213 protein-coding genes, 1 tRNA gene and 1 pseudogene (1 of these 215 running past the window's edge) are annotated in these 226,094 nt (G+C 63.8%); 111 read left to right on the top strand and 104 right to left on the bottom strand.

The window, feature by feature from the left end:
* Nucleotides 1-257 carry the 5' portion of a sugar ABC transporter substrate-binding protein gene (locus NKJ80_RS22260; protein WP_023744122.1) on the bottom strand. Its footprint begins 814 nt before the window's first position, so only the first 257 of its 1,071 coding nucleotides appear in the window; the start codon lies at nt 255-257; its stop codon lies beyond the left edge, outside the window.
* Nucleotides 258-562: 305 nt separating this feature from the next.
* Between NKJ80_RS22260 and NKJ80_RS22255 the strand changes: the two genes are divergently transcribed.
* Complete coding sequence (locus NKJ80_RS22255; protein ID WP_352498327.1) at nt 563-2,158, top strand: GMC family oxidoreductase; 1,596 nt, start codon at nt 563-565, stop codon at nt 2,156-2,158.
* Nucleotides 2,159-2,616: 458 nt separating this feature from the next.
* On the opposite strand, the gene NKJ80_RS22250 is transcribed toward NKJ80_RS22255, so the two are convergent.
* Complete coding sequence (locus NKJ80_RS22250; RefSeq protein WP_023691904.1) at nt 2,617-2,754, bottom strand: endonuclease/exonuclease/phosphatase family protein; 138 nt, start codon at nt 2,752-2,754, stop codon at nt 2,617-2,619.
* A 186-nt stretch (nt 2,755-2,940) separates the two neighbouring features.
* Between NKJ80_RS22250 and rsgA the strand changes: the two genes are divergently transcribed.
* Entirely contained in the window at nt 2,941-3,954 is a 1,014-nt protein-coding gene (gene rsgA / locus NKJ80_RS22245) for a ribosome small subunit-dependent GTPase A (protein ID WP_352498326.1), read from the top strand.
* Between the two features lie 60 nt (nt 3,955-4,014).
* On the opposite strand, the gene NKJ80_RS22240 is transcribed toward rsgA, so the two are convergent.
* Genes NKJ80_RS22240 through NKJ80_RS22210 form a run of 7 tightly spaced genes read right to left on the bottom strand, consistent with a single transcriptional unit; the run spans nt 4,015 to nt 10,330 of the window.
* Nucleotides 4,015-4,806, bottom strand: a complete 792-nt coding sequence (locus NKJ80_RS22240) for a sugar isomerase domain-containing protein (RefSeq protein WP_352498325.1) — start codon at nt 4,804-4,806, stop codon at nt 4,015-4,017.
* Between the two features lie 37 nt (nt 4,807-4,843).
* A complete protein-coding gene (locus tag NKJ80_RS22235) occupies nt 4,844-5,614 on the bottom strand; it encodes a GntR family transcriptional regulator (RefSeq protein WP_352498324.1) in 771 nt (256 codons plus the stop codon).
* Nucleotides 5,611-6,486 (bottom strand): ROK family protein, encoded by an 876-nt coding sequence (locus NKJ80_RS22230; RefSeq protein WP_023828352.1) that lies wholly within the window; start codon nt 6,484-6,486, stop codon nt 5,611-5,613. The genes NKJ80_RS22235 and NKJ80_RS22230 overlap by 4 nt, the downstream gene beginning before the upstream one ends.
* Entirely contained in the window at nt 6,483-7,223 is a 741-nt protein-coding gene (locus tag NKJ80_RS22225; protein ID WP_023698618.1) for a PIG-L deacetylase family protein, read from the bottom strand. Before NKJ80_RS22225 ends, NKJ80_RS22230 begins: the two co-directional genes overlap by 4 nt.
* Nucleotides 7,220-8,077 carry a carbohydrate ABC transporter permease gene (locus tag NKJ80_RS22220; protein ID WP_352498323.1) on the bottom strand — a complete coding sequence of 286 codons (858 nt, stop codon included), beginning with the start codon at nt 8,075-8,077 and terminating at the stop codon, nt 7,220-7,222. The genes NKJ80_RS22225 and NKJ80_RS22220 overlap by 4 nt, the downstream gene beginning before the upstream one ends.
* The gene (locus NKJ80_RS22215; RefSeq protein WP_352498322.1) at nt 8,074-9,006 is read right to left on the bottom strand and encodes a carbohydrate ABC transporter permease; all 933 of its coding nucleotides are present in this window, start codon (nt 9,004-9,006) and stop codon (nt 8,074-8,076) included. The genes NKJ80_RS22220 and NKJ80_RS22215 overlap by 4 nt, the downstream gene beginning before the upstream one ends.
* Before the next feature lie 49 nt (nt 9,007-9,055).
* Nucleotides 9,056-10,330 carry an extracellular solute-binding protein gene (locus NKJ80_RS22210; RefSeq protein WP_352498321.1) on the bottom strand — a complete coding sequence of 425 codons (1,275 nt, stop codon included), beginning with the start codon at nt 10,328-10,330 and terminating at the stop codon, nt 9,056-9,058.
* 316 nt (nt 10,331-10,646) lie between these two features.
* On the opposite strand from NKJ80_RS22210, the gene NKJ80_RS22205 reads away from it, so the two are divergent.
* Genes NKJ80_RS22205 through NKJ80_RS22195 form a run of 3 tightly spaced genes read left to right on the top strand, consistent with a single transcriptional unit; the run spans nt 10,647 to nt 13,689 of the window.
* On the top strand, nt 10,647-11,939 hold the full coding sequence (locus tag NKJ80_RS22205) for an ABC transporter substrate-binding protein (protein ID WP_352498320.1): 1,293 nt from the start codon (nt 10,647-10,649) through the stop codon (nt 11,937-11,939).
* Nucleotides 11,939-12,829 carry a carbohydrate ABC transporter permease gene (locus NKJ80_RS22200; protein ID WP_352498319.1) on the top strand — a complete coding sequence of 297 codons (891 nt, stop codon included), beginning with the start codon at nt 11,939-11,941 and terminating at the stop codon, nt 12,827-12,829. Before NKJ80_RS22205 ends, NKJ80_RS22200 begins: the two co-directional genes overlap by 1 nt.
* Nucleotides 12,826-13,689, top strand: a complete 864-nt coding sequence (locus NKJ80_RS22195; RefSeq protein WP_352498318.1) for a carbohydrate ABC transporter permease — start codon at nt 12,826-12,828, stop codon at nt 13,687-13,689. Before NKJ80_RS22200 ends, NKJ80_RS22195 begins: the two co-directional genes overlap by 4 nt.
* A 6-nt stretch (nt 13,690-13,695) precedes the next feature.
* On the opposite strand, the gene NKJ80_RS22190 is transcribed toward NKJ80_RS22195, so the two are convergent.
* On the bottom strand, nt 13,696-14,880 hold the full coding sequence (locus NKJ80_RS22190; protein ID WP_352498317.1) for a Gfo/Idh/MocA family protein: 1,185 nt from the start codon (nt 14,878-14,880) through the stop codon (nt 13,696-13,698).
* Nucleotides 14,881-14,966: 86 nt separating this feature from the next.
* Here NKJ80_RS22190 and NKJ80_RS22185 point away from each other — a divergent pair, with 86 nt between their 5' ends.
* The 8 genes from NKJ80_RS22185 (at nt 14,967) to NKJ80_RS22150 (ending at nt 24,334) form a co-directional block, all read left to right on the top strand.
* Nucleotides 14,967-15,854 (top strand): MurR/RpiR family transcriptional regulator, encoded by an 888-nt coding sequence (locus NKJ80_RS22185; protein WP_352498316.1) that lies wholly within the window; start codon nt 14,967-14,969, stop codon nt 15,852-15,854.
* A gap of 75 nt (nt 15,855-15,929) precedes the next feature.
* On the top strand, nt 15,930-16,712 hold the full coding sequence (locus NKJ80_RS22180) for an SDR family oxidoreductase (protein ID WP_352498315.1): 783 nt from the start codon (nt 15,930-15,932) through the stop codon (nt 16,710-16,712).
* Nucleotides 16,709-18,244 (top strand): mannitol dehydrogenase family protein, encoded by a 1,536-nt coding sequence (locus NKJ80_RS22175; RefSeq protein WP_352498314.1) that lies wholly within the window; start codon nt 16,709-16,711, stop codon nt 18,242-18,244. Before NKJ80_RS22180 ends, NKJ80_RS22175 begins: the two co-directional genes overlap by 4 nt.
* A gap of 22 nt (nt 18,245-18,266) precedes the next feature.
* Nucleotides 18,267-19,181, top strand: coding sequence for a sugar phosphate isomerase/epimerase family protein (locus NKJ80_RS22170; RefSeq protein WP_352498313.1), 915 nt, complete (start codon nt 18,267-18,269; stop codon nt 19,179-19,181).
* Between the two features lie 78 nt (nt 19,182-19,259).
* A complete protein-coding gene (locus tag NKJ80_RS22165) occupies nt 19,260-20,294 on the top strand; it encodes an ABC transporter substrate-binding protein (RefSeq protein WP_352498312.1) in 1,035 nt (344 codons plus the stop codon).
* 278 nt (nt 20,295-20,572) lie between these two features.
* Nucleotides 20,573-22,123 carry a sugar ABC transporter ATP-binding protein gene (locus NKJ80_RS22160; RefSeq protein WP_023714099.1) on the top strand — a complete coding sequence of 517 codons (1,551 nt, stop codon included), beginning with the start codon at nt 20,573-20,575 and terminating at the stop codon, nt 22,121-22,123.
* Complete coding sequence (locus NKJ80_RS22155; protein WP_023669686.1) at nt 22,120-23,091, top strand: ABC transporter permease; 972 nt, start codon at nt 22,120-22,122, stop codon at nt 23,089-23,091. Before NKJ80_RS22160 ends, NKJ80_RS22155 begins: the two co-directional genes overlap by 4 nt.
* Nucleotides 23,092-23,353: 262 nt before the next feature.
* Complete coding sequence (locus tag NKJ80_RS22150; protein WP_352498311.1) at nt 23,354-24,334, top strand: ABC transporter permease; 981 nt, start codon at nt 23,354-23,356, stop codon at nt 24,332-24,334.
* A 268-nt stretch (nt 24,335-24,602) separates the two neighbouring features.
* Here NKJ80_RS22150 and NKJ80_RS22145 read toward each other — a convergent pair whose 3' ends face one another.
* From NKJ80_RS22145 to NKJ80_RS22130, 4 genes are all read right to left on the bottom strand, one after another.
* On the bottom strand, nt 24,603-25,043 hold the full coding sequence (locus tag NKJ80_RS22145) for a lipid-binding SYLF domain-containing protein (protein WP_023683112.1): 441 nt from the start codon (nt 25,041-25,043) through the stop codon (nt 24,603-24,605).
* A 446-nt stretch (nt 25,044-25,489) separates the two neighbouring features.
* Nucleotides 25,490-25,849: a hypothetical protein gene (locus NKJ80_RS22140; protein WP_023683111.1), complete on the bottom strand. Its 360-nt coding sequence runs from the start codon at nt 25,847-25,849 to the stop codon at nt 25,490-25,492.
* Nucleotides 25,850-25,938: 89 nt separating this feature from the next.
* On the bottom strand, nt 25,939-27,087 hold the full coding sequence (locus NKJ80_RS22135) for an amidohydrolase (protein WP_023683110.1): 1,149 nt from the start codon (nt 27,085-27,087) through the stop codon (nt 25,939-25,941).
* A gap of 28 nt (nt 27,088-27,115) precedes the next feature.
* The gene (locus NKJ80_RS22130) at nt 27,116-27,535 is read right to left on the bottom strand and encodes a hypothetical protein (protein WP_023683109.1); all 420 of its coding nucleotides are present in this window, start codon (nt 27,533-27,535) and stop codon (nt 27,116-27,118) included.
* Nucleotides 27,536-27,770: 235 nt separating this feature from the next.
* Here NKJ80_RS22130 and NKJ80_RS22125 point away from each other — a divergent pair, with 235 nt between their 5' ends.
* From NKJ80_RS22125 to NKJ80_RS22115, 3 genes are all read left to right on the top strand, one after another.
* Nucleotides 27,771-28,763 carry a GlxA family transcriptional regulator gene (locus NKJ80_RS22125; RefSeq protein WP_023683107.1) on the top strand — a complete coding sequence of 331 codons (993 nt, stop codon included), beginning with the start codon at nt 27,771-27,773 and terminating at the stop codon, nt 28,761-28,763.
* Nucleotides 28,764-28,831: 68 nt separating this feature from the next.
* Nucleotides 28,832-29,113 (top strand): type II toxin-antitoxin system ParD family antitoxin, encoded by a 282-nt coding sequence (locus NKJ80_RS22120; RefSeq protein WP_023669694.1) that lies wholly within the window; start codon nt 28,832-28,834, stop codon nt 29,111-29,113.
* Nucleotides 29,114-29,122: 9 nt separating this feature from the next.
* Complete coding sequence (locus tag NKJ80_RS22115; protein ID WP_031196911.1) at nt 29,123-29,425, top strand: type II toxin-antitoxin system RelE/ParE family toxin; 303 nt, start codon at nt 29,123-29,125, stop codon at nt 29,423-29,425.
* On the opposite strand, the gene NKJ80_RS22110 is transcribed toward NKJ80_RS22115, so the two are convergent.
* From NKJ80_RS22110 to eglC, 3 genes are read right to left on the bottom strand one after another with little or no spacing between them, the layout of a single operon-like run.
* Nucleotides 29,412-30,731 carry an HlyD family type I secretion periplasmic adaptor subunit gene (locus tag NKJ80_RS22110; protein WP_023686534.1) on the bottom strand — a complete coding sequence of 440 codons (1,320 nt, stop codon included), beginning with the start codon at nt 30,729-30,731 and terminating at the stop codon, nt 29,412-29,414. The genes NKJ80_RS22115 and NKJ80_RS22110 overlap by 14 nt on opposite strands.
* 3 nt (nt 30,732-30,734) lie before the next feature.
* Complete coding sequence (locus NKJ80_RS22105) at nt 30,735-32,495, bottom strand: type I secretion system permease/ATPase (protein ID WP_023726478.1); 1,761 nt, start codon at nt 32,493-32,495, stop codon at nt 30,735-30,737.
* Nucleotides 32,496-33,920, bottom strand: a complete 1,425-nt coding sequence (gene eglC / locus NKJ80_RS22100) for an endo-1,3-1,4-beta-glycanase EglC (protein ID WP_023669698.1) — start codon at nt 33,918-33,920, stop codon at nt 32,496-32,498.
* 393 nt (nt 33,921-34,313) lie between these two features.
* Between eglC and NKJ80_RS22095 the strand changes: the two genes are divergently transcribed.
* Entirely contained in the window at nt 34,314-34,757 is a 444-nt protein-coding gene (locus NKJ80_RS22095; RefSeq protein ID WP_023683102.1) for an SRPBCC family protein, read from the top strand.
* A 70-nt stretch (nt 34,758-34,827) separates the two neighbouring features.
* Here NKJ80_RS22095 and NKJ80_RS22090 read toward each other — a convergent pair whose 3' ends face one another.
* The 3 genes from NKJ80_RS22090 to NKJ80_RS22080 all read right to left on the bottom strand — a co-directional run bounded on the left by NKJ80_RS22090 (nt 34,828) and on the right by NKJ80_RS22080 (nt 38,203).
* The gene (locus NKJ80_RS22090; protein ID WP_023683101.1) at nt 34,828-35,793 is read right to left on the bottom strand and encodes a hypothetical protein; all 966 of its coding nucleotides are present in this window, start codon (nt 35,791-35,793) and stop codon (nt 34,828-34,830) included.
* A 128-nt stretch (nt 35,794-35,921) separates the two neighbouring features.
* The gene (locus NKJ80_RS22085) at nt 35,922-37,424 is read right to left on the bottom strand and encodes a helicase HerA domain-containing protein (protein ID WP_023737555.1); all 1,503 of its coding nucleotides are present in this window, start codon (nt 37,422-37,424) and stop codon (nt 35,922-35,924) included.
* Nucleotides 37,425-37,561: 137 nt separating this feature from the next.
* On the bottom strand, nt 37,562-38,203 hold the full coding sequence (locus NKJ80_RS22080; protein ID WP_023714111.1) for a glutathione S-transferase family protein: 642 nt from the start codon (nt 38,201-38,203) through the stop codon (nt 37,562-37,564).
* A gap of 146 nt (nt 38,204-38,349) precedes the next feature.
* On the opposite strand from NKJ80_RS22080, the gene NKJ80_RS22075 reads away from it, so the two are divergent.
* Nucleotides 38,350-38,580 carry a hypothetical protein gene (locus NKJ80_RS22075; RefSeq protein ID WP_023669703.1) on the top strand — a complete coding sequence of 77 codons (231 nt, stop codon included), beginning with the start codon at nt 38,350-38,352 and terminating at the stop codon, nt 38,578-38,580.
* Between the two features lie 132 nt (nt 38,581-38,712).
* Here the strand turns inward: NKJ80_RS22075 and NKJ80_RS22070 are convergent, their stop codons facing one another.
* Nucleotides 38,713-39,198 carry a hypothetical protein gene (locus NKJ80_RS22070; RefSeq protein WP_023710833.1) on the bottom strand — a complete coding sequence of 162 codons (486 nt, stop codon included), beginning with the start codon at nt 39,196-39,198 and terminating at the stop codon, nt 38,713-38,715.
* A gap of 176 nt (nt 39,199-39,374) precedes the next feature.
* Between NKJ80_RS22070 and NKJ80_RS22065 the strand changes: the two genes are divergently transcribed.
* Together NKJ80_RS22065 and NKJ80_RS22060 are read left to right on the top strand one after the other, a co-directional pair.
* A complete protein-coding gene (locus NKJ80_RS22065) occupies nt 39,375-39,740 on the top strand; it encodes a RidA family protein (protein WP_023683098.1) in 366 nt (121 codons plus the stop codon).
* Between the two features lie 103 nt (nt 39,741-39,843).
* Nucleotides 39,844-41,076: an amidohydrolase/deacetylase family metallohydrolase gene (locus NKJ80_RS22060; RefSeq protein ID WP_023710832.1), complete on the top strand. Its 1,233-nt coding sequence runs from the start codon at nt 39,844-39,846 to the stop codon at nt 41,074-41,076.
* 208 nt (nt 41,077-41,284) lie between these two features.
* Here NKJ80_RS22060 and NKJ80_RS22055 read toward each other — a convergent pair whose 3' ends face one another.
* Nucleotides 41,285-43,072 (bottom strand): flavin-containing monooxygenase, encoded by a 1,788-nt coding sequence (locus NKJ80_RS22055; RefSeq protein WP_352498310.1) that lies wholly within the window; start codon nt 43,070-43,072, stop codon nt 41,285-41,287.
* 402 nt (nt 43,073-43,474) lie between these two features.
* On the opposite strand from NKJ80_RS22055, the gene NKJ80_RS22050 reads away from it, so the two are divergent.
* The 6 genes from NKJ80_RS22050 (at nt 43,475) to NKJ80_RS22025 (ending at nt 51,680) form a co-directional block, all read left to right on the top strand.
* Nucleotides 43,475-43,564 carry a K(+)-transporting ATPase subunit F gene (locus tag NKJ80_RS22050; protein WP_023669708.1) on the top strand — a complete coding sequence of 30 codons (90 nt, stop codon included), beginning with the start codon at nt 43,475-43,477 and terminating at the stop codon, nt 43,562-43,564.
* A gap of 18 nt (nt 43,565-43,582) precedes the next feature.
* A complete protein-coding gene (gene kdpA, locus NKJ80_RS22045) occupies nt 43,583-45,286 on the top strand; it encodes a potassium-transporting ATPase subunit KdpA (protein WP_023699137.1) in 1,704 nt (567 codons plus the stop codon).
* A 232-nt stretch (nt 45,287-45,518) separates the two neighbouring features.
* Nucleotides 45,519-47,612, top strand: a complete 2,094-nt coding sequence (gene kdpB, locus NKJ80_RS22040) for a potassium-transporting ATPase subunit KdpB (protein ID WP_023824613.1) — start codon at nt 45,519-45,521, stop codon at nt 47,610-47,612.
* A gap of 12 nt (nt 47,613-47,624) precedes the next feature.
* Entirely contained in the window at nt 47,625-48,191 is a 567-nt protein-coding gene (gene kdpC, locus NKJ80_RS22035; protein ID WP_023744101.1) for a potassium-transporting ATPase subunit KdpC, read from the top strand.
* 67 nt (nt 48,192-48,258) lie between these two features.
* Nucleotides 48,259-50,991, top strand: coding sequence for a DUF4118 domain-containing protein (locus NKJ80_RS22030; protein WP_352498309.1), 2,733 nt, complete (start codon nt 48,259-48,261; stop codon nt 50,989-50,991).
* Nucleotides 50,988-51,680 (top strand): response regulator transcription factor, encoded by a 693-nt coding sequence (locus NKJ80_RS22025; protein WP_023691942.1) that lies wholly within the window; start codon nt 50,988-50,990, stop codon nt 51,678-51,680. Before NKJ80_RS22030 ends, NKJ80_RS22025 begins: the two co-directional genes overlap by 4 nt.
* Before the next feature lie 15 nt (nt 51,681-51,695).
* Here the strand turns inward: NKJ80_RS22025 and NKJ80_RS22020 are convergent, their stop codons facing one another.
* On the bottom strand, nt 51,696-52,286 hold the full coding sequence (locus tag NKJ80_RS22020; RefSeq protein WP_352498308.1) for an invasion associated locus B family protein: 591 nt from the start codon (nt 52,284-52,286) through the stop codon (nt 51,696-51,698).
* Nucleotides 52,287-52,504: 218 nt separating this feature from the next.
* Here NKJ80_RS22020 and NKJ80_RS22015 point away from each other — a divergent pair, with 218 nt between their 5' ends.
* The gene (locus tag NKJ80_RS22015) at nt 52,505-52,807 is read left to right on the top strand and encodes a hypothetical protein (protein ID WP_023704190.1); all 303 of its coding nucleotides are present in this window, start codon (nt 52,505-52,507) and stop codon (nt 52,805-52,807) included.
* Between the two features lie 120 nt (nt 52,808-52,927).
* Complete coding sequence (locus NKJ80_RS22010; RefSeq protein ID WP_023699129.1) at nt 52,928-53,404, top strand: NUDIX hydrolase; 477 nt, start codon at nt 52,928-52,930, stop codon at nt 53,402-53,404.
* A 6-nt stretch (nt 53,405-53,410) separates the two neighbouring features.
* On the opposite strand, the gene NKJ80_RS22005 is transcribed toward NKJ80_RS22010, so the two are convergent.
* From NKJ80_RS22005 to NKJ80_RS21985, 5 genes are all read right to left on the bottom strand, one after another.
* Complete coding sequence (locus NKJ80_RS22005; RefSeq protein ID WP_032905047.1) at nt 53,411-54,271, bottom strand: citryl-CoA lyase; 861 nt, start codon at nt 54,269-54,271, stop codon at nt 53,411-53,413.
* Nucleotides 54,268-55,446, bottom strand: a complete 1,179-nt coding sequence (locus NKJ80_RS22000; protein WP_031201319.1) for a CaiB/BaiF CoA transferase family protein — start codon at nt 55,444-55,446, stop codon at nt 54,268-54,270. The genes NKJ80_RS22005 and NKJ80_RS22000 overlap by 4 nt, the downstream gene beginning before the upstream one ends.
* A 15-nt stretch (nt 55,447-55,461) precedes the next feature.
* Entirely contained in the window at nt 55,462-56,985 is a 1,524-nt protein-coding gene (locus NKJ80_RS21995; protein WP_023686551.1) for a tripartite tricarboxylate transporter permease, read from the bottom strand.
* A gap of 4 nt (nt 56,986-56,989) precedes the next feature.
* Entirely contained in the window at nt 56,990-57,526 is a 537-nt protein-coding gene (locus NKJ80_RS21990; protein ID WP_352498307.1) for a tripartite tricarboxylate transporter TctB family protein, read from the bottom strand.
* A 125-nt stretch (nt 57,527-57,651) separates the two neighbouring features.
* A complete protein-coding gene (locus tag NKJ80_RS21985; RefSeq protein WP_023726470.1) occupies nt 57,652-58,629 on the bottom strand; it encodes a Bug family tripartite tricarboxylate transporter substrate binding protein in 978 nt (325 codons plus the stop codon).
* Nucleotides 58,630-58,835: 206 nt separating this feature from the next.
* Here NKJ80_RS21985 and NKJ80_RS21980 point away from each other — a divergent pair, with 206 nt between their 5' ends.
* Complete coding sequence (locus NKJ80_RS21980) at nt 58,836-59,609, top strand: IclR family transcriptional regulator (protein WP_023740846.1); 774 nt, start codon at nt 58,836-58,838, stop codon at nt 59,607-59,609.
* Here NKJ80_RS21980 and NKJ80_RS21975 read toward each other — a convergent pair.
* The 3 genes from NKJ80_RS21975 to NKJ80_RS21965 all read right to left on the bottom strand — a co-directional run bounded on the left by NKJ80_RS21975 (nt 59,596) and on the right by NKJ80_RS21965 (nt 61,724).
* Nucleotides 59,596-60,696, bottom strand: coding sequence for an OmpA family protein (locus NKJ80_RS21975; protein ID WP_352498306.1), 1,101 nt, complete (start codon nt 60,694-60,696; stop codon nt 59,596-59,598). The genes NKJ80_RS21980 and NKJ80_RS21975 overlap by 14 nt on opposite strands.
* Nucleotides 60,697-60,815: 119 nt before the next feature.
* Complete coding sequence (locus tag NKJ80_RS21970) at nt 60,816-61,355, bottom strand: GNAT family N-acetyltransferase (RefSeq protein WP_023686555.1); 540 nt, start codon at nt 61,353-61,355, stop codon at nt 60,816-60,818.
* 132 nt (nt 61,356-61,487) lie between these two features.
* The gene (locus NKJ80_RS21965) at nt 61,488-61,724 is read right to left on the bottom strand and encodes a YdeI/OmpD-associated family protein (RefSeq protein WP_352498305.1); all 237 of its coding nucleotides are present in this window, start codon (nt 61,722-61,724) and stop codon (nt 61,488-61,490) included.
* Between the two features lie 141 nt (nt 61,725-61,865).
* Between NKJ80_RS21965 and NKJ80_RS21960 the strand changes: the two genes are divergently transcribed.
* From NKJ80_RS21960 to NKJ80_RS21945, 4 genes are all read left to right on the top strand, one after another.
* Nucleotides 61,866-62,321 carry a DUF2214 family protein gene (locus NKJ80_RS21960; protein ID WP_352498304.1) on the top strand — a complete coding sequence of 152 codons (456 nt, stop codon included), beginning with the start codon at nt 61,866-61,868 and terminating at the stop codon, nt 62,319-62,321.
* A gap of 178 nt (nt 62,322-62,499) precedes the next feature.
* Complete coding sequence (locus tag NKJ80_RS21955; protein ID WP_352498303.1) at nt 62,500-63,477, top strand: tripartite tricarboxylate transporter substrate-binding protein; 978 nt, start codon at nt 62,500-62,502, stop codon at nt 63,475-63,477.
* Between the two features lie 94 nt (nt 63,478-63,571).
* The gene (locus NKJ80_RS21950; protein WP_023751403.1) at nt 63,572-64,045 is read left to right on the top strand and encodes a tripartite tricarboxylate transporter TctB family protein; all 474 of its coding nucleotides are present in this window, start codon (nt 63,572-63,574) and stop codon (nt 64,043-64,045) included.
* A 9-nt stretch (nt 64,046-64,054) separates the two neighbouring features.
* Nucleotides 64,055-65,563 (top strand): tripartite tricarboxylate transporter permease, encoded by a 1,509-nt coding sequence (locus NKJ80_RS21945; protein WP_352498302.1) that lies wholly within the window; start codon nt 64,055-64,057, stop codon nt 65,561-65,563.
* On the opposite strand, the gene nth is transcribed toward NKJ80_RS21945, so the two are convergent.
* A complete protein-coding gene (nth, locus tag NKJ80_RS21940; RefSeq protein WP_352498301.1) occupies nt 65,523-66,350 on the bottom strand; it encodes an endonuclease III in 828 nt (275 codons plus the stop codon). The genes NKJ80_RS21945 and nth overlap by 41 nt on opposite strands.
* 22 nt (nt 66,351-66,372) lie before the next feature.
* Between nth and NKJ80_RS21935 the strand changes: the two genes are divergently transcribed.
* Nucleotides 66,373-66,867 (top strand): DUF2244 domain-containing protein, encoded by a 495-nt coding sequence (locus tag NKJ80_RS21935; protein ID WP_352498300.1) that lies wholly within the window; start codon nt 66,373-66,375, stop codon nt 66,865-66,867.
* 10 nt (nt 66,868-66,877) lie between these two features.
* On the opposite strand, the gene NKJ80_RS21930 is transcribed toward NKJ80_RS21935, so the two are convergent.
* Nucleotides 66,878-67,693, bottom strand: a complete 816-nt coding sequence (locus NKJ80_RS21930; protein WP_352498299.1) for a class I SAM-dependent methyltransferase — start codon at nt 67,691-67,693, stop codon at nt 66,878-66,880.
* A gap of 115 nt (nt 67,694-67,808) precedes the next feature.
* On the opposite strand from NKJ80_RS21930, the gene NKJ80_RS21925 reads away from it, so the two are divergent.
* The 6 genes from NKJ80_RS21925 to NKJ80_RS21900 all read left to right on the top strand — a co-directional run bounded on the left by NKJ80_RS21925 (nt 67,809) and on the right by NKJ80_RS21900 (nt 72,778).
* Nucleotides 67,809-68,714, top strand: a complete 906-nt coding sequence (locus NKJ80_RS21925) for a methylated-DNA--[protein]-cysteine S-methyltransferase (RefSeq protein ID WP_023669734.1) — start codon at nt 67,809-67,811, stop codon at nt 68,712-68,714.
* 141 nt (nt 68,715-68,855) lie between these two features.
* The gene (locus NKJ80_RS21920; protein WP_023737542.1) at nt 68,856-69,764 is read left to right on the top strand and encodes a ribokinase; all 909 of its coding nucleotides are present in this window, start codon (nt 68,856-68,858) and stop codon (nt 69,762-69,764) included.
* Nucleotides 69,761-71,221, top strand: coding sequence for an amidase (locus tag NKJ80_RS21915; RefSeq protein ID WP_352498298.1), 1,461 nt, complete (start codon nt 69,761-69,763; stop codon nt 71,219-71,221). Before NKJ80_RS21920 ends, NKJ80_RS21915 begins: the two co-directional genes overlap by 4 nt.
* Nucleotides 71,222-71,319: 98 nt before the next feature.
* Nucleotides 71,320-71,934, top strand: a complete 615-nt coding sequence (locus NKJ80_RS21910) for a LysE family translocator (protein ID WP_023669737.1) — start codon at nt 71,320-71,322, stop codon at nt 71,932-71,934.
* A gap of 142 nt (nt 71,935-72,076) precedes the next feature.
* A complete protein-coding gene (locus NKJ80_RS21905; RefSeq protein WP_023712342.1) occupies nt 72,077-72,349 on the top strand; it encodes a hypothetical protein in 273 nt (90 codons plus the stop codon).
* A gap of 57 nt (nt 72,350-72,406) precedes the next feature.
* The gene (locus tag NKJ80_RS21900; protein WP_352498297.1) at nt 72,407-72,778 is read left to right on the top strand and encodes a hypothetical protein; all 372 of its coding nucleotides are present in this window, start codon (nt 72,407-72,409) and stop codon (nt 72,776-72,778) included.
* 61 nt (nt 72,779-72,839) lie between these two features.
* On the opposite strand, the gene NKJ80_RS21895 is transcribed toward NKJ80_RS21900, so the two are convergent.
* Nucleotides 72,840-73,781: a nucleoside hydrolase gene (locus tag NKJ80_RS21895; RefSeq protein WP_023698210.1), complete on the bottom strand. Its 942-nt coding sequence runs from the start codon at nt 73,779-73,781 to the stop codon at nt 72,840-72,842.
* Nucleotides 73,782-73,925: 144 nt separating this feature from the next.
* Here NKJ80_RS21895 and NKJ80_RS21890 point away from each other — a divergent pair, with 144 nt between their 5' ends.
* Both NKJ80_RS21890 and NKJ80_RS21885 read left to right on the top strand, forming a co-directional pair.
* A complete protein-coding gene (locus NKJ80_RS21890; protein ID WP_023669741.1) occupies nt 73,926-74,351 on the top strand; it encodes an Hsp20 family protein in 426 nt (141 codons plus the stop codon).
* A gap of 64 nt (nt 74,352-74,415) precedes the next feature.
* Nucleotides 74,416-74,673, top strand: coding sequence for a BQ00720 family protein (locus NKJ80_RS21885; protein ID WP_023683072.1), 258 nt, complete (start codon nt 74,416-74,418; stop codon nt 74,671-74,673).
* Nucleotides 74,674-74,744: 71 nt separating this feature from the next.
* On the opposite strand, the gene ptsN is transcribed toward NKJ80_RS21885, so the two are convergent.
* From ptsN to lptC, 6 genes are all read right to left on the bottom strand, one after another.
* Complete coding sequence (gene ptsN, locus NKJ80_RS21880; protein WP_023669743.1) at nt 74,745-75,209, bottom strand: PTS IIA-like nitrogen regulatory protein PtsN; 465 nt, start codon at nt 75,207-75,209, stop codon at nt 74,745-74,747.
* A gap of 108 nt (nt 75,210-75,317) precedes the next feature.
* The gene (hpf, locus tag NKJ80_RS21875) at nt 75,318-75,902 is read right to left on the bottom strand and encodes a ribosome hibernation-promoting factor, HPF/YfiA family (RefSeq protein WP_023751408.1); all 585 of its coding nucleotides are present in this window, start codon (nt 75,900-75,902) and stop codon (nt 75,318-75,320) included.
* Between the two features lie 398 nt (nt 75,903-76,300).
* A complete protein-coding gene (gene rpoN, locus NKJ80_RS21870) occupies nt 76,301-77,827 on the bottom strand; it encodes an RNA polymerase factor sigma-54 (protein WP_023735117.1) in 1,527 nt (508 codons plus the stop codon).
* 214 nt (nt 77,828-78,041) lie between these two features.
* Entirely contained in the window at nt 78,042-78,860 is an 819-nt protein-coding gene (gene lptB / locus NKJ80_RS21865; RefSeq protein ID WP_023669746.1) for an LPS export ABC transporter ATP-binding protein, read from the bottom strand.
* Nucleotides 78,857-79,441 carry an LptA/OstA family protein gene (locus tag NKJ80_RS21860; protein WP_023683069.1) on the bottom strand — a complete coding sequence of 195 codons (585 nt, stop codon included), beginning with the start codon at nt 79,439-79,441 and terminating at the stop codon, nt 78,857-78,859. Before NKJ80_RS21860 ends, lptB begins: the two co-directional genes overlap by 4 nt.
* Nucleotides 79,428-80,141 carry an LPS export ABC transporter periplasmic protein LptC gene (gene lptC / locus NKJ80_RS21855; RefSeq protein WP_023669748.1) on the bottom strand — a complete coding sequence of 238 codons (714 nt, stop codon included), beginning with the start codon at nt 80,139-80,141 and terminating at the stop codon, nt 79,428-79,430. The genes NKJ80_RS21860 and lptC overlap by 14 nt, the downstream gene beginning before the upstream one ends.
* A 295-nt stretch (nt 80,142-80,436) precedes the next feature.
* Between lptC and sppA the strand changes: the two genes are divergently transcribed.
* From sppA to lhpI, 4 genes are all read left to right on the top strand, one after another.
* Entirely contained in the window at nt 80,437-81,393 is a 957-nt protein-coding gene (sppA, locus tag NKJ80_RS21850; RefSeq protein ID WP_023820573.1) for a signal peptide peptidase SppA, read from the top strand.
* Between the two features lie 80 nt (nt 81,394-81,473).
* The gene (locus NKJ80_RS21845; protein ID WP_006200394.1) at nt 81,474-81,758 is read left to right on the top strand and encodes an integration host factor subunit beta; all 285 of its coding nucleotides are present in this window, start codon (nt 81,474-81,476) and stop codon (nt 81,756-81,758) included.
* Nucleotides 81,759-81,811: 53 nt separating this feature from the next.
* A complete protein-coding gene (locus tag NKJ80_RS21840; RefSeq protein WP_023669750.1) occupies nt 81,812-82,156 on the top strand; it encodes a lipopolysaccharide assembly protein LapA domain-containing protein in 345 nt (114 codons plus the stop codon).
* A 31-nt stretch (nt 82,157-82,187) separates the two neighbouring features.
* On the top strand, nt 82,188-83,153 hold the full coding sequence (gene lhpI / locus NKJ80_RS21835) for a bifunctional Delta(1)-pyrroline-2-carboxylate/Delta(1)-piperideine-2-carboxylate reductase (protein WP_352498296.1): 966 nt from the start codon (nt 82,188-82,190) through the stop codon (nt 83,151-83,153).
* On the opposite strand, the gene NKJ80_RS21830 is transcribed toward lhpI, so the two are convergent.
* From NKJ80_RS21830 to NKJ80_RS21815, 4 genes are all read right to left on the bottom strand, one after another.
* Nucleotides 83,143-83,565, bottom strand: a complete 423-nt coding sequence (locus tag NKJ80_RS21830; RefSeq protein WP_352498295.1) for a VOC family protein — start codon at nt 83,563-83,565, stop codon at nt 83,143-83,145. The two genes, lhpI and NKJ80_RS21830, sit on opposite strands and share 11 nt — an antisense overlap.
* Before the next feature lie 120 nt (nt 83,566-83,685).
* Nucleotides 83,686-84,117, bottom strand: coding sequence for an EVE domain-containing protein (locus NKJ80_RS21825; RefSeq protein ID WP_023714121.1), 432 nt, complete (start codon nt 84,115-84,117; stop codon nt 83,686-83,688).
* Nucleotides 84,114-84,524, bottom strand: coding sequence for a VOC family protein (locus NKJ80_RS21820; protein WP_352498294.1), 411 nt, complete (start codon nt 84,522-84,524; stop codon nt 84,114-84,116). The genes NKJ80_RS21825 and NKJ80_RS21820 overlap by 4 nt, the downstream gene beginning before the upstream one ends.
* A 91-nt stretch (nt 84,525-84,615) precedes the next feature.
* Complete coding sequence (locus NKJ80_RS21815; RefSeq protein ID WP_352498293.1) at nt 84,616-85,314, bottom strand: helix-turn-helix transcriptional regulator; 699 nt, start codon at nt 85,312-85,314, stop codon at nt 84,616-84,618.
* Between the two features lie 127 nt (nt 85,315-85,441).
* On the opposite strand from NKJ80_RS21815, the gene NKJ80_RS21810 reads away from it, so the two are divergent.
* From NKJ80_RS21810 to olsB, 6 genes are all read left to right on the top strand, one after another.
* On the top strand, nt 85,442-86,524 hold the full coding sequence (locus tag NKJ80_RS21810; protein ID WP_352498292.1) for an RsmD family RNA methyltransferase: 1,083 nt from the start codon (nt 85,442-85,444) through the stop codon (nt 86,522-86,524).
* A 34-nt stretch (nt 86,525-86,558) separates the two neighbouring features.
* Nucleotides 86,559-87,416 carry a TrmH family RNA methyltransferase gene (locus tag NKJ80_RS21805; protein WP_023683061.1) on the top strand — a complete coding sequence of 286 codons (858 nt, stop codon included), beginning with the start codon at nt 86,559-86,561 and terminating at the stop codon, nt 87,414-87,416.
* Nucleotides 87,413-87,901: a signal peptidase II gene (gene lspA / locus NKJ80_RS21800; RefSeq protein ID WP_352498291.1), complete on the top strand. Its 489-nt coding sequence runs from the start codon at nt 87,413-87,415 to the stop codon at nt 87,899-87,901. The genes NKJ80_RS21805 and lspA overlap by 4 nt, the downstream gene beginning before the upstream one ends.
* Before the next feature lie 105 nt (nt 87,902-88,006).
* A complete protein-coding gene (acuI, locus tag NKJ80_RS21795; RefSeq protein ID WP_352498290.1) occupies nt 88,007-88,996 on the top strand; it encodes an acrylyl-CoA reductase (NADPH) in 990 nt (329 codons plus the stop codon).
* 141 nt (nt 88,997-89,137) lie between these two features.
* Nucleotides 89,138-91,426, top strand: a complete 2,289-nt coding sequence (locus NKJ80_RS21790; protein ID WP_352498289.1) for a response regulator — start codon at nt 89,138-89,140, stop codon at nt 91,424-91,426.
* Between the two features lie 276 nt (nt 91,427-91,702).
* Nucleotides 91,703-92,578, top strand: a complete 876-nt coding sequence (gene olsB / locus NKJ80_RS21785) for a l-ornithine N(alpha)-acyltransferase (RefSeq protein WP_023683057.1) — start codon at nt 91,703-91,705, stop codon at nt 92,576-92,578.
* A 100-nt stretch (nt 92,579-92,678) separates the two neighbouring features.
* Here olsB and NKJ80_RS21780 read toward each other — a convergent pair whose 3' ends face one another.
* Both NKJ80_RS21780 and grpE read right to left on the bottom strand, forming a co-directional pair.
* Nucleotides 92,679-93,311, bottom strand: a complete 633-nt coding sequence (locus NKJ80_RS21780; protein WP_023683056.1) for a trimeric intracellular cation channel family protein — start codon at nt 93,309-93,311, stop codon at nt 92,679-92,681.
* A 119-nt stretch (nt 93,312-93,430) separates the two neighbouring features.
* Entirely contained in the window at nt 93,431-94,060 is a 630-nt protein-coding gene (gene grpE / locus NKJ80_RS21775) for a nucleotide exchange factor GrpE (RefSeq protein ID WP_023691975.1), read from the bottom strand.
* A 259-nt stretch (nt 94,061-94,319) separates the two neighbouring features.
* On the opposite strand from grpE, the gene NKJ80_RS21770 reads away from it, so the two are divergent.
* Nucleotides 94,320-94,520, top strand: a complete 201-nt coding sequence (locus tag NKJ80_RS21770; RefSeq protein ID WP_023669766.1) for a hypothetical protein — start codon at nt 94,320-94,322, stop codon at nt 94,518-94,520.
* Between the two features lie 84 nt (nt 94,521-94,604).
* Nucleotides 94,605-95,627, top strand: a complete 1,023-nt coding sequence (locus NKJ80_RS21765; RefSeq protein ID WP_023669767.1) for a fatty acid desaturase — start codon at nt 94,605-94,607, stop codon at nt 95,625-95,627.
* A gap of 319 nt (nt 95,628-95,946) precedes the next feature.
* Here the strand turns inward: NKJ80_RS21765 and NKJ80_RS21760 are convergent, their stop codons facing one another.
* The 5 genes from NKJ80_RS21760 to cysG all read right to left on the bottom strand — a co-directional run bounded on the left by NKJ80_RS21760 (nt 95,947) and on the right by cysG (nt 100,784).
* Nucleotides 95,947-96,480: a DUF934 domain-containing protein gene (locus NKJ80_RS21760; protein WP_023669768.1), complete on the bottom strand. Its 534-nt coding sequence runs from the start codon at nt 96,478-96,480 to the stop codon at nt 95,947-95,949.
* 117 nt (nt 96,481-96,597) lie between these two features.
* Nucleotides 96,598-97,362 (bottom strand): phosphoadenylyl-sulfate reductase, encoded by a 765-nt coding sequence (locus NKJ80_RS21755; RefSeq protein ID WP_023669769.1) that lies wholly within the window; start codon nt 97,360-97,362, stop codon nt 96,598-96,600.
* On the bottom strand, nt 97,337-99,007 hold the full coding sequence (locus tag NKJ80_RS21750) for a nitrite/sulfite reductase (protein ID WP_023683051.1): 1,671 nt from the start codon (nt 99,005-99,007) through the stop codon (nt 97,337-97,339). Before NKJ80_RS21750 ends, NKJ80_RS21755 begins: the two co-directional genes overlap by 26 nt.
* A gap of 35 nt (nt 99,008-99,042) precedes the next feature.
* Nucleotides 99,043-99,336, bottom strand: a complete 294-nt coding sequence (locus NKJ80_RS21745; RefSeq protein WP_023669771.1) for a DUF2849 domain-containing protein — start codon at nt 99,334-99,336, stop codon at nt 99,043-99,045.
* Nucleotides 99,333-100,784, bottom strand: a complete 1,452-nt coding sequence (cysG, locus tag NKJ80_RS21740; protein ID WP_023704213.1) for a siroheme synthase CysG — start codon at nt 100,782-100,784, stop codon at nt 99,333-99,335. The genes NKJ80_RS21745 and cysG overlap by 4 nt, the downstream gene beginning before the upstream one ends.
* Here cysG and NKJ80_RS21735 point away from each other — a divergent pair.
* The 3 genes from NKJ80_RS21735 (at nt 100,783) to NKJ80_RS21725 (ending at nt 103,629) form a co-directional block, all read left to right on the top strand.
* Complete coding sequence (locus NKJ80_RS21735; RefSeq protein WP_155923978.1) at nt 100,783-101,037, top strand: hypothetical protein; 255 nt, start codon at nt 100,783-100,785, stop codon at nt 101,035-101,037. The genes cysG and NKJ80_RS21735 overlap by 2 nt on opposite strands.
* Nucleotides 101,038-101,203: 166 nt before the next feature.
* Nucleotides 101,204-101,653, top strand: coding sequence for a baeRF12 domain-containing protein (locus NKJ80_RS21730; protein ID WP_023669773.1), 450 nt, complete (start codon nt 101,204-101,206; stop codon nt 101,651-101,653).
* A gap of 185 nt (nt 101,654-101,838) precedes the next feature.
* Nucleotides 101,839-103,629, top strand: a complete 1,791-nt coding sequence (locus NKJ80_RS21725) for a cation:proton antiporter domain-containing protein (RefSeq protein WP_023669774.1) — start codon at nt 101,839-101,841, stop codon at nt 103,627-103,629.
* 22 nt (nt 103,630-103,651) lie between these two features.
* Here the strand turns inward: NKJ80_RS21725 and NKJ80_RS21720 are convergent, their stop codons facing one another.
* The gene (locus tag NKJ80_RS21720; protein ID WP_023669775.1) at nt 103,652-104,461 is read right to left on the bottom strand and encodes an AraC family transcriptional regulator; all 810 of its coding nucleotides are present in this window, start codon (nt 104,459-104,461) and stop codon (nt 103,652-103,654) included.
* Between the two features lie 111 nt (nt 104,462-104,572).
* Here NKJ80_RS21720 and NKJ80_RS21715 point away from each other — a divergent pair, with 111 nt between their 5' ends.
* Nucleotides 104,573-105,493, top strand: a complete 921-nt coding sequence (locus NKJ80_RS21715) for a zinc-binding dehydrogenase (RefSeq protein WP_352498288.1) — start codon at nt 104,573-104,575, stop codon at nt 105,491-105,493.
* Nucleotides 105,494-105,508: 15 nt separating this feature from the next.
* Here the strand turns inward: NKJ80_RS21715 and NKJ80_RS21710 are convergent, their stop codons facing one another.
* The 9 genes from NKJ80_RS21710 to NKJ80_RS21670 form a co-directional block, all read right to left on the bottom strand.
* Nucleotides 105,509-106,261 (bottom strand): SDR family NAD(P)-dependent oxidoreductase, encoded by a 753-nt coding sequence (locus tag NKJ80_RS21710; RefSeq protein ID WP_023669777.1) that lies wholly within the window; start codon nt 106,259-106,261, stop codon nt 105,509-105,511.
* A 130-nt stretch (nt 106,262-106,391) separates the two neighbouring features.
* A complete protein-coding gene (locus NKJ80_RS21705) occupies nt 106,392-108,668 on the bottom strand; it encodes a transglycosylase domain-containing protein (RefSeq protein WP_023669778.1) in 2,277 nt (758 codons plus the stop codon).
* A 183-nt stretch (nt 108,669-108,851) separates the two neighbouring features.
* On the bottom strand, nt 108,852-109,262 hold the full coding sequence (locus NKJ80_RS21700; protein WP_023669779.1) for a type II toxin-antitoxin system HicB family antitoxin: 411 nt from the start codon (nt 109,260-109,262) through the stop codon (nt 108,852-108,854).
* Nucleotides 109,263-109,325: 63 nt separating this feature from the next.
* Complete coding sequence (locus tag NKJ80_RS21695) at nt 109,326-109,508, bottom strand: type II toxin-antitoxin system HicA family toxin (RefSeq protein ID WP_023669780.1); 183 nt, start codon at nt 109,506-109,508, stop codon at nt 109,326-109,328.
* A gap of 143 nt (nt 109,509-109,651) precedes the next feature.
* On the bottom strand, nt 109,652-109,798 hold the full coding sequence (locus NKJ80_RS21690; protein ID WP_023683048.1) for a hypothetical protein: 147 nt from the start codon (nt 109,796-109,798) through the stop codon (nt 109,652-109,654).
* Nucleotides 109,799-109,823: 25 nt separating this feature from the next.
* Nucleotides 109,824-110,078, bottom strand: a complete 255-nt coding sequence (locus NKJ80_RS21685) for a GlsB/YeaQ/YmgE family stress response membrane protein (protein WP_023683047.1) — start codon at nt 110,076-110,078, stop codon at nt 109,824-109,826.
* A gap of 105 nt (nt 110,079-110,183) precedes the next feature.
* A complete protein-coding gene (locus NKJ80_RS21680; RefSeq protein ID WP_023683046.1) occupies nt 110,184-110,390 on the bottom strand; it encodes a hypothetical protein in 207 nt (68 codons plus the stop codon).
* 80 nt (nt 110,391-110,470) lie between these two features.
* Entirely contained in the window at nt 110,471-111,091 is a 621-nt protein-coding gene (locus NKJ80_RS21675; protein ID WP_023698188.1) for a ribonuclease D, read from the bottom strand.
* Nucleotides 111,092-111,168: 77 nt separating this feature from the next.
* Nucleotides 111,169-112,554: a M20/M25/M40 family metallo-hydrolase gene (locus tag NKJ80_RS21670; protein ID WP_023686593.1), complete on the bottom strand. Its 1,386-nt coding sequence runs from the start codon at nt 112,552-112,554 to the stop codon at nt 111,169-111,171.
* Between the two features lie 444 nt (nt 112,555-112,998).
* On the opposite strand from NKJ80_RS21670, the gene polA reads away from it, so the two are divergent.
* The gene (polA, locus tag NKJ80_RS21665) at nt 112,999-115,926 is read left to right on the top strand and encodes a DNA polymerase I (protein ID WP_023700122.1); all 2,928 of its coding nucleotides are present in this window, start codon (nt 112,999-113,001) and stop codon (nt 115,924-115,926) included.
* A gap of 204 nt (nt 115,927-116,130) precedes the next feature.
* On the opposite strand, the gene NKJ80_RS21660 is transcribed toward polA, so the two are convergent.
* On the bottom strand, nt 116,131-116,535 hold the full coding sequence (locus NKJ80_RS21660; protein WP_023669789.1) for a Fur family transcriptional regulator: 405 nt from the start codon (nt 116,533-116,535) through the stop codon (nt 116,131-116,133).
* 295 nt (nt 116,536-116,830) lie between these two features.
* Here NKJ80_RS21660 and NKJ80_RS21655 point away from each other — a divergent pair, with 295 nt between their 5' ends.
* The 5 genes from NKJ80_RS21655 (at nt 116,831) to amrB (ending at nt 125,146) form a co-directional block, all read left to right on the top strand.
* On the top strand, nt 116,831-119,050 hold the full coding sequence (locus NKJ80_RS21655) for a caspase family protein (protein ID WP_023815741.1): 2,220 nt from the start codon (nt 116,831-116,833) through the stop codon (nt 119,048-119,050).
* Between the two features lie 89 nt (nt 119,051-119,139).
* Entirely contained in the window at nt 119,140-119,532 is a 393-nt protein-coding gene (locus NKJ80_RS21650) for a hypothetical protein (protein WP_027049727.1), read from the top strand.
* Complete coding sequence (locus NKJ80_RS21645; protein ID WP_023669792.1) at nt 119,529-120,242, top strand: DUF4760 domain-containing protein; 714 nt, start codon at nt 119,529-119,531, stop codon at nt 120,240-120,242. Before NKJ80_RS21650 ends, NKJ80_RS21645 begins: the two co-directional genes overlap by 4 nt.
* Nucleotides 120,243-120,299: 57 nt before the next feature.
* Nucleotides 120,300-123,278, top strand: coding sequence for a hypothetical protein (locus tag NKJ80_RS21640; RefSeq protein ID WP_352498287.1), 2,979 nt, complete (start codon nt 120,300-120,302; stop codon nt 123,276-123,278).
* 149 nt (nt 123,279-123,427) lie between these two features.
* On the top strand, nt 123,428-125,146 hold the full coding sequence (amrB, locus tag NKJ80_RS21635) for an AmmeMemoRadiSam system protein B (RefSeq protein ID WP_352498286.1): 1,719 nt from the start codon (nt 123,428-123,430) through the stop codon (nt 125,144-125,146).
* Between the two features lie 29 nt (nt 125,147-125,175).
* Here amrB and NKJ80_RS21630 read toward each other — a convergent pair whose 3' ends face one another.
* Complete coding sequence (locus NKJ80_RS21630; RefSeq protein WP_352498285.1) at nt 125,176-127,014, bottom strand: MORN repeat-containing protein; 1,839 nt, start codon at nt 127,012-127,014, stop codon at nt 125,176-125,178.
* Nucleotides 127,015-127,168: 154 nt separating this feature from the next.
* Nucleotides 127,169-128,248, bottom strand: a complete 1,080-nt coding sequence (locus NKJ80_RS21625) for a trypsin-like serine peptidase (RefSeq protein WP_352498284.1) — start codon at nt 128,246-128,248, stop codon at nt 127,169-127,171.
* Nucleotides 128,249-128,650: 402 nt separating this feature from the next.
* On the opposite strand from NKJ80_RS21625, the gene NKJ80_RS21620 reads away from it, so the two are divergent.
* Nucleotides 128,651-129,742 (top strand): S1 family serine peptidase, encoded by a 1,092-nt coding sequence (locus NKJ80_RS21620; protein ID WP_023733609.1) that lies wholly within the window; start codon nt 128,651-128,653, stop codon nt 129,740-129,742.
* Between the two features lie 80 nt (nt 129,743-129,822).
* Here NKJ80_RS21620 and mgrA read toward each other — a convergent pair whose 3' ends face one another.
* The 7 genes from mgrA to NKJ80_RS21585 form a co-directional block, all read right to left on the bottom strand.
* Nucleotides 129,823-130,869, bottom strand: coding sequence for an L-glyceraldehyde 3-phosphate reductase (gene mgrA / locus NKJ80_RS21615; protein WP_352498283.1), 1,047 nt, complete (start codon nt 130,867-130,869; stop codon nt 129,823-129,825).
* A 57-nt stretch (nt 130,870-130,926) separates the two neighbouring features.
* On the bottom strand, nt 130,927-132,069 hold the full coding sequence (locus tag NKJ80_RS21610) for a Gfo/Idh/MocA family protein (RefSeq protein WP_352498282.1): 1,143 nt from the start codon (nt 132,067-132,069) through the stop codon (nt 130,927-130,929).
* 11 nt (nt 132,070-132,080) lie between these two features.
* Nucleotides 132,081-132,827, bottom strand: a complete 747-nt coding sequence (locus tag NKJ80_RS21605) for a sugar phosphate isomerase/epimerase family protein (protein WP_352498281.1) — start codon at nt 132,825-132,827, stop codon at nt 132,081-132,083.
* A gap of 118 nt (nt 132,828-132,945) precedes the next feature.
* On the bottom strand, nt 132,946-134,046 hold the full coding sequence (locus NKJ80_RS21600; RefSeq protein WP_023728557.1) for an ABC transporter ATP-binding protein: 1,101 nt from the start codon (nt 134,044-134,046) through the stop codon (nt 132,946-132,948).
* Between the two features lie 5 nt (nt 134,047-134,051).
* Nucleotides 134,052-134,987, bottom strand: coding sequence for a carbohydrate ABC transporter permease (locus NKJ80_RS21595; protein ID WP_023733610.1), 936 nt, complete (start codon nt 134,985-134,987; stop codon nt 134,052-134,054).
* Nucleotides 134,980-135,873 carry a carbohydrate ABC transporter permease gene (locus NKJ80_RS21590; RefSeq protein ID WP_023733611.1) on the bottom strand — a complete coding sequence of 298 codons (894 nt, stop codon included), beginning with the start codon at nt 135,871-135,873 and terminating at the stop codon, nt 134,980-134,982. Before NKJ80_RS21590 ends, NKJ80_RS21595 begins: the two co-directional genes overlap by 8 nt.
* A gap of 81 nt (nt 135,874-135,954) precedes the next feature.
* Entirely contained in the window at nt 135,955-137,193 is a 1,239-nt protein-coding gene (locus tag NKJ80_RS21585; protein ID WP_023733612.1) for an ABC transporter substrate-binding protein, read from the bottom strand.
* 392 nt (nt 137,194-137,585) lie between these two features.
* On the opposite strand from NKJ80_RS21585, the gene NKJ80_RS21580 reads away from it, so the two are divergent.
* The gene (locus NKJ80_RS21580; protein ID WP_023733613.1) at nt 137,586-138,629 is read left to right on the top strand and encodes a LacI family transcriptional regulator; all 1,044 of its coding nucleotides are present in this window, start codon (nt 137,586-137,588) and stop codon (nt 138,627-138,629) included.
* Between the two features lie 33 nt (nt 138,630-138,662).
* Here the strand turns inward: NKJ80_RS21580 and gnd are convergent, their stop codons facing one another.
* Complete coding sequence (gene gnd, locus NKJ80_RS21575) at nt 138,663-140,090, bottom strand: NADP-dependent phosphogluconate dehydrogenase (protein WP_352498280.1); 1,428 nt, start codon at nt 140,088-140,090, stop codon at nt 138,663-138,665.
* Nucleotides 140,091-140,296: 206 nt separating this feature from the next.
* Here gnd and NKJ80_RS21570 point away from each other — a divergent pair, with 206 nt between their 5' ends.
* Entirely contained in the window at nt 140,297-140,734 is a 438-nt protein-coding gene (locus NKJ80_RS21570) for a VOC family protein (protein WP_023692002.1), read from the top strand.
* A gap of 24 nt (nt 140,735-140,758) precedes the next feature.
* Here the strand turns inward: NKJ80_RS21570 and NKJ80_RS21565 are convergent, their stop codons facing one another.
* The 5 genes from NKJ80_RS21565 to NKJ80_RS21545 all read right to left on the bottom strand — a co-directional run bounded on the left by NKJ80_RS21565 (nt 140,759) and on the right by NKJ80_RS21545 (nt 145,016).
* The gene (locus tag NKJ80_RS21565; protein ID WP_352498279.1) at nt 140,759-142,384 is read right to left on the bottom strand and encodes a copper resistance CopC/CopD family protein; all 1,626 of its coding nucleotides are present in this window, start codon (nt 142,382-142,384) and stop codon (nt 140,759-140,761) included.
* Nucleotides 142,385-142,437: 53 nt separating this feature from the next.
* Complete coding sequence (locus NKJ80_RS21560; RefSeq protein WP_023683022.1) at nt 142,438-142,956, bottom strand: YcnI family copper-binding membrane protein; 519 nt, start codon at nt 142,954-142,956, stop codon at nt 142,438-142,440.
* A 39-nt stretch (nt 142,957-142,995) separates the two neighbouring features.
* The gene (locus NKJ80_RS21555) at nt 142,996-143,535 is read right to left on the bottom strand and encodes a copper chaperone PCu(A)C (RefSeq protein ID WP_023712310.1); all 540 of its coding nucleotides are present in this window, start codon (nt 143,533-143,535) and stop codon (nt 142,996-142,998) included.
* 105 nt (nt 143,536-143,640) lie between these two features.
* Nucleotides 143,641-143,997, bottom strand: a complete 357-nt coding sequence (locus NKJ80_RS21550) for a DUF2946 family protein (protein WP_352498278.1) — start codon at nt 143,995-143,997, stop codon at nt 143,641-143,643.
* A gap of 119 nt (nt 143,998-144,116) precedes the next feature.
* Nucleotides 144,117-145,016 carry a GntR family transcriptional regulator gene (locus tag NKJ80_RS21545; RefSeq protein ID WP_023692007.1) on the bottom strand — a complete coding sequence of 300 codons (900 nt, stop codon included), beginning with the start codon at nt 145,014-145,016 and terminating at the stop codon, nt 144,117-144,119.
* A gap of 256 nt (nt 145,017-145,272) precedes the next feature.
* Here NKJ80_RS21545 and NKJ80_RS21540 point away from each other — a divergent pair, with 256 nt between their 5' ends.
* From NKJ80_RS21540 to NKJ80_RS21510, 7 genes are all read left to right on the top strand, one after another.
* Entirely contained in the window at nt 145,273-146,778 is a 1,506-nt protein-coding gene (locus NKJ80_RS21540) for a UxaA family hydrolase (protein ID WP_023712307.1), read from the top strand.
* Nucleotides 146,779-146,830: 52 nt separating this feature from the next.
* On the top strand, nt 146,831-147,829 hold the full coding sequence (locus tag NKJ80_RS21535; protein WP_352498277.1) for an aldo/keto reductase: 999 nt from the start codon (nt 146,831-146,833) through the stop codon (nt 147,827-147,829).
* A 73-nt stretch (nt 147,830-147,902) separates the two neighbouring features.
* Nucleotides 147,903-148,118, top strand: a complete 216-nt coding sequence (locus NKJ80_RS21530) for a hypothetical protein (RefSeq protein ID WP_023728565.1) — start codon at nt 147,903-147,905, stop codon at nt 148,116-148,118.
* A gap of 12 nt (nt 148,119-148,130) precedes the next feature.
* On the top strand, nt 148,131-149,123 hold the full coding sequence (locus tag NKJ80_RS21525; protein WP_023728566.1) for an ABC transporter substrate-binding protein: 993 nt from the start codon (nt 148,131-148,133) through the stop codon (nt 149,121-149,123).
* A 147-nt stretch (nt 149,124-149,270) separates the two neighbouring features.
* Nucleotides 149,271-150,794: a sugar ABC transporter ATP-binding protein gene (locus NKJ80_RS21520; protein WP_023828310.1), complete on the top strand. Its 1,524-nt coding sequence runs from the start codon at nt 149,271-149,273 to the stop codon at nt 150,792-150,794.
* A 35-nt stretch (nt 150,795-150,829) separates the two neighbouring features.
* Complete coding sequence (locus NKJ80_RS21515) at nt 150,830-151,795, top strand: ABC transporter permease (protein WP_023669818.1); 966 nt, start codon at nt 150,830-150,832, stop codon at nt 151,793-151,795.
* A gap of 73 nt (nt 151,796-151,868) precedes the next feature.
* On the top strand, nt 151,869-152,885 hold the full coding sequence (locus tag NKJ80_RS21510; RefSeq protein ID WP_352498276.1) for a zinc-binding alcohol dehydrogenase family protein: 1,017 nt from the start codon (nt 151,869-151,871) through the stop codon (nt 152,883-152,885).
* A gap of 301 nt (nt 152,886-153,186) precedes the next feature.
* On the opposite strand, the gene NKJ80_RS21505 is transcribed toward NKJ80_RS21510, so the two are convergent.
* The 3 genes from NKJ80_RS21505 to NKJ80_RS21495 form a co-directional block, all read right to left on the bottom strand.
* Entirely contained in the window at nt 153,187-154,038 is an 852-nt protein-coding gene (locus NKJ80_RS21505; protein WP_352498275.1) for a sugar phosphate isomerase/epimerase family protein, read from the bottom strand.
* Nucleotides 154,039-154,161: 123 nt separating this feature from the next.
* The gene (locus tag NKJ80_RS21500) at nt 154,162-155,349 is read right to left on the bottom strand and encodes a Gfo/Idh/MocA family protein (RefSeq protein ID WP_352498274.1); all 1,188 of its coding nucleotides are present in this window, start codon (nt 155,347-155,349) and stop codon (nt 154,162-154,164) included.
* Between the two features lie 18 nt (nt 155,350-155,367).
* Entirely contained in the window at nt 155,368-156,423 is a 1,056-nt protein-coding gene (locus NKJ80_RS21495; RefSeq protein WP_023726430.1) for a sugar phosphate isomerase/epimerase family protein, read from the bottom strand.
* A 399-nt stretch (nt 156,424-156,822) separates the two neighbouring features.
* Between NKJ80_RS21495 and NKJ80_RS21490 the strand changes: the two genes are divergently transcribed.
* The 5 genes from NKJ80_RS21490 (at nt 156,823) to NKJ80_RS21470 (ending at nt 161,109) form a co-directional block, all read left to right on the top strand.
* Nucleotides 156,823-157,710 carry a sugar phosphate isomerase/epimerase family protein gene (locus tag NKJ80_RS21490; protein ID WP_023683010.1) on the top strand — a complete coding sequence of 296 codons (888 nt, stop codon included), beginning with the start codon at nt 156,823-156,825 and terminating at the stop codon, nt 157,708-157,710.
* A 9-nt stretch (nt 157,711-157,719) separates the two neighbouring features.
* On the top strand, nt 157,720-158,889 hold the full coding sequence (locus tag NKJ80_RS21485) for a mandelate racemase/muconate lactonizing enzyme family protein (RefSeq protein WP_023683009.1): 1,170 nt from the start codon (nt 157,720-157,722) through the stop codon (nt 158,887-158,889).
* Nucleotides 158,890-158,891: 2 nt separating this feature from the next.
* Entirely contained in the window at nt 158,892-159,608 is a 717-nt protein-coding gene (locus NKJ80_RS21480; protein ID WP_352498273.1) for a FadR/GntR family transcriptional regulator, read from the top strand.
* 86 nt (nt 159,609-159,694) lie between these two features.
* Nucleotides 159,695-160,672: an NAD(P)-dependent oxidoreductase gene (locus NKJ80_RS21475; RefSeq protein WP_023815728.1), complete on the top strand. Its 978-nt coding sequence runs from the start codon at nt 159,695-159,697 to the stop codon at nt 160,670-160,672.
* A 68-nt stretch (nt 160,673-160,740) separates the two neighbouring features.
* Nucleotides 160,741-161,109 carry a hypothetical protein gene (locus NKJ80_RS21470; protein ID WP_245261902.1) on the top strand — a complete coding sequence of 123 codons (369 nt, stop codon included), beginning with the start codon at nt 160,741-160,743 and terminating at the stop codon, nt 161,107-161,109.
* A gap of 3 nt (nt 161,110-161,112) precedes the next feature.
* Here the strand turns inward: NKJ80_RS21470 and NKJ80_RS21465 are convergent, their stop codons facing one another.
* Nucleotides 161,113-162,411, bottom strand: a complete 1,299-nt coding sequence (locus NKJ80_RS21465) for an amidase (RefSeq protein ID WP_352498335.1) — start codon at nt 162,409-162,411, stop codon at nt 161,113-161,115.
* A 116-nt stretch (nt 162,412-162,527) separates the two neighbouring features.
* Here NKJ80_RS21465 and NKJ80_RS21460 point away from each other — a divergent pair, with 116 nt between their 5' ends.
* The gene (locus NKJ80_RS21460) at nt 162,528-162,875 is read left to right on the top strand and encodes a GFA family protein (RefSeq protein ID WP_023815725.1); all 348 of its coding nucleotides are present in this window, start codon (nt 162,528-162,530) and stop codon (nt 162,873-162,875) included.
* A gap of 182 nt (nt 162,876-163,057) precedes the next feature.
* Entirely contained in the window at nt 163,058-163,501 is a 444-nt protein-coding gene (locus NKJ80_RS21455) for a DUF4437 domain-containing protein (protein WP_050594098.1), read from the top strand.
* 27 nt (nt 163,502-163,528) lie between these two features.
* Here the strand turns inward: NKJ80_RS21455 and NKJ80_RS21450 are convergent, their stop codons facing one another.
* The 8 genes from NKJ80_RS21450 to NKJ80_RS21415 form a co-directional block, all read right to left on the bottom strand.
* Nucleotides 163,529-164,347: an ABC transporter ATP-binding protein gene (locus tag NKJ80_RS21450; protein ID WP_081727371.1), complete on the bottom strand. Its 819-nt coding sequence runs from the start codon at nt 164,345-164,347 to the stop codon at nt 163,529-163,531.
* Nucleotides 164,348-164,400: 53 nt separating this feature from the next.
* Nucleotides 164,401-164,841 carry a hypothetical protein gene (locus NKJ80_RS21445; RefSeq protein WP_031205526.1) on the bottom strand — a complete coding sequence of 147 codons (441 nt, stop codon included), beginning with the start codon at nt 164,839-164,841 and terminating at the stop codon, nt 164,401-164,403.
* On the bottom strand, nt 164,838-165,926 hold the full coding sequence (locus NKJ80_RS21440; RefSeq protein ID WP_023733630.1) for an ABC transporter ATP-binding protein: 1,089 nt from the start codon (nt 165,924-165,926) through the stop codon (nt 164,838-164,840). The genes NKJ80_RS21445 and NKJ80_RS21440 overlap by 4 nt, the downstream gene beginning before the upstream one ends.
* Nucleotide 165,927: 1 nt before the next feature.
* Nucleotides 165,928-166,866 (bottom strand): carbohydrate ABC transporter permease, encoded by a 939-nt coding sequence (locus NKJ80_RS21435; RefSeq protein WP_023728572.1) that lies wholly within the window; start codon nt 166,864-166,866, stop codon nt 165,928-165,930.
* Nucleotides 166,867-166,869: 3 nt separating this feature from the next.
* Nucleotides 166,870-167,931: a carbohydrate ABC transporter permease gene (locus NKJ80_RS21430; RefSeq protein ID WP_023835039.1), complete on the bottom strand. Its 1,062-nt coding sequence runs from the start codon at nt 167,929-167,931 to the stop codon at nt 166,870-166,872.
* Nucleotides 167,932-168,011: 80 nt separating this feature from the next.
* Nucleotides 168,012-169,445, bottom strand: a complete 1,434-nt coding sequence (locus NKJ80_RS21425; RefSeq protein WP_023728574.1) for an ABC transporter substrate-binding protein — start codon at nt 169,443-169,445, stop codon at nt 168,012-168,014.
* Nucleotides 169,446-169,491: 46 nt separating this feature from the next.
* Entirely contained in the window at nt 169,492-170,604 is a 1,113-nt protein-coding gene (locus tag NKJ80_RS21420) for an ABC transporter ATP-binding protein (protein ID WP_027048959.1), read from the bottom strand.
* Nucleotides 170,605-170,906: 302 nt separating this feature from the next.
* On the bottom strand, nt 170,907-171,590 hold the full coding sequence (locus tag NKJ80_RS21415; protein ID WP_023704248.1) for a TetR/AcrR family transcriptional regulator: 684 nt from the start codon (nt 171,588-171,590) through the stop codon (nt 170,907-170,909).
* A gap of 111 nt (nt 171,591-171,701) precedes the next feature.
* On the opposite strand from NKJ80_RS21415, the gene NKJ80_RS21410 reads away from it, so the two are divergent.
* From NKJ80_RS21410 to NKJ80_RS21400, 3 genes are read left to right on the top strand one after another with little or no spacing between them, the layout of a single operon-like run.
* Nucleotides 171,702-172,895, top strand: coding sequence for a Tm-1-like ATP-binding domain-containing protein (locus tag NKJ80_RS21410; RefSeq protein WP_352498272.1), 1,194 nt, complete (start codon nt 171,702-171,704; stop codon nt 172,893-172,895).
* Between the two features lie 13 nt (nt 172,896-172,908).
* Complete coding sequence (locus NKJ80_RS21405) at nt 172,909-173,772, top strand: phosphoenolpyruvate hydrolase family protein (protein WP_023704250.1); 864 nt, start codon at nt 172,909-172,911, stop codon at nt 173,770-173,772.
* Nucleotides 173,769-174,185: a cupin domain-containing protein gene (locus NKJ80_RS21400; RefSeq protein ID WP_023669853.1), complete on the top strand. Its 417-nt coding sequence runs from the start codon at nt 173,769-173,771 to the stop codon at nt 174,183-174,185. Before NKJ80_RS21405 ends, NKJ80_RS21400 begins: the two co-directional genes overlap by 4 nt.
* Before the next feature lie 170 nt (nt 174,186-174,355).
* On the opposite strand, the gene NKJ80_RS21395 is transcribed toward NKJ80_RS21400, so the two are convergent.
* Nucleotides 174,356-175,546 carry a M24 family metallopeptidase gene (locus NKJ80_RS21395; RefSeq protein ID WP_352498271.1) on the bottom strand — a complete coding sequence of 397 codons (1,191 nt, stop codon included), beginning with the start codon at nt 175,544-175,546 and terminating at the stop codon, nt 174,356-174,358.
* A 363-nt stretch (nt 175,547-175,909) separates the two neighbouring features.
* Between NKJ80_RS21395 and NKJ80_RS21390 the strand changes: the two genes are divergently transcribed.
* From NKJ80_RS21390 to NKJ80_RS21365, 6 genes are all read left to right on the top strand, one after another.
* The gene (locus NKJ80_RS21390; protein WP_502902216.1) at nt 175,910-177,514 is read left to right on the top strand and encodes an ABC transporter substrate-binding protein; all 1,605 of its coding nucleotides are present in this window, start codon (nt 175,910-175,912) and stop codon (nt 177,512-177,514) included.
* Between the two features lie 349 nt (nt 177,515-177,863).
* Nucleotides 177,864-178,850, top strand: a complete 987-nt coding sequence (locus NKJ80_RS21385; RefSeq protein WP_023826307.1) for an ABC transporter permease — start codon at nt 177,864-177,866, stop codon at nt 178,848-178,850.
* Nucleotides 178,847-179,677: an ABC transporter permease gene (locus tag NKJ80_RS21380; protein WP_023735154.1), complete on the top strand. Its 831-nt coding sequence runs from the start codon at nt 178,847-178,849 to the stop codon at nt 179,675-179,677. The genes NKJ80_RS21385 and NKJ80_RS21380 overlap by 4 nt, the downstream gene beginning before the upstream one ends.
* Nucleotides 179,674-180,675 (top strand): ABC transporter ATP-binding protein, encoded by a 1,002-nt coding sequence (locus tag NKJ80_RS21375; protein ID WP_023804580.1) that lies wholly within the window; start codon nt 179,674-179,676, stop codon nt 180,673-180,675. Before NKJ80_RS21380 ends, NKJ80_RS21375 begins: the two co-directional genes overlap by 4 nt.
* Nucleotides 180,672-181,457 carry an ATP-binding cassette domain-containing protein gene (locus NKJ80_RS21370; protein ID WP_352498269.1) on the top strand — a complete coding sequence of 262 codons (786 nt, stop codon included), beginning with the start codon at nt 180,672-180,674 and terminating at the stop codon, nt 181,455-181,457. Before NKJ80_RS21375 ends, NKJ80_RS21370 begins: the two co-directional genes overlap by 4 nt.
* Entirely contained in the window at nt 181,454-181,963 is a 510-nt protein-coding gene (locus NKJ80_RS21365) for an L-2-amino-thiazoline-4-carboxylic acid hydrolase (protein WP_352498268.1), read from the top strand. Before NKJ80_RS21370 ends, NKJ80_RS21365 begins: the two co-directional genes overlap by 4 nt.
* 10 nt (nt 181,964-181,973) lie before the next feature.
* Here NKJ80_RS21365 and NKJ80_RS21360 read toward each other — a convergent pair whose 3' ends face one another.
* Genes NKJ80_RS21360 through NKJ80_RS21340 form a run of 5 tightly spaced genes read right to left on the bottom strand, consistent with a single transcriptional unit; the run spans nt 181,974 to nt 187,011 of the window.
* The gene (locus NKJ80_RS21360) at nt 181,974-182,756 is read right to left on the bottom strand and encodes a DeoR/GlpR family DNA-binding transcription regulator (RefSeq protein WP_023824655.1); all 783 of its coding nucleotides are present in this window, start codon (nt 182,754-182,756) and stop codon (nt 181,974-181,976) included.
* A 2-nt stretch (nt 182,757-182,758) separates the two neighbouring features.
* The gene (locus NKJ80_RS21355; protein ID WP_352498334.1) at nt 182,759-183,562 is read right to left on the bottom strand and encodes an HAD-IIB family hydrolase; all 804 of its coding nucleotides are present in this window, start codon (nt 183,560-183,562) and stop codon (nt 182,759-182,761) included.
* Nucleotides 183,563-183,569: 7 nt separating this feature from the next.
* On the bottom strand, nt 183,570-184,862 hold the full coding sequence (locus tag NKJ80_RS21350) for an iron-containing alcohol dehydrogenase (RefSeq protein WP_352498267.1): 1,293 nt from the start codon (nt 184,860-184,862) through the stop codon (nt 183,570-183,572).
* A 14-nt stretch (nt 184,863-184,876) separates the two neighbouring features.
* The gene (locus NKJ80_RS21345) at nt 184,877-186,334 is read right to left on the bottom strand and encodes a xylulokinase (RefSeq protein WP_352498266.1); all 1,458 of its coding nucleotides are present in this window, start codon (nt 186,332-186,334) and stop codon (nt 184,877-184,879) included.
* A complete protein-coding gene (locus tag NKJ80_RS21340; protein WP_352498265.1) occupies nt 186,334-187,011 on the bottom strand; it encodes a beta/alpha barrel domain-containing protein in 678 nt (225 codons plus the stop codon). The genes NKJ80_RS21345 and NKJ80_RS21340 overlap by 1 nt, the downstream gene beginning before the upstream one ends.
* A 237-nt stretch (nt 187,012-187,248) precedes the next feature.
* On the opposite strand from NKJ80_RS21340, the gene NKJ80_RS21335 reads away from it, so the two are divergent.
* From NKJ80_RS21335 to NKJ80_RS21315, 5 genes are all read left to right on the top strand, one after another.
* Nucleotides 187,249-188,562 carry an ABC transporter substrate-binding protein gene (locus NKJ80_RS21335; protein ID WP_352498264.1) on the top strand — a complete coding sequence of 438 codons (1,314 nt, stop codon included), beginning with the start codon at nt 187,249-187,251 and terminating at the stop codon, nt 188,560-188,562.
* A gap of 67 nt (nt 188,563-188,629) precedes the next feature.
* Nucleotides 188,630-189,562, top strand: a complete 933-nt coding sequence (locus NKJ80_RS21330) for a carbohydrate ABC transporter permease (RefSeq protein ID WP_352498263.1) — start codon at nt 188,630-188,632, stop codon at nt 189,560-189,562.
* Between the two features lie 10 nt (nt 189,563-189,572).
* Complete coding sequence (locus NKJ80_RS21325; RefSeq protein ID WP_352498262.1) at nt 189,573-190,406, top strand: carbohydrate ABC transporter permease; 834 nt, start codon at nt 189,573-189,575, stop codon at nt 190,404-190,406.
* A 12-nt stretch (nt 190,407-190,418) separates the two neighbouring features.
* Nucleotides 190,419-191,474: an ABC transporter ATP-binding protein gene (locus tag NKJ80_RS21320; protein ID WP_352498261.1), complete on the top strand. Its 1,056-nt coding sequence runs from the start codon at nt 190,419-190,421 to the stop codon at nt 191,472-191,474.
* A complete protein-coding gene (locus NKJ80_RS21315; protein ID WP_023698833.1) occupies nt 191,471-191,635 on the top strand; it encodes a hypothetical protein in 165 nt (54 codons plus the stop codon). The genes NKJ80_RS21320 and NKJ80_RS21315 overlap by 4 nt, the downstream gene beginning before the upstream one ends.
* Nucleotides 191,636-191,657: 22 nt before the next feature.
* Here NKJ80_RS21315 and ggt read toward each other — a convergent pair whose 3' ends face one another.
* Genes ggt through NKJ80_RS21290 form a run of 5 tightly spaced genes read right to left on the bottom strand, consistent with a single transcriptional unit; the run spans nt 191,658 to nt 198,211 of the window.
* On the bottom strand, nt 191,658-193,244 hold the full coding sequence (gene ggt / locus NKJ80_RS21310) for a gamma-glutamyltransferase (RefSeq protein WP_352498260.1): 1,587 nt from the start codon (nt 193,242-193,244) through the stop codon (nt 191,658-191,660).
* A gap of 41 nt (nt 193,245-193,285) precedes the next feature.
* A complete protein-coding gene (locus NKJ80_RS21305) occupies nt 193,286-194,587 on the bottom strand; it encodes an NAD(P)/FAD-dependent oxidoreductase (protein ID WP_031201307.1) in 1,302 nt (433 codons plus the stop codon).
* Nucleotides 194,588-194,589: 2 nt separating this feature from the next.
* Complete coding sequence (locus tag NKJ80_RS21300) at nt 194,590-195,972, bottom strand: glutamine synthetase family protein (protein ID WP_023698836.1); 1,383 nt, start codon at nt 195,970-195,972, stop codon at nt 194,590-194,592.
* 6 nt (nt 195,973-195,978) lie between these two features.
* Complete coding sequence (locus tag NKJ80_RS21295) at nt 195,979-197,262, bottom strand: glycosyltransferase (RefSeq protein WP_023698837.1); 1,284 nt, start codon at nt 197,260-197,262, stop codon at nt 195,979-195,981.
* 10 nt (nt 197,263-197,272) lie between these two features.
* A complete protein-coding gene (locus tag NKJ80_RS21290; protein WP_023698838.1) occupies nt 197,273-198,211 on the bottom strand; it encodes a GntR family transcriptional regulator in 939 nt (312 codons plus the stop codon).
* Nucleotides 198,212-198,446: 235 nt separating this feature from the next.
* Here NKJ80_RS21290 and NKJ80_RS21285 point away from each other — a divergent pair, with 235 nt between their 5' ends.
* From NKJ80_RS21285 to NKJ80_RS21245, 9 genes are all read left to right on the top strand, one after another.
* The gene (locus NKJ80_RS21285) at nt 198,447-199,511 is read left to right on the top strand and encodes a polyamine ABC transporter substrate-binding protein (protein ID WP_023698839.1); all 1,065 of its coding nucleotides are present in this window, start codon (nt 198,447-198,449) and stop codon (nt 199,509-199,511) included.
* 94 nt (nt 199,512-199,605) lie between these two features.
* A complete protein-coding gene (locus NKJ80_RS21280) occupies nt 199,606-200,448 on the top strand; it encodes an ABC transporter permease (RefSeq protein ID WP_023704266.1) in 843 nt (280 codons plus the stop codon).
* A 186-nt stretch (nt 200,449-200,634) separates the two neighbouring features.
* A complete protein-coding gene (locus tag NKJ80_RS21275) occupies nt 200,635-201,426 on the top strand; it encodes an ABC transporter permease (protein ID WP_023704267.1) in 792 nt (263 codons plus the stop codon).
* Complete coding sequence (locus NKJ80_RS21270; RefSeq protein ID WP_352498259.1) at nt 201,423-202,496, top strand: ABC transporter ATP-binding protein; 1,074 nt, start codon at nt 201,423-201,425, stop codon at nt 202,494-202,496. The genes NKJ80_RS21275 and NKJ80_RS21270 overlap by 4 nt, the downstream gene beginning before the upstream one ends.
* Nucleotides 202,497-202,505: 9 nt before the next feature.
* Nucleotides 202,506-203,780 carry a glycosyltransferase gene (locus NKJ80_RS21265; RefSeq protein ID WP_352498258.1) on the top strand — a complete coding sequence of 425 codons (1,275 nt, stop codon included), beginning with the start codon at nt 202,506-202,508 and terminating at the stop codon, nt 203,778-203,780.
* Nucleotides 203,777-204,127: a cupin domain-containing protein gene (locus NKJ80_RS21260; protein ID WP_023698843.1), complete on the top strand. Its 351-nt coding sequence runs from the start codon at nt 203,777-203,779 to the stop codon at nt 204,125-204,127. Before NKJ80_RS21265 ends, NKJ80_RS21260 begins: the two co-directional genes overlap by 4 nt.
* A gap of 21 nt (nt 204,128-204,148) precedes the next feature.
* A complete protein-coding gene (locus NKJ80_RS21255) occupies nt 204,149-204,490 on the top strand; it encodes a cupin domain-containing protein (RefSeq protein WP_023672950.1) in 342 nt (113 codons plus the stop codon).
* 23 nt (nt 204,491-204,513) lie between these two features.
* Nucleotides 204,514-204,858 (top strand): cupin domain-containing protein, encoded by a 345-nt coding sequence (locus tag NKJ80_RS21250; RefSeq protein ID WP_023672951.1) that lies wholly within the window; start codon nt 204,514-204,516, stop codon nt 204,856-204,858.
* 20 nt (nt 204,859-204,878) lie between these two features.
* Nucleotides 204,879-206,387 carry an aldehyde dehydrogenase family protein gene (locus NKJ80_RS21245; RefSeq protein ID WP_023685709.1) on the top strand — a complete coding sequence of 503 codons (1,509 nt, stop codon included), beginning with the start codon at nt 204,879-204,881 and terminating at the stop codon, nt 206,385-206,387.
* A 55-nt stretch (nt 206,388-206,442) separates the two neighbouring features.
* Here NKJ80_RS21245 and NKJ80_RS21240 read toward each other — a convergent pair whose 3' ends face one another.
* On the bottom strand, nt 206,443-206,991 hold the full coding sequence (locus NKJ80_RS21240; protein WP_031355754.1) for an invasion associated locus B family protein: 549 nt from the start codon (nt 206,989-206,991) through the stop codon (nt 206,443-206,445).
* Between the two features lie 261 nt (nt 206,992-207,252).
* Here NKJ80_RS21240 and NKJ80_RS21235 point away from each other — a divergent pair, with 261 nt between their 5' ends.
* The 5 genes from NKJ80_RS21235 to NKJ80_RS21215 all read left to right on the top strand — a co-directional run bounded on the left by NKJ80_RS21235 (nt 207,253) and on the right by NKJ80_RS21215 (nt 222,437).
* Nucleotides 207,253-220,203 carry an inverse autotransporter beta domain-containing protein gene (locus NKJ80_RS21235; RefSeq protein WP_352498257.1) on the top strand — a complete coding sequence of 4,317 codons (12,951 nt, stop codon included), beginning with the start codon at nt 207,253-207,255 and terminating at the stop codon, nt 220,201-220,203.
* Nucleotides 220,204-220,321: 118 nt separating this feature from the next.
* Entirely contained in the window at nt 220,322-220,828 is a 507-nt protein-coding gene (locus NKJ80_RS21230; RefSeq protein WP_023672955.1) for a phage tail protein, read from the top strand.
* A 12-nt stretch (nt 220,829-220,840) separates the two neighbouring features.
* Nucleotides 220,841-221,362: a phage tail protein gene (locus tag NKJ80_RS21225; RefSeq protein ID WP_023672956.1), complete on the top strand. Its 522-nt coding sequence runs from the start codon at nt 220,841-220,843 to the stop codon at nt 221,360-221,362.
* 9 nt (nt 221,363-221,371) lie between these two features.
* A complete protein-coding gene (locus NKJ80_RS21220; protein ID WP_023685706.1) occupies nt 221,372-221,899 on the top strand; it encodes a phage tail protein in 528 nt (175 codons plus the stop codon).
* Between the two features lie 10 nt (nt 221,900-221,909).
* A complete protein-coding gene (locus tag NKJ80_RS21215) occupies nt 221,910-222,437 on the top strand; it encodes a GNAT family N-acetyltransferase (protein WP_023835059.1) in 528 nt (175 codons plus the stop codon).
* Nucleotides 222,438-222,452: 15 nt separating this feature from the next.
* Here the strand turns inward: NKJ80_RS21215 and NKJ80_RS21210 are convergent, their stop codons facing one another.
* Nucleotides 222,453-223,031: a 2OG-Fe(II) oxygenase gene (locus tag NKJ80_RS21210; protein WP_352498256.1), complete on the bottom strand. Its 579-nt coding sequence runs from the start codon at nt 223,029-223,031 to the stop codon at nt 222,453-222,455.
* 72 nt (nt 223,032-223,103) lie between these two features.
* The gene (locus NKJ80_RS21205) at nt 223,104-223,373 is read right to left on the bottom strand and encodes a DUF6916 family protein (RefSeq protein WP_023672960.1); all 270 of its coding nucleotides are present in this window, start codon (nt 223,371-223,373) and stop codon (nt 223,104-223,106) included.
* 238 nt (nt 223,374-223,611) lie between these two features.
* On the opposite strand from NKJ80_RS21205, the gene NKJ80_RS21200 reads away from it, so the two are divergent.
* The gene (locus tag NKJ80_RS21200) at nt 223,612-224,406 is read left to right on the top strand and encodes a SapC family protein (protein ID WP_352498255.1); all 795 of its coding nucleotides are present in this window, start codon (nt 223,612-223,614) and stop codon (nt 224,404-224,406) included.
* 389 nt (nt 224,407-224,795) lie between these two features.
* Nucleotides 224,796-225,854, top strand: a pseudogene (locus NKJ80_RS21195) (helix-turn-helix domain-containing protein).
* A gap of 43 nt (nt 225,855-225,897) precedes the next feature.
* On the opposite strand, the gene NKJ80_RS21190 reads toward NKJ80_RS21195, so the two are convergent.
* Nucleotides 225,898-225,974 (bottom strand) — tRNA-Met (locus NKJ80_RS21190).
* Nucleotides 225,975-226,094: the final 120 nt, after the last annotated feature.

Below are 226,094 nucleotides of genomic sequence, written 5' to 3'. Positions count from 1 at the left end.
TTGATGTCGGCAATGCCCTTCTCGCTGTTGCCTTCCGAAACCAGCGTGACGTGTTCCAGCCCGGCCCATTTGGCATACGCTTCCGCGCCGGTCTTCCACACCGCGTGATAGGGGTTGGACAGCGAGCGGATCGACGTCACCAGCGTCGGCTTTTCCTGCGCGCGCAGCACGCTCGGCATCGCGAGTGCCGCCACGCCGGCGGTGGCGCCCATCATCAGCGTGCGCCGGTTGACCGCAAAATTCTTCGTGTCGTTCATACCTCGAAACCTCCCGATTGAATTCTGTTCCGCCCGGCATCTTGCGCAGGGAGCGCGGCCGGGACCTCCTGGTGAGGATCGTCAAGCTCCTCCACTTGTACGACAACCCTTCAACACGATAACCATACCCTTTCTCTTGACGTGGCACAAGCGACTTGAGATCGTCGCGCGCAAGAGGAAGGGGCGGTGATTTTCATCGCCCGCCGGAGCATGATCCCTAGAAGTGGGAACCGGTTTTCTCGGACAAATCGGGAAACCGTTTTGTCCGGAGATCATGCTCCAACAAAGAGAACCCGGGAGTGGAAATGACGGATTACATCATTGTCGGCGGCGGTTCGGCTGGCTGCATTCTGGCCGCCCGGCTGAGCGAGGACCCGGACGTGTCCGTCGTGCTGCTCGAGGCCGGTCCGCCCGACACCGACCGCTACATCCATTTGCCGGTCGGCTTCTTCAAGATGACGTCGGGGCCGCTGATCTGGGGTTATGACACCGCGCCCGGCAAGGAGATCGACGGCCGCACCATGGTCTATCCGCAGGCCCGCGTGCTGGGCGGCGGCTCCTCGATCAACGCCCAGGTGTTCACCCGCGGTTGCCCTGAGGATTATGACGGCTGGGCGACTGAGAATGGCTGTGCCGGCTGGAGCTATGCCGACGTGCTGCCCTACTTCGTCCGCTCCGAGGGCAACGACACTTTTGCCGATGCGCAGCACGGCACTGACGGCCCGCTCGGCGTCTCCAGCGGCGCGCCGCATCCGCTGACCCGCATCTTCGTCAAGGCGGCGCAGCAGGCGGGCCTTCCTTTCCGCGCCGACTTCAACGCCGGTAAGCAGGCGGGCGCCGGCTTCTACCAGACGACGACGCGTCGGGGGAAACGCTCGAGCACGGCGGTCGCCTATCTGAAGCCGGCGCTCGGCCGCAAGAATCTGACGCTACGCACCGACGCCTCGGTCAGCCGCATCGTGGTCGAGAACGGCCGCGCCATCGGTGTAGAGATCATCGTCAATGGCCGCACCGAACTGCTCCGCGCCGAGCGCGAAGTCATCGTCGCCGCCGGCGCCATCGGCTCGCCGAAATTGCTGATGCTGTCCGGCATCGGCCCGGCCGTGCATCTCGGCCAGCACGGCATCGAGGTGGTCCACGATTCCAAAAACGTCGGCCAGAATCTGCACGATCACATGGACGTCGATGTCGTCGCCGAGCTCAACGGACCGCACGGCATCGACCGTTACAAGAAGAAGCGCTGGCAAGCGGTCGCCGGTCTTGAATATGCGCTGTTCGGCAAGGGGCCGGTGGCCTCCAACATCGTCGAGGCCGGCGGCTTCTGGTGGGGCGACCGCGCGGAGAAGACGCCGGACATCCAGTTCCATTTCCTGCCCGGCGCCGGCGTTGAGGAAGGCATCGGCTCGGTTCCCGGCGGCAATGGCTGCACGCTGAACTCCTACCATGTGCGCCCGCGTTCGCGCGGCAGCGTCACGCTCAAGTCCGCGGACCTGCGCGATGCGCCCATCATCGACCCCAACCCGTTCGCCGAGCGCTATGATCTCGAACGCGCCATCGACGGCATCGAGATCAGCCGCGAAATCCTGTCGCAGCCAGCCTTCGCCAGATACATCAGCCGCGAGCATCTGCCCGGCAAGGCGATGCAGGGGCGCTCAGCACTCGAAGCCTTCGCCCGAGAACATGGCCGCAGCGCCTATCACCCAGTCGGCACCTGCCGGATGGGCGGCGATGCCGACAGCGTCGTCGACCTCGAGCTTCGCGTGCGCGGGCTGCAAGGCCTGCGCGTCTGCGACAGCTCGGTCATGCCGAGCATCGTGTCGTCGAACACCAACGCCGCCGTGGTCATGATTGCGGAGAAGGCGGCGGATCTGATTGCGGGGCGAACGCTGCCGGTGGCGTAAGCAGGACAATCGCATGTGGTGGCGCCATGCGATTGCCCTGCCTTGAGCACCTGTCGCTGAGCGCATAGCACTCGAACCGCACTAAAAACGACAGCCTCCCGCAGCGCCTTCAACCGACGCTTGCGCAACCCACCAACCGACCGGAAACCCCCGGTTGCGGGCTCGTTGCCGACGCCTGCGCGGGGATGTGAAAGCGCTTTTGCGCCAGTCCGCGATCACACCATATGAACCGATCCAACCTCTGCTAGCTTGTGGGCGTGGGACTTGTCCCGCTTTGGCCGGTGCTTCAGGCAACCCCATCCCAACCCCCCGCCCCCTGCGGTACCGGCCATCCCCTCCCCCTTTTGGCGGGCTTCTCGACCTGCCATCCTCAGCCGTCCCTGCCAACTTCGAGGTCGACGAAGAGGCTTGATGCGTTGCATGCAAATCCAAACCATCGGGCAGCGTATCGAGGAATTTCACATCGGCTGTCTGGACGACGTCCTGGAGAGCGACAGATCGGGGTCGAGCCGCCTCAGCTCCCGGTTGATGGCCGCCAGGCGCTCCGGTTCGCCTTCCGTGTTGCAGACATTGAGAGTAACGACGCGTAAGCGCATCAACGAACCACCGCCGCCATGCGTTCCAACGTGGTGCGCGAAACGGCTCGGCCATCGGCGCGGTTCGGCTTGCCAAATTCCGCCATGCCGCCCATACACGGCTTGAACAACCGCCCCGAGGGTCCGCGCCCATTTTGCCAAAGGATACTCTCCGATGTCTGTGACGCCGTCCCCCTGGTCAAAGCCGTGACGGCCTCCCTCGCAAGCCTGGGCTGGACGGATTTCTTCGGCGACCAGCTTGAAGCCGATGAGGCAGACCTCGTGCCGACGCGCATCGCCTCGGTGCACCGTGACCGCCTGGCCGGTCTGTCTCTGTCAGGGCCAGTGGATCTGACGCTGCCGGCCAATGCCAACACCGGCGACTATGCCGTCGGCGACTGGGTGCTGGTCGAGCCGCATACGCATCTGCTGCGCCGCCGCCTGACCCGCAAGACGGTGCTGGAGCGCCGCACACAGGGCGGCAGGGTGCCGCAGCTGGCCGCGGCCAATGTCGACACGCTGTTTATCGTGACGTCCTGCAATGCCGATTTCAACATCGCCCGGCTCGAGCGCTATCTGGCGCTGGCCAACGAGGCCGGAACGACGCCGGTGATCCTGCTGACCAAGGCCGACACCGCTGACGATGCCGAGGCTTACCAAAGCCAGGCCGCCGCCCTGCAGCGTGGACTGGCCGTGGTGATGCTGAACCCGCGCGTCGCCGATGCCGCAGCGGCGCTTGCTCCCTGGTGTGGCGCAGGGCAGACGGTGGCGCTGGTCGGCTCCTCCGGGGTCGGCAAATCGACGCTGGTCAACACGCTGGCCGGATCGGCGCAGCAATCGCCGCAACAGACGGCGGGCATCCGCGAACACGATGCCAAGGGTCGCCACACCACCACGGCGCGGTCGCTGCACCCCATTGCCGGTGGCTGCTGGGTAATCGACACGCCGGGCATGCGCACGCTGCATGTCAGCGACGTCGCCTCCGGCATCGACACGCTGTTTGCCGAAATCACCGAGCTCGCACCGCTGTGCAAATTCCGCGACTGCACCCATGTCCACGAACCGGGCTGCGCGGTGCAGGCTGCGTTGAAGGCGGGTACGCTCGACCCTGAGCGCCTTGCCCGCTGGCGCAAGCTGTCGGAGGAAAACCAGGGCAACACGCCGGTTCAGAGCGGCCCGCGCGGCAACAAATCGCCTGCCGGGCGCCCGAAGCGGCGTTGAGAGGATAGGAATTGCGGAACGAGACGTCGGAGGCCCGGCATGTGCCGGGCCTCCCTTTTTTCACTCTCCGCGCATCGTTGCCTGGAAGGTCGGCAGGTGCTTCTGCTGCGCCTCCAGCATGCGCTCGCGGTAGACGCCGTAGATGACGTCGGTGTCGTGCAGCGTCACGCCGGCAATGGTCGGCGAGGCGAAGACCGGCAGTTCGATGCCGCGCTTGGCGAGCTGCTCGGCCGTGCGCGCGATCAGCTCATGCGCCAGGATCATGGCAAGCACCGTCGATGAGCCCGACACCGGCCGGCTCCAGCCCTCGACCGGCACGATGGCGTCCTCGATCGGCGAACAGGTGTCGATGACGAGGTCGGCGGCATCCGCCAGCCGCTTGCCGGACGAGTGCGTCGCCGGCTTGTCCAGATTGTTCTTGCTGGTGACAGCGACGACGAACATGCCGCGCTTCCTGGCATAGAGGGCCGTGTCGATGCCCGACGAATTGAGGCCGCTATGGCCGAAGATGATGATGGAATCGCCCTTGTTGAGCGGCTGGTGGTCGAGGAATTTTTCGGCGTAATTTTCGGTTCGCTCCAGCCACAAAAGCTCGCGCACGCCGCCGGCGCCGAGCACATTGTGCCACATCACGCGCGGGTCGGTCAGCGGGTTGAAACCGACATAGCTGCCATAGCGCGGAAACACTTCCTGCACCGGCAGCACCGAATGGCCGGAGCCATAGAGATGCACCAGCCCGCCGCCCTCGAGCGAGTCGGCAAAGCGGCTGGCGGCCTGGCCAAAGGCCTCTTCATTGGCTTTCGCAGCCTGGTCGATGAGGGTGGCGAGACGGTGGATGTAGAGATCGGACACGTGGGTACTCCTGTTTGCTGTGTCGGTCTGGAATGGATCAGCTTCTCGGGTTCAGCGGCACGCGTCCGGCGCGCAGCGTCGAGCGGATTTCGTAGCGGTCGCCGCGCATGATCGAGACGGTGAATTCGAACGGGCCGCGCTCGTCGGTGGTGATGCGTTCGACGACGAAGGCCGGGCTGCCGACAGCGAGGTCGAGCAGTTCGGCGTCCGCCGCGCCGACCGCGCCGACCCGGTAGTTCTCCCGCGCGGCCACCGGCACGATGCCGTAATGGCGCTCCAGCGCCTCGTAGAGCGAGCCCTGCAGCAGGCCGGCATCGAGGAAGCCCGCCACGCGCACGGCCGACAGCTGCGCCGTCTGGATGCCGATCGGCTCGTTGTTGCCGAGCCGCAGCCTGCGAATGCGCACCACCGGATCGCCCTCTTCGATCTCCAGCGCGCCGGCAGCCGCCGCGTTGGCGGTGGTCAGGCTGCAGTCGAGCAGACGCGAGCCCGCGACCACGCCCATATTGCCCATCTCCTGGGTAAAGCTGGTCAGCTCGCGCGTGCCGGCGACCAGCGTGGTCGAGCGCACGAACGTGCCGCGGCCATGTTCGCGCCTGAGCAGCCCGGCCTCCTCGAGGTTGCGCAAGGCGTGGCGCAGCGTGATGCGGCTGACGCCGAACAGGGCGCACAGCCTGTCCTCCGCCGGGATCTGGTCGCCCGTTGCCCATTCGCCGCTCTTGACGATGGCGCGGATCGCCTCTTCGACCTGATACCAGAGCGGCTCCGGCCGTCTGCGGTCCGGCTGCTGAAAGCTTGCTTCGCTCATCGCACATGCCTCCACCCTTGCCCAACGGCGCCGGCCAGCGCCGCGCCGACGAGGCCGGCGCGGGGACCGAATTTTCCGGGCTTGACGTCGATGCCGCGCAGATGCGGCGGCAGTTGGCGTCGCAGCGCTGCAAGCAGCGGCGGCCGGATCACATCCAGCGCCTCCGCCAAACCACCCGAAATCAGAACCGCTTGCGGATCGAGCAGCGCGACAGCGCCTGCAAGCGCGGTGCCGAGCTGTCGCGCCGGCAGTTCAAGCAAGGTGAGTGCGGCCAGTTCGCCGGCCTGGGCAGCGGCGATCAGCTGGCGGCCGTCGGCAAGGCCGATCTGTCCGGCAAGGGCATCAAGCGCCCGGCCCGACGCGACGCGCTCCAGCCAGCCGCTGCGCTCTTCACCATGATCCCTCACGTCGGCGCAGGCCCAGCCGAACGAGCAGGCGCCGCCATGCGCGCCGGCAACGATGCGGCCATTGGCCAGCACCGCCGAACCGATGCCGGTGCCGATGGCGAGCAGGATCGCATCCGACATGTTTTTCGCACTGCCTTCGACAGCCTCCGCCAGCAGCGCAATCTGCGCGTCATTGCCGAGCGCTACGCGCAGTTTGGGAAACAGCGGCTGGATATCGACGCCGTCGAGGAACGGCAAGTTGGGGATCCAGCGGCAGATTGAGCCCTCGACCAGACCCGGCACCGCGATGCCAAGCGCTGAGACCGACCCGGCCTCAGCGCACAGCGCGTCGATGCGCGCAATGAAGGCACCAAGGGTTGCCGGCGCCGGCTCGCTGCCCAGCGCCTCCAACGCACCGACATCGCCCGTAGATACGGCGGCGCGCAGATTGGTGCCGCCGAGATCGATGGCGAGTACCCGCCTCATCGACCGGACCCTTTGCCGAAGGGGAGCGAGAACAGGCCGCTGCCGGCATTCCACGAATGCGACGCCGCCGCGAAGGCCTGCGCATGGCGCGTGCCACGCAGGCAGCCGCGCAGCCGGTAGAGCGAACTGTAATAGTCGACATAGGGGAAGCTGCTCAGGCCGCGCGCCAGCTCATACTCCATGACCGCGTCGCGCCAGGCCTCGAACCCGTCGCTGACATCGACGAGATGCTCGGGCCGGAAGCCGTCATCGTCCTCCCAGTTCTCGCCGAACAGCAGCAGTTGCGGCGTGTGCGCCGGATGGTCGCTGGCAACGGTCGGCAGTCCGGCGAAGAAGATACCGGTCTTCGTCAAATGCGCGGCGGCGCGATGGTCCTTGTGCCAGCTGCCATGCCAATGGGTGATGACGATCTCGGGTTTCAGCTCGCGAATGATGTCGCCCACTTCGAGCGCCGTCTGATCGTCTGTGGGCAGGAAGCCGTCGCGCAGGCCAAAGCTACGCATGGCGACGCCGAGCCGCTCCGCCGCGCTGCCCGCTTCCTCTTCCTTCTGCACGCAATAATGCGCGGGAACCAGGTACGGATGGCCCTGCTCACCCATGGTCAGATGCAGGAAGGTCACCGTGGCGCCGCGCTTGACGGCAGCGGCCGCCAGCGGCCCGGCCATCACCTCGGCATCGAAGGCGTGTGCGCCGACCACCAGGATGGATTTCGCCGCATAAATCCTGTCTTCGATCATTTCATGCCCCCTCCGGTGCCGACGCCTTCGCGAATCTGCCGCGCCAGCAGACGATACATGATCAGGATGGGCGCCATGGATATCGCCAGCGAGGCGAACACCAGGCCCCAGTCGGTGCGGAACTGGCCGACGAAGACGCTGATCGCCAGCGGCACCGTCTTGTAGCGGTCGTCGAAGATGAAGATCAGCGGGAAGAAGAAATCGTTCCACACCGCGATCGCGGTGAAGATGGCCACGATCGACACCGCCGGCTTGACCATCGGCAGGATGATCTGGAACAGGATGCGCACCTCGCCGGCGCCGTCCATGCGCGCCGCCTCGTCCAACTCGGAGGGTAAGACGCGCATGAAATTGGCGAAGATGAACACGGCGAAGGGAATGCGGATCGCCGAATAGACCAGGATCAGCCCGGTCAGCGAATCCAGCAGGCCAAGATTGCGCATCAGCGTGAACAGTTCGACCGAGGCGAGCCGGATCGGCAGCATGATGCCGGACAGGAACAGGCCGAGCATGATGGCATTCCAGCCAAGCTTGTAGCGGCTGAGCGGATAGGCGGCCATCGCCGAGAGGACGATGGTGAGGATGACCGCGCCGCCCGTGACGATCAGGCTGTTGATGAAATTCTGGCCGAGATCGGCGCGCGTCCAGGCGTTGATGAAATTGTCGAAGGCAAAGCTTTGCGGCAGGCCGAGCCTGTTGTCGTAGATCTCGGCCGTGGTCTTGAAACAGGAGACGACAAGGATGTAGAGCGGCAACAGCACAGCCGCCGTCCATGCGATCAGCACCGTCCAGCCGGGCAGCCGCGCCAGCTGCCGAGAGATGGCCGGTCTTTGCGAAATCGCCAGCGCGCTCATAGCTGCACCGTGCGGCGGTCGAAGAAGCGCAGCATCATGAGCGTGCCGATGCTGAGGATCAAAAACAGCACGCTGCCGAGCGCCAAAGCCAGACCGATATCGGTGATGCCGACAGCGCCTTCCGCGCCGAAGGCCAGCCGGTAGAAGTAGGTCACCAGCGTGTCGGTCGAATAGCTCGGATTGCCCTGCACGCCCTGCATGACATAGACGATGTCGAACTGGTTGAAGGTGTTGATGAACGACAGCGTCGTCAGCGTGCCCAGCGCCGGCATCAACAGCGGCAGCGCGATCGAGAACAGCATGCGCGCATTGCCTGCGCCGTCAAGTTTTGCCGCCTCGAAAATCTGGCCGGAAATCTGCCGCAGACCTGCCGTGTAGATCAGCACCGGCAGGCCCATCCAGTTCCAGGCATCGACGGCGATCAGCATGGCGAGCGCGGTGTGGCTGTTGCCGAGCACAGTCAGGCTGCCCTGGTGCAGGCCGAGCCCGTTCAGCGCCCATTCGACGACGCCGCCCGGTGCCAAAAGCAACCGCCACAGCGCGCCGACGATGACCGGGCTCAGCACCGCCGGAAAGAAGAACACCGACTGGAAGAAGGCCGCACCCTTGTCGCGCAGGAACAGCAGCCAGGCAAACAACAGGCCGAGGCCATTTTGGAAGACCATGATGCCGAAGAACCAGGCGGTGTTGTGCCACAGCGCGCCGTAGATCCGCGCGCCGCTCGGGAAAGCGAACAGCCGCGAAAAATTCAACAGGCCGGCGAACTCGACCATGCGCAGCCCCTTCCAGACGAAGAAGCTGCCCCACAGCGACATCCCGAGGGGATAGAGGACGAACAGCGCATAGACCGCCAGCGCCGGCAGGATGAACAGCACGGCCATGCGCTGCTGCGTGCGGCGAAGGCTGCTGGTGCGGCGAAGGGTGCTCATGCGCTTTTCTGGTCCGTGAGAGGCCGGCCGCTTTTGCGACCGGCCGCGCCTACTGCTTCGGCTTGAACCAGGTGGCGACCGCGGCCTGCATGTCGGCCGCCAGCTTCTCCGGCGCGATGTTGCCTTCGACCATGTCGATGATCTCCGACTGCAGCACCGAAGACGCCGTCGGCGACTGCCAGCGGAAGCCGACCAGCGTCAGATACGGCGTCGAATTCTTCGCCATCTCCATCATCGCGGCCAGCACTGGATCCTTCACCGTCACATCCGTGCGGGCCGGCGGCCAGCCGAGCTCGTCGGCGAACATCTGCGCGAACTCTGCCGAAGCCATGAAGCCCAGCACCTTGGTCGCGGCTTCCTTGTTCTGGCTCTCGGAGACCAGGCCATAGGAGCCGTCGGAGAAGGCCGAGGTGTAGAGTTTTGCCCCGGCATCGTCGGCGGGGAACGGGAAGATCGAGAATTTCAGCTTCGGGTTCTGCGCCTTGAAGCTGCCGTTCTCGAACGAACCGCCGAGGAACATCGCCGCCTTGCCGCCGATGAACTGCTGCGTGGCGGTGGTGTAGTCGATGCCGGCGAAGCCGTCGGGGAAATAAGGGTTCAGCTCGGCGAAGCGCTTCAGCGCCGCCACATAGCGCTGATCCTCGAAGGTCGCCTTGCCGCTCATCATCTCGTCGTAGAAGCCGGGACCATAGACGGTCGGGCCGACGACGCCGACGGCGATCTCCAGTTCCCAGGCCGAGCCGTTGGCGCCACCGGTGGCGATCGGGGTGATGCCGGCCGCCTTCAGCTTCTCGCAGACGGCGGTGAAATCCTTGTAGGTCTTGGGGATCTCGATGCCCTGGGCGGCGAAGATATCCTGGTTGTAGAAGACGCCCATCATCGGCACCGAGTAGGGCACGCCGTAGAGCTTGCCGTCGCTGCGGCCGCGAGCGCCGCCAAGCGCCGCGTCCTCCATGTTCTTCAGCTCCGGCACGCTGTCGTCCAGCGCGTCGAGATAGCCCGCCTCGACGAAGGGCTGCAATTCGCCATAGGCCTTGAGCTGGGCGATGTCAGGCCCGCGCCCGCCGCGCAGCGCCGTGCTCAGCCGGTTCTGGTAGTCGGCATCGGGCGTGAACTGGATGGCGACCTTGATGCCGGGATTCTTCACCTCGAAGGCATCGAAGATGCGGCGCATCGCGGCCTCGTCCTCGGTGCGCCAGCTCCACAGCGTCACCGTGCTGTCGGCGGCTCGCGCCGGCAATGAGGCGAAGACGCCGGCGCAGGCGGCGGCAAGGCCGCCGATCAGCCCAAGTGCTGCGCGCCGGTGAAGTGAAAGCATGCTCATCGCCAGTCTCCCATTGTTCTCTGTCCTTGGCGTCCCGCGGCGTTTCCGTGCCGTGAGAAGTCATTGGTTCGGCAAAAGTCATTATAACGACATAGCGGTATTCGCAAGAGGTCTGCTGCGCCTCAGGAATGGCGGCGTTGGCCCGCTCACGACATTGCAGTACCCGCAACTGTTTGTTACGTAACGACAAATACCCACATTCCAGCGCCGCAAAGAAATCTGTGACCGTACCATGTGAGACTTTTTCGCCAGCAAGCCCTTGCGTCGCCGCGCTGACTTGTCATAACCTCATGCGAACCAATAGGGAGGATGAGGAATGTCGTTTGCCTGGACGTCGAAACTGGCACTGGCCGCAGGCCTCGCCATCCTGCCCGCCACGGCCTGGGCGCAGTCGGTCAACATCTCCTATCTCACCCACTGGTCGCCGGAGACGGTGGCGCTGCTGGAAGCGGCGGCCAAGGATTATGCCAAGACCAATCCGGATGTCAGCGTCACCGTGCGTGCCGTCCCCTTCGGCGACCTCCTGACCACGCTGCGCTCGCAAGGCGGCGGCGCGGACGGTCCGACGATCGGCGGCATTTACGATCTCTGGTTGCCGGAACTGGCGCGCGACAAGCTGGTCGCGCCCGCTCCCGATGCGGTGGCCAGCGAGGTCAAGGCCGCCTGGCCGGCGGGCGTCACCAGCGCCGCCTCGGTCGGCGGCACGCTCTACGGCATCCCCAACGAAATCGACGTCTATGCGCTGAACTATAACAAGGCGCTGTTCAAGCAGGCCGGCATCGCGGCGCCACCCAAGACCTGGGACGAGTTCAAGGATGCGGCCAAGAAGCTGACCAACAAGGATGCGGGACAGCAAGGCTTCGGCATGATCAATTCATGGGCCGCCGGTGTCGTTCATCCCTTCGCCTCGCTGCTGGTCTCCAATGGCGGCGACCTGGTCAAGGACGGCAAGCCGGTGCTCGACAGCCCGCAGGCCGCGGAGACTTTCCAGCTCTATGAAGACCTGATCAAGTCCGGCGCCAGCGTGCCTTCGATGGCGACAGCCGACGCCAACACCACCGGCCCCTTCCTCGACAATTTCGTCTCCGGCAAGACCGGCATGATCATCATGGCCAATTGGTGGGAGAGCGCACTGAAGGCCGGCATGGGCGACAAGTTCGCCGACATTGCAACGGCGCCGCTTCCCGTCGGCCCCAGCGGCGACAAGCCGCATTCGATCTCCTACTCCTGGATGACCGTAGTCAACGCCAATGCAGGTGCCGCCGAGCAGAAGGCGGCGTGGGACTTCCTCGCCTGGCTGAACAATCCAAAGTCCGGCAAGAACGGCGCTTCCGCGATGTCGGATATCCTCATGTCGATGGGCATCCTGCCCTCACGCCTCTCCGACATCGAGGCGCACAAGGACAAGCTCGGCTCGGAATTCCTCTCCGGCTATGTCAGCGTGCTCACCGACGCCAAGCCGTTCCCGGTGGTGCCGGGCGGCCAGGAATTCTCGGAATCGCTGCAGCAGACGCTCGAGGCGTTGCAGTATGGCCAGGTCTCGGCCAAGGATGCGCAGGCGACGGCGCAGGCCGACGCCATTTCGATCCTGGAGCGCGCCGCCAAATAATGATTCAGAGGTACCGTGCCTCGGCGGGCATCATGCTGGCGCCCGCCGTGACGCTGATCGGCATCTTCATCCTGTTGCCGATGCTGCTCACAGTCTGGCTGTCGTTCCAGGACTGGTCGACGCAGACGCCGTTTTCCAGCGCCGGCTTTATCGGCCTCGACAATTTCCGCGAGATTTTTGGGGTCTCCTCGGTCGGCCGCGACTTCAAGGGCGCGCTGGCTAACACCGCGATCTACACCGCGCTCTCCGTCATCCTCATCCTGCCGCTGTCGGTGGCCTTTGGGCTGATGGTCTACCAGCGCGATGTCGCCGGCGGCACGGCGCTGCGCACGGTGCTGTTTGCCACCTACATGGTGCCGATGATCGCCGTGGCGCTGGTCTGGTCGAAACTCTATTCGCCGAGCGAAGGCCCGCTCAATCAGATGCTCGGCCTAATCGGCGTGGGACCACAGCCCTTTCTGTCGTCACCGCGCTCGGCGCTGATCTCCATCGTCTTCCTCAATGTCTGGCAGCAGGTTGGCTATTTCACCGTGCTGGCGATCGCCGGGCTGACGCAGATCCAAGGCAGCCTCTACGAGGCGGCGAAGCTCGATGGCGCCAGCCGCATCGAGCAGTTCCGCTTCATCACCCTGCCGCTGATGCGGCGCACGCTTCTGTTCAGCGCCGTCATCGCCATCATCAACGCCGTGCAGGTGTTCGAGCCCGTGGCGCTGATCACGCAGGGCGGGCCGGTCGGCTCGACCAATGTGCTCACCTACCACATCCGCCGCGTCGGCATCGAGCGCGCACAGGGCGGACTGGGTTCGGCCATGGCGGTCATGCTGATGCTTTCGCTGATCGTCGTCGTCTGCGCGCTGTTTGCCTTCGCCAACCGGAAGAACGACGAATGAGTGCGGAATCGTCGAGCCGGCTGTCGCGCAGACGCCTGTCCGGCCGCAAGGCGCTGCTGGCGACGCTGATGCTGCTGGTCGCCGTCGCCTCGGCCTTCCCGCTGGTGTGGATGGTGCTGTCGAGCCTCAAGACGCCGGCTGAGAGCATGCAGGTGCCGCCGGTGTGGATCCCCCTTACGCCGAGCCTCGACGCCTATGAGAAGGTGTCGGGCGTGGTCAATGTCGGCCGCTCGATGTGGAATTCCCTGGTCATCGCCTCGATCACCACCGCCGGCATCCTGCTGACCAGCATGATGGCCGGCTACGCCTTCGCCAAATACCACTTCCCCGCCAAGTCGCTGCTGTTTTCTCTGCTGATCGCCACCATGTTCCTGCCGCCGATCGTGACGCTGATCCCGCTCTACCGCCTGGTCGGCTCGGTCGGCCTCAACGCCAGCCTCGCCGGCATCATCGTGCCCAATCTCGCCAATGCTTTCGGCATCTTCCTGATGCGCCAGTTCATCTCCGGCGTGCCCGACGAACTCATCGACGCCGCGCGCATGGACGGCGCCTCGGAGTTCTTGATCCTCTACAAGATCGTCGCGCCCAGCATCGCACCCGCAATCGCGGCTCTGGCCCTCTTCGCCTTCGTCTATCACTGGAACAGCTATCTGTGGCCGCTGACCGTGCTGCAGGGCAATGCCGACGCCTATCCGATCGTAATCAGCCTGAGCCGCTTGCTCAGCTACAACAGAGGTGCGGTCAACACCGGCTTGGTGATGGCCGGCGCGACGCTGGCCGTGCTGCCGCCGCTCATCCTGTTCGTCTTCCTGCAGCGCTTCTTCGTCGATTCCATCGTCGGCTCGGCGATCAAGGGATAGCTCGCCTCACCCGAACCTTGCCGCCGTCCAAGCCCCACCAGCCGCATTCGACTCCACCGCCGCCGCAACAAACTTCACCCCGCGCGCGCCCTCCACCACATCGGGCACCTGCGCCGCGCGCGCCGCATCCACCACCCCACCAGAGCGATGGGCGCGAATGATATCGGCGGCGTCGCGGTAGAAATTGGCGAAGGCCTCGATATAGCCTTCCGGATGCGCCGCCGGCATGCGCGACACGCGTTGGCTTTCCGTCGTCGAGCCATGGCCGCCGCGCACCAGCGTGCGGGTTTCCTCGCCGTAGATGGAGAAGCGCAGTTCTTCCGGCCGGCCGCCCGACCATTCGAGCCCGGCTTTGTCGCCATAGATGCGCACCGAGAGATCATTGTAGTGGCCGGGCGAGGTCTGGCTGGCGAGGATCGTGCCGCGCGCCCCGCCGGTCCAGTGCACCAGCACATGCGCATTGTCGTCGAGCCGGCGTCCCGGCACGGCAGTGAACAGATCCGCCGACACCGCCTCGGCCTCATAGCCGGAGATATAGCTTGCCAGGTTGAAGGCATGCACGCCGATATCGGCCAGCACCGCCGACTGCCCGGCGCGCGCCGGATCGGTGCGCCACTCCGCCTGCTTCTGGCCCTCGGCGTCGATCGGCTTGGTCAGCCAGTCCTGGATGTAGGCGCCATGCACGGACACGATGCGGCCAAGCGCGCCCGCCGCCACCATCTCGCGCGCCTGGCGGACCATGGCGTAGCCGGTGTTGTTGAGCGTGACGACGAAGCGTCGCTTTTTCTCCCGCGCCAGCGCCACCAGCACCTCGGCCTCATCCAGCGTCGTCGACAGCGGCTTGTCGCAGATGACGTCGATGCCGGCCTCCAGAAAGGCCGTGGCGATCGGCGCGTGCAGATGGTTGGGCGTGACGATGACCACCGCCTCGATGCCGTCCGGGCGCTCAGCTTCCGCCCTGGCCATGGCGCGGTAGTCGGCATAGCTGCGCTCCGGCGCGATGCCGATCTCGGCAGCCGACGCGGCGGCGTTTTCCGGGTCCGACGACAGCGCGCCGGCGACCAGCACGATCTGGTCGTCGAGGCGCATGGCCAGCCGATGCACGGCGCCGATAAAGGCATTGCGGCCGCCGCCGACCATGCCGACCCGCAGCCGCTTGCCGGCTGATCCGTCCGATGTTGCGTAGACCATTTTCAAGCTCCTCCCGGCACACCGCTTTCGAATACGATTTCCAATTTTCATATTGTAAAACGATCGTATCGCGCTAGCCTGAAATCATGAGTGGGGCAAGCAAGGCATCCGGACGGTCCAGCACCGACGAGGCGGCGACGCGCAAGCGCGGACGCTCGCTGGCCGCGCTTGGCTACATCCAGCCGCAGACCTATGAGGAGCTACGCGCGGTGCTGTCGTCGGGCACGGTGCATTTCCCCAAGCGGCTGCGCCAGGTGGCAATCTTCCTGTGGCAGCATCCGAGCGACGTCGCGCTCGGCACCATCGCGCAGGTTGCGGCACAGGCCGGCGTGCAGCCCTCGACGCTGGTGCGCTTTGCCCAGATCTTCGGCTATTCCGGCTTTTCCGATTTCCAGGGCCTGTTCAAGGAGCACATCAAGGGCTCATGGCCGGAAGGGCGCGGCGAACCGCGCACCGAGACCGAGCCAAATCTGCATTTCCTGCACGGCATGGTCGGCGCATCGCAGGCCTCGCTGGGCCGCATCGAGACCGGCTTCGACGTCGAGAGTTTCGACAAGATGGTGGCACTGCTGGCGGCGGCCGAGCTGATCTATGTCATCGGCTCCAAGCGCGCCTTTCCCGTCACCGCCTATCTCTCGCTGACGCTCTCGCAGCAAGGCGTGCGCAACGTGCTGGTCGACAATGTCGGGTCCTCCGCACTCGACCAGATCGGCTGCATCGGCGGCCGGGATGCCGTGCTCGCTGTCTCCTTCAGCCCCTACAATTCGATCACGCCCGATCTCGTCGCGGTGGCGCATGAGCGCAAGGCGCGTATCGTCACCGTCACCGACAGCACCTTCAGCCCGCTGATCCCGCTCTCGGACAGCTGGCTGGAAGTGGTGGAATCCGACTTTGCCGGCTTCCGCTCACTGGCGGCCTCGCTCGCCGTTGGGATGGCGCTGGTCCATGGCGTGGCGGCGCGGCGCGGCGAATGAGGCGTCACTGGTTTGACTATCGGGAATTGCCGTTCCATATTTCTCAAAATAGAAACTTTATTCCCGGGAGGAGGAATGGAGATCCGGCTTGACGGCAAGGTGGCTCTGGTCACCGGGTCGACGCAAGGCATTGGCCGCGCCATTGCCGAGACGCTGGCGCGTTCCGGTGCCGCCGGGCTGCTGGTCACCGGCCGAGAGAAGACGCGTGGCGAGGCTGTGGCGGCCGAGCTTTCGCAAATGGGCACGCCGACCATCTTCGTCGCCGCCGACCTTGCCGATCCTGACGCCCCCACCCTTCTGGCGCAAGCCTGCATCGAGCGCTTCGGCCGCATCGATGCGCTGGTCAACGCCGCCGGCCTGACCGATCGCGCCTCCTTCCTCGACGCCAGCCTCGACGACTGGGCGGCGCTGTTTGCCGTCAACACGCGCGCGCCGTTCTTCCTGATGCAGGCGGCGATTGCCGACATGAAGCAGCGCGGACAGGGCGGCGCCATTCTCAACATCCTGTCGATCAACGCCCATTGCGGTTCGCCGGAACTCGCCGTCTATTCCGCCACCAAGGGCGCGCTGGCGACGCTGACCAGGAACGCCGCCAACGCCCATCGTTTCGATCGCATCCGCGTCAACGGCATCAATGTCGGCTGGACCGACACGCCGGCCGAACGCATCATGCAGGCGGAGACATTGGGCAACGGCCCCGGCTGGCTCGACAAGGCCAATGCCGCGCAGCCTTTCGGCCGGCTGCTGACGCCGAACGATATCGCCAGCCTCGCCGTCTTCCTGCTCTCCGACGCGGCCGGCCCTATGACCGGTGCGGTCATCGACCAGGAGCAAACGGTGATCGGGGCGAACCGGTGAGCGCCTCCACCGAAACGCTTGGGCCGGCGCTGCTCGACCGCTTGCCGGCCTCGGTCCAGACACCGTCCTACGACCGTACGCTCCTGGCGCCCGGCATGGCGCATCTCGGCGTCGGCGCCTTCCACCGCTGCCATCAGGCCGAATACACCGACGATCTCATCTCGCTGCGCTTCGACCGTTGGGGCATTGTCGGCGTCAACATCCGCCCACCGAGCCTTGCCGACACGCTGGGACGGCAGAGCGGGCTCTACACAAGGCTGATCCGCGAAAACAGCCACATCGAGGCGCGCGTCATCGGCAGCATCGTCCGGGTGGTCGACAGCCAGGACAGTGCCGTACCGGCGCTCGGCGTGCTGATTTCACCTGATATCGAACTGGTGACGATGACGGTGACGGAAAAAGGCTATTGCCACACCCCGTCGAGCGGCGAACTCGACCTCGGCCATCCCGACATCGTCCATGACCTCGCCAACCCCGAGACGCCGCGCAGCGTGCCCGGCCTGTTGGTGCGGGCGCTGGAGCAGCGCCGGGCCACGCATGGGCGGCCGCTGACGCTGCTGTCCTGCGACAACATTCCGGCCAATGGCGTTATCCTGGCCAATGTCGTGCAGACCTTCGCCAGGCAGCGCGGCAATGGCTTGGCCGCGTGGATCGCAGCCAATACCGCCTTCCCTTCGTCAATGGTCGACCGCATCGCGCCGGCGGTAACGCAAGATGACCTCGACAGTGTCGAGCAATGGTTCGGCTACCACGATGCCGCCGTCGCTGTCGGTGAGCCGTTCCGGCAGTGGGTGATCGAGGAAAAATTCGCCGGCCGCATGCCGCGCTGGGATCTGGTCGGCGCCACCTTCGTCGACGATGTGACGCCGTTCGAGCATCTCAAGATGCGGGTGCTGAACGGCGCCCAGACGACACTGGCGACGCTCGGCGGGCTGGCCGGGCTCGAGCACACATCGGACGCCATAGCCAACCCGCTGCTGTCGGACTTCATCCGGCGCATGCTGGTCGAGGAGACGCTGCCGACGCTGATGCCGGTATCCGGCGTCCTGCCGCTTGCCTATGTCGAGCAGAGCCTTGCCCGGCTGAAGAACACCGCGATCCGCCACCGCAACCACCAGGTCGCAACCGACGGTTCGCAGAAGATCGTCCAGCGCCTGCTCAACCCGATCCGCGACCGGCTCGCAATGGGCCAGAGCATAGGCCTCCTGTCGGTGCCGGTCGCCGGCTGGATGGCCTATCTCATCCATGCTTCCGCACGCTTCGGCAAACGCTGGCCGGTGTCGGATCCCTATGCCGGCAAGGTCGCCGCGATCGCCGATGCGACCGGTCACGATGCCAGCGCGCTGGTGTCCGCCATCCTTGCCATCGACGGGATATTCGACCCCGGCCTTGCCGCCGACGATACGTTCCGCGCGGCCGTCACATCGGCGCTGGGCGACCTGCTGTCGGACGATCCGATGGCGGCTGTCCGGCACAGTCTTGAACAAGATGAGGTCGCGAGGTTGAAGCGATCCAAACAATCGGCATTATAGTCGTCGGGTCTAGGGAGGCAGAATGAAACTTGGAGTTCTTACAGCACCGTTTGCGGAGACGCCGCTTGGCGAGGTCGCCGGCTGGGCGCACTCGGCCGGCTTCGAGGCGCTGGAAATCGCCTGCTGGCCGAAGACCTCCGGCCCGACGCGACGCTATGCCGGCACCAGCCATATCGATGCCGCTTCCACCTCGCCCGCGCAGGCCAAGGAGATCGTCGCTTCGCTGACGGAGAAGAAGCTGACGGTCTCTGGCCTCGGCTACTACCCCAACCCACTGCATCCGGACCCTGCCCATCGCGAGGCCGTCATCGGCCATCTGAAGAAGGTCATCGTGCTGGCCGCCAATATGGGCGTGCCGGTGGTCAACACCTTCTGCGGTGGCGATGCCTCGAAGACCGTCGACGTCAACTGGCAGGACGCGCTGAAAGTCTGGCCCGAGACCGTCGCCTATGCGCGCGATCACGGGGTAAAACTCGCCTTCGAGAACTGCCCGATGATCTTCAGTTATGACGAGTGGCCGGGCGGGCACAACATCGCCTATTCGCCCTACATCTGGCGGCGCATCCTCGAGGCCTGGGGCGGCGAGGTCGGCATGAATTTCGACCCCTCGCACCTGGTCTGGCAAATGATCGACCAGGGCCGCTTCATCAAGGAGTTCGGCCCCTACATGCTGCATGTCCACGCCAAGGATTTGATGATCGATCATGATGGTTTGTATGAGCGCGGGATCCTTTCCGCCGGGATAGGCTGGCAGGTGCCGCGCATGCCGGGATTGGGCGATGTCGACTGGAGCGGCTTCTTCTCCGGCCTCTACCGCGCCGGCTATGACGGCTCGGTCATCATCGAACATGAGGACAGGCGGTTTGAAGGCAACGACGATGCGGTGAAGCGGGGCTTCCTGCTCGCCCGCGACGTGCTGCGCCCCTTCGTCAAATGACGAGGTGAATGACTTGGTCTGAACCTGCCGAAGGGTCTGACCCTGAGACGAAAAACAACAATGTGGAGGAGTACTGACATGAAGAAAATACTGACCATGGTCCCGTTGCTTGCGGGCGCTGCCTTGCTGGCATCGATGGGCGTGTCGTCGGCCGAAGCCAAATATACGATCGGCATTTCCAACACCGTGCAGGGCAATGGCTGGCGCGAGGAAATGGTCTGCGCCATGAAGGCGCAGGCGCTGGCTTCGGGCGAAGTGACGAAGCTCAACATCGCCCACCGCAACACCGATGCCGCCGGCCAGCTCGAAGACATCCGCAATCTGATCAGCGCCAAGGTCGACGCCATCGTCGTCAACCCCGCTGATCCCGCCGGCATCAAGGCGGGCCTAGAAGAAGCCACCAAGGCCGGCATCGTCGTCGTTGCCGTCGACCAGGCGGTGACCGAACCGTCGGCCTACATCATCTCCAACAACCAGGAACAGTATGCCTATCTCGGCGCCAAATGGCTGTTCCAGCACATGGGCGGCAAGGGCGAAGTGTTCTACATGCGCGGCGCCGCCGGCGCCTCGGCCGATAGCGATCGCGACAAAGGCTTCAAGAAGGCGCTGGCCGAAAACCCCGGCGTTAAGGTGGCGCAGGAAGTCTTCACCGGCTGGCAGCAGGATCAGGCCAAGCAGCAGATGCTGTCGTTCCTGGCTACCGGCACGCCGTTCAACGGCGTGTGGACGTCGGGCATCGACAACGTCATCGTCGACGCGCTGGTCGAATCGCAGGCGCCGCTGGTGCCGGTGGTCGGCGCCGACAATGCCGGCTTCGTCGGCCAGCTGAGCTCGGTGAAAGGTCTCGTCGGTGCAGCCGTCACCAACCCCGGCTCGATCGGCGGCGCGGGCGTGACGCTGGCACTGCAGATCCTCGACGGCAAGAAGCCGGCGCAGCAGACCGTGCTGGTCGACCCGCAGCTGTGGGACAACGCCACCGACGAAGGCAACGCCAAGCTGAAGGCAGCCGCCGACCCGTCGCTCAGCCCGGAATGGCCGGTCTCGATCTCGATCCCGGAGTGGACGACCTACACGAAGGAGCAGATCGTGGCCTGCAAGGGGCCGGGGGAGTAGGCCTGGTTTGAATGAACTGGCGAGGACGGCGAACGGCCGTCCTCGTCACACAGACTAGCGCTCTACGGCGCCCCCTCTGTCCTGCCGGACATCTCCCCCACAGGTGGGGAGATTGGCTGTCATCTCGGCTTTCGCTAATTTTCTACGTCGCAAGACGAGGGGCGGCGCCGGAACTGCCAATCTCCCCCCTTGTGGGGGAGATGTCCGGCAGGACAGAGGGGGGCGCCGTAGAGCGCCGACATTAGTTTCTGGAACCATCAATTTTGACAACAAACCATTTGACCACCAGCCCCCTCCTCGACGCCACCGGCGTCGCCAAGAACTACGGCGCGGTTGCAGCGCTTCGCAACGCGTCGCTCTCCGTGCTGCCGGGCGAGGTCCACGCGCTGATGGGCGCCAACGGCGCCGGCAAGTCGACGCTGGTGAAGATCCTGACAGGCGCCATTCCGGCGAACGCCGGCCGCATCCTGATCCGCGGCGAGGCGCGCGACATTCGCTCGCCGGCCGCCGCGCGCCGCGCCGGGCTGCTGCCCGTCTACCAGGAACCGTCGCTGATCCCCGATCTCGACGTTCTCTCCAACCTCAGGCTCACCGGCACGCCGGTCGAGCTATTCCGCGCCTGGGTGCGCGAGCTCGGCATTCTTGACCTCGATCTGCGCGACACCGCGCGCGACATCCCGCTCGCCGTGCTGCGCGTGCTCGACCTGGCGCGGGCGCTCGCCGTCGAGCCCGACGTGCTGCTGCTTGACGAGATGACGGCGGCCCTGCCCGCCAACCTTGCCGAAAAGGTGCTGGAAGTGGTGCGCCGCCAGGGCGATTCGGGCCGCGCCGTGATCTTCATCTCGCACCGCTTCGTCGAGATCTCGGCGCTGTGCGACCGCGCCACCGTGCTGCGCGACGGCGAGACCGTCGGCGTCGTCGACATCGTGCCGGGCGTGGAAGAAAAGATCGTCGAGCTGATGCTCGGCACCCGCATCGTCAAAACCCATGTCGCTGCCCGCAGTGCTGCCGAGAAGGCCGCGCCCGCGACCACCCGGCCGCGCATTTCGGTGCGAAACCTGCGCGTCGGCGCCAAGCTCAGCGATGTCTCCTTCGATCTCGCCGACGGCGAAGTCGCCGGCGTCGTCGCGCTCGAAGGCCAGGGCCAGGACGAGTTGTTCGCAGCGCTTGCCGGCTCGATCCGGCCCTCCGGCGGCACCATCGAAGTCGATGGCCAGCCCGTGAAATTTTCCCACCCGATCGACGCCATCCGCGCCGGCATTGCCTATGTGCCGGGCGACCGCTCCGAGGCGCTCGCCATGCAGCGCTCGGTCCGTGAAAACATCGCCCTGCCCTTCAGTGCCGCGCTGCGCAACTGGGGGCCGATCAACATGCGCCGCGAGCGCGCGACCGTGCTCAGCGCCATCGAGCGGCTGCAGATCGACACCCGCGCCCAGGGCGAAGTGCAGCGCCTGTCCGGGGGCAATCAGCAGAAGGTGACCATCGCCCGCTGGATCGCGGCGGATGCCCGCACCATCCTGTGCTTCGACCCGACGCGCGGCATCGATGTCGGCACCAAGCAGGAGATCTACAAGCTGCTGCGCGAACTCGCCGGCAACGGCAAGTCGGTGCTGTTCTACACCTCCGAACTGGAAGAGGTGCAGCGCGTCTGCGACCGTGTCATCGTCATCTTCGGCGGCCGCCTCGTCGACATTTTTCCGGTCGAGGAGGCCGACGAGCCGGCGCTGATGCGCGCCGCCTACGGCCTGCCGCGCGGCGCCAAGGCCGATATCGGCATATTGGCTGATCCGACCGCGAACACTTCGGCTTCGCCGGAGGCCGCGCCATGAGCCATTTCCTGCGCCGCCAAGGCTGGGTCGTCGGCCTGTTCGCCCTGCTCATCGTCCTGTTCATCGCCACCAGGATCATCCAGCCGGCCTATGGCAGCAATGATTTCGGCTCGCTCGCCCGAGCCGTTCTGCCCTATGCCTTCGCAGTCGCCGCGCAGACCGTCGTCGTCATCGCCGGCGGCATTGACCTGTCGGTCGCCGCCATGATGGCGCTGACCAGCGTCACCGCGGCGTCGATGATGAATGGCGCGAGCGAGGAATACGCGCTGTTCGTGGTGCCCTTCGTGCTGGCCATGGGTTTCGTGCTCGGCGCACTCAACGGCCTGCTCATCGTCGTCACCCGCGTGCCCGACATTGTCGTGACGCTGGCCATGCTGTTCGTGCTGCAGGGTGCAGCCCTGCTGGTACTCGACGCGCCGGGCGGCGGCATCGCCGAATGGCTGAAGGCGCTGATCTCTGGCACCGTACCGATCCCCGGCCTGCCCGACGCCATAGACGCCTGGCTGCCCAAGGCGCTGCTGGTGCTGATCGTGTGCCTCTGCGTCATCTGGATACCGCTGCGGCGCTCGCGCCTCGGCCTCTCCATCTACGCCATCGGCTCTAGCGAACTGGCGGCGTTCCGCTCCGGCGTGCCGGTCAAGCGCACTCGCATCATCGCCTATGCGCTGTCCGGCCTGTTCGCCGCCTTTGGCGGCCTGGCGCTGACCATGAGCACCGGCATCGGCGCCCCCATCCCCGGCCCCTATCTGCTCGCCAGCGTCGCCGCCGTGGTGCTGGGCGGCGTCGCGCTCGGCGGCGGCAAGGGCGGCCTGCTCGGCCCGATCGTCGCCGTCTTCGTGTTGCGCCTGGTGCGCACGGATTTGACGCTGCTTGCCATCGACCCGAATGTCACCGCCATCATCGAGGGGCTGATCATGGTGGCGGTGGTGATGTTCGGGGCGTTTATCACGATGCGGGGGCGGCAATGATGGGTGTGCTGTCGCAGAGAGACGTCGGCGTTCCTTCGCGCCCCCCTCTGTCCTGCCGGACATCTCCCCCACAAGGGGGGAGATTGGATGTCGCGACGACCTTCGCCAATCTCCAACCTTGCAAGAATGAGCGAGGCGCTGAAGCTGCCAATCTCCCCACAAGTGGGGGAGATGGCCGGCAGGCCAGAGGGGGGCGCCGTAGAGCACTGTCCTCGCCAACTTGCCGCACCTTGCAAACCTCATCGCGAGCAAGAGCCGCCCCATGAGCACCACCGCCATCACCCCGGTCCCCTTCGGCCGCCGCATAAAGCGCTTCATGGCCGATCGCCCGCTCATCCCGCTGATCGTCCTGCTCGCCATCCTGGTTATAATCCTGCAGGTCCTGCGCCCCGGCATCGTCAACGAGCGCTGGATCGCCAACACCATCAAATTCGCCATCCCGCTGGCGATCCTCGCGGGATGCCAGACCATGACCATGCTGACCGGCGGCATCGACCTGTCGGTCGGCACGGTGGCAACGATGAGCGCCTTCATCATGGCGACGCAAGTGGTCAACCAGGACCCGGCGGTGGCGTTCCTGCTGGCGATGATGCCGGCGGTGCTGATCGGCCTCGTCAACGGCATCGGCGTCGGTGTCTTCCGCGTCCACCCGCTGATCATGACGCTGGGCACCAGCCTGATCGGCACCGGCTGCCTGCAGGTCTACCAGCGCACGGTGATCGCGTCGGGCGCAAAAATCCCCGACTTCTTGGCTTGGCTCGGCACCGGCGTGACATGGGGCTTCCCCAACGCGCTGCTTTTGTTCGTGCCGCTCGCCGCCCTCATCGTCTTCACGCTCGCCCGGACCGGCTTCGGCTGCCTGCTCTACGCCGTCGGCGACAATGAGCGCGCGACCCGCCTGTCGGGCGTGCAATACTGGCAGGTCATCACCGCGCTCTACGTCACCTCCAGCGCGCTCGCCGGCATCACCGGCCTGCTCTATATCGGCCTGATCAAGGCGCCGTCGCTGTCGCTCGCCGAACCGCTGGTGCTGCCCTCGGTCGCCGCCGCCGTCATCGGCGGCACCTCCATCTTCGGCGGCCGCGGCGGCTACACCGGCACCATCATCGGCGCGCTGATCCTGACCGTGCTGACAACACTGCTGACCATCCTGCAGATGCCGGAGGGGGCACGGCGGATCTTGTTCGGGCTGATCGTGCTGTTCGTGACGGCGGCGTATTTGCGGATTGTGGAGGAGCGGTAGGGGGCCGAGGCCAGCGCCAGCCCCCACTCCGTCTCGGCTCGCCGAGCCACCTCTACCCCCACGTCCGTGGGGGAGAGGAAATGCCAAGCTTTTCGAGCGAAGAAAAAACTCAACACTGTCGAGGCCGCAACCTCGAAAATTAGCGTTTCCTCTCCCCCACGAATGTGGGGGTAGAGGTGGCTCGGCGAAGCCGAGACGGAGTGGGGGGCACCCTAAGCGATTGCCATCACCCTGGGCGCCTGTGCCCACCCAGAGCTCGCCCGCCCCCCTACTTCAACGAAATCGCCATCCCGCTCAAATCTGCATTCACCTGCAGCCCCACCTGCCGGCCCGTAAGCTCGAGCTGGGCGCCCTTGTCGTTGGTCATGACGATCACCTGCGCGCCCTTGCCGAGCGCGCCGCCACCGCCGGCCGCGCCATAAACCCCGGTCGCATCGCGGACCCTGCGGATGTGCCGCACGGTGCCCCGGAAATACGTCTTGGAAACGCCAAAGGCGAGGCCGCCCGAGACGCCGCCGATCGAGATCGGATAGGTGCGGCCATGTAAGGTCAGCGTGCCCTCGCCGCCCGAGCCGCCGACGAAGAAGGCCGCCTTGTAGACGGCAAAGCGGATCGTGCCGCTATCGGCACGCGCGGCGCTGGCCGCGCTTACGGCAACAGTGGCGATGGCCGCAACCGCAAGCGAACGAAAGCTGGACGAGATGGTCATGGTGGGAGCTCCTCAAGTGCGCCGCTCACCCAACCGGCAGGGCTCGTCGGCGTCGTAACCAACTTGAACAGTTTAGGCTTGGATTTGGTTCCAGGGAGAGCCCTCGGTGGGTCAAGGCGCAAAGCTGGTGGGGAGAGCGGAGGAGCGCTTCATACAGAGCTGGCAATGCCAATGCCTCGGGGCAAGGGCTATCGCATATGAGCTTGTACGAAGAGGACCACCACTCTAACTTGCCGGGGCGAGCCAGGGTTTCGCCCGTCCTTCGGACCCTCACAAGGCGGAGGGAACGCTGCCGCACGCCCAGCCCTTTTTTAAGTCGACTTAGACGGTTTTGCGGAAATCAGCGCCAACCTAGTCTCCCTCCCCCTTGTTGGGAGGGATTGAGGGTGGGGGTATTCGTAGGGCGCAAGCCTCCGCTATTGTCCCTGTGCAAACCAATCCCAGCCCTACGGATATTTCCCCGGCTTTGGTGCGTAGATTTGCGGATCGAAGTCCAAATCCTTCGGCAGCGGCAGGCTTGAGCACTGCAAATGCACCTCGCGCGCCAACAGCCTTCGCTGCTGCTGCTCATGCTCCTTGATCGCCGCCACGAGACCCATGCTGTAGGGCCCCAGCACGACGCCGGCGGCCCATCCCGGATGCTCCTTCTCGCGCGCGTCATAATTCATGGCATCGGTGCGGGCCTGCTGGCATTCCGGCGTCGCCCATTTCGGGTCTTGGGTCGAGAGCGAGGCTCCATACTGGACCGGAGACGATACGCACCCTGCCACTGTCGCAGTCAACGCGACGACCATTGCAATTCTCATCCGCAAGCCCCTCCTAATGTAGGACGCGACTACAAGACGATTCCAGCGGGAAAAAGGCAGCTTCAGGATGCGGATTTTGCAGGGGCCGCTCACCCCAGCAGGTTGCGCGCCGTGCGCATGAAGATCTTCGAACCGATCGGGATCAGATCGTCGGGAAAATCATAATCGGGGTTGTGCAGCGAAGGATGGCGCTCGCCGGCGCCGAGAAAGAACATGGCTGAGCTCGCCTTGTGGCCGAAGATGCCAAAATCTTCCGAAGCGCGCATCGGCAAGGCTTCCTCGCTGCGCGCGACGCCCTCTTCGTCCAGCGCGCGGTTGAGATGTTCCACCGCGTCTGGAGCGTTGACGCTGGCGACGAAGATCTCGTGATAGTCGCAGCGCACGGAAAGGTGATGCTCGGCCGCGATCCTGGTGGCCAACGCTTCCGCCGCCGCGACCAGTTCCGCCATGCGCTCGTCGCGCCTTGTACGCAGCGTCGCCCACACCTCGGCGTGAGCAGGCGCGATGCCGAACACGGCCTCGCCCATCGTCGCATGGGTGACGGTGACCATGCTGAAATCATCGTCGGCAAAGGTGCCGCGGCCGAGCGCCGGCAGCAGCGGCATGAGCTCGCTCACCGCCAGCATCGGCGACACGCCGGTTTCGGGCATGGACGAATGCGCGGTTTTGCCGTCCAGCACGATGCGTATGCCGCGCGAGGCGCAGTTGACCACGCCGGGCTTGAGGCGAACCTCGCCGAACGGCACGCCCGGCAGATTGTGCAGGGAGAAAGCAAAATCCGGCGCGATCTCGTCAAAGCGCGCATCGGCGACGACGCCGGCCGCGCCATTGCCGGTCTCTTCCGCCGGCTGGAACATCAAGACGACGCGGCCGCGCGCCGGCCGTTCTCGTCCGAGCTGGCGGCCGAGTGCGGCCAGGATCGCGGTGTGGCCGTCATGGCCGCACATATGCGATTTTCCCGGCACCTGCGAGGCATGCTCGACGCCCGAAAGCTCCTCGATCGGCAGCGCATCGATCTCCGAGCGGAACAGCACCGTCGGCCCCGCCTGGCCGCTGTCATAGACCGCCGCCACGCCATGACCGCCGAGGCCGGTCAGCACCTTGTCCGGCCCTGTATCGGCGAGGAAGCTGACGACTTCCTTGGCGGTCTGTTCTTCCTCGTTGGAGATTTCAGGCCGCTGGTGCAGCTTGCGGCGCCATGCCGTCAGCTCGATGATATCGCGATTGGTCAGGGTCATGGCTTGGGCTCCGCTTTGGTGCTGCAGGTTACACAAACACGATAGGGTTTTTCTCACGCCGTGCCATACTGATCAATTCCACTAGTCCATCGGCAAATTCCCGAACCCATGGGTCGGTGCTGGATTCGATCAGTCGCAATTCGCGCTCAAGCTCGCCGAAGCTCGGCTCCTCGATGACGTCTCCAACACCGCTGGCTGAAAGGAGGACCATCCGTTCCAGCGCTGACCCTTCGCCGAGAAGACCGGCAATCAGCTCCCCGAGCGCCGCAATGTGGGCTATGTTTCCGACACGCCAGTCACGCGTTGTGACATCGTCCCAGGTGAGAGTCACGTCTTCGGGATGGATCACCTCGCATTCGCCGTTTTCCGGATCCCGCTGAAAGCGATAGCCGGGGAATTCCCGCTCCATGGTCGAAACGCTTTTAAAAACCGCCAAGTCGAGACCCATGCTCCCTCCCGCCTAACCGAAGATCATCCTTACATTCGGCTCCAACAATCGGTCAAAGCTCTTTTGGACCTATTCTCGAAACATTGGAGAAGAGATGGCCGACCGGTTGCACACTAAGGTCGTCAATCTCATCTCCGACATCTGGCGGCCAATCCTGAGGGGCATGGTGCTCGAGTCCGTGCCAATCTTCAGCAACTAGGCTCCATCCACCCGAAGGAACGGTTTCGGAGCAACAATGGCCAGGCGGTTTGCGTTTCTCTTGGTTCGCGACTTCACGCTGTCGCCGCTGTCGCTGTTCATCGACACGCTGCGGCTGGCCGGCGATGAAGGCGACCGCAGCCGCCGGATCGAGTTCGACTGGGAGATCGTCGGCGAGCGTGGCCTGCCGATCCGGGCGAGTTGCGGTGTCGAGTTGCTGCCGACCAAGGCGATCGGCAATCCGCAGGAGTTCGACAATGTCGTCGTGGTCGGCCTGCTCGACACCAACCGCAGCCTCAGCTCCGAAAAGGAGGCCTTCCTGTTGCGGGCGGCCGAAAAGGGCGTGCCGCTGACGGCACTCTGCACCGGCAGCTTCGTGCTCGCGCGCTACGGTCTGCTCGATGGCTACAGTGCTGCCGTCAGCTGGTTTCACATCAAGGATTTCCGCAGCCAATTCCCTGATGTGAACGCCCATGCCGACAGCCTGTTTTCCGTCGATAGGGGCCGCTCGACCTGCGCCGGAGGCACGGGTGCGGCCGACCTTGCCGGCCATTTCGTGTCGCAGTTCATCGGCCGCAAGGCTGCGGAAAAAGCCGCCAAGACCCTCGTGCTCGACCGCATCCGCTCGAGCCTGGATGTGCAGCCCGTCGGCGATCTCTTTCCGGCCGCGTCGAGCCGAGCGGTGAAACGGGCGCTGCTTCTGATGGAAAGCAATCTCCAGGAGACGCTGTCGGTCGCCGAGATCGCGGGCCGGTTGCATTTATCCCGGCGCCAGCTTGAGCGGCTGTTCGGCGCCGAGCTCGGCATCGGCCCGATGGCCGCCTATCTTGCGCTGCGCGTACATCAGGCCAAGTCGCTGCTGGAGGGGAGCGACTTGGCAATCGGCGACATCGCCTACCGCTGCGGTTTTCCCAATGCCGGCCATTTCAGCCGTGTCTTCCGCCAGCAGACCGGCATCACGCCGACCCATCTCAGGCATCCGAACCGAATGTCCGGTGTCTTTGCCGACGCCAAGGGGAGCGGTCCCTAAGCCTATATTGGGGCGTGCGATCTCGCCGTTGGTATGATAATATCATACCAACCTGATAGGAGGGATCCATGTCCGCCACCGAAAAACGCACCTTCAGCCTGCCGGCCGAGCAGGCTGCTTTCATCGACCAGCTCGTTCGGTCCGGCACATACGCGACCAGCAGTGAAGTGATCCGCGCCGGTCTTCGCGCATTGCAGGAACGCGACGCCGCTGTGGAGCGCTGGCTGCGTGAGGAGGTCGCGCCGACCTATGATAGGTGGAAGGCAGACCCCTCCCAGGCCATCCCGGCCGACAAGTCTTTTGACAGCATCCGCGCACATCACGCAGCTCGCCTCAAGGGGAACGTGTGAAGCGCCGGCATGTTGTCCTTTTGCCGGAAAGCCCAGACGGACCTGTTATGGATATACGATACGGTCGCTCACGCATCCGGCAACCTCACCGCCCTTCGCTACATCGAGCGGATCGAGCGATTTTGCCTGGGTCTCGACTATGCCTCGGAACGCGGAACCGTAAGGGATGATGTGCGGCCGGGGCTTCGCATCGTTGGCTTCGAGCGCCGCCTGACTGTGGCCTTCACCGTAGAAGGCGACCAGGTGGTGATTCTCAGGGTGTTCTACGGCGGCGTCAACTGGGAGGACGAGTTGGCGCCTATCGCTCCGTGAACGCCCGCGCGAACGAGTCCAGCATCGGCCGCGCCAGATATTCGAGGAAGGTTCGGTCGCCGGTACTGATAAACGCCTCGACCGGCGTTCCCGGGTAAAGCTGCTCGGCTTTCACGCCCTGCGGCAGCGTGTCGGTGATCTTCAGCCTGGCGCGGAAATACGCCTCATGCGTGGTTTCATCGATCAGCCGGTCGGCGGAAATTTGCGTCACCGTAGCCGGGACCTCAGGGGTGAGGCGCGCGTTCAGGGCGGACAGCCTGAGCTTCGCCGGCTGGCCGACGCGAACCAGATCCACGTCCTTCGGCCGCAGCTTCGCGTCGACGATGAGGCCCGACGCGGTCGGCAGGATCTCCATGATCTTCTGCCCCGGCGCAATCACGCTGCCTTTGGAGTTGTAGGTCGACGATACCACGATGCCGGCTGCCGGCGCCTTGATCGTCGTGCGCCCCAGCACCGCCTCGGCTGCGGTGATCTGTTCGCCGATGTCGGCCAGGCTGGTGCGGACCTCGTCGAGCTTGGTCAGCGCGTCCTCTACGCGTTGCGTCGTCGCCCGCTCGATCTGCGCCTGGGCTTCGACGATCTGCGTCTTGGTCGCTGCGATATCCGCCTCCAGCGCGCCGGCCTGGCCGACCAGATCGGCCTCGCTGCGCAGAAGCTGCGAATATTCGCTGCGGTTGGTGAGACCCTTGTCGAGCAGGCCGGTCTTGATGCCGAGTTCCTTCTTCACGATCTCGGCCTGTTGCTGGATGGCCAGTTTCTGCGCGTCCAGTCCCAGCGCCGACTCACGATGCATGGCGACGCGCTGCGCCAGGATCGACTGCTCGGAGCGGAACCGGGCGAGCCTGGCCTCGAACTCCTTCTGCTGTTCGTGCACCAGATTGTCGAAATCCCTCTGGAACGGCGCGGGTGCTGCTTCGGCGATCGGCGCCAGCCTGTCCGATCCGTCGCGCTCGGCCTCCAGCCGCGCGGCACTTGCCCTGAGCGCGATCGACTGTCTGGTCAGCCGGTTGAGGTCGGCCTCGGCCGCCGTGCGGTCGAGGAGGACCAGCGGTTCGCCTTGTTGCACGCGGTCGCCTTCATGCACCAGCAACTGCTCGATGATGCCGCCCTCGGGGTGCTGGATGAGGATGTTGCCGCCCGTTGCCGAGATCGTGCCGGAGGTGATCACCGCGCCGGAGAGCGGCGCGTTCGCCGCCCAATAGCCGAAGCAGCCGACGAAGAGCGCTATGGCCACGTAGCCGACGACGGCCATGCGGCGGAAGTCGGTGCGCGGTCGACCTTCGAAGGCGAGGCTCTGCTGCATCATCGTCTATGACCCGAAGCGGACGCTGTGCGGGCGCACGGTCGGCACGAACGAGCCTGTCACCACCGCGCTCCCGGCCTTGCCGGCCGCCGGTTGCCTCAGCACCTCGCTCGCAGGGCCGAAAGCTTCGACCATGCCGTTGCGCAGGACCATGACGCGGTCGCAGGCCGCGGCGATCGAAGGGCGATGCGTGATGACGACTGTCGTGACGCTTACACTTCGCGCGGCCGAAAGCATCCCTTCGAGCGCCGCCTCCCCACTGCCGTCGAGATGGGCGTTGGGCTCGTCCAGCACCAGCATGCGTGGCTTGCCGTAGAAGGCGCGCGCCAGCCCTATCCGCTGGCGCTCGCCGCCCGACAGCACGGTATGCGACGGGCCTATCATGGTCTGATAGCCGTCGCGCAGCGTGAGAATCAGCTCATGCGCCTCGGCGCGCCTGGCCGCTTCGACGATCGCGGCGTCATCGGCGTCGGGTTCGAAGCGGGCGACATTTTGCGCGATCGATCCCGGGAAAAGCTCCACCTCCTGCGCGAGATAGCCGATATGCCTGCCAAGCTGGGTTTCGCCCCAGCTCCTCAGGTCGGCGCCGTCGACCCTGACCGCGCCGCCGGTCGGCTGCAGCGCGCCCACAAGCAATTTCGCCAGCGTCGATTTGCCGGCCCCGCTCGGGCCGACGATCGCCACCGCTTCGCCGGCGCCGATGGCAAAATTCAACCGCTTGAGGATGGGCTCCGTGCCGAAAGCCGCAGTCGGCGCGATGAAGAACAGATCCTGCACCGAAATCGCGCCCAATGGATCGGGCAGTGCGAGCTTGCGCCCCTGCGCTGGTTGCGCCGCAAGGGCGGTGTCCAGCCGCTTCCAGCATCGCTTGGCGTCGACGATCTGCCGCCAGGATCCGATCAGCTGGTCGAGCGGCTGCAGCGCGCGCGACGACACCAGCGACGAAGCGAAGATCATGCCGGCGGTCATCTGCCCTTGTAGCACCAGCCACGCGCCGGCGCCGAGGATCGCCAGTTGCAGCATCATGCGCAGCGCCCGCGACGTCGCGCTGAAGATCGCATTGGCGCTTCCGGAACGGTCATGCAGGGTCAGCGCCTCAGCAACGTGCCGTCCCCAGACCGCGGCGGCATTTTGCACCATGCCCATGGCGCGCAGCGTGTCGGTGTTGCGGGCGAAGGCCTGCTCCGCCTGGCTGGCCACCGCCGAGCGTTCCGCCGACATGGCATCGTTCCTGCCGATGGCAAGCTGGTTGGCCACGACCAAGAGAAACAGCAGCACGGCGCCGGCGAGCGTCAGCCAGAACAGGACGGGATGGATGAAATAGAGCAAGGCCAGGAAGACGGGCGCAAACGGCAGGTCGAACAACACCGCCACGCCGCGCGACCTGATGAAGGCGCAAGTCGTGGCAAGGTCGTTCAGCGGCGACAGCCCGCTGCCGGCATGTCTGGCGCCAAGCGAGGCGGCGAATGTCCGCGCGCCCAGTTTCTGGTCGACGGTGGCCGCAACACGTTGCGCGTAGACGGCGCGGACCGCGTCCAGCAGGCCGAGGAAGGCGAGCGCGAGGACCGCCATGGCCGAGAGATAAAGCAGCGTCTCGACGCTGGAGGACGGCAACACCCGGTCATAGACCTGCAGCAGATAGAGCGGGATCACCAGGAGCAGGATGTTGATCAGCAACGAAAAGATGCCGATATCGGCGATGCCGCGCAGGAAAACCGGGCGCAGGCCGATGGCCGCATCGCTGAGTGGCGCGCGGTCCCGTGACATCTAGACGGCGTGCTCGGCTGTCGTGCTCAGATGGCTCTGCTGCAAATCGTTCAGCGTATAGGCGTGGATATAGTCGATCTTCATTTGCGCGGGCGTCGCCAGATGGTCGGGCGGCGCGCCGGCTTGACCGCCGACCGCAAGGTCGACCAGCATATACATGGGCTTGTTCATATCGGACGGCGTCGCCGCTTCCGCGACCTGGACGCCATCATAGGTCCAGACCAGCTTGTCCGGCGTCCACAACAGGCCATAGGTGTGATAGCCGTCGGTGTTGGAGACATTCACCGTCGACCCGACCGTGGTGTGGGTTCCCGTCTCATTTGTGTGCGCGGTCATGAGAAGCGCATTCGGGTTCTGCCCATACATTTCGATCACGTCGAGTTCCGGGGGCCATGAACCGTCTTCGGGCAGAAGCCAGAAGGCCGGCCACGCGCCGGCATTTTCCGGGAGATCGGCCCGCATTTCGAAATAGCCATAGGTCTGCGAGAAGGTGTCGTGCGTCGTCAGTATGCCGGAAGTGTATTCGTAATTGTTGATCAGCGGCTTGATGTCGTCGGGCGCATGCGCCGCGGTTATGGTGAGCACGCCGCTTGCGACGCTGAACGGATGGACCGAGCTGGTCGGCGCATAATTGGCGTCGATATACCATTGCAGCTCGCCGTTCTGGGGCTGCGAGCTGCCGTTCTGCGCCCCCCACCAGAAATTGGAATCCCAGATGCCGCTCTGGCCGTTCCACAGGCTCAGCGTGTTGAAATCGTCGTTGAAGGACAGCGTCATGCCGGTCTTGTCGATCGGCAGCTCGAACTGGCCGGGCTGAAACTTGTCGATCGTGGTGTTGTGGAACACCAGCACCTCGCTCGAGCCGAGGTTCAGCTGCACGTTCGATCCCACCTGGACCATATTGGCGTGGACGGCCTCGAACGAGGTGAAGGCATAGCCGTTGAGGCGCACCGTGTCGGTCGCGCCGAAATCGGAGATAAGGTCGCTGCCATTGCCCTTGGTGATGATGAAGGTGTCGGCGCCGGCGCCGCCGATCAGCACGTCATTGCCCTTGCCGCCGTCCAGCGTCTGGCTGCCAGCGCCGCCCGTTATGATGTTGTCCTGAGCATTGCCGAAGGCATAGTGGCCGTCGCCGGTGACGACGAGGTTCTCGAAATTGGCGGGCAGCTTGTAGCTCATCCAGGTATCGATCGTGTCGACGCCCGCGCCGTAGTTCTCGACCGCTTTGTTGATCGTCGAATAGAGATGGTAATAGTCGTCGCCCGCGCCGCCATACATGGTGACCTTGACGTTGGTGTCGCCCCAGAAGGAATCGTTGCCCGAGGTGCCGTAGCGGTAAGGCGCGCCTCCAGTCGCCGAGAACCAATGGGTGGAAGCGCCGGTATAGGGAAGTGGAATGCCTTTGGCGTTGAGGACTGTGGTCATTCCGACACTCCTTGCGCGTGCTGCCTTGGTCGTTCGACAACCTTCGAGCGACCATTCGGATCAACTCTTAAATTGATCCGTCGTTCCAGGGAATCATTCTATAGTACACCAAGGAGATCGTCGCCCATCATTTAATAGATAATGCCGAAGGCGTTAAGCTGATCCTAATACAACTTTGTAGGAGAGACTTACAATTTTAATAAATTGTGAGATCCGCGCCGAAAGGTTAGGCAATGACGCGACACGACCGCCTGCCTGAGGCGGCGACTCGAAGTCGCGGGCGGATGGCTGCCGGCAAAGGGCTCAAGAAAATTTGACAGGCTATGTCGGACCGGGTGAGGTTCACCCGTCCTTGGGGCATCGAACAACGAAACCACAAAGGATACCGAAGAGATGCCAAGCACCGTACGTTTGCACCGCGTTCTGACGACCAGCCCGGAGAAGGTCTACCGCGCATTCACAGAAGCCGACGCGCTGGCGAAATGGCTTCCGCCGAACGGCTTCACTTGCACCGTGCACAGCTTCGACGCGAAAGTCGGTGGCGCCTTCAAGATGTCGTTCCGAAACTTCACGACGGGCGGCAGCCATTCCTTCGGCGGCGAATATCTCGAACTCGTTCCCGGCGAGCGCCTGCGCTACACCGACAGGTTCGACGACCCCAATTTGCCCGGCCAGATCGAAGTGACCGTGCTCCTGAAGAAAGTGTCGGTCGGCACGGAACTCGACATCACGCAGGCCGGCATTCCGGACGTTATTCCGGCCGAAGCCTGCTATCTCGGCTGGCAGGAGTCGCTGCGCAATCTGGCAAAGCTCGTCGAACCCGAGATCAATCAGTAGAGCCCATCGGATCGGCGGCGCCGCCCAGCCAGTCCGCGCCGCCGACAATGCCGAGCCGAGGACTCATCCCTCACGGCCCGGTGCAGATCGGCAACGGTTGTGGCGGCGGTGGCGGGTTGTCCTTGGCGTATTGCGCGATGATCGGCTCAAGGCTCTTTCGCGGCCAGAATTTCGGCTTGCCGATCTCCTTCAGGCAGGACGCATTCCAATAGGCGCCCGATTTACCAACGGCGGTGATGTCGCGCGATTCCGGGTAGATATAGAGCGTCGTCGGATTGCCCTTCACCATCGAAATGATCTGGTCGGCGTCGGACGGCGACCAGCTGGTGCAGCCATTGCTGCGGCCGCCGGCATAATCCACCAGCTTGCCGTATGGCACGAAGCCGTCATGGTCGGCATAGGAGCTGTTCGGGTTCTTGCGCAGGCACATGCCGCGCAACAGCCGCGCCGCGTGGCCACCGATCACCCGCTGCCTGGCATTCGCCGTCTCCCCCTCACCGTCGAACTGGATGAAGGTGCGCAGCAGCGCCTGGTCCTTTTTTGCGCCGATGCGGTAAAAACCCTTGAATGAGATCTTTGCCTCGCCGGTCATATAGGCGCCACCGGTCGTCAAGGACGAGTCCAGGGCATTGCCGAAGTTTTTCGCGCAGCGTTTGCCGTTGGAGAAATCGACCACGCCTTTCAAATTGCGGCCGCCGCCATGGCCCGACGAGATCGCCCTGAACGACTGCTTGGCCTCGCAAATGACGTAGTAGCGCCGCCCTAGCACGCCATTGCCGAGATCGCCGGGGCGAGTCGCATCCATGGCGAAATAGCAGCCATTGTGGACCGCGCCTTGCGCGACCTTCTTCAGGTAAAGCGCGCGCGCCCGCTCCAGCACCACTTGCGAAATCTCGCCGTCGTCATTGCCGACATGGGCCTGCAGCCAGGCCGGTATATCGGAGGACGCGGCAAAAGACCGGGCAGACATCGTCAAGGCGATGCCGGCGACGGCGAGGAGGCCAAAGACAAAGACAGCCAGAGATTTCAACCGCACCGGACAACCCTCCCGCCCGAACCGTTCTGCGATTCTCGGAAACCCATCATAAATCGTCGCGCGCCGATCGGCGAAACACATCTTGTTCAGAACCGCGCAAGCAAGTCAGGTAGCTGCCTGTTCGCCTTTCACAGCGCCAGGCTGCCCTGTTCCGCCTCCGCGGCATTGGGGTCGCCCGGCGCCGTCGCCCAGGCGAGCTCGACCAGCGTCACCGTGCGGCGGCCGGTGCCGTCGAGCTGGCAGACGATGAGGCCCTGCTCCTCGATATAGGTGAGCAGCCGCCGGGCGCGCCGCAGCGAATGCGAGCCGTAGGCGCGCGCGATCGCCGCGTCGCTCGGGCACGGCCAGCCCTCCTTGGCGGCGCGGGCGATCATCATGAACACGCCCTGCATGTCCTCGGGCAGCAGCGAGGCGCGCACGGAAACGTCCTGCCAGGCGTCATCTCCTGCCATGTCGGCGCCGAGCCCGGCGCGGGCACGCGTCAGCATGCGACGGAATTCTGAGAGGTCCGGCACCACCGAAGCGAGGCCTTCGATGCGGCAGCGGACGACGAACTCCTGATAAAGCACGCCGATGACGCGGAAACCCGCATCGGGCTGCGCCAGGATGGCGCGCAGGACACGGTCCACCCGCTCTCGCCGCTCGGCCATATCCTCGGCGCTTACCGCCGGTTCCGCAGGTTCCGGGCGGATCTCCATCGCCGCTGATTTGGCCGCCATCAGCTGGTCGAGCAGCTCCGGCGACGCCATCCGGCGCGGCGCGCGCATCGTCTCGGGCGGCGGCGCCGCCAGGATGATGGCGCGCGCGTCTTCAAGCGCTGTTTCCGGCATTGCCATCAGCCGCGGCGTACCGTTGCGCGGGCTGGTCTCGGTCTGGCCGATGCGCACGCCCAGCGGACGGCGCGACAGCGCTGGGCCCAACGCCATGAAGTGCCCGCGCTCCAGGTCTCGAAACGCCTCGGCCTGACGCCGTTCCATGCCCAGAAGGTCGGCGGCGCGCGCCATGTCGATATCGAGGAAGGTACGGCCCATGAGGAAATTGGACGCCTCCGCCGCGACATTCTTGGCGAGCTTTGCCAGCCGCTGCGTGGCGATGATGCCGGCAAGGCCGCGCTTGCGGCCGCGGCACATCAAATTGGTCATGGCGCCGAGCGAGAGCTTTCGCGCCTCGTCGGACACTTCGCCGGCCACGGCGGGCGCGAACAGCTGCGCTTCGTCGACCACCACCAGCATCGGATACCAATGCTCGCGGGCAACCTCGAACAACCCGCCGAGAAAGGCAGCGGCGCGCCGCATCTGGTTCTCGGCATCGAGCCCTTCGAGATTGAGCACCGTGGAGACGCGGTGGATGCGCGCCCGCTCGCCGGCTGCTTGCAGGCCACGCTCCGTATGCTCCTCGGCATCGATGACCAGATGGCCGTAATGGTCGCCCAGCGAGACGAAATCGCCTTCCGGGTCGATGATGGTCTGCTGCACCCAGGGCGCGCTCTGCTCCAGGAGCCGGCGCAAAAGGTGCGATTTGCCGGAGCCGGAATTGCCCTGCACCAGAAGCCGGGTGGCCAGCAGCTCCTCAAGGTCGAGCGCCGCCGACGCACCCGCCGTCGTCTGTCCCATCTCGATGGCTACGGTCATGTCACGACTCTCCTTGCGGACAGGGCTTATCAACCCGGCCGCGAGCCGTCGAGCGCGCCATGGCAACTCGCCCGCTGTTCCACACCTATGCTGCCAAAGCGCCACACATCAGCCCATCTGCCCAAAGGGAAGGCACATCAAGCGGAGTTGACCGGCGGCAGAAGCGGCGCTTCCAGCCCGTCGAAGGGATCGCGCCAGGCATCGATGGCTTCGAGCCGGCGATACCAACCCAGAACAGAGGGATAGTCCACCAGCGGCAGGCCGGCTGCATCGTTGAACGGCAAAAACGTCGCCATGCGGAAATCGGCATAGGAAAGCGACTTGCCCACAAGCCATGGCCGCTTGGCGAGCTCCGCCTCGAGAATCGCTGCCGCGATGCGGAACTCCGCCAGCCCCTCCTCGACCTTGCCCTGGTCGACAGGCCCAATCCCGTAGCGCTGCTTGGTTCCGCGCTCGAAATGCACGGTGTCGCAGGCCCGCACGAAATTTTCCTTGCCCCAGCTCAGCCAGCGGATCATGTCGGGTTGGTCGCCGCCGCCGCGCCAGAAATCCGAACCCGCTTCGCGCGACAGAAGGCAGGCTATGGCGTCGGCTTCCCACAGGCTGCCGCCCGTCCATGCCAATATCGGCAGGGTAAGATTGGGATTGAGCTGACGAAACCGCTCAGCCTGTCCGGGCGCCATGGGTGCCGCGAACTCACACTCGACCTTGGCCTGCAGATGACGTGCCGTTGCTACCGCAAGGCGCGGATTGGGATTGCGGCTGAAGTACAGTTTCATGTCGTGTCCTGGACGCTGTGGGCTCGATCCTATCAAACACGCAAACGTGCCCTCTCGGCAATCTGGTCGGACCACGATTCCGCTGGCACACGCCGTCGTTCGGCGTATTATTTCCTTCGGGAGAGGGTTCTTGGCAGGAGGAAGCCATGAACGTAGTGCCGAGCGTACCTGTCATCGACGTGACAACCCAGAACCTTGTTTCCTCTGCGCTTTCCAGATTCCGCGCCGGCGATACCGTCTCGACCAGGGCGGCGCTCGACGCCATCCGCCGCATGGATCCAACCTGTGTCGACAGCGACGACGATCTCGTCGAACTCGTCGTCATGGCGGCAATTGGTAAGACCATGGCGGTTGTGTTCGACCACCGCTCCCGCTAGCCCTGTTGGACGAACCTGTCCCGTTCAACTCGCTTGAGCTCGAGTGGGTTCGGTTGGCGAGCTTTTACAGCTGCAGCCCGGAAGCGGACGTCTTCGTGCGCGAAGGCCGGCAATAGCATCAGCGGGTAAACCTCAGTTCCCCAAGGGATGCGGCATGTAGCCGACGAAGCCGCCGATCTTCCAGTGGCCCGCCACCTTCCTGCAGAAATACAGCGTCTGCCATTTCAGCTTGTCGACGCTGCCATCGGCCTTGGCCACCGAGCCGTTGAACTTCTTGTGCAGCACGGCGCGGTCGCCATCGACATCGATGTCGCGCATGTTGGTGACGCGAAACAGCGCCTCGCGCAGCGGCTCGGCGAATCTGGTCGTCGCCGTCTCCTTGGCCTGGCGCAGCCATTCGTCGCGATAGACGGCAAGGCTCGGGAATTGCAGACGCCAAGCGTCGGCATCGCTGAGGAAATGCGCATGCATGCCGAAGAAGCTGTCGGCGAGGAAATCATCCTCGACCATCGACCAGTCCTGACCGATAAAGGCGTCGATGTCGCGCCGCACCAACATTTCCCAGAGCGCGTGGCGATCGGCATCGCCCTCTGGAAACGGGTTCTTGTCGAAGGTCATTGAAATCTCCTGTCGGGAAAATGCGACGCGCAAGATGCTGGCGAGCCTGCGATAAAGCAACACGCGTTTGGAAAAATGCTGCTTTCCAAAAAGCCCCCTATGAGGATCACCGGGACAGGCGTAGAGCGGTCGTCGAAAACGGGGCGCGGCCACGCCATTCTGAACAGGAGTTTCCTTTGCCCAAAGAGTGTTTTGGAACATCCCACGTGCCGCTGTCGCCGGCCGTGCGCGCCGGGGATTTCGTCTACATCTCAGGTCAGGTGCCGGTCGACGGCGACCGCATTGTGGTCAAGGGCGGCATTACCGAGCAGACCGAGCAGGTGCTGCAGAATGTGAAGGCAGCACTCGCGCTGGCCGGCTGCACCATGGACGATGTCGTCAAGACCACGGTCTGGCTCGAGGACGCGCGCGACTTCGGCGCCTTCAATGCCGTCTACGCCAAGCACTTCCCGAAAAATCCGCCGGCCCGCACCACGGTCGAATCGCGGCTGATGATCGACATCAAGATCGAGGTCGAAGCCGTCGCTTACCGGCCGGTTTGACCAGTCGGGGCATGATCCCGAAAAGTGGAAACCGGTTTTCTCGGACAAACGGAAACCGTTTTGTCCAAAGATCATGCCCCGAAACAAAGAGAGGCAGGCGCCGATGCAGTTCGATCTCCTGATCAAGGGCGGCCGCCTGATCGATCCGGCCTCGGGCCTGGACGCGCCGCGCGATGTCGCCGTTGCGGGCGGACGCATCGTGGCCATCGAGGCGGCGATCGATGCCGAGCACGCCACCAAGATAGTCGACGCTCGTGATTGCATCGTCACGCCCGGCCTCATCGATTTGCATAGCCATGTCTATTGGGGCGGCACCTCGCTTGGCGTCGATGCCGACCGGCTGGCGGCCAAGAGCGGCACCACCACCTTCATCGACGCCGGCAGCGCCGGCGCCGGCAATATTCTGGGCTTTCGCCGCCATGTCATCGAGCGCTCGAAGGTGCGCATCCTGGCCTATGTCAACATCTCCTTTGCCGGCATATTCGGCTTCTCGCAAAGCGTCTCTGTCGGCGAATGCAGCGATCTCAGGCTCTGCGAGCCACGCGAGACGGTGGCTGCGGTGCGCGAGCACGCCGATGTCGTCGTCGGCGTAAAAGTGCGCTCCGGTAAGCATGCCGGCGGCGCCAGCGGCATCGCGCCGGTCGATCTCGCGCTGGAAGCCGCCGACCAGGCCGGCCTGCCGCTGATGGCGCATATAGACGAGCCGCCGCCCGGCCGCTCCGAAGTGCTGCCGCGGCTGCGCAAGGGTGACATCCTCACGCACTGTTTTCGCCCGTTCCCCAACGCGCCGGTCTTCGCCTCCGGCGCGGTGCGGCCGGACATGCGGCTGGCCCGCGAACGCGGCGTCATCTTCGACATCGGCCACGGCATGGGATCGTTCGACTTCGCCGTGGCGAAAGCGATGCTGGCCGAGGGCCTCGCGCCCGACGTCATCTCCAGCGACGTGCATCTCTATTGCGTCGACGGTCCGGCCTTCGACATACTGGTCTGCATGTCGAAGCTAATGGCGCTGGGCATGCCGCTGGTCGAGGTGCTGCGCGCCGCCACGCAAAGGCCAGCCGAGGCGATCGCCAGGCCGGAGCTTGGGACGCTGAAAGTTGGCGGTGTCGGCGATGTCGCGGTGCTGAGACTGCGCCCCGGGCGCTTTACCTTCGTCGATGCGGTCGGTGCGGCGCTGATCGCGGATCAGCGGCTCACATCGGACGGCATCGTCGTGGGTGGTGTCTGGTGGCCGAACGAAGCCGCCGACCACAACGAGACCGAGCGCTTCGAGGCCCACACGCACCATACGCATGTCGAGGTCGCGGCACGGCATTTCGGGCGTAGGCACGATTAGCTGGTCTCCCCTTCATGGGAGATGGTCTGTCTTTCGGCGGCGCGTTTGAGGACCGCCTTCCCCCACTCCGTCTCGGCTTCGCCGAGCCACCTCTCCCCCCTCCGGAGGGAGAGGAAAGGCGCCAGCTGGAATCGCTTCGCGCCATTCCTCTCCCCCGTCGATCGGGGGAGAGGTGTCGAGCGAAGCTCGACGGAGTGGGGGTCGAACCTTACCCCGAATTACTCACCGCCCCAAACACCGGCGTCGCAATCCCTTCCATCCGCGCCTTGATCTGCAGCGCCACATATTTCGAGTAAAACCGCGACAGCGCCAGATTGCCGCCGTGGAACCACAGCGCGTCCTGGGCCGTCGGCTTCCACATGTTGCGCAGCTCGCCTTGCCAAGGACCGGGATCGCCCTTGACGCCGGAGCCGAGGCCCCAGCATGGCCCTACCTTGTCGGCGACCTCGCGCGAGACGATGGCCGCCACGGTCTCGTTCATCGACTGGTAGCCGGTACAGGCGACGATCGCATCGACGGCCAGCTCGCTGCGGTCGTCGAACAGGATGCCGGTCGGCGTCAATGAACTGATGCCGACGCCGCTCTTCACTTTGATCTCGCCATTGATGATCAGTTCGCAGGCGCCGACATCGATGTAGTAGCCGGAGCCGGTGCGGTAGGCCTTCATCAACAGCCCGGTCTCGTCCTCGCCGAAATCGATGGCGAAGCCGGCGGCGCGTAGCTGGTCGTAGAAGTCTGCGTCGCGTGCCTTGATCACCTCGTAAAGATCCCGCTGGCCCTTGGGTACAAGCGCGAACGGCGTGGACGCGACGATCAGGTCGGCCTTGTCGGTGCTGATGCCGCGCGCCAAAGCCTTTTCCGAGAAGATCTCGAAGCCGACTTCCATCAGAGTGTCGGATTTCACCACTGTCGTCGGCGACCGCTGGATCATGGTGACGTCTGCGCCGCTCTCCCAGAGGTCGACGCTGACATCGTGCCCCGAGCTTGCCGCGCCGATGACAGCGACACGTCTGCCGCGGAATTTCTCGCCGCCTGCATACTGGCTGGAATGCAGGAGTTCGCCCTTGAAGGTCTCGGCGCCGGGCAGCGCGATCTGGCGTGGCGGGCCATAGGCGCCGGTGGCAAAGACAATGTGCTTCGGCTTCAGCGTGATCTGCCGGCCGACGCGGTCGACCACCACAGTCCACACCTTCTCGGCCTCGTCATAGCTGGCGCTGAGGCATTTGGTGGCGACCCAGTAGTTGAGCTCCATCACCCTGGTGTACATCTCCAGCCAGTCGCCCATCTTGTCCTTGGGCGTGAACACCGGCCAGTTCTCCGGGAACGGAATGTAGGGCAGATGGTCGTACCAGACCGGATCGTGGAGCACGAGCGAGCGATAACGGTTGCGCCAGGAATCGCCGGGGCGCGCATTTTTCTCGATGATGATGGTGGGCACACCGAGCTGCCTCAGCCGCGCGCCGAGCATGATGCCGCCCTGCCCGCCGCCGATCACCAGGCAATAGGGCTGCTCGGTGGCGCCGAGGTCGCGCGTCTCGCGCGCCCGCGCCTCCGCCCAGGTTTCGCGCTTCGGATCGGCCTTGTGACGGATACCAAGCGGCCGCGCCGGTCCCTTTTGTTCCTCGAACCCCTTGAGCTCACGCACCGCCGTGAACAAGGTCCGGCAGCGGCCGTCCGTAAGGCGCACAATCCCTTCGCCCCGCGCGACCGCCGTTTCGAACGTGAACCAGGCCTCGACGGTGCCCTCATCCGAGGTCGCCTCGCCGGACAGCGTCCAGTGTGAGGGCTTCGTTTCCGCCAGCGTCGCTTGCAGCATGTCGCGGATCTCATCGCGGCCTTCCATCGTGGTGATGTTCCAGGTGAAAGCCAGCAGATCGCGCCAGTAGCAATCCTCGACGAACAGGTTGGCGGCCGCCTCGGCGTCATCAGCTTCCAGCGCCCGTGCAAGCGCGCAAAGCCATGTCGCCGCCTGTTTCGATGGTGCCATGTCGAGCATCTGTTTTTCCCTCGTTTTGCGTTCCCATTGTTTAGAAAGACGGAGCCGCCGCAAGAGGGGTCGCGATATCATGGCGTCGGTTTCTAGCGGCCCGGAACGGAGCCATCTCCCGGAAATCTTTATAGGAATTTTATATCTTTCCTCCCGGCCCCGTCTCGAACCTTTATGGCGATCGGGTCCATATTCCATCTCGAGCAAAACGCTGCGGACGCCGTGACCCCAGAGTTACGGCGGGCCGTTCTCATGGAATTTCTGGCTCGCCAGTCGCTGGCGCCAAATACAAGCAGAAGCAAGGACCAACACAAATGGACATCGTCGTCATCGGGATCGAGGTTTTGTTCTTCGGTCTTTCCCTCGCCTACATCAAAGCTTGCGACGCTCTTTAAGCGGAAGGATCGCACCATGCTTGTCGATTACATCCTCGGTGGCGGCGTGACCTTGTTCCTGCTCGTCTACCTGACATACGCCCTCGTTCGCCCAGAACGCTTCTGAAGCAAGGCACGGAAACCCATGACACTCAACGGATGGATACAGATCCTGGTTTATTGCGGGATCGTCGTTTTGCTGGTGAAGCCGCTCGGCGGCTACATGTACCGCGTCTTCAATGGCGATCGCACCTTTCTCTCGCCCATACTCGGGCCCGTTGAGCGCGGCCTCTACCGCATTTCGGGAACCAGCGAGCGCGAGGAGCAGCACTGGACGACCTACGCGGCAGGAATCATCTTCTTCAGCCTTGCCAGCTTCCTGGTGCTGTACTTTCTGCAACGCCTGCAGGGCGTCCTGCCTTACAATCCGGCCGGGATGGCATCGGTCGAACCCAATCTCGCCTTCAACACTGCCGTCAGCTTCGTCACCAACACCAACTGGCAGAATTACGGCGGCGAAAGCACGTTGTCCTACCTCGTGCAGATGGCCGGCCTGACTGTTCAGAACTTCATGTCCGCCGCCGTCGGCATTGCCATTGCGGTGGCGCTGATCCGCGGCTTCGCCCGCGCCTCGGCCAAATCGATCGGCAATTTCTGGGTCGATATGACCCGCTGCACGCTCTACATCCTGCTGCCGCTCAGCATCGTGCTCACCCTTGTCTATGTCTGGCTCGGCATGCCGCAGACGCTCGGGCCTTATGTCGACGCCACCACGCTGGAGGGCGCCAAGCAGACGCTCGCCCTTGGGCCGGTCGCCTCGCAGGTCGCCATCAAGATGCTCGGCACCAATGGCGGCGGCTTCTTCAACGCCAATGCCGCGCATCCTTTCGAAAACCCCGACGCCATCTCCAACATGATCCAGATGGTGACGATCTTCGCGCTGGGTGCTGCACTCACCAACGTCTTCGGCCGCATGGTCGGCAACCAGCGCCAGGGCTGGGCGATCCTGGCCACGATGGGTGTGCTGTTCATCGCTGGCGTCGTTATCTGCTACTGGGCGGAAGCCGCGGGCAATCCGCTGGTCCATGCGTTGGGCGTCGACGGCGCCAACATGGAAGGCAAGGAGAGCCGCTTCGGCATTGCCGCTTCGGCACTATTCGCCGTCATCACCACGGCTGCGAGCTGCGGTGCGGTGAACGCCATGCATGACTCGTTCACAGCACTTGGCGGCCTGGTCCCGATGCTCAACATGCAGCTCGGCGAAGTCATCGTCGGCGGCGTCGGCGCCGGCTTCTACGGCATCGTCATGTTCATCGTCATCACCGTGTTCGTCGCCGGCCTGATGGTTGGCCGCACGCCCGAATATCTCGGCAAGAAGATCGAGGCCAAGGAGGTCAAGATGGCAATGCTCGCCATCCTCGCTCTGCCGTTGGTCATGCTGGTCTTCACGGCAATAGCGGTCGTGCTGCCAAGCGCCGTCGCCTCGATGGCCAATGGCGGTCCGCATGGCTTCTCCGAGGTTCTTTATGCCTACACTTCGGCGGCGGCCAACAACGGCTCGGCCTTTGGCGGCCTTTCCGGCAACACGCCCTGGTACAACATCACGCTCGGCATCTCCATGTGGGTGGGTCGCTTCTTCGTCATCATTCCAGCGCTTGCCATTGCCGGCTCGCTAGCGACGAAGAAGACGGTTCCGGCTTCCGCCGGCACCTTCCCGACCGACGGCCCGCTGTTCGTCGGCCTGCTCGTCGGCGTCATCCTGATCGTCGTCGGCCTGACCTTCTTCCCGGCACTGGCGATCGGACCGATCGTCGAGCACCTGGCTGCCATCAACGGCCAGACATTCTGAGGCTTGTCATGTCCTGGTTCTACCCAAAACGCATGAAGGCCCGGCCGCGAGCCGGCCCACGAGCCGGCAATGAGGGGGAGGAAACGCCCCCTCCCTTCCCCAGCGTATCTACCTTCCTCGGCCTTGCGGCAGTCATGATCGTGATCTGGCTGCTGGCCTATGGTCCGCCGCCCCTCTTTTCGGCATCCGATCGGTCGGTGCCGGCCAACAGTTCAGATACTGGAGCCACCAAATGAGCCAGTCCAAATCCGCGAGCATCATGGATGCCCGCATCCTGTGGCCGGCCATCGGCGGCGCCTTCAGGAAACTCGACCCCCGCACGCTGGTCAGGAACCCGGTGATGTTCGTCGTCGCCATCGTCTCGCTTCTTACCACGGTCCTGTTCGTCAAGGATCTCGCCACCGGCGGCGGCGATTTCGGCTTTACGCTGCAGATCATCATCTGGCTGTGGTTCACCGTGCTGTTCGCCAACTTCGCCGAGGCCGTCGCCGAAGGCCGCGGCAAGGCGCAGGCCGATTCGCTGCGCAAGGCGCGCACCGAAACCCAGGCCAAGCTGCTTGCCGGCGAAGACCGCTCCAGGTTCAAGCTGGTGCCCGGCACCAGCCTGAAGGTTGGCGACATCGTGCTGGTCGAAGCCGGCGACATTATCCCGTCCGACGGTGAAGTGGTCGAAGGCGTGGCCTCGGTCAACGAGGCGGCAATCACCGGCGAGTCCGCACCCGTCATTCGCGAATCCGGCGGCGACCGTTCCGCGGTCACCGGCGGCACGCAGGTTCTGTCCGACTGGATTCGCGTGCGCATATCAGCCGCCTCCGGCCACACCTTCCTCGACCGCATGATCTCGCTGGTCGAGGGTGCCTCGCGCCAGAAGACGCCCAACGAGATCGCGCTCAACATCCTGCTCGTCGGCATGACGCTGATCTTCGTGCTGGCCACCGCCACGATCCCGAGCTTTGCCTCCTATTCCGGCGGCTATATCCCGGTGACGGTGCTGGTCGCGCTGTTCGTCACCTTGATCCCGACCACCATCGGCGCCCTGCTGTCGGCCATCGGCATTGCCGGCATGGACCGCCTGGTGCGCTTCAACGTGCTGGCCATGTCCGGCCGTGCCGTCGAAGCGGCGGGCGACGTCGATACGCTTTTGCTCGACAAGACCGGCACCATCACGCTCGGCAACCGCCAGGCCACCGAATTCCGCCCGGTCAAGGGCGTCACCGAACAGGAACTGGCCGATGCCGCGCAGCTCGCCTCGCTCGCCGACGAGACGCCTGAGGGACGCTCGATCGTCGTGCTGGCCAAGGAGAAATACGCCATCCGCGCCCGTGACATGGCAACCTTGCATGCCAGCTTCGTGCCCTTCACCGCGCAGACCCGGATGAGCGGCGTCGACATCGATGGCTCGTCGGTGCGCAAGGGCGCCGTCGATTCGGTTCTCGCCTATGTCAGCCAGTCGACATCGGCCACTCACGGCACGCGCCCTGGCAGCGACACCGTCAAGGATCTCCAGGCGATCGCCGACGAGATCGCCAAGTCGGGCGGCACGCCGCTGGCCGTCGAGCGTGACGGCCGCCTGCTCGGCGTCGTCCACCTCAAGGACATCGTCAAGGGTGGTATCCGCGAGCGCTTTGCCGAACTGCGCAAAATGGGCATCCGCACCGTGATGATCACCGGCGACAATCCGATGACTGCGGCGGCGATCGCAGCCGAAGCCGGCGTCGACGATTTCCTCGCCCAGGCCACGCCCGAGGATAAGCTGAAGCTGATCCGCGACGAACAGGCCAAGGGCAAGCTGGTCGCCATGTGCGGTGACGGCACCAACGACGCGCCGGCCTTGGCGCAGGCCGATGTCGGCGTCGCCATGAACACCGGCACGGTTGCCGCCCGCGAGGCCGGCAACATGATCGACCTCGATAGTGACCCGACCAAGCTGATCGAGATCGTCGAGATCGGCAAGGCGCTGCTGATGACGCGCGGCTCGCTAACGACCTTCTCGATCGCCAACGACGTCGCCAAATACTTCGCCATCATCCCGGCCATGTTTGCCGTCTTCTACGTTGCGCCGGGACATACAATCGGCCCCCTGCAAGCGCTCAACATCATGCATCTGGCGACGCCGCAGAGCGCCATCCTGTCGGCCATCATCTTCAACGCGCTGATCATCATCGCTCTGATCCCGCTGTCGCTTAAAGGCGTCAAATACCGCGCCATCGGCGCCGGCGCGCTGCTCAGCCGCAACCTGCTGGTCTACGGCCTCGGCGGCATCATCGTTCCCTTCGCCGGCATCAAGGCGATCGACATGATCGTCACCGGCCTCGGCCTCGCTTAAGGAAATACGTCCATGCTCACTCAGATAAGACCCGCTGTTATCATGATCGTCTTTTTCACCGTTTTGACCGGCCTGATCTATCCCCTGGGCATGACCGGCATCGCCCAGGCGCTGTTTCCGCACCAGGCCAATGGCAGCTTGATCGAGAAAAACGGCACGGTCATCGGCTCCGAACTGATCGGCCAGGGCTTTGCCGACGACAAGTATTTCCATGGCCGCCCCTCGGCTGCCGGCGACGGATACAACGCCGCAGCGTCCAGCGGCTCCAATCTCGGTCCAACCAACCCCAAGCTGATCGACCGCATCAAGGGCGATGTTGCAAAGCTGAAGGCGGAGAACCCGAACCAGCCGGTGCCGATGGATCTGGTGACGACGTCCGGCAGCGGCCTCGACCCCGCCATCAGCCCGGACGCCGCCTATTTCCAGGTCGCTCGGGTGGCCAAGGCCAGGGGCTTCGACGAAGCCAAGGTCAAGGCGCTTGTCGACAGCCATGTCGAAGGCCGCGAACTCGGCTTCCTCGGCGAGCCGGTCGTCAATGTGCTGGCGCTCAACCTGGCACTGGACGATACCAAGCAGTGAGAGACAATCTCTGAAGCCAGGGGCCAGGGATCGACACGATCCTCGGCGCCGTTCATGATCGAGCCTGATGCCGGACGCCAGAAGCAACTATACCAGACCCTCTCCGGACGCGCTGCTCGAGCATGCGGAACGGGAAGAGCGCGGCCGCCTGCGGATATTTCTGGGTGCTGCACCCGGTGTCGGCAAGACCTACGAAATGCTGATGGCCGGCCGCGCCATGCTTGCCGACGGCATCGACGTGGTCATCGGCATCGTCGAAACCCACGGCCGCAAGGAAACCCTGGCGCTGGTCCAAGGCTACGAGGTCATCCCGCGCCAGAAGGTCGACTACAGAGGCCGCGTGCTGGACGAGATGGACATCGATGCCATTCTCGCCCGCCGGCCGGCGCTGGTGCTCGTCGACGAACTCGCCCACACCAATGCGCCAGGCAGCCGCCACCCCAAGCGCTATCTCGACGTCCAGGAAATCCTGACGCGCGGCATCGATGTCTACACCACGCTCAACATCCAGCATGTCGAGAGCCTGAATGACGTGGTGGCGCAGATCACCCGGGTCAGGGTGCGCGAAACGGTCCCGGACTCCATCATCGACCAGGCCGATGACATCGAGATCATCGACCTCACGCCCGACGACCTGATCAAGCGGCTGAAAGAGGGCAAGGTCTATTTCCCCAACACTGCCCAGCGCGCAGTCGAAAACTATTTCTCGCCGGGCAATCTGACCGCGCTTCGGGAATTGGCGCTGCGCCGCACCGCCCAGCGCGTCGACGAGCAGTTGCTCAAACACATGCAGTCGCACGCGATTCCCGGCCCTTGGGCGGCGGGCGAAAGGGTGCTCGTCTGCGTCGATGCGCGTCCGGGCGGAGCGTCTCGTGTCCGCTATGCGCGCCGGCTGGCCGACCGGCTGCGCGCACCGTGGACGGCGCTGCATGTCGACACGCCGCGTTCGGCCGCCATGTCGGAGGAAGACAAGGACCGGCTGGCCACACTGTTGCGCCTGGCCGAGCAGCTCGGCGCCGAGGTGACGACCATTCCGGGCCAGAACGTCGCCCAGGACATCGTCCGCCACGCCATGGCCAACAACTTCACCCATATCGTCGTCGGCAGGCCGACCCGCTCGCGCTGGCGCGAACTGATCGAGGGTTCGCTCACCTACGATCTGATCCGCAATGCCGGCGATATCAGCGTCCATGTCATTTCAGGAACGGAGCGCGACAACGAGGCCACGTCGAGGGTCAAGGCGGCGGCCGAGCAGACGCCATTTCAAATCTGGCCTTATCTTTTCTCGACCGTCTATGTCGCCGGCGCGCTTGCCGTCAGCGCCGTCCTCGATCAGTTCCTCGACGTTCGCAACCTTGCCAGCGTGCTGCTGCTGGCGGTGCTGACATCGGCAGTGACCTTTGGCCTGTGGCCGGCGCTGTACGCCTGTTTCCTCAGCGCCATTGCCTTCAACTTCTTCTTTCTCGAGCCGCGCTACACGATGACGATCCGCGATCCGGAGAGCATCGTTGCCTTCGCCGTCTTCCTCGTCGTTGCCGTCATCGCCAGCAATCTGACGGCGCGTGTGCAGCGTCAGGCAGCCGCCGCCCGTTCACGCGCCCGGGCCACCGAGGACATCTACCTCTTTTCAAAGAAGCTCGCCGGCGCCGGCACGCTCGACGACGTTTTGTGGGCCACAGCCTTCCAGATCGCCTCGATGCTGAAGCTGCGCGTGGTGCTGCTTTTGCCGGAAGAAGGCACGATCACCGTCAAGGCCGGTTATCCCCCCGATGACACGCTGGCCGAGGCCGACATCGCGGCTGCACGCTGGGCTTGGGAACACAACCGGGCTGCCGGCCGTGGCGCCGATACCCTGCCCGGGGCAAAACGCCTCTACCTCCCCTTGCGCACCGCACGCACGGCCGTCGGCGTCGTCGGCCTCGACAATGACAAGCAAGGCCCGCTGCTGACGCCCGAGCAACAGCGCCTGCTCGACGCGCTGGCCGACCAGGCGGCGGTTGCCATCGAGCGCATCCAGCTGGTCGCCGATGTCGACCGCGCCAGGCTGGCGGCCGAGGCCGACCGCTTGCGCTCGGCACTGCTGACGTCGATCTCGCATGATCTGAAGACGCCGCTGGCGGCCATCATGGGCGCGGCCGGCACGCTCAGGGAATTTGCGCCGGCACTGCCCGAGAACGATCGGGCCGAGCTGCTGACCACCGTGCTCGACGAGTCCGAACGGCTGAACCGCTTCATCGCCAATCTGCTCGACATGACCAAGATTGAATCGGGCGCCATGGAACCGAATTTCGCCCTGCACTATGTCGGCGATGTCGTCGGCTCGGCCTTGCAACGGGCGCGCAAGATCACTGCCGGACACAAGACCGAGGTTGATATTCCGGCCGACCTGCCGATGCTGAAGCTCGATCCCGTGCTGTTCGAACAAATGTTGTTCAATCTGTTCGACAATGCCGCGAAATACGCGCCACCGGGATCGACAATCCGGCTGCAGGGCTGGGCCGACAATGGCTCCGTCGTGCTGCAGATCATGGATGAGGGACCGGGCATTCCGCCCGCCGACCTGGAGCGCGTCTTCGACAGCTTTTACCGGGTGCGCAAGCGCGATCAGGTCCAGGCCGGCACCGGGCTCGGCCTGTCGATCTGCCGGGGCTTCATCGAGGCGATGGGCGGCACGATCATGGCGGCGAACCGCAGCGATCGCCAAGGCGCGGTCTTCACCATCCGCATGCCGAAGCCGGCACGATCGCCCGGCCTGGACGAACGGAACGCGGACGGGCAAAGCTCTGGTGATCCGGCATGACAAATTCCAACGTCAGCATACTGGTCGTCGACGACGAGCCGCCGATCCGCAAACTGCTGCGCGTCGGCCTCGGCAGCCAGGGCTATGCGGTCAGCGAAGCGCCCAACGCCAAGGCTGCGATCGAACTCGTCGATGCACAAAAGCCGGATCTGATCCTGCTCGACCTCGGCCTGCCCGGCATGGGTGGCCTCGATCTCCTGCGCAAATGGCGCGACGACGGCCTCGACGTGCCCGTGGTCATCCTGTCCAGCCGCACCGACGAAGCCGGCATCGTCGCGGCGCTCGAACTCGGCGCTGACGACTACATCACCAAGCCGTTCGGCATGAACGAGCTGGTCGCCCGCATCCGCGTCGCGCTGCGCCACAAATTCCAGCAGCAGGGCGAAAAGCCGGTGTTCCACACCGGCGATCTCAGCGTCGACCTGGTCAAGCGCATCGTCAAGGTCGAAGGCAAGGAGATAAAGCTCTCCCCCAAGGAATACGACATATTGCGTATTATGGTGCAGCATGCCGGCAAGGTGCTGACCCACCATTTCCTTCTGAAGCAGGTGTGGGGCGATTCGACCGACGTGCAGTATCTCAGGGTTTATGTCCGCCAGCTCCGGCAGAAGATCGAAAAGTCGCCCGACCAGCCGCGCTACATCACCACCGAAACCGGGGTGGGGTACCGGCTGCGCGAGGTTGAGTGACCGGACGTTTTCCGCTCAGTTCGCCGAGAGTTCCGCGGTCCGTGCCAGTGCGCCGCCGAAGCCGTTGAGCGGGATAGTGAAACTCACCGCTTGACCGGTGTCGGCCGCGAAGGCGTCGATCTTCAGCGTGGTGGCTGCCTTGAGCAGCGGCGTGACGCTGGCATCGAACGCCACCGGCATCAGGCAGCCGACGGCCTGGCAGGTGTTGAACGGCAAGCTGCCTTCCAGCTTCTGGTCGTCGATGGTCAGGCTGACTCCTTTGGCGAGCGCCAGGCCGAACGGCAGCGCCAGCGTTCCGGCGGCATCCTCGCCGCTCTTGCTCGACAGCTCGATCGCCAGCAGGCGCTGGTTGGACTGCTTGTTGAACTGCTGATGCGACAGGCTGCAAACCTTGGCCGTGCCGGTTACCTGGCAATTGACCGTCCAGTCGCCATGTGTCTCGGACAGCGCCGAGGCGCCGCCAGGCAATGTCGGGCCGGCAGCAGGGGCGGGCGCTGCGGCGGCAGGCGCCGCCTTGTCGGTCTTGGTTTGCGCCGCGACTGCCACCGGGCCAAGAATACAGATGCTGCCCAGTAGCGCCGCGAAATATACTTGCCTGCTTTTCATCAATATGCTCCCGATTGTGCCTCGAGTCAGCAGCGATTGAGCCCGAGATCCGCGCCCGATAGAGCGGTCAATCGATCTTTTCTGTCAAGTGCGGCCAGGCCGCTTCCTCAGGGATTTCGCCAACCCGTGGCAGATCGGCCCATGGCAGACCCGCCCATGGCAGATCGAGACGAACGCCCTATATAGAGAGGAGGTTATATCTGTACGGGAACGAACTGATGTCGACGCTTCGCCTATCGACAGTTCTCATGTCGGCAATGCTGGCGGTGGCAACGCTCGCCGGAATCATGCAATCTGCTGCGGCTCAGTCCGTCAATCCCAGCGCCAACCGGCTGATCCAGCAGAACCAGCTGCAGCAATTGCGCAACAGCCTGCAGCGGCAGCAGTTCCAGCAACAGCAGCAGCAATATCGCGAGCAGGACCGTCGGATCGTGCCGCAGCCGCGCCCCGAAGTGCCCGTCGTCCGGCAAGCTTGTCCGATTCAGATCGTCAACAACCAGATTGTGCGTGTTTGCCGTTGATATCGGTCGCCTGCGATTTACTTAGTCGACTTATTTACTAAAGATGCTCATTGCCTCGCGGGCATATCAGGGGTTTGCAGGCGGCGTGCGGCTGTGCGCCCGCCCACCGGATTTCAGCACATGGCGACGACTAAGAAAAAGGCGGTACGCAAGGCAAGGCGAGGCGAACGCATTCGCCAAGTCGCCGCCATACCCTTTCGCCTGGACGTTTCAGGCAACTTCGAAGTGATGCTGGTGACGTCGCGAGCGACGAAGCGGTTCATCGTGCCCAAGGGCTGGCCGATGAAAGGCAAGAGCGGGCGCAAGGCCGCCACCATCGAGGCGCGCGAAGAAGCCGGCGTGCTCGGCAAGACCCGCAAGGCGCCTGCCGGCAGCTATTCCTACTGGAAACGGCTGGAGCACAATTTTGTGCGCGTCGACGTCGTCGTGTATCTGTTGGAGGTTTCCGAGGAACTGGCCAACTGGCAGGAGGCCAAGAGCCGCCAGCGGGCCTGGCTCAAGCCGCAGGACGCGGCGTTGCTCATCGATGAGCCGGATCTCTCGACGCTGATGGCCAACCTGGCGCCGCCTCAGCCTGCGGTGCCAGACCCGACCTGACCAACCTCACTTGCCCTCGTCCCCTTCAGCGGGACCCTGGTCCCCTGGAAATGGCCGCAGCGGCGTGCCCGTATAGGCCCACAGCCATTCGCGCGGCAGCGGCCCTTTGTTGCGCTCGCTTTGCTGCGACTGTTCCCATGCATGCGCCAGGATGCCGACCGAGCGCGAGAGCACGAACAGGCCGCGCGTCAACGGCGGCGGAAAGCCGAGCTCGCCATAGATGACGGCGGTGGCGCCGTCGATGTTGAGCGGTATTTTCTTCCCCTTGCGGCGCGCGACCTCCGCCTCGACGGCCTCGGCGATGTCGGCAAAGCGTCCGCTGACGACGCCGCGCGCGGCAAATTCGCGCGTCACTGCGATCAGGCGCGGCGCGCGCGGATCGACCGGGTGGAAGCGATGGCCGAAGCCCGGCACATAGCCTTTTTCCTCGGCGAAGAAACGGTCGAGCCGTGCGGCTACGGCTTGGTCCAGCGCAACACCCTGGTCAAGTGCCACGGCAATGTCGCCATAGAAGGACAGCGCCTGTTCGCCGGCGCCGCCATGCACGTCGCCCAGCACGTTGACGGCGGACGCCATGGCGCTGTTGATGCCGACTCCGCAGGTGATGGCCATGCGGGCAATGGCGATCGACGGCGCCTGCGGCCCGTGGTCGACGGCCGCCCCCAGCGCAATGCCGAGCAGCGCCGCCTGCTCCTCGCTCGGCAATTCGCCGCGCAGCATCAGCCAGATCGTGGCCGGAAAGCTGACGCGGCCGATCAGTTCCTGGATTTCATAGCCGCGCAGCCGGATGATGCCGGGGCTCATCTCGATGATGCCGGTCTGCCACCATTCCTCGCCGCGTTCGCGGCCGGTTTTTCTCTCGCTCACGCGCTTCTCCTGGCGCGCGGCGGCAGGGTGGAAAAAACCTCGTCCATATGCTCGCCCAGCACAGGCGGCGGCAGGACCGGCAAGGGTGCCGCGCCATCGACCATGAAGCCGCCGCGCACCACAGTCAGCGGCTGCTCCATGCCGGGCAGGCCCTGGAAACGCGTGGTCATGTCGCGCTCGACCACCTGGCGCTCGCCAAGCACTTGGGGGATCGTCAGCACCCGGCCCGCCGGCACGCCGGCGCGGTTGAACTTTTCTTCCCAGGCAGCCGCCGAGGCGCTCGCAAGCGCTGTCTCGATCAGCCCTTTCAAGGAGGCACGGTTCTGCTTGCGCGTCTCGCGCTCGGCAAAGCGCGGATCGTCGGCCAGTTCCGGCTGGCCGATCAGCCGGCAAAGCGTGACGAACTGCTCCTGCTTGTTGGCGGCGATGTTGAGCAGGCCGTCGCCGGTGCGAAACGCGCCGGAGGGCGCAGCCGTCATGTTCTCATTGCCCATCGGCTGCGGCTCGACACCGGCGGTCAGATAGTTGGACACCGGCCAGCCCAGCGCCGACAGCGTGCATTCGAGCATCGAGACATCGAGAAACGCGCCCTCGCCCGAGGTCTTCTGCTTGACCAGCGCCGCGGCGATGGCGAAGGCCCCGACCAGCCCGCCCAGCGTGTCGGCGACGGGATAGCCGACCCGCAAGGGTGCGGTCTCCGGCGTGCCGGTGATGCTCATGATGCCGGACAGCCCCTGGATGATCTGGTCGTAGGCCGGATTGTCGCGCATCGGCCCGGTCTGGCCGAACCCCGATATGGCGCAATAGACGAGACCCGGACGAACCGCTTTCAGCGCCTCATAGCCAAGCCCCAGCCGCCCCATCACGCCCGGTCGAAAGTTCTCGACCAGCGCATCGGCGGAGGCGACGAGATCGAGGAAGCGTTCGCGGTCGGCTTCGCTTTTGAGATCCAGCACCACCGATCGCTTGCCGGCATTCTGCGCCAGGAACGACGCGCCCATCCCCGCCTCGTTGAGCGCCGGCGAGGCGCCGAGCTGGCGCGCCAGATCGCCGCCTTGCGGCGTCTCGACCTTGATGACATCGGCGCCGAGCAGCGCCAGCTGGTAGGCACAATAAGGGCCCGCCAGCACATTGGTCAGGTCGAGAATGCGGATGCCGGCAAGCAGATCGGTCATGATGCTCCAGGTCGCTCAGGCATCGCCCGGCACATGCTCGGGTCCGCGCCGGCGCCGATGCTCGATGAAGGCCCAGATATGCGGACCGGCGAGCCCGATGAAGGCAAGGATCAGCAGCACCAGCGACAGCTTGTGGGTGTAGAACACCGACCAGTCGCCGTTCGAGATCGTCATCGCCCGGCGGAACTGCGTTTCGGCAAGCGGCCCCAGGATCATGCCGATGATGACCGGCGCGGTCGGGAAATCGAAGCGCCGCATCAGGAAGCCGGCGGCCCCCAGGAGATAGAGGATGACGAGGTCGATCGGCGATTGCGAGATGCCGTAGGTGCCGACGGTGGCGAACACCAGGATGCCGGCATAGAGCTGCGGCGCCGGGATTTTCAACAGCCGTACCCACAGCCCGATCAGCGGCAGGTTGAGGACGACCAGGATGACGTTGGCGATGAACAGGCTGGCGATCAGGCCCCAGACCAGATCGGCCTGCGTCGTCAACAGCAGCGGTCCCGGATTGATGCCGTAGCTCTGGAAGGCCGACAGCATGATTGCGGCGGTCGCCGAGGTCGGCAGGCCAAGGGTGAGCATCGGCACCAGCACGCCGGCGGCAGACGCATTGTTGGCGGCTTCCGGTCCGGCAACGCCCTCGATGGCGCCGACCGTGCCGAACTCCTCCTTGTGCTTCGACAGCTTCTTTTCGATGGCATAGGACAGGAAGGTCGGGATCTCGGCGCCGCCGGCAGGCATGGCGCCGATCGGGAAGCCGATGAAAGCGCCGCGCAGCCATGGCTTCCACGATCGTCCCCATTCGGCCGCTGTCATGTAGAGCGATCCCTTGAGCGGCACGATCTCGTCCTTGCCGGCATAGCGGCGCGAGGCCATGTAGAGCGTCTCGCCGACGGCAAACAGGCCGACCGCGGCAATGATGACATCGACGCCATCGAGCAGTTCGTTCATGCCGAAGGTGAAGCGCGGCTGTCCCGTCTGCAGGTCGACGCCGATCATGCCGATGACGAAGCCGATGAACAGGCTGGTGAGGCCGCGCACGGAGGACGAGCCGAGCACCGCCGAAACCGTGATGAAGGCGAGCACCATCAGCGAGAAATATTCGGCCGGCCCGAAGGCCAGCGCGAACTTCACCACCACCGGCGCCAGGAAGGCGACGCCCATCGTGCCGATGGTGCCGGCGACGAAGGAGCCGATCGCCGAGGTCGCCAGTGCCGCGCCGCCGCGACCCGAGCGGGCCATCCTGTTGCCTTCCAGCGCGGTGACGATGGTGGCGCTTTCGCCCGGCGTGTTGAGCAGGATCGAGGTCGTCGAGCCGCCATACATGGCGCCGTAATAGATGCCGGCGAACAGGATGAAGGAAGCCTCCGGCGCCACCTGGTAGGTGATCGGCAGCAGCAGCGCGATGGTCAGCGCCGGCCCGAGACCGGGCAGCACGCCGATGGCGGTGCCGAGCGTGGTGCCGACCAGGCACCACAGCAGGTTCATCGGCGAGAAAGCGACGGAAAATCCGTGGGCGAGATGGCCGAGCGTCTCCATGGCGTCAGCCCCTCACAGTGGCGATGATCGCGTCGATCACCGTGTTCAGCTGGTTTTCGATGAAGCCGGCGCCAATGTTGACGCCGAGCGCCCTGGCAAAGCCGAAATAGGCGGCAAGCGCCAGGATCAGGCCGGTCAGCGCATCGCGCAGCGTGTGCTTGCTGCCGAAGCCATAACAGACGAGCACGAACATGATGACCGAGGCGGCGGTGAAGCCGAGCGGCTGGATCAGCACCAGATTGGCGACCAGGCCGGCAACGACGATGCCCATGGCCTTCCAGTCGGTCGGCGTTTCCTTTTCCTCCTGCGGCTGCCAGCCGCCGCGCAACGCGGCGACGATGAGCAGCAGCGAAAGCACGATCATGCCTGTCATGGTGATGTAGGGGAAGACGGTCGGCCCGACCTTGGAATAGAGCGGCGAAACCGGGATCGCCAGGGTCTGCCACGCCACGGCCGCGGCACAGGCGAGAAGCCCGATGCCGATCAACAATTCGGGCATGGTAAGGCGCGGGGGCGCCGGCTGCTGGTCGCTGGTGCTCATCGATGTCCTCCCGAGATGGCCGGCATCCTCCCGCCGGCCGCATCCGCAGTTTCACTCCCAGCGCATGATATGTCCATGCCGCAGGCTAATGTCGGAAGGGGCGGCCGTGGCCGCCCCTGAAGACATCAGGCGAGGCCGAGATCCTTGAGGATCGCGGTGATGCGGGCGGTGTCGTCGACGAGGAATTTCGCATAATCGTCGCCGGTCAGAAGGATGGGGGTCCAGTTGCGGTTCTTGCATTCGGCTGCCCAGGCATCGCTCTTGGCCATGGTCTCGATCATCGTGACCATCGCCGCCTTGTCGGCGTCGGAGACGCCTGGCGGTGCGAATACGCCGCGCCAGTTGAACAGTTCGACGTCGATGCCGGCTTCCTTCATCGTCGGTGCGTCGATGCCGTCCTGGCGCTTGTCGGCGGAGATCGCCAACAGCCGAAGCGCGCCCGCCTTGACCTGCTCGGAGAACTCGCCGAAGCCGGAAATGCCGGCCGCCACCTGGTTGCCGAGCAGCGCCGACAGGGCCTCGCCGCCGCCGGCGAAAGGCACATAGGAGAGGTTGGTTGCCGGAACGCCGACCGTCTTGGCGATCAGCCCGAACAGGATGTGGTCGGAGCCACCGGCCGAGCCGCCGGCCACCGGAACCTTGGTCGGATCCGCTTTGAGCGCGGCGACGAAATCGCCGGCCGTCTTGAACGGCGAATCCGCCGGCACCACCAGCGCCTCGAACTCGCCGGTGAGGCGAGCGATTGGCGTCACTTCGGAGAGGTTGTTGGCCGATTTGTTGGCGATGATGGCGCCGACCATGACCATGCCGGCCACCATCAGCGAATTGCCCTTGCCCTTCCACTGGCTGATGAACTGCGGCAGGCCGACAGTACCGCCGGCGCCGCCGACATTGGTGATCTGCGAGCCGGAGATCAGTTTTTCACTGCGCAGCACCTGGTCGATGGTGCGCCCCGTCTGGTCCCAGCCGCCGCCGGGCGCGGCCGGCACGAAGATCTGGATCTGCGGTGCATCCTGACCGAGGGCGGGCGTCAAATGCGTTGCAACGAATCCGGCAGCGCCTGCGGCCGCGGTGCTCATCAAAAATCTGCGTCTGTTCAGCATGGGATTCCTCCAAATCACGACACCTCCTCCGGTGCCTGCCAGAAACGTAGCCTGAAAACAGACCCGCTCGGCAAAAATTCATGCCGAATTCGGTACGTTCTGTCAACAGGAACGCTGTTCTACTAGACAGAACCATGGATGTGCGGCACAATCGCTTCGGCCGGCCTTTGTCCGAGCAGGTAAACTGGAATGAAACTGTTCGTGAGATGACCGAAGCGCGATCCCAGCCGTTGCCGGCCGATGGTGTTGCCGCGCTCGACCGCGCGATCGCCATTCTCGACGCGTTCGCGACCGCCGACCGCTCGCTCAGCCTGGCCGAGATCGCGGCGCGCACCGGGCTCTACAAAAGCACCATTTTGAGGCTGGCGAACTCATTGCTGCGCGGGCAGTTGCTGGAGCGGCTCGACGATGGCCGCTACCGCATCGGACCCGCCACCTTTCGGCTTGGCGCGCTTTACCAGCGCTCGGTCGTGGCGGTCGACATCCTGCTGCCGATCATGCGTGATCTTGCCGAACGCAGTTGGGAAAGCGTGGCGTTCTATGTCCGCTCGGGCGACGCCCGCACCTGTCTCTACCGCGTCGAATCCAAGCATCCTATCCGCTACACGATCCGGGAAGGCGACCTGCTGCCGTTGCTCACCGGCTCGGGCGGCCGCGTGCTGGCAGCGTTTTCAGGCCAGCCGGGCGAACCATACGAGACCATCCGCAAGGCCTGCCACTATCTGTCGATCGGCGACCGCGACCCTGAGACGGCGGGCGTCTCGGTGCCGGTGTTCGGACCGGGCCGCGTTCTGCTCGGCGCCTTGACGCTCGCCGGCCCGTCGACACGCGTCGATACGGCGTTCCTGCGCCGCATGACACCGGACCTGCTGGAGGCCGCCGCTCGCGCCACCCGCGCCTTCGGCGAGGATGCCTCGACGCTGGAGCAGGCAGCGCGCCTAGCCGGCGCTGAAACCGTGATCGGCCTCAGTTCGCCTTGACCAGCACCACGCGGCGGTTCTTGGCGCGGCCGGTTTCGTCATCATTGCTGGCGACAGGCGCCATCATGCCGGCGCCGGCGGCGGTCAGCCGGCCGCCATCGATGCCGTATTTCGAGACCAGCGCCGCCTTCACCGACTGCGCCCGCCGCGACGACAGATCGATATTGTAGTCGAACGCGCCCTGGTTGTCGGTATGACCGACGACGATCACCGCCATGCCGGGCTCGTTGGTCAGAAGCGTCGAGATCTCCTTCAGCGTCGGTTCCGATTCCGGCTTGATGTCGGCCTTGTCGGTGTCGAAGAAGATGCCGTAGAGCGAGATGGAGCCGGTGGCCGACAGCGAATCCGCCATCTTGGCCGCTTCGACCACCACCATCTTCTTGTCGCGCGCCTTGGGCTCCAGCACCTGAACGACGGCGATGGTGCGGCCGTTGAGTTCCTTGCAGTAGAGGTCGTCGATCAGCGAATAGGCCTGAACCGTGACATAGGCGTCGCCGCCGTCCTGCGGCAGCTTGGCGGCGAAGAAGCGCTGGTCGTTGATACCGGTGGTTACCGCACAGGCGCCATTGGAAAAGGCCGCGTCCTTGACGTCGCTTTCATGGAGGAAATACATCATCAGACTCATGTCGCCGCCGCCACCGCTCGACGACCGGTCGGCGGCGCCGCCGCACTCTTCCTTCTTGCATTCGAACAGGACTTCCCCGCCGGCGGCCGCGATCACATCCTGATAGTTGCGCAGCACTTCGAGCGGGGAGCGCTCGGCCGGCAGCACATAGGCGATGCGGGTCAGCGCGCCTTCGACCTCGGCCTTCTTGTCCGGCGCGAACACACGGTTGTTCATCGTGTCACGGGCATCCGGATCGGCGCTCGGCTTCAGCGGCGACAGCGGCACTGTAAAATCGGTATAGGCGAATTTTTCGTAGGAGACGATGAACGACCCCTCATAGCGCTTGGCCAGATGATTGTCGGCACCGCCCTCGATGTCGGCGGTCGGCACCGTCGCATCGGCGCCCGCCAGTTGCACGGCCGCCAGGAGCAGCAGCCCCGCCCAGAAAAGCTTCAGAAATATCGCATTGATCGCACGCATGGTCGGCTCCCCCAAAGGGCAATTCCAGGAAAAGTGTGAGCGGTTTTCCCACAGGAATTGCTAGCTAGATTAGAATAGCCAATCCTAGCAGCGCGAGGCAATTGCGTCGATGAAGCGCTTCACACCCGCCGTTCGAGCAGGATCGTCAGCCCGTCGTGATAGGTCGTTTCCAGGACCTTGGTGTAGCCGCACTTTGCCGCAACGTTCAACGAGCCGGTGTTTTCCGGATCGATGATGCAGACGGTTCTCGCGCCGGCAAAGGTTTCGTCGCCCCAGGCCAGGGCCCTTCTGACGACTTCGCTGGCAAGACCCTTGCCATGTGCTTGCGGCGCCAGCGCCCAGCCGGCTTCCGGAATGCCCTCGAGCGACGGCTCGATGTCGCGCTTCAGATCGTGGAATCCGGCCTCGCCGATGAAGCGACCGCTGGCCTTGTCCTCGACCGCCCAGAAGCCGTAGCCGAGCAGCGACCACAGGCCGGCATGCCGCAGGAACCGCATCCAGCTTTCCTCCCGCGTCCGCGGCTTGCCGCCGATGAAACGGGTGGTGACGGGGTCGGCCCACATGACAGCATAGTCGTCGAAATCTTCGATCCGGTGCGCCCGCATGATGGTCCGTTCCGTTTCGAGAACCGGGACGCCAGCTGTTTTTGGACTGCCCATGAAACTCTGCCTCCGTTGACGGTCAGCGCTTAGCAAACCAGCGCGCCCGGACAAGGGCCAAGCCGGATCATCATTCAGCCAGGGAAGCTTCCGAACTGGCGCGACCGGGCGGTCCAAGCGAACAGCGTCGGCTTACTTTCGGCCGTGCCAGACCATCTTCATGTGGAGCCCACCGCGTTGCAATTCGTCCAGCATCTGGTCGAGCCGCTTCTGCCTGGTGTCGCTGCGTTTGGCGCGGGCGATCCAGCCAAGATAATCGTTCTGCTGGTAGTCCGGCCGCGCCTCGTAGGCCGCTGTCAGTCCTTTTTCGGTCAGGGCGATGCGGATGTCGTCCGGCATTGGGTTCAGGGCGCGCTTCAGTCCGGTCATTTCAGAAAGCCCCAGCTGTCAGGATGGCTACGCCGATGGTCCAACCCAGGTCCGCCTCTGGGAATTCTGCCGAACGATGCTACCTTTCGCAACCGGTCCGGCAAGGGCCGGTCTCGATACCGCCAATGGGAGGAGAACGCCATGGACACCACCGATCTCGTGCTTGCCATTTTCCATCATCTGCTGGTGTTCTCGCTGGCCGGCATCATCGGCGCCGAATTTGTCCTGATCCGCGGCGACCTCTCCGCCGCAACGCTCAAGCGGCTTGCCGGCATCGACCGCCACTACGGCATCCTCGCGACGTCGATCATCATCGTCGGCATCGGCCGCGTCATCTACGGCCTGAAGGGCTGGGAGTTCTATGTCTACAACTGGGTGTTCTGGGCCAAGATGGCGGCATTCGCCGTCGTTGGCCTGCTGTCGATCGTGCCCACCATGCGCTTCCTGTCCTGGAACCGGCAGGCCAGCGCTAGTCCCGGCTTCCAGGTGCCGGCGGCGGAACTCGCGTCGGTGAAGACCTATGTGCGCGCCGAAGCCTTCATCTTCCTGCTGATCCCGATCTTCGCGGCGGCGATGGCGCGCGGCTACGGTTATTGAAGCAACGCCAACACCAAACCCATCTCCGCCGGGCATACTCCGCACTGATCGCCATGGTTGCGCACGGCTGTATTTTGCAGTTTGCGTCAGGCGACAATCTGTTAGCTTGCCTTTGTTGCACCGTCGCTGCCTGACCTGCACAGCGATCGGAGATTGATATCCTGGGAGGAGAATTACGATGAGGAAAATTGTAGCCGCCCTGGCCGCCGCCGCGGCCGTCTCGCTTTATTCGTTCGCCGCCAGCGCACAGACCTATCCCGAGCGCACCATCACCGTCGTCGTGCCGTTTGCGGCCGGCGGTCCGACCGACACGGTTACGCGGCTCGTCGCCGAAGCCATGTCGAAGGATCTCGGCCAGCAGATCATCGTCGAGAATGTCGGCGGCGCCGGCGGCACGCTGGGCGCCGGCCGCGTCGCCAACGCCGACCCGGATGGCTACACGCTGCTCCTCCATCACATCGGCATGGCGACCAGCGCCACCCTCTACAGAAAACTCGCCTACGACACGCTCAACGCCTTCGAGTATGTCGGCCTCGTCACCGAGGTGCCGATGGCGATCGTCGCCCGCAAGGACCTGGAGCCGGCCGACCTGAAAGGGCTGGTCGAATACGCCAAGACCAACAAGGACACCATCACTGTAGCCAATGCCGGCATCGGCGCCGCCTCGCATCTGTGCGGCATGCTATTCATGAGCGCCATCGGCACGCCGCTGGTCACCGTACCCTACAAGGGCACCGGCCCGGCCATGACCGACCTTCTCGGCGGTCAGGTCGACATTATGTGCGACCAGACCACCAACACCACCAAGCAGATCCAGGGCGGCACGATCAAGGCCTATGCCGTCACCACGCCGGAACGCCTCGACGTGCTAAAGGACGTGCCGACGACCATCGAAGCCGGCCTGCCCGCGGTGCAGGTCAGCATCTGGCACGCCCTCTATGCGCCGAAGGGCACGCCGGCCGAGATCACCGGCCGACTGTCGAAATCGCTCCAGGTCGCGCTGAAGGACCCCAACGTCATCGCCCGCTTTGCCGAACTCGGCACCAAGCCGTCGTCCGAGTCCGACGCGACGCCGGCAGCGCTGAAGGCCAAGCTGGAAGGCGAGATCACGCGCTGGAAGCCGATCATCGAAGCCGCCGGCCAATACGCCGACTGAGGCTTGAACGGGGCGCTGCCGGCGCCCGTTTTCGCTTTGACATCCGTTTCACATTTGCAACGGCAGCCCGTCGCAAGGTCAGGGGAGGACCGCCATGAAACCTTTCGCCATCGACAGGACAAACGGCCTGTGCGCCGCGCTGTTCATCTTTTTCGGCGCCTTTTTCGCGATACAATCGCTCGGCCTCGAAATCGGCACCGCCTTCCGCATGGGACCGGGCTATTTCCCGCTGGTGCTGGCGATCGTGCTGATCGTGCTTGGCGCCATCATCCTCGTCCAGGCGGTGCGCGTCGAGGGCGAACCCATCGGCCCGATCGCCTGGCGCGGCATGCTGTTCATCCTGCCGGCGCCGATCTTCTTCGGCCTGACGGTGCGCGGCCTCGGCTTCGTCCCGTCGATCTTCCTGGCGGCGCTGATCGCCTCTTTTGCCAGCGCCCGCATGAAGCCGCTGACGGCACTTCTGCTGTCGGCCGGCCTGACGCTGTTTTCGGTGCTGGTCTTCAGCTACGCGCTCGGGCTGCCATTCCAGCGCTTCGGCCCCTGGTTGCCCCAATGGTTGGCATTGTGAGGCGCTGAGATGGACCTCCTCAGGAACCTCGAACTCGGCTTCTCGACGGCCACCACGCCGGCAAATCTCGGTTTCTGCCTGATCGGCGTCCTGCTCGGCACGCTGATCGGCGTCCTGCCCGGCATCGGCGCCACCGCAACCATCGCCATGCTGTTGCCGATCACCTTCCAGATCGGCGACCCGGTGTCGTCCCTCATCATGCTGGCCGGCATCTACTACGGCGCCCAGTATGGCGGTTCGACCACCGCCATTCTCATCAACATGCCCGGCGAATCCTCCTCGGCCGTGACCGCCATCGACGGCTACCAGATGGCCAGGAACGGTCGCGCCGGGGCGGCTCTGGCGATCGCCGCGATCGGCTCGTTCTTCGCCGGCACGGTGTCGACCTTTCTCGTCGCCGTCTTTGCCCCGCCGCTGACGGCAATAGCCCTGCAATTCGGCGCGGCCGAATATTTTTCGCTGATGATCGTCGGCCTCGTCTCGTCCATCGCGCTCGCCCATGGCTCGATCGTCAAGGCGCTGGCGATGGTCGTGCTCGGCCTGCTGCTCGGCATTGTCGGCACGGACATCTACACCGGCACGCCGCGCTTCACGCTCGGCATCCGCGAATATGCCGACGGGCTGAACTTCGTCGCGGTGGCGGTCGGCGTCTTCGGCGTTGCCGAGATCCTGCGCAATCTCGAAAACGAGCACGAGCGCTCGGTGATGATCAAAAAGGTCTCCGGCCTGATGCCGACCCGCGACGACTTCAAGGCGATGGCAGCGCCCATCGTGCGCGGCACGATCATCGGTTCGGCGCTCGGCATCCTGCCCGGCGGCGGCGCGGTGCTTGCGGCCTTTGCCTCCTACACGGTCGAAAAGCGCGTGTCGAAACACCCGGAGGAGTTCGGCAAGGGCGCCATCGCCGGCGTCGCCGGCCCGGAATCGGCCAACAATGCCGGCGCCCAGACCTCCTTCATTCCGATGCTGACGCTCGGCATTCCGGCCAACCCGGTCATGGCGCTGATGATCGGCGCCATGATCATCCAGGGCATCGTGCCCGGCCCCAATGTCGCGATCGAGCAGCCGGCGCTGTTCTGGGGCATCATCGCCTCGATGTGGATCGGCAATCTGATGCTGATCGTGCTGAACCTGCCGCTGATCGGGCTGTGGGTGAAGCTGCTGACGATCCCCTATTATGTGCTCTTCCCGATCATCATGGCGTTCTGCTCGATCGGCGTTTACAGCGTCAACACCAACGCCTTCGATCTCCATGCCGTCGCCTTCTTCGGCCTGCTCGGCTACATCCTGACCAAGCTGCGCTGCGAACCGGCCCCCTTGCTGCTCGGCTTCGTTCTGGGACCGCTGCTCGAGGAAAACCTGCGCCGCGCCATGATCCTGTCGCGCGGCGACCCCTCGACCTTCGTGACGCGGCCGATCAGCGCCGGCCTGCTGCTCGTCGCACTGGCCGTGCTCGTCGTCGTCTTCCTGCCGTCGGTCAAGAAGAAGCGCGAAGAGGTATTCGTGGAGGAAAGCTAGTTGTCGGGACTCCGGGCGCCACGATTTCCACCAGCGGCGCCGGCACATCGGTCGTCTTCACCTCGGCCTTGCAGAGATCGGCGATGACGCAGGCCGGGCAATCAGGCTTGCGCGCCTTGCAGACATAGCGGCCATGCAGGATCAGCCAATGATGCGCATGGCGCATATACTCGTCCGGGATGATCCTCAGCAGCCCTTGCTCGACCTGTTCGGGCGTCTTGCCCGGCGCCAGGCCGAGGCGGTTGCCGATGCGGAAAATATGCGTATCGACCGCCATCGTGTGCTGGCCGAATGCCATGTTGAGCACAACATTGGCGGTCTTGCGCCCGACCCCCGGCAGCTTGACCAACTCATCGCGCTCGCTGGGCACCTCGCCGCCGTAATCGCGTATCAGCGCCTCCGAGAGCGCCACGACATTCTTGGCCTTGTTGCGCCAGAGCCCGATGGTGCGGATGTACTCGCCGACCCTGGCTCCGCCCAGCGCCAGCATCTTTTCAGGTGTGTCGGCGACCTTGAACAACGCCCGCGTCGCCTTGTTGACGCCGGCATCGGTCGCCTGCGCCGACAGCACCACCGCCACCAGCAGCGTAAAGGCATTGACATGCTCGAGCTCGCCCTTCGGCTCGGGCCGCTGCACCGAAAACCGCCGGAAGATCTCATGCACCTCGGCTGCGCTGTAGAGCGAACGGGCCGGCCGCGGTCGCGGCTTGGCATTCGAGCCGTCGCGCCGCCCGGGCGGCAGTTCACTTTTGGATAGGGAAAGATTTTTGGACTTGGGGCTGGCCATTCCCTTCCTATAATATCCCGGCATGAGCGACACAAACGCCTCGTTTCAGGCCGACGAGCCATTCTTCCAGGCGCTGCTGACACCGCACCGCTCGCTGGGCCGCACCGGCTTTGCCGTGCTGATGGGCGCGCTGCTGTTCGGCTGGGTGGTGACCGGGGCGTTTTTCCTGTCGCGCGGCGCCTGGCCGGTGTTCGGCTTCTTCGGCCTCGACGTCATCGCCGTCTACGTCGCCTTCCGCGCCAACTATCGCGCCGCCCGTGCCCGCGAGGAAGTGTCGGTGTCGCGCACCAGCCTCGACATCCGCAAGACGGCGCCCTCGGGCCGGTCGGAAGCGCATAGCTTCAACCCGTTCTGGGCGCGCTTTTCCGTCGCTCGCCATGCCGAGATCGGCATCACCAAAATGGTGGTGGAAGCACAAGGACAGAATGTGCCGATCGGGTCATTCCTGGACCCAGACTCCCGCGAGAGTTTTGCCACTGCATTTTCACGTGCGCTGACAAAAGCCAGGACGCGTTAGAGCCGGCGCGTCAGAACCGGTAGCGTAAAATCCTGCCGACCTTGCGCAATGCGGGAATGTGTCTCCAGAGCCCGATGAACAGTTTTGCGGACCAGCTCATATGCGCTGTGCGTTCCGCGCTGTAGGCCGAGATATCGTCGACAAAGCGCAGCTTCGGAACGGCACGCTCCAGTACCTGCGGGTCGTCGATCGCCCAGTGAACCTCGGCGCCCGTCGCCCTGATGGTCGGATTGAGGCGCAGCATCTTCAGGCCGAAGTGGCTGTAGGCGTCGAACATCAGCTCGCCGCCGGCAAGATGCGCGACAAGGCGTGACAGCAGCCGTGGCCCCTCCTCTACCGGGAGATAAGGCGTCAACCCCTCCATCACCACGACGGCCGGACGATTGCGCGGCACTTCTGCCAGCCAGTCTGGGTCGGTTACCGAAGAGCCGACGAGGTGGTAATGGTCCCGGGACGGGTAAAGCTTGCGCCGGAGCGCGATGACATCCGGAAAATCGACATCGAACCACTCCACGCCTTCGGGTGGATCGACACGGAAAATGCGCGTATCGAGCCCGCAGCCGAGATGCAGCACGATGGCGCCGGGATTTCTGGCGATGAAGTCCTGAACGCGGACATCATACGTCCTGGCCCGGATCGCCAGGCCGATGCCGAGATTGGTGTCGACCTTGAGGCGCGAGAAATCATAGTCGATCTTGCGCACGGCCTCGTCGGCGAAGCGATCCCCGAGCAGCGAATGCGGCAGCCGGCTTTCCAGTGCCTTGCCATAAAGCGTCATCAGCAAGGTCTCCCTTGCTCCGCTCAGATTCACCCTTTCGCCGGCCATTGGCATCTCCCGGGGCGCAATCCAGTATTTATCTGGGAACAGGCGGCAACAAGGCAAGTTTCGGGTGGTTGCAAGGGGCGGAAAGACCGATATTCGCGGTCAAGGAGATATTGCCATGAACGCCCAGATGACCATGAATACGCAGATGAAACCGACAGCGATCCTGCAGCACGACATCACCCCCGAGGGCAGCGACTACGAGGTCGTGCGCCGCGCCATCGAGAAGATCAGCCTCGACTATCGCGACCAGCCCTCGCTGGAAGCCCTGGCAGCCGATGTCGGCGAGACACCCACGGGCCTGCAAAAGCTGTTCACCCGCTGGGCCGGCCTGTCGCCAAAAGCCTTCCTGCAGGCGGTCACCCTCGACCATGCCCGCAAACTGCTCGATTCCGGCATGCCGCTCCTCGAAACATCGTTCGAACTCGGCATGTCCGGCCCCGGCCGGCTGCACGATTTGTTCGTCACCCACGAGGCGATGTCGCCGGGCGACTACAAGACGCGCGGCGCGGGCCTGACCATCCGCTACGGCTACCACATCTCGCCCTTCGGCATCGCCCTGATCATGGTCACCGACCGTGGCCTTGCGGGGCTCGCCTTCAACGATCCGGGCGGCGAGCGGGCGGCTTTCGCCGACATGTCGGGCCGCTGGCCGAACGCCACCTATGTCGAGGACATGAGCGCCACCCAGCCCTATGCGGCGCGCATTTTCGATCCGACGCTGTGGCGCGCCGACCAGCCGCTGCGCGTGGTGATGATCGGCTCCGACTTCCAGCTGCGCGTCTGGGACGCGCTGCTCAGGATCCCGATGGGCAAGGCCTGCACTTATTCCTCGATCGCCTCCAGGATCGGCGCGCCAAACGCCAGCCGGGCGGTGGGGGCGGCGGTCGGCGCCAACCCATTGTCATTCGTCGTCCCTTGCCATCGGGCGCTGGGCAAGTCCGGCGCACTCACCGGCTACCACTGGGGCCTGACCCGCAAACGCGCCATCCTCGGTTGGGAAGCGGGCCAGACCGCGTCCTGAAGCTGCCCGCATCAAACAACACCGGCGAAATCCCTTCGCCGGTGTTGTTCTTTTTGCGAGCTCCCGGCGCAAAACATCCGCACGCTCTGGCAAGCCGCCGGCTTACAGGTTAGCTTCCCGCGCATTCCGCAGGAGGCTTTCTTGATCATCGTTGTCGGCTCGATCAACCTCGACCTTATCGCCAATGTCGACCGCCTGCCTTCGCCGGGCGAGACGGTCCGCGGCTCCGGCTTCGCCACCGCGCCCGGCGGCAAGGGCGCCAACCAGGCGCTGGCTGCGGCGCGCGCCGGCGCCAAGGTGCGCATGGTCGGCGCCGTCGGCAAGGACAATTTCGCAACCGAAGCCCTCGCTTTGCTCGTGGCCGGCAAGGTCGATCTCTCCGGCGTCGGCCAGAGCTTCGCCTCCACCGGCACGGCGCTGATCCTCGTCGGCGCCGATGGCGAGAATGTCATCGCCGTGGTGCCGGGCGCCAATGATTCGGTGCTGCCCGGCGATCTCGCCAAGGCTTTCCTTGCGAAGGGCGACGTCGTCCTGCTGCAGCACGAGATCCCGTTGCAGACTGTCGATGCAGCGCTCGACGCCGCACGCGCCGCCGCCGCGGTCACCGTGCTCAACACCGCGCCGTTCCGTAGCGAGGCGGCAGCGTTGCTCGGCAAGGCCGACTACGCCGTCGCCAATGAAACCGAATTCGACCTTTACGGCGAGGCGCTGTCGCTGAAAGGCCGCGACCGCCCGGCGCGCATGCGCGACTTCGCCGGCAAAACCGGCCGCACCATCGTCGTCACGCTCGGCGGCGACGGCGTGCTGGCGGCGACCCCGGAGGATTTCCTGACCGTGCCGGCGCTGAAGATCACGCCGGTCGACACGGTCGGGGCCGGCGATACTTTTTGCGGTTATCTCGCTGCCGGGCTGGCGTCCAACCTGCCGCTGGAGCAGGCTCTCACTCGCGCCGCAGCCGCCGGCTCGCTCGCCTGCCTGAAGCCCGGCGCCCAGCCGGCCATCCCGCTGGCGGCGGATGTCGACACCGCCCTGCGCAACAACGCCGGATGACAGCCCTGCGCCCCGCAACGAAGCACGCCGTGCCCCCCGCCGGCGACATCTGCCGGATGTCCGCTGTCGACCTGGCCGAGGCGATCCGGCTGCGCCGCCTGTCCGTGCGCGAGTTGGTCGCCGCATTCCTTGACCGCATCGACGCGGTAAACCCGCTGGTCAATGCCATCGTCTCGTTGCGCGAGCGCTCCGACATCCTGCGCGAGGCCGACGCGGCGGACGCCGATCAGGCGCAAGGCGGGCCGGCCGGCTCGCTGTTTGGCCTGCCGGTGGCGATAAAGGACCTCGCCATGACGCGAGGCTTGAGGACCAGTTTCGGCTCGCCGATCTTCGCCGATTTCGTGCCGCAGGAGGATGATTTCTTCGTCGAGCGCATCCGCAAGGCCGGCGCCATCATCATCGGCAAGACCAATGTTCCCGAATTCGGGCTGGGATCCAACACCTATAACAACGTGTTCGGCCCGACGCTGAACGCCTTCGATCCGGCGCTCACCGCAGGCGGGTCGAGCGGCGGCGCTGCGGTCGCCCTTGCACTCGACATGGTTCCGGTCGCCGACGGCAGCGATTTCGGCGGCTCGCTGCGCAATCCGGCGGCGTGGAACAATGTCTATGGCTTCCGCCCGTCGCAGGGCCTTGTCCCCGGAGGGCCTGATCTTGAAGTCTTTCATGCCCAGATGGGCATAGACGGACCGATGGGCCGCAGCATCAGGGACATGGCGCTGCTGCTCGACGTGCAGGCGGGCTACCATCCGCACGCGCCGCTGTCTTGGGAGAAACCCGGCTCGTTCCTCGAAGGGCTGGCAACGCCGGCCAGCGGCGGCCGCGTCGGCTGGCTCATTGATCTCGGCGGTCACCTGCCGGTGGAACCGGGCATCCTCGATCTGTGCGAGGCCGCACTCCGACGCTTCGCCGAGGCATCCTTCCTGACCGAGCCCTTGCTGCCGGATGTCGATTTCGAAGCACTGTGGCAAGCCTTCGTGGTGCTGCGCCAGGCGAGCAGCGGTTCGGCGCTGAAGATCCATTACGACGACCCGCTCAAGCGCGCCCTGTTGAAGCCGGAAGCCGTCTGGGAGGTGGAGAACGCCATGCGGCTGACGGCGCCGCAGATCCGCGCGGCCTCGGTCATCCGCACCTCCTGGCACCGGACGCTGCTGTCGCTGTTCGAGCACTTCGATCTCATCGCGCTGCCGACGGCCCAGGTCTTTCCTTTCGAAGTCGGCACGCATTGGCCAAGTGAGGTCGCCGGACGGACGATGGACAGCTACCATCGCTGGATGCAGGTTTCGGCCTTCGCCACGCTCGGCGGCTGTCCTGCGCTCAATGTGCCGGTCGGCTTCGACGACAAAGGCCGTCCCATGGGCATGCAGCTGATCGGCCGGCCGCGCGGCGACCTCGCCGTGCTCAGGGCCGGAGCGGCCTATGAGGCGACCTTGCCTTGGCAGGTGGGGGCGTCCTGACGCGAGGGGCGGCACGGTCTGCGACCGGCTTGCACCAGCCCCGCCGCCATGCATTGATTGCAGCCAGCCGCCTAAGCGCATCCTCGAGGAAATCCCCCATGTCGCTGGAACTCTACGCCGCCTATGTCCTTGCCTGCATCGTCATCATCCTGGTGCCCGGTCCGACTGTCACGCTGATCATCGCCAACAGCATCCGCCATGGCTACCGCGCCGGCCTTGCCAATGTCGCCGGCACGCAGGCTGGGCTCGCCGTGATGATCGCCATTGTCGGCATCGGCCTCAACACGCTGATATCGGGCATGGGCCACTGGTTCGAATGGGTACGCCTGATCGGCGCCGCCTATCTGATCTGGATGGGGGTGCAGATGTTCCGTTCCAAGGGCGCGCTGAATGCCGACGGCACCGCGAGAAAGCCGCGCGGCGGCTTCTTCCTGCAGGGCCTGCTCGTGGCGCTGAGCAACCCCAAGACCCTGGTGTTCTTCGGCGCCTTCTTCCCGCAATTCATCGCCCCGCAGGGCAATTACACCCTGCAGATCGTCGTCATGGGCCTTACCGCCATGATCTTTGCCGCCGTCTCGGACTCGACCTACGCGCTCGCCGCCAGCCGCGCCGGCCGCCTGCTCTCGGCCAGCCGCATCAAGCTGATGTCAAGGATCAGCGGCAGCTTTCTGGTCGGCGGCGGCCTGTGGCTGGCGTTTTCCAAGGCGAAGTGACGACCGCCAACGGTCGTTCCCAACGGAGCCGGTACGTGAAGGCTGATTGAAAGTCAGTCTTCACGCCACCACATGAATCGGCGTGGGGGGATTCACGTCGATGTCATGGACTTACGCTGGCATAAAAAGGGACGCGCCCGGCGTGATCCTGATCGTCGTCCTGTTTGCGGTGATGGTTCCTTCGGCTCTCTACAAATGGACGAATGATGCGAGCCCCATCCGGTCGGTCGAGCCAATCGACGCAACGGTCAAAAGTACCCATTCAGACAACGGCCGCACGCTTTATCTGGTTGCACTCGAAACCGGTTCGTCCATTCTTGTCGAAGACGACCTCCCGCATCTGATCGGCGCGCCGGCAAGATTGGAGCGCGTCACGCGCGAGAATGGATCGACCTTCTACAGGTTCGCAAATTGAACGACCGCCGGTCACGATACCAATGAAACGCAGCGTCCTTGCTGTCAGGTGATACGCATGGCCAAGGCTCGGCATTCCCTTGCCTGGATGACCCTGCAGGAGAACCTCAGGGGCATCCTCATCACCATCCTCGTCGTGGGCGTTTGCGCCCTTGCAATTGGCATCCCGATTGCGAGGCAAAGCAGCCCCATCGCCAATGTCGAACGCCTGACCGGTACAGTGGTCAACGTTCTCAACGCTCCTGCAAGTCCCGAGGTCGCGATCGGCAGCGGGTTCCGTTACTTGTATGGAATTCGCCTCGATGAAAATGACGGCCTGGTGTTTGCATATGACAACACGACAGTGCCGAGAGCCATTGGCTCCAAGGTTTCGATCGAGCGGCAGCGTCGCCGCAACGATACCGAAACATACCGCCTGCTTCGCGAATAAGTGCACAGGTATCGCCCAGAAGCGCTAAGCCCCTGGGCGAACGATCTGTATCAAGGCAGGCTTAAAGCCGCGCCAACCTCTCAACCAGCAGCGCGAAAAACGCGTCATGGTCGATGTCGCGCATCACCATGGCGTTCTTCGGCCGCTTGGTCACGCCCCACCAGTCGATCACGGTCATGCCCATGGTGAGTTCGGAGGTGGTTTCGACGGTGACGTTGCAGTTGCGGCCCTTGAACAGCTCCGGCTTCAACAGATAGGCGATGACGCAGGGGTCGTGCAGCGGGCCGCCATCGGTGCCGTATTTCTCCTCGTCGAAGCGCTCGAAGAACTCCAGCATCTCGGCCGTCGCGGTGCCGACCCGGGTGCCGAGCTGGCGGATGGCCTGCGTGCGCTTGGCCGTGGTCAGCGCCTTGTGGGTGACGTCGAGCGGCATCATGACGATCGGAATGCCGGATTTGAACACCAGGTCGGCGGCTTGCGGATCGACATAGATGTTGAATTCTGCGGTCGGCGTGACATTGCCGCCTTCGAAGAAACCGCCGCCCATCAGTACGATTTCCTTGATGCGCGGCGCGATCTTCGGCTCACGGATCAGCGCCAGCGCGACATTGGTGAGCGGGCCGAGCGCGCACAGGGTGATCGTACCGGCCTCTTCCTTCATCAGGGTCTCGACGATGAAGTCGACCGCATACTGGCCCTGCAGCTTCATCTTCGGATCTGGCAGTTGCGGGCCGTTGAGGCCGGTCTTGCCATGCACTTCCTCGGCGGTGACCAGTTCGCGCGCCAACGGGCGGATGGCGCCTGCATAGACCTTGATATCGGGCCGTCCGGCCAGTTCGCAGATTTTCCTGGCGTTCTTTTCGGTCAATTTCAGCGGCACGTTACCGGCAACAGCAGAGATGCCGACGATCTCCAGCTCGGCACTGCCGAGCGCCAGCAATATGGCGACGGCATCGTCCTGGCCGGGATCCGTGTCGATGATGATCTTGCGGGTCTGGGGCATTTCATTTCCTTATGCGGGGGAGTCTTTTTGGCGGGGGTGTTCGGCGGCTTGAACTTGGCCGCGGCGCGGACCATATCAAGACCATCGGGAAAAATGCCATCCGGGTTTTTCCAGTTTATGTCGCTCCAAAGAGGACAGTGTAACATGAGCCGAATGACGCCCTTCTCCAGCCCGCTTCTCCTTGGTTTCGATGCCATGGAAAAGACCCTGGAACGACTGGCGAAATCCGGTGACAGTTATCCTCCCTACAACATCGAGCGCCTCAGCGGTGCCGACGGCAAGGCCGAAAGGCTGCGCATTACGCTGGCTGTCGCGGGTTTCGCCGAAAGCGATCTCGATGTCACCACGGAGGAAAACCAGTTGGTCGTGCGCGGCCGTCAAACCGACGACACCGAGCGCGAATTCCTCCATCGCGGCATCGCCGCGCGCCAATTCCAGCGCTGTTTCGTGCTGGCCGACGGCATGCGGGTGATCGCAGCGGAACTGAAGAACGGCCTTTTGTCGATCGATCTCGATCGGCCGGATACCGAACGGCTGGTACGGAAAATAAATATATCGGTGAAAGACTGATCTTTACCGATGGCTCTCATGCGGGATGGCCTTGAGCGGCGTCCTCGCGCCAAGGAGGCTTGAAATGACCAGAACTGACGAAACCATCACCATGACCAGCGGCGAATTCGCCCATCTCGGCGAAGGCTCGGTCGCTTATCTCCGCAAGGTCTCGAGCGACGAGCTGCTCGGGCGCTTCCCCAACCTCGGCGAAATAGCGCCCGGTATGGTCCTGTGGGCCCTGTTTGCCGCCAACGGCCAGCCGATCCTGCTTTCGGATGCGAAAGACCGGGCTTTGGCCGGCGCCATGGAAAACGACCTGACCACTGTCGCCATTCACTAAGGCGACTGCTGGCGGTTGAAATGGAGAGGGCCGCCTTCGGCGGCCCCTGGAAGATTTAAATCCGAAGAACTTCAGGCGGCGTGCGAGGCCTGCGTGTCCGAAAGCAGCGCGTGGATGGCGACCGCGTCGCGCGTGCCCCTGATCTTGGCCACCGTGTCGGCGTCGCGCAAAACCCTGGCGATGCGCGACAGTGCCTTGAGGTGATCGGCGCCGGCGCCTTCCGGGGCCAGCAGCAAAAACACCAGATCGACCGGCTGGTCATCCAGCGCCTCGAAATCGACCGGCGTCTCCAGCCGGGCAAAGACGCCGGCGATGCGCTTCACCCCGGCGAGCTTGCCGTGCGGAATGGCAATGCCGTTGCCGACGCCGGTGGAGCCCAGCCGTTCGCGCTGCAGGATGGTGTCGAACACTTCGCGCTCCGGAATGCCGGAAATTGCCGCCGCTCTCTCGGACAGCAACTGCAGAAGCTGCTTTTTGGAGTTCGCCTTCAACGCCGGCAAGATCGCCGGAACGTTGAGAAGATCGCTCAGATCCATGTTTGAAATCCCTTATTCGCCTGCCGTCGCCAGTCCTCGCCCCTCGCGCGGCTGGCTATTATCCCTGTGCGACCATTGTCGTCACCTGCGCGACCATTGTCGTTGTCGTCACGCCTGTGCGACTTTGGTCGTCGACGGGTCGATCCAGCCGATATTTCCGTCCGGCCGCCGATAGACGATGTTGAGGTGGTCGTTTCCGGCGTTGCGGAAGACGAAAACCGGGCTGTCCTTGGTGTCGAGTTCGATAACCGCCGACGCCACCGACATGGTCTGCAGCGTCATGGTTGATTCGGCGACGATGGCCGGGGCGTAGTCCTCCGGAATGTCCTCATCGTCATCAGTCAGCGGCGCCATCACCGTATAGGCGATGTCGGTGATTTCACCATTTCCATTGCCTGAATTGTGCGATTTCAGACGGCGTTTGTAGCGCCGCAGCCTGGTTTCGAGGCGGTCCGCGGCCGCCTCGAAGGCAAGTGTCGGATCCTGGGAATCGCCGGTTGCCTGCAGCGAAGCGCCGGAATCCAGCCTGATCATGCAATCGGCCGAGTAACGCGACCCCGATTTGATGACCGTGACGTGCCCTGAAAAACCGCGATCGAAATATTTTCCAATCGCCTCGCCGACACGATCGGTAATGCGCGTACGCAACGCATCGCCGATATCCATGTGTTTACCCGATATGCGCAATTTCATCTGAAAACTGACCTTCCTTGCTCAGGCTTCAAACTGGCCAGAGTTTATACTCGTGATCCGTGCGCACAAGCTTTGCGGCGTCAACTCGCGCCGATTTTAGATCCGAACTTTCCGGTTGATCACAATCCGCCTTCTTGGCCGTCCCGTGGCCTTCGTCGTGACGGACCATCCGCATGCGGGCCGCGAGCCCGTCTCATGCGGGCGGGCTTCTAGACACTTCATTGCAGCTTGTCAATTAATGCATGTCGCCCAGAAGTGCGCTGCGGTTCTGGGACAACGACATGCATCAAAACAAAGACTTAAAGCGCGTCGTATGAATCCGTTTCAGCGCGATGCGCTTTAAGGTCGGAAAGTTGTGGAATCCAGCCATAGCAAAAGCCCTTGTCGGGCAAGCAGAGCTAGCGCCCCGCGCTCGCCAGAGCGCGCTTTTCACGCCGCCGCTGCACCGACGAGGGAATATTCATACCCTCCCGGTACTTGGCCACCGTGCGCCGGGCAATATCGACGCCGCTTTCCTTCAACATGTCGACGATTGCGTCATCGGACAGCACATCGGCGGGCTTTTCCTCGTCGATCAGCTGCTTGATGCGGTCGCGCACCGCTTCCGAGGAATGCGCATCACCGCCGCCCGACGCCGCGATCGAAGCCGTGAAGAAATAACGCAGCTCAAACACGCCACGCGGCGTCAGCATGTATTTGTTGGCCGTCACCCGGCTGACGGTCGATTCATGCATGCCGATGGCATCGGCCACCGTGCGCAGGTTGAGCGGCCTGAGCTGGCGCACGCCATGGACGAGAAAAGCGTCCTGCTGGCGCACGATTTCCGACGCCACTTTCAGGATCGTCTTTGCCCGCTGGTCGAGACTGCGCGTCAGCCAGTTGGCATTCTGCAGGCATTCGGCCAGGAAATCCTTCTCCGCCTGATTCTTCGCATGCGGCGAGACCTGGGCGAAATAGATGTGATCGACCAGCACGCGCGGCAGCGTCTCGGCATTGAGCTCGACCGTCCAGCTACCGTCATTGGCGGCACGGACTTCGACATCGGCGACGATGGCATCGCTGGCGCCGCCTGAAAATGCCGTGCCCGGACGCGGATCGAGCGCGCGGATTTCGGCCAGCATGTCGAGAAGATCCTCCTCGTCAACCCCGCAAAGCCGCTTCAGCGTCTGGAAATCGCGCCGCGCCAGGAGTTCGAGGTTGCCGATCAGCGTTTTCATCGCCGGATCGAGACGATCGCGCATGGCAAGTTGCAGCGACAGGCATTCGGCAAGGTCGCGCGCAAACAGGCCGACCGGCTCGAATGTGTGGCAGGCTGCCAGCACCTTGGCCACCACCGCCTGATCGGCGCCGAGCCGTTTGGCGATCTCGGCGGGATCGGCGCGCAGATAGCCGGCCTCGTCCAGGCCGTCGGCCAGTTCGGCTGCGATCAGCCTTGCGGCCGGATCGGCAAAGGCAAGCGCGATCTGCTCGCCGACATGCTGGCGCAGCGTGATCGCCGCGGCGGCCATGTCGCCGACGTCGAAGCCTTCGGAAGAACCGGACGAACTATTGCCGGTGGCCGACTTCCACTGCGCCGTCAGGTCCGGACCGAGCCGCTCGCTGGTGCCGGGATCGTCGGGGAACAGATTTTCCAGCGAGCTGTCGAGCTTGTCGGAGATCGCTTCGGCGCTCCACGCCGTCTCGTTTTCGAACCAGTCGCCATCGGCGGCAGGCTCAGGAGCGGCATCGCCCTTCTGCACCTGGTCGCTTGCGGCGTCATCCTGGGGCTCGGCGCGCTCCAGCAGCGGATTGCGCTCGATCTCGTCGTCGATGAAGTGGTCGAGCTCGACATGGGTGAGCTGCAACAGCCTGATCGACTGCATCAGCTGCGGCGTCATCACCAGCGACTGGGATTGTCGTAGCTGTAGTTTCGCCGCCAACGCCATGGTTCGGTTTCAAACGCCCTTCTGCACCCGGAAGCCTACACATCAGAAGCTGCCGGAAAATGAATTTTTCCGACCTTCCATAGAAACTGGCCCGGCTTTTGCTTGTCAAGGCGAACGATGGCAAAAGGCCCCTACCGAAGCATTATCTCACGCAAAATCGGAGAAAAAAGCCCGGCGGGGCGGCAAAAATCACGTCAGGAAACAAATTTCACGCTCAGAGCGTGAAACCTTCGCCGAGGTAGAGCCGGCGCACATCGGGGTTCGCCACCACCTCGTCGGCACGGCCATGAGTCAGCACCTGGCCGGCATGGATGATGTAGGCGCGGTCGATGAGGCCGAGCGTTTCGCGCACATTGTGGTCGGTAATCAGCACGCCGATGCCGCGCGCCGTTAGATGACGAACCAGTTGCTGGATGTCGGCGACGGCAATCGGGTCGATGCCGGCGAACGGCTCGTCGAGCAGCATGTAGGCCGGGCGCGTCGCCAAAGCTCGGGCGATCTCAAGACGCCGCCGCTCGCCACCCGACAGCGACATGGACGGCGACTTCCGCAGATGGCTGATGTGAAATTCCTCGAGCAGTTCGTCGAGATTGCGCTCGCGCACCTTGCGGTCCTTCTCAACCACTTCGAGCACGGCGCGGATGTTCTGCTCGACATTCAGGCCGCGGAAGATCGAGGCTTCCTGCGGCAAATAGCCGATGCCGAGGCGGGCGCGGCGGTACATCGGCATCGAGGTGACGTCGAAACCGTCGATCTCGATCGTGCCCTCATCGACCGGCACCAAGCCGGTGACCATGTAGAAACAGGTGGTCTTGCCGGCGCCGTTCGGCCCGAGCAGCCCGACAGCCTCGCCGGCGCGCACGCCGATGGTGACACCGCTGACCACCTTGCGGCCCTTGTAGCTCTTGGTCAGACCCTTGGCGATCAGGGTGCCCTTGAACTTCGAGGAATCAACGGTGACTGTGGCCGGTGCTGCAAGTTTACTGGCCGCCCGTCCCGGAAGGCGGGTCAGCAGCGAAGACACGCCAGTCATTCGGGCTTCGGGGCCTCGGATTTCGGTGGCGGCGTCATCGACATGATGACGCGCCCGCCGCAGCCATCGACCTGAGCAAGGCCGCTTTTCATCTGCACGGTGAGCTTGCAGCCCTTGAGGACGTTGGGTCCTTGGGACAAGACGACCTCCTTGCCCGACAGAACAAGCACCTGCGTCTTCATGTCGAACGTGGCGTTGTCGCCGGTGGCGATCTGGTCATTCGACTTGATGTAGACTTTGTTCTTGACCACCAGATGGTCGATATTGGCCGAACCGGTCATCGCCGAAGCGCCGGCGGCAGCACCTTTGGCGGCGTTGGGGTCCTTGACGTAGTAGACCTCCATGCTGCCGGCCTTGAGCAGCGTCGGCCCTTGCGTGACGGTGACGTTGCCGCTGAACAGCGCCATGCTGTCGGCCTGGCGGACCTCAAGTTTGTCGCTCTCGATCTGGATCGGCTGGTCGCCCGACAGTTTGAGCCCGGACTGGCTGCTGGCGCTGGACTGAGCCCAGGACGGCGCCATACCCAGCAACAGCAAGGCCGAAGCTGCGGCGACAAGCCGTGCCGAATTACTGGGACGCATTCGTTTCTCCGCTCTTTGCCTCTGCCGCCTTCATAGTGGCCGGATCGATGTGAACGCTTACCTTGTTCTCGAAAACGATGACCTTGCCATTGTCTTCGACCGACATTGAACCCGCGGTGATCCGCGAGCCGTTACGGCTGACATCGACCGCATCACCTGTCTTCATAGAGCCTTTGCCCATATCGAGGAAGACCGATTTGAAGATGGCAGCGACGCCGTCGGTGGTGGTGACGGTAACGTCGCTGGTCATGTCCATCGTGTTGGCGTTTCTGTTGTAGATCCCGCGCTTGGCGTCGACGGTCGCCACATTGTCGGCCGTCAGCGGCAATTTGGCATGGATGCCTTCGAGTTCGATGATGTCCTGCTTGCCGACATCCTGGATGGCGCGCAAGGCCGTCAGCGAATAGGGCAGCTTGTCCTTGGTGAAGCCGTTGAGCTTCGGATTGGCCATCACCAGCTTGCCATCCGCGAAAGCGGTGCCGTCTGCCTGTATCGAAATGTTGATCGGCGCCGCCAGATAGGAATAGACCGGAAACGCAACCGCGATCCCGGCGGCAAGCACCGGCACGGCAAACTTAAGCACGCGCACGCGGCGCGAGTGGCGCTGGGCGCGGTCGAAGGCGTCGCCGCGCGTGCCCGCTGGCGCCGTGGGCGCCAAGGCCGCATCGGCATTGGTCGGTTCGTTCGATCGCGCAAGCATGACTGACTTCTAATAAACCCTTGTCCGCCAAAACACCTGCTATAGGTGGGTTGCCGGCCCCCGCAAGCAAGCACAAGCGGAGGAAAACCGCAAAAATGTGACGGCCGCTGTTTTACAGACGGAACTCAGGCGACACAATTTCGTCACTTCATAGCAGAAACGAACGCGCCGCGTCATTTTTTCCTGAAATGCCTCCGTCGTGAAGGTCGCTTCGTCGCAGGCCCTTGAGGAAGAGGTAGCCGGGCGCGGACGCTTGCTTTAAAAGCATCGCTTCCCACCGACTGTGAGGCAGACCATGGCACTGAGAGCCGACGACCTGATCGACCGCCGCCGCTTGCGGCGCAAGCTGACCTTCTGGCGCGGCGCCGCCATTGCCGTCGTGGCCCTTGGGGTGATTGCGCTTGCAAGCTGGTTCTATGGCGGCGACCTCGGCGGTTCTTCCGTCGACCACATCGCCAAGGTCAGGATCGAAGGCACAATCACCGAAGACGAGGAACTGATCAAGCGGCTGGAAACCATCCGCACGTCCTCGCAGGTCAAGGGCGTCATCCTGGCGATCGATTCGCCCGGCGGCACCACGGTCGGCGGCGAATCGATCTACGAGGAGGTGCGCAAGCTTGCCGCCGACAAGCCGGTGGTGGCCGAGGTCGGCACGCTGGCCGCATCGGCCGGCTACATGATCGCCAGTGCCAGCGACCATATCGTTGCCCGCAAGACGTCGATCGTCGGCTCGATCGGTGTGCTCATCCAGTATCCCGATGTCAGCGGTCTGATGGACAAGGTCGGCATCAAGCTCGAGGAAGTGAAATCCTCGCCGCTGAAGGCATCGCCCTCGCCCTTCAAGCCGACCAATGAAGACGAGCGAGCCATGGTCCGCAAGCTCATCCTCGACAGCTATGACTGGTTCGTCGGCATCGTCGCCGAGCGCCGCAAAATGACCCGCGATCAGGCACTGGCCCTTGCCGACGGCTCGATCTTCACCGGCCGCCAGGGCCTTGCCAACGGTCTGATCGACGCTGTCGGCGGCGAGAGCGTGGCGATCGACTGGCTGGCGACCAAGGGTGTCGACGCCAAGCTCAAGGTGGTGGAATGGAAGGACACCGAGCGGCGTGGCGGCTTCCTGTTCTCGAAAGCAATAGCGCGCAGCGTCGGCAGCGCGCTCGGCCTGTCGGAGGCCGGCAGCGACGTGCTTCACGAAATTGGCGCGGATCGCTTGTTTCTTGACGGTCTCGTTTCCGTCTGGCACCCTTGATCTGCCGGTTGGGGCGAGTAAAAAAGCAAATAAAATCATCCTGATAATTTGACCGCAGCGCTTTCACGGGGACCTTTCTGATGATCAAATCCGAGCTTGTGCAGATCATTGCCACGCGCAACCCGCATCTTTTCCTGCGCGACGTCGAAAACATCGTGGGAGCGATCTTCGACGAGATCACCGATGCCCTAGCGGAAGGCAATCGGGTCGAGTTGCGCGGCTTCGGCGCTTTTTCGGTGAAGAATCGCCCTGCCCGCACCGGCCGCAACCCGCGCACCGGCGAATCCGTCGAGGTCGAGGAGAAGTGGGTGCCGTTCTTCAAGACCGGAAAGGAATTGCGTGAAAGGCTGAATGGCGGCAAGTAGGCGCGGACCAACGCGCCGGCGTTATCAAGGCCTGCCTTCTCCAGGGAATCTCTATGTTGAACCGCTTCATACTTATCGTGGTCTTCGTGCCGCTCGCCGTCATCTTGATTGCGCTGGCCGTCGCCAACCGCGAGCTGGTCGCCTTCACGCTCGACCCGTTCAACCCCGGCAATCCGAAACTGACGCTGACCTTGCCGCTGTTCATCTTCCTGTTCGTGGCGCTCGCCATCGGCATGGTCGTCGGCAGCCTGGCGACCTGGGTCAAGCAGGGCCGCTACCGCAAGCTGGCGCGCCAGCGCGGGGTCGAGGCCGAGAATTTGCGCCAGGCGGTCAGCCGTATACCCGCCGTGCAGCAGGGCGCGGCCGCCGGGCCGGCGCTGCCGAAGCCAACGGCCTGAAGCCGGCGCTTTTATCTTCGCGGAGTTTTGCATGCTGACCATTTCGGCCGACGCTGTCGACCAGGCGCTGACCTTTCCCGGGCTGGTCGAGACATTGCGCGCGGCCTTCCGCGAGGGTGCTGTGCAACCCGTCCGCCATCATCACGGGGTCGAGCGGCCCGACGGTGCCACATCCACGCTGCTTTTGATGCCGGCGTGGACCGACTTCCATGCGGCCGGCACATCGGTCGGGGGTCATATCGGCGTCAAGATCGTCACCGTATCGCCCGACAACAACGCCATCGGCAAACCGGCGGTGATGGGGCTCTACCTCCTGCTCAACGGCGCCACCGGCGAGCCCGAAGCGCTGATCGACGGCCAACGGCTGACACAGTGGCGCACCGCTTGCGCCTCGGCGCTGGCGGCCTCCTATCTCGCCTGCGAGGACGCATCGCGGCTTCTGGTGGTCGGCGCCGGCGCGCTGTCGCCGTTCCTCGCCAAGGCGCACTCCGCGGTGCGGCCGATCAAGACCATCCGCATCTGGAACCGCACGCCCACCAATGCCGAAAAGGTCGCGGCCGATTTGCGCGCGGACGGTTTCAACGCCGAGGCCGCAAGCAATCTCGACGCCGAACTCGCCGAGGCCGACATCGTCTCATCGGCGACGATCACGACGACGCCGCTGGTCAAGGGTGCGCTGCTCAAGCCGGGCGCGCATGTCGATCTGGTCGGAGGCTTCACGCCGACCATGCGCGAGAGCGACGACGACGCGATCGCGCGCGCCCGCGTCTATGTCGACACCCGCGCCGGCGCCACCAAGGAAGCCGGCGACATCGTCCAGCCGCTCGCCTCCGGCGTGCTGAAGCCGGAAGCCATCGTCGCCGATCTGCATGAGCTGGCGCGCGGGGAAAAACAGGGCCGGCAGAGCCCCACTGAGGTCACGCTGTTCAAGTCGGTCGGCGCCGCGCTTGAGGACCTTGCCGCCGGCATTGCCGTCTACAACGCGCTCAAGCAGTAGCGTCTGCGCCGGTTCTGCGATCGAACTTCCTGATCGCTTCCGCGCTGACCGGGGTGAAGAAGTTCACCAGATTGCCATCGGGATCGCGCAGCAGCAGCGACCGGTTACCCCATGGCATCGTCGTCGGCGTCTGTACGAAATCGCCGATAATTTTCGCCAGCCTGCTGTACTCAGCATCAACATCGGCGACGCGAAACTCGATGATCGCTGAGCGATTGGCGGCCGGCTGCGCCACATCAGTTCCGAACAGGGCCAGCGTGCGGGTGCTGCCGATCGCCAGTGTGCAGGACGGCGTTGCCAGTTCGGCGAAATCGTCTGTGAACCAGGTTGCGGTAAGCCCGGTGATCGTGTCGTAGAATGCCATCAAGGGCTTGATCTGATCGGTAATGATGCGGATCGAGACGAAGTCCATCTTATTCTCCTGGGGCAAGCGCGACGCTATCTGAAGACAATCGCTTGTCGCACAAGGCTGCTGACAATTTGGTGTCAGCAGCCTTGTCACGGTGCCTTGCCGATCCGGCGGCTGGATGCTTCAGCCTGCCTTCATGGCAGCGCCCATCGCCTCGGCGATCAGCGCGAAATCATGCGCCGTAATTTCGAACAGGCCAAAGCGCAGTTGATAACCCCAGTTCGATTTGCCCGCGGTGAAGTCGAGCTGCTCGAGCAGCGGCTTGATCGGCGCCTCCTCGGCCTTGGCCCATTCGACATCCCTGCGGAACGGCGTGAAGCCACCGCCCATGTCGCCCTGGTAAGGCTCGCCTTCGCGCACGGTGCCGATTGCCGTGAAAGCCTGCAGGCCGTCCTTCTCGCGCAGAATTGTGGTCGGCGAGTAGTAGATGATGCCGTCGCCGGGCTTGATGCGGCGCAAAGGTGCCGCCTTGCCGTGGTTGACCTGCATGAAGCCGGCCTCGCGGCCGCGCCGGACATGCTCGGCGGAAGCGACCGCGATCCAGTGGGCACTCATTTCTGTTCTCCATTGGCCTGTTCCCCATTGGCCTGTTCTCCGTCCTTCAGCCAGTAGACGCGCAGCCGGTGCTCGTCGGGATCGAGCGCAACGAAGGTGCGGCCGAAGTCCATGTCGGTCGGCGTCTGCAGAATGGTCAAGCCGCGTCCTGCCCAGTCCGTGTAAGCGGCGTCCACCGCATCAGGCCGGTCCAACGCGAAGACGAGCTCCGCACCGCCGCCCGCGGCTGCGGCCGCCGGCTCCACGGTGTGGCGCGACCACAGGCCGAGCTTGAAGCCATTGTCGAGCACGAACAGCACGAAGGTCGGCGACGTCTCCACCGGCTGGCGTCCCAGCAGCGCACCGTAGAAGGCGCCGCTCCGCTCCGGGCTGTCGACATAAAGGATGACGAAATTGGGGGTGTTCATGTCTGCTCTCCAGGGTTTCGATTGGAGGAGCATAGGTGACCCCACTGTCAGATTCTGGCAGCAGCGGCTTGCGAGGGCGTAGAAAGGAGCATTAAGCGCCGGGCTGGCGCTTCGGTGCGTCCAGCGTCGCGCGCCATTCCTTCAGCAGCGCCTGCCGACGACGTGGATAGCGGATATCCGTGGTGTTGAGCCCCGACATCCGCTCGGCGCGAAAATGTCTGAAATCCTGCCGCGTCTCGCACCAGGCCACCACCACCCGCACCTTGTCGAAAAAGCCGAGCGCGAATGGCCAGATCAAGCGCTCGGAGGCGGCGCCGCCGGCATCGCGGTAAAGAAAGCCGAGTTTTCTCTCGTTGCGGATCGCCTGGCGCACCAGGCCAAGGTCGATGCTTTCGACAGCATCGCCGTGCGGCCCGACCAAAAGCGCGGTCGCATCGAGGTCCTCGCGCAGATCATCCGGCAGCACAGCGGCGATCTTGGCCAGCGCGTCGGTGGCGGCGGCCGACAGCCGCTTGTCCGGTTGTCTGGCAACCCAACGCGATCCCAGAACGATGGCCTCGATCTCCTCGTCGGTGAACATCAGTGGCGGCAGCATGAAGCCGGGTTTCAGCACATAGCCCAGCCCAGCCTCGCCCTCGATCGGCGCGCCTTGCCCCTGCAGCGTGGCAATGTCGCGGTAGAGCGTTCGGATCGAAACGTCCATCTCGCCGGCAAGCGTGCGACCGCTCACCGGCCGGCGATGCCGGCGCAGGATCTGGATCAGGTCGAGCAGGCGTTCGGAACGGGACATGATTCCAGATTTGCCTGTTTCCTCAGCGAGGTCCACCACCTCAGACATTCGCACGCTGGACCATTTTGTTTGCGCAGCCGGTGACCCTATGTCAAAAGCGGCCTGCCGCCTCCGGAGACGCTCCTGCTTGAAGTCCTTTCGCGACAAACGCCGCGACAACCGTCCGCCCGCAAAGGGCAGGACCGAACAGGCGCGGCCGCTGCCGGGCACCGTACCAGTCCGACCCGAAGCCAGACAGCAACGCCACGAAACAAAACCGGACGACCGGTCTGATCCGAAGCCCGCCCCCCGTGTCCTGGCGCGTCGCGAAGGCATCCTGCCCACTGAGCGCCTGCCGGTGATCCTCGAAGTGGCGCCCAATCAGGATTATGCACTGCTCGACAGCGGTGCCGGCGAGAAGCTCGAACAATACGGCCCCTACCGCATCGTGCGGCCCGAGGGACAGGCGATCTGGCAAAAGGCCTTACCGGCCAGGGACTGGGACCGCGCCGACGCCATCTTCACCGGCGACACCGACGAGGAAGGCATCGGCCGCTGGCGGTTCCCGAAGGTACCGCTGGGCGAGACCTGGCCGATGAAGCATGACGGCATCGACTATCTCGGCCGCTTCACCTCGTTTCGCCATGTCGGCGTCTTCCCCGAGCAGGCTTCGCACTGGGACCATATGGCCAGCCTGATCGCGGCGGCCAAGCGCCCGATCAAGGTGCTGAACCTGTTCGGCTATACCGGGCTCGCGTCTCTGGTGGCCGCCCGCGCCGGCGCCGAGGTCACCCATGTCGATGCCTCCAAGAAGGCGGTCGGCTGGGCGCGCGAAAACCAGGAAATGGCCGGTCTCGGCAGCAAGCCGATCCGCTGGATCGTCGACGATGCAGTGAAATTCGCCGAGCGCGAAGAGCGCCGCGGCAGCCGCTACGACATCATCCTGTTCGACCCGCCTGCCTATGGCCGCGGACCCAAGGGCGAGGTCTGGCAGTTGTTCGAGGACCTGCCCGGCCTGACCGACCTTTGCCGCGCGATCCTGACGCCGAAACCGGTCGCCATAGTGCTGACCGCCTATTCCATCCGCGCCTCCTTCTTCGCCATCCATGCCTTGATGCGCGACACCTTTGCCGGCATGGGCGGCACGGTTGAATCAGGCGAACTGATCATCCGCGAGCAGTCCGCCGGGCGGGCGCTGTCGACATCGCTGTTTTCGCGCTGGGTGGCCTGAATGCCCCGGAGACCTGAATGCCCGGGAGTCCCGAATGAATGAGCGGCACGCCGGCGCGCCCGGGCAGGTCAAGGAAGTCACCAGCCTTGCCAATCCGCTGATCAAGGACATCAAGGCGCTCGCCCAGAAGAAATTCCGCGACCAGCAGAACGCCTTCATGGCCGAAGGGCTGAAGCTGGTCATCGACGCCCTCGACCTCGGCTGGTCGATCAGGACGCTGGTTTTCGCCAAGGCCGGACGCGGCAATGCGGCGGTCGAAAAGGTGGCGGCGCGCACGGTTGCCGCCGGCGGCACCGTGCTCGAAGTGTCCGAAAAAGTGCTGGTCGCCATCACCCGCCGTGACAATCCGCAAATGGTGGTCGGCGTCTTCCGGCAAAAACTGCTGCCGCTAAGAGACATCCGCGCTCACGACGGCGACGTCTGGGTGGCGCTCGACCGGGTGCGCGATCCCGGCAATCTCGGCACCGTCATCCGCACCGTCGATGCCGTCGGCGCCAAGGGCGTCATCCTGGTCGGCGAGACTACCGATCCTTTTTCTGTCGAGACCGTGCGCGCCACCATGGGCTCGATCTTCGCCGTGCCGGTGACCAAGGCGACGCCGGAAGCATTTCTGGCTTGGCGAAACAGCTTCTCGGGCCTGGTGGTCGGCACCCATCTGAAGGGTGCGGTCGACTACCGCTCGGTCGATTTCTCCCGAGGACCGGTGCTCTTGATGATGGGCAATGAGCAGCAGGGCCTGCCCGACAATCTGGCGGAAAGCTGCGACCGGCTGCTGCGGATTCCGCAGGCCGGCCGCGCCGATTCGCTCAATTTGGCGGTCGCCACCGGAATCATGCTGTTCGAGATCCGGCGCGGCGCTCTGAAACTTGCTCCCGAGGACGCCACATCGTGAAATCATGGTCTCCCTATGCGCTGCTGGTGGTGGTGGCAATCGCGCTCGACCAGTGGATAAAGCATCTGATCGAGACCGGCCTCGCCTTTCAGGAAAAGCTCGACCTGATGCCGTTCCTGGCGCTGTTTCGCACCTACAATACCGGTATTGCCTTTTCGATGTTCTCGTCTTTCGGCGACACCGGCCTGGTCGTCATCGCGGTCGTCGTCGTCGCCTTCGTGCTTTATCTGGCAACGCGTACGCCATCCGGCCATGTGCTGGCCCGCATCGGCTTTGCCCTGATCATCGGCGGCGCGATCGGCAATCTGATCGACCGCGCCGTCTACGGCCACGTCATCGACTATATATTGTTCCACACGCCGGTATGGTCCTTCGCCGTCTTCAACCTCGCCGATGCCTTCATTTCGGCCGGCGCGGCGCTGGTCGTCTTCGACGAGTTCATCGGCTGGCGGCGCGAGGCCAAGCCGCAAGGCCCAGGAGCCTGACGGCCCGACTCTTTTGACCAATTGACCTCGCCGGACGGTCGCCGCACAGTTCGGCCAGAGCCAGCCAATGCCGACCGCCAGCCTTTGCGAAGCCGAGGAGAAGAGATGCCTGAAACCTTCAAAGCCATCCTCGTTTCGCGCGACGCCGAAAAGAAACAGTCGGTGGAGGTCGTCGATTTCGGCGAAGCCGATCTGATGGAAGGCGACGTCACTGTCGCCGTCGAGGCGACGACGGTCAACTACAAGGACGGGCTGGCCATCACTGGGAAAGCGCCAGTGATCCGCCGCTGGCCGCTGGTGCCGGGCATCGATTTCGCCGGAACCGTCCTCTCCTCATCGCATGCCGACTGGCGCAAGGGCGACAAGGTCATCCTCAATGGCTGGGGCGTCGGCGAGACGCATTTCGGCGCCTATGTCGGGCGCGCGCGCGTCAACGGCGACTGGCTGGTGCCGTTGCCCGACGGCATCAGCGCGCACGATGCGATGGCGGTCGGCACCGCCGGCTATACGGCCATGCTCAGCGTCATGGCGCTGGAGCGGCACGGCATCCTGCCGGATCGCGGCCCGGTGGTGGTGACGGGTGCGGCCGGCGGCGTTGGGTCGGTCGCGGTCTCGATCCTGTCCAGCCTTGGCTATCACGTCATCGCCTCGACCGGCCGCAACGCCGAGAGCCCCTATCTGATCGACCTCGGTGCCGCCGAAGTGATTTCGCGTGAGGAACTCTCCCAGCCGGCCAAGCCGCTGGCCAAGGAGCGCTGGGCCGGCGGCATCGATGCCGTCGGCAGCCACACGCTGGCCAATGTGCTGTCGATGACTGCCTATGGCGGCGCGGTCGCCGCCTGCGGCCTGGCGGGTGGCATGGATCTGCCGTCGAGCGTCGCCCCGTTCATCCTGCGCGGCGTCTCGCTGCTCGGCATCGATTCAGTGATGGCGCCAAAGGCTGTGCGGCTGGAAGCCTGGCGCCGCATCGGCAGCGATCTTGATCTCAAGAAGCTCGCCGGCCTCTCGACGACCATCGGCTTCGACGGCATCATCACCGCCGCCCATGACATCGTCGAGGGCAAGATCAGGGGCCGCGTGGTTGTCGATATGTGAGGCTCCCGAAGCATGATCCCGAAGGGAATCAGGTTTCGGAAAAGATCAGGCGATGCGGAAAACCGCCAAAAATGCATGACCGCTAAAATTCGAACGATCCGCCGCGCTTTTCCATAATCTCTATCTGGCAAGGAGTTCCGCATGATCGCGGAGTCCGCCAGGAAAGAGAAGAGCCGTGCCGAAAGCGTCGACGGGCCGAGTCCGGCGACGGCGAAGCGGCAGCGTGTTGCGCCGCCGCCGCTGGCGCCGGATTTGCCGCGCGCCACGTCCGAGGGCCTGCCGTTCCTGACGGTGGTCGCCAGTGTCGTGCTGGCGGGCCTCTCCCACCTCACCGGTGCGCCGATCTTCATCACCCTCGGCCTGCTGGCAACAGGCCTTGCCGGCGTCGCCATGCACCTGCGCAGCCGGCGCACCGTCCGCCGCGCGGCGGCCTTGCTCGACGAAACCGCGGCCCGTAGCCGCGCCGAAATCGAGACGCTGGCCGACCGCATGTGGGAGATGCAGGAGAGCGAGGAGCGTTTTCGCGGGCTGATCGATGCGCTCGGCGATCTCGTCGTCCACCGCGACCGCGACGGCCACATCGTCTACGCCAACAAGGTTTTCGCCAGCCTCGTCGGAACCGACCAACGCGACCTTGCCGGCAGGACTCTGGCCGACCTCGGCATCGATGTCGGTATCGTTCCCGACGCCGCCTTTTCGGATCACGAATGCCTGAGTTCCACCGACGTCTCCATCCGCACGCCGAACGGTCCGCGCTGGTTCTCGTGGATCGAACTGTCGGTACGCGACAAGGATAGCGGCGCCGTCTCGCACCGGGCGATTGCCCGCGACATCACCGCGCGCAAACGCGCCGAATCCTCGCTGATCACCGCGCGCGAGCGCGCCGAATATGCCAGCCAGGCCAAGTCGCGCTTCCTCGCCACCGTCAGCCATGAGATCCGCACGCCGATGAACGGCATCATGGGCATGGCCAAGCTACTGGCCGACACCAATCTGTCGCCCGAGCAGCGCACCTATGTCGGCGCCGTCTCGACCTCGGCCAGCGCGCTTTTGGCGCTCATCGAGGATTTGCTCGACTATTCCAAGATAGAGGCCGGCCGTTTCGACCCGGAGCCGCAGCCGACATCGCTGCGCGAAATCGCCGACAACATCATCGAACTGATGGCGGCGAAAGCCTTCGCCAAGAACATCGGCCTCGGCTGTCATGTCGAGCCCGACGTGCCGCAGATGATCATGGCCGATCCGGGAAGAGTCAGGCAGGTGCTGCTCAACCTGATCGGCAATGCGATCAAGTTCACCGACACCGGCGGCGTGCTGGTTTCTGTTGCACGGGCCCGCACCGAGACCAGCGACCGCATCTGCTTCACCGTCGCCGACACCGGCCCTGGCCTGCGCGAAGAGGATATGGAGCGCATCTTCGAGGAGTTCGAACAGTCCGACGGCACCTCGACCCGCACCCATGGGGGCGCCGGCCTCGGTCTGGCCATATCGAGGCGCCTGGTCGCCGCCATGGGCGGTGCCATTTCGGTGTCGAGCCGGCTTGGCGAGGGATCGGAATTCGTCTTCGAGATCCCGGCCGCAGGAGCAACCGAAGCACCGCAGAACCGGCAGAACATCCTGGCCGGCCGGCGCGCCGTGATCGTGTCGAAGAACGCCGTCGAGGCGGACGCCATCGCCCGCACCATCCGTGCCCATGGCGGCGCCGTCGACGTCGCCGCAACCGCTTCCCAGGCGACGCCCTTCGCCGAACATTGCGATGTGCTGTTGATCGACGCGGCCCTGGAGGACGGCGACGGCAGACTGCTCAAGCGCCTGCGCCAGAGTGGCTTTGCCGATTGCGAGGCGATCACGCTGATCGCGCCGACCGACCGCGGCATGCTTGGCGAATTCCGCACCAGCGGCTACGCCACCTTCTTGGCGAGGCCGGTGCGCGGCGAAACCCTGCTGCGCGTGCTGCTGACCAGTCATGCCCCTGCCTTGCCGCCGCCCAAGCCGGAAAAGACCGGCGCGTCCTCGCTTCGTGCCCATGGCGGGCGCCAGCAAGGTTTGTCGGTGCTGATCGCCGAAGACAACGACATCAACGCCATGCTTGCCCGCGCCACGCTTTTGAAGGCGGGACATCGCGTGAAAGTGGTCGGCAATGGCAAGGCCGCGGTCGAGGCGGTGACCGAAGCCGGGCTGAAAAATCGCTTCGATGTGGTGCTGATGGATTTGCACATGCCGGTCATGGACGGGCTGGACGCGATCGCCGCCATCCGCCGCCACGAGGAGGAAATGGCTGTGCCGCCGGTTCCGATCATGGTGCTTTCGGCCGACAGCCAGGAAAAGACTCGCCACACCGTGCTCGCCCATGGCGCCAGCGGCTTTGTCACCAAGCCGCTCGATCCCGACGCGCTGGTCCATGCCGTCGAGGGCCAGGTGGCCGCCTGAATTCATGTCGCTCGAAAATGGCCCCGGTTTTGAGAAGACGACATGCACAAAACAAAGACTTGAAGCGCGTCGCGTGAATCGTCCCAGCGCGACGCGCTTCAAGGTGACGCTGGCGCAATCCTCGCGTCACGTAGGTAGCCGAATGAGGGTTTTCGCCAGCCGACGAAGTATTGCCCGTCGCGCCGTATCACGGTACTGTCACAATCCTGTTGCACCTACACCGTATCCCCGTGCCAAGAGGGATGGCTCGAAGGAGAATCACTCGTGCATACAGTTATGCCGGAATGTGACACTCGGCCCAGCGCAGGCGGCGCTTTGCTCGCCGCGCGGAACGCCGATGCCGTCGCAACAGGCGCACCGCTGGGCCGTATCGGCAATCTCGAAGTGCGGCTTGCCCGCAATGAGGCCGAGATCGCCGCCGCGCAGGAAGTGCGCTACCGGGTGTTCTATGACGAGCTTGGCGCCAGGAAGGACCTGTTCCAGGCGCAGGACCGGCGCGACGCCGACCGCTTCGACCCGCTGTGCGACCATCTCCTGGTGCTTGACACCTCGATCTCCGGCCCCGAGCATCGCCGCATCGTCGGCACTTACCGCCTGCTGCGGCAAGAGATTGCGGCGACCGCCGGCGGCTTCTATTCCGAAGGCGAGTTCGAACTGACCAAGCTGATCGCCCGCCATCCCGGCCAGCGCTTCCTTGAGCTCGGCCGCTCCTGCGTGCTGCCGGAATATCGCTCGAAGCGCACCATTGAGGCGCTGTGGCAAGGCATCTGGGCCTACATCAACCACTATGAGATCGGCGTGATGACCGGTTGTGCCTCGTTCCCTGGCACGGTGCCGGCTGCGCATGCCGAGGCGCTCACCTACCTTGCCCATCACTGCCGGACCAACTCCGCCTGGGATGTGCGGGCGGTCTCCGGCCGCTATTGCTCGATGGATCTGATGCCGATCGAGGCGGTCAACGCCAAGGCGGCGATCGCGGCCATGCCGCCGCTGGTCAAGGGCTATCTGCGCGTCGGCGCCCGCATCGGCGACGGCTGCGTCATCGACCGTGAGTTCTCCACCGTCGATGTGTTCGTGGTGATGCCGGTCAAGGAAATCGGCGCCCGCTACGTCAACTATTATGGCGGGGAAGCGCAGCGCTTTGCGGCGTGAGGCAGTAGGCAGTAGGCATTAGGCATTAGGCAGTAGTGAAGGCTGCCGCGAATTGCTGACTACCGACTATTCCCTATTCCCTATTCCCTAATCCCTCTCCCTACGGAATATCCTCCGGTCGCCGTCCCGGGCGGCTCTTGTAGGACGGAAAGGTCCAGCCGAATTTCAGCGCGCCGCCGCGCACCAGGAAAGCCGCGACGAAGCCGGCGATATCCGAGGCGAGCGGCGGCAGGCCGGCAAGATCGCCAAGTGTGTAGAGGCCGGCGCCCGCGAGTGCGGCGGTGACGTAGATTTCGGGCCTGAGCAGCACCGATGGCTCGCCGGCCAGCAGATCGCGCAGGATGCCGCCAAATGTGGCGGTCAACACGCCCATAACAACGGAGACGACCGGCGAGCCGGTGATGGCCAGCCCCTTGGCCGCGCCCATTACGGAAAAGGCCGCCAATCCGATGGCGTCGAGCCAGAGCAGCCATTTCCAGCGGGATTCGACGCGGTGGGCGATGAAGAAGACCAGCACCGCAACCGCCGCGCAAACCAGCACATAGCCGGAGTTGGCGACCCAAAAGACGGGCAGGTTGAGGATGACGTCGCGAAGCGTGCCGCCGCCAATGCCGGTGACGCTGGCCAGAAACAGGAAGCCGATAATGTCGAGCTGCTTGCGCGAAGCCGCCAACGCCCCGGTCGCGGCAAAGACGGCGACGCCGGCATAGTCGAGGAGGTCGATGGGTGTCAGGGACATGAGGTAGTAGGGATTGGGAATTAGGGAAAGTATGAATAACACGAAGCCGCGCGATTGATACGCCTGCCCCTATTCCCTATTCCCTATTCCCTATTCCCTACTGCCTACCCTACTCACGCATCCTTCTCGGCCTGCTCGTTCACCGGCCCCGGCTCGACCGGCGCTTCGGTGGCCGCGATCTTGGGGCCGCCCTTGGCGACCCCGACCATGGCCGGCCGCAGCACGCGCTCGCCGATCGAATAGCCCGGCTGCACGACCTGGACGACGGTGTTGGCCGGCACATCGGGATTGGGCACTTCGAACATCGCCTGGTGGAAATTCGGGTCGAACTTCTCACCTTCCGGTTCGAGCTTCTTCACCCCATGCCGTTCCAGCGTCGACAGCATGGCGCGCTCGGTGATCTCGACGCCGTCGATCAGCGCCTTGAAGCCGGCATCTCCGGCCGCTTTCGCCTCGGCGGGGATAGCATCGAGCGCGCGGCGCAGATTGTCCGACACCGACAGCATGTCGCGGGCGAAATTGGCCACCGCATAGGCGCGCGCATCATGCACGTCGCGGGCGGTGCGGCGGCGCAGATTCTCCATCTCGGCTGCGACGCGCAGCGCGCGGTCCTTCAGCTCCTCGTTTTCCTTCAGCAGCCGCACCAGCGCTTCATAGTCGCCGTCGATGCCGCCTTGCGTGCGCTCGGCCTCGGCCGTTTCGATATCCTCGGGCGCGCGTTCGTCTTTTGTCTGGTCGCTCATCGCCATTTCCCGTCATTCGAATGGTTTGGATTTGCGCCCGATATCGAGGTTTGGCGGCCAAAAATCAAGGGGCAAGCCCAGGAGGACGCCCCACAGCAGGCAATGTTGCGGGCTGCCCGTCGGACTTGGTGCGGGGCGCAAGGACGTTCAAAATTAATTCAAACTTTACCGTAACGGCAGCCTTTGCTTGCCAATACCCCGCTATGGGGAACCATTCAAAGCTTGGAGGAGTTTTGAAACCGACACAGGATTTGAGACAATGGACCGCAATACTGGCAACAGAAGCGAAGAGCTCGCCGCCGACATCAGGCGCCAGTTCGGCACCGAGGCGACGACGCGCTTCTTGCGCACCTTGCCGGCCTTCCGCACCGAGGCCGACATTCCCGCCCGTTTCCGGGATCTGCTCGACCGGCTGGACGGCATAGAAGCCAGCATGGCCGGCGGCCAACGCCGTCAATAGCGATGCTATCGCGCGACAATTACGCGCAGTAATTTTGCGTGAGCTTTTCCTTGCGGCAGCGGGACGCCCCGCCTATGCTTCCTGATGAACATGATTTCCCCCGAGACGGCCGCCAACAGCAAGCGCGCCTGGTTGAAGATCCTGGCGCGCTACAAGAAGCCCGACCGGCGACGCAGCACTCTTGAACTCGCCATCACCCTTATTCCTTTCGTTACGCTGTGGGCGCTGTCTTCGGCAGCCTATTCCTATGGCCACTGGTGGGGCTTGATCCTGATCCTTCCCGCCGCCGGTTTTCTGGTGCGGATCTTCATGATCCAGCACGATTGCGGCCACGGCTCCTTCTTCGCCAACCGCACTGCCGACGACTGGATCGGCCGCGCGCTCGGCGTGCTGACGCTGACCCCTTACGATTGCTGGCGGCGCGCGCACGCCACCCATCACGCCAGCGCCGGCAATCTTGACGAGCGCGGCATGGGCGATATCAGGACGTTGACGGTTGCTGAATACCGGCAGCTGTCTTGGCGGGGACGCCTTGCCTATCGTCTCTACCGCCATCCCCTGGTGATGTTCGGCCTTGGCCCGATCTGGCTGTTCATCTTCGAGCAGAGGCTGCCGGTCGGCATGATGCGCGGCGGCCTGACGCCCTGGGTGTCGTCGATGACCACCAATCTCGGCATCGCGGTCGCGGCAGCGCTGCTTATCTGGCTGGTCGGCCCCGGCGCTTTCCTGATCGTCCATTTGCCGATCGTGATCCTGGCCGGATCGGCCGGAATCTGGCTGTTCTACGTCCAGCACCAGTTCGAGGAGACGGAATGGGCGAAGGACGAAGAGTGGGAATTCCAGCGTGCCGCCCTGCACGGCTCGTCCTATTATGATTTGCCGCCGGTGCTGAACTGGTTCACCGGCAATATCGGCGTCCATCACGTGCACCATCTCTCGGCCAAGGTGCCGGGCTACCGGCTGCAGGAAGTGCTGCGCGACTATCCCGAACTGCGCGGCATCGGCCGCGTCACGCTCCTCGACAGCCTGCGCTGCGTCAAGCTTGCGTTGTGGGACGAGAACCGCCGCAAGCTGGTCTCGTTTCGCGAAGCGCGGGCCTTGGCCTAAAAGCAATTCCAGCAAAGTGTGAGGCGGTTTTCCGGGCTTTCGCTTGGGAATTCCGTAAGACAAAGAAAAAAACCGCCGCACCGAAGGCGCGGCGGCATCTCCCAAAAACCGGCTCAGGCAGCCTTGCGCTCCTCGCGCATCCAGACCTTGCAGCCCTGATCATGTCAGGCGCCTTTTCGGCGATCATGATGGACGGTGCATTGGTGTTGCCGCCGATGAGCGCCGATTCCTCCCTCGCGCCCGGCGGATATTTCCGTCCGGACAGCCAGGAGAAGGCCCGATCACAGTCTTTGTAAAGACAGGCGGAATTACCGTCGCGTCAGCTGTTGCGAACGCGCCGCCAGGAGTATTTCGGCCCCTTCGGCTCCGACGCTTCGGTCGGCTGATAGTAAAGGCCCAGCCCGCCTGTGCGGCCTTCTTCGAGGCGCTTCAGCAGAACCGGGTTGGAGATCTCGAACTCGTCGAAGCCGAGGCGCAGCATATGCGGCAGCTGGTCGACGAGCACCTGGCCCGTGGCGCGGACCGCGCCCTCGAAATCGTAGCGGCTGCGCAGCAATTCGCCCTTGGAAAACGAGCGGCCGTCGCTGAAGGCCGGAAAGGCCAGCGCCACCAGCGACAGCTGGTCGAGCAGATCCACGATCTTTTCCAGCTGGTCGCCCGGCAGCAATGCGACGCCCAGCCGCTCCTTGGCCGAGCGCCGCACCTCGGCATCAAGGCCGAGAAATGCCTGCAACGGCAGGATGAAGCGGCCATTGCCCGCCAGTGCATCCGCACTTTCGGCATGTGTCCACTCGTCTTCGCGAAACCCCGTCCGGGTCCAGAGGCGGGTCTCCGCTGTGGTCTGTTCAGTCATAGAAAATTCCTAAAGCCCTAAAAATCGAAAGTCCGCGAAAGCCGGTCCACACGAAACCGGCGGCCTCCGAGCGGAAGCCGCCGTTGCAGGCCAGCCTCACCTGAATATCACCATAGCTTAAAGGGATGCGTCGGTCAGCGATACTTCCAGTCCCGACAGATGGATGCCGCACTCGGTCTTGGCATGACCGGCCCAGCGTCCGCTTCGCGCATCCTCGCCCGGCTGCACCGGCTGCGTGCATGGGAAGCAGCCGATCGACAGATAGCCGTACGCAACCAGCGGATTTTCGCGCAGCGCATGCGCGCGCATGTAGTCAGCCTGGTCGGATGTCGTCCAGTGCGCCAGCGGATTGACGCGTACGCGCGGGCCGACCGCCTCGAACACCGGCAGCGCGGCTCGCGTCGCCGCCTGGAAGCGCTTCCGGCCGGTCAGCCAGGCGCGGAAGGGGGCGACGCCGCGCGCCAGCGGCTCGACCTTGCGCACGTCGCAGCAGGCATCGGTATTGCTCTGGTGCAGATTGCCGGTCGGATCGACCCGCTCGAGCGCCGCGTCTTCGGGCTTGATCACCCTGATGTTGGTCAGCCCGAAATCGGCGACCAGCGCATCGCGATAGCCCAGCGTCTCTCCGAAATGCTTGCCGGTGTCCAGGAAGATGACCGGCAGCGTGCGGTCGACCTTGGCGATCATATGCAGCAGGACGGCGGAATCCGCGCCGAAGGACGACACGGCGGCGATCTCGTCATGAAACAATTCGCTCGCCGCGCGTTCGATGATGTCGAGCGGGCTCAGATGTCCATACAGCGCGTCGAAGCCCGCCGCTTTGGCGGCGATGCTGTCGTCGACGTCGACGATGCGGTCAAGCGGCCTTGGTTTCGCCAGCATAGAGCGCCTCCTTGAACGGCGCGGGACCGACACGGCGGTAGGCGTCGATAAAACGTTCACTGGGACCGAGCCGAAGGCCGAGATAGGTGTCGACGATCTGCTCGATGGCGTCCGTGATCTCTTCCGAAGAGAAGCCGCGGCCGATGATTTCGCCAACCGAGGTGTTCTCGTCGGCCGATCCGCCAAGCGTCACCTGGTAGAGTTCGGAGCCTTTCTTCTCGACGCCGAGGATACCGATATGGCCGACATGGTGATGTCCGCAGGCATTGATGCAGCCGGAAATCTTCAGCTTCAATTCGCCGATCTCGCGCTGCCGCTCCAGCGAGGCGAAGCGAAGCGAAATCTCCTGCGCGATCGGGATCGAGCGCGCTGTCGCCAGCGCGCAATAATCGAGGCCAGGGCACGCGATGATGTCGCTGATCAGGTTGGAATTGGCCGTCGCGAGGCCAATGTCGACCAAAGCGTCGTAGACCGCTTTCAAATCGGCGCGCGCCACATGCGGCAGGATCAGGTTCTGCTCATGGCTGACGCGCAGTTCGTCGAACGCGTATTTCTCGGCGATGTCGGCGACCGCTTCCATCTGGCTGTCGGTGGCATCGCCCGGCACTTCGCCGATACCTTTCAGCGAAATCGTCACCGCGGCATAGTCGGGATGGCGATGCGTCACGACATTCTGGTCGAGCCAATCCGAGAAGCTTTTGGAATCGAGCCGCGCCAGCTTGATCGCCGCGTCGCCTTCCGGCCGGGCGGTCAGTGCCGGCGGCGCGAAATAGGCGTCGATGGCACGGATGTCGGCTTCCGGCAGCTTCAGCTCGGCGTCCTTCAGCTCCTGCCATTCGGCCTCGACCTGGCGGGTGATTTCCTCGACGCCGGTCTCGTGGACGAGGATCTTGATGCGCGCCTTGTACTTGTTGTCGCGGCGGCCATAGAGGTTGTACACGCGCAGGATCGCCGTGCAGTAGGACAGCAGGTCGGCTTCCGGCAGGAAGTCGCGGATCTTGCGCGCCACCATCGGCGTGCGGCCCTGGCCGCCACCGACATAGACGGCAAAGCCGAGCTCGCCGGCGGCGTTCTTCTTCAGATGCAGACCGATATCATGCGTCTGGATGGCGGCGCGGTCGCGCTCGGCCCCGGTCACCGCGATCTTGAACTTGCGCGGCAGGAACGAGAATTCCGGATGCACAGACGACCATTGCCGCAGGATCTCGGCATAGGGGCGCGGATCAGCGACCTCGTCGGCGGCGGCGCCGGCAAAGTGATCGGCGGTGACGTTGCGGATGCAATTGCCGCTGGTCTGGATGGCATGCATCTCGACGCTGGCGAGATCGGCCAGGATCGCCGGAATGTCGGACAGCGCCGGCCAGTTGAACTGGATGTTCTGGCGCGTGGTGAAGTGGCCGTAGCCCTTGTCGTATTTGCGCGCGATGTGGCCGAGCATGCGCAGTTGCGCGCTGTTCAGCGTGCCATAGGGCACCGCGATGCGCAGCATGTAGGCGTGCAGCTGCAGGTAGACGCCGTTCATCAGCCGCAGCGGCCGGAACTGATCCTCGGTGATCTCGCCGGACAGCCGGCGTTCGACCTGGTCGCTGAACTCGGCGACGCGGGCCTGGACAAAATCGTGGTCGAACTCATCGTAGCGGTACATGTTTCGTCTTTCAGGGCGCGTCCGCCCGTATTTTGTTACGCTGCCCGCGCAGCCTGCTTGCCCAGATCTTCCCGGATGGTCGGGCCGGCGGCGCGGATCTTTTCGCGCAAGCGTACCGGCACGACGACGCCATTGATGACTTCAACGTCGATCAGATTGACGTCGACAACCTGATTGTTGGCGTTGGCCTTGGCGCCGATTGCTTCCAGCCTGTCCTCTGCCGCTTGGTCATGGGCAAGGTCGGCATGGTCGACCGTCTCGGCCCAGCCGCCATCGGCGTACCAGACGGCGATGCCGTCGGAGAGGCGGTTTGCGGTCAGTATCTTCATGGCTCGACCTCTGCGTCGGCCGCGTTGGCGGCGCCCTCATAGTTATGGGCCGCGAGCGGCTCGGAACGTTCAAAGTTGGCGCCGGCAACCGCGTCGCCGATGATGGTCATCACCGGACCGGCCAGATCGGCGCGCTCTTCCAGCGACGGCAAATCGGCCAGTGTGCCGTGGAAACGGCGGCGGTTCTGCAAGCTGGCATTCTCGACCACGGCAACCGCCGTGTCCGGCGACAGGCCGGCCTCGATCAGTCGTCCGGCGACTTCGGCGGCGACCGAGCGGCCCATATAGACGGCGACGGTGGCGCCGGAAATGGCGAGCTTGGCCCAATCCGGCAGCGAATTGCCCTTCAGATCATGGCCGGTGGTGAACACCATCGACGAGGAGACGCCGCGCAGCGTCAGCGGCAGCTCGAAGTCGGCGGCGGCGGCAAAGGCGGCGGTGACGCCGGGGACGACATCATAGGCGATGCCGGCATCGCGCAGTGCGGCCATCTCCTCGCCGGCGCGGCCGAACACGAGCGGGTCGCCCGACTTCAGCCGCACGACGCGCTTGCCCTGCCTGCCGAGATCGACCAGCAGCGCATTGATCTCGGCCTGGCTCTTGGTGTGGCATCCCTTGCGTTTTCCGACCGGCAGCCGCTCGGCGTCGCGGCGGCCCATGGCGACGATCGCCTCCGGCACCAGCGCGTCATAGACGATGACGTCGGCTTCCATCAAAAGCCGATGCGCGCGCAGCGTCAGAAGATCCTCAGCACCTGGCCCGGCGCCAACCAACGCGATATGGCCCGAAGCCGGAGCCTTCGACAGCAACAGATCGGCGGCGGCGTCATGCGCCTGCGAAAGCTCGCCGGCTTCGACGGCGCGCGCCGGTGCACCCTGGAAAAAACTGCTCCAGAACTGGCGGCGGGCGTTGCCTTTCGGCAGCAGCTTTTCGGCGGCACCCCGGAACGAGGCGGCAAGCGCTGCCAGCGGCCCGAGCGACGGCGACAGCATGCGGTCGATGCGGCTGCGCAGCATCTGCGCCAGCACCGGACCCGCGCCTTCCGTGCCGATGGCGATGGCGACCGGGGCGCGGTTGACCAGCGCCGGGGTGAAGAAATCGCATAGCTCCGGCCGGTCGACGGCATTGACCGGAATGCCAAGGCGGCGCGCATCGTGGGCGACGCGGCGGTCGAGCGTCTCGTCGCCGCTGGCGGCAAACACCAGGACCGCGCCTTCGAGATGCGCGGCGTCGTAGGGGGCGTCGATACGGATGGCGCCGGTCGTGGCGATGAAGCTCAGCAATTCGGCGTCGGCAACATCGGCAATGATGCGAAGCACAGCACTCGACTGATCAAGTAGCCGCGCCTTGGCCAACGCTTCGCCTCCGCCGCCGACGATGGCCACGGCTTCGCCTTCGACCCGCATGAAGACCGGGAACGCGGTGAGCTTGGGATTGGTGTGCGGCATGACGAACAGATTCCGGAACAATTCGGCAGTTTTAGGCGCGGACGCGAAAAAGCTGAAGGAACCCACTCGCGCATCCCCTGACGGGAGGCAATCGGTTTTCCGCAAGCCAAAGGGCCAAGAGAAAAATATTCCACATCCGCATATCAGGCGGATTCAAGCTGCTGCCGCAGGCTTTGTTCTGCGGCTCTTTTATCCGGCAGTCGGCCAAGCTGCAAAATTATTTTTTCTAAATTCTACCAATTTAGTAGATTAAAGCCGTGACCTCCGGACATTGCTCCGATAGACGATAGATCGGGCTTGATATGGCTGCGTGCGATCTCGGCGAACGAAGTGGAACGTTCCCGCTTCTCCACGCGTTCTGCCCCTGCCGTAACAGACAATCGTCGGCTGGATTTGAACCTTCAAACAGGAGCGCGCAAATGAGCAAGATCAACCTGAAACATGGCCTTCTGGTCATGGTGGCCGATGGCGAGAAAGCGCTGTTCCTGAAGAACGAGGGCGACAATCTCTATCCGAACCTGCAGCTCTTCCAGGAGATGAAACAGGACAATCCGGCAACGCGCGAACAAGGCAGCGACAGTCCCGGCCGCTACAATGACGGCCCCTCCGTGCATCGCAGCGCGGTTGAGGAAACCGACTGGCACCGGCAAGGCAAGGAACGCTTTGCCGAAGAGATCGCGGACCGGCTCTACAAGCTCGCCCATCACGGCATCTTCGACGACATCGTGCTGGTCGCGCCACCGCTGGTGCTCGGCACCATGCGCAAGAAACTGCACAAGGAAGTCACCGACAAGGTGCAGGCGGAGATCCCAAAGACCCTGACCAACCGCCCGCTGATCGATATCGAGGCCATGCTGCAGGCGGCGTGACGCATCGATCATTCGGTATTGGCGCGCGCAGCGGTTTTGCTGCGCGCGCCTTTCGTTTTCGGTGCCTCTGGCCACCAATTTACGTCTTGCGGGTTGCGTCGCCCGCACCCCCTCCACCATATTGAAAAAGGCGGCGGCTTCGGGCGGCGCACACCCGACATTTCCCGAAAGGCGCTCCATAGACAATGCCGCATGACACGCCCCTTATCGCCACCATCGTCGCCGGTCTGGGGCTGGCATTCATCTTCGGGGCGCTCGCCAACCGTTTTCGCATCCCGCCGCTGGTCGGCTACCTCGTCGCCGGCGTACTGGTCGGACCGAACACGCCGGGTTTCGTCGCCGATGCCGGTCTTGCCAATGAGTTGGCCGAAATCGGCGTCATCCTGCTCATGTTCGGCGTCGGCCTGCATTTCTCGCTGAAGGACCTTCTCTCCGTCCGCGCCATCGCCGTACCCGGCGCCATCGTCCAGATCGGCTTTGCCACCGCGCTCGGCGCCGGCCTCGCATGGATGCTCGGCTGGTCGATGGGCGCAGGCCTCGTCTTCGGCCTGGCGCTTTCCGTCGCGTCCACAGTGGTGCTGTTGCGCGCGTTGCAGGAGCGACGGCTGATCGAGACCGAGCGCGGCCGCATCGCCGTCGGCTGGCTGATCGTCGAGGACCTCGCCATGGTGCTGGCGCTGGTGCTTTTGCCGGCGTTGGCCGGCGTGCTCGGCGGCCAGCCGCAGGTCGATGACCATGCGAGCCTTTTGTCGCTGCCGGCCAGCTACGGCATCTGGGGCGTCGTCGGCCTCACGCTGGCCAAGGTCGTCGCCTTCGTCATCGTCATGCTGGTGGTTGGCCGCCGCGTCATTCCGTGGATCCTGCATTACGTCGCCCATACCGGCTCGCGCGAACTGTTCCGGCTGGCGGTGCTGGCGATCGCGCTCGGCGTCGCCTTCGGCGCCGCCAAACTGTTCGGCGTCTCGCTGGCGCTCGGTGCCTTCTTCGCCGGCATGATCATGAGCGAATCCGAGCTCAGCCACCGCGCGGCGGAGGAATCACTGCCGCTGCGCGACGCCTTCTCGGTGCTGTTCTTCGTTTCGGTCGGCATGCTGTTCGATCCGTTCAGCCTGATGAGCAATGGCTGGCCGATCCTGGCGACGCTGGCCATCATCGTCATCGGCAAGTCGCTGGCCGCCTTCGTTATCGTCATCGCCTTCCGCTATCCGCTGGGAACCGCCTTGATGATCTCGGCCAGCCTCGCGCAGATCGGCGAGTTCTCCTTCATCCTGGCGGAGCTCGGCGTCGGGCTGAAGCTGTTGCCGCAACAGGGACGCGACCTGATCCTGGCAGGCGCCATCCTGTCGATCCTGGTCAATCCGCTGATGTTCCTCGCCCTCGACTGGATGAAGCCATGGCTGGACGCGCGCGCCGCCAAGGCAGCACCACCGGAAGAGGCCAAGCCGGTCGGCCCGGCGACGCAGCCCGGACAAGTGGCCTCGGTGGCCGCTGCTGCCAAAGAGGACGGCCCGCCGCCACGCACAACGCTTTCGGGCCACACCATCCTGATCGGCTACGGCCGCGTCGGCAGCCTGGTCGGCGCGGCGCTGAAACAGGCATCGCTGCCCTTCCTGGTCATCGAGGACGCCGACAAGACGCTGGCGAGGCTCAGAGACGACGGCGTCGAAATCGTCTCCGGCAATGCGGCCAGCGCGAGCGTGTTTGCCGCCGCCAATCCGCAGGGGGCCAAACGCTTGATCCTTGCCATCCCCAACGCGTTCGAGGCCGGGCAGATCGTGCTCAGGGCGCGCGCCGCCAACCCCGGCATCAACGTCATCGCGCGGGCCCATTCCGATGCCGAGGTCGAGCACCTGATGGGGCTCGGCGCCGACACCGTCATCATGGGTGAACGCGAAATCGCCCGCGGCATCGTGCAAGAAGTGCTGGAGCAAAAGCTGATGCCGCGCCCCGAAGCCATTGAGCCCTCCCCGGCCTGAGGCTTGCCCACAGGCGCGTTGATCACGCCACGAAGGCGGAGCCGCCATTGTGCGCGACGCTGGCGAGATACTTTGCCGGCGGCTTGCCGAGCGCTTTCTTGAACATGGTGATGAAGGCGGTGACGGAGGCGTAGCCGAGATCGCCCGAAACCTGCTGGACACTCGCACCGGAGGCCAGCTCCCGTATGGCGACGATCAGGTGCAATTGCTGGCGCCAGCGGCCGAAGCTCAGTCCGGTCTCCTTCACCACAAGACGGGCGAGACTGCTTTCTGAGAGCGCGACGCGGGTGGCCCACTCGGCAAGCGTGCTGCGGTCGGCAGGGTCTTGCGCCAACGCATCGGCGATCCGCCGCAAGCGCGGCTCGGCGGAGATCGGCAAATGCAGCTGCTGGACCGGCATGCGCGGCAGTTCGGAGAGCAGCATCCCAGTCAAAAGCGCGTCCTTCCCGTCGTCTTCCTCCATGCGGTCGGCCAGCTCGATGATCAATTCGCGCAGCAGCGGCGAGATCGACAGCGTGCAGCACCGGTCCGGCAGATCGGCGGCTCCCGGCTCGATATAGACGAAGAAAATCCGCGCATTGGCGGTCGCGATATTGCTGTGTTCCATGCCGCCGGGAATCCACACCCCGCAATGTGGCGGCACCATCCACAGGCCGCTCGGGACGCGGCATGTGACGCCACCGCCGAGCGCGAAGACGAGCTGGCCCTTCCGATGCCAATGGGTCGCCACTTCCGCTTTGGTTTCGGTGACATCGACGCGCACCGCAATTGCAGGAGCGATCACATCATCGACGTCGAAATTGACCCACGGGTAGCGGAGAGGCTGTCTCATGATTGACGGCTTTTAGCGACTATTCGCCATGATAGCTAAATTCTTTGATCCGGGAAGTCGATAGGCTCCGGTTCGTGGCTGGCATGTCACAAACCGGCAGGAAGGCTTCCCATGCGCGCCCTCGTCATCTCTCCCGACAGCCCCACCGGACTGACCTTTGCCGAGGCCAACGAACCTCAACCCCTCGCCAACGAAGCGCTTGTCTGCGTCCACGCAACCTCGTTGAACCGCGGCGAACTGCGCCTGCTCACCATACGCCCAAAAGGCTGGATACCCGGCCAGGACATCGCAGGGATTGTCGAACGGGCGGCAGCCGATGGCTCCGGGCCTGCCGTCGGCGCCCGGGTTGTGGCTTTGGTCGACGAGGCCGGCTGGGCGCAACGGGTCGCCGTTCCGACCGACCGCTTCGCCGTCATCCCGGATGAGGTCAGCTTCGTTTCCGCCGCCACGCTTCCCGTGGCGGGCACGACGGCCCTAAGGGTCTTGCGCCATCGCGGCGACCTCGCGGGACAGCAGGTGTTGATCACCGGCGCCAGCGGCGCGGTCGGCCGTTTCCAGATCCAGATCGCCCGCGAGCAAGGCGCCGCGGTGACTGCAATCGCCGCCGCCCGGCACGCCGAGGATCTCCGCGGTCTTGGTGCTCACGAAGTCGTCGAGTCGATCGAACTGGCCGAAGGGCCATTCTCTCTGATCACCGAGTCGGTCGGCGGCCAAAGCCTCGCCCATGCCATCGAACGCGTCGCCCCCGGCGGCACCATCGTCATGTTCGGTTCGAGCAGCGGCGAACTCACGCCGGTTGGCTTCAGACAGTTCGTTCCGGGCCATGAGGGAGCGAGGCTTCAGACTTTCGCCTACTACACATCCGGTCCAGCCATTGGCGCGGACATCGCCTCGCTGCTCGCTCTGGTCGCGGCTGGCCGGCTGGAAACCCGTGTGTCCATGACCGTGCCGTGGACAGACATCGCCCAGGCTCTGGACGCCTTGCGACAGCGCAGCTTCAGCGGCAAGGCTGTTCTCACCATCGCCGAATGAGCAGTCTGTCAGTGCTCAGACGTGCTGGCCGCCATTGATGTGGATTTCCGAGCCCGTCACATAGGACGCCTGCTGCGAGCACAGGAAGAAGATGATGTCGGCGACTTCCGAGGTGGCGCCAAGGCGCCTGAGTGGGATCGTCTCGACGATCTTGTCGGTGCCAGGCGACAGAATCGCGGTGTCGATCTCGCCCGGCGCAATCGCATTGACGCGGATGCCGTGCGGGCCGAAATCATGCGCCATCTCGCGCGTCAGCGAGCCGAGCGCCGCCTTCGAGGTCGCATAGGCGGTGCCGGCGAAAGGATGCACGCGCGTGCCGGCGATCGAGGTGACGTTGACGATCGAGCCTTTTGCTGCAGCAAGCTCCTTGAAGAGGCCCCGCGCGAGCATGATCGGCGCGAAGAAATTGACCTGGAACACGTCGCGCCAGACATGCATCGGCGTGTCGATCGAATCCATGCGGCTGTTGCCGTCCTTGAGCTTCGGCGAAATGCCGGCATTGTTGACCAGCGCGTGCAATTGCCCGCCATGCGCTTCCAGCCGGTGACGGATCTCCGAGACGGCGATGCCGACATCCTCCTGGTCGGCGAGATCGACCTTGATGTGGTCCTCTGGGCCGGCTGGCCACGGGCAATCCTCGGCAAAAGCCTGGCGCGAACAGGTGATGACCCGCCAGCCCTCACGCGAAAAGCGCTTGACCGTGGCATGTCCGATGCCGCGGCTGGCTCCGGTCAGCACGATGGTTTTTCTGGTGTCGGTCTCAGCCATGTCTGTCACTCCGGCCGGAGATGTAGCCGAATGCCGCGAAGGTGGCGAGAGGCCGAATTGTCACCGCAGCTCTCATATGAGGAACGGATTGCCAGCTCGCATTTGGTTCGAAGCTAGAATGACGAGCCGCTCAGCCGCCGCCGAGAATATCCAGGATTGAGGTTTTCCGCTTCTTGGTCGGGCCGCCGACGCTGCCCGGCGGTACCGGATGCTTGATCGAGGCCGTGGTGCCGCCGTCGCCCGGCATGTTGAAACCGTCGGCATCGACGGTTTCGGCCGGACGGCGGACCGGTGCTTGTGCGGGTACAGCAGCAGGTGCCGGTGCGGCAGCAGGCTCAGAACGGCTGACGGCCACGGCAGGCAACGGCGCCGCCTGATTGTTATCGACTGACGGAATATCGTCGGGCACGATGGTGTCGGGCGGCGTCGACTTCCAGGTGCCGGGCAGCGGCCGGACCGGCACACCTTCATGCGCGGCCACCATGAACTCGTGCCAGGCCTGTGCCGGCAGCGCGCCACCGGTGACCTTCTTCATCGGCGTGCCGTCATCGTTGCCGAACCACACGCCGGTGGTGAGGTTTGCGGTGTAACCGACGAACCAGGCGTCGCGCGAATTCTGGCTGGTTCCGGTCTTGCCGGCAGACGGCCAGGCGAAGGCCGCCTTCTTCGCCGTGCCGATCTCGACCGTGCCGGTCATCATCGAGTTCATCATGCCGACAATGTTCGGCTTGACGACGCGCGGCGCGCTGCCGCCATTGTCGTCATAGAGCACCTTGCCTTCGGTCGTGGTGATGCGGCGGATGAAATGGATGTCGGGCTTGTAGCCGCCATTGGCGAACGGCACATAGGCCGATGTCAGCTCCAGCGGCGTCACTTCCGAGGTGCCGAGCGCGATCGAGGTGTTGGCGATCAGATCGGATTGGATGCCCATGCGATGCGCCGCCTCGACCACCGCGTCGGGGCCGACCTCCATGGTTAGCTGTGCCGCGACGGAATTCAGCGACTTCGCCAAAGCGGTCGCCAACGTCACCTTGCCGAAATACTTGCCGCCGTAATTGTCCGGTGTCCACTTGCCGATCTTGATCGGTGCGTCGTTGCGCACGCTGTCGGGCGTGCGACCAGCTTCCAGCGCGGCCATATAGACGAACGGCTTGAAGGCCGAGCCCGGTTGACGGCGTGCTTCGGAGGCGCGGTCGAACTGGCTGGTCGAATAGTCGTAGCCGCCGACCATGGCGCGCACGGCGCCGGAATTGTCGATCGAGACCAGCGCGCCCTGGCTGACATTGAGCTTCTTGCCGCTCTCGTCGATCAGCCGGCGGATCGACTCTTCGGCGAGCTTCTGCAGGTTGAGGTCGACGGTGGTGTCGACGACGATGTCGCTGCGCACGTCGCCGATCAAATCGGGCAGCTCTTCCATGATGGTGTCGGCGACGTAGTTTTCCGAACCGGTCCAGTAGGATGGCGCGCGCGTTGCCGGCGCGCTCATCGCCGAGGCCAGTTCCTTGGCGCTGATCTTGCCTTCGTCGCGCATGGCGGCGAGCACCAGCTGCGAACGCTCCTCCGCCGCCTTCGGATCCCGCGCCGGCGACAGTCGCGACGGCGCCTTCAAGAGGCCGGCGAGAAGGGCCGCCTCCGACAGAGTGACGTCGCGCGCGCTCTTGCCGAAATAGCGGCGCGAGGCCGCCTCGACGCCATAGGCGCCGGAGCCGAAATAGACCCGGTTGAGGTACATTTCGAGGATCTGGTCCTTGGTATGCTTGTGCTCCAGCCACAGCGCCAGCAGCACTTCCTGCACCTTGCGCTCCAGCGTGCGGTCGGGCTTCAGGAACAGGTTCTTGGCCAGTTGCTGGGTCAGCGTCGAGCCGCCCTGCGAGAAACGCCGGCCCAGAACATTGGTCACCATGGCGCGTGACAGGCCGATCGGGTCGATGCCGAAATGCGAATAGAAGCGGCGATCCTCGATGGCGATGACGGCTTCCGGAATGTAGGGCGACATTTCGTGCAGGCCGACCGCCTCGCCGCCGCTCATGCCGCGGTTGGCAAGCAGTTGCCCGTCGACCGAGACGATCTTGATGTTGGGCGCACGGTCGGGGATCGACCAGGTGGTCGCCGCCGGCATCTTGGCGCCGTAATAGACGACGATGCCGGCCACCGCGATGCCGCCCCAGATGCAGAGCACGAAGCACCAGTAGAACATCCGGGCCATCACGCCGAACAGCCCGCGCCGGGGTTTGCCGCGCTTGCCGCGTGACGATGATTTTGCCTTGGAGGTTTTGCGCGCCGAAGATGATTTGCGATTGGCCGGCACGACCCGATCCTCCTCGTTCACCGAAAAACCGGCCGCGGATTTCGCCTTTGGCGATCCCTCGAAGCTGGGTTCGACGCGACTGTCTCTGCGGTTCGCCATGCGTTGCGCTGTCTTCCCGGTATCAATGGCGCTCGGGTTGGAGGGTAGATGCGGCGGTTTAAGGGCGCGTTAAAGCAGGGTTTATGCACCCTTCTGAAATTCCTTAAGAATTTCTAAAATCCGCTGCCGCTGGCTAACAGGCGTCGGCAACGCGGTACTTTGGCGGGTGCCCGAGATCACTGTTCAAACAGTTTGACGGATCTTGTCTCGCAACGCGGCGGCGACAAAGGCCGATCGGGTGACCCCCAACCGATTGGCTGTTTCGTCAGCCTCGGCGAGCAAACCGGCATCCAACGAGATATTGGCCCGGGCCGGACGGCCGGCATCTCGGATCAAGGGCACGGACATCAAGATAGCGCCAGCGGCGAGCGCTGCTCGAACCTCAGCATCTTCTAAAAGCGCCTCGACTTTGCGAGGAGTGGGGATTTTACGGCCGTCCGCGATTTCTTCAGCCACCCATTCGGCCAACGCGGCCATAGCGTCCTTTACAGCCTCGTCCCGGCTTTCCGACTGCGCGACGCAGCCAGGAGCATCGGGAAACGAGACGCCGACAAAGCCGTCGGCAGCATCCACGAGTGCGACATAGCGAGACATATCTAACAGCTTTCCTTATTCCGACTTTATGTCCATTAGGCTTCGGAACGCGATGAGGTCGGTTTATTCCCAGCCTGCCGCCTTGGCTATAGACCGAGCTACCAACGGCGTCAGAGTCTTGTGGCGAGGAACCATGATCGTCGGCATGCCGTCTTTTTTGTACTTGTCATGCTTCGTGCCGCCGACGTTCTTCCAGCCTTCCCTCTCGAGCCGGGCCTTGACTTTGGCGGTGTTGGTTTCGTTCATTTCTCGGCTCAAATCTATGTGCAAATTTTTGCACATAGTGGAAACGAAAGTCAATCACGATGTGCAAATATTTGCACAAGGAAACTCCCAATCGCCGTAAAATGCCTGGATGACAAATCAGCGCCACCCGCAGGCGGACATCATCAATTCTGCTGGATCGAAATGCCTTTGTCGTCGATCTTCAGCTCCACGCCCTTTGGCTTGGTCTGCTCGTGATAGACATAGATACCTAGCGCAATGACCACGACCAAGAGCGCGCCGATGAGGAGATAGAGGGTGTTCTGTTTCATGGCGCGCTCCGTTTCGTATCGAGCGTCACGCTCGCTTCAAGACCTTGACCAGCACCAGCAGGATGACAGCGCCGATCGTGGCGTTGATGATGGCAGCCAGAATGCCGCCGCCGATTGCGAAGCCCAGCCTTGGAAACAGCCAGCCGGCGATCAGGGCGCCGATAATGCCGACGACGATGTTGCCGATGAGGCCGAAGCCGAAGCCCGAGACGATGAGGCCGGCGAGCCAGCCGGCAATGGCGCCGATTATGATGAAGATGAGAAGGCTTTCGATGCCCATGACGCGTTCCTCCAGGAAGAGAGGCTACGGAGCGGAAGGCCCCGAATCGGCCTCGATATCAACGACTTCAGGCTATGCGAAAGCAGTTGCACCCGCCAGCGGCGCTCATTGATCGTCGTCATCGTCGCTGGAGACTGGCCGCCAGCTGGTCGGGTCGACCTTTTTCTGGGTATCGCTGTCGGTGTAGACCCACCAGGCGCCGTCGCGATATTGCCCGACGGATTCGCTGACGACGCCGGCGCCGTCCTTCCACAGAACAGTGACCTTGGATCCATCCGTCGGGGCGGTCGCTATCGGTTTGCGGTCTGCCACGTCATCCCCCTCATTGAGTCGACAGAACGCCACGACGCGTGTCTGGTTGCAAGGCTGCCGGAAGCGTTATCCGAAGGCCATCAGCTGTGGGCAAAAATATCCTCTTCGTCCCAACCCATCAAATCGAGCTTGGCACGCGTCGGCAGGAAGCGGAAGCAGGCGTCGGCTTCCTTGGTGCGCCCGTCCCGCGCCAGGCGTCCAGCCAGCACCTCGCGCAGACGGTGCAGATAGAGAACGTCGGAAGCGGCATATTCGAGCTGTTCGGGCGACAGGGTCTCGGCCGCCCAGTCCGACGATTGCTGCGCCTTCGACAGGCCGACGCCAAGCAGTTCGAAGCAGATGTCCTTCAAGCCGTGCCGGTCGGTATAGGTGCGGGTCAGCCGCGAGGCGATCTTGGTGCAGAACACCGGCTCCGGCATGACGCCGAAGGCATTGTACAGCACGGCGAGGTCGAAACGGCCGTAGTGGAACAGTTTCGATATGCCGCGGTTGCGGAGCAGGCTGACGAGGTTCGGCGCTTTCTTCTGGCCGGGCGCGATCTGGATCACGTCGGCCGAGCCATCGCCGGGCGAGATCTGCACCACGCAAAGCCGGTCGCGGTGCGGGTTCAACCCCAGCGTCTCGGTATCGATGGCCACCGCGTCGACATTGTAGTGGGCGAGGTCGGGCAGATCGTTCTTGTGGAAGCGGATGTCGGGCATAGTTGTCTCCGGATCGCGGCGTAACTCGTCCTCGCCGCGATCCGCTGAAAAATCAACAAGAAAACTTCCCAGCCTCCTCAGCGCGTCAGCGCATCGAGAATGCGCGCCCAGGAGCGCTGGCCCTTGTGGAAGGAGGTCAGCTCGTATTTCTCGTTGGGCGAGTGGATGCGGTCGTCGTCGAGCCCGAACCCGACCAGCAGCGATTCCATGCCGAGATAGGTCTGGAAGTCGCCGACCACCGGTATCGAGCCTCCGCTGCCGGTCGTCACCGCTGGCTTCGGCCATTCATCCGACAGCGCAGTCTTGGCCTTGGCCAGGAATGGCGAGTCGTAGGAAAGCTGAATTGCCGGCCCGCCGCCATGCGGGTGGAATTCGACCGAACAGTCCCTGGGAATGCGCGCCTTGACGAATTCCCGGAACGCGGCGCGGATCTTCTCGGGGTCCTGCTTGTGGACGAGGCGGAAGGAGATTTTCGACGACGCTTCCGCCGCGATCACCGTCTTGAACCCCTTGCCGGTGTAGCCGCCGATGATGCCGTTGAACTCGGCCGTCGGCCGCGCCCAGGTCAGTTCCATCACCGAGCGGCCTTTTTCGCCCGACGGGATCGAGAGGCCGATCGGTCCGAGGAAGGTTTCGGCGGTCTCGCCCAGAGTTTCCCATGATTTCAGGATCTGCGACGGCGTTTCCTCGACCCCGTCATAGAAGCCGGGAATGGTGATGTGGCCGTTCTCGTCATGGATGTCGGCGAGGATTTTCGCCAGGATGCGGATCGGGTTGGCGGCGGCGCCGCCATAGAGGCCCGAATGCAGGTCGCGATCGGCGGCCTTGACGGTGACCTCCTCGCCGACCATTCCGCGCAGCGAAACGCAGATCGACGGCGTTTCGCGGTCCCACATGCCGGTGTCGCAGACCAGAGCGAAATCGGCCTTGAGCTCATCGGCATTGGCCTCGAGGAACGGCTTCAGCGACGGCGAACCGGACTCCTCCTCGCCCTCGAACAGGATGGTGATGCGGCAGGGCAGATTGCCATGCACCTGCTTCCAGGCGCGGCAGGCCTCGACGAAGGTCATCAGCTGCCCCTTGTCGTCGGCCGAGCCACGGCCGGTGATTACCTTGTGACCGGGCTCGATCTCCTTGACCGCCGGCGCAAACGGGTCGTTCTCCCAAAGCTCGATCGGATCGACCGGCTGCACGTCGTAATGGCCATAAAACAGCACATGCGGCGAACCGGCGGGGCCTTCATGGTGCGCAACCACCATCGGGTGTCCCGGCGTGTCGCGCACCGAAGCGTCGAAGCCGATCAGCTTGAGGTCCGCCACCAGCCATTCGGCGGCCTTGCGGCAGTCGGCGGCATAGTCTGAATCGGTGGAGATCGACTTGATGCGGAGCAGGCCGAACAGGCGCTCCAGGCTCTGGTCGAGATTTTTGTCGAGACGGTCGAGGACGGAGGAAATGGTGGACATTACTGCGGGCCTTTCTTTTCGGTGCCGGGACCGTAAAGGCAGCGCATCAAAACGAAAAGCCCGCGATCGTTGGACCACGGACCGTAAACACTTGTCAGAAGGCAAAAAAGAACCGCCGTGGTGGAGGGGAACCACGGCGGTCTTTTACTCGAAACGATGCGGCAGCCCGGAGAGGGGGGATAGGCTGCCGCAATTGTCCGGGATAGGCGGGGGACGGGCCTTGCTCCGGACTCGGCGAAAACTGCCGATGACCTTTATTTGTGTCTCGGATCGTGGCGTTTCAAGGGCACAAAAATTACACTTTTGTAACATAGCCGTGAGCGCCGAGGCAAACAGCAGCAGGACCTATCGGCAGGCAGGCTCTGTCAGCATGTCGCCGCAACACCTGTTGGAAGCCCGCCTTTGCCATGGACCGCGCCGTCCTGCCGCGCTATCCCTGCCGGCATGAAAAAAGGCGACCATCTCTTCCTTATCGACGGCTCCGGCTACATCTTTCGCGCCTATCATGCGCTGCCGCCGCTGACCCGCAAATCCGATGGGCTGCCGGTCGGCGCGGTCTCCGGCTTCTGCAACATGTTGTGGAAGCTGATGCAGGACGCCCGCAACACCGATGTAGGCATCGTGCCGACGCATTTAGCGGTCATTTTCGATTATTCGTCGAAAACCTTCCGCAATGATCTTTACCCGGAATACAAGGCCAACCGCAACGCACCGCCCGAAGACCTGATCCCGCAATTCGGTCTGATCCGCCAGGCAACCGTGGCCTTCAACCTGCCTTGCATCGAGATCGAAGGCTACGAGGCCGACGACCTCATCGCCACTTATGCCAGGCTGGCGTGCGAGGCCGGCGGCGACACCACTATCATCTCCTCTGACAAGGATCTGATGCAGCTGGTCGGACCCACGGTCGGCATGTACGACCCGATGAAGGACCGCCAGATCGGCATCCCCGAAGTCATCGAGAAATGGGGCGTGCCGCCGGAAAAGATGATAGACCTGCAGGCGCTGACCGGCGACTCCGTCGACAATGTGCCGGGCGTACCCGGCATCGGGCCGAAAACGGCGGCGCAGCTTCTGGAACAGTTCGGCGACCTTGACGGGCTGCTCGCCCGGGCCAGCGAGATCAAGCAGGACAAGAGGCGCGAATCCATCATCGCCAATGCCGACAAGGCGCGCATATCGCGCCAGCTGGTGACGCTGAAGAACGACGTGCCGGTGACCGACGGGCTCGACGATTTCGTGCTGCATGCGCCGGATGGGCCGAAGCTGATCGGCTTTCTCAAAACCATGGAATTCACCTCGCTGACCCGCCGTGTGGCCGAGGCGACCAGCACCGAAGCCGGCGATGTGCAGGCTGTCGCCGTCACCGTCGAGCGCGCCGACACCGCGCACGGCCCCGATGTCGGCTCCGGCACACCGGTGCCTGCGGCAACACAGGATGAAGCCAAATCCGAAACCGCAAGGGCCGGGGACGCGCCTTCGCTGCTTGCCGCACTTCGCCTGGAAACGGCCGCCGCGGCCAAAATCGATCCTGCCGCCTATGTCGCCATCCGCGACACGGCAACGCTCAAGACCTGGCTGGCCCAAGCCAAGGAGACCGGAACCGTCGCCTTCGACACCGAAACCACGTCTTCCGATCCGATGCTGGCCGACCTCATCGGTTTCTCCCTGGCGATCGGCCCCGGCCGCGCCGCCTATGTGCCGCTCGCCCACAAGAGCGGCGCTGGCGACCTGCTCGGCGGCGGCACGCTGGAGAACCAGATTCCGGTCCGCGAGGCGCTGGCGCTGCTGAAGCCGTTGCTGGAAGACAAATCGGTGCTCAAGATCGCCCAGGACGCCAAATACGACATCGTCGTCATGAGCCGCCACGGCATCGATATCGCACCCTTCGACGACACGATGTTGATTTCCTATGTGCTCGACGCCGGCACCGGCCACCACACTTTGTCCTCGCTTGCCGACAAATGGCTCGGCCATGCCACGACGCCGCTCAAGGATCTCGCCGGTTCCGGCAGAAGCTCGGTCGGGTTCGAGCAGGTCGACATCGACCGGGCGACCGCCTACGCCGCCGGCCATGCCGACGTAGCGCTGCGGCTATGGCAGGTGCTGAAGCCGCGACTTGCCGCCAAGGGCCTGGTTTCGGTCTATGAGCGGCTGGAACGGCCGCTGGTGCCGGTGCTGGCGCGGATGGAACAGCGCGGCATCTCGGTCGACCGCCAGATCCTGTCGCGGCTCTCCGGCGAGCTGGCGCAAGGCGCTGCACGGCTGGAGGAGGAGATCTACGGCCTTGTCGGCGAGCGCATCAACATCGGGTCGCCAAAGCAACTCGGCGACATCCTGTTCGGCCGCATGGGCCTGCCCGGCGGCTCCAAGACCAAGACCGGGCAATGGTCGACCTCCGCGCAGCTTCTGGAAGACCTCGCCGCCGAAGGCCACGAACTGCCGCGCAAGATCGTCGACTGGCGCCAGCTGACCAAGCTGAAATCGACCTACACCGACGCGCTGCCCGGCTTCATCCATCCCGACACCAGGCGCGTGCACACATCGTATGCGCTGGCCGCAACGACGACGGGCCGGCTGTCCTCCTCCGATCCCAATCTGCAGAACATCCCGGTGCGCACCGCGGAGGGACGCAAGATCAGGACGGCCTTCATCGCCGACAAGGGCCAGAAACTGGTCTCGGCCGACTACAGCCAGATCGAACTGCGCGTGCTTGCCCACGTCGCCGAGATCCCGCAGTTGAAGCAGGCCTTCGCCAATGGCGCCGACATCCACGCCATCACCGCCTCGGAAATGTTCAACGTGCCGGTCGAAGGCATGCCTTCCGAAGTGCGCCGCCGCGCCAAGGCGATCAATTTCGGCATCATCTACGGCATCTCGGCCTTTGGGCTGGCCAACCAGCTGTCGATCCCGCGCGAGGAGGCCGGCGCCTACATCAAGAAATACTTCGAGCGTTTCCCCGGCATCCGCGACTATATCGAGGCAACAAAAGCCTATGCCCGCGAGCATGGCTTCGTCGAAACCATCTTCGGCCGCCGCATCCACTATCCTGAGATCCGGTCGTCAAACCCGTCGATCCGTGCCTTCAACGAGCGCGCCTCGATCAACGCCAGGCTGCAAGGCACCGCTGCCGATATCATCCGCCGCGCCATGGTGCATATGGACGAGGCGCTGGAAAAGGCCGGCCTGTCCGCCCGCATGCTCTTGCAGGTGCATGACGAATTGATCTTCGAGACGGTTGAAGCGGAAGTCGAGGCGACGATCCCCGTGGTGCGCAGGGTGATGGAGAACGCGCCGATGCCGGCCATCTCGATGTCGGTGCCGCTGCATGTCGATGCCCGCGCAGCGAACAACTGGGACGAGGCGCATTAGCGCCGGATACGCCGCGATCCTTCACACCCCCCTCTGCCCTGCCGGGCATCTCCCCCGCAAGGGGGGAGATCAGCCGCCACTTCCGGTTTCGCCAATCTCCGACGTTGCTGCAATGGGCGCAGCGCTTGAACTGCCAATCTCCCCCCTTGCGGGGGAGATGTCCGGCAGGACAGAGGGGGGTGCTGTCCCGCCAGCGTCGAAACGTTAGGCAGCCTCAGCCAGGCACTTGGCACACGTCCCTCGAAACTCGATCACCGCCTTCTTCGCAGCAAACCCGGTCGAGCGCACCCATTCGTCCAGCCGATGGTCGACGTCATGGTCGGACATCTCCATCACCTGCCCGCATGTGTCGCAGATAGCGAAGGCTGTCATCGAATGCGTATGGTCGTGCGGTTCGGCGCAGGCGACGAAGGAGTTGAGGCTTTCCAACCGGTGCACGAAGCCTGACTTCACCAGGCTGTCGAGCGCCCGGTAAACCTGTAGCGGCGCGCGGAAACCGCGCTCGCGCAGCTGGTCGAGAAGCGTATAGGCGCTGAGCGGTCCGCTGGCGGCCTCGAGCTTTTCGAGCACGCTCAGCTGATTCTTCGTCAGCACATCCCTTGCCGCCATGATCCCGTTTTCCGATCGTTTAGAGCATGATGCCGAAAAGTGTGGAGCGGTTCTCGGACGACATCATGTTCTATCTGTTTGATCCAGCGCCGCTCGCAAATCATTTCTGCCATGCGACGGTCTCAATTCCCTTGAGATAGCGATGAAGCGGGCTTTTTGCCACTGTTTCCGTTATCGCCATCGACACCATGACCACCACCGCCGATTGACGGCACCGACCACATTCAAAATACTGACAAAATTCGCGACGAAAGGTGCCGCACTTGCAAATTCGATCGGGCTTGGGGAAGCAATTATGATCAAACTGACACGACGGACGCTGCTCGTCGGCACGTCGGCGCTTGTGGCTGCCGGTACGGTCTCGTTCCGCGCCCTCGCCGCCTCGCGCACCTATCACGCGCTGCTGGTTGCCTGCACCGACTATCCGAACCTGCCGCAGAAGAACTGGCTGATCGGGCCGAAGAACGATGCCGGCCTAGTGCGCGACTATCTCCTGAAGAACACGCCCGATCCGGTGAAGTTCTCGGCCGAGAACGTGATCCTGCTCGCCAAGGACGTCGAAGGCGCCAACGGCCCGCCGACGCATGCGGCGATCAAGGCCGCTCTTGCCGACCTCGCCGGCAAGGTGCAACGCGACGATTTCGTCTATCTGCATCTGTCGGGCCACGGCGCCCAGCAGCCGCAAGCCAAGGCCGGTGACGAGACCGACGGCCTCGACGAGATTTTCCTGCCGTCCGATATCGACAAATGGATCAACCGCGAAGAGGGCGTGCCGAACGCGCTGGTCGACAACGAGGTCGGCGCCGCACTCGACGCCATCCGCGACAAGGGCGCCTTTGTCTGGGTGGTGTTCGACTGCTGCCATTCCGGCACCGCGACGCGCGCCGCGGAAGTCGATGACGAACTGGAGCGCAAGGTCGAGTTCGCCGACCTCGTCGGCGGCGACGACGCGGCGAGAGCAGCCGCGGTGAAGGCCTATGACGACATCTCGGCAAGCGCATCGCGCGGTTTCGACGAGAATGGCGGCCGCAAGCCGGCCTTCAACCTGACGCCGACCGGCGCAGAGCCGATCGCCAGGGGCAAGCTGGTCGCCTTCTATGCCGCGCAGACGGTCGAGACGACGCCGGAAATGCCGCTGCCCAAGGGCACGCCCGACGCGCCGCGCTTCGGCCTGTTCACCTTCACCATCCTGTCGAAATTGGCCGAGAACCCCAACGTCACCTATCGCCAGCTCGGCCAGGCCGTGCTGCAGCAATATTCGGCCGACGGCCGCACAAGGCCGACGCCCCTGTTCGAGGGCGAACTGGACGCCCGCGTGTTCGGCACCGACAAGACCGACGCCGTCATGCAATGGCCGATTGCCGTCAAGGACGGCGATGTCGCGATCGGCGCCGGGCTGCTGCAGGGTCTGACCCCCGGCAGCAAGCTCGCCATTTTGCCTTCGGCGCTGTCGAAGCTCTCCGACGCCGTCGGCTATCTCGAAGTGAAATCGGCAAAAAACCTCGAAAGCCAGCTCGCACCGGTCGAATTCGACGGCAAGCCGGCGCTTGCGCCGACGGCGGTGCCCGCCGGCGCCTATGCGCGCGTTGCCGAACTCGCCGTCGACTACAAGCTGCTGGTGGCAAAGCCGGCGCCGACCGCAGGGCTCGAAAAAGAAACCGAGCTGGTCAATTCGGTTCTGGACGAATTGGTGGCGAAGCCGAAGTCCGGCTTCCACATCGCGCTGGTCGAGCCTGGCAAGAGCGCCGATCTGCGGCTTGCGGTGCTGCGCGAAAAATCCATGGACGGCGCTGCCGCCAACGCCAGCGACGAACCGGCGCTGTGGTTCCTGCCGGCGTCCGGCGACATCAGCCTGAAGGACGGCAGCAAGCCGCCGCGCATCGTCATCCATCAGGATGGCCGCGACAAGCTTGCGGAAAACACAGCCAAGACCCTGACCACGATCTTCCGCGCCACCGGCCTGTCGCGGCTCGCCGCGGCGTCCGACTACCGGCCGGACGAGGTCAGCGTCCAGTTCCTGATCAAGCGCCAGGACAGCGATGCGCTGGAGCCGATCGAATCGTCAACGGTGCCGCGCGTTTCGCCGGGCGATCAGGTACACATTGCGGCCAAGAACGGGTCCGACGAGTTCGTCGACATCAACGTGCTGTATATCGGCAGCGACTATTCGATCGCCCACATCGTCGCCGAGCGGCTGGCGCCGATCAACCAGCAGGCCGACCAGGGCCTGAAGGAAGGGCTGCTCGCCTTCACCGACACCAGCTTCGGCATGGAGCGCATGATTGCCGTGCTGACCGAGGCGCCGCCGCAAAGCGAGAAAGAGGATCTGAGCTTTCTTGCCCAGGAAGGCGTGCGCGCCGTGACGCGTGCCGCATCGGGAACGCCTGGTTTTTCCGACATGCTGGCCGACATCGGCATGGCACCGGCAACGCGCTCCGTGATGCGGCTTGCCGACAAGAGCGGTCCCAAAGGCGCGGTGATGATCTTCCCGATGGAGACGGTGCCCCGCGCCTGACCTGACATTGCTTCGCCGGCTCTTGTAGGCGTGATATATGAACATTCCCGGCTCGCGACACCTCTATGCGCCGCGGCTGGATGCAACAGATGAGGACATCAGTGACTATCCCCGTGCTCTCCTGGCGTGCAGCGACGGTCGGCCTTGCCGGCAGCCTGTTGCTGGTTGCCAGCGCCTCGGCGGACGAGAATTGCGGCCTGTGCGCCAAGCAGATCGTCACCAATTCCGAGCTCGCCACCTGCTTTCTCGACCAGTACGACCAGATCGCCAAGACCGGCAACACGGCCGTTGTCGTCGATCTCTCCAGCTGCGCCTCGCGCGGCGTGGTCGAGCCCTTGCCGTCACCCAGCAAGGCGGCTGCCGAACCGGACGTGCAGTTCATGATTTCGCGCACGCAGCTCGATTGCCTGAAAAAGAAGCTGGAGACACCCGGCATCGTGCTCGATCCCACCGCCATCATCCAACTGGACAGCTGCGGATGAAAAAGCCGGGGGGCGCTGCAACGCAGAAATCGCCGGCCACATCGGCGCCTCCGCCGGCCAAGAAGCCGGCGACCTTGCCCGAAACCACCGAAGGCTTTCCGTGGCCGAGCAGTCACGAGATCAAGAAGGAAGCCAACCCCTTCACCGACCGCGACTGGCGCATGCTGATCTACGCCTGGTCGGGTCTCGCCGTGCGCCTGGCGATCATCTTCACCTTGGCCTTCTCGGTCTTCCAGTTTCTCGCAAACCAGGAACAGAAGCGCGTCGAGCAGACGATGTCGCTGGTCGAGCTTTGGGAAAGCAAGGATTTTCAGCAGGCGCAGCGCGCGCTCAAGGAGCGCCTCTCGTCGCTCAACGCCAAATACGACAATCTGCTCAGCGCCACGCCGTCGCCAACCGAGGAACAGGTTTTCCGGCAACGCATCGGCATCGAGGCGATGACTGCCGGCGGCGGCACCATGCCGATCGCCGATTTCAACGACAATTTCGACCGCATCGTCTATTTCCTCAATCGTCTCTCCATCTGCGTCGAGGGCAAGCTCTGTTCGCGCGATGTCGCCGATGCCTATTTCCGCGACTATGCGGTGTCGTTCTGGAGCTATTTTGCCGGCTACATCGAAAAAGAACGCAAGGCCGGTTCCGCCAATTATGCCCAGGCGATCGAGAATTATGTGCGTCACGGGTCGCCGCCGTCCGCCGACTCCAAATAGCGGCGCAACAAGGTGCCGGTCAGCTCCCATGCCCTGCGTGCTTTCCGGTGGCTGGTCATGCTCGGTCTTCTGGCGCTGGCGTCGGTCGCCCGTGCCGAGGACCTCGATTTCCATCTCGATCTCAACACCGGCGGCCACAGCGCCAGGGTCACCGATCTTGCCTTCACGCCGGACGGCGAGGGACTGGTCTCCGCATCTGACGACAAGACCATCCGCATCTGGGACTGGCAGAGCGGGGTGACGCTCCGCACCATTCGCGGCTATCTTGGCAATGGCAATGACGGCAAGGTCTTTGCGATTGCCGTGTCGCCGGATGGCAAGACGATCGCCGCCGGCGGTTATTTCGGCGCCGGCATCGGCGACAAGCCCCCTTATGGCGATATCAGGCTGTTCGATTTCGCCACCGGCAAGATCAAAACCGTGCTCAAGGCCGCCGACTATGCCATCTATGATGTCGCCTTTTCACCCGACGGAAACACGCTCGCCGCCGGCGGTGGCGATGGTTTCGTCTACCTCTGGCGGGCGGACGACAAATCCGCGTCGGGCTGGACGCTGGCGGAAAAACTCGATGCCGATTCCTGGCGTGTGGAAAAGCTCGCCTTCGCCGCTGCGGGAACCCGGCTGGTGGCGACGACCACAGACAACGGCATAAGGCTCTGGGACATCGCCAAGTCAGAGGAAATCGCTTTGCCCGCCGAGGCCGAACCGCTGCGCGATGTCGGCGTCGCCGCACTCGCCGTGTCATTGGATGGCAGCCTGTTCGCCACCGGCAGCAAGGACGGCGACGTCCAGCTCTGGCAGGCCAGCACCGGCAAATTCGTCCGCGCCATGCCGAAGCAGGATTTCCAGATCGGCGCTCTGAGCTTCGCCACGGGTTCGCGGCTTGTGGCGTCATGCAGCTATCGCTGCGCCGACAAGCATCGCTCGGTGGTCTGGAATACCGACAGCGGCGAGCAACTGCTCGACTATAACGGCCATGACGGCACGGTCTTTGCTGGCGCCGGCAATGCCGACGGCTCGCTGGTGGCGACAGCCGGCGGCACCCGCAACGCCATCCAGGTCTGGAACCCCATGACCGGCGAGCGCAAGGCGCTGCTGCAAGGGGTCGGCGAACCGGTGACGGCGATCGGGATCGATGCGGCGAGCAGCTCCATCGCTTGGGGCAACACCAACCCCTGCCCTGAACGCGTGTCCTGTCCCGAGCTGCAGGGCACGCTGGACAAGGTGCTGGCACTACCGACGGCCGAGCGGTTCTTCGAAGACCCGAAGGCGTTGGCGGAACAGGGCACCTATACCCGCGCCGCACTGACCGACGGTGAGTGGTCGCTTCGCGCCGTCCCCGGCGGCAAGGACGGCCTGGAGAATGCCGTGCTCGAAATCGCGAGCGGCGGAAAGGTGATGCACAGCATCGAGAATGCCGCCACCAATGGCTTCGTCCATTCGGTTTACACGCTGATCGGCAATGGGCTTGGCCTGATCACCGGCGGCAGCGACGGCACGCTGTTGGAATACAAAACCGCGACCGCCGAGGTATCGGGTGAATTCACCGGCCACACCGGCGAGATCAACGCCATGGTTGCCGCCGAGAAGGAAGGGCTGTTGGTCACCGGCAGCGCTGACCAGACCGTGCGGCTGTGGAATTTGAAGACACACAAACTGATCGTGTCGATGTTCTTCGCCGGCTCCGAATGGATCGCCTGGATGCCGCAGGGCTACTATTATTCCTCCGCCGACGGCGACAAGTTGATAGGCTGGCACGTCAATCAGGGCCGCGGCCACGAAGGGCGTTTCATCAGCGCCGGCCAGCTGAAGAAATATCTCTGGAGCCCGGAAATGGTGCGCCGGGCCATCATCCTGCGCAGCGCCGAACAGGCGGTTCAGGAAATGCGCCCCGGCGTCGACCGCGAGCTGGAAAAGCTGCTCGAGCGCAAACCGCCGGAATTCGGCATCAAGCTTGCCGCCGACCAGAGCAACGTCCGCGAGGGCTATGTCGCCGTCGAGATTTCGGGCGTGCAGGAAGCCGGCGCCGATGTCGCCGGATTCTCGATCCTGTCGAACAGCCGCAATGTCGGCGATGTCACCGCACGCTCGGCCGATGGCGGCAAGAGCATCATCGTCGAAGTGCCGGTCGAGAATGGCGAAAATACCATTCGCATCACCGGCACCAACGAGTTCGGCTATCTGACCGAGCGCAGTGTCACAGCACTTGGCAGGAAAACCGAAAAGCCCGCCAACAAGGGCAAGCTCTACGTCGCCGTGATCGGCGTCGACAAATATCCCTTCCTCACCGATGCATGCGCCGGCCACGCCTGCGATCTGCGCTATCCCGTCGACGACGCTACCGAATTCCTCAAGGTGATCTCGCAGAAATCCGCGCCCTTGTTTTCGGCGATGGAGACGCTGGTTCTGGTCAACCGCGAAGCGCTGGATGAGGCGCCCGATTCCGGCAAGGACGTGTTCAAGGTCGCCAGCGCCGACACCATCCTGGAACCGGATTCCGACACGATCGACGACCAGCTCGCCGACTTTCTCGACAGACCCGGCGAGAACGACACCACCATCATTTTCGTCGCCGGTCACGGCATCAACATCGACGAAGATTATTATTTCATCCCCACGGACGGCCGCAAACAGGATGCCGACCGCTGGAAGCGCTCCTCGCTGGTCGACTGGGGCGACATCCAGAAATCGGTTGAGCGGGCCAAGGGCATGCGCTTCATGCTGCTCGACACCTGCCACGCCGCCAACGCCTTCAACCCGCGCCTGGAAAAAGACGCGCAGGACGCACGCATCGTCGTCTTCTCGGCCACCGCTGCCAACAACACCGCCGCCGAGCTGCCCGAGCTCGGCCATGGCGTCTTCACCTATTCGATCCTCGAAGGCCTGCGCGGCCGGGCCAAGACCTCCGACGGCGGCGTGACGCTGTTCGGCCTCGCCGACTATATTTCGCGCGAAGTGCTGCGGCTGACCGCGTCCAAGCAGAAGCCGTTCTACTATGTCGGCGGCGTGGAGAACATTGTGCTGGCTGAGCCGTGAGAGGTCGGCGCCCAGGCACCCCCCTCTGGCCTGCCGGCCATCTCCCCCGCAAGGGGGAAGATCAGTCTCTTCATTGCTGGAGATCTATTTTCAAGGTTGATGATTGGCGAAAGTCGAGGCGACATCCAATCTCCCTCCTTGCGAGGGAGATGTCCGGCAGGACAGAGGGGGGTGCCTGGGCGCGGACCAGCATTCTGATCTTTGCCACCTCGTTGCTTATCCTCTCAGCGCTTCAAGCGTCTGCCGCCCCCATCACCTGCCCGCCCGGCGACACAAACTTCCCGTCCTTCTACTCCGACCCCACACTCTTCACCGACGCCATCGCCGCCGTCGCCAAAATCGAGCCGTCCAACCAACGCCTCACCGGCATCACGGTCCCCCACCACCTGCTCGTCGCAGATCTCATCGCACTCGGTTTCCACGCCGCGTCCAGCTTCCGCTACAAGCGCATCGTCATCCTGTCGCCGGACCATTTCCACAAGACGCAGAAACTCTTCGCCACCACGACGCGCGGCTTCGACACTGTGCTTGGCCCGGTCCTGGCCGACACGGCAGCCCTGCGCCTTATCCAGGCGAACAGCGACATGGTCGAGGACTCCTGCCTCTTCGCCAAGGAGCACGGCGTTCAAGCCATGCTGCCCTTCCTGCACCACTATTTTCCGGAGGCAACCATCGTGCCGGTGGCGATGTCGGTCAAGGCGAAGCGCGGCGACTGGGACCGGCTGGCGCAGGCGCTGAAAGCGATCGTCGACAAGGACACGCTGATCGTCGAATCCACCGATTTCTCGCATTATCTGCCGCAGCACGAAGCCAGGCGTTTCGACCAGCAGACGCTGAACATGCTCGCCGCCGGTTCGCTCGACGGCATCGCGGCGCTGCGCCAGCCGGATCACGCCGATTCGGTCGGTGCGCTCTACATCCAGACCAGGCTGCAGCGCGAACTGTTCGGTGCTGCGCCCCTGGTCGTCGCCAACGAGAACTCGCAGGCGCATTCGGGCGACTATGTCGAGCGCACCACCAGCTATGTCGTGGCGCTGTTCGGCGCCTTCGGCCCCGGCTTCAACAATCCTGCCCGTCCCGACGACAAGCTCTACTATTTCGCGGGCGACGTGAATTTCGGCCGCGCCATGAAGAAGATCCTGGTCCGCGACGGTGTTGCCGAGAAGATCGTCGAAAGCGTGCTGGCCCTGACCCGCTCGCGGCCGCTGATCGTCAATCTCGAAGGCGTGATCCTGCCCAACGTCCCTGAGGCGATCGACGACATGACGCTGGCCATGCCCGCAGACCTCGCCATCGACATGCTCAAGAAATTGCATGTCGCCGCTGTCAGCCTCGCCAACAATCACGCCTACGACCTCGGCCCGTCAGGCTATGCCGAGACGCTGGCCGCACTCGATGCGGCCGGCATCGCCCATTTCGGGCAGGGCGAGACGCTGGCGCTTGCCGATCTCGACCTGGTCGGGCTGACCGACATCGATACCAACGGCTCCAGGAACACCGACCTTCTGACGCCTGCTTTGCTCGACCGGCTGCTGCACGACAATGCCGAACGGCCGGTGATTGCCTTCGTCCATTGGGGCCGCGAGTACAAGACGGAGCCGTCGCCGCCCGAGGAGATGCTTGCCGACCAGATGCGGCTGCGCGGTGTCACGGCAATCGTCGGCGGTCATCCACATGTATCGAGCGAGGCGATCCTGCCGCTCGGCGGCGGCGATGTTGCGGAGATCTATTCGCTCGGCAATTTCCTGTTCGACCAGAAAGCCGAACGATCGTCCGGGTCGATGCTGGAACTCAGGGTGTTCAGCCAGGGCACGATCTTTGCCCGGCTGATCCCGCTGCCCAATTTTTTCGAGATGGGCTCGAAATGACGCGATTCCCGAAAGGACGTGACAGGACCTCAACAGCCTTGCAGATCTTCCGGCAGATAGCAGACCGCCGGCTTGGTGCTGGTTTCGAACAGCGACTGCTTCGGCCTGAAATAGAAGAACGTGGCCGGCTTGCTCTCGCGTGTGCTGCCATCGGCGAAATGGGCGGCGATGCTGAAGCGATGGATCGACGACATTGACGACCACATTTTCAGCCGTGCCGTGTAGGCGCTGAGATTCTTGTTGCCGCGCACCGGCATGGGGATGCTGTAATCGGTCTTGCCGATCGGAAATTCGATGTTCTGGTAGCGTAGCGCTTCGGGCGACGCGCCGCCGCCATCGCCGCATTCGGCGAGCGATTCTGGGACCTCGATGCTGACCAGCGAGACGATGACGCGAAACGGCTCGCTCTGCTGGTAGACAGCGCCCTGATCGTCCGCCCAGGAATAATCGAGCTTGCCAATCCCGGTCACGCTCATTTTCTCGACGCTGCCGCTGATGTAATCGGCAACGTCGCCGAACTTGACCTTGTTGGCCACCTGGGCGCGGCAGACATCCAGGCTGTCCCTTGACGGGCAGGTGAAGCGCTCGGTCTCGAGCGTGGTTGTGTCGACGCCGGCTTCAGTCAGCACGTCCTTGATCGAGACGTCGACGCCATCGCCGAAAGTGCCGATGTCCTTCGTGAACATGCGGCTCGGCTCGCCGGTCGCGTTGTCCTCCTCGTCGGTCCTGGTGAACTGGATCGACATCTTCATGTCTTTCACGTCGCCCCAGCCATTGTTGACGATCGAGAAGTCGGGGCGGAAGCCGACGCAGCCATAGTGCTCGCTGATCGACAGCATCGGCTTGCGGTAGGCCTCGCTCGCGGCCACCTTCATTTCCAGGCTGTCGATCTTGACCCTCGACTGGTCGGTGGTCTTGAGGTCGACTTCGGCGAAGGCCGGCGCCGTCTCCCAGTCCATGCCTTCATAGACATTGCCGGTACGAATCTCTCCGGTGCCGTTCCAGGCATCGTTGTACTGGTCCGACACCGGATAGATCGCGATGTCTTCGTCGCGCACCAGATGCTGGTACTGCATGTCGGCCTGCTGCGTCATGCGCTGGTCGACGGCAATGCCGATCTCGACCTTGTCGGCGGAACCGCCGCCGGTCTGCGCCTTGAGCAACCCGCCCACTCTGGCATCGGCCAGCACGTCGGGGCGCGCACCGCCGATCTCCTTGCCCATCGCCCATTGCGACCAGTAGACGGTGCCGCCGGGCAGCCGGGTGCGGCCCTTGCCGTCCTTCAGCCCATCGGCAAAAGAGCCGACGAATATCTCGCCTGTCTTCGTCTCCAGCCTGCCCTCGCCATTCGGCACACCGGCCCTGAATTGCCCTTCATAGCGATTGCCGTCGGCATCGACATGGATCGCATGGCCGTCGAGCTGGCCGGCGACCCAACGGCCGTCGAGAATCTCGCCTGAACGCAGCTCCAGCCGGCCTTGTCCTTCGGGGCGGCCATTCCTGATCTCGCCGAAATAGCTGGAATAGATCGTCTTGGGGTCGTAGCTCGCCGAGCCGCGTACGCGCCAGACCAGCCTGCCCTTGCCGTTGACGGTGCCGTCGGCTGCGACGGTGCGGTCCGGCGACACGCCGGCTGCCGGCTCCCAGGTGAAATCAAGACCCAATTCCGGGTGGGAATCCCAGACCCGTACATTCTTGCGCAGCACCGAACGTGTTTCGCTTTGATAGAGGATTTGCACCCGCTCGGCCCAGGTGCCATCGGGTGCGGCACCGCCTTGATCGGCCATAGCGGAAAAGCATGTCAGTGCGGCCAGCGAGGACGCAGCCGCGATCGCTTTGACCCCGAAGATCATTCTTGCCCGCGCCATCTTATTACCCAACCCCTTGGATCGCCTAGCGTAAGCACCGCTGTAACACAGTGCAAGAGAGGTGTTTCGATACAAAAAACCGGCGGCAGGAACGTCCCGCCGCCGGTTTGGTAGTGCTGGTTATCGCCGCTGTTTGCCGGCGAAAGATCGGGCCTTATTTGTACAGGCTGTTGATCCACGCCACGTTGGCAGCGTTCAGGCGCACCGCAGTGTTGGCGTTGGGGCTTTCGGCCACGTTCACGCCGGTGACGACGCGCTGCTTGGCGCCATTGTCGTAGGCGTAGACCGAGCTGCCGCTCGACCCCGGATAGGTGTCGCAGTCGTACTGGAAATACTCCGCGCCGACGTTTTCGGCTTTCACTTCGCAGGTCGCCTTCCACATCGTTCCCATCGGCTTGTCGCCGGGATAGCCAACGATGTTTGCGGTGAAATCGCCGAGGTTCTCATAGTTGGCATAACCCAGCCAGCCGAGATTGGTGCCGACATCCTGCTTCAGCGTAATGATGCCGAGGTCCCACGGAATGACCGAGCCGTAGTAACCCTGATAATTGTCGATGAAGCCCTGCAGGATATAGACGCTCTCGTAGCTGAAAGCGCCAAACGGTGCATCGTCGGCGGTGTTGCCGTTGAGCGACGGCACGAAGATGACGTCGTCGAGCCAAGCCTTGTCTTCATTGCTGTAGAGGCAATGCGCGGCGGTGAGCACCGTGCGCGGACCGATCAGGGTTCCCGAGCAGCTGCCGTAACCGCTCTTGGCTTTGCCTTCGATATACCCGATCGCGGTGAACGGGTAGGTCTTGGTGTTCTTGATCTGCTCGCGATCGTCGGCCCCGAACACCTGGCGGCCGGCTTCGCCGCCGCCCGTCAATCCGGTCTTGTCGGCGTTCGGTGTGTTGGCGGGCGCGTTCAATTCCTTGATGACAAGGTCCTTCAGCGTCTCGCCTGCATCGATCTTGATGTCCTTGCCATCGGCGGAACGTCCGACGATGCCATAGGATTTGACCGCCGTGCCCTCGTCGGTCAGCGGCGCTGCCCGGCTGGCTTCATCTTCGGTCAGTTTCGGCGGCGCGATCGGCTTTGCACGGCCGGGCTGGTAGTCGCCCGTTCCGAGATCGCGCATGCTTTCGCCATTGCCGGCATTCGCTGAGCCGGGATCGGCGGCGAAGGCAGGCATCGTCCACAGTGCGGTGGATAGCAGTGCGGACGCAATGATAGTGCTTGTCAGTTTCGTCATGGTGAGACTCTCCCAAAAGTCAGCAAGGAGTGGAGCAAAATACAGAAATATTGTCGAGATCGTGGTGGAGTTAAAAAATTAGTTTGGTTACCCGCCCGTATCGGATCATCGGTCCGGGCGGCCTCGTTAAAGCCCTCCGCCAAACGCACCCGCGTCGATATACTGCCTAAAATAATCCAACATTGGCAATGACAAATCGCTTCCACGTAGCCCGTGGGGGGCTATAGGGTTTGGGTGGGCTCTGCCCGATGGGGCACGATTAGCAAAAGTCGTATTTCGGTTTTATGACCGCGCGGATGTCGTTCGTTCTGGCAGAAGGCGATCGAGGTACCGGTACCGCTTCTGTTGGTTATGCGTCATGGCGGCATGGCTCGGCATTTTTCATCTCAGGAGGGTTTCAAGGTGAACATTATCCATCGGTTCAGGCCGCTTGCCGCTGCATCGCTGCTGGGCATCGCGGCCGCTTTCCCCGCCGTCAACGCGCTCTATGCAGCCGACGACGCCGCCAGGCCGGAAGCGGCGGTCTCGCCGATGCAGCGCGTCGCCGAATCCCGGGACAAGGCCAAGGCCGAGAATCCCGACGGGGCCGACCGCGTCTATGGCGGCAAGGAAGCCGACAAAGGGGCCTATCCGTTCCAGGTGGCGCTGCTGACCAGCGCCCGGCTGGACCCCAGCCCGGCCTCGCAGCCGAACGCGCAATTCTGCGGCGGCAGCCTGATTGCTCCGCAATGGGTGCTGACGGCGGCGCACTGCCTCAACGACAAGGGCCGGCCGATTTCGCCCGACACGGTGACCGTGCTGACCGGCGCCACCGATCTTACCGAAGGCAAGCGCTACAAGGTGGTCGAGGTCATCGTCAACGAGGGCTACAGCGAACAGACGCTGGACAATGATCTCGGCCTGCTCCGGCTGGCGGAGCCCGCCGATGCGCCGGTCATCAAGATCACCAATGAGCCGACGCCAGACAGCGGCAAGACCACGGTCATCGGCTGGGGCAAGATGCAGGACGGCACCTTCCCGACCGCGCTGATGGTGGCCGATCTCGATCTCGAGCCGAGCGCTGCCTGCAACAGCGGCATCAAGTCGATCTATGCGCATGACCTGAAGGCGGCACTTGGCGATCTCTCGCATCGGATGCGTTATTCGGAAAAGGGCATCGATGCCGCCGCCAATGCGATCGCCGCCGATATGTCGGATCCGCTGACCAAGAACATGATCTGCGCCGGCACCGACAGCGGCGAACGCGACGCCTGCAACGGCGACAGCGGCGGTCCGCTGTTCATGACCGGCGCCAGCGGTCCGGTCCAGGTCGGCGTCGTCTCCTGGGGCGAAGGTCCGTCCGACGGCACCGCCGCTTGCGGCCACAAGAATGCCTATGGCATCTACACGCGATTGGCCAACTATACCGGTTGGATCGAAGCCAAGATGAAGACCCCGGCTCCGGCAGCCGCGGCGGCGCCCAAGGCCGGTCTCGGCACGGCCAAGAAGCCCTGAACGAGCCCGAAGCTTGATAAACGCAAAACGGCGGGATCTTTCCCGCCGTTTTGATTCATGTCCTGTGCCGGCTGTTCCGCTTACTTCCGTGGCGGTCCCTTGCGCTCCGCCGAAGCCGCCCACAGATTGATGTCGGACTCGCGTGCGTAAGTGTCGATTTCGGCGAGCTCGGCATCGCTGAAGTCGAGCACCTTGAGCGCGCCGACGCAGTCCTCGACCTGTTCGGGCCGGCTGGCGCCGATCAGCGCCGAGGTGACCCGGCCCTTGCGCAGCACCCAGGCTAGCGCCATCTGCGCCAGCGTCTGGCCACGCTTGCCGGCGATCGCGTTCAGCGCCTGGATGTTGGCGATGGTCTTTTCGTTGATGAAGGCGGGCCGCAGCGACTTGCCTTGGCTGGCGCGGCTGCCCTCGGGGATGCCGCCGAGATATTTGTCGGTCAGCATGCCTTGTGCCAGCGGCGAGAACACGATCGATCCGACACCGAGCCCTTCCAGCGTATCGAGCAGTCCGTCCTCTTCGACCCAGCGGTTGAGCATCGAATAGCTCGGCTGATGGATGATGCAGGGCGTACCGAGCTGCTTCAATATGTCGGCCGCCTCGCGCGTGCGCTGCGAATTGTAGGACGAGATGCCGGCATAGAGCGCCTTGCCGGAACGCACCGCATGGTCGAGAGCGCCCATCGTTTCCTCAAGCGGCGTATCCGGATCGAAGCGGTGCGAATAGAAGATGTCGACATAGTCGAGCCCCATCCGCATCAGGCTCTGGTCGAGGCTCGCCAGCACATATTTGCGGCTGCCCCATTCGCCATAAGGCCCTGCCCACATCTCATAGCCGGCCTTGGTCGAGATGATCAGCTCATCGCGATAGCTGGCGAAGTCGGTGCGCAATATCTCGCCGAAGGCGATCTCGGCCGAGCCCGGCGGCGGACCGTAATTGTTGGCGAGATCGAAATGGGTGATGCCGAGATCGAAGGCCTTGCGCGCGATCGCCTGCTTGGTCTTGTGCGGCGTGTCGTTGCCGAAATTGTGCCACAGGCCGAGCGAGATCGCCGGCAGTTTCAGGCCGGATCGCCCACATCTGTTGTAGAGCATTTTCTCATAGCGGTGTTCAGCCGGCTGCCAGCGCATGGGTACAGATCCTGGATTGTATGGGTGTCGGCGCGAGCGCGCCGACACCCTTCTACCTCATTTCTGCTTCGCCAACAGTCCTTTTGCGTCCTTGACGCCGAGTGCAGCCGGCCGCTCGCAGCTGGTCTGCATGGCGACGAACTTGCCGGTCTCGCCCGACCGCAACAGGCCGGTCATGACGTCGACGGCATGCAGCGCGAGCTCCATCGAGCAACGGTGTGGCCGTCCCTCGGCGATCGCCAGCGCCATGTCGGCAAGGCCTGCGGTGCGGTAGTTGGCCATCATGCCCTGGCCGTGCATTTCGTTGGGCACGCCGAACGGATGCTGCCATTTCGGCAGTTTCTTCACCGGTTTTGCCGCCTCGGTGATGCGCACGTCGCCGCCGAAGAAATTCGGATCCGGCACGAACACCGTGCCCGTCTCGCCATAGAGTTCCATCGGCGCATGACCATGCGCCCAGACGTCCCAGCTGGTGTTGAGCGTGATCACGGCGCCGTTCTCGAACTCCAGCAGGCCGTGGATCGTCGTCGGCGTGTTGACCGGGATTTTCTCGCCCGCGCGCGGTTTCGATGAGATCGTGCGTTCCTTGGCAGGCGTCGTCGCGAAGGCTGCCACCTGCTTCACCGGCCCGATCAACTGGATCAGGTTGGTGATGTAGTAAGGTCCGATATCGAGCACCGGCCCAGCGCCCGGCTGGAAGAAGAAATCAGGGTTGGGATGCCAGTGCTCCATGCCGTGGCCCATCACATGACAGGTGCCGCTGGTGATCTTGCCGAGCGCGCCGGCGTCGATGAGGTTGCGCACCAGCTGGTGCGCGCCGCCGAGGAAAGTGTCCGGAGCCGAACCGATGCGCAGCCCTTTCTTCTCGGCGCGGCTCTTGAGGTCGAGCCCTTCCTTGACCGACAGCACGAACGGCTTTTCCGAATAGACGTGCTTGCCGGCATCGAGGATCTGCTTCGACACCTCGTAGTGCACCGCCGGGATGGTGAGGTTGACGATGATGTCGATCTCGTCATCCTTGAGCAGTTCTTCGACGGTCTCGGCGCGCAGCTTGAACTCCTTCGCCCGTGCCTTGGCCGCGTCCATGTTGATGTCGGCGCAGGCGCGCATCTCGATGCCGCGAAACAGAGGCGCCAGCGAGAAATACGCTTTCGAGATGTTGCCGCAGCCGATGACGCCGATACCCAGTTTCTTTGCCATGATGATTGTTCCTAGTAAGCCTTGACGGATGCGAGCGAGCGGCTGGCGAAGCGCTCGATGTCGTTGGGGTTGTCCTGTTCCATCACGTAATATTTGGCCGCGCTCTTCGCCCGAAGTGTCTTGATCAGGCCGGCCCAGTCGATGGTGCCGTGGCCGACATCCGCCCAGCCGTCCTCGTCAAGGCCTTCGCCTGACTTGGCCATGTCCTTGACATGGACGGCGCTGATGCGCTTGCCGTGCTTTTCGATCCACGGCAGCGGATCGACGCCGCCGCGGACTACCCAGGCGACGTCCATCTCCCAGCCGATGTCGGGCGCAGCCGACAGGATGTGATCCTGCGGCACCGAGCCGTCGGCGAGTGTCTTGAACTCGAAATCATGGTTGTGCCAGGCAAAGCCGTAGCCGGCTTTTTTTGCGGTCTCGCCGACCTTGGCCAGACGCTCGCCAAAGCCGCGCCAGCCGGCAGCGTCGGCCGGCCGCTGCTCGGCCAGCAGATAGGGACAGATGACGAGCGTGATGCCGAGTGCGTCGGCTGTTTTGCGTACGCCGTCGAAATCATTCTCCAGCGCATCGATCGAGAAATGTCCGGTCGGCATCGAAAGCCCGTTCTTGTCGAGTTCGGCGCGGAACGCCGTGGGGTCGTCATAGACGCCGCCGAAACCTTCGACTTCCTTGTAGCCGAGCTTGCCGAGCATTTTCAGGATGCCTTCCCACGGCTGGAAATTGCGGGCGCTGTAGAGTTGGAATGACCAGTTCATCGTCTCTGTCCGTTTCTTGGGTGGTTAAGGCTTGGGGATGTTTTCGGGGGATCGTTTTCGCGAGATCGTTTTAGGGGGATCGTTCTTGGGAGGATGGTTTGCGGATGATTCTAGAGGGTCACAGGCGATTGCCGGTCGCAGCGTCGAACAGCGAGGCGCGCGCCGGATCGAAACCGAACTGGATCGGATCGCCGCTGCGCAGCGTCCGTTCCGCCTCGACGCGGAAGGAGAGGTTGCGGCCGGCAAGCTTCGTCCACACCAGCGTGTCGGAACCCATCGGCTCCACGATCTCGACCGAACCGCCGGCGGAAAACGGCATCGACTTCGCCGCGTCACCGAAAGCGATATGTTCAGGCCGGATGCCCAGCACGCAAGCGCCGGCCGGGCGCTCCGTGCCGTCAAAGGTATAGCGATCGAGCGGCACCGAAACACCGTCGGTCCTGAACACTGGAGCAGCACTGGCCTCCAGCTCCCCTTCGAGGAAATTCATCGCCGGCGAGCCGAGGAAGCCGGCGACAAACCGGTTGACCGGCCGGTTATAGATCGTCTGCGGCGCGTCAAGCTGCTGGATGACGCCGCCGCGCATGACCGCGATACGGTCGGCCAGCGTCATCGCCTCGATCTGGTCGTGGGTGACGTAGATCATGGTGTTCTGCAGCTTGCGATGCAGAAGCTTGATTTCGACGCGCAGTTCCGAGCGCAGCTTGGCGTCGAGATTGGATAGTGGCTCGTCGAACAGGAAGACGTCGACGTCGCGCACCAGCGCCCGCCCGATCGCCACGCGCTGGCGTTGGCCGCCGGACAAGGCCGCGGGCTTGCGCTGCAAAAGCGGCTCGATCTGCAGGATCTCGGCGGCGCGGGCGATGCGCTTGGCGATCTCGTCCCTGGGCACGCCGGCAACGCGCAGGCCGAACGACAGGTTCTTCTCCACCGTCATTTGCGGATAAAGCGCATAGGACTGGAACACCATGCCGATGCCGCGATCCTTGGGCTCTTCCCAGGTGACGTTCTTGCCCTTGATGAAGATGCGGCCTTCGGAAATATCGAGCAGCCCGGCGATGCAGTTGAGCAAGGTCGACTTGCCGCAGCCCGAGGGACCGAGCAGCACGATGAACTCGCCCTCTGCGACCTCGAGATTGAGGGTCTGCAGCACCGATACAGAGCCGAAGTTCAGGGACAGGTCCTGGATCGAAACGCTGGTGCCGTTGGCTGCCGTCATCGCCATCACCCTTTCACCGCACCGGCGGCGATGCCGCGCACGAAAAGCTTGCCGGAAATGAAGTAGACGATGAGTGGCACAAGGCCGGTCAGGATGGTGGCGGCCATGTTGACGTTGTACTCCTTCACGCCTTGCACCGAATTGACGATGTTGTTGAGCTGCACCGTCATCGGATAGGTGTCGGGGCGGGTGTAGACGACGCCGAACAGGAAGTCGTTCCAGATGCCGGTCACCTGCAGGATGATGGCGACGACGAAGATCGGCAGCGACATCGGCGCCATGATCCGCAGGAAGATGCCCCAGAAGCCGGCGCCGTCGACCCGTGCCGCCCTGAACAGCTCTTCCGGCATCGAGGCAAAATAGTTGCGGAACAAAAGCGTGAGGATCGGCATGCCGAAGATGGAATGGACGATCACCAGGCCGCTGAGGCTGCCGTAGAGGCCGATCTCGCGCAGGATGATGACGATCGGATAGATCATCACCTGATAGGGGATGAAGGCGCCGACGATCAGGATGACGAAGAATGTGTCGGCGCCCTTGAAGCGCCAGTTGGCGAGCGCATAGCCGTTCACCGAGGCGATCGCGATCGACAGCAGCACCGACGGCACGGTGATGCGCACCGAATTCCAGAAGCCGCGCGAAAGCCCGTCGCAATTGAGGCCGGTGCAGGCGGTCGCCCACGCCTTCACCCACGGTTCGAACGTGATTTCGAGCGGCGGCGAGAAGATATTGCCCATCCGTATCTCGGGCATGCCCTTGAGCGAGGTTACGACCATCACGTAGAGCGGCAGCAGATAGTAGACCGCCACCACGAGCAGCGTGCCATAGAGGAAGATATTGCGGCGCGAGAAGACATGCCGCGGCTTCGGCCCGCGCGGCCCGGAGGCTTCGCGCTCGGCGGCACCCGCGCTGGCGGGCAAAGGGACGGCCGGGTCAGCCACGCTTCCTGCCTCCAAATTCAAGGTAGGCCCACGGCACGACGACGATCACCACCGAGAGCAGCATCATGGTCGAGGCGGCAAAGCCCTGGCCAAGATTCTGTGCGAAGAACATGTAGTCATAGACATATTTGGCCGGCACTTCGGAGGCGATTCCGGGGCCGCCGCTGGTCTGGGCGACAACGAGGTCGTAGACCTTGACGATGCCCGACGCGATGATGACCAGCGTGGTGATGAAAACCGGCCGCATCATCGGGATGACGATGAACAGATAGGTCTTCCACATCGGGATCCCGTCTACCCGCGCTGCCTTCCAGATGTCCTCGTCGATGCCGCGCAGGCCGGCCAGCATCAGGCACATGATGAGCCCGGTGCCTTGCCACAGCGCCGCAATCGAAATGCCGTAGATGACGATGTTGGAATTGTAGAGCGGGTCGAAGTTGAAGCTCGTCCAGCCGAGGTCCCGCACCACATGCTGGATGCCGAAATCCGGATTGAGCAGCCACTGCCAGACCAGGCCGGTGACGATGAAGGAAAGCGCGAACGGATAGAGGAAGATGGTGCGGAACGTGTCCTCGAAACGGATCTTCTGGTCGAGAAGCGCTGCAAGCAGGAAGCCGATGACCAGTGAGAACACGAGCGAGATCGCGCCGTAGATCAAAAGGTTCTCGATCGAGATCAGCCAGCGCGGCGTCGCCCACAGCCGGTAATACTGGTCGAGCCCGGCGAAATTCAGCCGTGGCAGCAGCTTCGAATTGGTAAAGGAATAGAACACCGTCCAGACGGTGCCGCCGACGAAAACCACCGACGCGGTGAGGATCATCGGGATCGAGGCGACCTTCGCATTGATGTTGCGGAACAGCGGGTTGGGGCGTTCGCTCTTGCTCATCTCGTCAGCCGGCTGGGTAAGGGCGGTGCGATCCCGGCCCTGCTTTCGCAAGGCCGGGAGCGAGGTGTATTGCCTCCAACGTCAGTCTGCCGAAGCGATGAGGTCGGCGAAGCGCTTCTGCGCGTCTTCGATGGTCAGGTCCGGCTTGGCGAAGAATTCGGCGAAGAGATCTTCCTTCTGCTTCTGGGTATCCTGCGAAAGCAGTTGGTCCGTCCACGGGATGACGGCGCCCTTGGCGAGGATCGCCAGACCCTTCTTCATGCAGTCGTTCGCCGCATTGAGATCGACGTCACCGCGCACCGGCAGCGAGCCCTTCTTGAGATTGAAGGCGACCTGAGTCTTAGGGTCGAGCAGCGTCTCTGCCAACACCTCCTGCGCCTTGGACTTGTCGGCATCCTTGAGCAGCGGGAAATAGAAGGCGTCGCCGCCGGTGGCGATAACTTCGTTCAGACCGAGGCCCGGCAGGCAGGCATAGTCCTTGCCGGCGACCTTGCCGGCAACCTGGAACTCGCCTTGCGCCCAGTCACCCATGATCTGGCCGCCGGCCTTGCCGGTGATGACCAGATTGGTCGCCTGGTTCCAGTCCTGCACATTGGTGTTCTTCGCCATCTTGCGGGCATCGTCGGCGGCCTTGAAGACCTTGGCGATCTCGGGCCCAGCGGCGAACTTGGCGTCCTTGTCCTTGTAGACCTTGAGGAATGCATCGGTGCCGCCGACCGCCGCCAGCAGCACATCGAAGGCGCCGGAAGATTGCCAGGCCTGTCCGCCGACAGCGAGCGGGATGATGCCCGCCTTTTCCAGGGCGGGCGCTGCCGCCACGAATTCATTCCAGTCCTTCGGCAGCGGCACGCCGGCCTTCTCGAAGGCTTCGTTCGACAGCCACAACCACTGCCAGGAGTGGATATTGACCGGCACGCAGTAGATCTTGCCGTCTATGGTGCAACTGTCGAGCAGGCTCTTCGGCCGCACGATTTCCGTCCACTTGCCCTTGGTGGCGACCTCGGTGAGGTCGCGCATCAGGCCGGCCTGCACCAGTTCTTCGGCCTGCCGGCCGTGATTGAACTGGGTGGCGCCCATCGGATCGCCGCCGGTGATGCGGCTGATCATGATCGGCCGTGCCGTGCCGCCGGATCCGGCAATGGCGCCGTCGACCCAGTGATTGCCGGTCGCGTCAAAAGCCTTCGCGAATTCCGCAACCGCCGCCGCCTCGCCGCCGGACGTCCACCAATGGGTCACTTCCAGGTCGGTGGCGGCCGCCGGTCCGGCAAGCTGAAGCGCGGCCGTCGCGGCAAGGGCAGCGGTCAAAAGTCTATAGCGCATTTCGGTTCCTCCCAGAATCTGAAACGTTACAGATTTTCGATACGGCAATTATGCGGTGCGTGCAACCCCTGAGATAAACGCGCTCGAATGTTTTTTCGAGGCGCGAACAAATTCGTTGCGTGCAAACCGGCAAACTCCGCGCAAAACCGGGTGCTGCGCTGCAAAATCATGCTGCAGCGCCAGAAAACCGTCTCGAACCTGATTCTCGCGCAACGTTTATGGCCGCCAAAACCCTGCCAAAACCATGGCTTGAGAGACCGACTCGCTGCGATGTTGGAAATCTGTAACGTTTCAGTATATTGAGGCCTGACGGCGAAGAACCGTGCCACATCGTCATCGAAGCGATTGTCGGCTGGTCCGGCGGCTGCTATGCGCCTGACGGGGCGGGACGAATGGACAGGGACCAGACGGACAAGGACGACGAGGCGTCGGTGCATGAGCGGCCGACGCTGAAGACGCTTGCCTTCATGACCGGGCTCGGCGTCACCACCGTCTCGCGCGCGCTCAAGGATGCACCCGAGATCGGCGCCGAGACCAGGCGGCGGGTTCAACTCGTCGCCAGGCAGATCGGCTACCGGCCGAACCGCGCCGGCGTGCGCCTGCGGACTGGCAAGACCAATGTTATCAGCCTCGTGCTCAATACCGAGCGCGAGATCATGAGCTTTGTCTCGGACATCATCTACGGCGTCTCGGAGGTCATTGCCGACACACCCTATCACCTGATCGTCACGCCCTACTCGCGCTCGCAGGATCCGCTGGACCCGGTAAAGTATCTGGTCGAGTCCGGCTCGGCCGATGGCGTCATCATCTCACGCACGCAGCCCAACGATCCGCGCGCCCGCTACATGCTGGAGCGTGGCATACCCTTTGCCACGCATGGCCGCACCGATATGGGGCTTGTCCACCCCTATCACGACTTCGACAATTACGCCTTCGCCGCCGAAGCGGTGCGCCATCTGGCCAGCGTCGGCCGGCGCCGGCTGGCGCTGGTAGCGCCGCCGGTCGGGCTCACCTATTACGACCACACGGTCAATGGCTTTGCCGACGCACTGAGCGAGGTCGACGCCAGCGAAGTGCCGTTCAACGCCGTTTCGATCGACCAGTCGATCGATCAGATCAGGACGCGGACCGCGCAGTTGATGCGCCGCGACGTCAGGCCGGACGGTTTCGTCAGCAGCGCCGCCGCAGCGACGCTGGCCATTGTCGCCGGCATCGAGGATGCCGGCCTGAAACTCGGCCGCGACGTCGATGTCGTGTCCAAGCAATCGTCGGAACTGCTGCATCTGTTCCGCCGGGAGTTGCTGATCGTCAACGAAGACTTCCGCCTCGCCGGCACCGAGCTTGCCCGCGCCGTGCTGGGCTGGATAGGCGGCGCGGCACCTGGCTCTTTGCAGACTGTGGTCAAGCCAGGCGACGTCGTCGCGTATCAGGGCTGACTGGCACGACCTGAGAGGCCGCCTCACCTGACCCTAGCCGGCAGCACCGCTGCCCCATGGGCCATGGAAAGCCCCCTGCTCGCCGATGCGCTCGAAGCCATGCGCGCCGAAGAAATCGCGCTGCGCCTGGATCAGGTTCGAGGTGCCGCGGCCCTGGCGGTAGCTGTCGAAATAGGCAAGCGCCGACGCCAGCGCCGGCACGGGCGAACCGGCCTCCGACGCTCTTGCGACGATGCGCCGGAGCGACGGATGCGCCTCCTGCATCATGGTGGTGAAAGCCGGCGCCATCAAAAGGTTGGTGGACGCGCCGCCCGAGCCGAAGGCTTCCGCCATGGTGTCGAGCATCTGCGAGCGGATGATACAGCCGGCACGCCAGATCTTGGCGATGGTCGGCATCGGCAAGTTCCAGTTGAACTCCTTCGAGGCGGCGCTCATCACCGCGAAACCTTGTGCATAGGCGGCGATCTTGCCGGCGAGCAGCGCCAGCTCCAGGTCTTTCAGAAGTGCCGCCTTGTCGCCGGAGATCTTGGTGACGCCGATATTGCCATAGGCTTTTTCGGCCGCCTGCCGCTCATCCTTGATCGAGGACAGCACGCGGGCCGCCACCGCCGCCTCGATGGCCGTCGCCGGAATGCCGAGCTGCTGCGCCTCGATGACAGACCATTTGCCGGTGCCCTTCTGGCCGGCACGGTCGAGGATGATGTCGACCACCGGCTTGCCGGTCTTTGCATCGTCAGCGGCCAGCACCTTGGCGGTGATCTCGATCAGATACGAATCGAGCCGGCCCTTGTTCCAGTCCTCGAAGACCTTGCCGATCTCCTTCGGCCCCATGCCGAGACCGTCACGCAGGATACCGTAGATCTCGGCGATCATCTGCATGTCGGCATATTCGATGCCGTTGTGGATGGTTTTGACGAAATGCCCGGCGCCGTCTGTGCCGAGCCAGGCAGCGCACGGTTCATCCTTGAACTTGGCCGAGATCGCGGTCAGCACGCGTTCGACGCGCTTCCAGGAGTCTTCGGTGCCGCCGACCATGATCGACGGCCCGTGGCGCGCGCCTTCCTCGCCGCCCGATACGCCCATGCCGATGAAGGTGAGACCCGAGCCCGACAGTTCCGAAAAGCGCCGCATCGTATCGCGGAAATTGGCGTTGCCGGCATCGATGACGATATCGTTGTCAGACAACACGCCGCGCAGCGCTTCGATCTGTTCGTCGACCGGCTTGCCGGCCAGCACCATGATGATGACCGGGCGCGGCGGCTTGATCGCAGCTGCCAGTTCCTCCAGGCTGTAGCAGGGCACCACCATCTCCCTGAGCGAACCGGCGCCTTCGAGGAAGGCATCGGTGCGCGCCTTGGTTCGGTTGAAGACGGCGATGCGGTGCCCGTGCTCGGCAATGTTGAGCGCGAGGTTGGAGCCCATTGTGCCAAGGCCGATCAGGCCTATTTCGGCTTTTTCCATCGTTTCTTCCCTGCTTTCGGATTTTGTTGAGGCCGCGTTTTTCGGGATGCCCATTTTTCGGCGAGATGATTGACGGGCCTTTCGCGCCACGTCAACCGCCTCGCCGAATTGTGTTGCGTCTGCGTTGTGTCAGACCGAGTCAGGAAGGGTCAGTTGGTGACCAGGCGACGCCTTGCCGATCGAACATATGGCGTTAGGTTGGACTTATGGCAGTCAAACGGATGGACAATGTCGGAATCGTCGTCGATGACCTCGACGAGACGATTGCCTTCTTTCGCGAGCTCGGCCTCGAACTGGAAGGGCGGGCGACGATCGAAGGCGAGTGGGCCGGACGTGTCACCGGGCTCGGCGATCAGCACGTCGAGATTGCCATGATGCGCACACCGGATGGCCATAGCCGGCTCGAGCTCTCCCGCTTTCTCACGCCGACGGTCGTCGCCGATCACCGCAACGCCCCGGTCAATGCCCTGGGCTACCTGCGCGTCATGTTTACCGTGGACGACATCGACGACACGCTTGAAAGGCTCCGCAAGCGTGGCGCGCAGCTGGCCGGTGAAGTCGTCCGTTACCAGGACGTGTATCGGCTCTGCTACATCCGCGGGCCGGAAGGGCATCTCATCGGGTTAGCCCAGGAACTCGGCTGAGCGCCTTCGCAGGCGGGCTGAATATCACTCGGCGCGGATATCGATCGGCGCTTCGATCTTTACCACTTCGAAATCCGAAACCAGAATATCGAGCCGCGCCGTCCAGCGGCCTGGAATCGGAATGACGAGATTATCGACCCGCCAAGTGCCGTCGCCTGGCTTGGTCGCCGGACGCTTGATCGGCTCGATCCCCGAATCGGGCTTGGACAGCACCAGCGACACTTCCTTGGCGTCGAGCGGGCCGAAATCGCCATCCATGATGACGATGGAGGCGGTGACCTCCCCGGTATGGCCGGGCGTGATGTCGATGTCGGCCATCGCCTTCATAGTGTGGATATGGGTCGACGTCGGTTGTGCCGCGGCGATTGCCAGGGCCCGTGGCGGCGGCGTGAAGCGCCAGCCGGCGGCAACGCCGAAGATCAGGAGCACGATCAGCATTTCGACTGAGATCGAGCGGCTAAGCCGTCGCCGCACTTCCGTCGCTCCGGCCTCGGCCAAGGCGGTGAGCCGCCATCGATTGACCGCCGCCAGCGTGAACAGAAACACCAGCAGCGCCAGCTTGATCAGCAGCAGCCGGCCATAGGCGGTGTTGACCAGTGCCGCCGGTGTCTGCACCTGGATGATGGCGAGCACCACACCGGCGGCGGCAAGCACTACCACCACGGGCATGATCGCGCAAGAAAACCGCCGCAGGAACGCCCCGGCTTCCACCGATTGGCTGCTCAACGCCAGGCCGAGCGGCAGCAGTGCTCCAGCCCAGAAAGCGATGCCGGCGCCATGCAGGAACACCATAGGCCGCGTCAGCCATTGCGGTTCGGCTGCACTGGCATGGCCGCTGGCGGCAAGGGCTGCACCCACACCGGCCAGCCCGGCGAGCGCCAACGGCCTGGCGCCAGCACGCGATCCGACCAACGACAGCAGGCCAAGCCCGAGCGCCGCCAGCGAAATCAGCACCGTCCAGCCGAAGCTGGTGCCAAGCGCCGTCCGCCAGACCACCGGTTGCGCCAGCCGGGCGAGTGGCGCGCCCAGCGCGTCCAGCCCCTGGAACCCGAGCGACAGGGGTGCTGCGACCAGCCCGCACAGGATGGCGGCAATGACGAAGCGCTGGCCTGAGCGCTGGCCTTGCGCCAGCCATGTCAGCGCGAAGGCGCCGCCAATGCCGAGGAAAAGCCCGATGTAGAGAAGAACCTTGCCGGTCCAGATCGCTGACCGCAAATCTATATCGACAGCTTCCCCCACCGCCGGCGCCGCACTTGGCGCGCCAACGGAAAACAGCACCGAGCCGCCGACCGGATGGCCATCGGCGGAAATCACCCGCCAGCTCAAGACATGGGTGCCCGGCCCGAGCTTTTGTGGATTGTCGATCTCAACCGTTTGGTCGCTCAACCGAAACGAGGTCAAAGCGACAGGCGTACCGTCGGGCCGCACCAAGGTCAGCACCAGCGGCGACACAGGCTCGCTGAAGGTCAGCGAAAATTGCGTCGGCGCTCGCTCCAGAACCGCGCCGTCGGCAGGCTCGGCCTTGATCAGCGCCGCATGGGCAAAGGCCTGGTTTGGCGTGGCAAGGACGGCAAGCAGCAGGATCGCGGCCAGCAGGCCGAAGCACCTGCCGGCTGTCCGTTCCATCCGCTGGAAACAGGCCACGTTCATGCCATCCACCAAAACAGTGGCGCGCCGCTTCGAAGCAGCGCGCCGCCAATGCATCATTTCTTCGGCAGCAGGTTGAGGCCGGGCGCCGGATCTTCCAGCGCATCCTCATCCTGACCAGCCGCCGGAATCTCTATCCAACGCGTGGTGGCGCCATCGCATTCCTGCACCACCGGAAAATAGAGTTTTTGCCCGGCCGGCAGATCGGCGGCCAACGTGCCGCGGAAGACGAACTCGTCATAAAATTCATCCGGCAGGCTGCCGCCGCTCCAGTCGACTTCCTTGACGCCCGAGGTCACCGCCTCGCCATAGAGCTGGTAGGATTTCTCGTACTTGCCTTTCTTGACCTGCAGCGTCCAGCCGGGCTTGGGCATCGGCTTCACCCCGATCACCCCTTCCGGGATCTGCACGCGCACGGCAATCGTCGCCTTGCCTTCGCAGCCATGCGGCACGCGCAGCACGGCCTTGTAGGTCGAACCGACCGGCGCTTCCTGGGTTTCGAGCGTGATATGGCCGAAGGCAGCGCTTGTCCCCAGGACAAGGAATGCAGCGGCCGGCAAAAGATACTTGTTCATGATGGTCCCTCTCGAAAAATCGGTTGGCAAATTGATTGGTCAGTCGTTGTCTTCGAGGGGTGGCGCGCTGCCTATGGCTTGCACGGCAAACTCGACGGTCACGGTTCCGGCCTTCTCGAAAGTCAGCGTGGCGGCAAACATCTGGCCTTCTTTAGGCGGCTGCTTCAAATCCATGAACATCACGTGGTAGGCGCCAGGACCCAGCGTGATCTTGCCGCCCGCCGGAATGTCCAGGGCGCCACTGACCGGGCGCATGGTCATGACGCCATCCTTCATCCCCATTTCATGCAGTTCGGCCTTCCCCGAAATGTCGGAGGAAATCGACAGCAGCCGGTCTGGTGCGCTGCCCTTGTTGACGATGGTGAAATAGCCGCCGGCAACCTTGGCGCCGGCTGGCGTGGCACGGGACCAGGGATGCTCGATCTCGATGTCACCGGCCTTGAACTCATGCGCAAGGACGGAATGGGCGCCGACGAACAACAGTGCAAAGGCAAAGAGGGCGCTGCCGAGACGCTGCTCGATAGTGGTGAAGATAGGGGTGCTGCGGCGCAACGCGCCGGCATGACGAAAACGGGACATGGGTAGGCTCCATGAATATGAGGTCGCGCCTTTGTCCGGCTGCGAACGAGTTTATCATTGGATGATTATCGCCCGCGCGGGTTACGCCAAGCGAGCGGCGGTTTTTCAGCCCGCAAGCGGCGGGGCGCGCGGATTGGCCGGAGAGCGCTCACGCGTAACGTCGGGATGCCTGACTGCCGGCGGAAGAAACGCGACTGTTTCAAAAGACAGGCTCACCGGCGCCACGCCGACGCCTGCCGGCGGCGCATAGGCGACGGAGGCCATGCTGCAGCCGAGCATGCAGCATGCCGGCATGTGCGGCTGGTGCGGATCGCCGCCGGGAAGCTGGACCGCCCCCTCATGTGTACAGATGACGTTGCCGAAAACGTCGAGTTGCGAGGCATCCGGCGCAATGCCGAAAGCAAACACGCCGAGCGTCGACTGGAGCAGCAGCACACAGGCCGCGACAAAGGCGGCCGTCATGCTCCATCTCTTACGCCGGAAGTCCAAAGACCTGCCTCTTCACGCAGCAACGCTTGGATATCTAGCACGCGGCATGTCGGCGGAAAATCGCCAAATCATCGCTGCGGCAACGCGGCGCGTTAAGAAGCAATCCGACCGATTTCCGGGATCGACGTCAACAGCGTGTGGCGTGCCGACTTCAGATGCTTGCGGCAGGCGGCGTCGACCTTGCCGAGATCGCGCGATTTCAGCGCCGCGATGTAGGCGAGATGCTCGCTCACCGCGACTTCGTTGCGCTCGCGCTCCTGCGCCTTGTTCCACTGGTAGTGGTAGTGAAAGATCATGGCGATGACGTCGTAGAAATCGACGATGAAGCGGTTGTGCGACGCCCGGTGGATCAGCCGGTGGAAGCGCTCGTCTAGCTCCGAGAATTCGTTGAAGCGGATGGCGATTTCGCTGGCCAGAAGCCGGTGCTCGTCTTCCAGCCGGTCGAGATCCGCCCAGACCGGACTATCCCCAGGCAAGGCGGCAAAGGCCGCCGCCGAGCGTATCTCGAACATCTCGCGGATTTCAGTGAGTTCGAGCGCGAAGGCTCGCGTAAACCCCTTCAGCACCCAGTGGCTGTTGCGCCGCTTCTCGATCAGGCCGAAGCGGGAGAAGCGGATGAGGAACTCGCGCACGCTGGTGGTGCCGACGCCGATCTCGCGCGCCAGTTCGAGCTCGTTGATCTGCATGCCGGCCTCGGCGCCGCCAGCCAGCAATCTGCGCATAAACGACCGCTCGATGATCTGGGCCAGTGTGTCTGTCTCCTCCTCGGGGAAGAAATCATCCGGCTTCGGCGCCCTGAGCACTGTCTTGCTGCGTTTGTTCCACGCGATCAGCCCGGTCTCTTCCATGCGCGCCAGAATGGTGCGCACGGTGGTCCGGCTGACGCCGAGCAAAGTGCCCAGTTCCGGCTCCGACGGCAGGCTCTGCGTTTCATCGAGCAGCCGCAGACCCCTGTTGTAAGCGTCCTTGTAGACGTTGTTGCTCTTCGACATCCCTGCCCCGTTGCGCGCCGGCGCTTGCTGTGGCTGGCTTGAAGCGCGATATCACATATGTCCTGGCTCTCACCCGGCAGAGCAAACGCTCTGCGTGTCAGACGCCGCTCCCCACAAGCCAAGCGTCCATCGGACACATGGTCTCCTCCTGAAAAAACAATTGACGCACAAATGTTTTTTCACGATAAAAGACATTATATGTAAACAGACGCGTGTCAATCCGCGCATCCCCAGGAACAGACCCAGGAAACTGCCCGTGAACGCCTCGAACAGCATTCTTCTGTCCCCCGCCGACAATGTCGCGGTCGCCAATGGCCGCATCGAGATCGGCACCCCTCTGCCCGGCGGCGCCGTCGCCACGGCCTTGATCGAGCCCGGCCACAAGGTGGCGATCAAGCCTATCGCCGTCGGCGAGGCGGTGGTCAAGTATGCCCAGGCCATCGGCCGCGCCACCCAGGACATCGCGCCCGGCGACCACGTCCATTCGCACAATCTGGTCTTCGAGTCCGGCCGTCTGCCGGTCGTGCCGCCGAGCGAAGCGGAGCATGCCACCGAAGCCGACCGCGCCCGGACATTCATGGGCTATCGTCGCGCCGATGGCCGTGCCGGCACGCGCAACTTCATCGGCATCATCGCCAGCGTCAATTGCTCGGCCACCGTCTGCCACGCCATTGCCGACGAGGCCAACCGCGTGCTGTTGCCGAAATATCCGGGGATCGACGGCTTCGTCCCGATCGTCCATGGCCAGGGCTGCGGCATGAGCGGCACCGGCGACGGCATGATGGTGCTACACCGCACGCTCGCCGGTTACACCCGCCATCCGAATTTCGGCGGCGCGTTGATGGTCGGCCTCGGCTGCGAGGTCAACCAGCTCACCCTTTACGGCCAGAAGGGTGCGGCGGCGGGAAAACGCCATTTCAACATCCAGGACGCCGGCGGTTCGCGCAAATCGGTCGCAAAGGCGATGGGCGTGCTCGCCGAAATCGCCGAGGAAGTCGGCCAGTATCAGCGCGAGCCGATCCCGGTCTCGGAGATCGTCGTCGGCCTGCAATGCGGCGGTTCCGACGGCATGTCGGGCATCACCGCCAATCCCGCGCTGGGAGCGGCGGTCGACATCCTGGCCGGCGTCGGCGGCATCGGCATCCTGTCGGAGACGACGGAGATCTATGGCGCCGAACATCTGCTCGCCTATCGCGCGGCAACGCCGGAGATCGCCAAGAAGCTCGACGGTTTCGTCAAATGGTGGGAGGACCATGTCGCCAAGCACGGCGCCTCGATCGACAACAACCCCTCGCCCGGCAACAAGCGCGGTGGCCTGACCACCATCCTGGAAAAGTCGCTGGGCGCCGTGGCCAAAGGCGGCCAGACTCCGCTCAACGGCGTCTTCGGTTATGCCGAAAAGGTCACCGGCAGTGGCCTGGTGTTCATGGACACGCCCGGTTACGACCCGGTCTCGGCGACCGGTCAGGTGGCGGGCGGCGCCAACATCATCGTCTTCACCACCGGCCGCGGCTCCTGCTTCGGCTGCCGGCCGACGCCGTCGATCAAGGTCGCCACCAACTCGACCATGTACCACCAGATGGAAGAGGACATGGACGTCAATTGCGGCGTCATCGCTTCGGGTGAGAAGACCATCGCCGGCATGGGCCGGGAACTCTTCGAACTCATCGTCGAGACGGCATCGGGCCGCAAGACCAAGAGCGAGGCGTTCGGCTACGGCGACAACGAGTTCGTGCCGTGGCACCTCGGCGCGACGCTCTAACCACCGACGAAAAAAGCGGGCTGCAACGACTGCCCACAAGGGGAGGCTTTGGATGGACAAACGCCGCATCGGCACGACTGCGCTCGAGGTCACTGAGATAAGCTTCGGCGGAGCGGCAATCGGCGGGCTCTACCGTGCCTGTCCGCGCGAAGCGGCGATGGAGACGCTGCAGACAGCCTGGGATGCCGGCCTGCGCTATTTCGACACCGCGCCCTTCTATGGCTTCGGCCTGTCGGAACGGCGGACCGGCGATTTCCTGCGCTACAAGCCGCGGGATTCCTATGTGCTGTCGACCAAGGTCGGACGGCTGTTCCGCCCGGTGCCGGAAGACCAGGTTCCCGATCATTCCTATGTCGACCCGCTGCCCTTCGCGCTCGACTACGACTACTCGTATGACGGCATCATGCGCTCGGTCGAGTTCTCCTATGCGCGGCTCGGGCTGAACCGGATAGACATCCTGTTTGTGCACGACATCGGCACCTACACACATGGCGTCGAGAAGACGAAGCTGCACTTTCGCCAGCTGGTGGACGGCGGGTTGAAGGCGCTGGAAGAGCTTAAAACGTCCGGTGTGATTTCCGCCTATGGGCTCGGCGTCAACGAGGTGCAGATCTGCCTCGACGTATTGCGCGAAGCACCGCTCGACTGCATCCTGCTGGCCAGCCGCTATTCGCTGCTCGACCGCTCTGCTGAAGCCGAGTTGCTGCCGTTATGCCGTGAGCGACAGACTTCGCTGATCATCGGCGGCGTCTTCAACTCCGGCATCCTGGCGACCGGACCGGTGCACGGTGCGCATTTCGACTATCTGCCGGCGACGCAGGACATACTCGAGCGTGTCGGCGCGATGGAGAAAATCGCTGATGAGGGCGGATATCCGCTGGCGGCGGCTGCATTGCAGTTTCCGCTGCAGGAGCCTGTCGTGGCCAGCGTGCTGACCGGAACGGCCAAGCCTGCCAACCTGACGCGCAACCTCGACCTGTTCGACGTCCAGGTGCCGCAAGCGGAATTCGCCCGCTACACTCCCTACACCATCGTGCAGGAGCTCGGCTGACGAAACGCCACAATCACGGTTCTCAAGAAGGAATGAATATTCCATATTGACTCGACGGTGGAATTAATATTCCATGATGATCAAGGAGGATCGGGAGCGTCTGGACGTGGCACTGAGGATCGGCAGGGAGGCTTCTCAGCCAAGCCATGCGCAGGCCGATATGAAACACCGCTTGCGTCGGCCGGACCGATGCACTATCAAAAAGCGGCAACTGTTTTTTATTGATAAAGGTCTGTTTGGGCCGCGCCTATCCAAATGGAGCTTCCGCAACCTTCACCGGGCGATCTAGGGAGGATTCCTAATGAAATTCGTGACCAGCATTCTCAACCGCCGTTCACTGGTGGCACTTGCTGCCGCCTCGATGCTTGCAGGCACGCTGCACACGGCGCCCGCTTCGGCGGCGGACGTGACCATTCCGATCATCGTCAAGGACACCACATCCTTCTACTGGCAGATCGTCCTGGCCGGTGCCCGCAAGGCCGGCAAGGATCTCGGCGTCAACGTACCCGAACTCGGCGCCCAGGCTGAAACCGACGTCAACGGCCAGGTTTCGATCCTCGAGAATGCCGTCGCCGGCAACCCGGCCGCGATCGTCATCGCGCCGACCGAATTCAAGGCGCTCGGCAAGCCGATCGATGAAGCGGCCAGCAAGGTCAAGGTCATCGGCATCGACTCCGGCGCCGACTCCAAGGCGTTCACCTCGTTCCTGACCACCGACAATGTGCAGGGCGGACGCGTAGCCGCTGACGGTCTTGCAGCAGCCATCGGCGAAGCCAATGGCGGCAAGATCGAGGGCGACGTCGCCCTGATCACCAACGCGCCGGGCGCCGGTTCGCTGGAGCAGCGCAAGCAGGGCTTCACCGAGCAGCTGGCCGCGAAATATCCGGGGCTGAAGCTCGTCGCCGACAAATATGCCGACGGCCAGGCAACGACCGGTCTCAACATCGCCACCGACCTGATCACCGCCAACCCGAACCTCAAGGGCATCTTCGCGTCCAACCTGATCATGGCGCAGGGCGTCGGTCAGGCAGTCGCCGAGAACAACCTTGGCGGCAAGCTGGCGCTGGTCGGCTTCGACAGCGACGAGAAGCTGATCAAGTTCCTCAATGACGGCGTCATTTCCGCGCTCGTCGTCCAGGATCCGTACCGGATGGGCTATGACGGCATCAAGACCGCGCTCGCCGCCTCGAAGGGCGAGAAGGTCGAGGCCAATGTCGACACAGGCGCCAACCTGGTGACCAAGGCAAACATGAAAGACCCCAAGATCGACGCCCTGCTCAACCCGAAGCTCTGAGCCCGTCGACCAAAAATCCTTTCCGGGGCCTCGCGCCCCGGAAACACCGGATACAAGCTTGAATATCCACCGGCTTGAATCACCTCGACGATGCGGCTTGACTGCATCGCGACGTGCCAATCGTAAGGCCAATCTGGGAGGATTGTCATGACGCCCATGGCGCAGGAACTGCACCCGGCCCCAACGCTAGCGCCCGGCAGGACGATCCTCGAACTGCACGGGCTGGAAAAGCGCTATCCCGGCACGCATGCGCTGAAGCCCGTTCACCTTGCCTTCAAGGCAGGTGAGATCCACGCCATCGTCGGCGAGAACGGCGCCGGCAAATCCACCTTGATCAAGCTTCTGACCGGCGTCATGCCGCGCACCTCCGGCGATGTCATCTGGGAGGGCAAGCCGGCAGCGCTGGCAACCCCGCACGAGGCAATGGCGCTGGGCATCAACGCCGTGCATCAGGAGGTCGTGCTCTGTCGCCATCTCACCGTCGCCGCCAACATGTTCCTCGGCGAGGAGAATTCGCGCTTCGGCATCCTGCAGCAGCGCGCCATGGTCAAGGAAGCGCAGAAGATCATCGACGGTCTCGGCTTCGACCTGCCGGCGCATGTCATGCTGGGTGACCTCACCATCGGCCAGCAGCAGCTGATCGCCGCCGCCCGCGCCACCGTGCGCGGCACCAAATTCCTGATCTTCGACGAGCCGACCGCCTATCTCACCCGCAAGGAAGCCGACCAGCTGTTCACGCTGATCCGCAGGCTCAAGGGCGAAGGCGTCACCATCATCTACATCAGCCATCGCATGGAAGAGGTGTTCGAACTCGCCGATCGCGTCTCGGTGCTGCGCGACGGCACGCTGGTCGGCACCCGCAACATTGCCGAGACCAATGACGCCGAGCTGGTCAAGATGATGATCAACCGCTCGATCGAGCAAGTCTACCATAAGGAGCATTTCACCCCCGGTGCCGTGATCGTTGAAGCGAAAAACCTGTCGGGCAAGGGTTTCGAAGACGTCTCGATGACGGTGCGCGCCGGCGAGATCGTCGGGCTCTATGGCCTGATCGGCGCCGGGCGGAGCGAGTTCGTCACCACGCTCTATGGCCGCCACAAGAAGTCGGCCGGACAGGTCCTTTGGCAAGGCAAGCCGGTCCACATCAATTCCGAGCACGACGCGATCAAGCTCGGCATGGCGCTGGCGCCGGAAAGCCGCCGCGACCAGGGCCTGTGCCTGAACCTGCCGGTCGGCCTCAACCTCAACCTGCCGATCTACAAGCGCATCTCCAGCAACATGCTGATCTCCGGTGCGAAGGAAAAGGCCGAGGCCGATCGCCAGATCGCCGGCCTCCGCATCAAAACGCCGACGCGCGGCGCCCTGGCCTCCAGCCTGTCCGGCGGCAACCAGCAGAAGATCGTCATCGGCAAATGGCTGGCGCATGGCGCCAAGCTGTTCATCTTCGACGAGCCGACCGTCGGCGTCGATGTCGGCACCAAGGCCGAGATCTACCGCCTGTTCGGGGAACTGTTGTCCAAGGGCGCCGGCATCATCCTGATCTCGTCCTATCTGCCCGAGGTTTACGAGCTCGCCGATACGCTGCACGTGTTCCGGCGCGGCAAACTGGTCGCCAGCCACGGTTTTCGCGCCGCCAGCCATGAAGACGTGCTGACGCAGGCGATCGGCTGAAAACGCCGTCCAGACAAGAAGAAACGGGAGGAACCATGAGCATCGAAACCGCCGCGATCGAAAAACCGAAACGGAACTACAACGTCCTGTTCGGGCTGACGCTTCTGGCGTTGCTGGTTCTGCTCTGGATCGTGCTGTCGGTGGCGACGCCGAGCTTCGCCTCCTCCAACAACATCGCCAATCTTTTGCGGCAGGGCTCGATGATCGCCATCATGGCGGTCGGCCAGACCTTCGTCATCATCACCGGCGGCATCGACCTCTCGGTCGGCGCCGTGGTCGGCTTCGCCACCGTCATTGTCGCCATGATGATCAATGCCGGCTTCCCGATCTGGGTCGCCATTCTGGTGACGCTGCTGGTCGGCGTTGCCATCGGCCTGTTCCATGGCTTCGGCATCGTCAAGATGGGCCTGCCGCCCTTCATCATCACGCTGGCGACGCTGACCTCGTTGCGCGGCATCGGCCTGTTGATGACCAACGGCAATTCGATCAACATCAACAGCGACAGCTTCACCGCGTTCTCGCGCAGTTCCTTTGTCGGCATCCCCAATCTGTTCTGGATGGTGATCCTGGTCGGTATCCCGGCCTACATCTTCCTGCACCACAGCCGCTGGGGCCGCTATCTCTTCTCTGTGGGATCCAATGCCGAGGCCTCGCGCCTCTCGGGCGTCAATGTCCAGCGCACCATCTACATGGCCTACACGCTGTCGGGCCTATGCGCGGCCTTCGTCGGCGTGCTGCTGGCGGCGCGCATCGGCATCGGCAACCCGACCCAGGCGGAAGGTTGGGAGTTGCAGGCGATCGCCTCATCGGTGATCGGCGGCACCTCGCTGTTCGGCGCCGTCGGCTCGGTGCATGGCCCACTGCTCGGCGCCTTCATCCTGGCCACCATCAACAACGGCGCCAATCTGCTCAACGTCAACTCGTTCTGGCAGCGCATCATCACCGGCGCGCTGATCATAATCATCGTCTATTTCGACGGGCTGCGCCGTCGCGGCAAGTAATTCTCCCTGACCTTCTGCGCCGGCCTGCTTAACAACGGACCGGCGCCTTTTTGAGAAACACTGGAATTGCCGAATGAAAGCTGTTGTCTGCCGCTCGCCCGGCGAGCTTGTCCTGGAAGACCGGCCGGCGCCAGGAGCGCCGCCTGCCGGCTGGGCGCTGGTCGCCGTCAGCCATGTCGGCATCTGCGGCACCGACTACCACATCTTCGAAGGCAAGCACCCGTTCCTTGCCTATCCCCGCATCATGGGCCATGAAGTGTCGGGCACCGTCGTCGAGACCGGCGAAGATGTCGACCTTGCCGTGGGCGAGCCCGTCATCATCAATCCCTATCTCGCTTGCGGAAAATGCATCGCCTGCCGGCACGGCAAGCCGAATTGCTGCGTCAGGATCGAAGTGCTTGGCGTCCATCGCGACGGCGCCATGGCCGAGCAGATCCTGGTGCCGGCGCAGAATCTTTATCCGGCAAACGGCTTGTCGCTGGCCGATGCGGCGGCGGTGGAATTCCTCGCCATCGGCGCGCATGCCGTGCGGCGCGCTCGCGCCGAACCAGGCGCCCGCACGCTGGTCATCGGCGCCGGGCCGATCGGCCTTGGCGCAGCGCTGTTTGCGCGCATCGCCGGGCTCGATGTCAGCCTGCTCGACATGAGCACGGAGCGGCTGGATTTTGCAAAAGGCGAACTCGGCTTCGCCACGCTCGACGGTTCACAAAAAGCGGCAGCCGAACTGGTGCGCAAGGCAACCGGCGGCGAAGGGTTCGACGTCGTCTTCGACGCCACCGGCAACACCGCCTCGGTGCAGTCGGCCTTCGCCCATGTCGCGCATGGCGGCACGCTCGTGCTGGTCAGCGTCGTCAAGGATGACATCGTCTTTTCCGACCCGGAATTCCACAAGCGCGAAATGACATTGATCGGCAGCCGCAACGCGCTGAAAGTCGATTTCGACCACGTCGCCGCCTCGATCCGCAACGGCGCCGTGCCGCTGGCAAAACTCGTCACCCACCGCACCACGCTGGCCGGCACGCCGGACGATCTCGCCCGCTGGGCGCATGAGAAATCGGGGTTGATCAAGGCTGTGATCGAGGTGGGGTAAGACATCCGAAAAATTTGGTGGAGCGATAAGTGCCGAGTTAAGGCAGATCGCATACCGCGGCGATTTGCGAAAAGGCCCGTCGCTTCCTCATCCATGGGCGGAGCAAGGAGCGAAGCGACGCGGCGCAGACCCGAGGATTCATTCGGTGACGTCTGCGCTAGAATCCAGCGGTGCAAAAAGAGGCGTCCATTCGCATCTCCTACCTGCACCGCTGCGGCGCGCGACAGTCGCGGCATGGGTCCTCGGGTCTGCGCCGCGTCCGCTGCGCTCCCGCTCCGCCCGTGGATGAGGAAATGAGCAGCTAAGCCGCCCGCTTCCACCCATCCCTGATATGCCTGTATCCCTCCCGATAAACTGCCTCCGGCGTCTCGGAAAAATCCCGCCACACCTTGGTCGCCGCCGCCAGATCCTTCAGCGATCTGCCAAACGCCTCGATCGTCAGCCAATCGTCATAGCCGCTCTCGTGGATGGCCGCGAAAGTCTCTTTCCACGGAATGTTCCCGCGTCCCGGCACGCCGCGATCGTTCTCCGAAATGTGGACGTGCACGACATTCCGCCGGTGCTTCATGTAGGCGCCGATCGGGTCGGCCTCCTCGATATTGGCGTGGAAGGTGTCGTACATCGCCTTGATGTGCGGCCGGTCGATGGCGTCGACGTGCTCGGACAGATCGGCCATCGTGTTCAGCAGATAGCACTCGAAACGGTTGAGCGCCTCCAACCCGATGGTAACGTTCCGCTTGCCGGCATGATCGCCAATGGCGCGCTGCGACGCGATCGAGCGCTTCTTTTCCGCAGCGGTCGGCCCGCTGCCGGAGAAGGCGCCGAGCGTCGAATGCAGCGGCCCGCTCAGCGTACTCGCGCCGAGCGCCTGGGCGCAATCGATCGCCCATTTCATGTAGCCGATGCCGGCCTTGCGGGTCGCGGCATCCGGCGAAATCAGATTCATCGCCGGGTCGCCCATCGCCGTAACAGCCGTGCGCTCCAACCCGATGCGGTCGAGCAAATCGCCAAGCTTCTTGTAGTCCTCTGGCGTGCCTGAGAAGATCGGTATCTCGACGCCGTCGAAGCCGGTCGCCTTGATGTCGCGCAGCAACGGCTCGTGTTTCTTAGACACGGAAGTCGTCCACAAAAACATGCACATGCCGATTTTCATCGACAGCCCCTCCCCATTTGACGGCGCGCTGGTTTCTTTCGCACCTCGCACCATGCGCCCTCATTCGGCCGCTTAGCGGCCACCTTCTCCCCGAAGGGAGAAGAGACTTGGCGCCGGCGCTACCTAAAGTTTCGTCCACGCCCCGTTCTTCTTCGACGACTTCACGCAGGCCTCGATGAACGCCATACCTTCGACGCCGTCCTGGATGGTCGGGAACACCACGTCCTTGCCCGGCTTGCCGCCCTTCTTGCGTGCCGCGCGGATCGCGCGCGCCGCCTCCTGGTAGATGTTGGCGAAGCCTTCGAGATAGCCTTCCGGATGGCCAGACGGAACGCGGCTGACGCGTCCCGCAACCGGCAGCGCGCCGGCGCCGTTGCGGGTGAGCAGCTGCTTGGGCTGGCCAAACGGCGTGTACCAGAGATAGTTCGGATCGGCCTGCACCCATTCCAGCCCGCCTTTAGAGCCATAGATGCGCAGCTTCAGCCCGTTCTCGTGGCCCGGCGCCACCTGGCTCGCCCAGATCATGCCCTTGGCCGGATGCACCTTGCCGACCGGCTTGAAGCGCAGCATGACATTGACATTGTCGTCGAGCAGCCGCCCCGGCACGAAAGCGTCGAGATCGGCCGACAGGGAATCGAGCTCCAGACCCGAGACGAAGCGCGCCAGATTGTAGGCATGCGTGCCGATGTCGCCGAGCGCGCCGCCCGCGCCCGCCTGCTTGGGGTCGGAGCGCCACGCCGCCTGCTTCTGGCCGGTGGCGGCAAGATCCTCGGTCAGCCAGTCCTGCGGGTACTCGGACTGAACGATGCGGATGTCGCCAAGCTGCCCCTTGGCCACCATCTCGCGCGCCTGCCGGATCATCGGATAGGCAGTGTAATTGTGCGTCAGCACGAACACCTTGCCGGTCTTTTCAACCACGGCCGCGAGCTTCTTGGCCTCGGCCAAAGTCGTCGCCAGCGGCTTGTCGCAGATGACGTGGATGCCCGCCTCGAGGAAGGCCTTGGCCGCCGGCACGTGCACATTGTTGGGGGTGACGATCGCCACCGCCTCGATGCCGTCCGGGCGCTTGGCCTCGGCCTTGGCCATCTCGGCATAGGAGGCGTAGCTGCGCGCCGGGTCGAGACCGAGTTCGGCGGCGGAAGCCTTGGCGCGCTCGGGACTGGCCGACAGGGCGCCGGCCACCAGCACGAAGTCATTGTCCATGCGCGCCGCGATCCGGTGCACCGCGCCGATGAAGGCGCCTTGGCCGCCGCCGACCATACCATAGCGGATCGGGCCGCCCCCCGCTTCCGACTTCGATGCGCCGACCATGTCTTTCTCCTGCTTGTCTCAAATACCCATCATGGCGCGCAGCATCTTCTTGTCGGTGGTGCCGCCGGCGAAATCATCAAAGGCCTTTTCCGTCACCCGGATAATGTGGTGCTGGATGAAGGGCGCGCCTTCGGCCGCGCCGTCCTCCGGATGCTTGAGGCAACACTCCCACTCCAGCACCGCCCAGGAATCGTAGCCATACTGGGTAAGCTTGGAGAAGATGCCGCCGAAATCGACCTGCCCGTCGCCAAGCGAGCGGAATCGCCCCGCGCGATTGGTCCAGCTCTGATAGCCGGAATAGACGCCTTGCCGCCCCGTCGGATTGAACTCGGCATCCTTGGCATGGAAGGCCTTGATCCGCTCGTGATAGATGTCGATGAATTCGAGATAGTCGAGCTGCTGCAAAAGGAAATGCGACGGGTCGTAGTTGATGTTGCAGCGCTTGTGACCGCCAACCGCATCTAGGAACATCTCGAAGGTTGCGCCGTCGAAGATGTCCTCGCCAGGATGGATCTCATAGCCGACATCGACGCCGTTCTCGTCATAGACGTCCAGGATCGGCTTCCAGCGTGTGCCGAGCTCGGCGAAGGCCTCCTCGATCAGCCCGGCCGGCCGCTGTGGCCAGGGATAGAGGTACGGGAAAGCTAGGGCGCCGGAAAACGTCACCGAGGCTTTCAGGCCAAGATTCTTCGAGGCCTTGGCGCCGAACTCCATCTGTTCGACCGCCCATTTCTGCCTGGCCTTGGGGTTGTTGTGCACCGCAGGCGGTGCAAAGCCGTCGAACTGGGCATCATAGGCCGGGTGCACCGCCACCAGCTGCCCTTGAAGATGCGTCGACAGCTCGGTGATCTCGACGCCGGCATCCGCGCAGATGCCTTTCACCTCGTCGCAATAGGTCTTGGAAGATGCCGCCTTCTTGAGGTCGAACAGGCGTGCATCCCAGGTCGGGATCTGCACGCCCTTGTAACCGAGACCGGCCGCCCATTTGGTGATCGAGGCCAGCGAATTGAACGGCGCGGTATCCCCCGCGAACTGCGCCAGAAACAGCCCCGGACCCTTCATTGTCGACGGCATCGGCATCCTCCCAATTCATTTTTCCAAGGACCAAGCATAGCGCCTGATGAAAGCAGGGCCAGCCTCTTTGGTCTCTTGTGATGTGCATTCTCGTATCGGCATTCTGGTATTACCAAATACCGGAAATGGGTCAAGCCATTTGACTCACGCGCAAAGCTGCCGGGGCATTCCATTTTTGGCGATATATACCAGCATAATCAATACGGTACACAGATGCCGATATCGCATCGCGGCGGTTCTTGCCGCGCGACAAAAATTGCTGTAGACCTCCATTAGGGCCCAATTGGTCGAACCAGTTGCGCAAAAACGCTGGAGCGCCTTGGGGAGGAAACACGCGACGCGCCTTGTGGGGCGCATCGCAGGCGAACTGGCACAGACGAATTCTGGGAAGGATAGACCATGCATCTTTCGACGCACAACTGGATGCGCGCGGAACCGTTGGAGGTGACGCTGAAGCGCATCAAGAAATTCGGCTACGAGTCGATCGAGATTTCCGGCGAGCCCGAGCAATACAAGACCAAGGAGACCCGCGCGCTGCTGAAAGAATACGGCATCCGCTGCTGGGGGTCGGTGACGCTGATGCTGGGCGAACGCAACCTTGCCGCCAGGGACCAGGGCCAGCGCGAACGCTCGGTGCAGTACGTCAAGGACGTGCTGACCATGGTCAGCGAACTTGATGGCGAGATCATAACGCTGGTGCCCGCGACCGTCGGCAAAGTGGTGCCGGACGGCACCGAGGAAGAGGAATGGAAGTGGGTGGTCGACGCCACCCGCGAATGCTTCACCCATGCCAGGAAGGTCGGCGTCAAGATCGCGGTCGAGCCGCTCAACCGCTTCGAGACCTATCTGTTCAACCGCGGCGCGCAGGCGTTGGCCCTGGCCGATGCGGTCAGCCCCGAATGCGGCGTCTGCCTCGACGCCTATCACATCCATATGGAAGAATTTAACGTCCATGACGCGATCCGTCAGGTCGGCAAACGGCTGTTCGACTTCCACGTCGCCGACAACAACCGCTTTGCCGCCGGCCTTGGCCAGATTGATTGGCCACGGATCGTGCAGACGCTGAAGGAAGTCGGCTATGACGGCGCGCTGACGAACGAATTTGTCGCGCCAGTCGACCGCACACCCGCCGCGCCCTATCCCGACATGGTCGAGCGCAATCCGGTCGACATTTCTCCCGAACAGCTGAAGTTCATCCAGGATCACGGCTCCAGCGTGCTGACGGAGAAATTCTACACCGACCAGATGCGCATCACGGCCGAAACGCTGCTGCCGCTAATCAAGTAGCCGATCGGGATGCGCATCAAAACGGTCCAGGCGTGGTGGGTCCGCGTGCCGATTGAGGCCGCGAAGCAGCATCGCAGCGACTTTGGCCAGGTGACGACGTTCGACGCCGCCATCCTGCGCATTGAGACTGACGACGGGCTGATCGGCTGGGGCGAGGGCAAGAACGCCGCCGGCAGCGCCGGCAGCTATGGTGCGCTGGTCTACATGCTGAATCACGAGGTCGGGCCGCAGCTGATCGGCCGCGACCCCGCCGACATCGGCATGATCTGGGAGATGCTCTACAACGGCGTGCGCCATGACAGTGCCGCGCGCGCCGGCCATGCCATGCCGCAGCTGGCGCGGCGCGGCATGAGCATTGCGGCAATCAGCGCCGTCGATATCGCGCTCTGGGATATTCTGGGCAAGTCGTTGGGACAGCCGGTGTGGCGGCTCATCGGCGGCCGCAAGCTCGACCGCATGCCGGCCTACGCCTCCGGCGGCTGGGCTGCCGCCGACGCTATCGGCGAGCAGCTCAAATCCTACATCGCCAAAGGCGGCTTCAAGGCGCTGAAGATGCGCGTCGGCGCCATGGACGGCGCCCCGCACATTTCCGCCGCCCGCGTCCGCGCCGCACGGCAGGCGCTCGGTCCTGACGTCGAGTTGATGGTCGACGCGCACGGCACCTATACGGTGGCCGAGGCCAAGCGCTTCATCAGCCTGGCCAGCGATCTCGACCTCGCCTGGTTCGAGGAGCCTGTTATCGCCGACGACAAGGCTGGTATGGCCGAGGTGCGCGCCTCGGGTTCGATCCCGATCGCCACCGGCGAAAGCGAAGCGACGCGCTACGCCTTCCGCGATCTCGCGGTGCTGAAATCCGCCGATATCTTCCAGCCGGATCCGGCCTTTTGCGGCGGTATCAGCGAGGCGATGAAGATCGGCACCATCGCCAGTGCCTTCAATCTGCGCTTTGCCCCGCATCTGTGGGCCGGCGCGCCATGCTTTTTCGCCGGCCTGCATGTTTGTGCGGCCTCGCCTGCCAGTTTTACTGTCGAATATTCGCTCGGCGCCAACCCTATGATCCACGATCTTATCGAAGAGACTGTCGAAGCAAGGGACGGTATGATAGCGATCCCTGAAAAGCCGGGTCTGGGATTCACCATTTCGGAGCGGTTCCTGGAGGCGCACGCGCAACGCGGTTGACGATGAAAGAAAAGAACCTTCTCGCCGAACTCGCCGCCTATCTGTTCGCCCATTCGGACAAGGAGAGCGGCCGCACGCCCTCGGAGCGCGAGCTGGCGGAGCATTTCGGTGTCAGCCGCGGCCAGATCCGCGAGGCGCTGGCCATTCTGGAGGCCATGCGCATCGTCGAGCGCCGCGCCAAATCCGGCATCTATGTCGACACCAGGCAGGCCAGTGTAGAAGCCTTGGCTCTTTTCGCCCGCGCGGGCCTGCCGCTCGATCCGGTGCAGATCTACGAGACCGTCGAACTGCGCAAGATCCATGAGATCAAGGCTGCCGAACTTGCCTGTTCGCGTGCCACCGAAGAGAATTTCGAACGCCTGCGGGAGATCCTGAAAGCCTCGGAGGAGTGCATCGCCGCCGGCGAAGGCCTCGCCAAGGAAGACCGCGAATTCCACCTCGAAATCGTGCGGGCGACCAAGAACGGCGTCTTCCACAATATCTGCAGTGTCTATTACCTGATGGGCGAGCAGCGGCTGCCGATTTACTTCAACGATCCCGAGCGCTCAGTGCGCTCGCATGCCGAGCATATCCAGATCTACGAGGCGCTGCTGCGTCGCGACGGCAATCTCGCCCAGGCGCTGATGAGCGCCCATCTGCAAGGCGCGGAAAGCTACTGGAAGGGGATCATTGAGGGCCGGGAGGCGCAAGCGCAAAGTCTGGCACTTGAGAAAGCCTAGAGCAATTCCAGGAAAAGTGTGAAACGGTTTTCAAGGGAAAGCGCGCAGCGCTTTCCCTTGGGAATTGCGACAAACACGAGAGCCCCATGCCCAGAATCCTGTCGACGCACACGCTGCATCCGCGTGCCTCCGCAATGCTGGCGGGCGCCGGTGAACTCGTCGTCGCCTCAGCGCTCGATGCGGCAACGCTGACCGCCGAGGCGAAGCATGCCGACGTCATCATCGTTCGCGCACCGCTGCCGCCGTCGCTGTTCGAAAACGCCACGAAACTCAGAGCCGCGGTCCGCCACGGCGCCGGGCTCGACATGGTGCCGATGGAGGCCGCGGCCGCGGCCGGCGTGCTGGTCGCCAACGTGCCGGCGGTCAATGCGCGTTCGGTCGCCGAATATGTGATGTTCGCGGCCCTTGCCCTGCTTCGGCGCTTCCGTTCGGTCGACCGCGACTTGCGCGCCAAGGGCTGGAATGCCGGCCGCGACCACGCCAGCCATGCCAGCGAGCTTGCCGGCAAGACCATCGGCATCATCGGCTTCGGCGCCATCGGTCAGGCGGTCGCCCATATCGCCGCGCACGGCTTCGGCCTCGACGTCGTGGCGACGACCCGCAGCATGCAGCCGGCACCCGACAGGATCGGCTTCCTGTCGATCGATGCGCTGGTCGAACAGAGCGACATCATCGTGCTCTGCTGCCCGCTGACGCCGGAAACGCGCGGACTGATCAGCCGCGAACGCATTGCCCGCATGAAGCCGGAAGCGCTTTTGATCAACATTTCGCGCGGGCCGGTGATCGATGACGAGGCGCTGATCGAGGCCTTGCGCCAAGACCGGATCGGCGGCGCCGCACTCGACGTCTTTGCCACCCAGCCGCTGCCGGCAAACCATCCCTATTTCGGTTTCGACAATGTCATCGTCACCCCGCATATGGCGGGGATCACCGAGCAATCGATGATGCGCATGGGCGTGGGCGCGGCCGGCGAGACCTTGCTGGTGCTGGCCAACCGGCTGCCTGTCAATCTGCGCAATCCCGACGTGGTCGAGCATTACCGCAGACGGTTTCCTGCCGACTGACGTTTCTGCAAGCCGCCTCAATTTTCGCGGATTTGGCGGCGACCTTCGCCGATATGGTCAAGAGCGTCGTGAGAGTTCTTCTTCTGATTGCCGGTACAAGCGTAGGGACAGCCAAGGCTCAGGCCGAAAGCAGCTACGTGCCTTGCGACAACGGCCTGCGCTGCGTGATGGCGCCCTGCCCTTCTACCAGCGCGCTCGACCTCGCCACCGGAAAGGTCGTCAAGGGTGTGTGGGTCGACATCGACGGCTTGCCGCAGCAGGACAAGGCGCTTGACCTTTCCGACAAGCTCTATGCCGGCAAGCTCGTTGTCACAGGAACAATCGAGAACCGGCCACACAGCTTCAACGGCAAGCAGCACGACGTGCCGACATTGTTCGCGACGGGCATCCTGCGCACCGCCAAGGACAGCGAACGCAAGCACTGCTCGTCGGGTTGACTATTACCGACCAAGCAGCCGCTCGATTTCAGCCGCGATGCGCAGCAGATGGTGGTCGTGGCCATTGCGCGCCACCAGCATCAGCCCGGCCGGCAGCGTCATGCCGGGCATCGGCAGCGAGATCGCGCAGAGGTCGAACTGGTTGGCGACCTGGGTGTTGCGCAGCAGCAGACCTTCGGTGCGTTCACGCAGAGCCGTATCCTCGGCCATCGAAACGATAGTCGGCGCTGTCACCGGCGTGGTCGGCAGAGCCAGCACATCGACCGAACCCAACCGCTCGTCCATGGCTATGCACAGTGCCGCGCGACGACGCATTGCCCTGATATAAACCGGCGTCGGTATGGCCGCCGCCCGCGACAGCGGCCCGCTGACATGGGGATCGACCGGCACCGATGCGCCCGTCGCCAGCCAGTCGGCATGGATTTCAGCACCTTCCATGGCCGCGATCGAGCCGCGTTTGGTGGCCAGGCGCAGATCGGCAATGAGGTCGTCGATCGAAATGTCCGTGAGCCACGCGCCTGCCTGCTCGATCCCGGCAAGGCTGCGATCGAATGCGGCGGCAATCTCCGTTTCCGTGTCTTCGAAAAGCAGGCCGCGCGGAATGCCGACACGAAGCCCGGCAAGCGCTAACGGCAGGTGCAGTTGCGGCATCTGCTCGCCCGTCATCGCGGCGTCAGCCAGAGTACACGCAGCAACACTCAGCGCCAGCGGCCCGATCGAATCCAGCGTCGCAGAAAGGGGATAGGCACCAGTCAGCGGCACGCGCCGCGCCGTCGGCTTGAAACCGACGACGCCGTTCAGCGATGCCGGGATGCGCACCGAACCGCCGGTGTCGGAGCCGATGGAAATGTCGCTCGTCCCCTCGCCAACGGACACGGCGGCGCCCGACGACGAACCGCCTGGAATGCGGCTGGTGTCGGCGGCATTGCCCGGTGTGCCGTAGTGCATGTTGTCGCCGATAGCGGTGAAGGCGAATTCGGTCATGTTGGTCTTGCCGATGATGACGGCGCCGGCCTGGCGCAGACGGCTGACGACCGCAGCGTCGTGCCGACGGGGCGCGGTGTCCCTCAGCATCAGCGACCCGGCCGTGGTCGGCTCGCCGGCGACATCGAACAGATCCTTGATCGACACGATGGTGCCGTCGAGCGGCCCGAGCGATACGCCGGCCTTCTTGCGCGCATCGGTGGCCTCGGCCGCTGCGCGCGCCGCCTCGGCATAGAGTTTGGTGAACACCTTCTCGCCTGCCGCGCAACTGGCAAGACGTGACAGGATGATCTCGAGACGATCGCGGATTGATTGCATGTCGATGTCGGATTCCGTCAAGGTGGAGCGTCTTTAAGGCATATGGGCCGCTAGGTCAGCGGAAGGAATAGCCCGGACAGCGTGCCTTTGCACCTGCCAGCGATAGGAAGGGACTGATGCTGTACAAAGGCAGCTGCCACTGCGGCAAGGTTGCGTTCGAATTCAAGGCGCAGCTGACCGGCGCCGTGAGGTGCAATTGTTCGATCTGCTCGCGCAAGGGCGCGCTGTTGGCCGCCATCCCGCATGACAGCCTGACGGTGCTGGCGTGGGGCGACGATCTCGGCACCTACACATTCGGCAATCATGCAATGGCGCATCGCTTCTGCCGGACCTGCGGCATCCATCCCTTTGCCGAGGATGTCAGTCAGGGCAGCGAACGCAGCGCCTACGTCAACCTCAACTGCGTCGCCGATTTCGATCCCACCGGCCTGCCGGTCTTCGACTTCGACGGCCGCGCGGTCTGACCCTACGGTGGCCTCTCACCACAAAAGCAACGCCCCGAAAACCTTGATAGTTCTCGGGCCCGCTGCTTTAGCCAAGGATGGCTATCGGCTATTCGACGCGCTTAGGGCCGCGCGCGAACACAACGATCGCCGCCAGCAAGGTCGCAGCGCCACAATAGGCGAAGGCGCTGGCCACACCGGCATTGTCGACCACCAGGCCGCCGAAGACGGCGCGTTTCTGGCGCTCGCCGTCTTGCGTCTTTCCCGCTCGCGCCTTTGCCCTCGAGGACAGCTATCTCCCGGCCGACAAGATCCCCTATGTCGCCGAAGTGCCAGACCAGCCGCATCGCCTTGGCCCGTTGTGGGGTGACCGGGCCAAAGGCCCGGCGGGCACCTTGCTGAAAGTTCCCGGCAACTGGCGCGCGCCGGTTCATGCGCACACCGCCGACTATCGCGCGGTGGTCATCAAGGGACTGTGGGCGCATTGGCAAATGGACGGCGGCGAAGCGACGAAGGTCGAATTGCCGCCGGGATCCTACTGGACCCAGAAGGCCAACGAGATGCACGACGACGCCTGCCTCTCGGAGACGGAGTGCGTGATCCTGCTGATCAACGATACGCCTTACGAGACCTACTTCCAGAAATAGTCAGGCGGCGCCGTCGTTCGACCGCAACTAGCTGGCGTGCCGCAAGCTCACGCCGCTGCCCTTGTCGAACAGCACCACCTTGTCCTGATTCCAGGCAAAGCGCACCGGCTGCTCGATGTGGACATCGGTTCTGGCCGGCACCGTGGCGCGCAGCGTCGTGTCGCCGACCCGCAGAGTCAGGATCTTTTCCACGCCATGGTTCTCGACATCGTGGACGCGTGCCTCGACCGGCGCACCGCTTTCAAGATACACATCCTCAGGTCGAATACCGAAGACGAGCGGGCGACCGTCGGTCGCACCGCCCGCCTTGGCACCCCCAGAGAAAGGCAGTTCGAAATTCAGCGGCGCCATCACCGCGCGGCCGTTGACCAGCTTGCCATCGATCAGGTTCATCGGCGGCGAGCCGACGAAGCTGGCCACGTAGGTATCGCGCGGATTGTTGTAGATCTCGTGCGGCGTGCCGGTCTGGATGATGCGGCCATGGTTGAGCACGCCCACCTTGTCGCCCATCGACATCGCCTCGATCTGGTCGTGGGTGACGAACAGGAAGTTGGCGCCGAGCTGGATCTGCAGGTTCTTCAGTTCCGTGCGTAGCGCCTCGCGCAGTTTGGCGTCGAGCGCCGACAGCGGTTCGTCCATCAGGAACACGCGCGGCTTGCGCACGATGGCGCGGCCGATCGAAACGCGCTGCATTTCGCCGCCGGACAGACGATCGGTCTTGCGGTCGAGCAGATGTTCGATCCTGAGTGTTTTGGCGGCGCGGTCGACACGATCCTTGATCTCGGCGTCGGGTCCTCCGGTCAAGCCGGAGGATGACGGCGTGAGAGTTGAGAGGGCGACGCACACCGACCGTCGCGGACGGGCGCGAGCGCGACCTGCCGGATAGCGTCAGCTGCTGATCATCGCGCTGTCTTGTTGAGAGCGGTGACGATCAGCGCGAGAATCACCGCCGCGGCGGCGATTTCCCACACGAAAGCCTGCTTGTAGAAAGGCGGCGTGGCGAGCTGCGCCTTGCCGGCGAGAGTGTTGGGGTCCGGTGGATTGAGGAAGAAGACGCCGTAGAGATGCGCCGCCGTGATCGATACCAGCAGCGCAATGCAGAAGACCAGCGCCACGACCAGCGCTACGGTCACCACACTGCGCGCCTTGACGCCCGGCTGGGCCAACGGCAGCAGGTTGTTGATGAGCCCGGCAAGCACCACGAGACCGCTGCCGACCGCGTACAGGCCGATGGAAAAGGGTTGAAAGATCAGCACCAGCGCCAAGACGCCGAGGCCAATGATGAAGAGCTCGAGGCGGAACGCGCCGGCGCGGCTCATGCCGGAAGAACTGTCGCTCATGACCGCACCGCCTTTCCGGCGCCATCGAAGACATGGGTTTGCCTGGGATCGGGGCGTAGATTCAGCGCCTCGCCGACCTTGACCCACTGGCTTCTCGTCACCACGACGCGGATGTCGGCGCCTGCCGCCGTGCGGGCATGAATAAGGGTTTCGGCGCCCATGGGCTCGATGAGCTCGGCTCTGGCGGAGATGGTGCCACGGTCCCCCGTATCGGTCACGGTGAAAGCACGGGGGCGGACACCGATCGTCACCTTGCCGGGCTGCAGGCGCGCGACCGCCGCGTCCGTGCGGATCGCCAGACTAATGCCGGCCACGGTCATGTCCGCCGTGCCATCGGCGAAGGCCTTGAGGTCGGCCTCGAGAAGATTCATCTGCGGCGTGCCGATGAAGCTCGCCACGAAAGCATTGGCGGGCTTGGCAAATACCTCGTGCGGTGAGCCGACTTGCTCGATCAGGCCGTCCTTCATGATGGCGATGCGGTTGGCCATGGTGAGCGCTTCGAGCTGGTCATGGGTCACGATCACGGTCGCTTTGGAGAGGCCCTGCAGCACTTCCTTGATCTGGCCACGCATGGTTTGGCGCAGTTCGACATCGAGACGCGACAAGGGCTCGTCGAAGAGGAAGCAATTGGGGTCGCGGACGATGGCGCGGGCCATGGCGGCGCGCTGCTTTTCGCCCTCGGATATCTGGTTCGGCAGCCGGTCGAGAACGTGCTCCAAGTGAAGGATCGCGGCGACGCGGTTGACGCGGGCAGTCCGCTCAGCCCCGGAAATGCCGTCATGATAGAGCGGGAAGGCGATGTTCTCGGCGATCGATGCCGACGGGTAGAGCGCGTAGAACTGGAACACCATGGCGATGTCGCGCTTTTCGGGCGGCAGTTTGTTCATCACCTTGCCGGCGACGACGACCTCGCCGTCAGTGACGCTTTCCAGCCCGGCGATGACGCGTAAGGTCGTCGTCTTGCCACAGCCGGACGGGCCGAGAAGGCAGACGACCTCACCGGCGGCCACCGACAGGTCAACGTCCTTGACCGCGGTGAAGGAGCCGAAGCGCTTGGTGACTTTGCGGAGTTCGATGGTTGACATCTCAGCGCTTCACCGTGCCGAAGGTAACACCGCGCAACAGATGGTTTTGCAAGAAGAAGGTGACCAGGAAGACTGGGACGAGGAACAGGGTTTCGATGGCGGCAAGCAAAGTCCAGTCGGTGCCGCGTCCACCCGACGACACGGCCTGGTTCATGGCGACCGGGACCGTCCTCGTGTCGGGCCCCGAGAGCAAGAGGGCGAAGAGGAACTCGTTCCAGGTGAGGATCAGGCCGAACACGAACGTGGCGGCGAGCCCGGCAATGACCTGGGGCAGGCAAATCTTGAAGAACACCCGCATTCCGGACGATCCGTCGAGGCGGGCGGCATCCTCGACGTCTGGCGACAATTCATCGAAGAAGCTCTTCATCATCCAGATGGTGAAGGCCAGGTTGAAGGCGGTGTAGAGCATGATGATGCCGAGATACGAGCCCGACAGGCCCACTACGCGGAACATCAGGATCACCGGAATGATCACCACAATCGCCGGCAGCATGCGCGTGGTCAGGATGATGAACAGGTAGGTGTCATTGCCTTTCAGCGGATAGCGCGAGAAGCCGAAGGCCGCCAGGGTGCCGATGACCAGCGCCAGCAGCACCGAAGCCGAGGCGATGAAGATCGAGTTGAAGAAATAACGGTCGAATCCTGTCGCTTCCGGGGCACCGCCCGACGTCATCGAGCGAGAAAAGACGGACCCAAAATTTTCGAGCGTGGGCTTGAACACAAAATGATCCGGAATCAAGCCGAACAGCGACGTGGGCGACAGCGTCGGAGGCACCAGAAGCGCGTCGCCCTGCGGTTTGAAGGCGGTGAATATGATGAACAGCACCGGCAGAAAATAGATAAAGGCGACGACGGCCACGGCGAGCGTCCGCCCCCAGCCGGCCTCGTCTACTCCGCTGGCCCTGCGGAAGCCGAGCTTTCCCAATATCGATTCGGTCACGGGTTAGGCTCCCTGCGTACGGCGGTTTGCGAGGTACAGGTAGAGGTTGGTGAGAACGATCACCATGAACAGCATCAGATAGGAGATCGACGCGCCCTCACTCGTCTTGTTCTGCTCGTTGGCGATGCGGATCAAGTGATAGGAGATCGTCAGCGTGTCGTTGCCGCCCTTGGTGAGGAGGATGACGAGATCCGCCAGCTTGAATGCCTCGATGGTGCGGAAGAGAAGGGCCAACATCAGAAGGCCGCGGATGTAGGGGAAGGTGATCATCCAGAATTGCCGCCAGCTGGAAATACGGTCGATGGCAGCGGCCTCGTAAAGGTATTTCGGCACCGAGACGAGGCCCGCCAGCACAAGGAGCATGACGAAGGGCGACCACATCCATGCGTCGGCGAAAACGATTCCCGCCACGGCACCGACTTTGTTGCTCATCAGGATGAACTGGTTGCCGGAGATGGAATTGATGACGTAGCTGAGAATCCCGAATGTCGGGTCATAGTAGTAGGTGAAGAACACGCCAGAGGCGACAACCGAAAGCATCATCGGTGTAAGCACCAGGATCAACAAATACTTGCGCAGCGGAAATTGCTTGGCGAACAGGATGGCCAGCAGAAAGCCGACGATCATCTGCGCGGAGACGGTGAACACGACGAACATGGCGGTATTGATCAGCGCGCCCCAAGTCGCGTGAGCAGCGAGATCGTTGGTAAGGATCCGGATGTAGTTCCCGAGTCCGACGAAGCGGATCGTCTGCTGGTTTGCCTGGTAGGCGAAGAACGAAAGGCCCAGCGACCACAGCAGGGGGAAGATATTCATCACAAACAGAACGGCGATTGCCGGAGCGACCAGCAAGGCGCCGAAGTAGTGGCGGCGATACGCGTTGACTGTAAATGCGGCCGCGACCAACGCCACCGCGGCGCCCACCACCCAGAAGGAGACAGCCGCAGGCAAGCCCGCCATTGATATGGCCGACACGACGACAGCGACAGCGATGGCGAGTTTCCAGTTGTGGGCAACAACCGCGGTAAGGCGTGGTGTCAGCAGCGTGCTTGAAACAGCGGTCATGGGAGTCCGAAATATGGAGCGCCTGAAGTGGCAATGACGGGGAGCGGCTTTTGCCCGCTCCCCGCAGCTATGTCGGAAGGTTACTGGATAAGACCATCGTTCTTCAGGAGGTCCTCCTGGAACTTGGCGATGTTGTCCAAGGTGGTCTTGGCGTCCTGCTTGCCAGTGATGGCTAGGTCGTACTGGTCCTGCTGCTGGGTGAGCAGTTCGAAGAACTGCGGCACGTGCCACATGTCCTTCTGCCAGTCGAGCGAGTTCGCCCAGGCGCGGTCCCACGGACGATAGGTCACATACTTCGGATCGCTGTAGACCGACTTGATCGCGGACTGGCCGCCGCCGGCGGCGAACTGGTGCTGGATATCAGGCGAGAGCCACCACTTCACGAAGCCAACCGCTTCCTTGATTTGCTCAGGCGTCGTCCAGGTGGTGAGAACGAAAGGCTGTCCGCCGATCTGTGACGTACGATTCACCTTGCCGTCGGCACCGCGCAGGCCTGGCGCCAATCCGAACACCAGCTTGTCGGCAACCTTCGACGTCTTGGGATCGAGCGAGGCTTCGGCGAGACCGATCCAGTCGATGTTCATGGCCACCTTGCCTTCACGGAACAACTGGTCCGAGACGAAGATGTCCATGGTGCCGGTCTTGACCACCGGCGGCATGAACTTCAGCAATTTGAGGAAATGCTCCATGCCCTCGATGGACTTCGGGGAGTTTACGACGCCTTCGGCATGTCCGGTCGGGGCCTTGGTTTCATCCCAGATGCCGCCGCCATGCTCCCAGACGAACGTGTGGACCGAGCTCGTCGAGAAGTCGTAGCCTTTGCCTGCCTGATAGGCGATGCCATAGAAATCGTCATCCAGCACCTGGCCGGCGAGCTTGTCGCCCTTCTTGCGCTGGAAGAATTCGCCAACATGCTCGAACGTGTTCCAGTCCATGGCGTCGATTTCTTCGCCGGTGCAGGGCAGCTTCTCATTGTACTTCGCCTTGTAGGCGGCCTGCTCGTCGTTGTTGCAGAGCACGTCCTTGCGGCCGTAGGTGACCAGCACGTCCGGGAACTGCGGGAAGCCGTAGTAGTTCGGCGTGCTGTTGGGATAGGTCGAGTAGGCGTTGAGCACGGCGGGATGCATCGACTCCATCGTCGCCTTGAGTTCCGGGTCGGCATCGATGAGATCGTTGATCTTGCGGAAGTAGCCGCCTTCGACGAAGGCGCCCAGCCACTGCGAGTCCGACACGATGAAGTTGTACTTCTTTTCGCCCGAGGTCAACGAGGCGTTGACGCGGGTGTAGAAATCCGGCCACGGAATGAAGTCCACATCGAGCTTCACAGTATTGCCAGACTTCGGCTTGTACTGCTCGTCGAAGAACTTCTTCATAATGCGGGTCGGGGGCCAATCCGGCACCGCCATCGTCAACGTCACTTCTTCGGCAGAGGCATAGGTCACGCCTCCCACCAGTAGTGTGGCAGCGAAGCTTGCGGCTGTCGCTAGCCCTTTCAGTTTGGTCATCGCCGTCATTCGCGTTTCCTCCCTTGGTTAACCGGATTGCTTCTCGCCTTTCGAGTCAGGTCATTGCCTGGCCGCTCGCGGCGCGGAAGACGTGGATTTTCCTGTTATCGATGGCGATCGATGCCGAATCGCCGGTCCTGATGCTGGCGGCGATCGCTTCCGGCAGCACCATGCGCAACATCTCGCCGCCGGCCTCGACCGAGACGATCGTTATGTCGCCGAGCGGTTCGACCAGATGCACCTTCGAGGCAACCCCGGCTTCGCCCTTGGCGGCGAGCCGAATGTCGCTCGGGCGAATGCCGATCAGCGCGGCCTCGTTGGCATCGGCAGTCTTTGGCGCCGTCGCCGGAACCAGAGTCCCGAGCGGCGTGTCGAAAGATCTGGTGTCGGCGCGCACCGAGGCCGTGAACAGATTCATGTGCGGCGAGCCGATCTTGCTGGCGACATAGGTATCGATCGGCTGCTCGTAAAGCTCGTCTGGCGTGCCGATCTGGACGATGCCCCCATCGCGCATGACGGCGATCGTCTCGCCCATCGAGAGAGCCTCGATCTCGTCGGGCGTGGCATAGATCACGGTCATGCCGAACTGGCGGTGCAGCCGCTTCAGCTCGGCGCGCGTCTCGTGCCGAAGCTTGGCGTCGAGATTGGTGAGCGGCTCATCGAGCAGAAGAATCTTTGGCCGGCGGATCAGGGAGCGGCCGAGCGCGACGCGCTGCTGCTCTCCGCCGGACAGGGTTGCCGGCTTGGCCTTCAGGCGGTGTGTCAGCTTCAGGATCTCGGCGGTCTCTTTCACCCGCTTGTCAATCTCGGCGCGCGCGGCTTTCTCCTCGCGCAGCGGGTAGGCGAGATTGTCATAGACCGTGAGGTGGGGGTAAAGCGCGAAAGACTGGAAGACCATCGAGATGCCTCGGCCGGCGATCGGCGCATGGGCCATGTCGCGGCCGCCGATCTCAAGCGTGCCGGAGTCGGCCTTGACGAGGCCGGCGATAGTGCGCAGCGTCGTCGTCTTGCCAACGGAGCTCGGCCCGAAGAGTACGAAGAAGCGGCCTTCGTCGACGGCGAAGCTCAGGTCGTTGATGGCGCGCACGGATCCATAGGCCTTGCTGAGCCCATCGAGGCGCAGCGCAATCCCCTTGCCGTCACTGGCGCGAGGCGACGTCTGCGTCACGATGCGCCACCTCGTGCGGACGGAACACGCGCCATCCGTATGATTCTCCTCGTCCTGCCGAAATGGACTGCGGCTGTCATTCTCGATCCGCCTTTTCTTTCCTGATCTGGTATTACCAATTTTGGATAGCCGTCAAGCTCTTTCTTGGATCACCACCGGACCTTGTATAACCGGATTTTTCATGTATCCGACTGTTTTCCCTGAATTTTCCTACTCGTTGATATAGGAGAGCCTTGTTTCGGCACTGCCATCCCGGTTAACATCAATAGTGGGCATCCAAATCTGGTCGAACCAGATTGGCGCTATTTCGCCAATGCCGCTGTCGGGGCCGCATCGATTTCAGCCGTTGATTCCGCCACCGCGGCGCGCACAAGGGCGCCCGCCGCCCATTGCGCGACCGACCGCATGCCGCGGCTATCGAGCCCCCATATATCCTTCAGCACGATCAGCACTTCGACGCCGAACATCATCGAAAGCGCCTGCGCCAGGCGCTTGAACTCGCGCGGCGGCAGCCGGCCCTTGAGCGGTGCGATGGCATCCTTCAGCAGCTGGACGCGATGTCCGCGCGTGAATTGCGGCTCGCCGCCCAGCGTGCCCGCCTGCCGCTGCGCCCATTGGTCGAGCGACAGTTTCAGCGCTGCCTTGAAAGTTGCCTCGAAAGCTTCGATGCGCGGCATGGCGGTATCGAACAATTCGGCAACGCGGCGCCCGGCATCGGTGGACGTCGATTGCCAGGTCAGGATCGGCCCAAGCCCCTCGTCGACCACCGCCTGCACCAGGGCTGCCTGGCTGGGGAAATAGCGATAGGCGGTGGCGCGCGACACTTGCGCCGCCTCCGCGACTTCGCTGACCGACGGGGTGACGCCCGCCTGCATCAGCCGCGTCGCCGTCTTCAGCATCAGCCGTTTTGTGCGGGCCCGTGGGCCGCGTTCTGCAGCCTCGTTGGCGTCGTCGTTCCCAGCGGCTTGTTGACGTGAGACTTCCATGTCAATACGATACGCACGTCTCAAAAAATTGCAATGACCTTTGCCCACCGAAAGGCCGGCAAAGGGCGACAGGCGGCCCGGCGCCGGTCGGCCGGTGACGGGAGAAACGCGATGAAGCGCATCTACGTGGTGGGCACAGCCGACACCAAGGGCGAGGAACTTGCCTTCCTGGCCGATGCTATTGCCGCCACCGGCAGTTCGGTTGCCCGTGTCGACATCGGAACGCGCGGCGCCACCGTGCCGGTCGATATCCCGGCCAGCGAGGTCGCGGCGCATCATCCGGATGGAGCCAGTGGCGTGCTCGGCATCGATGATCGCGGCACGGCGGTGGCCGGCATGAGCGCCGCCTTCACAAATTTCATTCCGTCGCGCGACGACATATCAGGCGTGATCGGCATTGGCGGCGGCGGCGGCACGTCGATCATCACTGCCGGCATGCGCGCGCTGCCGCTTGGGCTGCCCAAGATCATGGTCTCGACGCTCGCCTCCGGCGACACCGCGGCCTATGTCGACGTCTCCGACATCATCATGATGCCATCGGTCACCGATATGGCGGGACTGAACCGGCTCTCCCGCACGGTGCTGCACAACGCGGCGCAAGCGATCGCCGGCATGGCCGCAAAGCCGGCGCCGACTGCCACCGGCAAGCCGGCACTCGGGCTCACCATGTTCGGCGTCACCACGCCTTGCGTGACCTCCATCGCGGATCAGTTGCGCGCCAACTATGACTGCATGGTTTTCCACGCCACCGGCACCGGCGGCCGCTCGATGGAGAAGCTCGCGGACTCGGGCCTGCTCGCCGGCGTCATCGACATCACCACGACGGAAGTCTGCGACCTGCTGCTCGGCGGCGTGCTGCCTGCGACGGAGGACCGCTTCGGCGCCATCGCCCGCACCAAGCTGCCCTATGTAGGCTCGGTCGGCGCGCTGGACATGGTCAATTTCTGGGCGCCGCCGACCATTCCCGAGAAGTTTAGGGGCCGGCTGTTCTACGAGCACAATCCCAACGTCACACTGATGCGCACCACGGTGGATGAATGCCGCTGTATAGGCGAGCGGATCGGCACCAGGCTCGCTCGCTGCGAGGGCCCTGTGCATTTCCTGATCCCCGAAAAAGGCGTCTCGGCACTCGACATCGAGGGCGGCGCCTTCTTCGACCCCGAAGCCGACGCCGTGCTGTTCGATGCCGTCGAGCGCACCATCAAGCCGAACGCCGCGCGCCGGGTCTCACGCCTGCCGTTGCACATCAACGATCCGGAATTTGCCAAAGCCGCAACCGCGGCCTTCCTCGACATCGCCAGATAGTGAGAGCCAACAAATGCCCGCAATACCGCGCAAGGACATATTGAAGAAGTTCAAGGCGATGATCGCCGACGGCGTGCCCATCGTTGGGGGCGGCGCCGGCACTGGCCTGTCGGCCAAGGCCGAGGAAGCCGGCGGCATCGACCTCATCATCATCTACAATTCCGGCCGCTATCGCATGGCCGGGCGCGGCTCGGCTGCGGGCCTGCTCGCCTATGGCAACGCCAACGAGATCGTCAAGGAAATGGCCTATGAGGTGCTGCCGGTGGTCAAAAAGACGCCGGTGCTGGCCGGTGTCAACGGCACCGATCCGTTCGTCATCATGCCGCTGCTGCTTGCCGAGCTGAAGACGATGGGCTTTTCCGGCGTGCAGAATTTCCCGACCATCGGCCTGTTCGATGGCAGCATGCGCCAGAGTTTTGAGGAAACCGGCATGGGCTTCGGGCTGGAGGTCGACATGATCGCCGAGGCGCACAAGCTCGATCTTCTGACCACGCCCTATGTCTTCAACCCCGACGAGGCGCGCGCCATGACAAAAGCCGGCGCCGACATCGTCGTTGCCCATATGGGGGTGACGACCGGCGGCTCGATCGGAGCCACGTCGGCCAAGTCGCTCGACGACTGCGTGGTCGAGATCGACGTCATCGCCAACGCGGCGCGCTCGGTGCGCAAGGATGTCATCCTGCTTTGCCATGGCGGGCCGATCTCGATGCCGGATGATGCCCGCTACATCCTCGACCGCTGCAAGGGCCTGCACGGCTTTTATGGCGCGAGTTCGATGGAACGGCTGCCGGCTGAAGCCGCGATCGCCAGGCAGACGGCGGATTTCAAGGCCGTCATGCTGCACGACCAGAAGAAAAAGAAGGGGATGAGATCATGACCGACAAGAGCAAGGTATTCGTATACCCGAAGGACGTGAGCGCCTTCGGCTTTGACTGGGGCAAGCTGTCGCTGACGGTGGCGCCTGAAGTGAATGGCGCTGAGCGCTTTTCCGGCGGTGTCGTCGACCTGCCCTCAGGCAAGGGACACACGCGCCACAACCATCCCGGCGCGGAAGAGATCATCTTCGTCATCTCAGGCAATGGCGAGCAGATGGTGGAGGACGAGGAGGGCAATCCGGTCGTCGCCAAGGTCGGCCCCGGCTGCACCATCTATGTGCCGGAAAGCCGTTTCCATTCGACACTGAACACGGGCGATGGGCCGATGCAGCTCTTCGTCGTCTATTCGCCGGCCGGACCCGAACTGGTGCTGCGGGAGTTGCCGGATTTCAGGTTGATCCCGGCGGGGAAGTAATCGCGAAAGGCCCCCTTCATCCGGCCGCTTCGCGGCCACCTTCTCCCCGAGGGGAGAAGAGGCAGAAGCCAGCGCCGGCGCAAACTCCTCTCCCCTCGGGGAGAGGTCGGATAGCCCCGAATTGCCCTTCGCAATTCGGATGGCAATCCGGGTGAGGGGGTAGCGCCGAGCTAGGCTATCCCACCTCTATTCCAGCCCCGCGCCCGATCCCCAAACATCACATATCCCGCTTCCGTCACCGCCAACGTGTCCTCCAACTTGATGAACCCCCGCGTCGGGTGAAGCATGGTCGTCTCCACCGACAGCACCATGTTTGTCTCCAGCGGCTTGGCGGCATAGGTGCCTTCATAGGTCACCGGATGGTTGGTCATCAGGAACGGAGCCTCATGCGTGATCAGGCCCATGCCGTGGGCGAAGAAATCCGTGTAGGGCGCGACCTTGGAGGCCTTCAGCACACCCTCGGCATGCGAAATCATGTCGCCGCCGATGGTGCCCGCCCTCACCTTCGAGAACGCCGCCTGCTGCACCGTCTCGACCTCGGCCAATAGATCCTCAAGCTCGGCATCCGGTTCGCCCAGAATGCCCATGCGGCAGAGATCGCCAATATAGCCGTGATAATTGCCGCCGGAATCGATCGACAGCACTTCGCCCTTTTTCCACGCCTGCGGTGACGCCGCGCGGTTGTGGCTGGCGCCCAACGTCAGCAGGCAATATTCGAAATGCGCGCCGCGATTGGTTTCCTCACGCCGCAGCTGCTCGATGATCTCCGCCTTGGTCGTGCCTTCATGCGCCCACCGGATGGTCGCCAACATGGAATCGGTGATCAGCTCGGAGGCGATACGCAGCTTTTCCAGCTCGGCGTCGGTCTTGATGGCGCGCATGCTCTCCAGCATGCCGGTCGCGTCGATCAGCCTGGCATCCGGCAACGCCTTGCGGATCAGCGCATAGGCGTCCGACGGCAGGAAGGCCGGCTCGATGCCGAGGCGGGCGCCGGCCTTGCCGATCTTGCTGATGTGCTCGACCGCAAGATTGGCAGCATCGAGCGTGCCCCAGCAGGCGGCATGCAGCGTCGGCGTCCAGAACGGGCTGTTCTGGTGCTCGGCGCCTTCCATGCGGTTGCCGATATAGGCGGCATGACCGGGCCCGCCCTTTTCGTAGAGGACGATAGGCAGGTAACGGCTATGGCCGATCGCATCCATGGCGGCAAAGAAGATGAACTTGTAGCCGCCAAGCAGATACTGCGTGTTGTGCTTGGAGGTCGCGAGCAGAACATCGATGCCGGCCTCTTCCATCAGCCGGTCGACCCTCGCCTGATCGAACGGGATATTGCTGACGGCGCTCTTGCCCGGGGCGATGTTCATCTTTCTCTCCCTGATATCAGTGGGATCGCCGGCCGTACTGCGTCCAATCCCTTGGCTTCGATCAAATCTGCACCATTTCGTTAACTCTGGTCCAGCCAGAAACAGGTTAGATTGCTTCGGCAGGCTGTCACCACTCGTCATTGCTGCACACTACGGCAATCTGGTCCTACCAGAATACCAGAATGAAAGGGCCACCTCTAAAACTGGTCCAGAGGACGAAAATTTCAAAGCCAAGCAAAGATGCGCCAATTCCGTCTCTGGCGAAACCCTTGGCAAGGGCGATAATCGCCGCGAGGATGCTGGCGGGTGCCGCCAGCTTCGAGGGGTGCGCCCATCTGGTCGCGGAGAGGACGGAGGTTGATCATGTCGGATATTTCCAGGCGCACGCTGCTTGGCGGCTCAGTTTTACTGCTGGCCTCCACCGCCATGCCCACATTCAGCTGGGCGCAGACGCCGAAGAAGGGCGGCCGCCTCGTGCTTGCCGCCGATTCCGAGCCGCGCAACCTCAATCCGGCCATCGTCGCCTCCAACGGCGTCTTCTTCATCTCCAGCAAGATCGTCGAAACGCTGGCCGAAGCCTCGTTCGAAGGCAAGGACGGACTGGAACCCCGTCTTGCGCTCTCCTGGGAAGGTGCTGCCGATGGGCTGTCGGTGACCTTCAAACTGCGCGACGGCGTCAAGTGGCATGACGGCGAGCCGTTCACCTCGGCCGACGTCGCCTTCTCCGCGCTGCAGATCTGGAAGCCGCTGCAAAATCTCGGCCGCACCGTGTTCAAGGATCTGGCCAGCGTCGACACCCCTGACGATCTGACCGCCGTCTTCAAATTCGCCAAGCCAACGCCGTTCCAGCTGATCCGCAACGCGCTGCCGGCGCTGTCAAGCGTGGTGCCGAAGCACATCTACGAGGTCGGCAAGATCGAGGACAACCCGGCCAACAATGCACCCATCGGCACCGGGCCGTTCAAGTTCGGCGAATACAAGGCCGGCCAGTATTACAAGCTGACCAGGAATGCGGATTACTGGGCCAAGGACGAGCCGTATCTCGACGAGATCATCTACCAGGTGCTACCCGACCGCACGTCGGCTGCAGCGGCGCTCGAGGCCGATGAGATCCAGCTCGCCGCCTTCTCCGCCGTGCCCCTGGCCGACCTCGACCGCATCTCCAAGGTGCCGGGCCTGAAGGTGATCTCCAAGGGCTATGAGGGGCTGACCTATCAGCTCGTCGTCGAGATCAACCATCGCCGCAAGGAACTGGCCGACGTGAAGGTCCGCCAGGCGATCGCGCATGCCATCGACAAGGACTTCGTCGTCAAGACGGTGTTCCTCGGCTATGCCGCCACCGCTACCGGTCCGGTGCCGAAGAACGACCCGCAATTCTACACCGCCGACGTGCCGACCTATCCCTTCGACGTCGCCAAGGCCAACGCCCTGCTCGATGAGGCCGGCTACACCAAGGCCGATGATGGCAAGCGGTTTGCGCTCAAGCTTTTGCCGGCACCCTATTTCAACGAAACAAAACAGTTCGGCGACTATCTGCGCCAGGCGCTGGCGGCAATCGGCATCGACGCCGTGATCGTCAACAACGACTCGGCCGCGCACATCAAGGCCGTCTACACCGACCACGCCTTCGACCTCGCCGTCGGCCCGCCGGTGTTCCGCGGCGACCCGGCGATCTCGACCACCATCCTGGTGCAGAGCGGCATTCCCGACGGCGTGCCGTTCTCCAACCAGGGCGGCTACAAGAACGCCGCGCTCGACGCGCTGATCGCCAAGGCTTCGGAGACGCTGGATACGTCAGCGCGCACCGACCTCTACAAGGAATTCCAGAAACAGGTCGCGGCGGACCTGCCGCTGATCAACGTCGCCGAATGGAGCTTCATCAGCGTCGCGCGCGATACCGTGGGCAACATCGCCAACAACCCGCGATGGGCGGTGTCGAACTGGGCGGACACCTATCTGGCTGGCTAGCGATCAGCCCGGCATGCTTGCGCATCGGTTGGACGAATGCTCATCATCAGGGATGAGAGTTCCTTCACGCCTCTGTTCTGTCCTGCCGGATAGCGCCAACCTTCACCCTCCCCCTTGTGGGGAGGGTCGGCGAGCGGTTGCTGCGCAGCGGCAGCCGCTCGACGGGGTGGGGGTAGCGCCCTACGAGAACCCCCCCCCCCCCCCCCCGCGGCGGGGGGCGCGCGCGGCGCGCGCGGCCCCCCCCCCCCCCCCCCCCCCCCCGGGGGGGGGGGCCAGCGCCCTACGAGAACCCCCACCCCGCTCCGCTTCGCGGATCGACCCTCCCCACAAGGGGGAGGGTAAGGCAGCCATGACCCGTGCCCTCACCCTCATTCGCCGTCGCCTCGTCGGCAGCATCTTCGTGCTGCTGATCGTCATCATCGGCACATTCCTCCTCCTGGAAGCCGCCCCCGGTGACGCGGTCGACGCCTACATCGTCTCGACCGGCGGCGACGCCGGCATGATCGAATTGCTGCGTCATCGCTGGGGCCTCGACCAGTCCGAGCTGACACGGCTCGCGAACTATCTCTGGGCGCTGCTGCATTTCGACCTCGGCCAGTCCGTTACCTTCTCGCGGCCAATTCGCGATGTCATCCTGGAACGCCTGCCGACGACACTGCTCTTGATGGTGACCGCCACCGCGCTCTCCTTCGGTTTGGGCTCGGCGCTCGGCATCTACGCCGGCGCCAGACCCGGCAGCTTTCGCGACTGCTTCCTGTCGATCGGCTCGCTGGCGCTTTATGCCGTGCCGGGTTTCTGGCTTGGCCTGGTGCTGATCGTCGTCTTTGCCGTCGACCTGCGCTGGCTGCCGATCGGCGGCATCGAGAGCCTGGCCTCGGACAAGACCGGTTTTGACCGCGCCACCGACATCGCCGTCCACCTCGTCCTGCCGGTTTCCGCGCTCGGCTTCATCTATCTCGCGCTCTATCTGCGCATGATGCGCGCCGGCATGGCCGAGGCGTGGCGGCAGGATTTTGTGCTCGCCGCCCGCGCCAGGGGGCTGTCACGCCGCCGCATCGTGCTCGCCCATGTCGCCCGCAACGCGCTCTTGCCGCTGGTCACCATGCTCGGCCTGCAATCGGCGCAGATGCTGGGCGGCAGCGTCGTCATCGAAAGCGTCTTTGCCGTGCCCGGGCTCGGCCGGCTGGCGCAGGAAGCGGTCGCTTCGCGCGACACGCCGCTGCTGCTCGGCATCATCCTCACCAGCGCCGTCCTCGTCATTGCCGTCAACCTTGCCGTCGACATCGCCTACGCCTTCCTCGACCCGCGCGTCGGCGCCGGCGAGGCCAGCGCGTGAGCGCGCTGCCGCGGTTCCTGCGCCGGCCGGAAGCGGTCGCCGGCGCGATCATCCTGGCGCTTCTGTTCGCCATGGCGCTGTTTGCGTCGCTGCTCTTCCCCGGCGACCCGCAGGCCATTGCCGGACCAGCACTGCTGCCGCCCTTCCAGGACTGGTCGCTGCCGCTCGGCACCGACCGGCTCGGCCGTGACGTGCTGGCCGAACTGTTCCACGGCGCCCGCACCTCGCTGGCGGTCGGCCTGGCGGCGGCAGCGGCGGCACTCTTCATCGGCGCGGTCGTCGGCACGCTGGCCGGCTTTGCCGGCGGCCTTGTGGACGAGGGGCTGATGCGCATCACCGATGCCTTCCAGACCGTGCCGAGTTTTCTCCTGGCGCTGGCCTTCGTCAGCGTCGTCGGGCCGTCGCTCGGCGTCGTCGTCACGGCAATAGCGCTTGGCGCCTGGACCGGACCGGCGCGTGTAGCGCGCGCCGAAGTGCTGTCGATCCGCGAGCGCGATTACGTCGCCGGCGCTCGCGTCATCGGCATGCATCCGCTTGAGATCGCTTTTCGCGAGGTGTTGCCCAACGCGTTGCCGCCGGTGCTGGCCTTGTCCTCGGTGATCGTGGCCGCCGCGATCCTCACCGAGGCAGCGCTGTCCTTCCTCGGTCTCGGCGACCCCAATCGCGTCACTTGGGGCGGCATGATCGCCGAGGGCCGCACTGTGCTGCGCACCGCGCCCTTTCTGTCGATCGTTCCGGGCATCGCCTTGGTGCTGACCGTGCTTGGCGTCTATCTCACCGGCGAAGGCGTGGTCGAAACGACGGCGGTGCGGAGGAGCCTGTCGTGACCGCACTGGCTGAGATACGCGATCTGTCAGTGCGCTATCGGCGAGATGGCAGCGAGGTGACGGCGCTGAAGGGGGTCAGCCTGGATGTTATTGCCGGCGAGCGGCTGGCGATCATTGGCGAAAGCGGTTCGGGCAAGAGCACGCTGGCGCTGGCGGTGGCTGGACTGCTGCCGGCGAGCGCCAAGATTGAAGGGCATGTCAAGTGGCAATTTCAGGCGCCGCGATCCTTCCCACCCCCCTCTGTCCTGCCGGACATCTCCCCCGCAAGGGGGGAGATCAGCAGCTTTGCCGACGGCTTCCCTTCTGCAACGTTCGTGGTTGGCGAAGGCGGAGATGAGAGAGCAATCTCCCCCCTTGCGGGGGAGATGTCCGGCAGGACAGAGGGGGGTGTGACGGAACGCCGACCTCTCAAATTAACCGAGCCCAGCACGCTCCCCCTTCCCGGTCGCGACATTGGTTTCGTCTTCCAGGACCCCTCCGCCAGCCTCGACCCCGTCATGACCGTCGGCAAACAGATCGCCGAAGTCGCCCGCACCCACCTCGGCCTCGACTGGCCACAAGCTTACGCCAAAGCCAAAACCCTGCTCCAACGTGTCCGGCTGCCCGACCCACAAACCGCCATGCGTGCTTTCCCGCACCAGCTCTCCGGCGGCCAGAAGCAGCGCGTTGCTGTTGCCGCGGCCATTGCAGCCGGTCCGAAACTGCTGATCGCCGATGAGGCGACCAGCGCGCTGGACACCATTGTGCAAGCCGAAATCGTCAGCCTCATTCGGCAACTGGTGGCGGAGGACGGCATGACGCTGCTGTTCATCAGCCACGACATCGCGCTGGCCGCCGAACTCGCAGAGCGTATCGCTGTATTCCGGAACGCCGAACTGATCGAACTCGGCCCGACGGAGCAAATCATAAACGCCCCGCGCCATGCCTATACGCGAACGCTGCTCAACGCCCATCTCGGCCTCGACGCCGATCCGCTGCTACGACGGGCGCCGGCATGAACTTGCTCACCGTCTCCGGTCTTACCAAGCGATACCGTCTTGGCGGCAAGGCCATCGCGGCCGTCGACGGTGTCTCCTTCGCCATCGAACCCGGCGAGACGCTGGCGCTGGCCGGGCCCTCCGGCAGCGGCAAGTCGACGATCGCGCGGCTGGTGCTTAGGTTGATCGAGCCCGACGCCGGCACCGTCCAGTTCGAAGGCGATGACTTTCTGCTCTTGAAGGGTGCGGCCCTGCGCACCAAGCGCGCGCGCCTGCAAATGGTGTTCCAGGATCCGCTCGCCGCGTTCAACCCGCGCGCCACGGTGGCTCGCGTGCTTGACGATCCCTTGCGCATCCATGCCATCGCTTCCCGCGCCGAGAGGCCGGCCCGCATTGCTGCCTTGCTGGATCGCGTCGGGCTGGCAGCCGATCTCGCCCCGCGCGCCATTCACGAAATCTCCGGCGGCCAGCGCCAGCGCGTCGCCATCGCCCGAGCCATCGCGACCAAACCGTCGCTGATCGTGCTCGACGAGGCGGTGTCGGCGCTCGACGTTTCGGTCCGCGGACAGATCCTTGAGTTGCTGCTCGACCTGCAAGCCAGGGAACGGATCGCCTATCTCTTCATTTCGCATGATCTCGGCGTCGTACGGGCCATCGCCCACCGCGTCGTTCTTCTCAACGCCGGGCGGATCGCCGAGAGCGGCGACCCCCGCAACGTAGTCGACGCGCCGCAATCGGCAATCGGCAAGGCGCTGGTTGCGGCGGCGCCAAGATTGGACAGAAGCAGCAGGCAAGTACCATGAACGAACCAGAAGCCAGAGCCGAAAAACTCTCGCGCGAACTCGATTCCGCCTTCCGCAACCGCGCCGATCTCTACCGTCTGTTTCTCGACGAGCTGACCGGCGAACTCGGCGCGGAAAAGGCCGAGGCGATCATGATCCGCACCATCGAGCAGCGCGGCAAGGAGGTGGCGGCGGCCGCCTTCGCCCGTTTCGGACCTAACGACGCGCCGGCCATCGGCGAGGCATTTTTGGCCGTCAGCCCGGATGGCGGCCTGATGTATCCGACCGATGTCGAGCGCGGGCCGGACCACATCGCCTTCAAGGTGAAGCGTTGTCCGCTGAAGGACGCCTGGGTCGAGGCCGGTGTCGGTGATGAAAAACTCGCCACGCTCTGCCGCATCGCCGGCGCTTTCGACCGTGGTCTGTTCGAGGCAACGGGCGTGCGCTTCGACAATGTCACCTGGACGCCGGGCCACGGCCCCGGCTGCTGCCACATCGCGCTGACCAACAGGGATGCCGCCGGATAGCCAATGCTGATCAGTCGGCGGCAAACACATGCAGCTCCGTGCCCGCCTGTTCGGCAGCAGTGCGCAGGTCGGCCTTCGGTTCGCTGTCGGTGACGATATCGGCAATGTCATCGAGCCCGCAGATGCGTTCCAGACTGCTGCGGCCAAACTTGTCGTGGGTCACCACCAGCACCGTCGACAGTGAACGCGATATCATTGCGCGTTTAACGGCTGCGGCGCCCGAGATCATGTCGCTCGGACCATCGGCGCTTATCCCCGATGCCCCGATAATGGCGACGTCGGCATTGTAGCGGCGCAGGAACTCGACGGTGTCTTCGCCCAACACGCTGCCTTCCCGGCTATCATAGGTCCCGGGGCAGAGCAGCACCCGAAAGGTCGGATTGGCGCCGGCCACAGAGGCCACTCCGGTGGAATTGGTGATGATGGTCAGGTCGCGCTTCAGCTGCGAAAGGTTGCGCGCCACCTCATAGGTGGTCGAACCGCCATCGATCATCACGATCTGGCCCTTCTCGACAAGGCTTGCCGCGCCGCGGCCGATGCGGGCGCGCTCCTCGATCAGGGTCAGGCCACGCTCCGAAATCACCGGTTCTGATGTCACCAGCGAGATCGTCGCACCGCCATAGGTGCGGTTGATCAGCCCGGCATCGCCGAGTTCGATGAGATCGCGGCGGATGGTCTCGCCGGCGACGCCGATGCGCCGTGCGAGCTTGGAGATGCGTATCGACGCCGACCGGCGCACTTCCGAAAGGATAAGCGCGTGCCGCTCCTTCTTCGTCAGTCGGCCTTGGTCCATGACTATTCCATTCCCTTTGCAGCAATCAGCGCGTCGCCAAGCTCGGCAAACCCTTGCGCGCCGCGCCCGCTTGTGATGAAGGCGGGAGACGCCGGAAGCTCGCCGGCGAAGTCCAGCACATTAGCGACGCCGACGCTGTTGGGGAAGAAGCCGAACATTGGTGCATCGTTTGGACTATCGCCGACGAAGACAATGCTGTCCTTGTCGTGGTCGATATCTATACCGAAACAGTCCTGCAAGAATAGCCGGCTTGTCGACAGTTTGTCGTATTTGCCGAACCAGCCATTGACGTGGATGGACGAGATTTTCGCCGTCGCGCCGTAGCGCTGGAAGATGCCGATGATCTTCAGAACCTCGGTTTTGGGCAGCGGCGCCACGTCCTCGCAAAAATCGATCGCCAGATCGGCCTCGCGATAGGCCTGGTCGGCCGCGACCGCCGCACCCGGAACTTCGCGCAGAACGGTTTGCTCGATCTCCTTGAGGCGCGCGGCATCGGCCTGCCGTTCGGCAGCGCTCTTGGCGTAGTGGCGAACAATCCGCTTTTTGGCGTCGTCGTAGCGGAAATAGAAGGCGCCGTTCTCGCCGATCACGCCGTCCACCGGCCATTGCCGGGCGATCAGGTCGCACCAGCCGGCAGGGCGGCCGGTAACCGGCGCGACAATGAATCCGGCCTGCTTCAGCCGCTCGAGCGCCGCATAGGCTTTTGCCGGCAACCGCCCGTTGTCGGTCAAGGTGTCGTCTATGTCGGTCAGCACGACAGCGATGTTGCGCCGGTCCGGCGCGGTGAAGTCGGTGAGCGGACGCAGCACCCGCTCAGGCTCCCGCCGCAACCGTTTCGAGCGAGGCAGCAGCGACGTCGAGCATGGTGAACCTGTCGCGGATCAGCCGCGCATTGGCGACCGCCTCGTCGTAGAAGCCAGCCGGTATGGCGACCTCTTGCGGCGTGGTTGGGGCGCCGGCGGCACGCAGTGCTGCCGCGATCTCGCGCGCCGGGCGTGCCACCCGCAGCAGCCTTTCGCGATGCGAGCGCCACTGCCTGGCCAGCATGGTGTTGACAGCGTCCGCCCGTTCGCGGTCCAGCAGCTTGGGCTTGAATGCCGCCCAGCAGGAACGTCCGAGCGTTTCGCCGAAGATTTCGATGAAGCGGTCTGGCGTATCGGCGGACGGCGCGAGCTGCAGCTCCCGCAGCGCCAGCACGCGTTCCTGCAGCCGCGCCATCGTCAATGTCGTCACCGCTATGTGCTCGCCGTGATGCGCCTCGGGCAATCCCTGGCCCCGCATGTCGATATAGTGGGCGATGAGATGTTCGCCCTGACTGGCCGGATAGGAGCCGCCGCACAAAGTCATGCCAAGGCCCGACATGACCAGCGTGCGCACCAGCACTTCCATCGCCTCAATGTCGCCGGTCCCGAGTTCGCCGGCCTTGGCGATAAGCGCCTTCTCGTCCTCGGCCAGAAGCATGAACGGCGCCTCCCGGTAGGGCGTGCCGAGCAACAGATGCGCCATCAGCCAATCGGTCTGCGCGGTCGGCCGCGCCATCGAATCGCCGAAGCCGGCAGCGATCAGCCGGTGCGGCGCTCGCGCCATGACATCGAGATCGAGGAAGACACCGACCGGCAGGCTCGCCGTCAGCGATTTCTTCAGGCCGTCCTCTGTGATTGCCGCAGACACCGAGGTGTAGCCGTTCATCGACGGCGCGGTGCCGAACACCGCATAGGGCTTTTGGGTCAGATGGGCGGCATATTTAGTGATGTCATTGATCGAGCCCGATCCGACCGCGACCAGACCGCTGGCATCTTTCGTGCGGGCGATCACCGATCGCACGGCGTCCATGTCGGGATGCGGATGGCGCGGCAGGATGATCTTGTCGACATCGCTGGAGCCGCGCAGCGCAATCGACACTCTCTCGCCGAGCGCCAGCCTTGTGTCGGGATCCATGACAACGGCGAGCCTGCGGCCGAGCGGCAGTGGCTTGACCAGCGCATCGGCTTCGTCGCCGAGACCGCGCCCTATGACGATGGTCTTCAGCGGCACCGACAGCATTCCCTGGCTATCCGGGTCAGGCAGCGTGCCGGCAATAAGGCGATCGAGCATTTGTCTGGACATAGGATGCGGTCCGGTCAGTCAGCATGAAGCGGGGTCAGGGCATCGAACAAGGTGCGATACCGGCGGTAACTTCTGTCGTAGGCGGCCTTGGCGGAAGGATCAGGGTCGATCGTCTCGACGTGGCCGGCCAGCCTTTCAGCCGCCTGCCGCACTGAGGAGGTAAGGCCGATGGCTGCGGCGGCAAGGATTGCCGCACCGATCGGCGAGGCATCGGCCGCACCCGCGATCTCGACCGGCCTGCCGCTGACATCGGCCCGGATTTGCCCCCACACCCGGCTGCGCGCGCCACCGCCTGAGAGCCGGATGCGCCCGGTTGTTATGCCGAGCTCGTCCAGCCGGTCGACAACGTCGCGCATGGCGAAGGCGCAGCCTTCCAGCACTGCGCGAGCGCAGGCCGCTTTGCCGTGGAAGGATGTCAGGCCGTAGAAAGCGGCACGCGCTTCGGCGATCCAGCGCGGCGCCATGGCACCGGACAACGCGGGCAAGAACAGCAAATCGTCGCTGCCGGCAACCACCGTCGCCGCCAGTTCCGACATCGCTGCCGGCGAATCGACGCCGAAGGTTGTTAGAAACCACGTCACCGCGCCGCCCGAGAGCCATCCGGGGTTGGAGATGAAATAGCCGTCGCCGAGAAAGCCATGGGTCTCGACCAGGCCGCCGGGGTCGAGGCGAAGCGTGCCGGACACCGCGCCGACCACCTCGGCCGTGCCGAGATTGCAGGCGACGACACCGGGCACGACGACCCCGGCGCCTATGGCGGCCGAAAAATCATCGCCGGTGCCGACCGCCAGCGGCGTGCCCACAGGCAAACCGGTGAGCTCGGCGCCGGCGTGCGTCAAGGCGCCGGCGATCTCAGATGCATCGTCGATGCCGGGCAATTTATCTGCATCGATGTCGAAGGCCGCCAGCAGATCGCCGGCATAGTTGTGCTCCTTCAGTCCATAGAGCATGGTTGTCGAGGCCAGCGCGTGATCGATGACGGCACGACCGCACAGCGCCGCGACCACGAACGATACCGGTTGATGCCAGAGCGCCACCCGGCGCGCTTCGGGCAGGTTGCGCGCTGCCCAGCGGATTTTCGCCGCCATATGCGTGGCATCGAGGACAAGACCGGTGCGCTCGCGGATGAAGTCCGGATCGATGCCGGCGATCTCTCCTGCCGCCCGCCGGTCCATCCAGATGATGCACGGAGCCAGCGCCTCACCATTGCCATCTACCGCGACGCAGCCGTCGAGCTGGCCGGCAATGGCAATACCCTTGATGTCGGACGGCGCAAGCCCAGCCTTGTCGAGCGCGCCGGCAATGGCCGGCTTGAGCGCCGCCAGCCACAGCGCCGGGTTCTGTTCGGCCCAGCCGGGCGCCGGGAAGGCCGGCTGGTACAGCACAGCGGCCTCGCCACGCAGCCGCAATTCGTCGTCGACAACGATCGCCTTCAGGCTTTGTGTGCCGAGATCGATGCCGATGACTGGCATTAGACACGCTCGCAATCCGCCAGGACATCCCGCAGTTGCGAGAGGATAGAACCTTTCGTCGGCGAATAGGAGCCATCGAAAACCGCTGTGCCAATGGTAAAAGCGTTGGCGCCGGCCAGCTTGATTGCCTTGATCCGATCGGCTGATGCCACAGCACCGGCGACGATCAGATGCCGCGACGGACCAAGCCCGCGCCGGGCTGCGCGCACCAGTTCGGCCGGGTCGGCCTCGGTGGCGCGATAGGCGAGGATGTCGCATCCCGCACAACCCTTCTCGGCGAAGGCGCGGCAGTCGGCCTCGACATCCTCGGCCGAACCGCCGAGCTTGGTCGGATGGCCGACCGGCCGCCCGGGAAAAGGGTAGTATTCGATGCCGCTCCCCTCCAGCAACGCCATGATCTCGTCGACCTGAGTACCACCTAGCAGGCGCTGGATGCCGAGATCCCTGGCGATGCGCGCGGAATTAAGGCAGGCCTCAGCCGTCGTCGAGACAACTTCCATGTAAGTGGTGGCGCCTGTCCGGCCAATGGCGACAGCGAGCTTGCGCAGCACATCCGGCGCGACGCCAATATCCTTGAAGCCGACATGCTTCAGGCCGACCGGCTCAATCAAATCGACCAGGTCGAGACAGTCCTCGACCGTGCGATCGTGGCGCGTCAGCATGAAGATGAAGTCCATCCGAAAGGTCCCTCGCCTGGTCGGGAAAGCCGGTTTGCTGCCGGTCTGTTAACACCTCCCAACCATTTGTTGCAAGGTGCCACATTTTGATTTGCAGTACCACACATTTTATGACAGAACGGGCGCCGGCCCGCCAGGCACGACGTCTAGGGAGAGGGAAGAATGCTCAAGCCGCTGAGACGTACCGCGTCCAGACTGCTCGTCGCAGCCGTATTTGTGTGGCCCCTGACGTGGCAAGTGACACAAGCGGCCGCGTGGAATCTGAAAGAGGCGTCGAAACCCTATAGCGGCCAGACCATCCGCATGGTCGGCGAGGCGCTGCCGCCGCTCGAAGCGCTGAAGAAGATGGCGCCGGAGTTTGAAAAACAGACCGGCATCCATGTCGAAGTCGAGATGTACGAGCACTCGGAAGCCGTCAACAAGGTGCAGCTCGATCTCAACTCGCACCGCGGCCGCTACGACGTCATCATCCAGCCGCATCGCGAACTCGGCAAGTTCGCCACCAACAACCATCTGGTCGAAATCGCCAAGATGATGGCCGACCCGGCTTTGCGCGATCCGAGCTTCGAGCCGGAGAAGCAGCTCTACCAGACTGCCTGGCACGAAATCTCCTGGTATGACGGCAAGGAGTACGGCTTCCCCTTCACAGTGCTCAACATGTTCATGTGGTATCGCTCGGACCTGCTCGCCGATCCCAAGGAGCAGGCAGGCTTCAAGGCCAAGTATGGCTACGACCTCGCTCCCGCCAAGGACTGGAAGCAGTACCGCGATATCGCCGAATGGTTCTATCGCCCCGACCAGGGTTTTTACGGCACCGCCCTGCAGGGCAAGCGCCATGAGGCACTGTGGTATGAGTGGCTCAATTTCCTTTATTCCTTCGGCGGCGACGTGCTCGACGTGAAGAGCGGCTCGGCCTGCGGCCCGGTCATCGTCAACAGCCCCAAGGCCGTCGCCTCGCTCGAATATTACAAGAGCCTGCTGCAATTCTCGCCGCCGGACAGCCTCAACTATTTCTGGGATGATGTCATGGCGCTGATGCAGCAAGCCAAGGTCGCCGAGCTGATCATGTGGAACGACGCAACCTATGCCGTGTCGGTCGACACCACGGCCTCCACGGTGGTCGGCAAGGTTGGCTTCGATCTCGTGCCGCAAGGCGACGGCGGCAAGATCGGCCAGGTCGAGGGCTGGACCTATCTCATCCCGGTCTATTCGAAGAACCAGCAGGCCGCCTTCCTCTTCGTCCAGTGGATGATGGGCTATGACCGTCAGCTCGAACAGCATCTCAATGGCGGCGCTTCAGGTCGGCCCGATGTCTATGCTTCGGCGGAGGTGCAGAAGCTGCCCTATGCCAAGGCTTCGATGGAGGCCAACGAGCATGCGGTGCCGAAGGCGACGCTGCCGCAATCGGCCGAGATGACCGACATACTGGTGCGCGAATTGTCGTCCTACCTCGCCGGCGAAAAGGAGGCGCAGGCCGCCCTCGACACCGCCGCCACCGATATCTCGACATTGCTCGGTTCTTGCGCACCAATGACCTATCCGGCACGATAGGCCTTGAGATGTCGCGCAGAGGCTACCCGCACAAGCGGGTAGCCGTTCTTGTCCGCAGGAAACGCCCGTGACGAACCGCACTCCATCGCCGCGCCGCGGAATGCCGCTTCTCGACCGTGGGGTGGGACCGCTCTTGATACTGCCGGCGACACTGCTCGTCGTCGTCTTCCTGGTCGGCCCGTTCTACTACATGGTCTACACCGCGCTGACCGACCTCAGCTTCGCTGATGCCAGCCATGGGGGCGCCTTCGTCGGCTTCGACAATTTCCGCAAGCTGATGCGCAACGATCCATTCTTCTGGGCATCGTTCCTGCTGACGCTGAAATTCGTCATCATCGCCGTCGGCCTCGAATTCCTGCTCGGCTTTGCGCTGGCCTTCCTGATCTTCCGCTTCGTCGCCGGCCAGCGGCTTCTCACCACACTGCTGCTCATCCCGATGATGATTGCGCCGGTCGCCGTCGGGCTGATCTGGCGGCTGCTGTTGCAGGGCGATTTCGGCATGCTCACCTTCTACATGCGCAAGGTTGGCCTGCTGGCGCAGAATTCGGCGGTGCTTTCGGCACCCGACCTGGTGTTTCCGACCATCGTCGCCATCGATGTCTGGCAGTGGACGCCCTTCGTCACCCTGATCATGCTCGCCGGGATGATGAGCCTGCCGCGCGCGCCGTTCGAGGCGGCGATGATGGATGGCGCAAAACCGTTTCAGATCTTTTGCGATGTCATGCTGCCGCTGCTGCGGCCCGTCATCGCGCTGGTGCTATTGCTGCGCGGCATCGATGCCTTCAAGGAGTTCGACAAGGTTTTCCTGATGACCGGCGGCGGTCCGGGAACGCTGACCGAACTGGTGTCGATCTACGCCTACCGCGTCAACTTCCGCAACTGGGACCTCGGCTACGGCGCCGCGGTCGCCTTCATGATCTATCTCGTCGTGCTGATCCTGTGCTCCGTCTTCTACAAGGCCGTCTACTGGTCGAGCCGCAAGCAGGCGGCGGCGTTTTGAGGGCGCGGCGATGATCGATCAATCCACCAACCGCGCCTGGAAAAGCTTTGCCTGGTCGGTGTTGCTCGTCGCCGTCGTGGTGGCGCTGACCCCTTATGTCTGGATGGTGCTGGCGTCGTTCAAGAACCGCGTCGATCTTCTGTCTTCTGTGCCGAAATGGATTTTTTCGCCGACGCTTGCCAACTATCCCGCCGTCTTCATCGACAAGGAATACTGGCCGCTGGCGATCAATTCGGTGCTGATCTCGGTCTCGTCGACGGTGCTCTGCATCGTCATCGGCGCGCCGGCCGCCTACGGCTTTGCCCGCTCGGATTTTCCAGGCAAGGAAGACCTGTTCTTCTTCTTCCTGACCACGCGCATGGCGCCGCCGATCTCGATCGCCGTGCCGCTGTTCCTGTTCTTCACCTCGCTGGGCCTGATCGACACCATCTACGCCGTTGTGATCGCCCACACCTCCTTCAACCTGTCGCTCGTCGTCTGGATGATGCGCGGCTTCTTCGCCGAAATCCCCAGGGAGATCGACGAGGCCGCGATGATGGACGGCCGCTCGCGGCTCGGCGCCTTCTTCTTCGTCGTTGCACCGCTGGCCGCACCCGGCATCGGCGCGACGGCCGTGCTCTGCTTCATCCTGTCGTGGAACGAGTTCCTCTACGCCTTCATCCTCGTCGCCTTCGACGGGCGGCCGCTGACCGTCGGCATACCGGGGCTGGTGACGCCGCATGGCACGCTATGGGGCCAAGTCGCGGCGGTCGCCATCGTGGCGACGCTGCCGATCGTGCTTTTCACTTTCCTTGTCCAGAAACAGCTCGTCCGCGGCCTCACCTTCGGCGCGGTCAAGGGTTGAAGGGATCCTTGCATGGCAATTGTTTTCGACGGCGTCACCAAGGCTTTCCCTGACGGGACGGTGGCGCTGCAGGCGCTCGACCTTGCTTTCGAGCCCGGCGAATTCCTGGTTCTGCTCGGGCCCTCTGGTTCCGGCAAGACGACAGCCTGCCGGCTGCTTGCCGGCCTTGAACGTCCCACGGCCGGGCGCATCATGGTCGAGGGCCTCGATGTCACCGACCTGCCGCCGCGCCTGCGCGGCATGGGCATGGTGTTCCAGAACTATGCGCTCTACAGCCATAAGAGCGTCTACGAGAACATCGCCTATCCCTTGCGCATCCGAAAGATGCCGGCTGCCGAGCTCGACCGCTGCGTCCGCGCCATGGCCGAGCTGCTCGAAATCACCCGTTACCTCGACCGCCGCCCTTCGCAATTGTCGGGCGGCCAGGCGCAGCGCGTCGCCGTGGCCCGCGCCCTGGTCTGGCAACCTAGCCTCTGTCTGATGGATGAGCCGCTGTCCAATCTCGACGCCTTGTTGCGGCTCCACATGCGCACCGAGCTGAAGCGTCTGCATCGCGAGCTGAAAAAGACCTTCGTCTTCGTCACACACGACCAGGAAGAGGCGATGACGCTGGCGACCAGGGTCGCGGTGTTGCGCGAAGGCGCACTGATCCAGTACGACGACCCGCGCGAGATTTATCGGCGGCCTGCCAATCGCTTCATCGCTGAATTCATCGGCCGTCCAGCGATGAACACGTTCGATGGCGATGTCCGCGCCGGCGTCTTCCACGCCAGCGGTTTCACTTGCCCGCTTCCGGGAAAGCCTGATGGTCCCATCGTGCTCGGCATTCGCCCCGAGCAGATCCAGCTTGTCGACGCGACTGCCGGCTATGCCATCCTGTTTGCCGTCGACGTCGTCGAACCGGTCGAGCCGGACGTGCTGATCTTCGCCACGAGCGAGGCCAACGCGCTGATCGTCAGGACCGTGAATGTCGATCGCGCTTTCGATCCCGGCCAGCCGCTTTATCTACACTTTCCGCCGGCGGCGCTGCACACATTCGATGCGGTGTCGGGAGCGCGACTGCCGTGAGCACGCTGCTCGCTTTGGTGCCGCTGGCCGCCGCAGCCTTGGTCGGGTGGCTGTTCTACAGCTTCAACCGGTCGCGGCGCTGGTTCTCGATGGGCGAACTCATCTTCTGGGACGCCATTGCACTGGTAATCCTGCAGCTTGTCTGGCTGATCTGGTTCTGAATGCGCATTCCAGCAACGCAGATCAGTAGCCCAGCGCACAACCGTCCTTGCGCGGATCGGAGGCACCGGTGAGCGTGCCCTTTTCCCAATCGATCAGCACCAACTGGCCGCCGCCATGCGGCTCCTCGGCGATCGAAACCTGATGGCCGCGCTGACGCAGGCCGGCGATCGCCTCAGCCGGAATCCCGCGCTCGGCCAGCACGGCATTGTCCTTGTAGAACACCCGTGGCGCATCCAGTGCCTGCTGCGGGTCCATCCCGAAATCGATCATGTTGGTCAGCAGATGGACATGGCCGAACGGCTGGTAGCCGCCGCCCATCACCCCGAACGGCATCACCACCTTACCCCCTCGCGTCGCCATGCCAGGCATGATGGTGTGCATCGGTCGCTTTCGCGGCGCGATACGATTTGGATGGCCTTCCGTGAGGCGAAAACTGCTGCCGCGATTCTGCAGCACGACGCCTGTCTTGGGACCGACGACGCCGCTGCCGAAGGAACCGAAGGTCGAGTTGATGAAGCTGACCGAATTGCGGTCGCGGTCGACCACGGAGATATAGACGGTGTCGCTGCGCGACAGCTCAAGCCGCGGCAGATGCGTCATGGCGAGGGCCGGATCGATGGCGGCGCGCAGCCGCTCCGCATGGGCTGCCGACAGCAGTTGTTCGACGGGGACCTGGACGAAATCCTGGTCGCCGATGAAAGTATCGCGGTCCTGGTAGGCAAGCCGGCCGGCTTCGATCTCGAGATGCAGCCGCTGGGCACTGTTCGGCTCCAACGAACCAAGGCTGAAGCCCGAAAGCACATTCAGCATGATCAGCGCCGTCATGCCCTGATTGTTCGGTGGCATCTGATGGATATCGTAGCCGCGATAGGACGTATTCACCGACGTAACGTAGTCGCCTTGGGTCTCGGCGAAATCCTCCAATGCATGCAGCCCGCCCAGCGCGCGAAGACGTTCCACCAGATCGTCCGCGACCTCACCTTCATAAAACCCTGCACGGCCTCCGTTGGCGATGATGCGCAAGGTGTCCGCCAAGTGCGGCTGCCGATGCACATCGCCGGCTTGCGGCGCCCTTCCCTCGGGCAGGAATATGCGCGCGGCGTGTTCATCGGCTGAGAGCAGGGCGACCTCGTCGGCCCAGTCGAAGGCGACGCGATCATAAACGACATAGCCTTGTTCGGCATAGCGAATGGCTGGCGCCAGCGCGGCGTCGATGCCCTTTTTTCCGTGGTCCTCGAGTAGCCGGCACCATGCATCGATGGCGCCTGGTATGGTGACGGCATGCGGTCCGGCCGCAGGCAGTTCGCTATGCCCCCGCTCCAGATACCATTCGGCGGTTGCCGCAGCGGGCGAACGCCCCGAGCCGTTGAAAGCGAGAACATCGCCCTCGCCTTTGGGACTGTAGAGCACAAAACAGTCGCCGCCGATGCCGGTCGATTGCGGCTCGACGACGCCTTGCACCGCCGCAGCGCAGACAGCGGCATCCATGGCATTGCCGCCGGAGCGCAGCATGTCGATGGCGGCCAGCGTCGCCAGCGGATGCGATGTCGCCGCCATCGCTTCTGTCGCGCGAACTGGCGAGCGGCCGGGGAACTGAAAATCACGCATGCAATCGCCTCCAATGATTTCGCGCCCGCCGGCCGCAGCCTTCAATGCTTGATGCGGTCGCGCATGGCGTACCACAACATCCCCAGCACATAGAGCGGGCCCCGCAGCGCTGTACCGCCCGGGAACGGCATCGGCGTCAGCGTCGAGAACAGGTCCAGCCGCGAGGCGTCGCCCGTAATCGCTTCGGCCAAGAGCTTGCCCGACAGCGTTGACAGGATGACGCCCTTGCCGGAATAGCCATGCGCGAAATAGACCTCGCCATAGTGCCCGACATGCGGCAGCCGCGACGTGGTCACCGACACCAGACCGCCCCAGGCATGATCGATGCGGCAGCCCTTCAGTTGCGGGAAGGTGGCCTCCATGTGCGGCCGCACGAAGCCGGCGATGTCGGCCGGCGGCGATGGCGTGTAGCGCTCGCCGCCGCCGAACAGCAGCCGACCGTCCGCCGACATGCGGTAGTAGTTGACGACGAAGCGCGTGTCGGACACCGCGACATTGGCCGGGATGACATTGTGTTTGCCCTCCAGCGGTTCGGTGGCGACGATGTAGTTGCCGACCGGCATGATGCGGCTGTTGACGCGCGGCTCCAGCCCATGCAGCAACGCGTCGCCGGCCAGCACGACATGTTTGGCCCTTACCGACCCCTGCGCCGTCGAGACCCGGATCGAAGGCTCGCGCTCCAGCTTTACCGCGACGGAATTTTCATGGATGACGACACCGGCCGCCACGGCGGCACGGGCAAGGCCGAGCGTGTAGTTCAGCGGATGCATATGGCCGCCAAGCGGCTCATACATCGCGCCATGATAGGGCGTGTCCACCTTGCCGCGTGCCTGCGCCGCCGACAGGATCTCGACGTCGCGGAACTTCATCACGCTCTCGAGGCATTTGGCCTCGTCTTCGAGATCCCTGAGGTCGGAGCCATTAACGGCACCGACGAGATGGCCGGTCAGCCGCAGATCGCAATCGATGGCGTGGCGCTCGATGATGTCGAGCACCAGGCCCCGCGCCTCGAAGGCGAGGTCGAACAGCGCCTTCGCCCGCTCGGGGCCGTAAAGCTTGACCAACCCCTTGGCGCCTTTGCGCAGGCCAGGGATCATCTGGCCGCCATTGCGGCCCGACGCGCCCCAGCCGATCTTGCCGCCTTCGAGCAGCACCACCTTCAGGCCGCGCTCGGCGGCATGAAGGGCGGCCGACAGGCCGGTGCAGCCGCCGCCGACCACCACCAGATCGGCGCCGACATCTCCCACCAGCGCCGGATGGTCCGGCGCCGGATTGGCGGTGGCGACATAATAGGAATTGCCGATATCGAGGCTCGAATTGAAACCCGTTGAGCCGGAGGCCATGATCACACCTTCAGCAGCAAATGGTCGCGTTCCCAGCTCGTCACCACGCTCTGGAACAGGTCGAGTTCGACGCTCTTGACGCGCAGATAGGTCTGGAAAAAATCCTCGCCGAGCAATGCCCGCACCGGCTCGCAAGCAATGAAACGATCAAGCGCCTCCTCCATCGTTTTCGGCAGCGTGCTTTTGATCTTGTAGGCATTGCCCGAGGCCTCAGCCGAGCGCGCCAGCTTCTGCTCGACGCCGAGATAGCCGGCAAGCAGCGAACCGGCGATCGCCAGATAGGGATTGCAATCCGCTCCCGGCAAGCGGTTCTCTACCCGCCGGGCGGCGCGGCCACCTGCCGGCACGCGCAGGCCGCAAGAGCGGTTGTCATGCGACCATTCGATGTTGGCCGGTGCGCTGTGGTTCGGCCGGATGCGGCGGAACGAGTTCACGTTGGGTGCGAACAGCGGCATGATCTCGGGCACATATCTCTGCAGGCCGCCGATGAAATGGCCGAACATTTCGGTGTCTGCATCATCTCTGTCGGCAAACAGCGCGGCGCCTGTCGTTTCATCGACGACAGACATGTGCAGATGCATCGAGCTTCCCGCCTGCGCCGCGATCGGCTTGGCCATGAAGGTCGCGTGCATGCCGCTCTGTTGCGCCGCTTGGCGAGTCAGCCGCTTGAACAGCAGCACCTGGTCGGCGAGCGGCACCGCGTCGCCGTGCAAGAGATTGATCTCCAGCTGCGCGGTGCCGGACTCATGGATCAGCGTGTCGAGCGGCAGGCCGGCGGCTGCGGCATAATCATAGACGCGCCTTATCACCGGCTCGAATTCTTCCAGCGCCACCATGTCATAGGGATGCTGCGAGCCCTCGGCGCGGCCATTGGCGCCAACCGGTGCCGTCAGCGGCTGGTCGGGATTCGGATTGGGCGCGGTCAGATAGAATTCGATTTCCGGCGCCACCACCGCGCGCCAACCGCGCTTCCGGTAGAGATCGAGCACGGCGCGCAGCACATGTCGTGGCGAGGCCATCCAGGGCTTGCCTTGCATGTGGAAGGCGTCGGCGAAGACATAGGCTTTGCCGACGCCACCGCCCGGCGCCAGGCACAGCGTCGACATATCAGGCACCATGCGCATATCCGGGTCTTGATAGGCAAAGCCTTCGTCGATGGAACCGGAGTAGCGGCCATCGATGCTGACCAGGAAAGCGCTGCTCGGCAGGTAGAGTGCGCGGTCTTCCAGCGCCTTGAGGAATTTCACCGTCGGCAGCGCCTTGCCGCGCAGCACGCCATTCATGTCGGGCACCAGGCACTCGACCTCCGTGATGCCGTGCTGGGCGAGCCAGGCCTTGGGATCGTTGCCGGTGAAGAGAGCGGTGTTGGTATTTTTGTCCTGCATTTTGGTTCACGTACCTATGAGAGAGAGTATGGCTTGCGCGGCCACATCCGTTCCAGGGGTCAGCGCCATCTTGGCAGCATTGTCCCTGAGGCGGGCGCGCATCGCATCGTCGGCCAGCAGGCCGAGAATGGCTCTCTCCAATCCCCCTTCCGTCCAGGCGTCGCGGCCGATATGGTCGCCGACACCTGTCTCTCCCGCGCGTTGCGCATTGTCGTGACCGTCCCAGCAATAGGGCATGATCAGCGACGGCACGCCGAAGCGCAGCGCCTCGCAAAAGCTGTTGTTGCCGCCATGGTGGATGAACAGGTCCGACTTCGCCACCACCGAAGGCTGCGGAAACCAGGCGTCGAGATAGACATTGTCCGGCACCGCGCGATAGGCGTCGCGCAGGCCGCCGGCATTGACGATGAAGCGCGCCGGCAGCCTGTCGAAGACGGCGAGCATGCGCTCGATCAGCCCGACATCCATCGCGCCGAGGCTGCCGAAGCTGACATAGACCAGCGGGCCGCCATTGCGCGGAAACACCGGCACCTCGAATGGCCCTTCCGAACGCACGCAGCCTTCGAGATAGACAAAGCGTTTGGGGTCGAGCGGCTCGGCCCGCTCACGCCGTACGATCGCTGGCGTCAGCAGCAGATTGAGGTCGGGTGATGTCTCGAGGAACAGGCCCTTGGGCAATGGCGCCAGGCCGGCATCCGCACGAAAACGGTTGAAGCGCTCATGCGCGGGTGCGGAGGCCGCGAGATAGCGCGCTTCGAACGCCGCACGTTGCGGGTCGTCGGCACCCATCCCCGAGAGATAGGGCGGCACCTCGGCATCCGGCAGTTCCGTCTCGGCACAGGAGACGACGCGCACCCACGGGCAGCCGGCGGCGGCGATCGCCGGGAACATGATGACGTTGTCGAGCACCACCGCGTCCGGCTTCAGCCGCGCCAGCAATTGGCGCAGCGGCGCCTCGGCGTTGACGGCGGTGTCGACGATCGCTTGCCAGGTCGGCGCGACATAGGTCTCGAGCTGGTCGATCGGGCTCAGCCGGAAATGCGGCAGGTGCCGGCGCACGAAGGCCTGCCAATAGCTCTGGCGGTCGCTGTCGCTCAGCGGCTCATCCGTCGGCAGATGGTATTCCTGGAAGCCATAGTCGGTAAAGACGCCGGAGAAGCCGGCATGGCAGATGAAGACGGGGCGAGCGCCCCGTGCGCGCAATGCCTGTGCGATACCGACGCAATTCAACGCGGCGCCGAAACTGGCTTCGGGAAACAGCGCGATGGTCGGGCTGGCTTTACGCGTCAATTATTCCTCTTCAATCCGGCCGGCTGATCATGCTGAACAGTGCGGGAGCTCCGCGGCTGGCTGCTTGCGGTCGCTGGCTGCGGGAGAGCCGCAGGTGGATGCGAAGCAGATCGGCAGCCACCTCATACTGCCGGCTTTCAAGATAGTCGAGTATGCCCGAGTGTTCGCGCAACGATTGCCGCAGCCGAAACACGTTGACGCCGGAATAGATGCCCGGCAGCCGGCGCAGGCGGAGATGATCGGCCAATGCATCCGACACAAAACGGTTGGCGCAGCCCTCGGCGATCATGCCATGAAAATCCATGTCCAGCCGCTGGAACTCGCGCGTGTCGAATGTCTCGTCCGGCAGCGCTGCAAGCGCTTCCATGCCTTGCCGCAACATTGCTGCCCGCGCCCCGTCCAGCCGAAAGCCTGGCGTCAGGATGGCCGCCGGCTCCAGCACCAGGCGGAACTCGTAGCTTTCGCCTTGCGCCTCCGGATCGTCCGGCGCGCGGCGAAACAACCAGGATTGCCCAGGCGCACGATCCAGAAGATTCTCGTCGGTCAGTTTGTTAAGTGCTTTTAGTACCGTCTTGCGATCAGCGTCGTAGCGTCGCATCAGCCCCGCGATGGTCACCGTCTGGTCCAACCGTCGCGCCGAGCGGTCGCGCAGGATGGCTTCGGCGAGCTCGTCTTCCTCCGCACTGGGTAGTTCGGCGGCAATGGCGGGCTGGGCGGCGAGGTCGACCGTCAGATGATAACCGCTGTCGGCCTCCCAGCGCACCACGCCCCGTTCCGCGAGCAGGCCGAGTGCGGCGCGTACGGGCGTGCGCGAGACATTGCACAGCGAGGCGATCTGCTGTTCGGGCAGGCGGGCGCCAGGCTCGAAGCCACGCTGCCGCGCCACATCCAGGATGCGCTGCGCCAGATCGAGATGGTTGGTGCGAGGTCGTCTGGCTACGGCTTGCATGACTTTTCTCGAATGCGAATGTGGCGCATTGGTCTGGCTGATCGCCGGAACAGGGACAATCGGCCAAATTCCTCCGTCGGTTGACAGATTATGGATTGACGTACTTTTTTCTGCAATAGTACTGTCGGCACAATCGGCGAGAAAAGACCGAGGGAACAGGATCGAGGCAGGCGCGCGCGTCGCCGGCCTTGGTCCGGCAAATGATTTCGACGATCAAACCGAATGGGAGACTGCCATGACCGCTACCAGCCTGCGGCGCCGTGCGCTCAATACATCCTCAATCGCTCTCGGTCTCGCCCTGACGCTCTCGGGGCCGGCCGCCGCAGCCGACCTCGTTATTTCGAACTGGGATGGGTACATGGCACCCGACGCCATGGCCGCTTTCAAGACCGCCACCGGCGTTGCCGGCGAAGTGGTGGTGCACGCCACCAATGAAGAGATCATGGGCAAGCTGATTGCCGCCGGCGGCAAGGGCTATGACGTGGTCTTCGTCTCCTCGCCCTTCGCCGAAGTATTAAACAAGCTTGGCCTGACCGAGCCGATCGACCATGCCAAGATCCCCAACCTCGCCAACCTCTATCCCGAAGCGACCAAGCTGCCGCACGATGCCGGCAACGCTTTCTCCGTGCCTTACACCTGGGGCACGACGGGCCTCTGCTACCGCTCTGACCTTGTCAAGACGGCGCCCACGAGCTGGAGCGACCTGCTCGCCCCTTCCGACGAGATGAAGGGCAAGACCACCATGCTGGCGACCGATCGCTGGCTGCTGGCCGCCGGGCAGCTCGACAAGGGCTATTCGGTCAACGAGACCGACCCGGCCAAGATGGCCGAGGTCAAGGACCTCCTGATCTCCGCCAAGAAGACCCTGCTCGCCTATGACGACACCACCTTCTATTCCAAGCTGGTTTCCGGCGAGGCGCTGATGGTGCAGGCCTGGGACGGCTGGTGCAATTACGGCATCGCCGACAAGCCGGAGATCAAATACGTCATCCCTAAAGAAGGTTCGGACCTGTGGGTCGACACGATGGTGGTGATGAAGGCGTCCGAGCACAAGGACGACGCCTTCAAGTTCATCAACTTCATGCTCGACGCCAAGAACCACGCCTGGGCGGCGCAGAACATCGACTACAAGGTGCCGAACAAGCCGGCGATGGAAAGCCTGCCGGCCGACTTCCTGGCCAAATTCCCCAACATGGCGATGCCGGTGGCCGATCTCGTCAAGTTCGAGCAGTTGCGTGACGTCGGCGAAGCCCAGCGCGACTATTCCAAGATCGTCAGCGAGATCAAGGCCGCGCAGTAAGCGGCGCAGACTTCACGGCCGGCAGCACTTCTGCCGCCGGCCCTGAGCGGTACCCGAGAAATTGTCCCAGACCCGACTTCGTTCCTCTCTGCTGATGGCCCCGGCGCTGGTCTGGCTGACCGCGCTGATGGTTATCCCATGCGCCCTGGTGCTGGCGCTCGCCTTCTTCCGGCGCGGCGTCTATGGCGGCATCGACTACACCTTCACGCTGGGGAATTTCGGGCTGGTCTTCGACCCGCTCTATGCCGGCATCTTCCTCAACTCAGCACGTATCGCCGGTACCGCGACGCTCATCGCAGTCGTGATCGGCTATGCCGCGGCCTATGCAATTGCCGCCGCACCGCGCCGGTGGCAGCCAATTTTCCTGTTCTTCGCCGTGCTGCCGTTCTGGTCCAACTATCTGATCCGCACCTATGCCTGGATCGTGCTGCTGAACCGCGAAGGGCTGATCACCCAGCTCTTGCGCTGGTTCGGCTACACCGGCGAACCGCCCTCGATGCTCTATACCGAAGGCTCGGTCATCGCAGGCCTCGTCTACAACTATCTGCCCTTCGTCATCCTCGCCTGCTACGCGCCGCTGTCGCGCCTCAACCCGGAACTGACCGAGGCATCGCGCGATCTCGGCGCCTCCGCTGCCACCACCTTCCGACGTGTCATCCTGCCGCTGACCGTGCCCGGCATCGCTGCGGGTGCTGTCTTCGTCTTCGTGCTGTCGATCGGCAATTTTGTCACCCCGGCGCTGCTCGGTGGCGGCCACTTCCAGATGATCGGCAACCTCGTCTACGACCAGTTCCTGACTGCCAATGACTGGCCGTTCGGCGCAGCGCTCGCCATGGCGCTGATCGCCATCATGCTTCTGGTGCTGATGGCGCAGGCGCTCGCCGCCGACCGCGCCGCGGGGCGTGCGGCTGAGGCAAGGGGCGACGTCGATGGCTGAGCGCTGCGCAATTCTTGCCTTCTCCCCGTTCACGGGGAGAAGGTGCCCCAAAGGGGCGGATGAGGGGCGGCGTCAACCTTTGCGACGCTCAGCGCTGCCCCTCATCTGCCTGCCGGTATCTTCTCCCCGTGAACGGGGAGAAGGACTCTGGTCGTTCGCTTGCCTTCCAATTGCCGGAGGCCGGCGATGACCCATTCCTTCACCCGTACGCTCGGCATGCGGACGATTCTCACCCTCGTCTTCGCCTTCCTCTACATCCCGATCGCCGTGCTGGTGGCGCTGTCCTTCAACGAAGGCGGATTGCCGACGGCATGGTCGGGCTTCTCGCTGAAATGGTACATTTCGCTAACTTCGAACAGCGCCATCCTGTCTGCAGCGCTCAACACGCTGATCGTGGCGCTGGTCTCGACCGCAATCGCCACATTGCTCGGCACGCTGCTGGCGATCGGCGTCGAGATGCGCCGGCAATATGGCAAAGGCCTCGAAGCCCTGATCTTCGCGCCGATGATCATCCCCGACATCGTGCTGGCGATTGCGCTTCTCTCGTTCTTTTCGATGCTCAACCTCACCATGGGCCTGCACACCATCATCCTCGCCCATGTCGTCTTCAACCTCGCTTTCGTCTGCTCGGTGGTGCGCGCAAGGCTGAAGAGTTTCGACTGGTCGATCGTCGAGGCCTCCGCCGACCTCGGCGCCTCGGCTCTGACCACCTTCCGGCGTGTGACATTGCCGGTCATCGCGCCGGCAGTGATTGCCGGCGCTCTGCTTGCCTTCACGCTCTCGGTCGACGAGTTCATCATCGCCTTCTTCACCGCCGGTGCCGGCCGCGCCTCGACGACGCTGCCGATGCAGATCTACGCCATGATCCGCTTCGGCATCACGCCGGAGATCAACGCGCTGGCGACCATCGTCATGGCGGTATCGATCACCGCGCTGACCCTGTCGCAGCGGATCAACCGTGGGATCATCGGCCCATGAGCGAACCGCGCACGCTGCTGGCCATTGATAACGTGTCGAAGACGTTCGGCCGGGTCACCGCCGTCGACGGCATCTCGCTCGATATCCGCGAGAACGAGTTCTTCGCGCTGCTCGGTCCTTCCGGCTGCGGCAAGACCACGCTGCTGCGCATGCTGGCGGGCTTCGAGACACCTACGGGCGGCCGCATACTGCTCGATGGCAAGGACATCGCCCGGACCCCGCCCAACAAGCGGCCGGTCAATCTGATGTTCCAGTCCTACGCGCTGTTCCCGCATATGAGCGTGCGCGCCAATGTCTCCTACGGGCTGGAGATGGAGCGCTTGCCGAAAGCTGAAATCCGTTCCCGCGTCGAGGCCATTCTGGCCACCACCGAGCTTGTCCCCTTCGCCGACCGTAAGCCTGAGCAATTGTCGGGTGGCCAGAAGCAGCGCGTCGCGCTCGCCCGCGCGCTGGTCAAACGGCCTCGGTTGCTGCTGCTCGACGAACCGCTCGGGGCGCTCGACAAGAAACTGCGCGGCGCCATGCAGTTGGAGCTGAAGCGCCTGCAGCACGAAGTCGGCATCACCTTCGTCATCGTCACCCACGACCAGGAAGAGTCACTCGTCATGGCCGACCGCATGGCGGTGCTCAAGGACGGCCAGTTGCTGCAATGCGACGCGCCGCATGCGATCTACGAGCATCCCGCCGACCGTTTCGTCGCCGACTTCATCGGCGTAATGAATTTCGTACCGGGCAAGGTGTCTGCGGATGGCGTGATCGCCGCGAACGGCGCGCGCATTGCCGGCAAGGTTCCCGCCGCGCTTTCACCCGGCGCTTCCGCCGTGGCCTCGGTGCGACCCGAACGCATCCGGCTGTTCCCGTCACCCGAGACCGCCAACCGCACCGCCGGCATGGTCGAGGCGCTGGCCTATCACGGGCTGGACCTGCAGTTGCATATCCGCACGCCTCTGTCGCCAAAACCATTTCTGGTGCGCGTCACCGCCGATGCCGCCGACCGCCGGCCGGTCTCGTCGGGCGATCAGGTCGAACTCGGCTGGGACGCCGCCGATGTCAGAATTTTTCAGGAATAGGAGAGCTTGATGGCGCAGAAGACGATCGCGTTTTTTCCCGAAGCGGCCTACGGCCCGGCGCTCAATTCGGTCGGCATCGCGCAAGCGGTCGAGGCGCGCGGCCATAAGGCAGTGTTCCTGTCCGACCCCGGCTTTGTCGATGTCTACAAGGGTTACGGCTTCGAAGCGCATCCGGTGAACCTGTCGGAGCCGATGCCGCCCGAGCAGATGGCGAAATTCTGGGAAGACTTCATCAACGGCCACATCCCGAACTTCCGCAAATCGCCCTACGATCAGGTCGACAATTACGTGAAGGATTGCTGGACCGCGATCGTCGACAGCGCCAAATGGGCGCAGAAGGATTTGCCGCGAGTCCTGGCCGCCATCAAGCCTGATGTCATTTGCGTCGACAATGTGATCCTGTTTCCGGCCATCAAACAGTTCGGCAAGCCTTGGGTGCGCGTCATCTCCTGCTCGGAAAACGAGATCGAGGATGAGGACATCCCGCCGCATCTCTCCGGTTGCGGCGAAAACGACCATGTCGGCCACCAGCGCTATCGCGATCATTTCAATGCGGTGATCAAGCCCATCCACGACGACTTCAACGCCTTCCTCACCGCAAACAATGAAGCGCCATACCCGGTCGGTCAGTTCTTCGAGGCCTCGCCCTATCTCAATCTCCTGCTCTATCCCGAAGCGGCAAAGTTCAAACGCCGCCATCCGCTTGATACGACAAAATTCCAGTATCTCGAAGGCTGCGTGCGGCAGGAAAAGCCATACGCCGTGCCGACCTTCGCCGAGAACAATGACGGGCCGCTGCTCTATGTTTCCTTCGGCAGCCTCGGCGCCGGCGATGTCGATTTGTTGAAGCGCATCATCACAACACTGGGCAAGACCCGTTACCGCGCGCTGGTCAATGTCGGCGGCTACAAGGACCAGTACACGGATGTGCCGGGCAACGTCATCGTCGAGAGCTGGTTTCCGCAGCCTTCGGTCATTCCGCAAGTCGATGCGGTCATCCACCATGGCGGCAACAACTCGTTCACAGAGTGCCTCTATTTCGGCAAGCCGGCCATCATCATGCCCTATGTCTGGGACGGCCACGACAACGCCACCCGCGTCCAGGAAACCGGCCACGGCTTCGGTATGCCGCGCTACGACTGGAGCGACGCCCAGCTGATCAGCAGGATCGAAGCCTGCCTGACTGACACCAAGATGAAGATCAGGCTGGCGAAGACCTCGGCGCGGATGCAGGCCCAGAACGGGCCTGAGAAGGCAGCCGGGCTGCTGGAGGCGCTTCTGTGACCTCCTCCGCCCCACACCTCTACCAAGCCTCCACCCGCACCGACCTCGTCGACTGGGGCGCCCAGTCCGACGCGCTGGACGGCGCGTCGCATTCGACCGGCAGGCTTGTCCACAAAGCACCCAACAACCAGCCGGAATCCGGCATCTGGGTCTGCACGCCCGGCCGCTGGCGGCTCTCGATTCCGCGCGACGAATTGTGCCATTTCGTCGCCGGCCGCGCGACGTACCGGTCGGATGCCGGGGAGGTGGTAGAAGTCGCAGCCGGGACCGTGGTCATGTTCCCTGCCGGCTGGACAGGCGAATGCACCGTGCATGAGACCATGCGCAACGTCTACATGCTGGCTTGAACAGTAACGGAGCTTCCCAATATGCCGACACCGCACTGGCCAAAGGCCTCGACCGTGAAACTGGAGGACTGGGGCGGGGGCAGCAACACGCTTGCCGGCTCGCCGCGCGCCTCGGGCAGGATCCTCTCGCAGAACCCGGACGGCTCAAGCGAATGCGGCCTGTGGTCGTGCACGCCAGGCAGCCGCAAGGTTACCTTTGCCGCCGACGAGTTCTGCCATTTCCTGTCGGGCCGCGGGACCTATGTCCGCGAGAATGGCGAAGAGATCCCGGTCGAGGCCGGCATGCTGGTGTTCTTCCCCGCCGGCTGGGCCGGCACCTCCACCATCACGCAAACACTGACCAAGGCCTTCATGTGCCGCTGAGCACTTTTTTAAAGGAAATCGCCATGACCACGCCCATCATGCAATCCCCGCTTGCCATCACCGACCTCGTCGACTGGGGCGTCATCCCGACCATGATCGAGGGCGTGTCCCACACCTCGGGCAAGCTGCTCTACAAGGGGCCGGAGGGCCGTTCGGAATGCGGCCTGTGGGTCTGCACCCCCGGCAAATGGCACTGCCATGTCACCCGCGACGAGTTCTGCCACTTCCTCGAGGGCCGCTGCACCTATGTGCACGAATCGGGCGAGGTCATCCAGATCGAGCCGGACACGGCGGCGTTCTTTCCTCAGAATTGGAAAGGCGTCTGCACCGTCCATGAGACCATCAAGAAGGTCTACATGATCCGCTGAGCGGACCTGAAAGGACGACCATGCAATTCTCCGCTGAACGGCCGGCTTTCTTCGTCAATCCGGACTACCGGCCGATGACCGGCACGGCAAAACCGGTGATCGATCCGGCGACGCTGGAGACCGTCGGCTCGATCTCCGCCGCAACGGACGGTGAGGTCGATGCGGTGCTGTGTGCCGCAACCACGGCACAAGCCGCCTGGAAGAAGCTCGATGCCAAGAGCCGGGCAAAGCATCTGCATGCGGTCGCCAACGCCATCGAGGCGGCGGACTTCACCCGCTGCGCAGAGCTGATGGTGCGCGAGATGGGCAAGCCTTATCCCGAAGCAATCGGCGAGATCGCCAATTGCGCGCCGATCTTCCGCTACTATGCCGAGATGGCGCGCGACGACGCCGGCAAGATCGCCGGTACGACGCAGGCCGGGTCGTTCCAGTATGCGCGCTACGAGCCGTATGGCGTCTCCGTGCACATCATGCCTTACAACTTCCCGATCCTGCTGATGTGCTGGACCGTTGCGGCCTCGCTTGCCGCCGGCAATGGCTGCGTCATCAAGCCGGCCGAAGCGACGACGCTGTCGACGCTGGACTACATGACGGTGTTCCGTTCACTGCCGGAAGGGCTGGTCGCCTGCCTGCCTGGCACGGCCGCCACCGCGCAGGCGCTGATCGCCTCCGAGCGCACCCACGCTGTCGCCTTCACCGGCTCGGTCGCCGCCGGCAAAGCCGTGGCAGTCGCCTGCGCCGAGCGCATGAAGCCTTGCGTCATCGAAGCCGGCGGCAGCGATCCGCTGATTGTCAGCGAGTACGCTCCGCTGGAGGTGGCCGCTGCCGGCAGCGTCACCGCAGCCTTCCACCTCACCGGCCAGGTGTGCACTTCGGCCGAGCGCTTCTTCGTCGTCGAATCGGTTCACGATCGCTTCGTCGAGCTGTTCGCCGAGAAGACGCGGGCGCTGCGCATCGGCAATGGCATGGACAAGACCGAGATCGGCCCGCTGGTCAGCGAGGCCGCGCGAGCGAAAGTGATGCGGCTGGTCGATGATGCCATCAGCAACGGCGCTATAGCCGTTGCCGGCGGGCGCATTCCGCCGGCGCACAACACTGGCTGGTTCTACGAGCCTACGATCCTGACCGGGGTTACACCCGATATGGCGATCGTGCGCGAAGAGTGTTTCGGGCCGGTCGCCGCCATCTGCCGCGTAAAGGACTTCGACGAAGCGATCCGGCTTGCCAATGACAGCCCGTTCGGGCTTGGCGCCTCGGTGTTCACCACCGACCTCGCCGAGGCGCATGAGGCGGCCGAGCGGCTCGAGGCCGGCATGGTCTGGGTCAACAACCCGCTGATCGACAATGACGCCCTGCCCTTCGGCGGCTGGAAGGCATCAGGCCTTGGCCGCGAGCTGGGACGCCAGGGACTCGACGCCTTCCGACGCTCCAAGATGGTCATCATCGACCACAGACCGGCGATCCAGGACTGGTGGTACCCCTACCCCGACAGCTGGTTCCGCGAGACAGGCGGCCGCAAGCACGTGTGAGCCCGGCCAGTCCACAACGTAAGCTGATGCTTACGCATCTGCCGAGATAGGCCGGCTATTTCAACGCTTGAAGCTTGTCGATCGCGGCAGTGAATCCGGCAAGCGAGACCGGAATGGTCACCGGCTTGCGCGTCACCGACTCCATGCCGATGTTCAGGTTGGTTCCCGATTTCATCGCCTTGACGAGGTCCGCCGACAAAGGGGTCGCGGCATAGGCGCCGTTCTGGTCGCTGGTCTGGATGGCGATGGTCGTCTTCTGCCCCTGGTCGATCTGGTACGAGGCGCCGGAAGGCAGGAACAGCCCGTGCGGCAAGGCCAGCAGCATGGCGAGGTTGCCGTTGCCATTGTCGCGGCGAAGCGTAACGGTAAGAACGCGCTGCCCCGTCTTGGCTTCGGTAAGGTTTTGGGAGACCTGGCATTGAAGCTCGATGCCGGCCGATCCGCTGGAGCAGTTTAGCGCCCACGGATTGCCTTCTGCAGGCTTTGTCTCGGCAGATTTGGTTGACTTCGGCTCTTCGGCAAGCGCCGACCCTGCCGACACGACCAGCCATAGCGCGCCGACCCAGGCGGCCCGCCCACAAACGGTTCTCAGCAATGAAGCCACCCGATCCTCGTCGTGTCAGGGTTTCGCCGAGCGCGTTGATACAACAGCCGAGCCTGGCGGGGAAGCCAATACGATACATGAGCTCGGGCTAAATTACTGTTGCTGAATTGTCACAATAAACAACTTTGAAATCTTGTACGTGTAAAGCAAACAATCATGCTCGCTATACACTGGGATTCGGATAGTATTAGCGACGGAGCGTGTACTCGTCGGGGTTCGCAAGGGATGGAGACGACCGAGAAAACTCGGCAGATCAATGACATGGCGACGCACGGAAGAAGCTTCCGGGCGAATAGCAAGTATCGCCGGCCAGGTTTTTCCAGGCATCTCTGGAAAACGACTGCGCTGTCCACTCTGGCACTTGCCCTTTCCGGCATAGCCGCCCATGCCGGCGACACCGGACTGTGGCAGCCGCAGGTCCGCGCCATCATCGGCGCCAACAACAATGGCGGCAACACGGCGATCGAGGGTTTCCTGCCGCTGAAGCAGAACCTCGAATCCGTTCTCTTTCTCGATGTGCGCTCGAAATACGATTTCGACGACGGCTTCGGCCAGGACGTCGGCCTCGGCGTTCGCCGCATCGTGAATCCGGATCTGATGATCGGCGGCTACGCCTATCTCAACATCCAGAACCACGACAGTCACCAGTTCGTCGCCTCGACGCTTGGCCTCGAGGCCATCACCTCAAAATACGATGCGCACGTAAACGTCTATCTGCCGATCAGCGGCGACCGCAGCACGGCCGGGCAAGAGTCGAGCCTGTCGCTGGTCGGTCATCAGCTGATCGAGCAGATATCGGCCATCGCCCACCGCGATTACGCGGCCTGGGGCATCGAGGGCGAGGTCGGCGTTCAGGTGCCGCTCAACCTGCCCGAGAACCATTCACTGCGTTTCGATGTCGGCGCCTACCATTTCGGCGATCCCGACGGCGACGACGGCAGCATCACCGGCGCCAAGGCCGGCCTGGAATATTCGATCGGCGACGTCATCGGCAAAGGCACGTCGCTGACCTTCACCGGCGAGGTGCGCAACGACAACCGCGATGACACCCAGTTCGCCGGCAGCATCCGGCTGACGGTGCCGCTCAACGCTTTCGACAAGGGCTCGTCTTCGGCCGATGACGGCGCCGAGCCGGTCTATCCGGTCAGCCCCGGCCTGCGCAAACGCGTCAACGAGCGCGTGCGCGGCGACATCGGCGTACGCATCGAGAGCCAGGACAAAGTTACCGGCACGTCGACGCGGGTGGCGATCAATGCCGCCACCAACACGGCATTCGGCCAGTTCTTCTTTGCCGATGGTGACAACGACGCGCTCGGCCTCGGCACGATCGGCGACCCGACCACGCTCGACAATGCAGTCGCCGGCGCCGGCGCGAACGGCGTCGTCGTCGCGCTCGGCGGCAAGGGCAACATTACGACAGCCGGTGTGACGCTCGCCAACGGCCAGACCGTCATCGGCGGTGGCGGGGGCGTCCAGGCGCGGCTCGTCGACGGCAGCATCGGCACCTACAATTTCGGCGGATCCAACGGCACCCTCCAGGGCACCAACCCCGCCAACAACGTCCTGACGCTCGCCAACGGCAACACGCTGAGCGGCATCATCATCACCGGCGGCAAGGACGGCATCTTCGGCAACAACATCGCCGGCGCCACGCTGACCAACGTCACCGTCACCGGCACGGTCGGCCACGGCGCCGACTTCACCGGCACATTGACCGGCGTCAATGGCTCGAACTTCACCGCGACCGGCAACGGCCTCGACGGACTGCATATCGAAGGCGACGGCACCTATAACTTCATCGGCACGACGCTGCTGCAGGGCAATGGCGACGACGGCCTGGATATAACCGGCCACGGCACCTACACTTTCGCCACCCTCAACGCGCTCGACAACAACGATGCCGGCATTACCGTGAAGGGCACCGGGGTCGCCGGCTCGATCACCATCACCGGTGGCCAGGTGTCGGGCAACAAGGCGCTCGGCGACGACGGCGTCGGTGTCTTCATCGATCCGATCACCGCCCATATCGTGCTGGATTCGATCACCCAGACCGGCGGCGCATCGGGCGTCGTGCTCGAGAATCTTTCGGGCAGCTTCACCGTCAACGGCGCGACGACGATCTCGAACACGACCGGACCGGCCATCGCGATCACGGATTCGCCGGCCGCGATCCGCTTCGGCGACATCGACATCACCGATCCCGGCACCGACGGCATGGTGTTTACCGGCGTCAATGCGTCCGTCATCGCCGGCAACATCATCATCTCGGGGCTCGGCTCCAGCATCGGCCTCGACTTCTCCGGCAGCCAGACCAATTTCACGGCGCAGTCGCTGAACATAAACGGCACCGGCGGCACGACGTCCATCGGCATCGACCTTGTCCAGACCAACGGCGGCACGATCATCATCACCAATGGCGGCACCATCGCCAATGTCGGCACCGGCGTGCGGCTCGGCATTGCCGGCTCGCCGGCCGACACCGCCAACGCCCAATTCACCTTCGGTGGCGGCTCGATCGGCGGCAACCTCGCCTCGCTCGACGCACGCGGCCTCAATTCCGGTTCGGGCCAATACGCATTCGGCACGACGACGTTCAACGGGCCGCAACTGTTCGACCAGACGCTGCTGCTCTTTGTCGCTGCAGGCGGCACAGGCGACGGTACCTCGCTTTCGGACCTGGCTTCGATCACCGACGCCGACAACAATACCGACGGCACCGCGATTTTCGTGCTGGTCAATCGCGGTGTCATCGACGACACCGACGGCTTTACGCTCGAAGCGGGGCAGACCCTGGCCTCTTTCGGCAACGGCCGCACCTTCTCGCTCGGCGGCCTGCCGATCAATGTGACCGGCGACAACGTCGATCACGGCAGCACCATCTCGGATGCGGCCGGTGCCGCAACGCTGACCGCTTCGGGCAGCGGCGACGTCGTCACGCTGGCCAACAATACCTCGCTCCAGGACTTCAACATCTCCGGCGGTACCGCCAACGGCATCCATGGCAGCGGCGTTGCCGGCGTCGTGCTGACCGGCATGACCGTGTCGGGAGCCGCCCTCAATGGCGTGCTGTTCGATGGCGCCAACGACGTTTCCGGCAGCAATCTGAGCTCGACCGGTAATGGCGGCGCTGGGCTGTCGATCCAGGGCGACGGCACCTACAATTTCACCGGCACGACGACGGTGTCGGATAATGCCGGCGACGGCTTGCTGATCAACAGCAATGCCATCACCAGCTTCCAGACGCTCAACGCGACCAGCAATGGCGGCAGCGGCGTCCAGGCCACGTCAACTGGCACCGGCTCGCTTTCGATCGACGGCGGTACCGTCAACAACAACACCACATCCGCCTTTACGGCGTCGAATATCGGGCTCGGTGTCACGCTCTCCAACATCGGCCACGTCGGCGGCACAACCGGCGTCAGCCTTTCGGGCGTCAGCGGCAGCGTCAGCGTTACCGGCCCGACGACGATCGGCAGCACCACCGGCGACGGCATCTCGATCAGCGGCAGCACGGCAACGGTTGGCTTCAGCGGCGACGTTTTCATCGGCCAGGTGCTCGGCAATGGCATTGCGCTAAGCGGCAATACCGGGGCAGTCAGCTTCGGCTATGCGGAAATCAGCCAGGCCGGCCTCAACGGCATCGATATTGGGGGCAATACCGGGTCAGTCACATTCTCTGGCCCCACCATCGTTGTCATCGGTTCTGCCTATGGCAGCGCGGGCATCAACTTCAGCGGCACAAACAACGACGTCAGTTTCGGTACGACGACGGTGTTGCTCGGCGAAGGGCTGAACCAGACGGGCATTGACTTCAGCGGCTCGTCAACGACAGCCGATTTCGGGCTGACCAGCATTACCGGCACCGGCGACCTGACCTCGCGCGGCATCGACCTGTCGTCGACGACCGGCAACAAGACGATCACCTTCCTGCAGGGCTCCAAGATCGACAATGTCGGCGTCGGTGTCGAATTGTCGTCAGGCGGCACCACGGCCACGTCGGCCAACGCCAACTTCACCTTCGGCGACGGCAATTCCGCCGATGGGCTGGAATCCTTCATCACCGCCGCAACCGGCGGCTACACTGTCAATACGATCGGGCTGGATCCGGCGCTCGGCAACTACGACTTCGACGATGTCGTCTTCACCGGCGATGCCCAACTGGCGGTAACTGTCGGCGGGGTCGTCATGATCTCGCAGACAGGCGGCACTATTCACGCGGGCACGAACGGGCTGAGCGCCGATGTCACCACCGTGACGGCCGCCCAGGCCGATGCCATGGTTGGCACGCAGACCTTCGCCTTTGTCGGCATCGTCGACCTCAGCGCGACGCCGTTCACGCTCGATTCGGGACAGTCGATCACCGGTTTCGGCAACGGCAATTCCATCCTCACCTCCGGTACGTTCCAGCCGGTCAATGTGCAGGGCAATCTCGGCGCCACCGGCGGCAATGTCACCGGCGATGAGGGCGTGGTCAAGAGCACGGGCGACACCCTTCATCTGCTCGGCAGCAATCAGGTGCGCAACACCGCCTTCGACTACAGCGGCGGCAGCGGCTCGGTGTTCGTCATCGACCAGAGCGTGGGTGGCTTCAACAATTCCGGCGGCATCGTTATCGAAGGCGTCACCGTCAGCAATGTCGCTGCCGGCCAGACGGCGTTCAACGTCGACGGCCTCACCGGCAACCTGTCGATTATCAACAACAATATCAACGTTGCCGGCACGCTGCTCGATGTCGACGGCGGCAACGGCAACATTACGGTCACCCGCGGCACCTTGCCCAACAGCGCGACGCCCGGCACGCTGACCGGTGGCGGCATCGCAATCGCCAACCGCACCGGCGGCTTGGTCAACTTCACGGACAAGGCGACGATCGGCGGCAGCGGCGTATCGCTGACCAACAACACCGGCGCCACAATCACCTTCGCCGATGTCGACATCACCACGGACGCCGCAACGGCGTTCACTGCAACCGGAGGCGGCTCGGTCAACGTCACGACCGGAACGATCAATGCCACCAATGCGGGAGCGGTGGCGCTCGACGGCATTGCGGCCAACATCAATTTCGCCTCGACAAGCGCCAGCTTCAGTTCCGGCAGCGGTGTCGACCTGCAGCATCTGACCGGTACGGTCGCGCTCGGCACCGGCACGCTGACCAACACCGGTTCGGGTACAGCCTTCAACGTCGGCTCGGCGGCCGATCAGAGCGGCGGCAATGCAATCATCTCCTATGCCGGCACCATCGCCAGCAACGGCACCGGTGCCGCCGTCTCGATCCAGGAACTGACCGGCGGCTCGGTGACGCTGTCGGGCAATCTGACCGACGGCAACGCAGCCGATGGCGGCCAGATCTTCATCGGTGGCATCGCCAACGGCACGGCGGCGACCGTCACCTTCTCGGGAAGCAGCAAGAAGATAAGCTCTGGCGCGACGACAGCTGTACAGATCGGCTACACAGGCCCCCTCTCCGCCATCGTCCCGTATGACAACACGGACGGCACGATCAACTTCACCAATGGCGGCCTGGATATAACGACAACGACCGGAGAAGGCTTCGGCGCCGCCTTCGGCGGCACCGTCAGCGTCTCCGGCACCGGCAACAAGATCGCCTCCGGCGGCAATGGTCTGTTCATTGTCTTCGCCGACGTCGGCGCCGCCGGCGTCACCTTCGACAGCGTCTCGGCCGTATCGACATCGGACGCTGCCGGCGTCTTGCTGACAGGGTCCAATCTGGCGGGCGACGTCAACATTGGCGGCCTGAAAGATACCGGCTACATGGGCGCCTCGCTGAACGCCCTGCTCGGCACCGGTGCGGTGAATTTCACCGGCACGACCGATCTCGACGTCAGCTACCGAGGGTTCGATATCGGCGGCCCGCAAGTGGGCACCATAAACATCGCCAACGTCGCCGGCTCCACCCTGACCATCGACGGTGGGGAAGCCGGCATTGTCACGAACGGCCTGCAGGCAGGAATCATCAACGTTGGCGGCAATGGCGGCGTCGCCAGCATCGGCGCGACGACAAGCACCACCGGTGCGGCTATCGCCGTCAGCGGCGGTAACGACCTCATTCACGCCACGCTGAACTACAACGGCTCGATCAAGGTCGACACCGGCATGGTCGTGCAGGCCGTGGCCGACTGGAGCGAGCTCAACATGAGCGGTTCGGTCGTTTCGACTACGGCAGCAACTGGCATTGGTACGGCGGCCTTCGTCTTCACCGGCAACGCCAACGGCGTCTACAGTATTTCAAGCACGATCGATCATACCGGCACGGGCATCGGCGTGCGGTTTGACGGATCGTCTAACGGGACGGCCACCTTCTCCGGTGCGTCGAAGATCTTCAACACCAGCAGCGGCACCAACGACGCGATCGTCAAGTTGCCCAGCATCAGCCCGACCCAGGGCATGGGCACGCTCAACTTCACCAATGGCGGCCTGGTCATCACCACCTCGAGCGGCGCCGGCTTCACCGCCAGCACTTTCGGCGCCGGCACGGTCAGCGTCAGCGGCACGGGCAACTCGATAACCACGACGACAGGCACCGCGCTCAACCTCGACAACGCGACGGTCGGCGCCGGCGGCATCAATTTCAGCTCCATCTCGGTCAATGGAGCGGCGACCGGCGTTTCGCTCAACAATGTCAGCGGCGGCACGCTCAATCTCGGCACGGTGAACCTGCAAGGCATCACCTCGACCGGCGTCGACATTTCCGGCACGCTCGGCTCGACGGTAAACTTCGCCAGCCTGACCATCGCCATGCCCGGCGACAATTCGACCGGCATCACCTTCGCCGATGCAGTCGTCAACAGCATCTTCACGACTGGCGGTTTCACGCTCACCAGTGCTTCCTCGACCGGCACCACCGCCGTCAACCTGTCCAACACCACCGGCACCGGCACCATCCAGCTCGGCGATCCGAACACGGCCGGCGCATCCTCCAGCATCGGCGGCGCCGGACCCGGCATCGGCTTCCAGTTCACCCCGACGACGGCGATCAACTTGATCTATGGCGACGGCGAAAGCGCGGTCGACAAGCTGTCGACGGTCAAGGCAATCGACATCCTCAATTCCACCGGCGTTTTCCCGGTCGGCGGCACCTATAATTTCCAGGATGTCGACGGCGCCAATGGCGGCTTCATCGGCGACCTCTCCGAGGCCCAGGGACCGACCACCTATTATGTCGACCAGGACGGCGACGGCGACGGCACCGCCGCCAATCCGGGCTCGATTGCCGGCGCGGAAGCGTCGGGCGCCTCGGTTGTCATCCTTGTCGACACGTCGCAGAACGGCACCAGCAACCTCATCGACATGATGCAGGCTCAGCAGAATGGCGGCGGCAACAACACGCTCAACCTTGCCGATGGGCAGATCCTGATCGGTCTCAAGGCCGGCGATTCCATCGATACCGCGCCGCTGGGCGCCGTCGGCGGCGGCCTCGGCGGCAATTTCAGCTTCAGCGGCATCAATGCCTCGACCGTCATCACGGCAGCGTCCAATGTCGACAGCGTGCTGGCGACGCTGACGACCGCGAACGGCAACACCATCGATTTCTCCGGCAAGGCCGGCATCGAAAATGTCATCGTGCAGAACACCGGTGCGGGCCTTGGCATCTCCGGCACCAACATCACCGATCTTATCCTGCGCCGCGCCACGATCGCCGGCGGCACCGGTGGCGCCCTGTCGCTTACCGACGGCGCCGCTGCCAGCCAGATCGCACTGTCGAACCTGATCCTGTCGGCAACCGGCGGCGACATTGCCAAGGTTGACGGCACGGTCGGCGCCGGGCTGATGAAGGTCAGCGCCTTCTCCGACATCACGCTTCTGGGCAACAATGGCGAAACCGGCGGCTTTGGGGTGAGCGGTGTCACCTTCGATGCCGTTCCAGCGACCGTCGGCATCGACCAGGTCGACGGCGGCGCCTTCGTCGCCGGCACAAGCAGCAATGGCGTCGGCGGTTATGGCCTGACGCTGTCCGGTGTATCCGGCGATATCCAGTTCGACAGCATCACCGCCTACGGTGGCGTCAACGGCATCGCCCTCAATGGCGTTGACGCCACCGTCACGGTCAGCGGCGCCACCACCATCACCGGCACCACAGGCTTCGGCATCAGTGCGATCAACACCAATCCCGGCACTTTCAACTTCAACACGGTGACGGTGAACAACGTCGCGACGACCGGCGGCGGCATCAACTGGGTCAGCGGCAACCTCAACATCGCCGGCCTCGCCAACATCGACACGAGCAGCGGCGTCGGCTTCTCGCAAAGCGCCGGCACGGTGAACTTCCTCAACGGCCTGACCATCGATACCACCAGCGGCACCGGCATTGTCGGGACCGGTGGCGTTATGGGCATCACCGCTTCCGCTGCAGCCCAGACGGTAAATTCGACCAGCGGCCAGGCGATCAACCTCATCAACGTCGCCGCCAGCATTGCGCTCGACTCGACCTCGTCGGGCGGCGGCACCAACAATGTTGGCCTGGCCAATGTCACCGGAACAGTCAGCCTCGGATCCGGCGCATTGAGCGGCGCTTCGGGCGTCGCATTCCAGCTCACCGGCGGTGCTGCGACCGTCAGCTATGGCGGCACGGTCACCAAGACCACCGCCGGCAAGATCGTCGACATCTCCGGCGTCACCGGCGGCACGGTCACACTGTCCGGCGCGCTCAGCGCCACCGGCGGTTTCGACAATGGTATTTATGTCCACGGCAACTCCGGCGGGACCATCACTCTCAGCGGTGGCACGAAGACGCTGACCACTGGCGCCAATACGGCGGTCGACTTGACGACCAACACCGGCGCGACGATCAACTTCGATACGGGTGGCCTGATGATTACCACCACCTCCGGCACGGGCTTCAACGCCAGCGGCGGTGGCACGGTCAGCGTCGGCGCGCTCCTCAGCGACAACAGCATCACCACGACGGCCGGCGGCACCGCGTTGAACCTCAATGGCGTTACGATTGGCGCTGCGGGCATGAATTTCGACAGTGTTTCGGCCACTGCCGCCGCAACCGGCATCTCGCTGACCAATATCGCCTCGTCGGGCGGCGGCGCCATCATTCTCGGCACGGTCAACCTGCAAGGCATCACCACGCGTGGTGTCGATGTTTCCGGCGCGCTTGGCGCGGCGCTGTCCTTCAACGATCTCGACATCGGCCTGAACAGCACCACGGGCGTGGCCTTCGACCTCAACGGTGCCACCATCAATGCGGCGGTGACGGCCAATGACTTCGATGTCACCAATGCCGCCGCCGCCGGCACCTCGATAGGCGTCGACCTGCGTGGCGCCACTGGCGGCCAGACGGTACGCCTCGGCGATGCCGTTGTCGGCGGCGCCAGCTCCAGCATTGCCGGCGTCAACACCGGCGTGTTCCTCAACAGCGCCACCAACCTCGCTTTCACCTATGGCGACGGCGAATCGGCGACCGACCAGCTCTCGACCATCGGCGCCAATGTAGGCATCGACGCATCCAGTGCGCCGGTTGCCGGCACCTACAATTTCCAGGATGTGAACTTCCAGTCGGCTCCCGGCCTGGGCTTCGGAGTCGGCAAGGTCTATTTCGTCGGCGCGTCCGCGACCGGTGACGGCAGCGGTCGCGACCAGAACAATCTCGCGACGCTGGCCACCGCCGAAGCAGCAGCCGTGGCGACGGACATCCTGGTTCTCGTCAACGATGGCGGCACCATCACCGCGGCAGGCAGCAATGGCAACGACACGCTGGCTCTCGCCACCGGCGAGCAGGTGCGCGGCTTCGGCAACGGCAACATCAATCTGGCGCTGACGGTGCCCTCCACCATCCAGCTCGCCAGCAACAGCATCTCGATCATCGACCAGACGCCCAATGGCGCCGCGACGCTGACGACGAGCGCCGGCAACAATGTCATCACGCTCGGCGCCAGCGGCAACATCATCGACAGCTTCATCCTGAATGGCAGCCCGGCGGGTGCCGCGCGTGGCGTCAAGGACAATGGCGCGGGTGCTGCGAATACCGTCATCAGCAACATGACCATCAGCAATTTCGCCACGCAGGGTATCGAGATTACCCCGTCGAACAGCACGACGATCAACAACGTTACTTTCTCCGGCAACGCCAGCGATGTGTGGCTGAACGCGTCCAACACCACCATCACCAACGTCACCAGCACCGGCGCCACCGGCATTGCTTTCAAACTCGACAACACCACCGGCACGACGACGCTGACCAACGTCAACATCACCACGGCGGCGAGCGGAACCGGCATCGCCTTCGGCGGCGCGTCGGGCGCTGGCGGCACGATTGCCGGTACCAATGTCGATATATCGGGCGGCAGCGGCCTTTCGGTGACCAGCGGCAACGCGGTGATCAGCTTCGACGGCGCCAGCTCCATCATCAGCACGTCGGGCGCGGCGGCCACGATCTCGACCCGCGCTGGCGGCAGCTTCACCTTCGCCGGCTCGGTGATCGCCAACGGCGCTGCGAGCGGCATTAGTATTTCCGGCGCGACGGCGGCCAATACGGTGAGCTTCACCGGTACGGTCGATCTCGGCACCACGACGCCGATGACCGGCACCGCAGTCGCAATCAACAACGGCGCCACGGCCTCGACCGTCAGCTTCGCAAACCTCGACATCGTCACCAACGGCACCACCGGATTCAGCGCCATCAATGGCGGCATGGTCAATGTGACGACCGGCACGGTGAGCTCCACTTCCGCGCAGGCGGTCAACCTCAACGGCATCGCCACCACCACCGGCATCAATTTCACCTCGACCAATTCGACCGGCGGCACCAACAACGTGTCGCTGACCAATGTCACCGGCGCCGGCACTGTCAGCCTCGGCTCCGGTGCGCTCGGCGGCGCGACCGGCGCGGCCTTCCTGGTCACCGGCGGCTCGGCCAATGTCAGCTATGCCGGCTCGGTCACCAAGACCACGGCCGGAAACGTCGTCAGCATCTCCACCCGCACCGCCGGCACCACGACATTGTCGGGCACTCTCAGCGCCACCGGCGGCGTGGCCAACGGGATCCTCGTCAACGCCAACACCGGCGGCACGATCAACTTCTCCGGCGCCAGCAAGATACTGACCACCGGAGCCAACAATGCCGTCGACCTGACGGCGAACACCAACACCGCGGTCAACTTCACCGGCGGCGGCCTAGCCATCACCACCACCTCCGGCACCGGCTTCAACGCCACGAGCAACGGTACTGGCACCGTGACCGTTATCGGCTCGGGCAACACGATTTCGACCGGCAGCGGCGTCGCGGTCAACCTTGACAGCGTTGCCATCGCGGCGGGCGGCGTGACCTTCGCTTCCACGAACAAAGGCGCCGGCGGCACCAGCGCCGTCATCCTCGATACCGTCACCGGTTCGGGAGCGATCGACCTCGGCACCGGCGCGCTGGTGGGCGGAACAAGCGCCGTGATCCGTATCGGCGATGGCCTAGGCACCGCCAACAGCGGCGGCACGGCGGCCTTCACCTATGCCGGCGCGATCACCAGCGGCAGCACCGGCCAGGCGGTCAACATCCAGGATCGCGCCCTGACCGCCGGCAACATCACCCTGTCGGGCAACATCACGCATAATGCGGCGGGCCAGATCGGCATCCTGCTGGACGACAATGTCGCCGGCATCATCACCTTCTCCGGCGCGTCGAAATCGATCACCTCGACCACGGCGGCTGGCGTCAGCCTGAGCGACAATGCCGGCGCGACGATCAACTTCACCAATGGCGGGCTGGTCATCGCCACGACCAGCGGCGCCGGTTTCAGCGCCACCGGCCCCGGTCCGGCAGCCACCACCGGCGGCACGATGACGGTGCAGGGCACCGGCAACACCATCGTGTCCGGCACGGGCACGGCCCTTAATGTCGCCAACACGACGATCGGCGCCGGCGACGTGACGTTCAGGAGCATTGCGTCCAATGGTGCAGCCAACGGCATCGTGCTCAACAACACCGGCACCAGCGGCAATCTGGTGGTGACCGGCACCGGCGCGACGGGGGGCAGCGGCGGCACGATCCAGAACTCGACCGGCGATGGCGTCAGCCTGACCGACACTCAGGATGTCAGCCTGAGCAACATGATTATCAGCGACAATGCGGGCAACGGCATAAAGGGCCTGCGCGTCAACGGTATGGTGCTCAACGGTCTGACCCTGAACAGCAATGCCGATGCCAACACCGAGTCCGGAATCCTGTTCAACGAACTTACCGGCAACGCCTCGCACGTCACCACGTTCACCAACCTCACGGTCTCCAACTCATTCACCCATAACGTGCAGGTCATCAATTCCGGCGGCACGTTGGCGAACCTGGTGGTGAGCGGCGGCACGTTCTCGAACAACGGCGCCTCGAACAATGCCGGCAGCGACTTCATCTTCGAGGCGGACGGCGCCGGTGTCGCCGGCGCGCCGACGATGACGCTGACCGTCGACGGCGCAACCTTCACCGGCAACAACGCCTATCCCGGACCGGGAGTCATCCCTGGAACCGGTCTGTTCGTCATTGCCAATGACGGCACCGTCAACGCTCACATCGGCGAGACCACGGGAAATCTATTCAACAATCTGAACAACGGCATCAACCTTACCCAGAGCAGCAATTCCGGCGCCGGCACGGGCGGCAATCTGAATTTCACCGTCCGGAACAACACCGTCACCAACAGCGACTCGACGGCCATCAACGTGTTCAGCAGCGGCGACCTCGCACGGACGCTTGACGGCACAATCGCCAACAACGTCATCGGTACGCAAGGCGTAGCAACCTCGGGATCGCGAACCGGCAACGGCATCAGGGTTGGGCATGAAAGCCTCGGCGTCGCCAAGGTGCTGATCGACAACAACATTATCCAGAGCATCGGCGTCAACGGCATAAGCGGTGGCGACAGCGTCTCGATCACGCAGCTCGTGCAGCCGGGCACCGTGCACGCGACGGTCACCAACAACACCATTCGCGACAATGCCGACAGCCGCGGCATCACGGTCACCGCCACATTTGCCGGCGCTATCATCAATGCCGACGTTCATGCCAACACCATCACCAACGTCAACAACGCCAATGCCATCCGCTTCCTCGCGGACGGCCTCGGCGGCGCCGACGGCACGATCAACGTACCGCAGGCGAGCGAGGCCGGTATCGAAACCGTCAATGGCGGGGCAACGGCACTGACGGACACCCGGACGTTCTTCAACCAGCCGCTGCCACTGCTGCCTGCCGCGACACCGTAGTCAGCAACCTTGGATTTCGTCCTAGGAAATATATTTTATGAATTTGATATCGACTTGTTGTCTTACTTAGGCATAATACAAGAATTCAGACAGTAAGCGGCCAACGGAGGGAACGGGGATGAGTGAGCCTTATTTAGGTGAAGTCAAGATCATTTCCTGGAACTATGCACCGCGCGGCTGGGCATTTTGTAACGGCCAGTTGTTGCCGCTTAACCAGAACCAGCCATTGTTCTCACTTCTTGGCACCAGGTACGGCGGCAACGGCCAGACAAATTTTGCCCTTCCGGATATGAGGGGACGTGCGCCGGTTCATACGGGCGGCCCTATTGGTGCAATTGTCGGCGGCCAGGGCGGCGAAGAGTTTCACACGCTCACGCTCGGCGAAATGCCGACACACAACCATTTCGTCAACGCATCGAACACTGCCGGCAACGTCAACAATCCATCCGGCGCGCTGTTGGGGGCGAACGCCAGCCCGATCTATCAGCCGCCTGGCAGCGCGGTGGCTATGGCGAAGGAAAACATCACTTTCGTCGGTGGCGGCCAGCCGCATGAGAACAGATCGCCCTATCTCGTCTTGAATTTCATCATTGCCCTGCAAGGCATATTCCCGTCGCGAAATTAAGAGGACGCTTCGATGAGCCAACCTTTTGTCGGCGAGATCAGGATGTTCGGTGGCAATTTCCCTCCGAATGGCTGGGCGTTCTGCCAAGGCCAGTTGATGCCGATCTCCGAGAACGAAACCTTGTTCAATCTGATCGGTACGACCTATGGCGGCGACGGGGAGGAAACATTCGCCCTGCCCAACCTCGCATCCCGCATCCCCGTCCATGCTGGCAAGGGCCCGCTGGTCAGCCAGACCTATATCATCGGAGAACTGGGCGGGGTCGAATCCGTCACTGTTTCAACCCAACAAATGCCGAACCATTCCCATACCTGGACCGGTTCGTCGAATATCGCCAAGAATCCGGGTCCGTCCGGCGGTGTCCTGGCGACATCGAGCCTGCTGACGCCCTATGTGGGTATCGCACCTGATGGCAACATGGCCGCCGGAGCCATTTCGCCGGCCGGCGGCAGCCAGCCTCACGACAATATGGTGCCTTTCCTCGCCGTCAGTTTCATCATCTCGCTATTTGGCATCTTCCCCCAGCAAAGCTAGAGACTTGCCATGACCAATCCGTTCGTCGCCGAGATTCGAATTTTTGCCGGAGATTTCGCCCCGACGGGGTGGGCGACCTGCGATGGCCAGCTCCTGCCAATCTCGCAGAATACGGCGCTGTTTTCGCTGCTGGGCACAGTTTACGGCGGCGACGGCAAGTCGACCTTCGCGTTGCCGAATATGGCTGGCTCCGCGCCCATGGGGCAAGGACAGGGCAATGGCTTGTCGGAGCGGTTTCTCGGCGAGACGGGTGGCGAAACGTCCATCACCCTTCTGCAAACGGAAATGCCGCAACATAATCATTTTGTCGCGATGTCCACCGAGAGTGGCGCCCAGGGAACTCTTACCGATGCGGTTGTTCTGGGGAAGTCGGGGGGCGGAACGCTGTATCAGAACAACACTTCGCAAAATCTGGTCCAGATGGACCCCCAGGCACTGAGCATGGCGGGCAGTACGTTGCCTCACAACAACCTGCCTCCCTATCTGGCGATGACGTTCATCATTGCCATGCAAGGCGTTTATCCGGCGCGTCCGTAAGCGCCACTCCATGATCCAGCTTCCGATTGTGGACAACGGGCCTGTTATATTTTGCTGGGTGCGCGCGGCGCGGATTGATCTGACGTTCCGCCCGATGGCGGACGCCGATCTGCCGTTCCTGTCGGCGCTCTACGCCTCGACCCGCGCCGAAGAACTTGCCGTCACGCCGTGGAGCGATGCGCAGAAAACGGCGTTCCTCGACATGCAGTTTCAAGCGCAGCACGCGCATTACCAGAAATACTATCCCAACGCCGACTGGCTGGTGATCGAGCAGGCAAGGCAAGATATCGGTCGCCTGTATATCGAGCGCTCGGCGAGCGAGCATTGCATCATAGATATCGCCTTCCTGCCGGCGCATCGCGGCAAGGGGTCTGGCGGTGCGTTGCTCGCCGATCTCATCGATGAGGCCGCCGCCGTCGGCAAGTCGGTCTCGATCCATGTCGAGAAGAACAATCCAGCGCGGCGGCTCTACAAACGCCTCGGCTTCACCGTTGCCGAGGACAAGGGCCTCTACGACCTGATGATCCGTTCGCCGTAAGGGCCGTGCCGGTCGTCACGTGCCGCGATACCAGGAGACGATGGTGAAACGTTCGTTGCGCGTGACCGGGGTGACTTCATGCGTCGTTTCCGAACGAAAGGCGACGAGAGAGCCCGGCAACGCGGGCATGGCAACGCGCAGGCCCGGGCCGCTGTAAGGCCCATGCAGGACCAGCGAGCCGCCTGCATAGCTTTTTGGCGAAGGGTTGTCCGATTGACGGTTGAGAAAGATCACCGCCGAGATCTTTCGGAACCCCGACTCGTCGTGAATGAGCGGCGTGTTGCCATCCTGGTGCGGCACAAAGAAATCGCCTTGCCGATAGTGAAGGAACTGAGGTTTCTCGACCTGGCCGAGCAGCAGCCCGAAATGTCGCTCCAGAGCCGCCTTCTGCTGCGCCAACAGGGCACTCACTCGCTCTTCAGTGGCCTGCGAAACATCGGCGCGCACGGTCTTTCGGATCTCCGGCCATGCCATCTTCTGGTCGGCACGCCCCAGCAGGCCGGCCGGACGGCCCACGGCCGCCCGAATTTCCGCGCACAGTGCGCTACACGCCGCTCCGTCAAATACGTCCGCAATCTCGATATAGTCGATCATATGTCGAGCCGCCGCGCTGCCAAATCGCCCTGATGGCCGGAGCGTCCCCGTGGCCGATCCGGTCGAAAAAAATCAGTTGAATACCGCCTCGTAAAGCCGCCCTGCCTCATCGGCAGCGATCGGCACGATGAAGATCTCATGGGCGCCGCTTTTGCCGTTGAACCGATAGATAGCCTGCGGCAGCGCCGCGTCGCGCGGCCCCCTGAACAGCAGCGTGAAGCCACCGCCGTCGCGCGGGCTGTTGGCAATGGGCTGCACCGCGCTCAGTTCCATCGTGAGCGTCTGACCGCCGGCTTCGACGGAAAAGCTCTGCCCCTGCTCGAAATCCGAAAGCGATGCCATGCGCCTGCCCTGGTTCGTCTGTCTTTCAGACGGCTCTCTTGAGATGTCTATCCCGTCAGCCAATCTCGCCGCTTCATGGCGTGCTGTCTATAGAGCTCGATCTCCAGAAGTACAAAAGAGCACGATCAAACAAACAGATAGATTTATCTTGGCCACGTAGGGTGAAGCAGCCGTCAACGCGTTGCGCACCGGCAGCCACTGGCCTAAACCGGAATGGTATAAGAGGAGAACACTAGGGATGACTGACGCGAAAACAGACACGGCCCCGGCCGGAAGCACCGCGACCAACGCGCTGCCGCTGTTCTACAAAAAACCCGAGGCGCTCAATCCGCTGCGGCACGGCTCACTCGGCCTTACGGCGCGGGCCGATTTCTCCTTTGCCCGCACCGCGCACGCCATCCCCGTCGTCGCATCGGAAATGCCCGCGGCGATGCGCTCCTATCCGATCGTTTTCATTGGCGACGCCAAGGCGCCTGTCATCATCACCGGTCTGCGCCAGGACCAGAACCTGTTCGTAGGCGCCGACGGCAAATGGGCGGAGCCGCATTACATTCCCGCCTATGTCCGCCGTTACCCCTTCATCCTCGCCGATGAATCGAAAACGACCGGCCGCCTGACGTTGTGCATCGACCGTGCCAGCGAACGCGTCGTCGAGCAGATGCCTTCGTCCAAGGACAGCGACGAGACCGCGCCCTTCTTCGACGGCAAAGAGCCGGCCGAGGCCTCGAAGCAGGCGCTCGCCTTCTGCAGCCAGTTCCAGACCGACTTCAATGCGACTCGCGCCATGATCGACAAGATCGACGCGCACGGCCTGTTCGCGCCGCGGCAGAGCAAGGTGACGCTGGAGGGCGGCGAGACCCTCAACCTCACCGACTTTCAGGTGATCGACGAGCCGGCCTTCAACAAATTGAGCGACGAGGCGTTTCTTGATCTCAGGAAATCCGGCGCGCTTGCGCTGCTCTGTTGCCATCTCGCCTCGAGCAACAGCTGGACCTCGCTGGCCTTCCAGGCGTCATTGCGGCGAGCTGGCTGACGCGGCCCGCGACGAAAAGCTTCGGCAAGGCGCGGGTTGTTTAAATCAACGGTTCGCGCCTTCGCACGACGATCTCTCCGCGGCTCGAATCATGCTGTTGTCGTGCAGATCGCTTGCCATGACGGGCTGGCGAACTCCCAATGCTCGACGTGTAGCTCTCGCCGAAATGCGCCGAGGCGGCATCACCCCCCGGTTCGCGGACCTGTCAATAAAGTCGAGCACGCCAGCCTTGCTGCCCTCCTCGATCGTTGAATAGCCGGTCGTCGCCATCGATCACGGTCCGAACGCAAAAAGCCCGCGTGAAGCGGGCTTTTGAGCGGCCCGAGACATAGGTGACGATTTGTACCGGACACATGGGTAACACTTTTGGCTTTTGGCCGGAGGTGTTGATGCCGTGGAAAGAGTGTTCGGTGATGGAGGAACGTCTTCGTTTTGTGGCTCGTCTTCTCGACGGGGAAGGCATGAGCGATGTGTGCCGCGAGTTCGGCATCTCGCGCAAGACCGGCTACAAGATCTTCAACCGCTACAAGGAGGACGGGCTGGATGCGCTCACCGACCGCTCGCGGCGGCCGGTGCGTTACGCCAACCAGCTTCCCGACCAGATCGAGCGGCTGATCGTGGAGAGCAAGCGGGAGAAGCCGCACTGGGGTGCCAGGAAGATACGCGAGCTGCTGGTGCGCAGGCTGGCCGGCGACGTCCGCATCCCGGCCAGGAGCACCGTTCATGCCGTGCTCGATCGCCACGGCCTTGTGAGCCAGGCCCGCAAGAGGAACCGAGCGAACAGGTCGTGGGCACGCAACTGTCCCAGGCGGTTGTGCCCAACGATCTGTGGTGCGCCGACTTCAAGGGCGAGTTCAAGCTCGGCAACCGCCAATACTGTTACCCCCTGACGGTCACCGACCAGGCCTCGCGCTACCTGCTGGCCTGCGAAGCCCTTGAATCGACAAAGGAGGTTCCGGTCCTCGAGGCTTTCGTCCGGCTCTTCAAGGAACGCGGCCTGCCGGAAGCGATCAGAAGCGACAATGGCCTGCCCTTCGCCAGCCCCAACCACGCGGCCGCCGGGCATGAACGCCCTCCAGCAGCAGGCCCGGTTCGATGCTTTCATGAGCGAATTCAACGACGAGAGGCCCCACGAGGCGATCCAAATGAAAGTGCCAGCCGAGCTCTACAGAGCTTCTTCAAGAGCCTATCAAGGCCTCCCCGAGCTGGACTACCCCTTCCATAACAAGGACATTCTCGTCACCGCCTGCGGCCGCATCTGCATGCACAGGAAGAAGATCAACATCTCCACCGTGCTCGCCGGCCAAAGGCTCGGAATCACCGAAGTCGACGACGGCATTTGGCTCATCAGCTTCATGCACTATGATCTCGGATATATCGACCTGGAACAAAGGACCTTGCAAACCATCGACAACCCGTTCGGCACGAGGTTGTCACCCATGTCTTAGGTACAGAATGTTACCCATGTCTCCGGGCCGTACATTTTTTTGTTGGTTGCGGGGACAGGATTTGAACCTGTGACCTTCAGGTTATGAGCCTGACGAGCTACCGGGCTGCTCCACCCCGCGTCACCTCCAGGGCAAGCTCTTGCTTGCTCCGGACTCTCCAGGGCAAGCTCTTGCTTGCTCCGGACTCTCCAGGGCAAGCTCTTGCTTGCTCCGGACTCTCCAGGGCAAGCTCTTGCTTGC

Origin of the sequence: Mesorhizobium sp. M0030, from assembly GCF_040323695.1 — a bacterium.
Taxonomy (GTDB): Bacteria; Pseudomonadota; Alphaproteobacteria; order Rhizobiales; family Rhizobiaceae; genus Mesorhizobium.
Note: the sequence above shows the minus strand (reverse complement) of the source record. Positions and strands in the feature narration are given on the sequence as shown.

What these genes read in the sequence shown, in the direction of transcription:
- NKJ80_RS21220 (WP_023685706.1), top strand. Translation starts at nt 221,372, where the DNA reads ATGACCAATCCGTTCGTCGCCGAGATTCGAATTTTTGCCGGAGATTTC.
- NKJ80_RS21275 (WP_023704267.1), top strand. Translation starts at nt 200,635, where the DNA reads ATGACCCATTCCTTCACCCGTACGCTCGGCATGCGGACGATTCTCACC.
- NKJ80_RS21670 (WP_023686593.1), bottom strand. Translation starts at nt 112,554, where the DNA reads ATGTCCACCATTTCCTCCGTCCTCGACCGTCTCGACAAAAATCTCGAC.
- NKJ80_RS22135 (WP_023683110.1), bottom strand. Translation starts at nt 27,087, where the DNA reads ATGACCCTGACCAATCGCGATATCATCGAGCTGACGGCATGGCGCCGC.
- NKJ80_RS21525 (WP_023728566.1), top strand. Translation starts at nt 148,131, where the DNA reads ATGAAATTCGTGACCAGCATTCTCAACCGCCGTTCACTGGTGGCACTT.
- NKJ80_RS21725 (WP_023669774.1), top strand. Translation starts at nt 101,839, where the DNA reads ATGCCGCATGACACGCCCCTTATCGCCACCATCGTCGCCGGTCTGGGG.
- NKJ80_RS22150 (WP_352498311.1), top strand. Translation starts at nt 23,354, where the DNA reads ATGAGCACCACCGCCATCACCCCGGTCCCCTTCGGCCGCCGCATAAAG.
- NKJ80_RS21485 (WP_023683009.1), top strand. Translation starts at nt 157,720, where the DNA reads ATGCGCATCAAAACGGTCCAGGCGTGGTGGGTCCGCGTGCCGATTGAG.
- NKJ80_RS22190 (WP_352498317.1), bottom strand. Translation starts at nt 14,880, where the DNA reads ATGGTCTACGCAACATCGGACGGATCAGCCGGCAAGCGGCTGCGGGTC.
- NKJ80_RS21440 (WP_023733630.1), bottom strand. Translation starts at nt 165,926, where the DNA reads ATGTCAACCATCGAACTCCGCAAAGTCACCAAGCGCTTCGGCTCCTTC.
- NKJ80_RS22125 (WP_023683107.1), top strand. Translation starts at nt 27,771, where the DNA reads ATGGCCAGGCGGTTTGCGTTTCTCTTGGTTCGCGACTTCACGCTGTCG.
- NKJ80_RS22000 (WP_031201319.1), bottom strand. Translation starts at nt 55,446, where the DNA reads ATGACCGATCTGCTTGCCGGCATCCGCATTCTCGACCTGACCAATGTG.
- NKJ80_RS21280 (WP_023704266.1), top strand. Translation starts at nt 199,606, where the DNA reads ATGGCCCCGGCGCTGGTCTGGCTGACCGCGCTGATGGTTATCCCATGC.
- eglC (WP_023669698.1), bottom strand. Translation starts at nt 33,920, where the DNA reads ATGACCACAGTCCTCAACGCCAAAGGCATTCCACTTCCCTATACCGGC.
- NKJ80_RS21710 (WP_023669777.1), bottom strand. Translation starts at nt 106,261, where the DNA reads ATGGCTGAGACCGACACCAGAAAAACCATCGTGCTGACCGGAGCCAGC.
- NKJ80_RS22120 (WP_023669694.1), top strand. Translation starts at nt 28,832, where the DNA reads ATGTCCGCCACCGAAAAACGCACCTTCAGCCTGCCGGCCGAGCAGGCT.
- NKJ80_RS22255 (WP_352498327.1), top strand. Translation starts at nt 563, where the DNA reads ATGACGGATTACATCATTGTCGGCGGCGGTTCGGCTGGCTGCATTCTG.
- NKJ80_RS21300 (WP_023698836.1), bottom strand. Translation starts at nt 195,972, where the DNA reads ATGCAGGACAAAAATACCAACACCGCTCTCTTCACCGGCAACGATCCC.
- NKJ80_RS21550 (WP_352498278.1), bottom strand. Translation starts at nt 143,997, where the DNA reads ATGACGGCCGCCTTTGTCGCGGCCTGTGTGCTGCTGCTCCAGTCGACG.
- NKJ80_RS21655 (WP_023815741.1), top strand. Translation starts at nt 116,831, where the DNA reads ATGATCAAACTGACACGACGGACGCTGCTCGTCGGCACGTCGGCGCTT.
- NKJ80_RS22220 (WP_352498323.1), bottom strand. Translation starts at nt 8,077, where the DNA reads ATGAGCGCGCTGGCGATTTCGCAAAGACCGGCCATCTCTCGGCAGCTG.
- NKJ80_RS21425 (WP_023728574.1), bottom strand. Translation starts at nt 169,445, where the DNA reads ATGACGGCGATGACCAAACTGAAAGGGCTAGCGACAGCCGCAAGCTTC.
- NKJ80_RS21345 (WP_352498266.1), bottom strand. Translation starts at nt 186,334, where the DNA reads ATGCCAGTCATCGGCATCGATCTCGGCACACAAAGCCTGAAGGCGATC.
- NKJ80_RS21360 (WP_023824655.1), bottom strand. Translation starts at nt 182,756, where the DNA reads ATGGACCAAGGCCGACTGACGAAGAAGGAGCGGCACGCGCTTATCCTT.
- NKJ80_RS21660 (WP_023669789.1), bottom strand. Translation starts at nt 116,535, where the DNA reads ATGGCGGCAAGGGATGTGCTGACGAAGAATCAGCTGAGCGTGCTCGAA.
- NKJ80_RS21340 (WP_352498265.1), bottom strand. Translation starts at nt 187,011, where the DNA reads ATGGACTTCATCTTCATGCTGACGCGCCACGATCGCACGGTCGAGGAC.
- NKJ80_RS21570 (WP_023692002.1), top strand. Translation starts at nt 140,297, where the DNA reads ATGGCAGTCAAACGGATGGACAATGTCGGAATCGTCGTCGATGACCTC.
- NKJ80_RS22215 (WP_352498322.1), bottom strand. Translation starts at nt 9,006, where the DNA reads ATGAGCACCCTTCGCCGCACCAGCAGCCTTCGCCGCACGCAGCAGCGC.
- NKJ80_RS21845 (WP_006200394.1), top strand. Translation starts at nt 81,474, where the DNA reads ATGATCAAATCCGAGCTTGTGCAGATCATTGCCACGCGCAACCCGCAT.
- NKJ80_RS21885 (WP_023683072.1), top strand. Translation starts at nt 74,416, where the DNA reads ATGACCAGAACTGACGAAACCATCACCATGACCAGCGGCGAATTCGCC.
- kdpC (WP_023744101.1), top strand. Translation starts at nt 47,625, where the DNA reads ATGCTCACTCAGATAAGACCCGCTGTTATCATGATCGTCTTTTTCACC.
- NKJ80_RS22070 (WP_023710833.1), bottom strand. Translation starts at nt 39,198, where the DNA reads ATGACCTTCGACAAGAACCCGTTTCCAGAGGGCGATGCCGATCGCCAC.
- rpoN (WP_023735117.1), bottom strand. Translation starts at nt 77,827, where the DNA reads ATGGCGTTGGCGGCGAAACTACAGCTACGACAATCCCAGTCGCTGGTG.
- NKJ80_RS21840 (WP_023669750.1), top strand. Translation starts at nt 81,812, where the DNA reads ATGTTGAACCGCTTCATACTTATCGTGGTCTTCGTGCCGCTCGCCGTC.
- NKJ80_RS21610 (WP_352498282.1), bottom strand. Translation starts at nt 132,069, where the DNA reads ATGGCAAAGAAACTGGGTATCGGCGTCATCGGCTGCGGCAACATCTCG.
- NKJ80_RS21390 (WP_502902216.1), top strand. Translation starts at nt 175,910, where the DNA reads ATGTCGGATATTTCCAGGCGCACGCTGCTTGGCGGCTCAGTTTTACTG.
- ptsN (WP_023669743.1), bottom strand. Translation starts at nt 75,209, where the DNA reads ATGGATCTGAGCGATCTTCTCAACGTTCCGGCGATCTTGCCGGCGTTG.
- lptC (WP_023669748.1), bottom strand. Translation starts at nt 80,141, where the DNA reads ATGCTTGCGCGATCGAACGAACCGACCAATGCCGATGCGGCCTTGGCG.
- ggt (WP_352498260.1), bottom strand. Translation starts at nt 193,244, where the DNA reads ATGCGTGATTTTCAGTTCCCCGGCCGCTCGCCAGTTCGCGCGACAGAA.
- NKJ80_RS21400 (WP_023669853.1), top strand. Translation starts at nt 173,769, where the DNA reads ATGACCGACAAGAGCAAGGTATTCGTATACCCGAAGGACGTGAGCGCC.
- NKJ80_RS21535 (WP_352498277.1), top strand. Translation starts at nt 146,831, where the DNA reads ATGGACAAACGCCGCATCGGCACGACTGCGCTCGAGGTCACTGAGATA.
- NKJ80_RS21590 (WP_023733611.1), bottom strand. Translation starts at nt 135,873, where the DNA reads ATGAGCAAGAGCGAACGCCCCAACCCGCTGTTCCGCAACATCAATGCG.
- NKJ80_RS22170 (WP_352498313.1), top strand. Translation starts at nt 18,267, where the DNA reads ATGAAACTTGGAGTTCTTACAGCACCGTTTGCGGAGACGCCGCTTGGC.
- NKJ80_RS21860 (WP_023683069.1), bottom strand. Translation starts at nt 79,441, where the DNA reads ATGCGTCCCAGTAATTCGGCACGGCTTGTCGCCGCAGCTTCGGCCTTG.
- NKJ80_RS21250 (WP_023672951.1), top strand. Translation starts at nt 204,514, where the DNA reads ATGACCACGCCCATCATGCAATCCCCGCTTGCCATCACCGACCTCGTC.
- NKJ80_RS21625 (WP_352498284.1), bottom strand. Translation starts at nt 128,248, where the DNA reads ATGACGAAACTGACAAGCACTATCATTGCGTCCGCACTGCTATCCACC.
- NKJ80_RS21265 (WP_352498258.1), top strand. Translation starts at nt 202,506, where the DNA reads ATGGCGCAGAAGACGATCGCGTTTTTTCCCGAAGCGGCCTACGGCCCG.
- cysG (WP_023704213.1), bottom strand. Translation starts at nt 100,784, where the DNA reads ATGCCGCACACCAATCCCAAGCTCACCGCGTTCCCGGTCTTCATGCGG.
- NKJ80_RS22060 (WP_023710832.1), top strand. Translation starts at nt 39,844, where the DNA reads ATGCAGTTCGATCTCCTGATCAAGGGCGGCCGCCTGATCGATCCGGCC.
- olsB (WP_023683057.1), top strand. Translation starts at nt 91,703, where the DNA reads ATGCCGGAATGTGACACTCGGCCCAGCGCAGGCGGCGCTTTGCTCGCC.
- NKJ80_RS21745 (WP_023669771.1), bottom strand. Translation starts at nt 99,336, where the DNA reads ATGAAGATACTGACCGCAAACCGCCTCTCCGACGGCATCGCCGTCTGG.
- grpE (WP_023691975.1), bottom strand. Translation starts at nt 94,060, where the DNA reads ATGAGCGACCAGACAAAAGACGAACGCGCGCCCGAGGATATCGAAACG.
- NKJ80_RS21385 (WP_023826307.1), top strand. Translation starts at nt 177,864, where the DNA reads ATGACCCGTGCCCTCACCCTCATTCGCCGTCGCCTCGTCGGCAGCATC.
- NKJ80_RS22225 (WP_023698618.1), bottom strand. Translation starts at nt 7,223, where the DNA reads ATGATCGAAGACAGGATTTATGCGGCGAAATCCATCCTGGTGGTCGGC.
- NKJ80_RS22155 (WP_023669686.1), top strand. Translation starts at nt 22,120, where the DNA reads ATGAGCCATTTCCTGCGCCGCCAAGGCTGGGTCGTCGGCCTGTTCGCC.
- NKJ80_RS21225 (WP_023672956.1), top strand. Translation starts at nt 220,841, where the DNA reads ATGAGCCAACCTTTTGTCGGCGAGATCAGGATGTTCGGTGGCAATTTC.
- NKJ80_RS21495 (WP_023726430.1), bottom strand. Translation starts at nt 156,423, where the DNA reads ATGCCGTCGACAATGAAGGGTCCGGGGCTGTTTCTGGCGCAGTTCGCG.
- NKJ80_RS21975 (WP_352498306.1), bottom strand. Translation starts at nt 60,696, where the DNA reads ATGCGTGCGATCAATGCGATATTTCTGAAGCTTTTCTGGGCGGGGCTG.
- NKJ80_RS21560 (WP_023683022.1), bottom strand. Translation starts at nt 142,956, where the DNA reads ATGAACAAGTATCTTTTGCCGGCCGCTGCATTCCTTGTCCTGGGGACA.
- NKJ80_RS21930 (WP_352498299.1), bottom strand. Translation starts at nt 67,693, where the DNA reads ATGGCCGGCGAAAGGGTGAATCTGAGCGGAGCAAGGGAGACCTTGCTG.
- NKJ80_RS21750 (WP_023683051.1), bottom strand. Translation starts at nt 99,007, where the DNA reads ATGTACCGCTACGATGAGTTCGACCACGATTTTGTCCAGGCCCGCGTC.
- NKJ80_RS21925 (WP_023669734.1), top strand. Translation starts at nt 67,809, where the DNA reads ATGAACGCCCAGATGACCATGAATACGCAGATGAAACCGACAGCGATC.
- NKJ80_RS22250 (WP_023691904.1), bottom strand. Translation starts at nt 2,754, where the DNA reads ATGCGCTTACGCGTCGTTACTCTCAATGTCTGCAACACGGAAGGCGAA.
- NKJ80_RS21765 (WP_023669767.1), top strand. Translation starts at nt 94,605, where the DNA reads ATGAACATGATTTCCCCCGAGACGGCCGCCAACAGCAAGCGCGCCTGG.
- NKJ80_RS21490 (WP_023683010.1), top strand. Translation starts at nt 156,823, where the DNA reads ATGCATCTTTCGACGCACAACTGGATGCGCGCGGAACCGTTGGAGGTG.
- NKJ80_RS21770 (WP_023669766.1), top strand. Translation starts at nt 94,320, where the DNA reads ATGGACCGCAATACTGGCAACAGAAGCGAAGAGCTCGCCGCCGACATC.
- NKJ80_RS22210 (WP_352498321.1), bottom strand. Translation starts at nt 10,330, where the DNA reads ATGAGCATGCTTTCACTTCACCGGCGCGCAGCACTTGGGCTGATCGGC.
- NKJ80_RS21895 (WP_023698210.1), bottom strand. Translation starts at nt 73,781, where the DNA reads ATGCCCCAGACCCGCAAGATCATCATCGACACGGATCCCGGCCAGGAC.
- NKJ80_RS21760 (WP_023669768.1), bottom strand. Translation starts at nt 96,480, where the DNA reads ATGACTGAACAGACCACAGCGGAGACCCGCCTCTGGACCCGGACGGGG.
- NKJ80_RS21695 (WP_023669780.1), bottom strand. Translation starts at nt 109,508, where the DNA reads ATGAACGAAACCAACACCGCCAAAGTCAAGGCCCGGCTCGAGAGGGAA.
- NKJ80_RS21890 (WP_023669741.1), top strand. Translation starts at nt 73,926, where the DNA reads ATGAGCCGAATGACGCCCTTCTCCAGCCCGCTTCTCCTTGGTTTCGAT.
- NKJ80_RS21545 (WP_023692007.1), bottom strand. Translation starts at nt 145,016, where the DNA reads ATGTCGAAGAGCAACAACGTCTACAAGGACGCTTACAACAGGGGTCTG.
- nth (WP_352498301.1), bottom strand. Translation starts at nt 66,350, where the DNA reads ATGGCCAGCCCCAAGTCCAAAAATCTTTCCCTATCCAAAAGTGAACTG.
- NKJ80_RS22055 (WP_352498310.1), bottom strand. Translation starts at nt 43,072, where the DNA reads ATGCTCGACATGGCACCATCGAAACAGGCGGCGACATGGCTTTGCGCG.
- NKJ80_RS21245 (WP_023685709.1), top strand. Translation starts at nt 204,879, where the DNA reads ATGCAATTCTCCGCTGAACGGCCGGCTTTCTTCGTCAATCCGGACTAC.
- NKJ80_RS22030 (WP_352498309.1), top strand. Translation starts at nt 48,259, where the DNA reads ATGCCGGACGCCAGAAGCAACTATACCAGACCCTCTCCGGACGCGCTG.
- mgrA (WP_352498283.1), bottom strand. Translation starts at nt 130,869, where the DNA reads ATGCGCTGGCAGCCGGCTGAACACCGCTATGAGAAAATGCTCTACAAC.
- NKJ80_RS21825 (WP_023714121.1), bottom strand. Translation starts at nt 84,117, where the DNA reads ATGAGTGCCCACTGGATCGCGGTCGCTTCCGCCGAGCATGTCCGGCGC.
- NKJ80_RS21915 (WP_352498298.1), top strand. Translation starts at nt 69,761, where the DNA reads ATGACAGCCCTGCGCCCCGCAACGAAGCACGCCGTGCCCCCCGCCGGC.
- NKJ80_RS22165 (WP_352498312.1), top strand. Translation starts at nt 19,260, where the DNA reads ATGAAGAAAATACTGACCATGGTCCCGTTGCTTGCGGGCGCTGCCTTG.
- amrB (WP_352498286.1), top strand. Translation starts at nt 123,428, where the DNA reads ATGTCCGGCAGGACAGAGGGGGGTGCCTGGGCGCGGACCAGCATTCTG.
- NKJ80_RS22110 (WP_023686534.1), bottom strand. Translation starts at nt 30,731, where the DNA reads ATGATGCAGCAGAGCCTCGCCTTCGAAGGTCGACCGCGCACCGACTTC.
- NKJ80_RS21945 (WP_352498302.1), top strand. Translation starts at nt 64,055, where the DNA reads ATGGACCTCCTCAGGAACCTCGAACTCGGCTTCTCGACGGCCACCACG.
- NKJ80_RS22105 (WP_023726478.1), bottom strand. Translation starts at nt 32,495, where the DNA reads ATGTCACGGGACCGCGCGCCACTCAGCGATGCGGCCATCGGCCTGCGC.
- NKJ80_RS21475 (WP_023815728.1), top strand. Translation starts at nt 159,695, where the DNA reads ATGCCCAGAATCCTGTCGACGCACACGCTGCATCCGCGTGCCTCCGCA.
- NKJ80_RS21955 (WP_352498303.1), top strand. Translation starts at nt 62,500, where the DNA reads ATGAGGAAAATTGTAGCCGCCCTGGCCGCCGCCGCGGCCGTCTCGCTT.
- NKJ80_RS21580 (WP_023733613.1), top strand. Translation starts at nt 137,586, where the DNA reads ATGGACAGGGACCAGACGGACAAGGACGACGAGGCGTCGGTGCATGAG.
- NKJ80_RS21600 (WP_023728557.1), bottom strand. Translation starts at nt 134,046, where the DNA reads ATGACGGCAGCCAACGGCACCAGCGTTTCGATCCAGGACCTGTCCCTG.
- NKJ80_RS21720 (WP_023669775.1), bottom strand. Translation starts at nt 104,461, where the DNA reads ATGAGACAGCCTCTCCGCTACCCGTGGGTCAATTTCGACGTCGATGAT.
- NKJ80_RS21200 (WP_352498255.1), top strand. Translation starts at nt 223,612, where the DNA reads ATGACTGACGCGAAAACAGACACGGCCCCGGCCGGAAGCACCGCGACC.
- NKJ80_RS21305 (WP_031201307.1), bottom strand. Translation starts at nt 194,587, where the DNA reads ATGGCCTCCGGCTCAACGGGTTTCAATTCGAGCCTCGATATCGGCAAT.
- NKJ80_RS21215 (WP_023835059.1), top strand. Translation starts at nt 221,910, where the DNA reads ATGATCCAGCTTCCGATTGTGGACAACGGGCCTGTTATATTTTGCTGG.
- NKJ80_RS21365 (WP_352498268.1), top strand. Translation starts at nt 181,454, where the DNA reads ATGAACGAACCAGAAGCCAGAGCCGAAAAACTCTCGCGCGAACTCGAT.
- NKJ80_RS21410 (WP_352498272.1), top strand. Translation starts at nt 171,702, where the DNA reads ATGAAGCGCATCTACGTGGTGGGCACAGCCGACACCAAGGGCGAGGAA.
- NKJ80_RS22235 (WP_352498324.1), bottom strand. Translation starts at nt 5,614, where the DNA reads ATGAGCGAAGCAAGCTTTCAGCAGCCGGACCGCAGACGGCCGGAGCCG.
- NKJ80_RS21430 (WP_023835039.1), bottom strand. Translation starts at nt 167,931, where the DNA reads ATGACCGCTGTTTCAAGCACGCTGCTGACACCACGCCTTACCGCGGTT.
- NKJ80_RS21700 (WP_023669779.1), bottom strand. Translation starts at nt 109,262, where the DNA reads ATGTCTCGCTATGTCGCACTCGTGGATGCTGCCGACGGCTTTGTCGGC.
- NKJ80_RS22080 (WP_023714111.1), bottom strand. Translation starts at nt 38,203, where the DNA reads ATGAAACTGTACTTCAGCCGCAATCCCAATCCGCGCCTTGCGGTAGCA.
- NKJ80_RS21605 (WP_352498281.1), bottom strand. Translation starts at nt 132,827, where the DNA reads ATGAACTGGTCATTCCAACTCTACAGCGCCCGCAATTTCCAGCCGTGG.
- NKJ80_RS21555 (WP_023712310.1), bottom strand. Translation starts at nt 143,535, where the DNA reads ATGTCCCGTTTTCGTCATGCCGGCGCGTTGCGCCGCAGCACCCCTATC.
- NKJ80_RS21350 (WP_352498267.1), bottom strand. Translation starts at nt 184,862, where the DNA reads ATGTCCAGACAAATGCTCGATCGCCTTATTGCCGGCACGCTGCCTGAC.
- NKJ80_RS21650 (WP_027049727.1), top strand. Translation starts at nt 119,140, where the DNA reads ATGAGGACATCAGTGACTATCCCCGTGCTCTCCTGGCGTGCAGCGACG.
- NKJ80_RS21970 (WP_023686555.1), bottom strand. Translation starts at nt 61,355, where the DNA reads ATGGGCAGTCCAAAAACAGCTGGCGTCCCGGTTCTCGAAACGGAACGG.
- NKJ80_RS22195 (WP_352498318.1), top strand. Translation starts at nt 12,826, where the DNA reads ATGAGTGCGGAATCGTCGAGCCGGCTGTCGCGCAGACGCCTGTCCGGC.
- NKJ80_RS21645 (WP_023669792.1), top strand. Translation starts at nt 119,529, where the DNA reads ATGAAAAAGCCGGGGGGCGCTGCAACGCAGAAATCGCCGGCCACATCG.
- NKJ80_RS21505 (WP_352498275.1), bottom strand. Translation starts at nt 154,038, where the DNA reads ATGAAAATCGGCATGTGCATGTTTTTGTGGACGACTTCCGTGTCTAAG.
- NKJ80_RS21630 (WP_352498285.1), bottom strand. Translation starts at nt 127,014, where the DNA reads ATGGCGCGGGCAAGAATGATCTTCGGGGTCAAAGCGATCGCGGCTGCG.
- NKJ80_RS22020 (WP_352498308.1), bottom strand. Translation starts at nt 52,286, where the DNA reads ATGAAAAGCAGGCAAGTATATTTCGCGGCGCTACTGGGCAGCATCTGT.
- NKJ80_RS22145 (WP_023683112.1), bottom strand. Translation starts at nt 25,043, where the DNA reads ATGACCATCTCGTCCAGCTTTCGTTCGCTTGCGGTTGCGGCCATCGCC.
- NKJ80_RS21395 (WP_352498271.1), bottom strand. Translation starts at nt 175,546, where the DNA reads ATGAACATCGCCCCGGGCAAGAGCGCCGTCAGCAATATCCCGTTCGAT.
- hpf (WP_023751408.1), bottom strand. Translation starts at nt 75,902, where the DNA reads ATGAAATTGCGCATATCGGGTAAACACATGGATATCGGCGATGCGTTG.
- NKJ80_RS22075 (WP_023669703.1), top strand. Translation starts at nt 38,350, where the DNA reads ATGAACGTAGTGCCGAGCGTACCTGTCATCGACGTGACAACCCAGAAC.
- NKJ80_RS22115 (WP_031196911.1), top strand. Translation starts at nt 29,123, where the DNA reads ATGTTGTCCTTTTGCCGGAAAGCCCAGACGGACCTGTTATGGATATAC.
- NKJ80_RS21935 (WP_352498300.1), top strand. Translation starts at nt 66,373, where the DNA reads ATGAGCGACACAAACGCCTCGTTTCAGGCCGACGAGCCATTCTTCCAG.
- NKJ80_RS22095 (WP_023683102.1), top strand. Translation starts at nt 34,314, where the DNA reads ATGCCAAGCACCGTACGTTTGCACCGCGTTCTGACGACCAGCCCGGAG.
- NKJ80_RS21460 (WP_023815725.1), top strand. Translation starts at nt 162,528, where the DNA reads ATGCTGTACAAAGGCAGCTGCCACTGCGGCAAGGTTGCGTTCGAATTC.
- NKJ80_RS21830 (WP_352498295.1), bottom strand. Translation starts at nt 83,565, where the DNA reads ATGGACTTCGTCTCGATCCGCATCATTACCGATCAGATCAAGCCCTTG.
- NKJ80_RS21790 (WP_352498289.1), top strand. Translation starts at nt 89,138, where the DNA reads ATGATCGCGGAGTCCGCCAGGAAAGAGAAGAGCCGTGCCGAAAGCGTC.
- NKJ80_RS21965 (WP_352498305.1), bottom strand. Translation starts at nt 61,724, where the DNA reads ATGACCGGACTGAAGCGCGCCCTGAACCCAATGCCGGACGACATCCGC.
- NKJ80_RS21445 (WP_031205526.1), bottom strand. Translation starts at nt 164,841, where the DNA reads ATGAGCGACAGTTCTTCCGGCATGAGCCGCGCCGGCGCGTTCCGCCTC.
- NKJ80_RS21325 (WP_352498262.1), top strand. Translation starts at nt 189,573, where the DNA reads ATGATCGATCAATCCACCAACCGCGCCTGGAAAAGCTTTGCCTGGTCG.
- NKJ80_RS21685 (WP_023683047.1), bottom strand. Translation starts at nt 110,078, where the DNA reads ATGGGCATCGAAAGCCTTCTCATCTTCATCATAATCGGCGCCATTGCC.
- NKJ80_RS21405 (WP_023704250.1), top strand. Translation starts at nt 172,909, where the DNA reads ATGCCCGCAATACCGCGCAAGGACATATTGAAGAAGTTCAAGGCGATG.
- NKJ80_RS21415 (WP_023704248.1), bottom strand. Translation starts at nt 171,590, where the DNA reads ATGGAAGTCTCACGTCAACAAGCCGCTGGGAACGACGACGCCAACGAG.
- NKJ80_RS21370 (WP_352498269.1), top strand. Translation starts at nt 180,672, where the DNA reads ATGAACTTGCTCACCGTCTCCGGTCTTACCAAGCGATACCGTCTTGGC.
- NKJ80_RS22200 (WP_352498319.1), top strand. Translation starts at nt 11,939, where the DNA reads ATGATTCAGAGGTACCGTGCCTCGGCGGGCATCATGCTGGCGCCCGCC.
- NKJ80_RS21690 (WP_023683048.1), bottom strand. Translation starts at nt 109,798, where the DNA reads ATGAAACAGAACACCCTCTATCTCCTCATCGGCGCGCTCTTGGTCGTG.
- NKJ80_RS21735 (WP_155923978.1), top strand. Translation starts at nt 100,783, where the DNA reads ATGACGAACAGATTCCGGAACAATTCGGCAGTTTTAGGCGCGGACGCG.
- NKJ80_RS21950 (WP_023751403.1), top strand. Translation starts at nt 63,572, where the DNA reads ATGAAACCTTTCGCCATCGACAGGACAAACGGCCTGTGCGCCGCGCTG.
- NKJ80_RS21715 (WP_352498288.1), top strand. Translation starts at nt 104,573, where the DNA reads ATGCGCGCCCTCGTCATCTCTCCCGACAGCCCCACCGGACTGACCTTT.
- NKJ80_RS22185 (WP_352498316.1), top strand. Translation starts at nt 14,967, where the DNA reads ATGAGTGGGGCAAGCAAGGCATCCGGACGGTCCAGCACCGACGAGGCG.
- kdpB (WP_023824613.1), top strand. Translation starts at nt 45,519, where the DNA reads ATGAGCCAGTCCAAATCCGCGAGCATCATGGATGCCCGCATCCTGTGG.
- NKJ80_RS21510 (WP_352498276.1), top strand. Translation starts at nt 151,869, where the DNA reads ATGAAAGCTGTTGTCTGCCGCTCGCCCGGCGAGCTTGTCCTGGAAGAC.
- NKJ80_RS21565 (WP_352498279.1), bottom strand. Translation starts at nt 142,384, where the DNA reads ATGAACGTGGCCTGTTTCCAGCGGATGGAACGGACAGCCGGCAGGTGC.
- NKJ80_RS21515 (WP_023669818.1), top strand. Translation starts at nt 150,830, where the DNA reads ATGAGCATCGAAACCGCCGCGATCGAAAAACCGAAACGGAACTACAAC.
- NKJ80_RS22180 (WP_352498315.1), top strand. Translation starts at nt 15,930, where the DNA reads ATGGAGATCCGGCTTGACGGCAAGGTGGCTCTGGTCACCGGGTCGACG.
- NKJ80_RS21640 (WP_352498287.1), top strand. Translation starts at nt 120,300, where the DNA reads ATGCTCGGTCTTCTGGCGCTGGCGTCGGTCGCCCGTGCCGAGGACCTC.
- NKJ80_RS21980 (WP_023740846.1), top strand. Translation starts at nt 58,836, where the DNA reads ATGACCGAAGCGCGATCCCAGCCGTTGCCGGCCGATGGTGTTGCCGCG.
- NKJ80_RS22050 (WP_023669708.1), top strand. Translation starts at nt 43,475, where the DNA reads ATGCTTGTCGATTACATCCTCGGTGGCGGCGTGACCTTGTTCCTGCTC.
- NKJ80_RS21815 (WP_352498293.1), bottom strand. Translation starts at nt 85,314, where the DNA reads ATGTCCCGTTCCGAACGCCTGCTCGACCTGATCCAGATCCTGCGCCGG.
- NKJ80_RS21480 (WP_352498273.1), top strand. Translation starts at nt 158,892, where the DNA reads ATGAAAGAAAAGAACCTTCTCGCCGAACTCGCCGCCTATCTGTTCGCC.
- gnd (WP_352498280.1), bottom strand. Translation starts at nt 140,090, where the DNA reads ATGGAAAAAGCCGAAATAGGCCTGATCGGCCTTGGCACAATGGGCTCC.
- NKJ80_RS21230 (WP_023672955.1), top strand. Translation starts at nt 220,322, where the DNA reads ATGAGTGAGCCTTATTTAGGTGAAGTCAAGATCATTTCCTGGAACTAT.
- NKJ80_RS22085 (WP_023737555.1), bottom strand. Translation starts at nt 37,424, where the DNA reads ATGACCGTAGCCATCGAGATGGGACAGACGACGGCGGGTGCGTCGGCG.
- polA (WP_023700122.1), top strand. Translation starts at nt 112,999, where the DNA reads ATGAAAAAAGGCGACCATCTCTTCCTTATCGACGGCTCCGGCTACATC.
- NKJ80_RS21255 (WP_023672950.1), top strand. Translation starts at nt 204,149, where the DNA reads ATGCCGACACCGCACTGGCCAAAGGCCTCGACCGTGAAACTGGAGGAC.
- NKJ80_RS21910 (WP_023669737.1), top strand. Translation starts at nt 71,320, where the DNA reads ATGTCGCTGGAACTCTACGCCGCCTATGTCCTTGCCTGCATCGTCATC.
- NKJ80_RS22130 (WP_023683109.1), bottom strand. Translation starts at nt 27,535, where the DNA reads ATGGGTCTCGACTTGGCGGTTTTTAAAAGCGTTTCGACCATGGAGCGG.
- lptB (WP_023669746.1), bottom strand. Translation starts at nt 78,860, where the DNA reads ATGACTGGCGTGTCTTCGCTGCTGACCCGCCTTCCGGGACGGGCGGCC.
- sppA (WP_023820573.1), top strand. Translation starts at nt 80,437, where the DNA reads ATGGCACTGAGAGCCGACGACCTGATCGACCGCCGCCGCTTGCGGCGC.
- NKJ80_RS21755 (WP_023669769.1), bottom strand. Translation starts at nt 97,362, where the DNA reads ATGCTGGCGAAACCAAGGCCGCTTGACCGCATCGTCGACGTCGACGAC.
- NKJ80_RS21520 (WP_023828310.1), top strand. Translation starts at nt 149,271, where the DNA reads ATGACGCCCATGGCGCAGGAACTGCACCCGGCCCCAACGCTAGCGCCC.
- NKJ80_RS21805 (WP_023683061.1), top strand. Translation starts at nt 86,559, where the DNA reads ATGAATGAGCGGCACGCCGGCGCGCCCGGGCAGGTCAAGGAAGTCACC.
- NKJ80_RS22010 (WP_023699129.1), top strand. Translation starts at nt 52,928, where the DNA reads ATGGCGACGACTAAGAAAAAGGCGGTACGCAAGGCAAGGCGAGGCGAA.
- NKJ80_RS21270 (WP_352498259.1), top strand. Translation starts at nt 201,423, where the DNA reads ATGAGCGAACCGCGCACGCTGCTGGCCATTGATAACGTGTCGAAGACG.
- NKJ80_RS21205 (WP_023672960.1), bottom strand. Translation starts at nt 223,373, where the DNA reads ATGGCATCGCTTTCGGATTTCGAGCAGGGGCAGAGCTTTTCCGTCGAA.
- NKJ80_RS21465 (WP_352498335.1), bottom strand. Translation starts at nt 162,411, where the DNA reads ATGCAATCAATCCGCGATCGTCTCGAGATCATCCTGTCACGTCTTGCC.
- NKJ80_RS21995 (WP_023686551.1), bottom strand. Translation starts at nt 56,985, where the DNA reads ATGGAGACGCTCGGCCATCTCGCCCACGGATTTTCCGTCGCTTTCTCG.
- NKJ80_RS21985 (WP_023726470.1), bottom strand. Translation starts at nt 58,629, where the DNA reads ATGCTGAACAGACGCAGATTTTTGATGAGCACCGCGGCCGCAGGCGCT.
- NKJ80_RS21285 (WP_023698839.1), top strand. Translation starts at nt 198,447, where the DNA reads ATGACCGCTACCAGCCTGCGGCGCCGTGCGCTCAATACATCCTCAATC.
- NKJ80_RS21210 (WP_352498256.1), bottom strand. Translation starts at nt 223,031, where the DNA reads ATGATCGACTATATCGAGATTGCGGACGTATTTGACGGAGCGGCGTGT.
- NKJ80_RS21960 (WP_352498304.1), top strand. Translation starts at nt 61,866, where the DNA reads ATGGACACCACCGATCTCGTGCTTGCCATTTTCCATCATCTGCTGGTG.
- NKJ80_RS21990 (WP_352498307.1), bottom strand. Translation starts at nt 57,526, where the DNA reads ATGAGCACCAGCGACCAGCAGCCGGCGCCCCCGCGCCTTACCATGCCC.
- kdpA (WP_023699137.1), top strand. Translation starts at nt 43,583, where the DNA reads ATGACACTCAACGGATGGATACAGATCCTGGTTTATTGCGGGATCGTC.
- NKJ80_RS21675 (WP_023698188.1), bottom strand. Translation starts at nt 111,091, where the DNA reads ATGCCCGACATCCGCTTCCACAAGAACGATCTGCCCGACCTCGCCCAC.
- NKJ80_RS21500 (WP_352498274.1), bottom strand. Translation starts at nt 155,349, where the DNA reads ATGGTCGGCGCATCGAAGTCGGAAGCGGGGGGCGGCCCGATCCGCTAT.
- NKJ80_RS21290 (WP_023698838.1), bottom strand. Translation starts at nt 198,211, where the DNA reads ATGCAAGCCGTAGCCAGACGACCTCGCACCAACCATCTCGATCTGGCG.
- NKJ80_RS21730 (WP_023669773.1), top strand. Translation starts at nt 101,204, where the DNA reads ATGAGCAAGATCAACCTGAAACATGGCCTTCTGGTCATGGTGGCCGAT.
- NKJ80_RS22230 (WP_023828352.1), bottom strand. Translation starts at nt 6,486, where the DNA reads ATGAGGCGGGTACTCGCCATCGATCTCGGCGGCACCAATCTGCGCGCC.
- lhpI (WP_352498296.1), top strand. Translation starts at nt 82,188, where the DNA reads ATGCTGACCATTTCGGCCGACGCTGTCGACCAGGCGCTGACCTTTCCC.
- NKJ80_RS21900 (WP_352498297.1), top strand. Translation starts at nt 72,407, where the DNA reads ATGGCCAAGGCTCGGCATTCCCTTGCCTGGATGACCCTGCAGGAGAAC.
- NKJ80_RS21320 (WP_352498261.1), top strand. Translation starts at nt 190,419, where the DNA reads ATGGCAATTGTTTTCGACGGCGTCACCAAGGCTTTCCCTGACGGGACG.
- NKJ80_RS21820 (WP_352498294.1), bottom strand. Translation starts at nt 84,524, where the DNA reads ATGAACACCCCCAATTTCGTCATCCTTTATGTCGACAGCCCGGAGCGG.
- NKJ80_RS22205 (WP_352498320.1), top strand. Translation starts at nt 10,647, where the DNA reads ATGTCGTTTGCCTGGACGTCGAAACTGGCACTGGCCGCAGGCCTCGCC.
- NKJ80_RS22140 (WP_023683111.1), bottom strand. Translation starts at nt 25,849, where the DNA reads ATGAGAATTGCAATGGTCGTCGCGTTGACTGCGACAGTGGCAGGGTGC.
- NKJ80_RS21705 (WP_023669778.1), bottom strand. Translation starts at nt 108,668, where the DNA reads ATGGCGAACCGCAGAGACAGTCGCGTCGAACCCAGCTTCGAGGGATCG.
- NKJ80_RS21235 (WP_352498257.1), top strand. Translation starts at nt 207,253, where the DNA reads ATGGCGACGCACGGAAGAAGCTTCCGGGCGAATAGCAAGTATCGCCGG.
- NKJ80_RS21530 (WP_023728565.1), top strand. Translation starts at nt 147,903, where the DNA reads ATGATGATCAAGGAGGATCGGGAGCGTCTGGACGTGGCACTGAGGATC.
- NKJ80_RS22025 (WP_023691942.1), top strand. Translation starts at nt 50,988, where the DNA reads ATGACAAATTCCAACGTCAGCATACTGGTCGTCGACGACGAGCCGCCG.
- NKJ80_RS21585 (WP_023733612.1), bottom strand. Translation starts at nt 137,193, where the DNA reads ATGCGCTATAGACTTTTGACCGCTGCCCTTGCCGCGACGGCCGCGCTT.
- NKJ80_RS22015 (WP_023704190.1), top strand. Translation starts at nt 52,505, where the DNA reads ATGTCGACGCTTCGCCTATCGACAGTTCTCATGTCGGCAATGCTGGCG.
- acuI (WP_352498290.1), top strand. Translation starts at nt 88,007, where the DNA reads ATGCCTGAAACCTTCAAAGCCATCCTCGTTTCGCGCGACGCCGAAAAG.